Source organism: Azotobacter tropicalis (assembly GCF_059739045.1).
Window position 1 is genome coordinate 4390001 of record NZ_AP046059.1, and the last position, 214983, is coordinate 4604983.

The 214983-nt window shown below is 63.3% G+C and carries 196 protein-coding genes, 8 tRNA genes, 2 rRNA genes, 1 other RNA gene and 19 pseudogenes (1 of these 226 running past the window's edge); 144 read left to right on the forward strand and 82 right to left on the reverse strand.

What is annotated here, in order from left to right; genetic code table 11:
* Together Atro_RS20795 and rrf are read left to right on the forward strand one after the other, a co-directional pair.
* Positions 1-2135, forward strand: a 23S ribosomal RNA gene (locus Atro_RS20795); it begins 756 nt to the left of the window's first position.
* Positions 2136-2291: 156 nt separating this feature from the next.
* Positions 2292-2407: ribosomal RNA gene (rrf, locus tag Atro_RS20800) — 5S ribosomal RNA — on the forward strand.
* Between the two features lie 105 nt (positions 2408-2512).
* On the opposite strand, the gene gloA is transcribed toward rrf, so the two are convergent.
* The 10 genes and pseudogenes from gloA to metG form a co-directional block, all read right to left on the reverse strand.
* Positions 2513-2902 carry a lactoylglutathione lyase gene (gene gloA / locus Atro_RS20805; protein WP_497925460.1) on the reverse strand — a complete coding sequence of 130 codons (390 nt, stop codon included), beginning with the start codon at positions 2900-2902 and terminating at the stop codon, positions 2513-2515.
* A 331-nt stretch (positions 2903-3233) separates the two neighbouring features.
* Entirely contained in the window at positions 3234-3413 is a 180-nt protein-coding gene (locus tag Atro_RS20810; RefSeq protein ID WP_497925461.1) for a PA3496 family putative envelope integrity protein, read from the reverse strand.
* Positions 3414-3517: 104 nt separating this feature from the next.
* Positions 3518-4156 (reverse strand): endonuclease III, encoded by a 639-nt coding sequence (nth, locus tag Atro_RS20815; protein WP_497925463.1) that lies wholly within the window; start codon positions 4154-4156, stop codon positions 3518-3520.
* A 26-nt stretch (positions 4157-4182) separates the two neighbouring features.
* Positions 4183-4896, reverse strand: a complete 714-nt coding sequence (locus Atro_RS20820) for an electron transport complex subunit E (RefSeq protein ID WP_497925465.1) — start codon at positions 4894-4896, stop codon at positions 4183-4185.
* Positions 4893-5546 (reverse strand): electron transport complex subunit RsxG, encoded by a 654-nt coding sequence (gene rsxG / locus Atro_RS20825; RefSeq protein WP_497925466.1) that lies wholly within the window; start codon positions 5544-5546, stop codon positions 4893-4895. The genes Atro_RS20820 and rsxG overlap by 4 nt, the downstream gene beginning before the upstream one ends.
* Positions 5547-5548: 2 nt before the next feature.
* Positions 5549-6580, reverse strand: a complete 1032-nt coding sequence (locus Atro_RS20830; protein ID WP_497925468.1) for an RnfABCDGE type electron transport complex subunit D — start codon at positions 6578-6580, stop codon at positions 5549-5551.
* 81 nt (positions 6581-6661) lie between these two features.
* Positions 6662-8743: an electron transport complex subunit RsxC gene (gene rsxC, locus Atro_RS20835; RefSeq protein WP_497925470.1), complete on the reverse strand. Its 2082-nt coding sequence runs from the start codon at positions 8741-8743 to the stop codon at positions 6662-6664.
* Entirely contained in the window at positions 8740-9303 is a 564-nt protein-coding gene (rsxB, locus tag Atro_RS20840) for an electron transport complex subunit RsxB (RefSeq protein WP_497925472.1), read from the reverse strand. The genes rsxC and rsxB overlap by 4 nt, the downstream gene beginning before the upstream one ends.
* Positions 9300-9884 (reverse strand): electron transport complex subunit RsxA, encoded by a 585-nt coding sequence (gene rsxA / locus Atro_RS20845; protein ID WP_497925473.1) that lies wholly within the window; start codon positions 9882-9884, stop codon positions 9300-9302. Before rsxA ends, rsxB begins: the two co-directional genes overlap by 4 nt.
* A gap of 155 nt (positions 9885-10039) precedes the next feature.
* Positions 10040-12084 (reverse strand): annotated as a pseudogene (gene metG / locus Atro_RS20850) (methionine--tRNA ligase).
* 182 nt (positions 12085-12266) lie between these two features.
* On the opposite strand from metG, the gene apbC reads away from it, so the two are divergent.
* Positions 12267-13361, forward strand: a complete 1095-nt coding sequence (gene apbC / locus Atro_RS20855) for an iron-sulfur cluster carrier protein ApbC (protein WP_497925474.1) — start codon at positions 12267-12269, stop codon at positions 13359-13361.
* Positions 13362-13427: 66 nt separating this feature from the next.
* The gene (locus Atro_RS20860; protein ID WP_497925476.1) at positions 13428-13949 is read left to right on the forward strand and encodes a sterol desaturase family protein; all 522 of its coding nucleotides are present in this window, start codon (positions 13428-13430) and stop codon (positions 13947-13949) included.
* On the opposite strand, the gene Atro_RS20865 is transcribed toward Atro_RS20860, so the two are convergent.
* From Atro_RS20865 to fni, 5 genes and pseudogenes are all read right to left on the reverse strand, one after another.
* Positions 13864-14829, reverse strand: a complete 966-nt coding sequence (locus Atro_RS20865) for a phytoene/squalene synthase family protein (RefSeq protein WP_497925477.1) — start codon at positions 14827-14829, stop codon at positions 13864-13866. The genes Atro_RS20860 and Atro_RS20865 overlap by 86 nt on opposite strands.
* A pseudogene (locus Atro_RS20870) lies at positions 14826-16315 on the reverse strand (phytoene desaturase). Before Atro_RS20870 ends, Atro_RS20865 begins: the two are co-directional and overlap by 4 nt.
* A 27-nt stretch (positions 16316-16342) precedes the next feature.
* Positions 16343-17485: pseudogene (crtY, locus tag Atro_RS20875) on the reverse strand (lycopene beta-cyclase CrtY); the annotation flags it as partial.
* Positions 17472-18754 (reverse strand): annotated as a pseudogene (locus Atro_RS20880) (glycosyltransferase). The pseudogenes crtY and Atro_RS20880, both read right to left, overlap by 14 nt.
* 16 nt (positions 18755-18770) lie before the next feature.
* Positions 18771-19814, reverse strand: a complete 1044-nt coding sequence (fni, locus tag Atro_RS20885; RefSeq protein ID WP_497925479.1) for a type 2 isopentenyl-diphosphate Delta-isomerase — start codon at positions 19812-19814, stop codon at positions 18771-18773.
* A 142-nt stretch (positions 19815-19956) separates the two neighbouring features.
* On the opposite strand from fni, the gene Atro_RS20890 reads away from it, so the two are divergent.
* Positions 19957-20859, forward strand: coding sequence for a polyprenyl synthetase family protein (locus Atro_RS20890; protein WP_497925481.1), 903 nt, complete (start codon positions 19957-19959; stop codon positions 20857-20859).
* A gap of 125 nt (positions 20860-20984) precedes the next feature.
* A pseudogene (gene dcd / locus Atro_RS20895) lies at positions 20985-21499 on the forward strand (dCTP deaminase).
* Positions 21500-21547: 48 nt separating this feature from the next.
* On the opposite strand, the gene Atro_RS20900 reads toward dcd, so the two are convergent.
* The gene (locus tag Atro_RS20900; RefSeq protein WP_497925483.1) at positions 21548-21700 is read right to left on the reverse strand and encodes a hypothetical protein; all 153 of its coding nucleotides are present in this window, start codon (positions 21698-21700) and stop codon (positions 21548-21550) included.
* A 38-nt stretch (positions 21701-21738) separates the two neighbouring features.
* On the reverse strand, positions 21739-22728 hold the full coding sequence (locus Atro_RS20905) for an NYN domain-containing protein (protein ID WP_497925484.1): 990 nt from the start codon (positions 22726-22728) through the stop codon (positions 21739-21741).
* 178 nt (positions 22729-22906) lie between these two features.
* Here Atro_RS20905 and Atro_RS20910 point away from each other — a divergent pair, with 178 nt between their 5' ends.
* Positions 22907-23107 (forward strand): hypothetical protein, encoded by a 201-nt coding sequence (locus Atro_RS20910; RefSeq protein ID WP_497927745.1) that lies wholly within the window; start codon positions 22907-22909, stop codon positions 23105-23107.
* Positions 23108-23132: 25 nt separating this feature from the next.
* Here the strand turns inward: Atro_RS20910 and Atro_RS20915 are convergent, their stop codons facing one another.
* The 3 genes from Atro_RS20915 to Atro_RS20925 are packed head-to-tail and all read right to left on the reverse strand — an operon-like array spanning position 23133 to position 25142.
* The gene (locus Atro_RS20915; RefSeq protein ID WP_497925486.1) at positions 23133-23264 is read right to left on the reverse strand and encodes a hypothetical protein; all 132 of its coding nucleotides are present in this window, start codon (positions 23262-23264) and stop codon (positions 23133-23135) included.
* Between the two features lie 50 nt (positions 23265-23314).
* Positions 23315-23800: a phosphoribosyltransferase gene (locus Atro_RS20920; protein ID WP_497925488.1), complete on the reverse strand. Its 486-nt coding sequence runs from the start codon at positions 23798-23800 to the stop codon at positions 23315-23317.
* A 4-nt stretch (positions 23801-23804) separates the two neighbouring features.
* Positions 23805-25142, reverse strand: a complete 1338-nt coding sequence (locus tag Atro_RS20925; RefSeq protein WP_497925489.1) for an erythromycin esterase family protein — start codon at positions 25140-25142, stop codon at positions 23805-23807.
* Between the two features lie 182 nt (positions 25143-25324).
* On the opposite strand from Atro_RS20925, the gene Atro_RS20930 reads away from it, so the two are divergent.
* Positions 25325-25570, forward strand: a complete 246-nt coding sequence (locus tag Atro_RS20930; RefSeq protein ID WP_497925490.1) for a hypothetical protein — start codon at positions 25325-25327, stop codon at positions 25568-25570.
* A 101-nt stretch (positions 25571-25671) separates the two neighbouring features.
* On the opposite strand, the gene Atro_RS20935 is transcribed toward Atro_RS20930, so the two are convergent.
* The 3 genes from Atro_RS20935 to Atro_RS20945 all read right to left on the reverse strand — a co-directional run bounded on the left by Atro_RS20935 (position 25672) and on the right by Atro_RS20945 (position 29246).
* A complete protein-coding gene (locus Atro_RS20935) occupies positions 25672-28203 on the reverse strand; it encodes a penicillin acylase family protein (protein ID WP_497925492.1) in 2532 nt (843 codons plus the stop codon).
* 83 nt (positions 28204-28286) lie between these two features.
* Positions 28287-28742 carry a DUF2489 domain-containing protein gene (locus Atro_RS20940; RefSeq protein WP_497925493.1) on the reverse strand — a complete coding sequence of 152 codons (456 nt, stop codon included), beginning with the start codon at positions 28740-28742 and terminating at the stop codon, positions 28287-28289.
* Positions 28743-28748: 6 nt separating this feature from the next.
* Positions 28749-29246: an LEA/WHy family protein gene (locus Atro_RS20945; RefSeq protein ID WP_497927723.1), complete on the reverse strand. Its 498-nt coding sequence runs from the start codon at positions 29244-29246 to the stop codon at positions 28749-28751.
* Positions 29247-29424: 178 nt separating this feature from the next.
* Between Atro_RS20945 and Atro_RS20950 the strand changes: the two genes are divergently transcribed.
* Positions 29425-29961, forward strand: a complete 537-nt coding sequence (locus Atro_RS20950) for a hypothetical protein (protein ID WP_497925495.1) — start codon at positions 29425-29427, stop codon at positions 29959-29961.
* Between the two features lie 168 nt (positions 29962-30129).
* On the opposite strand, the pseudogene Atro_RS20955 reads toward Atro_RS20950, so the two are convergent.
* Positions 30130-30635 (reverse strand): annotated as a pseudogene (locus tag Atro_RS20955) (YchJ family protein).
* A 19-nt stretch (positions 30636-30654) separates the two neighbouring features.
* Positions 30655-31152 carry a DUF6231 family protein gene (locus Atro_RS20960; RefSeq protein WP_497925497.1) on the reverse strand — a complete coding sequence of 166 codons (498 nt, stop codon included), beginning with the start codon at positions 31150-31152 and terminating at the stop codon, positions 30655-30657.
* A gap of 115 nt (positions 31153-31267) precedes the next feature.
* On the opposite strand from Atro_RS20960, the gene Atro_RS20965 reads away from it, so the two are divergent.
* Positions 31268-31531 (forward strand): DUF1145 domain-containing protein, encoded by a 264-nt coding sequence (locus Atro_RS20965; RefSeq protein ID WP_497925499.1) that lies wholly within the window; start codon positions 31268-31270, stop codon positions 31529-31531.
* 18 nt (positions 31532-31549) lie between these two features.
* Here the strand turns inward: Atro_RS20965 and Atro_RS20970 are convergent, their stop codons facing one another.
* Entirely contained in the window at positions 31550-32014 is a 465-nt protein-coding gene (locus Atro_RS20970) for a CopD family protein (protein ID WP_497925500.1), read from the reverse strand.
* A gap of 94 nt (positions 32015-32108) precedes the next feature.
* Here Atro_RS20970 and dinG point away from each other — a divergent pair, with 94 nt between their 5' ends.
* From dinG to pdxH, 5 genes and pseudogenes are all read left to right on the forward strand, one after another.
* Positions 32109-34253 carry an ATP-dependent DNA helicase DinG gene (dinG, locus tag Atro_RS20975; protein WP_497925501.1) on the forward strand — a complete coding sequence of 715 codons (2145 nt, stop codon included), beginning with the start codon at positions 32109-32111 and terminating at the stop codon, positions 34251-34253.
* Positions 34254-34452: 199 nt separating this feature from the next.
* A pseudogene (locus Atro_RS20980) lies at positions 34453-36869 on the forward strand (beta-agarase).
* A gap of 88 nt (positions 36870-36957) precedes the next feature.
* Positions 36958-38109, forward strand: coding sequence for a serine hydrolase domain-containing protein (locus tag Atro_RS20985; RefSeq protein WP_497925503.1), 1152 nt, complete (start codon positions 36958-36960; stop codon positions 38107-38109).
* Positions 38110-38252: 143 nt separating this feature from the next.
* A complete protein-coding gene (locus Atro_RS20990; protein ID WP_497925505.1) occupies positions 38253-38900 on the forward strand; it encodes an OmpA family protein in 648 nt (215 codons plus the stop codon).
* 49 nt (positions 38901-38949) lie between these two features.
* Positions 38950-39597 (forward strand): pyridoxamine 5'-phosphate oxidase, encoded by a 648-nt coding sequence (pdxH, locus tag Atro_RS20995; protein WP_497925507.1) that lies wholly within the window; start codon positions 38950-38952, stop codon positions 39595-39597.
* 215 nt (positions 39598-39812) lie between these two features.
* Here pdxH and Atro_RS21000 read toward each other — a convergent pair whose 3' ends face one another.
* Positions 39813-40811 (reverse strand): sulfate ABC transporter substrate-binding protein, encoded by a 999-nt coding sequence (locus tag Atro_RS21000; protein ID WP_497925509.1) that lies wholly within the window; start codon positions 40809-40811, stop codon positions 39813-39815.
* 210 nt (positions 40812-41021) lie between these two features.
* Here Atro_RS21000 and Atro_RS21005 point away from each other — a divergent pair, with 210 nt between their 5' ends.
* The 10 genes and pseudogenes from Atro_RS21005 (at position 41022) to Atro_RS21050 (ending at position 46837) form a co-directional block, all read left to right on the forward strand.
* On the forward strand, positions 41022-41660 hold the full coding sequence (locus Atro_RS21005) for a peroxiredoxin (protein ID WP_497925511.1): 639 nt from the start codon (positions 41022-41024) through the stop codon (positions 41658-41660).
* Between the two features lie 10 nt (positions 41661-41670).
* Positions 41671-42264 (forward strand): NADPH-dependent FMN reductase, encoded by a 594-nt coding sequence (gene ssuE, locus Atro_RS21010; RefSeq protein ID WP_497925512.1) that lies wholly within the window; start codon positions 41671-41673, stop codon positions 42262-42264.
* 99 nt (positions 42265-42363) lie between these two features.
* Positions 42364-43326: a sulfonate ABC transporter substrate-binding protein gene (locus Atro_RS21015; protein ID WP_497925514.1), complete on the forward strand. Its 963-nt coding sequence runs from the start codon at positions 42364-42366 to the stop codon at positions 43324-43326.
* A gap of 53 nt (positions 43327-43379) precedes the next feature.
* Positions 43380-44528 (forward strand): FMNH2-dependent alkanesulfonate monooxygenase, encoded by a 1149-nt coding sequence (ssuD, locus tag Atro_RS21020; RefSeq protein WP_497925516.1) that lies wholly within the window; start codon positions 43380-43382, stop codon positions 44526-44528.
* 158 nt (positions 44529-44686) lie between these two features.
* Positions 44687-45481, forward strand: coding sequence for an aliphatic sulfonate ABC transporter permease SsuC (gene ssuC, locus Atro_RS21025; RefSeq protein WP_497925518.1), 795 nt, complete (start codon positions 44687-44689; stop codon positions 45479-45481).
* Positions 45478-46277, forward strand: a pseudogene (ssuB, locus tag Atro_RS21030) (aliphatic sulfonates ABC transporter ATP-binding protein). The gene ssuC and the pseudogene ssuB overlap by 4 nt, the downstream one beginning before the upstream one ends.
* A 101-nt stretch (positions 46278-46378) precedes the next feature.
* A tRNA-Ala gene (locus Atro_RS21035) sits at positions 46379-46454 on the forward strand.
* A 57-nt stretch (positions 46455-46511) separates the two neighbouring features.
* Positions 46512-46586: transfer RNA gene (locus tag Atro_RS21040), tRNA-Glu, on the forward strand.
* 51 nt (positions 46587-46637) lie between these two features.
* Positions 46638-46713, forward strand: a tRNA-Ala gene (locus Atro_RS21045).
* Between the two features lie 48 nt (positions 46714-46761).
* Positions 46762-46837, forward strand: a tRNA-Glu gene (locus Atro_RS21050).
* 157 nt (positions 46838-46994) lie between these two features.
* Here Atro_RS21050 and sodC read toward each other — a convergent pair.
* Positions 46995-47516 (reverse strand): superoxide dismutase [Cu-Zn] SodC, encoded by a 522-nt coding sequence (sodC, locus tag Atro_RS21055; RefSeq protein WP_497925520.1) that lies wholly within the window; start codon positions 47514-47516, stop codon positions 46995-46997.
* A gap of 154 nt (positions 47517-47670) precedes the next feature.
* Between sodC and Atro_RS21060 the strand changes: the two genes are divergently transcribed.
* The 12 genes from Atro_RS21060 (at position 47671) to Atro_RS21115 (ending at position 56121) form a co-directional block, all read left to right on the forward strand.
* Positions 47671-48501 carry a MinD/ParA family protein gene (locus Atro_RS21060; RefSeq protein WP_497925522.1) on the forward strand — a complete coding sequence of 277 codons (831 nt, stop codon included), beginning with the start codon at positions 47671-47673 and terminating at the stop codon, positions 48499-48501.
* 116 nt (positions 48502-48617) lie between these two features.
* A complete protein-coding gene (gene ccmA, locus Atro_RS21065; RefSeq protein WP_497925524.1) occupies positions 48618-49304 on the forward strand; it encodes a cytochrome c biogenesis heme-transporting ATPase CcmA in 687 nt (228 codons plus the stop codon).
* Positions 49301-49972, forward strand: a complete 672-nt coding sequence (ccmB, locus tag Atro_RS21070; protein WP_497925526.1) for a heme exporter protein CcmB — start codon at positions 49301-49303, stop codon at positions 49970-49972. Before ccmA ends, ccmB begins: the two co-directional genes overlap by 4 nt.
* Before the next feature lie 87 nt (positions 49973-50059).
* Positions 50060-50812, forward strand: a complete 753-nt coding sequence (locus Atro_RS21075) for a heme ABC transporter permease (RefSeq protein WP_497925528.1) — start codon at positions 50060-50062, stop codon at positions 50810-50812.
* The gene (gene ccmD / locus Atro_RS21080) at positions 50809-50985 is read left to right on the forward strand and encodes a heme exporter protein CcmD (protein ID WP_497925529.1); all 177 of its coding nucleotides are present in this window, start codon (positions 50809-50811) and stop codon (positions 50983-50985) included. Before Atro_RS21075 ends, ccmD begins: the two co-directional genes overlap by 4 nt.
* Positions 50982-51449 (forward strand): cytochrome c maturation protein CcmE, encoded by a 468-nt coding sequence (gene ccmE, locus Atro_RS21085; protein WP_497925531.1) that lies wholly within the window; start codon positions 50982-50984, stop codon positions 51447-51449. Before ccmD ends, ccmE begins: the two co-directional genes overlap by 4 nt.
* The gene (locus tag Atro_RS21090) at positions 51446-53419 is read left to right on the forward strand and encodes a heme lyase CcmF/NrfE family subunit (RefSeq protein WP_497925533.1); all 1974 of its coding nucleotides are present in this window, start codon (positions 51446-51448) and stop codon (positions 53417-53419) included. The genes ccmE and Atro_RS21090 overlap by 4 nt, the downstream gene beginning before the upstream one ends.
* A 2-nt stretch (positions 53420-53421) precedes the next feature.
* Positions 53422-53952: a DsbE family thiol:disulfide interchange protein gene (locus Atro_RS21095; protein WP_497925535.1), complete on the forward strand. Its 531-nt coding sequence runs from the start codon at positions 53422-53424 to the stop codon at positions 53950-53952.
* Positions 53949-54422, forward strand: a complete 474-nt coding sequence (locus Atro_RS21100) for a cytochrome c-type biogenesis protein (protein WP_497925537.1) — start codon at positions 53949-53951, stop codon at positions 54420-54422. Before Atro_RS21095 ends, Atro_RS21100 begins: the two co-directional genes overlap by 4 nt.
* Positions 54419-55621: a c-type cytochrome biogenesis protein CcmI gene (gene ccmI, locus Atro_RS21105; protein ID WP_497925539.1), complete on the forward strand. Its 1203-nt coding sequence runs from the start codon at positions 54419-54421 to the stop codon at positions 55619-55621. The genes Atro_RS21100 and ccmI overlap by 4 nt, the downstream gene beginning before the upstream one ends.
* A 21-nt stretch (positions 55622-55642) precedes the next feature.
* The gene (locus Atro_RS21110; RefSeq protein WP_497925540.1) at positions 55643-55975 is read left to right on the forward strand and encodes a hypothetical protein; all 333 of its coding nucleotides are present in this window, start codon (positions 55643-55645) and stop codon (positions 55973-55975) included.
* Positions 55972-56121 carry a hypothetical protein gene (locus Atro_RS21115; RefSeq protein WP_497925542.1) on the forward strand — a complete coding sequence of 50 codons (150 nt, stop codon included), beginning with the start codon at positions 55972-55974 and terminating at the stop codon, positions 56119-56121. The genes Atro_RS21110 and Atro_RS21115 overlap by 4 nt, the downstream gene beginning before the upstream one ends.
* A 6-nt stretch (positions 56122-56127) precedes the next feature.
* On the opposite strand, the gene Atro_RS21120 is transcribed toward Atro_RS21115, so the two are convergent.
* Positions 56128-56985 (reverse strand): ion transporter, encoded by an 858-nt coding sequence (locus tag Atro_RS21120; RefSeq protein WP_497925544.1) that lies wholly within the window; start codon positions 56983-56985, stop codon positions 56128-56130.
* A 186-nt stretch (positions 56986-57171) separates the two neighbouring features.
* On the opposite strand from Atro_RS21120, the gene moaA reads away from it, so the two are divergent.
* From moaA to ligA, 4 genes are all read left to right on the forward strand, one after another.
* Complete coding sequence (gene moaA, locus Atro_RS21125) at positions 57172-58167, forward strand: GTP 3',8-cyclase MoaA (protein WP_497925548.1); 996 nt, start codon at positions 57172-57174, stop codon at positions 58165-58167.
* A 211-nt stretch (positions 58168-58378) separates the two neighbouring features.
* Positions 58379-61867, forward strand: a complete 3489-nt coding sequence (gene smc / locus Atro_RS21130) for a chromosome segregation protein SMC (RefSeq protein ID WP_497925550.1) — start codon at positions 58379-58381, stop codon at positions 61865-61867.
* A 212-nt stretch (positions 61868-62079) separates the two neighbouring features.
* Positions 62080-62940, forward strand: coding sequence for a cell division protein ZipA (gene zipA / locus Atro_RS21135; RefSeq protein WP_497925552.1), 861 nt, complete (start codon positions 62080-62082; stop codon positions 62938-62940).
* Between the two features lie 145 nt (positions 62941-63085).
* Positions 63086-65440 (forward strand): NAD-dependent DNA ligase LigA, encoded by a 2355-nt coding sequence (gene ligA, locus Atro_RS21140; protein WP_497925554.1) that lies wholly within the window; start codon positions 63086-63088, stop codon positions 65438-65440.
* Between the two features lie 128 nt (positions 65441-65568).
* Here the strand turns inward: ligA and rapA are convergent, their stop codons facing one another.
* Positions 65569-68418, reverse strand: a complete 2850-nt coding sequence (rapA, locus tag Atro_RS21145) for an RNA polymerase-associated protein RapA (protein WP_497925556.1) — start codon at positions 68416-68418, stop codon at positions 65569-65571.
* 161 nt (positions 68419-68579) lie between these two features.
* Here rapA and Atro_RS21150 point away from each other — a divergent pair, with 161 nt between their 5' ends.
* The 5 genes and pseudogenes from Atro_RS21150 to ccoM all read left to right on the forward strand — a co-directional run bounded on the left by Atro_RS21150 (position 68580) and on the right by ccoM (position 71890).
* The gene (locus Atro_RS21150; protein WP_497925558.1) at positions 68580-69176 is read left to right on the forward strand and encodes an alpha-ketoglutarate-dependent dioxygenase AlkB family protein; all 597 of its coding nucleotides are present in this window, start codon (positions 68580-68582) and stop codon (positions 69174-69176) included.
* A complete protein-coding gene (locus Atro_RS21155) occupies positions 69173-69337 on the forward strand; it encodes a hypothetical protein (RefSeq protein ID WP_497925560.1) in 165 nt (54 codons plus the stop codon). Before Atro_RS21150 ends, Atro_RS21155 begins: the two co-directional genes overlap by 4 nt.
* Positions 69338-69435: 98 nt before the next feature.
* Positions 69436-70211 (forward strand): annotated as a pseudogene (locus Atro_RS21160) (IclR family transcriptional regulator).
* 309 nt (positions 70212-70520) lie between these two features.
* Positions 70521-71336: a sugar phosphate isomerase/epimerase family protein gene (locus Atro_RS21165; protein WP_497925562.1), complete on the forward strand. Its 816-nt coding sequence runs from the start codon at positions 70521-70523 to the stop codon at positions 71334-71336.
* A 443-nt stretch (positions 71337-71779) separates the two neighbouring features.
* Positions 71780-71890 carry a cytochrome c oxidase subunit CcoM gene (ccoM, locus tag Atro_RS21170; protein ID WP_089167746.1) on the forward strand — a complete coding sequence of 37 codons (111 nt, stop codon included), beginning with the start codon at positions 71780-71782 and terminating at the stop codon, positions 71888-71890.
* 10 nt (positions 71891-71900) lie between these two features.
* Here the strand turns inward: ccoM and Atro_RS21175 are convergent, their stop codons facing one another.
* Entirely contained in the window at positions 71901-72062 is a 162-nt protein-coding gene (locus tag Atro_RS21175; protein WP_497925564.1) for a hypothetical protein, read from the reverse strand.
* Positions 72059-73549, reverse strand: coding sequence for an O-antigen ligase family protein (locus tag Atro_RS21180; RefSeq protein WP_497925566.1), 1491 nt, complete (start codon positions 73547-73549; stop codon positions 72059-72061). The genes Atro_RS21175 and Atro_RS21180 overlap by 4 nt, the downstream gene beginning before the upstream one ends.
* A gap of 499 nt (positions 73550-74048) precedes the next feature.
* Between Atro_RS21180 and Atro_RS21185 the strand changes: the two genes are divergently transcribed.
* The 17 genes from Atro_RS21185 to recR all read left to right on the forward strand — a co-directional run bounded on the left by Atro_RS21185 (position 74049) and on the right by recR (position 90875).
* Positions 74049-74627 carry an A24 family peptidase gene (locus tag Atro_RS21185; protein ID WP_497925567.1) on the forward strand — a complete coding sequence of 193 codons (579 nt, stop codon included), beginning with the start codon at positions 74049-74051 and terminating at the stop codon, positions 74625-74627.
* A 17-nt stretch (positions 74628-74644) separates the two neighbouring features.
* Positions 74645-75967, forward strand: coding sequence for a DUF8689 domain-containing protein (locus Atro_RS21190; RefSeq protein WP_497925569.1), 1323 nt, complete (start codon positions 74645-74647; stop codon positions 75965-75967).
* Positions 75968-75983: 16 nt separating this feature from the next.
* Positions 75984-76799, forward strand: a complete 816-nt coding sequence (cpaB, locus tag Atro_RS21195; protein ID WP_497925570.1) for a Flp pilus assembly protein CpaB — start codon at positions 75984-75986, stop codon at positions 76797-76799.
* A gap of 30 nt (positions 76800-76829) precedes the next feature.
* Positions 76830-78341: a type II and III secretion system protein family protein gene (locus Atro_RS21200; RefSeq protein WP_497925573.1), complete on the forward strand. Its 1512-nt coding sequence runs from the start codon at positions 76830-76832 to the stop codon at positions 78339-78341.
* Between the two features lie 131 nt (positions 78342-78472).
* Positions 78473-78946: a hypothetical protein gene (locus tag Atro_RS21205; RefSeq protein WP_497925575.1), complete on the forward strand. Its 474-nt coding sequence runs from the start codon at positions 78473-78475 to the stop codon at positions 78944-78946.
* The gene (locus Atro_RS21210; protein ID WP_497925577.1) at positions 78837-80204 is read left to right on the forward strand and encodes a Tad domain-containing protein; all 1368 of its coding nucleotides are present in this window, start codon (positions 78837-78839) and stop codon (positions 80202-80204) included. Before Atro_RS21205 ends, Atro_RS21210 begins: the two co-directional genes overlap by 110 nt.
* A 56-nt stretch (positions 80205-80260) precedes the next feature.
* Positions 80261-80773, forward strand: a complete 513-nt coding sequence (locus Atro_RS21215) for a TadE/TadG family type IV pilus assembly protein (protein WP_497925579.1) — start codon at positions 80261-80263, stop codon at positions 80771-80773.
* On the forward strand, positions 80773-81318 hold the full coding sequence (locus tag Atro_RS21220) for a TadE/TadG family type IV pilus assembly protein (RefSeq protein ID WP_497925580.1): 546 nt from the start codon (positions 80773-80775) through the stop codon (positions 81316-81318). The genes Atro_RS21215 and Atro_RS21220 overlap by 1 nt, the downstream gene beginning before the upstream one ends.
* The gene (locus Atro_RS21225; RefSeq protein ID WP_497925581.1) at positions 81312-82547 is read left to right on the forward strand and encodes an AAA family ATPase; all 1236 of its coding nucleotides are present in this window, start codon (positions 81312-81314) and stop codon (positions 82545-82547) included. Before Atro_RS21220 ends, Atro_RS21225 begins: the two co-directional genes overlap by 7 nt.
* Complete coding sequence (locus Atro_RS21230) at positions 82540-83979, forward strand: TadA family conjugal transfer-associated ATPase (protein WP_497925583.1); 1440 nt, start codon at positions 82540-82542, stop codon at positions 83977-83979. The genes Atro_RS21225 and Atro_RS21230 overlap by 8 nt, the downstream gene beginning before the upstream one ends.
* A complete protein-coding gene (locus Atro_RS21235; RefSeq protein WP_497925585.1) occupies positions 83976-84959 on the forward strand; it encodes a type II secretion system F family protein in 984 nt (327 codons plus the stop codon). The genes Atro_RS21230 and Atro_RS21235 overlap by 4 nt, the downstream gene beginning before the upstream one ends.
* Before the next feature lie 13 nt (positions 84960-84972).
* A complete protein-coding gene (locus tag Atro_RS21240; protein WP_497925587.1) occupies positions 84973-85941 on the forward strand; it encodes a type II secretion system F family protein in 969 nt (322 codons plus the stop codon).
* A 1-nt stretch (position 85942) separates the two neighbouring features.
* Positions 85943-86968, forward strand: coding sequence for a tetratricopeptide repeat protein (locus Atro_RS21245; protein ID WP_497925589.1), 1026 nt, complete (start codon positions 85943-85945; stop codon positions 86966-86968).
* Between the two features lie 223 nt (positions 86969-87191).
* Positions 87192-87287, forward strand: an RNA gene (gene ffs, locus Atro_RS21250) — signal recognition particle sRNA small type.
* A gap of 460 nt (positions 87288-87747) precedes the next feature.
* The gene (gene dnaX / locus Atro_RS21255; protein WP_497925591.1) at positions 87748-89826 is read left to right on the forward strand and encodes a DNA polymerase III subunit gamma/tau; all 2079 of its coding nucleotides are present in this window, start codon (positions 87748-87750) and stop codon (positions 89824-89826) included.
* Between the two features lie 10 nt (positions 89827-89836).
* On the forward strand, positions 89837-90163 hold the full coding sequence (locus Atro_RS21260; protein WP_497925593.1) for a YbaB/EbfC family nucleoid-associated protein: 327 nt from the start codon (positions 89837-89839) through the stop codon (positions 90161-90163).
* Positions 90164-90275: 112 nt separating this feature from the next.
* Positions 90276-90875 (forward strand): recombination mediator RecR, encoded by a 600-nt coding sequence (gene recR, locus Atro_RS21265; RefSeq protein WP_497925595.1) that lies wholly within the window; start codon positions 90276-90278, stop codon positions 90873-90875.
* Positions 90876-90975: 100 nt separating this feature from the next.
* Here recR and Atro_RS21270 read toward each other — a convergent pair whose 3' ends face one another.
* From Atro_RS21270 to acnA, 17 genes and pseudogenes are all read right to left on the reverse strand, one after another.
* The gene (locus Atro_RS21270) at positions 90976-91284 is read right to left on the reverse strand and encodes a cyd operon YbgE family protein (protein WP_497925597.1); all 309 of its coding nucleotides are present in this window, start codon (positions 91282-91284) and stop codon (positions 90976-90978) included.
* Positions 91259-91375 carry a cytochrome bd-I oxidase subunit CydX gene (cydX, locus tag Atro_RS21275; RefSeq protein ID WP_152389341.1) on the reverse strand — a complete coding sequence of 39 codons (117 nt, stop codon included), beginning with the start codon at positions 91373-91375 and terminating at the stop codon, positions 91259-91261. The genes Atro_RS21270 and cydX overlap by 26 nt, the downstream gene beginning before the upstream one ends.
* A gap of 75 nt (positions 91376-91450) precedes the next feature.
* Positions 91451-92589 (reverse strand): annotated as a pseudogene (gene cydB, locus Atro_RS21280) (cytochrome d ubiquinol oxidase subunit II).
* A 10-nt stretch (positions 92590-92599) separates the two neighbouring features.
* On the reverse strand, positions 92600-94213 hold the full coding sequence (locus Atro_RS21285) for a cytochrome ubiquinol oxidase subunit I (RefSeq protein ID WP_497925599.1): 1614 nt from the start codon (positions 94211-94213) through the stop codon (positions 92600-92602).
* Positions 94213-94425, reverse strand: coding sequence for a cytochrome oxidase putative small subunit CydP (gene cydP / locus Atro_RS21290; protein ID WP_497925601.1), 213 nt, complete (start codon positions 94423-94425; stop codon positions 94213-94215). Before cydP ends, Atro_RS21285 begins: the two co-directional genes overlap by 1 nt.
* A 521-nt stretch (positions 94426-94946) precedes the next feature.
* A complete protein-coding gene (gene fnr, locus Atro_RS21295; RefSeq protein ID WP_497925603.1) occupies positions 94947-95681 on the reverse strand; it encodes a fumarate/nitrate reduction transcriptional regulator Fnr in 735 nt (244 codons plus the stop codon).
* Positions 95682-95830: 149 nt separating this feature from the next.
* A complete protein-coding gene (hemN, locus tag Atro_RS21300) occupies positions 95831-97207 on the reverse strand; it encodes an oxygen-independent coproporphyrinogen III oxidase (protein ID WP_497927724.1) in 1377 nt (458 codons plus the stop codon).
* Between the two features lie 73 nt (positions 97208-97280).
* The gene (locus Atro_RS21305) at positions 97281-98039 is read right to left on the reverse strand and encodes a sulfite exporter TauE/SafE family protein (RefSeq protein ID WP_497925605.1); all 759 of its coding nucleotides are present in this window, start codon (positions 98037-98039) and stop codon (positions 97281-97283) included.
* The gene (gene ccoS, locus Atro_RS21310; protein WP_497925607.1) at positions 98032-98253 is read right to left on the reverse strand and encodes a cbb3-type cytochrome oxidase assembly protein CcoS; all 222 of its coding nucleotides are present in this window, start codon (positions 98251-98253) and stop codon (positions 98032-98034) included. Before ccoS ends, Atro_RS21305 begins: the two co-directional genes overlap by 8 nt.
* Positions 98254-98278: 25 nt before the next feature.
* Positions 98279-100679, reverse strand: a pseudogene (locus Atro_RS21315) (heavy metal translocating P-type ATPase).
* 73 nt (positions 100680-100752) lie between these two features.
* The gene (locus tag Atro_RS21320; protein ID WP_497925609.1) at positions 100753-101256 is read right to left on the reverse strand and encodes a FixH family protein; all 504 of its coding nucleotides are present in this window, start codon (positions 101254-101256) and stop codon (positions 100753-100755) included.
* Between the two features lie 12 nt (positions 101257-101268).
* Positions 101269-102681 (reverse strand): cytochrome c oxidase accessory protein CcoG, encoded by a 1413-nt coding sequence (gene ccoG / locus Atro_RS21325; protein ID WP_497925611.1) that lies wholly within the window; start codon positions 102679-102681, stop codon positions 101269-101271.
* Positions 102682-102810: 129 nt separating this feature from the next.
* Complete coding sequence (gene ccoP / locus Atro_RS21330) at positions 102811-103731, reverse strand: cytochrome-c oxidase, cbb3-type subunit III (protein WP_497927725.1); 921 nt, start codon at positions 103729-103731, stop codon at positions 102811-102813.
* Between the two features lie 5 nt (positions 103732-103736).
* On the reverse strand, positions 103737-103922 hold the full coding sequence (locus tag Atro_RS21335) for a cbb3-type cytochrome oxidase subunit 3 (protein ID WP_497925613.1): 186 nt from the start codon (positions 103920-103922) through the stop codon (positions 103737-103739).
* A 6-nt stretch (positions 103923-103928) separates the two neighbouring features.
* On the reverse strand, positions 103929-104537 hold the full coding sequence (gene ccoO, locus Atro_RS21340) for a cytochrome-c oxidase, cbb3-type subunit II (RefSeq protein WP_497925615.1): 609 nt from the start codon (positions 104535-104537) through the stop codon (positions 103929-103931).
* Positions 104537-105976 (reverse strand): cytochrome-c oxidase, cbb3-type subunit I, encoded by a 1440-nt coding sequence (ccoN, locus tag Atro_RS21345; protein ID WP_497925617.1) that lies wholly within the window; start codon positions 105974-105976, stop codon positions 104537-104539. The genes ccoO and ccoN overlap by 1 nt, the downstream gene beginning before the upstream one ends.
* A 2305-nt stretch (positions 105977-108281) precedes the next feature.
* Positions 108282-110969, reverse strand: a complete 2688-nt coding sequence (gene acnA, locus Atro_RS21350) for an aconitate hydratase AcnA (protein ID WP_497925619.1) — start codon at positions 110967-110969, stop codon at positions 108282-108284.
* A gap of 176 nt (positions 110970-111145) precedes the next feature.
* On the opposite strand from acnA, the pseudogene rlmM reads away from it, so the two are divergent.
* The 4 genes and pseudogenes from rlmM to Atro_RS21370 all read left to right on the forward strand — a co-directional run bounded on the left by rlmM (position 111146) and on the right by Atro_RS21370 (position 113259).
* Positions 111146-112194, forward strand: a pseudogene (gene rlmM, locus Atro_RS21355) (23S rRNA (cytidine(2498)-2'-O)-methyltransferase RlmM).
* Between the two features lie 65 nt (positions 112195-112259).
* Positions 112260-112517, forward strand: a complete 258-nt coding sequence (gene tusA / locus Atro_RS21360) for a sulfurtransferase TusA (protein WP_497925621.1) — start codon at positions 112260-112262, stop codon at positions 112515-112517.
* A gap of 170 nt (positions 112518-112687) precedes the next feature.
* A complete protein-coding gene (locus tag Atro_RS21365) occupies positions 112688-113041 on the forward strand; it encodes a ComEA family DNA-binding protein (RefSeq protein WP_497925623.1) in 354 nt (117 codons plus the stop codon).
* Between the two features lie 142 nt (positions 113042-113183).
* Positions 113184-113259 (forward strand) — tRNA-Asn (locus tag Atro_RS21370).
* A 97-nt stretch (positions 113260-113356) separates the two neighbouring features.
* Here the strand turns inward: Atro_RS21370 and Atro_RS21375 are convergent.
* A complete protein-coding gene (locus Atro_RS21375; RefSeq protein ID WP_497925625.1) occupies positions 113357-114553 on the reverse strand; it encodes an amino acid aminotransferase in 1197 nt (398 codons plus the stop codon).
* A gap of 261 nt (positions 114554-114814) precedes the next feature.
* Here Atro_RS21375 and uvrB point away from each other — a divergent pair, with 261 nt between their 5' ends.
* Both uvrB and gltX read left to right on the forward strand, forming a co-directional pair.
* Positions 114815-116824 (forward strand): excinuclease ABC subunit UvrB, encoded by a 2010-nt coding sequence (uvrB, locus tag Atro_RS21380; protein ID WP_497925627.1) that lies wholly within the window; start codon positions 114815-114817, stop codon positions 116822-116824.
* Positions 116825-116935: 111 nt separating this feature from the next.
* A complete protein-coding gene (gene gltX, locus Atro_RS21385; RefSeq protein WP_497925629.1) occupies positions 116936-118417 on the forward strand; it encodes a glutamate--tRNA ligase in 1482 nt (493 codons plus the stop codon).
* A 160-nt stretch (positions 118418-118577) separates the two neighbouring features.
* On the opposite strand, the gene tnpB is transcribed toward gltX, so the two are convergent.
* From tnpB to Atro_RS21415, 6 genes are all read right to left on the reverse strand, one after another.
* The gene (tnpB, locus tag Atro_RS21390; RefSeq protein ID WP_497925631.1) at positions 118578-118715 is read right to left on the reverse strand and encodes an IS66 family insertion sequence element accessory protein TnpB; all 138 of its coding nucleotides are present in this window, start codon (positions 118713-118715) and stop codon (positions 118578-118580) included.
* A gap of 242 nt (positions 118716-118957) precedes the next feature.
* Positions 118958-120268 (reverse strand): TolC family outer membrane protein, encoded by a 1311-nt coding sequence (locus Atro_RS21395; protein WP_497925633.1) that lies wholly within the window; start codon positions 120266-120268, stop codon positions 118958-118960.
* Positions 120269-120338: 70 nt separating this feature from the next.
* Positions 120339-121586 carry a S8 family peptidase gene (locus tag Atro_RS21400; protein WP_497925634.1) on the reverse strand — a complete coding sequence of 416 codons (1248 nt, stop codon included), beginning with the start codon at positions 121584-121586 and terminating at the stop codon, positions 120339-120341.
* Positions 121583-122923 (reverse strand): HlyD family type I secretion periplasmic adaptor subunit, encoded by a 1341-nt coding sequence (locus tag Atro_RS21405; RefSeq protein WP_497925636.1) that lies wholly within the window; start codon positions 122921-122923, stop codon positions 121583-121585. Before Atro_RS21405 ends, Atro_RS21400 begins: the two co-directional genes overlap by 4 nt.
* A gap of 2 nt (positions 122924-122925) precedes the next feature.
* Entirely contained in the window at positions 122926-125040 is a 2115-nt protein-coding gene (locus Atro_RS21410; protein WP_497925637.1) for a peptidase domain-containing ABC transporter, read from the reverse strand.
* Positions 125041-125097: 57 nt separating this feature from the next.
* On the reverse strand, positions 125098-125352 hold the full coding sequence (locus Atro_RS21415) for a hypothetical protein (RefSeq protein WP_089167784.1): 255 nt from the start codon (positions 125350-125352) through the stop codon (positions 125098-125100).
* Positions 125353-125474: 122 nt separating this feature from the next.
* Here Atro_RS21415 and Atro_RS21420 point away from each other — a divergent pair, with 122 nt between their 5' ends.
* The 4 genes and pseudogenes from Atro_RS21420 to Atro_RS21435 all read left to right on the forward strand — a co-directional run bounded on the left by Atro_RS21420 (position 125475) and on the right by Atro_RS21435 (position 132742).
* Complete coding sequence (locus Atro_RS21420) at positions 125475-129065, forward strand: hypothetical protein (protein WP_497925639.1); 3591 nt, start codon at positions 125475-125477, stop codon at positions 129063-129065.
* Positions 129066-130847: 1782 nt separating this feature from the next.
* Positions 130848-131099, forward strand: coding sequence for a transposase (locus Atro_RS21425; RefSeq protein ID WP_497927726.1), 252 nt, complete (start codon positions 130848-130850; stop codon positions 131097-131099).
* Positions 131100-131354: 255 nt separating this feature from the next.
* Positions 131355-131477 carry a hypothetical protein gene (locus Atro_RS21430; protein ID WP_497925641.1) on the forward strand — a complete coding sequence of 41 codons (123 nt, stop codon included), beginning with the start codon at positions 131355-131357 and terminating at the stop codon, positions 131475-131477.
* 141 nt (positions 131478-131618) lie between these two features.
* A pseudogene (locus tag Atro_RS21435) lies at positions 131619-132742 on the forward strand (mechanosensitive ion channel family protein).
* 63 nt (positions 132743-132805) lie between these two features.
* Here Atro_RS21435 and Atro_RS21440 read toward each other — a convergent pair.
* Both Atro_RS21440 and Atro_RS21445 read right to left on the reverse strand, forming a co-directional pair.
* A complete protein-coding gene (locus tag Atro_RS21440) occupies positions 132806-133672 on the reverse strand; it encodes an isocitrate lyase/PEP mutase family protein (RefSeq protein WP_497925643.1) in 867 nt (288 codons plus the stop codon).
* A gap of 365 nt (positions 133673-134037) precedes the next feature.
* Entirely contained in the window at positions 134038-136047 is a 2010-nt protein-coding gene (locus Atro_RS21445) for an alkaline phosphatase D family protein (protein WP_497925644.1), read from the reverse strand.
* Between the two features lie 176 nt (positions 136048-136223).
* Between Atro_RS21445 and Atro_RS21450 the strand changes: the two genes are divergently transcribed.
* Positions 136224-137129, forward strand: coding sequence for a pseudouridine synthase (locus Atro_RS21450; protein ID WP_497925645.1), 906 nt, complete (start codon positions 136224-136226; stop codon positions 137127-137129).
* Positions 137130-137147: 18 nt separating this feature from the next.
* On the opposite strand, the gene Atro_RS21455 is transcribed toward Atro_RS21450, so the two are convergent.
* Together Atro_RS21455 and Atro_RS21460 are read right to left on the reverse strand one after the other, a co-directional pair.
* A complete protein-coding gene (locus Atro_RS21455; protein WP_497925647.1) occupies positions 137148-137681 on the reverse strand; it encodes an Hsp20/alpha crystallin family protein in 534 nt (177 codons plus the stop codon).
* Between the two features lie 105 nt (positions 137682-137786).
* A complete protein-coding gene (locus Atro_RS21460; protein ID WP_497925649.1) occupies positions 137787-138722 on the reverse strand; it encodes an AEC family transporter in 936 nt (311 codons plus the stop codon).
* A gap of 309 nt (positions 138723-139031) precedes the next feature.
* On the opposite strand from Atro_RS21460, the gene thmT reads away from it, so the two are divergent.
* Positions 139032-139223, forward strand: a complete 192-nt coding sequence (gene thmT / locus Atro_RS21465; protein ID WP_497925650.1) for a 2-hydroxymuconate tautomerase — start codon at positions 139032-139034, stop codon at positions 139221-139223.
* Positions 139224-139346: 123 nt separating this feature from the next.
* Positions 139347-140273 (forward strand): NADP-dependent oxidoreductase, encoded by a 927-nt coding sequence (locus Atro_RS21470; protein WP_497925652.1) that lies wholly within the window; start codon positions 139347-139349, stop codon positions 140271-140273.
* A 36-nt stretch (positions 140274-140309) separates the two neighbouring features.
* Here the strand turns inward: Atro_RS21470 and Atro_RS21475 are convergent, their stop codons facing one another.
* The 3 genes from Atro_RS21475 to Atro_RS21485 all read right to left on the reverse strand — a co-directional run bounded on the left by Atro_RS21475 (position 140310) and on the right by Atro_RS21485 (position 143371).
* Positions 140310-141422 (reverse strand): patatin-like phospholipase family protein, encoded by a 1113-nt coding sequence (locus Atro_RS21475; RefSeq protein WP_497925654.1) that lies wholly within the window; start codon positions 141420-141422, stop codon positions 140310-140312.
* Positions 141423-141486: 64 nt separating this feature from the next.
* Entirely contained in the window at positions 141487-142482 is a 996-nt protein-coding gene (locus tag Atro_RS21480) for an SDR family oxidoreductase (RefSeq protein WP_497925656.1), read from the reverse strand.
* Between the two features lie 121 nt (positions 142483-142603).
* On the reverse strand, positions 142604-143371 hold the full coding sequence (locus tag Atro_RS21485) for an IclR family transcriptional regulator domain-containing protein (protein ID WP_497925658.1): 768 nt from the start codon (positions 143369-143371) through the stop codon (positions 142604-142606).
* 147 nt (positions 143372-143518) lie between these two features.
* Between Atro_RS21485 and Atro_RS21490 the strand changes: the two genes are divergently transcribed.
* From Atro_RS21490 to Atro_RS21515, 6 genes and pseudogenes are all read left to right on the forward strand, one after another.
* Positions 143519-144328 carry a shikimate dehydrogenase family protein gene (locus Atro_RS21490; protein WP_497925660.1) on the forward strand — a complete coding sequence of 270 codons (810 nt, stop codon included), beginning with the start codon at positions 143519-143521 and terminating at the stop codon, positions 144326-144328.
* Between the two features lie 13 nt (positions 144329-144341).
* A complete protein-coding gene (locus Atro_RS21495; protein ID WP_497925662.1) occupies positions 144342-146081 on the forward strand; it encodes an FAD-dependent oxidoreductase in 1740 nt (579 codons plus the stop codon).
* Positions 146050-146370: an NIPSNAP family protein gene (locus Atro_RS21500; protein WP_203230048.1), complete on the forward strand. Its 321-nt coding sequence runs from the start codon at positions 146050-146052 to the stop codon at positions 146368-146370. Before Atro_RS21495 ends, Atro_RS21500 begins: the two co-directional genes overlap by 32 nt.
* A gap of 111 nt (positions 146371-146481) precedes the next feature.
* A pseudogene (locus Atro_RS21505) lies at positions 146482-148234 on the forward strand (FAD-dependent oxidoreductase).
* Positions 148235-148417: 183 nt separating this feature from the next.
* Positions 148418-149620 carry an MFS transporter gene (locus Atro_RS21510; RefSeq protein WP_497925664.1) on the forward strand — a complete coding sequence of 401 codons (1203 nt, stop codon included), beginning with the start codon at positions 148418-148420 and terminating at the stop codon, positions 149618-149620.
* Positions 149621-150069: 449 nt separating this feature from the next.
* A complete protein-coding gene (locus tag Atro_RS21515; RefSeq protein ID WP_497925665.1) occupies positions 150070-150297 on the forward strand; it encodes a DUF2934 domain-containing protein in 228 nt (75 codons plus the stop codon).
* Between the two features lie 8 nt (positions 150298-150305).
* Here Atro_RS21515 and Atro_RS21520 read toward each other — a convergent pair whose 3' ends face one another.
* The 4 genes from Atro_RS21520 to Atro_RS21535 form a co-directional block, all read right to left on the reverse strand.
* On the reverse strand, positions 150306-151241 hold the full coding sequence (locus tag Atro_RS21520) for a helix-turn-helix domain-containing protein (protein WP_497927727.1): 936 nt from the start codon (positions 151239-151241) through the stop codon (positions 150306-150308).
* Positions 151242-151288: 47 nt separating this feature from the next.
* On the reverse strand, positions 151289-152329 hold the full coding sequence (locus Atro_RS21525) for an NAD(P)-dependent alcohol dehydrogenase (RefSeq protein ID WP_497925667.1): 1041 nt from the start codon (positions 152327-152329) through the stop codon (positions 151289-151291).
* A gap of 15 nt (positions 152330-152344) precedes the next feature.
* Positions 152345-153652 (reverse strand): MFS transporter, encoded by a 1308-nt coding sequence (locus Atro_RS21530; RefSeq protein ID WP_497925669.1) that lies wholly within the window; start codon positions 153650-153652, stop codon positions 152345-152347.
* 311 nt (positions 153653-153963) lie between these two features.
* The gene (locus Atro_RS21535) at positions 153964-154851 is read right to left on the reverse strand and encodes a helix-turn-helix domain-containing protein (protein ID WP_497925671.1); all 888 of its coding nucleotides are present in this window, start codon (positions 154849-154851) and stop codon (positions 153964-153966) included.
* Between the two features lie 241 nt (positions 154852-155092).
* Here Atro_RS21535 and Atro_RS21540 point away from each other — a divergent pair, with 241 nt between their 5' ends.
* The 8 genes and pseudogenes from Atro_RS21540 to Atro_RS21575 all read left to right on the forward strand — a co-directional run.
* Positions 155093-155926 (forward strand): SDR family NAD(P)-dependent oxidoreductase, encoded by an 834-nt coding sequence (locus Atro_RS21540; protein WP_497925673.1) that lies wholly within the window; start codon positions 155093-155095, stop codon positions 155924-155926.
* 72 nt (positions 155927-155998) lie between these two features.
* The gene (locus Atro_RS21545; protein ID WP_497925675.1) at positions 155999-157744 is read left to right on the forward strand and encodes an FAD-dependent oxidoreductase; all 1746 of its coding nucleotides are present in this window, start codon (positions 155999-156001) and stop codon (positions 157742-157744) included.
* Complete coding sequence (locus Atro_RS21550) at positions 157744-158070, forward strand: NIPSNAP family protein (RefSeq protein WP_497925677.1); 327 nt, start codon at positions 157744-157746, stop codon at positions 158068-158070. Before Atro_RS21545 ends, Atro_RS21550 begins: the two co-directional genes overlap by 1 nt.
* A 302-nt stretch (positions 158071-158372) precedes the next feature.
* Positions 158373-158672 (forward strand): annotated as a pseudogene (locus tag Atro_RS21555) (MFS transporter); the annotation flags it as partial.
* 118 nt (positions 158673-158790) lie between these two features.
* Positions 158791-159516, forward strand: a pseudogene (locus tag Atro_RS21560) (MFS transporter); the annotation flags it as partial.
* Between the two features lie 184 nt (positions 159517-159700).
* On the forward strand, positions 159701-161029 hold the full coding sequence (locus Atro_RS21565; protein ID WP_497925678.1) for an OprD family porin: 1329 nt from the start codon (positions 159701-159703) through the stop codon (positions 161027-161029).
* A 74-nt stretch (positions 161030-161103) separates the two neighbouring features.
* Positions 161104-161835 carry a cis-4-hydroxycyclohexanecarboxylate dehydrogenase gene (gene chcB2 / locus Atro_RS21570; protein WP_497925680.1) on the forward strand — a complete coding sequence of 244 codons (732 nt, stop codon included), beginning with the start codon at positions 161104-161106 and terminating at the stop codon, positions 161833-161835.
* A 191-nt stretch (positions 161836-162026) separates the two neighbouring features.
* A pseudogene (locus Atro_RS21575) lies at positions 162027-162593 on the forward strand (PA2778 family cysteine peptidase); the annotation flags it as partial.
* A gap of 21 nt (positions 162594-162614) precedes the next feature.
* On the opposite strand, the gene Atro_RS21580 reads toward Atro_RS21575, so the two are convergent.
* Complete coding sequence (locus Atro_RS21580; RefSeq protein ID WP_497925682.1) at positions 162615-163898, reverse strand: NAD(P)/FAD-dependent oxidoreductase; 1284 nt, start codon at positions 163896-163898, stop codon at positions 162615-162617.
* 175 nt (positions 163899-164073) lie between these two features.
* Here Atro_RS21580 and Atro_RS21585 point away from each other — a divergent pair.
* Positions 164074-164150 (forward strand) — tRNA-Val (locus Atro_RS21585).
* A gap of 101 nt (positions 164151-164251) precedes the next feature.
* Here the strand turns inward: Atro_RS21585 and Atro_RS21590 are convergent.
* The 7 genes from Atro_RS21590 to Atro_RS21620 form a co-directional block, all read right to left on the reverse strand.
* Entirely contained in the window at positions 164252-165394 is a 1143-nt protein-coding gene (locus tag Atro_RS21590) for a tyrosine-type recombinase/integrase (protein WP_497925684.1), read from the reverse strand.
* Positions 165394-165627 carry a hypothetical protein gene (locus Atro_RS21595; protein WP_497925686.1) on the reverse strand — a complete coding sequence of 78 codons (234 nt, stop codon included), beginning with the start codon at positions 165625-165627 and terminating at the stop codon, positions 165394-165396. Before Atro_RS21595 ends, Atro_RS21590 begins: the two co-directional genes overlap by 1 nt.
* A 56-nt stretch (positions 165628-165683) precedes the next feature.
* Positions 165684-165833, reverse strand: a complete 150-nt coding sequence (locus Atro_RS21600; protein WP_497925688.1) for a hypothetical protein — start codon at positions 165831-165833, stop codon at positions 165684-165686.
* On the reverse strand, positions 165830-166312 hold the full coding sequence (locus Atro_RS21605; protein ID WP_497925690.1) for a hypothetical protein: 483 nt from the start codon (positions 166310-166312) through the stop codon (positions 165830-165832). Before Atro_RS21605 ends, Atro_RS21600 begins: the two co-directional genes overlap by 4 nt.
* Entirely contained in the window at positions 166309-166848 is a 540-nt protein-coding gene (locus tag Atro_RS21610; protein ID WP_497925692.1) for a hypothetical protein, read from the reverse strand. The genes Atro_RS21605 and Atro_RS21610 overlap by 4 nt, the downstream gene beginning before the upstream one ends.
* Positions 166849-166870: 22 nt before the next feature.
* The gene (locus Atro_RS21615; protein WP_497925697.1) at positions 166871-167422 is read right to left on the reverse strand and encodes a hypothetical protein; all 552 of its coding nucleotides are present in this window, start codon (positions 167420-167422) and stop codon (positions 166871-166873) included.
* Between the two features lie 73 nt (positions 167423-167495).
* A complete protein-coding gene (locus Atro_RS21620; protein ID WP_497925702.1) occupies positions 167496-168407 on the reverse strand; it encodes a BRO-N domain-containing protein in 912 nt (303 codons plus the stop codon).
* Between the two features lie 581 nt (positions 168408-168988).
* Here Atro_RS21620 and Atro_RS21625 point away from each other — a divergent pair.
* Positions 168989-169651, forward strand: coding sequence for a hypothetical protein (locus Atro_RS21625; protein ID WP_497925703.1), 663 nt, complete (start codon positions 168989-168991; stop codon positions 169649-169651).
* Between the two features lie 128 nt (positions 169652-169779).
* Here the strand turns inward: Atro_RS21625 and Atro_RS21630 are convergent, their stop codons facing one another.
* The 3 genes from Atro_RS21630 to Atro_RS21640 form a co-directional block, all read right to left on the reverse strand.
* Positions 169780-169983, reverse strand: coding sequence for a hypothetical protein (locus tag Atro_RS21630; protein WP_497925705.1), 204 nt, complete (start codon positions 169981-169983; stop codon positions 169780-169782).
* Positions 169984-170346: 363 nt separating this feature from the next.
* Entirely contained in the window at positions 170347-170598 is a 252-nt protein-coding gene (locus Atro_RS21635; protein WP_497925707.1) for a hypothetical protein, read from the reverse strand.
* A 1734-nt stretch (positions 170599-172332) separates the two neighbouring features.
* On the reverse strand, positions 172333-172608 hold the full coding sequence (locus Atro_RS21640) for a hypothetical protein (RefSeq protein ID WP_497925709.1): 276 nt from the start codon (positions 172606-172608) through the stop codon (positions 172333-172335).
* Here Atro_RS21640 and Atro_RS21645 point away from each other — a divergent pair.
* Together Atro_RS21645 and Atro_RS21650 are read left to right on the forward strand one after the other, a co-directional pair.
* Positions 172607-172819, forward strand: a complete 213-nt coding sequence (locus Atro_RS21645; RefSeq protein WP_497925711.1) for a hypothetical protein — start codon at positions 172607-172609, stop codon at positions 172817-172819. The two genes, Atro_RS21640 and Atro_RS21645, sit on opposite strands and share 2 nt — an antisense overlap.
* Before the next feature lie 645 nt (positions 172820-173464).
* Positions 173465-173776 carry a DUF1654 domain-containing protein gene (locus Atro_RS21650; protein WP_497925713.1) on the forward strand — a complete coding sequence of 104 codons (312 nt, stop codon included), beginning with the start codon at positions 173465-173467 and terminating at the stop codon, positions 173774-173776.
* A gap of 87 nt (positions 173777-173863) precedes the next feature.
* On the opposite strand, the gene Atro_RS21655 is transcribed toward Atro_RS21650, so the two are convergent.
* The 3 genes from Atro_RS21655 to Atro_RS21665 all read right to left on the reverse strand — a co-directional run bounded on the left by Atro_RS21655 (position 173864) and on the right by Atro_RS21665 (position 175808).
* On the reverse strand, positions 173864-174241 hold the full coding sequence (locus Atro_RS21655; RefSeq protein WP_497925715.1) for a hypothetical protein: 378 nt from the start codon (positions 174239-174241) through the stop codon (positions 173864-173866).
* Positions 174234-174557: a hypothetical protein gene (locus Atro_RS21660; protein WP_497925716.1), complete on the reverse strand. Its 324-nt coding sequence runs from the start codon at positions 174555-174557 to the stop codon at positions 174234-174236. The genes Atro_RS21655 and Atro_RS21660 overlap by 8 nt, the downstream gene beginning before the upstream one ends.
* 294 nt (positions 174558-174851) lie before the next feature.
* Positions 174852-175808: a LexA family transcriptional regulator gene (locus Atro_RS21665; RefSeq protein ID WP_497925718.1), complete on the reverse strand. Its 957-nt coding sequence runs from the start codon at positions 175806-175808 to the stop codon at positions 174852-174854.
* Between the two features lie 40 nt (positions 175809-175848).
* Between Atro_RS21665 and Atro_RS21670 the strand changes: the two genes are divergently transcribed.
* The 50 genes and pseudogenes from Atro_RS21670 to Atro_RS21915 all read left to right on the forward strand — a co-directional run bounded on the left by Atro_RS21670 (position 175849) and on the right by Atro_RS21915 (position 214320).
* Positions 175849-176088: a helix-turn-helix domain-containing protein gene (locus Atro_RS21670; RefSeq protein WP_497925722.1), complete on the forward strand. Its 240-nt coding sequence runs from the start codon at positions 175849-175851 to the stop codon at positions 176086-176088.
* A 121-nt stretch (positions 176089-176209) separates the two neighbouring features.
* Positions 176210-176632, forward strand: a complete 423-nt coding sequence (locus Atro_RS21675; protein WP_349569433.1) for a phage regulatory CII family protein — start codon at positions 176210-176212, stop codon at positions 176630-176632.
* A gap of 87 nt (positions 176633-176719) precedes the next feature.
* Complete coding sequence (locus Atro_RS21680; RefSeq protein ID WP_497925724.1) at positions 176720-177466, forward strand: phage antirepressor; 747 nt, start codon at positions 176720-176722, stop codon at positions 177464-177466.
* Positions 177466-178260 (forward strand): DnaT-like ssDNA-binding domain-containing protein, encoded by a 795-nt coding sequence (locus Atro_RS21685; RefSeq protein WP_497925726.1) that lies wholly within the window; start codon positions 177466-177468, stop codon positions 178258-178260. The genes Atro_RS21680 and Atro_RS21685 overlap by 1 nt, the downstream gene beginning before the upstream one ends.
* Entirely contained in the window at positions 178257-178943 is a 687-nt protein-coding gene (locus Atro_RS21690) for a replication protein P (protein WP_497925728.1), read from the forward strand. Before Atro_RS21685 ends, Atro_RS21690 begins: the two co-directional genes overlap by 4 nt.
* On the forward strand, positions 178940-179440 hold the full coding sequence (locus Atro_RS21695; RefSeq protein WP_497925730.1) for a hypothetical protein: 501 nt from the start codon (positions 178940-178942) through the stop codon (positions 179438-179440). Before Atro_RS21690 ends, Atro_RS21695 begins: the two co-directional genes overlap by 4 nt.
* 101 nt (positions 179441-179541) lie before the next feature.
* A complete protein-coding gene (locus tag Atro_RS21700) occupies positions 179542-180828 on the forward strand; it encodes a tyrosine-type recombinase/integrase (protein WP_497925732.1) in 1287 nt (428 codons plus the stop codon).
* A 1-nt stretch (position 180829) separates the two neighbouring features.
* Positions 180830-181198 carry a RusA family crossover junction endodeoxyribonuclease gene (locus Atro_RS21705; RefSeq protein WP_497925734.1) on the forward strand — a complete coding sequence of 123 codons (369 nt, stop codon included), beginning with the start codon at positions 180830-180832 and terminating at the stop codon, positions 181196-181198.
* Positions 181195-181890, forward strand: coding sequence for a hypothetical protein (locus Atro_RS21710; RefSeq protein ID WP_497925736.1), 696 nt, complete (start codon positions 181195-181197; stop codon positions 181888-181890). Before Atro_RS21705 ends, Atro_RS21710 begins: the two co-directional genes overlap by 4 nt.
* 318 nt (positions 181891-182208) lie before the next feature.
* Positions 182209-182523, forward strand: a complete 315-nt coding sequence (locus tag Atro_RS21715) for a phage holin, lambda family (RefSeq protein ID WP_497925738.1) — start codon at positions 182209-182211, stop codon at positions 182521-182523.
* 3 nt (positions 182524-182526) lie between these two features.
* Positions 182527-182916 carry an HNH endonuclease gene (locus Atro_RS21720; RefSeq protein WP_497925740.1) on the forward strand — a complete coding sequence of 130 codons (390 nt, stop codon included), beginning with the start codon at positions 182527-182529 and terminating at the stop codon, positions 182914-182916.
* A gap of 128 nt (positions 182917-183044) precedes the next feature.
* Entirely contained in the window at positions 183045-183533 is a 489-nt protein-coding gene (locus Atro_RS21725) for a phage terminase small subunit P27 family (RefSeq protein WP_497925742.1), read from the forward strand.
* Between the two features lie 8 nt (positions 183534-183541).
* Positions 183542-185266, forward strand: coding sequence for a terminase large subunit (locus tag Atro_RS21730; RefSeq protein WP_497925744.1), 1725 nt, complete (start codon positions 183542-183544; stop codon positions 185264-185266).
* Positions 185266-186477: a phage portal protein gene (locus Atro_RS21735; protein WP_497925746.1), complete on the forward strand. Its 1212-nt coding sequence runs from the start codon at positions 185266-185268 to the stop codon at positions 186475-186477. Before Atro_RS21730 ends, Atro_RS21735 begins: the two co-directional genes overlap by 1 nt.
* Positions 186467-187120, forward strand: a complete 654-nt coding sequence (locus Atro_RS21740; protein ID WP_497925748.1) for an HK97 family phage prohead protease — start codon at positions 186467-186469, stop codon at positions 187118-187120. Before Atro_RS21735 ends, Atro_RS21740 begins: the two co-directional genes overlap by 11 nt.
* A gap of 10 nt (positions 187121-187130) precedes the next feature.
* On the forward strand, positions 187131-188330 hold the full coding sequence (locus tag Atro_RS21745) for a phage major capsid protein (protein WP_497925750.1): 1200 nt from the start codon (positions 187131-187133) through the stop codon (positions 188328-188330).
* Positions 188331-188375: 45 nt separating this feature from the next.
* Positions 188376-188555 (forward strand): hypothetical protein, encoded by a 180-nt coding sequence (locus Atro_RS21750; protein ID WP_497925752.1) that lies wholly within the window; start codon positions 188376-188378, stop codon positions 188553-188555.
* Positions 188552-188869 carry a head-tail connector protein gene (locus tag Atro_RS21755; RefSeq protein WP_497925754.1) on the forward strand — a complete coding sequence of 106 codons (318 nt, stop codon included), beginning with the start codon at positions 188552-188554 and terminating at the stop codon, positions 188867-188869. The genes Atro_RS21750 and Atro_RS21755 overlap by 4 nt, the downstream gene beginning before the upstream one ends.
* Before the next feature lie 11 nt (positions 188870-188880).
* Entirely contained in the window at positions 188881-189165 is a 285-nt protein-coding gene (locus Atro_RS21760) for a hypothetical protein (RefSeq protein ID WP_497925755.1), read from the forward strand.
* Position 189166: 1 nt separating this feature from the next.
* Positions 189167-189493, forward strand: coding sequence for a phage head closure protein (locus tag Atro_RS21765; RefSeq protein WP_497925757.1), 327 nt, complete (start codon positions 189167-189169; stop codon positions 189491-189493).
* Positions 189486-189977 carry an HK97-gp10 family putative phage morphogenesis protein gene (locus Atro_RS21770; protein ID WP_497925760.1) on the forward strand — a complete coding sequence of 164 codons (492 nt, stop codon included), beginning with the start codon at positions 189486-189488 and terminating at the stop codon, positions 189975-189977. Before Atro_RS21765 ends, Atro_RS21770 begins: the two co-directional genes overlap by 8 nt.
* Positions 189974-190342, forward strand: a complete 369-nt coding sequence (locus Atro_RS21775; RefSeq protein ID WP_497925762.1) for a DUF3168 domain-containing protein — start codon at positions 189974-189976, stop codon at positions 190340-190342. The genes Atro_RS21770 and Atro_RS21775 overlap by 4 nt, the downstream gene beginning before the upstream one ends.
* 45 nt (positions 190343-190387) lie before the next feature.
* Positions 190388-191041: a phage tail tube protein gene (locus Atro_RS21780; RefSeq protein ID WP_497925764.1), complete on the forward strand. Its 654-nt coding sequence runs from the start codon at positions 190388-190390 to the stop codon at positions 191039-191041.
* Complete coding sequence (locus Atro_RS21785; protein WP_497925766.1) at positions 191038-191400, forward strand: phage tail assembly chaperone; 363 nt, start codon at positions 191038-191040, stop codon at positions 191398-191400. The genes Atro_RS21780 and Atro_RS21785 overlap by 4 nt, the downstream gene beginning before the upstream one ends.
* Before the next feature lie 50 nt (positions 191401-191450).
* Entirely contained in the window at positions 191451-191609 is a 159-nt protein-coding gene (locus Atro_RS21790; protein WP_497925768.1) for a hypothetical protein, read from the forward strand.
* 8 nt (positions 191610-191617) lie between these two features.
* A complete protein-coding gene (locus tag Atro_RS21795; RefSeq protein ID WP_497925770.1) occupies positions 191618-193978 on the forward strand; it encodes a phage tail tape measure protein in 2361 nt (786 codons plus the stop codon).
* A gap of 1 nt (position 193979) precedes the next feature.
* Positions 193980-194318 carry a phage tail protein gene (locus tag Atro_RS21800; protein ID WP_497925772.1) on the forward strand — a complete coding sequence of 113 codons (339 nt, stop codon included), beginning with the start codon at positions 193980-193982 and terminating at the stop codon, positions 194316-194318.
* A 15-nt stretch (positions 194319-194333) separates the two neighbouring features.
* Entirely contained in the window at positions 194334-195134 is an 801-nt protein-coding gene (locus tag Atro_RS21805; RefSeq protein ID WP_497925774.1) for a pyocin knob domain-containing protein, read from the forward strand.
* Positions 195135-195136: 2 nt separating this feature from the next.
* Positions 195137-195499 (forward strand): hypothetical protein, encoded by a 363-nt coding sequence (locus Atro_RS21810; protein ID WP_497925776.1) that lies wholly within the window; start codon positions 195137-195139, stop codon positions 195497-195499.
* Positions 195496-195825 (forward strand): DUF4376 domain-containing protein, encoded by a 330-nt coding sequence (locus tag Atro_RS21815; RefSeq protein WP_497925777.1) that lies wholly within the window; start codon positions 195496-195498, stop codon positions 195823-195825. Before Atro_RS21810 ends, Atro_RS21815 begins: the two co-directional genes overlap by 4 nt.
* The gene (locus tag Atro_RS21820; RefSeq protein WP_497925779.1) at positions 195825-196112 is read left to right on the forward strand and encodes a hypothetical protein; all 288 of its coding nucleotides are present in this window, start codon (positions 195825-195827) and stop codon (positions 196110-196112) included. Before Atro_RS21815 ends, Atro_RS21820 begins: the two co-directional genes overlap by 1 nt.
* A 27-nt stretch (positions 196113-196139) precedes the next feature.
* Positions 196140-196886: a phage minor tail protein L gene (locus Atro_RS21825; protein WP_497925781.1), complete on the forward strand. Its 747-nt coding sequence runs from the start codon at positions 196140-196142 to the stop codon at positions 196884-196886.
* Between the two features lie 2 nt (positions 196887-196888).
* A pseudogene (locus tag Atro_RS21830) lies at positions 196889-197649 on the forward strand (C40 family peptidase).
* Entirely contained in the window at positions 197646-198221 is a 576-nt protein-coding gene (locus Atro_RS21835; RefSeq protein ID WP_497925784.1) for a tail assembly protein, read from the forward strand. Before Atro_RS21830 ends, Atro_RS21835 begins: the two are co-directional and overlap by 4 nt.
* Positions 198222-198286: 65 nt before the next feature.
* Positions 198287-202102 (forward strand): TipJ family phage tail tip protein, encoded by a 3816-nt coding sequence (locus Atro_RS21840; RefSeq protein WP_497925786.1) that lies wholly within the window; start codon positions 198287-198289, stop codon positions 202100-202102.
* Between the two features lie 343 nt (positions 202103-202445).
* The gene (locus Atro_RS21845) at positions 202446-203105 is read left to right on the forward strand and encodes a hypothetical protein (RefSeq protein WP_497925788.1); all 660 of its coding nucleotides are present in this window, start codon (positions 202446-202448) and stop codon (positions 203103-203105) included.
* Positions 203106-203311: 206 nt separating this feature from the next.
* Positions 203312-204607: an SGNH/GDSL hydrolase family protein gene (locus Atro_RS21850; protein WP_497925790.1), complete on the forward strand. Its 1296-nt coding sequence runs from the start codon at positions 203312-203314 to the stop codon at positions 204605-204607.
* A 31-nt stretch (positions 204608-204638) separates the two neighbouring features.
* Positions 204639-205340 (forward strand): polysaccharide lyase family 7 protein, encoded by a 702-nt coding sequence (locus Atro_RS21855; RefSeq protein WP_497925792.1) that lies wholly within the window; start codon positions 204639-204641, stop codon positions 205338-205340.
* Between the two features lie 71 nt (positions 205341-205411).
* The gene (locus Atro_RS21860; protein ID WP_497925794.1) at positions 205412-205897 is read left to right on the forward strand and encodes a glycoside hydrolase family 24 protein; all 486 of its coding nucleotides are present in this window, start codon (positions 205412-205414) and stop codon (positions 205895-205897) included.
* On the forward strand, positions 205894-206340 hold the full coding sequence (locus tag Atro_RS21865; RefSeq protein WP_497925796.1) for a holin family protein: 447 nt from the start codon (positions 205894-205896) through the stop codon (positions 206338-206340). Before Atro_RS21860 ends, Atro_RS21865 begins: the two co-directional genes overlap by 4 nt.
* 127 nt (positions 206341-206467) lie before the next feature.
* Positions 206468-206546: transfer RNA gene (locus tag Atro_RS21870), tRNA-Val, on the forward strand.
* A gap of 230 nt (positions 206547-206776) precedes the next feature.
* On the forward strand, positions 206777-208699 hold the full coding sequence (gene thrS / locus Atro_RS21875; protein WP_497925798.1) for a threonine--tRNA ligase: 1923 nt from the start codon (positions 206777-206779) through the stop codon (positions 208697-208699).
* A pseudogene (gene infC / locus Atro_RS21880) lies at positions 208699-209244 on the forward strand (translation initiation factor IF-3); the annotation flags it as partial. The gene thrS and the pseudogene infC, both read left to right, overlap by 1 nt.
* 67 nt (positions 209245-209311) lie before the next feature.
* On the forward strand, positions 209312-209506 hold the full coding sequence (rpmI, locus tag Atro_RS21885) for a 50S ribosomal protein L35 (protein ID WP_039804765.1): 195 nt from the start codon (positions 209312-209314) through the stop codon (positions 209504-209506).
* 30 nt (positions 209507-209536) lie between these two features.
* The gene (gene rplT, locus Atro_RS21890; RefSeq protein WP_089167862.1) at positions 209537-209893 is read left to right on the forward strand and encodes a 50S ribosomal protein L20; all 357 of its coding nucleotides are present in this window, start codon (positions 209537-209539) and stop codon (positions 209891-209893) included.
* A 196-nt stretch (positions 209894-210089) separates the two neighbouring features.
* Positions 210090-211106 carry a phenylalanine--tRNA ligase subunit alpha gene (gene pheS, locus Atro_RS21895; RefSeq protein WP_497925801.1) on the forward strand — a complete coding sequence of 339 codons (1017 nt, stop codon included), beginning with the start codon at positions 210090-210092 and terminating at the stop codon, positions 211104-211106.
* Between the two features lie 36 nt (positions 211107-211142).
* Positions 211143-213521 carry a phenylalanine--tRNA ligase subunit beta gene (gene pheT, locus Atro_RS21900; RefSeq protein ID WP_497925803.1) on the forward strand — a complete coding sequence of 793 codons (2379 nt, stop codon included), beginning with the start codon at positions 211143-211145 and terminating at the stop codon, positions 213519-213521.
* Positions 213522-213524: 3 nt separating this feature from the next.
* Complete coding sequence (ihfA, locus tag Atro_RS21905; protein WP_011913482.1) at positions 213525-213827, forward strand: integration host factor subunit alpha; 303 nt, start codon at positions 213525-213527, stop codon at positions 213825-213827.
* Positions 213808-214164, forward strand: coding sequence for a MerR family transcriptional regulator (locus tag Atro_RS21910; protein ID WP_039804752.1), 357 nt, complete (start codon positions 213808-213810; stop codon positions 214162-214164). The genes ihfA and Atro_RS21910 overlap by 20 nt, the downstream gene beginning before the upstream one ends.
* A gap of 79 nt (positions 214165-214243) precedes the next feature.
* Positions 214244-214320: transfer RNA gene (locus Atro_RS21915), tRNA-Pro, on the forward strand.
* 104 nt (positions 214321-214424) lie between these two features.
* Here the strand turns inward: Atro_RS21915 and Atro_RS21920 are convergent.
* Complete coding sequence (locus Atro_RS21920) at positions 214425-214697, reverse strand: hypothetical protein (protein ID WP_497925807.1); 273 nt, start codon at positions 214695-214697, stop codon at positions 214425-214427.
* Between the last annotated feature and the right edge of the window lie 286 nt (positions 214698-214983).

The window sequence follows — 214983 nt, forward strand, 5'->3', positions numbered from 1 at the left end:
TTGTGGATCGGAGTGAAAGGCTAATCAAGCTCGGAGATAGCTGGTTCTCCTCGAAAGCTATTTAGGTAGCGCCTCGTGTATCACTGCTGGGGGTAGAGCACTGTTTCGGCTAGGGGGTCATCCCGACTTACCAAACCGATGCAAACTCCGAATACCGGCAAGTGTCAGCACGGGAGACACACGGCGGGTGCTAACGTCCGTCGTGAAAAGGGAAACAACCCAGACCGTCAGCTAAGGTCCCAAAGTCCTGGTTAAGTGGGAAACGATGTGGGAAGGCTTAGACAGCTAGGAGGTTGGCTTAGAAGCAGCCACCCTTTAAAGAAAGCGTAATAGCTCACTAGTCGAGTCGGCCTGCGCGGAAGATGTAACGGGGCTCAAACCAGGCACCGAAGCTACGGGTGCATCGCAAGATGCGCGGTAGAGGAGCGTTCTGTAAGCCTGTGAAGGTGAGTCGAGAGGCTTGCTGGAGGTATCAGAAGTGCGAATGCTGACATGAGTAACGACAATGGGTGTGAAAAACATCCACGCCGAAAGACCAAGGGTTCCTGCGCAACGTTAATCGACGCAGGGTGAGTCGGTCCCTAAGGCGAGGCTGAAGAGCGTAGTCGATGGGAAACGGGTTAATATTCCCGTACTTCTAGTTACTGCGATGGGGGGACGGAGAAGGCTAGGCCAGCTTGGCGTTGGTTGTCCAAGTTTAAGGTGGTAGGCCGAACACTTAGGCAAATCCGGGTGTTCAAGGCCGAGAGCTGATGACGAGCCTTCTTTTACGAAGGCGAAGTGGTTGATGCCCTGCTTCCAGGAAAAGCCTCTAAGCTTCAGGTAACTAGGAACCGTACCCCAAACCGACACAGGTGGTCGGGTAGAGAATACCAAGGCGCTTGAGAGAACTCGGGTGAAGGAACTAGGCAAAATGGCACCGTAACTTCGGGAGAAGGTGCGCCGGTGAGGGTGATGGATTTACTCCGTAAGCCCATGCCGGTCGAAGATACCAGGCCGCTGCGACTGTTTATTAAAAACACAGCACTCTGCAAACACGAAAGTGGACGTATAGGGTGTGACGCCTGCCCGGTGCCGGAAGGTTAATTGATGGGGTTAGCGCAAGCGAAGCTCTTGATCGAAGCCCCGGTAAACGGCGGCCGTAACTATAACGGTCCTAAGGTAGCGAAATTCCTTGTCGGGTAAGTTCCGACCTGCACGAATGGCGTAACGATGGCGGCGCTGTCTCCACCCGAGACTCAGTGAAATTGAAATCGCTGTGAAGATGCAGTGTATCCGCGGCTAGACGGAAAGACCCCGTGAACCTTTACTGTAGCTTTGCACTGGACTTTGAGCCTGCTTGTGTAGGATAGGTGGGAGGCTTTGAAGTGGGGACGCCAGTTCCCATGGAGCCATCCTTGAAATACCACCCTGGCATGCTTGAGGTTCTAACTCTGGTCCGTTATCCGGATCGAGGACAGTGTATGGTGGGCAGTTTGACTGGGGCGGTCTCCTCCCAAAGAGTAACGGAGGAGTACGAAGGTGCGCTCAGACCGGTCGGAAATCGGTCGCAGAGTATAAAGGCAAAAGCGCGCTTGACTGCGAGACAGACACGTCGAGCAGGTACGAAAGTAGGTCTTAGTGATCCGGTGGTTCTGTATGGAAGGGCCATCGCTCAACGGATAAAAGGTACTCCGGGATAACAGGCTGATACCGCCCAAGAGTTCATATCGACGGCGGTGTTTGGCACCTCGATGTCGGCTCATCACATCCTGGGGCTGAAGCCGGTCCCAAGGGTATGGCTGTTCGCCATTTAAAGTGGTACGCGAGCTGGGTTTAGAACGTCGTGAGACAGTTCGGTCCCTATCTGCCGTGGACGTTTGAGATTTGAGAGGGGCTGACCTTAGTACGAGAGGACCGGGTTGGACGAACCTCTGGTGTTCCGGTTGTCACGCCAGTGGCACTGCCGGGTAGCTATGTTCGGAAAAGATAACCGCTGAAAGCATCTAAGCGGGAAACTTGCCTCAAGATGAGATCTCACTGGAGCCTCGAGCTCCCTGAAGGGCCGTCGAAGACTACGACGTTGATAGGTGGGGTGTGTAAGCGTTGTGAGGCGTTGAGCTAACCCATACTAATTGCCCGTGAGGCTTGACCATATAACACCCAAACAATCTGGCCCCCGACAGGGCGGTGCAGGGGTGAGGTCGAAGCCGACTGAGCCGAAAATTTGGCTGAACCGCAAAGCCACCGAGACTGCAGTATCACATGCCTGATACGGGATGGCGCCTGACCGCGACGTCCCCACCGAATTGCTTGACGACCATAGAGCGTTGGAACCACCTGATCCCATCCCGAACTCAGCAGTGAAACGACGCATCGCCGATGGTAGTGTGGGGTTTCCCCATGCGAGAGTAGGTCATCGTCAAGCGCCTATCCCGAACCCCCGAGCCGCAACAGACGGCTCGGGGGTTTTTGTTTGGTTAGGTATTTCTCCGGACCAGGATAGGGAAGGGTCTCATTATTGCCTGCTTATTCAAGCTTGATTTTCTTGAATAAGCTCGATCTTGTAGCCGTCTGGGTCAGTTACAAAAGCAATAATTGTCGTCCCATGTTTCATGGGGCCTGCCTCTCTAACCACGTTTCCGCCATTTTGCCTGATATCCTCACAAGCCTTGTAGGCATCATCGACAGCTATAGCTATATGACCAAATCCTGTACCTATATCATATTTATCAATATCCCAGTTATATGTCAGCTCGATAACAGCGCTTTCCTCTTCTTTTCCATATCCAACAAAAGCTAAAGTAAATTTCCCATCAGGGTAATCGTGTCTTCTAAGAAGACTCATGCCCAAGACGCGAGTATAAAAGTCGATCGATTTTTCCAAATTGGTAACCCGAATCATGGTGTGTAGGAGGCGCATGTATAACTCTTCTATAGTCGAAATATTTGAGGATCAATTTCAGAAAGAAATATGCTGAGATAGCAAGCCATAACTATGATATTCAATACATTGCTAAATTAAAGGGTTATGCTTTTGAAAGCTATACGGAGGCAGGAGAAGGCTAGAAGCCATCCATTTTGTGTTGGGCTGTCTATGCCTTATTGAAATAGAGAGGGCTTGATCTCTAGGGCGAAACATTGCTTGCAGGCACAGGTTGATTATTGCCGGTAATCAATCAAGTTGATTTTAGGCAAGCAACAAGAAGTAGGCTAACCTAGCATTAGCGATTAATTGTTTTTAAAAATCGCATTCATATATCAAAATCATAGTCGCTAAGGTCTTTCTGCAGGCGGCGCTCCTCAAGATAGTTATCTATGATGCGGCGCTTGGTTAGATTGGTTTTGGTTGTTTCAACTTCGGCTCCAGCTTCCTCCGCTTCCTCTACGGCAAAATCATCATCAAGTTCAATGTCGGCTTTATCGGTGGACATATGTGTACTCCAAGCTATGGACGCTATGGCGCTTCTTATAGCGACAAAGTCTGGGAGGGTAAAAAAGATTTTTTCAATTGACTTTATCTAGTTAAGATATAAATTTAATCATTGAGTGTCTTATGTTTGTATTCACACAAGTCTTCAATGCGGCAAATGCCGCATAGTGGCTTGCGAGCCTTGCATATGTAGCGACCATGCAGGATCAACCAGTGGTGGGCATCCAGGAGATACTCCTGGGGCACCAGCTTGACCAGCTTGCGTTCAACTTCCAGTACATTCTTGCCAGGTGCGATATGGGTGCGGTTGCTGACCCGAAAGATGTGCGTATCCACAGCCATGGTGAAATGTCGAAAGGCCGTGTTGAGTACCACATTAGCTGTCTTGCGACCGACCCCAGGCAATGCTTCTAGGGCTTCTCGATTATCGGGAACCTGGCTGTTGTGCTTTTCAATGAGGATACGGCAGGTTTCGATAATATTTTTGGCCTTGTTGTTGAACAGGCCAATACTCTTGATGTATTCGCTCAGTCCTGCAACACCCAGAGCTGATATGGCCTCCGGCGTATTGGCTATTGGAAAGAGCTTAGCCGTGGCCTTGTTCACCCCAACGTCGGTAGCTTGGGCGGAGAGGATCACTGCTACCAGCAGCTCGAAAGGGGAGTTGTAAACCAGTTCTGTGGTGGGAGTAGGATTGTCTTCTTGAAAGCGGCGGAAGATTTCCCGGCGTTTGGCAGCGTTCATACTGAGATGGACTTCTGGTTGGGAATTTATTCGATTACTCCGGTCACTCGCACACGTCGGTTTGGTGCGGGAGTTTGTGCTTGCGAAGCTTTGGCGTGCTCGGTCCGCTGTTCGTCGAGCCGATTTTTCAGGGCAAGCATGAGACCAAGCATGATAAAAGCTCCTGGCGGCAATATAGCCAGTAGGAAACCCTTGTAGTCCTCGATCAGGACAATATGCCAATTGTCCGCCATGGAGCCGAACAGAAGATGCATATTGGCAAATAATGCTCCGGTACCGAACAATTCGCGCAGCCCGCCTAGCACAATCAATGCCCCTGCAAAGCCCAGCCCCATCATCAATCCATCGAAGCCAGCCAGTAGGGGAGAATTCTTAGCGGCGAAACTGTCGGCACGACCGAGAATTATACAATTGGTGGTGATCAATGGGATAAAGATACCGAGAATTTGATACAGCTCATAAGTAAAGGCTTGCATCAAGAGCTCAATGCAGGTGGTCAGCGCAGCGATGATCATCACGAAGGCCGGCAGGCGTATGGCGGTGTTCACTACATTGCGTACCAGCGATACGGCGATATTGAAGCAGCTCAGCACCAGCGCAGTTGCTAGTCCAAGTCCCAGTGCGTTGACCGTGGAGTTACTCACTCCAAGCAGTGGGCAGAGTCCGAGCAACTGGACCAGTGCGGGATTGTTCTTCCACAGGCCATTAAAACTCAAGTCGCGATAGCTGGGCTGGCTCATGGTCTATTTCCTCGCTGTTCGGAGAGTTGAGCATTCAACAGCATGGCCTTGTTCGCTTGGAAATATTGCAAGGTTTGATGCACCGCCTTGACCACCGCCCGTGGAGTGACAGTGGCACCGGCGAACTGGTCGAAGTCTCCGCCGTCTTTTTTTACGGTCCAACCGAGCTCATCGGGGCTTTCGAGAGACTTGCCTTCGAAACCCCGAATCCACGAGCTTTTGGCCAGTTCGATTCGGTCTCCTAAGCCAGGGGTTTCGTGGTGTGCAAGGACCCGCACTCCAGTCAGTCGGCCCTCAGGCTGCACGCCGATCAGCAAATGGATGGCACCGCTGTAACCGTCCGGAGCCGTAGCCGGAAGGATCACTGCGGTGATCTGGCCATCCTTGCGGGCGAGATAGGCTGGCTGTGGAGCCCGATGGCCAAGCAGCGGCTCGTTGATCATGATGCTGCTGGTAAGCAGGTCGTTATCGTAGCTGCCGGCTGGGAGAAGCTCGCCCAAGGCACGGCTTTGGGCGTGTCGCTCGGCAGCCTGGATGCGCTCGAGCGTGCCGTGGCGAAGCAAGGAGACAGTGCCGACCGTAGCGACTGCAAACAGTCCCAGTATCAAACTGTTCTTCAGCATCGAGCGGCTGATTTCGGGCATGGGCATGTTCAATCTCCTACCTTGAAGCCGCGCTCTGCCTTGCGATGCCCGTAGGTACGTGGGCGGCTGAAGTAGTCAATGGTTGGCGCAGCCAGGTTCATCAGCAGCACGGCGAAGGCCACGGCGTCTGGATAACCGCCCCAGGTGCGGATTACATAGACGAGGATACCGATGCCAATTCCGAAGATCAGTCGTCCCTGATTGCTGGTTGCACCGCTCACCGGATCGGTGACGATGAAGAAGGCGCCCAGCATGGTTGCGCCACTCAGCAGGTGAAACAGTGGCGAGCCGTTGGAGTCGGAGCCCGAACCGTTCCAGAACAGCAGACTCATGACGAACAGCGCGCCTAGCATACCGAGCGGGGCGTGCCAGCCGAACAAACGTCTTTTGAGTAGGAAAAGCCCACCAGCGAGAAAGGCCAGATTGACCCATTCCGCTCCTCGGCTGCCCAGGTAGCCGAATGCCGGATTCTGCGTCTGGAGCTCGTCCATCGTCAGGCTCCGATTGGTTTTCAGCACATCCAAGGCTGTGGCCTGGCTCCAGCCATCGGGTATGGCGGCGATGCCGAGGATCTGCTGCAAGCCCTCCATCAAGCCAACCGCATGGGGCACCGGCCAGGCAGTCATCTGCATGGGGAAGGAAATCAAGGCCACTACATAGCCGACCATGGCCGGGTTGAAGGGGTTCTGCCCCAGCCCACCATAGACATGCTTGCCGAACAGGATGGCGAAGCCGCAGGCGGTCAGGGTTAGCCACCAAGGCGAATAGGGCGGCAGGGCCAGAGCCAACAGCACGGCCGTGACCAGAGCACTGCAGTCGTTGAGGAAAAGACGAATCGGGCGTTGCCGGAGATGCAGAACGGCCGCCTCGAAACCGAGCGCTGCGGCACTTGCCAAAAGCAGATTGATCAAGCTACCGAGGCCGTATAGCCAAGTCAGGGTCAACAGGCCGGGCAGGGTGGCGATCAGCACCAATTGCATGATCTGGCGGGTACGATTGCTGCCCGTGATGTGGGGCGAAGTGATGCGGGGCAGGGCCATGGATGCTCCGTTGTGTACTTGCCAGGGGCGTGGCTTTCGAGCCGATTTCGCGGGAACCGGCTACCAGCAGTTCCTGCTGGGCTATTTGCGTTGGTGTTCCAGCAGCCGGCGTTCGACTTCGGCCAGGCGCGTCCGTGCCGACTCGAGTGCAAGCGGCTCGGTCGTTTCATCTCGTTCCAGTTTGCGCAGATCGGCACGGGCGAAGGCGAGTTCGGTCTTCAAGGTCCGTAATGTCTCGTCCACCGGGCGTTTGTCCGTCCGCACCAGCTGCGGCGCAGGCCTGTCCGAAGCCTCCTCGGCCGCATGCAGAGCCCGCTCGGCACCGGCCAAGGCTTCGCGCAGGCGCGCCAGCTCGGCATCGTCGGCACCGGCCTTCTCGCCCTTCTTCAGCTCGGTGCGCTTGATTGCCAGCTCGATCTTGGCTTTCTTCAGCGCCATGTCGCTTGCCGGCACTACCGCCGGAGCGGTTGCCATGATTGTCTCAAGGGCCTGTTGAGCCGCTTCCGCAGCGCTACGCAGCTCGGCAACCTGGGCTTCCAATGCTGCCGTGGCATGGGCGGCGAGCTGCTTCTCGGCTTTCTTGAGCGCGACCTGGGCCATGCTGGCCTCTATCTTCAGTTTCTTCTGCTGCTCCGAGAGTCCTGCTACCTGGCTGGACTGACTAGCGAGCGGAGTCTCCTGATGGGGAACCGAGGCGCTCTCCGCTCGTACCGCCTTGGCTTGTGCGGCCTTCTCGACGCGAGCCTGGCGTTCGGCTTCCTTCTGCTCCTCGACCTTGCGCAGACGCTCCTGGCGCAGCTCGAAACGCCGCCGGGAGTGCTCGGCCTTGTGCTGCTTCTGCTCCAGTTCGCGGATTTCCGCCTTGGCCACGCGGTAATGCTGTACCAGCGGCAGGCTGGAAGGGCAGACATAGGCGCAGGCGCCGCATTCGATGCAGTCGAACAGGTTGTGCGCCCTGAGCTGCCCGTGCTCCTGGCCGAGGGCGAAGAAATGCAGCTGCTGCGGCAGCAGGCTGGCCGGGCAGACATCGGCGCAGGCGCCGCAGCGGATGCACGGCAACGCCGGTGGCGGAGGCGGCAGTTCGCTGCGGGTCGGCGCCAGCAGGCAGCTGCCGGTCTTGACCAGCGGCACGTCGAGGGAGGGCAGGGTGAAGCCCATCATCGGACCGCCCATGATCAACCGATCCATGCGCGCTTCGTCCAGCCCGGCGAAGGCCAGCAGTTCGCCCACCGGCGTACCGAGCAGGGCCTCGACGTTCATCGGCCGGGCCAGGGCTTCGCCGGTCAGGGTGACGATGCGCGAGATCAGCGGGCGGCCCAAGAGCACCGCGTCGTGGATGGCGACACAGGTACCGACGTTCTGGGAGAGCATGCCGATGTCCGTCGGCAGGCCGCCGCTCGGCACCTGCCGGCCGGTCAGGATCTCGATCAGCTGCTTCTCGCCGCCGGACGGATACTTGGCCGGCAACACCCGCAGGTCGAACGGCCGCTCGCCGAGAGCGGAGCGCACGGCAGCGATGGCCTCGGGTTTGTTGTCCTCGATACCGATCAGCACCTGCCCGGGCTGGATCAGTCGGACGAGGATCTCGATGCCGACGACCAGCTCGGTCGCTCTTTCGCGCATCAGCCGGTCGTCGGCGGTGATGTAGGGTTCGCACTCGGCGCCGTTGATGATCAGCGTGTGGATCTTCCCCTGCGGGCGTGCCGCCAGCTTCGTCGCGGTTGGGAAGCCGGCGCCGCCCAGGCCGCTGATGCCGGCTTGGCGGATCTTCTCCAGCAGTACCGCAGGCTCCAGGCTGCGGTAGTCGGCGCAGGGTGCCGGTGTGCTCCACTCGTCCAGCCCGTCGCTGTCGATGACGATGGCCGGCGCGAGCATGCCGGAAACATGGGGATAGGGCTGCAGACCGATGAAGCTCACGGTGCCCGAGGTCGGCGCATGCAGAGGAGCGCTGACCCGTCCGCTGGCGGCGGCGATCGGCTGGCCCTTGAGTACCCGCTCGCCAACCGCGACGATCGGTACGGCAGGAGCACCGATGTGCTGACCGAGCGGCAGGATCAGGCGCGCAGGCAGAGGCGCCGGCTGGATCGGCGTGCGGTTGGAGAGCTCCTTGCGCTCTGGCGGGTGGATGCCGCCATGGAAATCCCAGATTTTCACTTCGTTCATGCTGCCCGCTCCCGATCGCTGGCGATCAGCCGGCCGGGAGGCAGGGGCCGATCCCATTTCCAGTTTTGCAGGGAGCTGGCGACCGGAAGCATGTCGATGCAGTCCACCGGGCAGGGCTCGACGCAGAGATCGCAGCCGGTGCATTCGGCTGCGATCACCGTGTGCATGTGTTTGGCTGCACCGACGATAGCGTCCACCGGGCAGGCCTGCAGGCATTTGGTGCAACCGATGCACTCCGCTTCGCGAATGCGGGCGACCATCTGCGGTTTCTCACCTTCGGGAGCATCCAGTGGTTCGGGCTCGAGGTCCAGCAGCTCGGCCAGGGCCTGGATGGTCGCCTCGCCACCGGGCGGACACTTGTTGATCTTGTCGCCGGCGGCGATGGCCTCGGAGTAGGGCTTGCAGCCGGGATAGCCGCACTGGCCGCACTGGGTTTGCGGCAGCAGCGCGTTAATCTGCTCGGCGATGGGGTTGCCCTCGACGCGAAAGCGTACCGCCGCGTAGCCGAGGATGGCGCCGCAGATCAGGCACAGCAGGAACAGGGCGAGTACGGCGGTCATGGCTTGATCAGCCCGGAAAAGCCCATGAAGGCCAGGGACATCAGACCGGCGGTGATCAGCCCTATGGCTGCGCCCTTGAAGGGTTTGGGCACGTCGGCGATGGCGATGCGCTCGCGCATGGCGGCGAACAGCACCAGCACCAAGGAAAAGCCGAGACCGGCACCGAAGCCGTTGAGGCCTGACTCGATGAAACCGAAACCGGCCTTGTTGGCGTTGAGCAGGGCCACGCCGAGCACGATGCAGTTGGTGGTGATCAGCGGCAGGAAGATACCGAGCACGCGGTAGAGCAGTGGGCTGGTCTTGTTCACCAGCATCTCGGTGAACTGCACCACCACGGCGATCACCAGGATGAAAGCGATGGTGCGCAGGTATTCCAGATCCAGCGGCTCGAGCACGTAGCGCTGCAGCAGATAGCTGCACATGGCCGTCAGGGTCAGCACGAAGGTGGTGGCCAGGGCGAGGCCGATGGCCGTCTCGATCCGCTTCGACACGCCCATGAATGGGCAGAGGCCGAGGAACTGCACCAGCACGAAGTTGTTGACCAGAATGGCGCCAAGCAGGATCAGGACGAGTTCGGTCATCGCGGGGGCACCGTCACGCGGGCTGGGAGCGGGGGAGAAAAGGCGCCCATTATCGGGGAAGGCGCCAGGGTGGACAACCGCGAAGGTTGTCCGGAAAAACTTCTGAGGGGAGGGATTGGGCTGAAAACCGCTAGCGGTTCCCAGCCCGGCGGGCTTCAGTGTACGCGCTGGCCCGGCTTGGCGCCGGCGTCTGGGCTGAGCAGGAAGATTTCCTCGCCGCCGGGGCCGGCGGCCAGCACCATGCCCTCGGACAGGCCGAACTTCATCTTGCGCGGTGCCAGGTTGGCGACGTACAGGGTCAGACGGCCTTCCAGCTTGCTCGGCTCCGGGTAGGCACTCTTGATGCCGGAGAACACGTTACGCTTGGCATCGCCGATGTCCAGAGTCAGGCGCAGCAGCTTGTCGGCGCCCTCGACGAACTCGGCCTTCTCGATCAGCGCGATGCGCAGGTCCACGGCGGCGAAGGCGTCGAAGTTGATTTCCGGGGCCAGCGGCTCCTTGACCAGCTCGCCGTTGCCGGTCGGGGCAGCGGCTTCGGTGGACTGGGCGGCGAGGTCTTCCTTGGAGGCTTCGATCATGGCGTCGATTTTCGCAGGTTCGATACGGGTCATCAGCGGGGTGAACGGGTTGAGCGGGTGGTTGGCCAGGCGCAGCTTGTGGTCCTGCCAGCTCAGCGGGGCCACGTTGAGGAAGGCCTCGGCGGCGGCGGAGAGGTTCGGCAGCACCGGCTTGAGGAAGATCACCAACTGGCGGAACAGGTTGATGCCGAAAGCGCAGATTTCCTGCACCTCGGCCTGCTTGCCCTCGACCTTGCTCAGCGCCCAGGGCGTCTTGTCGGCGATCCAGGCGTTGGCACGGTCGGCCAGGGCCATGATCTCGCGCATGGCGCGGCCGAAGTCGCGCTGCTCGTAGGCCTCGGCGATGGCCGGGGCGGCGGTTTGGAAGGCGTCCCACAGCTCGGGCTCGGGGTTGGCGTCGACCATCACGCCGGCGTTGCCCTTGTGGATGAAGCCGGCGCAACGGCTGGCGATGTTGACCACCTTGCCGACGAGATCGGAGTTGACCTTCTGCACGAAGTCCTCGAGGTTGAGGTCGAGGTCATCGACGCCGCGGCTCAGCTTGCTGGCGTAGTAGTAGCGCAGGTACTCGGGTTCAGGTGATCGAGGTAGGTGCGCGCCTTGATGAAGGTGCCGCGCGACTTGGACATCTTCTGGCCGTTGACGGTCAGATAGCCGTGCACGCAAACCTGCGTCGGCTTGCGGTAGCCCGCGCCTTCGAGCATCGCCGGCCAGAACAGGGTATGGAAGTTGACGATGTCCTTGCCGATGAAGTGGTACAGCTCGGCGGTGGAGTCCTTGTTCCAGAAGGCGTCGAAGTCCAGCTCCGGACGGCGCGTGCAGAGGTTCTTGAAGCTGGCCATGTAGCCGATCGGTGCGTCCAGCCAGACGTAGAAGTACTTGCCCGGCTCGTCGGGAATCTCGAAGCCGAAGTACGGTGCGTCGCGGGAGATGTCCCACTCCTGCAGGCCGCCGTCCAGCCATTCGGCGATCTTGTTGGCCACCGCGTCCTGCAGGGTGCCGCTGCGCGTCCACTCCTTGAGCATCGTCTCGAAGTCCGGCAGCTTGAAGAAGAAGTGCTTGGAGTCCTTGAGCACCGGGGTGGCGCCGGAGATCGCCGAGCGCGGGTCTTTCAGCTCGGTCGGCTCGTAGGTGGCGCCGCACTTCTCGCAGTTGTCGCCGTACTGGTCCTCGGCGCCGCACTTCGGGCAGGTGCCCTTGATGAAGCGGTCGGCGAGGAACATGCCCTTCTCGGGGTCGAAATACTGGGTCACCGAGCGGGTGGCGATATGTCCGGCATCGCGCAGACGGGTGTAGATCAGCCCGGCCAGCGCGCGGTTTTCTTCCGCGTGGGTCGAGTGGAAGTTGTCAAAGTCGACCAGGAAGTCGGCAAAGTCGGTGCTGTGCTCGGCCTGTACGTAGGCGATCAGCTGTTCCGGGGTGATGCCTTCCTTCTCCGCGCGCAGCATGATCGCCGAACCGTGGGCGTCGTCGGCGCAGACGTACACGCACTGGTTGCCGCGCTGCTTCTGGAAGCGCACCCAGATGTCGGTCTGGATGTACTCGAGCATGTGGCCCAGGTGGATCGAGCCGTTGGCATAGGGCAGGGCGCTGGTGACGAGGATCTGGCGAGCTTCGGACATGGTCTGTGCAGTCGGGATTGCGGAAGGGAAAGTCCGCGAGTGTAAAGCCGCGGCGGTTTTTTTTCACCCGCGCGGGGCCGCGGGGAGGTGCTTTCCACGGGGATGTCCGCCGGACATGGCGATCGGGCCGGGCTCGGCTATCATGGCCATCTGTTTTAGTCGGTCTTTCCCGGGAGTAGTCCATGTCCGTTACCCGCGAAGCAGTGGAAACCGCACTGCGCCAGTATCTCGATCCGCATCTCAAGCAGGACCCGGTCAGTGCCGGCTGCGTCCGCGACATCACCATTCAGGATGGCCAGGTCGGCGTGCGCCTGGAGCTCGGCTATGCCGCCGGACTGTTCAAGGACGGCTGGGCGCAGCTGCTCGAAGCCGGCCTGAAACATCTCGAGGGCGTGAGCGAAGCCAGGGTGCAGGTGGACTGCACGATCGCTCCGCATCAGGCACTGGGGCAGGTGCAGGGACTGCATGGGGTGAAGAACGTCATCGCCGTGGCCTCTGGCAAGGGCGGGGTGGGCAAGTCCACCACCGCCGCCAACCTGGCCCTGGCCCTGGCCCGCGAGGGCGCGCGGGTCGGCATGCTGGATGCGGACATCTACGGTCCCAGCCAGGGCATCATGTTCGGTATTCCCGAGGGCACCCGGCCGCAGGTCCGCGACCAGAAGGCCTTCGTCCCGCTGCAAGCCCACGGTGTGCAGCTGATGTCGATGGCCTTCCTCACCGACGACAACACGCCCATGGTCTGGCGCGGGCCGGTGGTTTCCGGCGCGCTCCTGCAACTGGCCACCCAGACCGACTGGGACGACCTCGACTACCTGGTGGTGGACATGCCGCCCGGCACCGGCGACATCCAACTGACCCTGGCGCAGAAGGTGCCGGTGGCCGGCGCGGTGATCGTCACCACGCCGCAGGACCTGGCCCTGCTGGACGCTAAAAAGGGCGTGGAGATGTTCCGCAAGGTGAACATCCCGGTGCTCGGCGTGGTGGAGAACATGGCCGTGCATATCTGCTCCAACTGCGGGCATGCCGAGCACCTGTTCGGCGAGGGCGGCGGCGAGAAGCTGGCGGCCCAGTACAACGTCGAGCTGCTCGCCTCGTTGCCGTTGTCCATGGACATCCGCAGCCAGGCCGATGCCGGGCGGCCGACGGTGATCGCCGATCCGGACAGCCCGGTCACCCTGATCTACCAGCAGATGGCCCGCACCGTCGGCGCGCGCATCGCCCAGAGCGGGCAGATCGTCGCCCAGTCGATGCCGAAGATCGTGATCAGCGAGGATTGACGTCCGGGGGTTGTCCGCAGCCGGCATCTTCTAGACTGAGGGCACCTCCACTGCCGAAGATCTGCCATGCGCCTGCTGCTCGACACCCTGATCGTGCTCGCCACCGTCGCCATGATGGAGGCGGTGGCCTGGGCCTCGCACAAGTACGTGATGCACGGCTGGGGCTGGGGCTGGCACCGCTCGCACCACGAGCCGCGCCAGGGCCCGTTCGAGAAAAACGATCTCTATGCGCTGGTGTTCGCCGGCCTCGCCATCCTGCTGATCGCCCTGGGCACCGCCGGTCTCTGGCCGCTACAGTGGGTCGGCGCCGGCATGACCCTCTACGGCCTTCTCTATTTCCTCGCCCACGACGCCCTGGTGCATCGGCGCTGGGGGCTGCGCTACGTGCCGCGCAGCGGCTACCTCAAGCGCTTGTACCAGGCGCACCGGCTGCACCATGCGGTGCCGGGACGCGATGGCTGCGTCTCCTTCGGTTTCCTGTATGCGCCCAGGCTGGACATTCTCAGGGGGGAACTGCGACGCCTGCATGGCGGGCCGTTGCAGGGTCCGGCCGCGACCGGGTCCACAGGCCCACGGGCCGCGGACTAGACCTGCCGAGGCGCGAGACCAGCGCCTGCAGGCCGCCGACGGAGGCCAGCCACAGCTTGTCCGTCCTGCTCGTGGCGAGGCGCGAGTCCCAGGCAGCGGGACCGGCCGCCTTCACCCTGATCCCGATCTGCCGATAGACCGCCCGCGCCGTGGCGACGGCCCAGGCCGAGCGTGGCGGCAGAGCCGCCAATCCGCCGAGCGCCGAGGCATAGTAGGGCTCGGCTGCATTCACCAGACGCCCGGCCAGCCGTGCCAGCGCCGGGCGATGCCGGGGGGCGCTCAGCGCCTCGGGCGGCACGCCGGCTTCATCCAGCCACTGCGCCGGCAGGTAGAGGCGGCCGATGGCATGGTCGTCGAGGATGTCGCGGGCGATGTTGGTCAGCTGGAAAGCCAGGCCCAGGTCGCAGGCGCGGTCCAGGGTATCCTCGTCGCGCACGCCCATGACCAGCGCCATCATCACGCCGACCACCCCGGCGACGTGGTAGCAGTACTCCAGGGTGTCGGCGAAGCTGTGGTAGCGCCGGCCCTCCACGTCCATGCGAAAGCCGGCCAGGTGATCGAGCGGGTAGCGCTCGGGAATGCCGTGCCGGCGGACCACTTCCTGCAGTGCGGCGAAGGCGGGGCTTTCGGGAGAACCGCCGACGCAGACGCGGCGGGTGGCTTCCTCGAGCCGGGCTAGACAGGCCGGATCGGCGCCGGGCAGTCCGTTGCCGAAGCCGAGGGACTGGCCGTCGACCACATCGTCGCAGTACCGGCACCAGGCGTAGAGCAGCACCGTGCTGCGCTGGGTCGATGCATCGAACAGCCGGGCGGCGGCGGCGAAGCTCTTCGAGCCTGCGGCGATGCTCCGGCTGGCGTGTTCGAACAGGGCGTCGTTCATCCAGTCAGCTCCTCGATCATCAGTCCCGCCGTGGCCTTGGCCGAGCCGACCACCCCGGGCAGGCCGGCGCCGGGATGGGTGCCGGCGCCGACGATGTAGAGGTTGGCGATCTCGTCGTCGCGGTTGTGCGGACGGAACCAGGCGCTCTGGGTCAGGGTGGGCTCCAGGGAAAAGGCCGAGCCCAGGTGGGCGTTCAGCTCGTCGCGGAAATCCAGCGGGGTGAAGGTGCGGCAGGTCACCAGGTCCTGACGCAGGCCGGGGATGTAGTGGCGTTCCAGATAGGCGAGGATGCGGTCGCGGTAGCGCGGTCCTTCCTGCGCCCAGTCGATGGCGGCGCGTCCCAGATGCGGCACCGGCGCCAGCACGTAGAAGCCGGAGCAGCCCGGCGGCGCCAGCGAAGGGTCGGTGACGCAGGGCGCGTGCAGGTAGAGGGAGAAATCCTCGGGCAGGGCCGTGCCCTTGAAGATTTCCTCGATCAGGCCGCGATAGCGCGGGCCGAAGCACACCGTGTGGTGCTGCAGGTGCGCGTGCTGGCGCTTCAGGCCGAAGTAGACGACGAACAGCGACATGCTGAAGCGCTTGCCGGCGAGCCTGCGGCCCTCCCGGTGGCCGCGCCGGTGCTGGCCGAGCAGTTCGCGGTAGGTGTGCACGACGTCGGCGTTGGAGGCGACGGCATCGGCCGCGAAGCGCGGCCATCGGCACAGATCGCCGCGCTCAGGCGCCGGCCCTCGCAGGCCAGGCGCGCCACCGGCGCATTCAGCTCCAGCTGTCCGCCGAGCTCCTCGAACAGTTGCACCAGGGCGCGCACCAGGGCGCCGGTGCCGCCGCGGGGGAACCATACGCCCCAGCGCCGCTCGAGGGCATGGATCAGCGCGTAGATCGACGAGGTGGCGAAGGGGTTGCCGCCGACCAGCAGCGAATGGAAGGAGAAGGCCTGACGCAGTTTGTCGTCCTCGATGAAGGACGAAACCATCCCGTACACACTGCGCCAGGCCTGCAGCCGGACCAACTGCGGCGCGGCCGTGATCATGCGGTCGAAAGTCAGGAAGGGCACGCTGCCGAGCTTCAGGTAACCGGCTTCGAACACAGCCCGGGAATAGTCGAGAAAGCGCCGGTAGCCGTCGACGTCCGCCGGATTGCGTGACCGGATCTGGTTGTCCAGCAGGGCCTGGTCGTTGATGTAATCAAAGTGGCTGCCGTCCTCCCAGCACAGCCGGTAGAAGGGGCTGACCGGCAGCAGCTCGACGTAGTCGGCCAGGCGCCGTCCGCTCGAGGTGAACAGCTCCTCCAGCGCGGCGGGATCGGTGATCACTGTGGGGCCGGCGTCGAAGACGAAGCCCTGGTCCTCGTAGACGTAGGCGCGGCCGCCCGGCTTGTCGCGCTTCTCCAAGATCGTGGTCTGGATCCCGGCAGCCTGCAGGCGGATGGCCAGAGCCAGGCCGCCGAAGCCGGCGCCGATCACCACGGCGTGTTTCCCTGTGCTCATTTCAACTCCCTTGTCGATGCAGGTCCCGGCCAGCGCCGCCCGCAGCGCCTGATCGAGGGGCACCGGCGGCTTGCCGGCGAGGATGCGCAGTTTGTCGCCGGCATGCAGGCGGCCGGCGTAGAAGCGCCGGATCAGAGCCTCCGGCAGGCCGTAGAAGCGCTGCATGACCCGCCAGCGGTCCTCCGCTGCGCCGGCGAGGAACAGCATGCGGTTGAGCAGGCGGAAGAAGCCCTGGCGGCGCCACTCGGCGTGCAGGATCGCCTGGATTTCTGCGGCCAGGCTGGCGGCGTCGAGCTGCGGCAGGACGGCGATGCGCTCGGCCAGGCGCACCGCATGGGGCAGCGAATAGCCGGTGGTCGCGTGGAACAGGCCGGCGGCCAGACCGCTGCACGGCTGGTCGCCCATTTCCCGGCAGAAGCCCTCGGGATCGCCGCTGAGGACGATCGGCAGCACGCCCTGTTCCTCGCGTAGCACTTCCTGGATGCGCCAGCCATGCTGCGCGGCGTAGTCGTCGATCTGCGTGCGCAGGGTCGCGGGCGCCAGGCTCGCGCCGTCGGCGTAGTAGGTGTCCTCGATCAGAAGGCGGTCGGGGCCGAAGGGCAGCAGGTAGACGAACCGGTAGCCCTCGCGCTGGGCGACGCCAGCGTCCATCAGCACCGGCAGGTCGAGCCCGTGCGGCGCCGTCAGGCGTACCTCGCGGCCGAGGAATTTCTGGTAGCCGAGCGCCAGGTGCGGGCTGGAGCGCGGGCCGCGGCCGTCGATCACCGCGCGGGCACTGAGGCTGCTGCCATCCGCCAGCTCCAGCCGCTGCGGACTCAGGCTGCACACCTTGTTGCCCAGTTGCACCTGACCGACGAGGCGTGCGCACAGCTGGGCGTCGAAGTGCGCGGAGGTGATCGACGCATAGCCGCTGTGCAGGGTGCGCCGTCGTTCGGGAAAGCGCACTTCGTAACCGGGCCAGCGGTGACTCACCAGCGGCGCCAGCCAGGCGTGCTGTTGCGGGGTCAGATCATCCTGATGGAACGACCAGGTGTGATTGCCGCCGAGCACCGGGCCCCGTTCCAGCAGCAGCAGGCGCAGCGCCGGGCGCAGCTCGGCCAGACGCCAGGCGATCAGGCCGTTGGCCAGGCCGCCGCCGACCAGGATGAGATCGTAGTCAGGCCGCGGCATGGAGAACCGGCCGTCCGCTTTTCAGCACCGCCTCGACGATGTCGGCGGCGCGCTCGGCACCGCCCGCCTGTTGCGCCTCGGCGCCGATCCGGGCGGCATGCGCGGCGAAGGCCGGCTCGTCCAGCAGCCGGCGCAGCAGGCGACGCAGCGTGCCGCGCCGGGCCAGCAGCGGTGAGGCACGCAGCCCGGCGCCGGCATACACCACCCGGGCGGCGATCGCTGGCTGATCGAAGGCGATCGGCAGGGCGAGCATCGGCGTGCCGGCGACCAGGGCGTCGAGCACGGTGTTCAGTCCGGCATGGGTGATCGCCACGTCGGCTCGGGCCAGGGCCGCACACTGCGGGACGAAGTCGGTCACCCAGGTAGCGCCCGCCGCGTGCAGTGCACGCACCTGGCCGGAGTCCAATCGGCCGCAGTGCGCCAGCAGGAGCTGCAGATCCAGGTCGCGACAGGCTGCGGCTATACGCCGAAACAGACCGAAACGGCCGCCCTGCAGGGTACCGAGCGAAGCGAAGACGAGCGGCCGCCCAGGGGCGACTGGCAGACCCAGCGACGCTGCGCTCTGGTTCGGTAAGCGCAGCGGGCCGACCGGGTGGAAGTGTGCCGGGGCCGCCTGGCGCGGAAAGTCGAAGCCGGCGAGGGTCTGGCTGATCTGGGCGAAGGGCGACAGGCATTGGTGCAGGCTGTCGCGCGGCGGCAGGCCGAAGGCCTCGGCATGCCTGGCGATGATCCTCCCATGGGGCCGCATCAGGTAGTCGTAGACCCGGCTGCTGCTGCGGTTGAGGTGTTCGCCGAAGGGGAGACGGCATAGCCCCAGAGCATCACCGGCAGCGGCAGGCGCGGCTCGCGATTGACCGGCAGCGCGCAGGCCACCGAAACCCAGGGCAGGCCCAGGTATTCGGCGAGCAGCCCGCCAGCGGCCTCCATCTGGTCGGCGATCAGCGCTTCGACGCCGAGCGCACGCAGCAGCTGCGGCCCTTCGCGGCAGAGCATGTCGGTGCCGCGCGCCATGTCTTGGATCACTCGGCGTAATCCGAACGGAGCACCGGGATGCCCGGCATGGCTGATGACCGTGGTGAGCGAGCCGGGCGGATGCGAGGTCTGGCCGAGGGCGGCGAACTCGACGTGCGGCTGGCGCAGCAGGGCGCGGGCATCCTCCTGCTGGACGAAGGTGACCCGGTGCCCGCGCATGATGAGGCATTCGGCCAATGCTTCCAGCGCCCAGAAATGGCCGGCGAAAGGTGGTGCGATGACGGCGAGGTGGCTCATCCTTGAACTCCAGCTTCTAGTGCGGCGGCGCTACCTGCCGTATGCGCGCCAGGCGCAGGGCCGCCAGGTCCGCCGAGCCGGTGCAGAAGCAGGCGATGCGCAACTGCTCGATGATCACGCTGAAATGCTCGATCACCGCCTCGCTTGAGCACAGTGCGCCGGGCAGCGCGGCGGCGGCCTGTCCGGCCAGATCGGCACCCAGACGGATCGCCTTGGCCACGTCCACGCCGTCGCGTATCCCGCCCGAGGCGATCAGTGGCGTCCCCGGGCAAGCCTGGCGCACCTCGCACAGCGCCTCGGCGGTGGGGATGCCCCAGTCGGCGAAGGCCAGCGCGATTTGCTTTCGGGCCGGGGTGCGTGCCCGTTGCGCCTCGACCGTGACCCAGTTGGTGCCGCCGGCGCCGGCGACGTCGATCACTGCGACGCCGGCTTCGATCAGGCGCCGTGCCACCGGGGCGCTGATGCCGGCGCCGACCTCCTTGACCACCAGCGGTACGCCGAGGTGGGCGGTGAGCCGGCAGATGGCGCTGAGCACGCCGCGCCAGTCGCGGTCGCCCTCCGGCTGTACGGCCTCCTGCAAGGGGTTCAGGTGCACGATCAGGGCGTCGGCTTCGAGCATGTCCACTGCCCGCCGTGCCTCTTCCAGGCCGAAGCCGGCGGCCAGCTGCGCCGCACCGATATTGGCCAGCAGCGGCACGTCAGAGGCCAGCTGGCGCAGCTGTCGGGTCAGGCCGTGGTCGGCGCCGGTTTCCAGGGCGATACGCTGGGAGCCGACGCCCAGAGCGATGCCGAGTGCCTGCGCCGCCTCGGCCAGATGTCGGTTGATGGCCGCGGCCCGTGCAGGGCCGCCGGTCATGGAGCTGATCAGCAGCGGCGCGCGCAGGGGACGGCCGAGGAAACTCGTGCTCAGGTCGATCTGCTGCAGGTGCAACTCCGGTAGTGCGCAATGCTCGAAGGCAAAGGCGGCGAAGCCGGTATTGCCGTGCCGCTTGGTCCGGGACGGGTCGAGGACGATGTCCAGATGGTCGTTCTTGCGCGCCGCCAGTTCGTCTCCTGCCATCGCTGTTCCCTGGTTCGGTGGAGTGGGACTGCGGAGGTCGGAAAATCTGTTCGTTAAGATTGTACAGAATTGGAAATATGTACAAGAATTTTAGCGTTCTTTCTTCCGCTCGCCTTTTCAGAAAACGGAGTTTCTGGACCTCATGGCAACTTCACTTGTGCCACCCCAAGGTGACACCTTCGCCGACGACCTTGGCGCGCTGCGTGGGCGGATCGACCGGCGCCTGGCGCATGTGCTGTCCGCCTCCGCGGATGGGAACGACCTGATCGGCACGGCGATGGAGGCTGCGCTGCTCTCGCCCGGCAAGCGCGTGCGTCCGCTGATAGTGGTGCTGGCAGGAAGCCAGCTGGGCGCCCGCGAGGCGCCGCTGCTGGACCTCGGGTGCGCGCTGGAGATGGTCCATGCCGCCTCCCTGGTGCTCGACGACATGCCGTGCATGGACGATGCGCGTCTGCGCCGGGGCCTGCCGACCGTGCATGTGCGTTTCGGCGAGGATCTCGCCGTGCTGACGGCGGTGGCGCTGCTCGGCCAGGCCTTCAAGGTGATTTCCAGTGCAGCCGAGCTGCCGTCGTTGCTGCGTGCCCGGCTGGTCGGCGTGCTCGCCGACGCGGTGGGGGCACAGGGGCTGGTGCGCGGCCAGTATCAGGATCTGCGCGAAGGCCGTCGGCCGCGCCGGATCGGCGAGATCGCCGAAACCAATTACCTGAAGACCGGGGCGCTGTTCGCCGCGGCCCTGGAGATGGCGGCACAGGTCGCGCATGCCCGCGACGACGTGCGCATGATCCTGCGCGAGGCGGCACTCGAGCTGGGGCAGGCCTTCCAGCTGTACGACGATTTGTGCGACGGCGCCTCGGATGCGCCGCTGTGCAAGGATCCGGGCAAGGATGCCGGCAAGTCGACCCTGGTCGCCCTGCTCGGGCAGGACGCGGCCAGGCAGCGTCTGCATGGGCACGTGCAGCGCATCGCTACCCTGCTGAGTGGCGTGTACGGGTCGGATTGCCTGCTCCTGCGGCTCCTTTACCTGCTGTTTCCGCGTCTGTACTAGGCCGGCGGCTGGCGCTTTGAAGGCGTCGGGACAGCCGTTAATATGCGCACCTCATTTTTTGCAGGACTGCCGTCATGACCATCAAATCGGACAAGTGGATTCGCCGCATGGCCCGGGAGCAGGGCATGATCGAGCCCTTCGTCGAGCGCCAGGTGCGCACCGAGGGCAGCGAGCGGCTGATTTCCTACGGCGTGTCCAGCTACGGCTACGATGTGCGCTGCGCCGATGAGTTCAAGGTGTTCACCAACATCCACTCGGCCACGGTGGACCCGAAGAACTTCGACGAAAAGAGCTTCGTCGACGTCAAGGGCGACGTGTGCATCATCCCGCCGAATTCCTTCGCCTGGCGCGCACCGTCGAGTACTTCCGCATCCCACGCAACGTGCTGACCATCTGCCTGGGCAAGAGCACCTATGCCCGCTGCGGGATCATCGTCAACGTCACCCCGCTGGAGCCGGAGTGGGAAGGCCACGTGACCCTGGAGTTCTCCAACACGACGACCTTGCCGGCGAAGATCTATGCCAACGAAGGCGTGGCGCAGATGCTCTTCCTCGAGTCCGACGAGCCCTGCGAGGTGTCCTACAAGGACCGCGGCGGCAAGTACCAGGGGCAGACCGGGGTGACCCTGCCCAAGGCCTGATTGCCCAGGCGACGGCATGAGGTCCGTGGGCGGCCCTTTCTCGTCGCCTCAGGTCTCGGCCTTTTCCTGCAGGACGGACGCCTGCTCGATGAGCTGTTCGAGCGCATTGTTATCGTACTTGCCGTAGAGCAGGTCGCGCAAAGCGGTCTTTTCGATTTTCGTGCCGTTTTCCCGGCAAGCGGAGAACAGCCGGGAAAGCATGGCCGTATCCACCGTACGCGCCAGGCTCAGCTCGGGGTCTATGCTCCACAGCTTTTCCCCGAATCGCTGAAGGCGCCGACCTTGAGTACCTTCGAGCGGACCAGGATGATCAGCGCCTTGTTGATTTCGGCGCTGGTGAGGGTCTGGCTGTGCTTGCGGGCCTCTTCGGCGATCCGCTCCTTGCTCTGGTCCGGATGGGCGCGGGCGAGCTGATAGACCTCGTTCAGGGCCTTGCTGGGCGTGAGGCGCCACTGCTTTTTCCTGAGCAGTCTTTCGTAGGTTCTCACCAGGGAGTCCTGGATGCTCTCCTCCCGGGGCTCGCCGGTCGGGTCGCCGCTCTTCAGCGTCGCGGTCCAGGACTTGTTCTTCCCGTCCTGGGCGACTTCGATCGAGTCGATCGCCTTGAGGAAGTCGATGAACGAGCGATAGCCGAGATCTCGTTCGTTGAACGCGCTGTCGACGCTGAGCATGCCGTTTTTCAGGGTGGAAAGCGGCAGCGTCTGGTCGGCGGCCTTGAGGATCTTTTCGGCCAGATCCATGGCATCGTCGATGTTCGAGCGCAGTTCCTTCTTGCTGGTCGCTTGCTCGCTGCTGGTGTAGAGGTACTTCGAGCAGGAGGTCTTCACGCTTTCGCTGAGCGGCGAACGGGGGCCGACGCCGATCACTTCCTTGCCCATCTCGCGCAGCTTGCGAAACAGCGGCGAGAAGTCGGAGTCCCCGGTCGCCAGGACGAACCACTGGATGCCCGGCAGGTTGTGGGCATAGTCGATCACGTCGATGGTCAGTTGGATGTCGGACGAGTTCTTCTTGCTGACCGGATGGAAGTTGTGGATCAGCTCGAAACCGAGCCGGTTGAGCTCGCTCTGGAAGCCCTGCACGCAGGGGTTGCCCCAGTTCCCGTAGGCGCGCCGAACGATCAACTGGCCGATGGCGCTGAGTTCGGCGATCAGCAGATCCGGGCCATTGTTTTTCAACCAGTGCGTCAGGTTTTCAACGTCGATGAACAGTGCGATTTTTGATCGATCCATGATGTCTTTCTGGTGAGGGCGGAGGGGGCGCAGGCGTCCTGGCCTGCACGGGAGTATCCCTTGTCCGGTCGTCTATCGTCACCTCCAGCGGAGCGGGGGAATTACTCCGGACCGGCGGACTCTACCGACTGTAGCCATCGGGCCGGCAGTTCGTCGTCCCTTACCGTCGGAGGTCGTCATGGAGATCCGTCATCACAGCGAAACCTTTCACCAGCCGTCGATAATGGAGCCCGGCCGGCCCTGGCTGGCGGGCAATCCTGCCGGGGATCCGGAGCCGGGCGTGCCGGGGCAGCCCCATGAGCCCGGCGTGCCGACGCAACCGACCGAGCCAGGAGAGCCGACCCGGCCGGACCAGCCGCCGCCGGCGCCGGTAGCCTGATCCCCCATCGTACGGCGCCTGCTCGTCAGGCGCCGTGCCGTAACTCGCTCAGCAGGCCGACGACTTCTTGGTCGGTGGTTTCGCCGAAATCGCCGTAGTGCCGCCAGATCGCGCCGAAGGGTTGGGGCATGGCCAGGCAGACCAGCTCGTCGACCAACGGCTGCAGATCCTCGACGACTTCACACGGAGCGACCGGAACAGCCAGGATCAGTTGCCCGGGGCGGATTTGGCCAACCCCTTGAGGGCTGCCCGCACGCTGCTGCCGGTGTCGATGCCGTCGTCGACCAGGATCACGCAGCGGCCGGCCACCGAGGGCGGTGGCTCGCTGCAGTACAGCCGCCGGGCGCATTCCAGTTCCAGCAGCTGGCGCTGCATTTCCAGCTCGAACCAGCCGGACGGCGGACGCACCTGGCGCACCACTTTCTCGTTGACCACGAATTGCGGATTGGCGCCATCGATCACCGCGCCTAGCGCGAGTCCGCTGTGCCCGGGGGCGCCGATTCGACGCACCAACAGGATGTCCAGTTCGGCGTGTAACGTTCTGGCGACCTCGAAGGCGACCGGGACACCGCCGCGCGGCAGGGCGAGCACCAGTGGCCGTTCGGACGCATGGGGCATCAGCGCTTCGGCCAGCTCCAGGCCGGCGCTGCGGCGATCGAGGAACAGGTGGGGGGCATGGCTGGCTGCGTGCATGGGATCACTCTCCGAACGGGTAGGTTTCGGCCTGCCCCACTTGCGGCTGGCGAGGCCCCAAGGGCGTGACGGCGCGGGTTTCCTCCAGCCAGATCCAAGCGTCGAACTGTTCGGCCAGCACGGCTTCGAAGTAATGGCTCTGCCGCTCGGTCTCCGGCCGGTAGATCACGCCGATGGCGCGTTCCAGCAGGGTTTCGGAGAGGACCGCATGCAGCTCGGTGGATGCCTTGTCACGCCAGTCGGTAAGGGAGGCGGATGTGCCGGTGTGCAGAAACAGACGCTCCCAGCTGTCCGGGCGCGAGGGGCGAACCTGCTTGATGCGCATCGGCTCGTCCCACTCGTTGGCGCAGGCCACCTCGCCGCGGTCGGTGCCCATGCCGATCAGCACGGCACCTCTGCCCCAGGCGGTACGACTCAGTTCGCCGATGTTGAACTCGCCTGCCCAGCCCATCGCCGTAGCATCGGCATTACCGATGTGCGAGTTATGCGCCCAGACCACCGCCTTGGCCTCGGGGCCGCGGTGCTCCAGCAGGCTGCGCAGGGTGTCGAACATGTGCCGGTCGCGCAGGTTCCAGGAGGCGCTCGAGCCGTGATACATGATCCGGTAGTAATGCTCGGCGGAACGCACCACACGGGCATTCTGGGTGGCGTCGAAGAAGTCCTCGCCATCCTGGCCGAGCGCCTCCAGGCGCAGTTCGAGCAGGCTGCGCAACTGTTCGACCACCGCCTCCTCGCAGGACTGGCTGCCATAGAGGACATCGCGGCCGTAGCGGACCGGTGCATCCTGCCAGGGCATCAGGCAGCCATAGCGCTGGCGTGCCTCCCGGGCGGCCTGGGCGTCGGTCTTGTCCAGGTAGTCGAGCACCGCACCGATCGAGGTGGCCAGGCTGTAGACATCCAGGCCGCGAAACTCGACGCGCCGCTCGTACGGTAGATTCCGGTTGAAGCGGCTCAGCCAGTCGCAGAACTCGGCGACCTCTAGGTTGCGCCACATCCAAGTGGGAAAGCGCTGGAAGGCCTGGTGCTCCCAGTCGGGTGGCTGTTGTCGGCGTACCTGACGGTCGATCTGCGCGGCGTCCGGCCAGTCGGCCTCGACCGCGACGATGTTAAAGCCGTGCCGTTCGATCAGGCGCCGGGTGATCGCCGCGCGGGTGCGGTAGAACTCGGAGGTACCGTGGCTCGCCTCGCCGATCAGCACCACCCGGGCATCGCCATAGCGGTCGAACAGGCTGGCGAAGGCTTCGCTGTCGAGCGCAGGGAGGGAAATGGCATGGCGGCACAGCAGTTCCACGTGCTCCCGGGTCTCCGGGGAGGCGAGCCGGGCATCGAAAGGCTTTCTCATGGAGGCCTCCTGAAGGCCTGGCGCCACCGGGTGGGGCGGGCGGCAGGCGTTGGCAGGATTCTTCAGAAAGCCTAGCCACATTTGGCCGACTGGCGAACTGCGCGGAGGGGATCTAGTCTGATTTGCAATCGGACCAGGATGTCTATCCGCACGCATTGGTGGTTAAAACGGAGGAGTAAATCATGGCTATATGGTCGATTACATTCAACAAGGACGGTAATACGGTCAAGATGGTGACCGAATCGGTAGCCAAGCCAACGTTGGAGGAGGCCAGTCGGAAAGTGCTGGAGCTGGCGCGGCGCGAGGGATTCGAGCGCCATGACAGCGAGGCCGGCAACGGATCGGGTGGTAATGGAGCGAAGGAGCCAGCGCTGCAACTGTTCGAGCGCTATGGCATTACCTTGAGCGGTATCCTGAAGGCAGGCTGAGTCGTACAGCGACCGACCCAGGCACTCACCCCGGCCATCGATGATGATGGTGCCGGGATTCTTTGGTTTGCGCCCTGTGGGGCCATATCATCAACTCGGTCCTACGGCACCAGCAGCAGGCGCTGGTTGCCGTAGGTCTTGTCGAGATTTTCCGCCTTGAAGGGAAAGCTCATATAGCGCCCTTCGAGCCAGGCATCGATACCGTCCTTGTAGTGCGGGCTGGCCGGGTTGCCGGACTGGCCTGTGCTGTTCAGTCCGAGCATGGGCTCTTCGCGGCCGAAGTCGACGATGATGCGCATAGCCGGGATCAATTGGCTGTCAAAATCCTGTCCCCAGCGATAGGCGGAAACGTTCAGCGTGTCGTGATCGCCGCCGGCGGCTTGGGGCGCGCGGTTCAGATAGCCGCCGAGCGAGTGGATGGCGGTGCGCTGGCGAGCATCGAGGTAAGGGGCCAGACGGGTGTTGTCGCTGATCCACTGATAGCGGTGCAGCTTGCCCCATTGCCAGGCGCTGCGGTCACTGCCGAGTCGGCTCTCCAGGTGGTTTACCGCGGCTGCCAGGCTGCGCGCGAGAATAACCGGCTTGTCCTCGGATTGCGGAGTGGCGATATCGTCCCAGAACGGGCTGTCCTCACGACCGAGCAGGTGGTCGGCTTGGGCCGAGTAGGAGAGCCCGGACATCTGCAGCAGGGCCTGCCAGGTCGGGCTATCGTCCGGGCCGAGTTCGTCCAGGAAGATCTGCCGTGCACTCTCCTGCAGGAAGGCGCCATACAGGGCGGCGTCCGCCGAGCCGGCGGCCAGCCGGCCGTCAAAGGCGAGCAGCCGGGTCAGAGCTTCGCGGGCCCTGTCGCGATCGGCTGGAGGCAGGGCGTCGACCGCCCGACGCAGTGGCCCGGCCATACCCGGTGCTTCCAGCATGGCCTTGAGCTTGGCGGCGAAGAGGGTAGTCTGGTCGTATTGCATGGCGATCATGCTCTGGGTGTCGTGATGGCCGTGGCCAGCCAGTTCGGCGATGCGCTCGGCGCGCTCCGGGTAGTACCAACTGCTGGACAGCTGCATACCATAGCCGCGCGGCACCGTGCGCTGGTTGGCGGTGCCCAGCCAGCCTTGCGCCGGGTCCTGGTCGTAGGGATGCAGCATGGGATCGGCGAATCCGTCCCAGTCATAGGCGCCGTTCCAGCCCGGCGAGGGCAGGAGGCCGAGGCCTCCGCGGCGATTGGGGTAGCGCCCGGTGACCTGCCAACCAATGTGCTCGGCATCGGCGAACACCAGGTTCACTGCCATGGCGCGCAGTTCGCCGGTCGTGGCGAAGGCCTCGTTCACCGAGCGGGCGCGGGACAGCTGGAAGAAGGCGTCCAGGCTCCGATCGTCGTCGAACGGCAGCGTCTGCAGGGCCAGGCCATGACCGCTGCGCAACGGCAGGGGCTGCAGCGGATGCTTGCGCTCGCCGAGCACGCTGTTCAGCAGCGGTCCGTGACGGGTTTCGTAAAGGGTTTCACGGATGGGTTGCGTGCCCTTGACGAGGAAGGTCTCCTGACGTTCGCGGGCTGGCAGCCATTGGCCGTCGGCAAGGTAGTGGAGACGCCCGCTCTCGCTTCTGACCCGCTCGAGGAAGAGATCCTGGGTGTCGGCCATGACCATGGTCATGCCCCAGGCCAGCTTTCCGTTGAAGCCGGCGATCACGGCGGGGATGCCGGCGACGGAGACCCCTGCGATCTGGCGCTGTGGCGTACGGATATGTACGAAGTTCCACAGCGAGGGCAGAGCCAGAGGCAGGTGGGTGTCGTTGGCCAGGAGGCTCTTGCCGAGCCGGCTGTCGTGCGGCGCGATGGCCCAGTTGTTGGAGGCGGCGACACCCAGCATGTTCAGCGCGGTGACCTGGCCGGCTGCCTGGTTCAGTGCGGTGAGGCCGGGAATCTGTCCCTTGAGATCGAGGTCCTTAAGCTTGTCGGCCTCCGCGATCGGCAGGGGTTCGTCCGGGTAGATCGGCGTCAGCCAGGCCAGCCGCTCCGCGCCGATCCTCTGTGCCAGCGTGAGTGCAGAGACTTCTTCCTGCAGGTTGGTCGACAGGCCGAAATTCAGCAGGCAGAACAGCAGCACCGAATCTTCAGCAGTCCAGTATGCCGGCTGGTAGTCGGACTCGGCCAGATCCATGGGCAGCCGCTCGCGGTGACGGAACAGGAAGGCATTGACCCCGCGGGCATAGATCTCGAAGTCCTGCTTCAGTTGAGGCGAAGCATTGCGATAGAGCGTTTCGGCGCGGCGCCGAAGGCTCATCGCGCGCATGAAGCGGTCGGTGTCGAGAACGCCCGGGCCGAGCATCTCGGCCAGTCGTCCCTCGGCCATCAGGCGCAGGCCGACCATCTGGCTGAGACGATCGCTGGCATGCACATAGCCGAGAGCGAACAGGGCATCGTGGTCGTTGCGGGTTTCGATCAGTGGCATGCCGAGAGTGTTGCGCCGCACCACAGCGCTGTCTGCCAGCCCCTGGATATGCAGCACGCCCTGCGCAGGTGGCAGGCTGTCCGCGTAGCGCTTGTCGACCATCGACTGACAACCGGCGAGCACGAACAGGGAGGCGAGGCCGGCACCGAGGCTCAGGCGGGACAGGTAGCGAAACGGGCGCGAGCGCATGCGGCGGGTTCCTTCGAACAGGCGGGGCGAGATGGGCGCCTTAAGGTAGGGAGGCAGCGTACGGCTTGCAAGCGAGCCGGAGTTCAACGAACTGCAACCAGCTCCTCCTCCAGCAGCCAACGCGCGCTGCTGCGGGCGGCTGCCTTGTGCTGCAGTTCGAGGCTGGCGAATAGAGCTTCGTGCTCACGCCGTTCTGTCCTGCTCAGGGCTTTCCAGGCTGCATGCGTGGGAATGTGGGCGGTAGCCGCGCAGAGCTCGTGGAAAACCTGCAGGCGTTCGCTCTGGCTCAGTTGCGGGTCGTAGTGTTCGAGCAGGGCCTTGATGCGGATGGCGCCTTCGATGAGGGGCAATTGCCCTGCGAGCAGGCTACCGGCGAGGATGCGAAGATGCTCGGCGAGCTGCGTTCGGCGTTCTTCTTCGGCGGCCCTACGAGCCTTATGGCGTAGCCATACACGGCGCCAGAGAGCGAAGGCCATGCCACCCAGGGCAAGCACGATCAACAGGGCGGCCAGCAGCAGGCCGACGATCAAAGGGCTCATGGGCGGTCAGTCCCGGATGTAGTCGCTGGGGGTTATTTCGCCATAGCGGGAAACCAGAACGTCGCGTCCGAACAGCAGGCCCGTCTTGGCCTTGCCCTGCAATTGATACTGGATCGGCCGGTCGGGCTCCTCCAGCAGCTTGACGATGCTCTTCATATGCCGCCAGAGGTTGGTCGTGACCAGCACGTCGAACTCCTCGCGACCGCGGGCGGGCACGGTGAACCATCTGCTAGATTCTCCCTTGGCCAGGCGGATGTCGTTCAGAAACACTTCATAATCCAGGCCGCGGATCGGCAGGCTCGCCCAGTTGGGGTTGTCGACGCGAAAGCGCAGGATGAATTGTTGTTCCAGCAGGCGGGCCTTGACGACGTTGACCTTGACCAACTGGACATCGGGGTCCTTGAAGGCTCCGGTCATCCACGTGGAGCAGCCGGCAAGGCCGGAGAGCAGAGCGAGTAACCCCAACAGGCCTAGAATTCTTGTGATTTGCGCCTGGAAAAACATGCTGAACTCCAAAGGGGGCCTCAGTGTAGCAAGCGGCTGTCTGGCTGCAACCTTTGCCGGATCGTCCGCAGGCGCGGGATGATCTGCTTCGCAGAAGTCTTTTTTGCCTGATTTCCGAGCTTGTTGGCCGAAAAAAAACTGCGCCATACTGCCCGGCGATTGGGATATGAGCATGACCATGAGCCGCTACCAGATCGTTTTCTACGGCCAACTGGTGCACGGAGCTTCTCGGGAGCTGGTGCAGGCCAATCTGACCAAGTTGTTTCGCGCGGATGCTGCACGCATTGCCGCACTGTTTTCCGGCCGGCGCGTATCCCTCAAGAGCAATCTGGAGGCCGATGAGGCAGAGAAATACCGGTCCACTCTGGAGCGGGCCGGCGCCCTAGTGGATATTCTGCCGATGGAGGCAGTAGCGCAGCTTGCCTCAGGGCAAGAAACCGCTCCTCCCGCCAAGCAGCCCGAGTCCTCCCGCAAGCTTCTCGTGGTGGCACCGCGGGATGTCTATATGGCGGCCTTTGCCGCAGTCGAGGCTCCGGATTTCGGGGTCGCTCCGATTGGCGTCGATCTACAGGAGCCGAAGCCCGACGCATCGCCGCCGCCTCTGGATCTGAGTGCACTGAGCCTGGCTCCGGTCGGAGACGACATGGGACAGTCTCCGGCGCGGCCGGCCGGTCCGCTGCCCGATATTTCCCATCTTCATCTGGAAACGTTCTGATTTCGGGGCTCCTTTTCCCCGATGGGGCAGGGGGCATGCAAGGCTGCTTTGAATCGTCACCGTATACACCCGATATCTGGGATGGGGAATGGCAGGGTGACGAGTGTGCTCAATAATTAAGAATTGTTCTCATGTGCTGGGTATTTCCGCTACGTATGCGGGAATGGCTTATCTTTCCAGTTCCCGAGCCACCTGCCGCAGTGCATCTGCGCAGCATTTCTTGAATTTCAGTCCGCTGTCGCAGGGGCAGGGATCGTTGCGTCCTGCGTGCAGCGGGACGGTCGGATCGAGAAAATACCAGCAGCCGTCATGCCGTACGAAAGCAGAGCGTTCGCGATGGACATGCTCGCCCGAGGCATCGCGCCAGTGCGCGTTGAAAGTGACGAAGGCATGCGTTGCGCTATTGGCGGGGAAAAGCTCGGCCTTTTCTACCAGCAGACCGAGCCAGGTGCTCTGCTGGCTCCAGGCACGTATCGCCTCTCGATCCAGCCCGGCCTGTTGGGCCGGCAGGGTGGTTCGCAGCAGATAGTCGATGTCGCCCAGTACGTAGGCGCTGTAGCGCGAGCGCATCAGGTGTTCGGCGCTGGGGCGGGAGTGCCGGCCAGGTATTGGCCGCAGCATTCGTTGGGCTGGCTGCCGCTGCCGCAGGGACAGTCCGAGCGCTGTGCTGGCATGGAGTCGCTGATCATCCGTTCACCACCAGTACTTGCCGAAATTCTCGGGGTTGGCCCAGAACTTGGCATTCAGCCAGTCCGGTATCTGCTTGTAGTCGTAGAGATCGTAGGTGAACAGCGTGAGGATCTGTTCGTCGCGTCGAAAGCGCTCGCTGGCCTGCAGCGCCAGGGCGAAGAAGTCGGTATCCTGCCAGCCGCATGCCGCCAGGTCGACCAGTACCGCAAGGCGATTGGCGTTCAGGTTGCGAATGCCGCCGAGCAGCTCCAGGCCGGTGCGGCGCGGCAGATGCTCCAGGCAGTCGACCAGCACGGCCAACTCGTAGCGCTGGGCGGCGACCTCGGCGGGCAACGGGCCGGCGGCGCAGTGAGTCACCTGGGCTGCCGGATGCCTACTGTGGAAAGCCTCGAGGGCGGGTAGATCGCTGGCACCGACCAACAGTAGCCGGTCCGGAGCGTAGCGCTCGAGCAGAGCGGCGAGGGCCTGCTGCGGCGTGCGGGAAGAAAAGCTGTCGGTCATCGAAGATCCTCGATCGGATATGCAGCTGAGTTCAAGAGTAAGGCATGGGTAGCCGTGCCGGCGGCGAAGCCTGACGGATGTTCCGTCTGGATAAGGATCGCATGACGAGAGCGCGATGAAACTGTTGCTGACCTTGGGAAAGACCCTGATTCTGACGCTGTGGCTGGCACTTGCCGGTGCTTTCTTGCAGCCGTTGAGCAAACCCTTCGATCTGCTGTTGCCGATCTGCGGCGGCTTGTTACTGCTCGCCCACCTGCTCACGCTGGTGCTGTTCGAGCGCGTACTCAAGGCCGGCCCGCCGTGCTGGAAGAGCCGTCTGCAGATTCTGTTATTCGGTATCTTCCATCTGTACCTTCCGCCGAAGGCTAGTCAGACATGACTGCTTCGCTCAAGCCCTTCAGAACGTCGGTCGGGCGGCGGCAATGGCGACCAGCGACAGACCGATCAGCAGGTTGAATCCCACCACCCGGCGAATCCGCCCCAACGCCGCACCACCGGCCGGCCAGTCGCGAAGCTCCACAGCCCTGCGCAGTTGCGGCAACTGCAGCAGCTGCACGCGCAGAAAGAGGGCGAGCATCACCAAGTACAGGCCCATCATGATGTGTACGTAGGCGGGTGCCGTCTCGAGGCTGGGAAAGCGCAGGTGCAGCAGGCCGACACCGCTGATCGGCAGCAATAGCACCGCCACCCAGACCCATTGGAAGAAGCGGCGGAACACTTCCGGCCAGAGCTTCAGCCGAGCGGGCGCGTCCAGCTCGCTGACCGCGGCGGGACGCAGGATCATCCAGGCGAAGAACATGCCGCCAACCCAGATCAGGGCGGGTAGCACATGCAGGGTGTAGGTAAGGGAATAAGGTGTCATTCGGCAATCTCCGGTGGTGGTCCACACAACGCGCGCTATCATAGCTGCCCATTTGCACACTGAAAATTTGTCCAGTTTCGATTCGGGAAACGGAATGCTCAGCGCCGAACTCAAGTCACAGATCCAGGGTGCCTACTCCCGCTTTCTCGAAGCCAAGGGTCTCAAGCCGCGCTACGGCCAGCGTCTGATGATCGCCGAGGTGGCCAGAGTCTTGGGCGCCATCGTCAGCGACGACGAAGGCCGGCGCCAGGGCGAGCCGGCGGTGGTCGCGGTGGAGGCGGGCACCGGTACCGGCAAGACCGTTGCCTACAGCCTGGCAGCGATTCCCGCGGCCAAGGCGGCCGGCAAGCGCCTGGTGATCGCCACCGCAACCGTCGCCCTGCAGGAGCAGATCGTCAACAAGGACCTGCCCGATCTGATGCGCAACAGCGGCCTGAATTTCAGCTTTGCCCTGGCCAAGGGGCGCGGCCGCTATCTGTGCCTGTCGAGGCTTGATCTGCTGCTGCAGGAGGGCCAGGCGCAGAGCGCCACCGCCCAGCTGTTCGAGGAGGAAGGCTTTCGCATCGATGTCGACGAGGCCAGCCAGAAACTCTTCACCCAGATGATCGAGAGGCTCGCCGGCAACCGCTGGGACGGCGACCGCGATGCCTGGCCGCAGGCCATCGAGGACGACACCTGGTCGCGGCTGACCACCGACCACAGCCAGTGCACTGGCCGGCACTGCCCGAACTTCCAGCAGTGCGCCTTCTACCGGGCGCGCGAGGGCATGACCAAGGTCGACGTGATCGTCACCAACCACGACATGGTGCTCGCCGACCTCGCCTTGGGCGGCGGCGCCGTGCTGCCCGATCCGCGCGAGACCCTCTACGTGTTCGACGAGGGCCACCACCTGCCGGACAAGGCCATCGGCCATTTCGCCCATTTCACCCGGCTGCGCTCGACCGCCGACTGGCTGGGGCAGGTGGAGAAGAACCTGACCCGGCTGCTCGCCCAGCATCCGCTGCCCGGCGAGCTGGGCCGGTTGATCGAGGGAGTGCCGGAGCTAGCCCGCGAGCTGCGCACCCAGCAGCAGTTCATGTTCGCCGCCTGCGAGCAGTTGGCCGATTTCCGCGCCGGCGAGGACAGGGACGGCCGCGAGAGACCACGCCACCGCTTCGTTGGCGGAGTGGTGCCGGAGCACCTGCGCGAGCTGGGGCTCGAATTGGAGAAGGGTTTTTCCAGGCTGGCGGAACTCTTCACCCGTCTCACCGAGCTGCTCAAGGAGGCGATGGACGGCGAGCCCAGCATGGGCCTGGCCAGCCACCAGGCGGAGGAATGGTATCCGCTGTTCGGCAGCCTGCTGGCGCGGGCCGAAGGCAACTGGCAGCTGTGGGTCGCCTTCACCGCGGAGGACCCCGAGGACAGTCCGCCGATGGCGCGCTGGCTGACCCTGACCGAGAGCGGTGCCCTGCACGACATCGAGGTCGATGCCAGTCCGATCCTCGCCGCCGAGACCCTGCGCCGCCATCTGTGGAACATCGCCCATGGTGCGCTGGTGACCTCCGCCACCCTGACCGCGCTGAACAGCTTCGACCGCTTTCGCATGCGCGCCGGGCTACCGAAGAGCACTATCACTGCGGTGGTGCCCAGCCCCTTCGCCCATGCCGAGGCGGGTCTGTTGCGGATACCCGACCTCAAGGCCGACCCGCGCGACGCGGCTGCGCACACTGCTGCCATCGTCCGTGAGCTGCCGCAGCTGGTGGAGGGCGCGCGCGGGGTCCTGGTGCTGTTTTCCTCGCGCCGGCAGATGCAGGACGTCTTCGATGGCCTCGAGCGCGACTGGCGCAGGCGTGTGCTGATCCAGGGCAACCTGTCCAAGCAGGAAACCCTGAACCGCCACAAGGCGCGGGTCGACGAGGGCGAATCCAGCGTGCTGTTCGGCCTGGCCAGCTTCGCCGAAGGCGTCGATCTGCCCGGCGCCTACTGCGAGCACGTGGTGATCGCCAAGATCCCCTTCGCCGTGCCTGACGATCCGGTGGAAGCGGCGCTGGCCGAGTGGATCGAGGCGCGCGGCGGCAACCCGTTCATGGAGATCGCCGTGCCCGACGCCGCGCTGCGCTTGGTCCAGGCCTGTGGCCGCCTGCTGCGCACCGAGGAGGACCGCGGCACCATCACCCTGCTCGACCGTCGGGTGGTGACCCAGCGCTATGGCAGGGCGATCCTCGAGGCGCTGCCGCCTTTCCGTCGCGAGATCGGCTAAGCAGCTGACATACCTCTCCGGTGGCTGGTGACGGTGGAAAAAATCCGTCCCGGCCGCGCATCAGGACGCCGTCCAGATGCGGAGTGTGATGAAATAGGCCCTCGGTCAGAGCCGCTGCGCCTGCTTCACCGGCGCAGGGGCGACTGGCATTATGCCAATCCCTGTTGTCCACCTCCCGTCCCGCTGGAGAGCGAGCTCGATGATCCGTCCCCTGGTTTCCCTGCTGTTTACTTGCTGTCTTGTGCCCATGTCTGCACAGGCGGCCGGCGAGCAGGTGCTGTTCAACTTCGTGCGTCCCACCGATGTCGTGCAGGTCAAGGGCGAGGGTGCCCTCCTGCCTGCGCTGACCGCGGAGACCGTAGCAGGGGGAGAAGCGCTTCGCCGAGTAACCTTCAATCCCCAGGAGGGGCCGAGCCTGCGCTTGACGCCCCAGCAGGGCAGCTGGGACTGGTCCACTGCCGGGGCGGTCAGCTTGCGTATCCAGAATGCCATGGACTGGGCGCTGACCCTGCAGGTGAGCATCGAGAGCGCCGACGGCAAGCTTCTCAAGGGCATCGTCGCGCTTCTGGCCGGTCCGGCGCAGACCTTGGTGCTGCCGCTGCACGCCAGCTCGCCGACAGCACAGGGCATGCGTGCCGCGCCGCCGATGCCCTGGAGCTATGACAATCAGCGCCTGCTCGTTGCGACCAGCCTGGCGGGCGAGATCGATTCCCGCCAGGTGAAGGCGGTGACCATTTCCCTGGAGAAGCCGGACGTGCAGCAGAGCATCCTGCTTGGGCGTTTCGGCGTGCGCGAGGATCTCGAGCCGGTCGTCTACCGTGGTATCGTCGATGCCTATGGGCAATACAGCCGGGGCGACTGGCCGGAGAAGGTCACCAGCGACAAGCAGTTGAAGTTGGCTGCCGAGCAGGAGAGGGCGCAGCTTGGCCGCTGGCTGGCCGAGCGGCCCCAACTGGATCGCTTCGGTGGCTGGCTGAAGGGGCCGCAGCTGGAAGCTACAGGTTTCTTCCGCGTGGCCAAACACGAAGGTCGCTGGTATCTGGTGACGCCGGAAGGACATCCGTTCTTTTCGCTCGGTGTAAACACCGTTTCCTCCGGCAATAGCCGCACCTACACCGAGGGCCGCGAGGGGATGTTCCTCGAGTTGCCTGGCAAGGACAGCCCGTTGGAGGCCTTCTACGGGGCCAGCGACAACCGTCAGGCTACCGGCGCCAACGCGGGACGAAAGTTCGCCCAGGGGCGCTGGTACGATTTCTATCGAGCCAATCTCTATCGCACTTATGGCCAGACCTGCGCACCGAGCGAGTCGCCGGCCGGAGCTGCAGCGGATAAGGCCGAATCGGCGCCCGCAGAGGTAGCGGCCGCTTCCCCTGGCGAGGTGCCCGCCGCGCCGCAGGCTGTCCAGGAGGCCAGCCAGCCCGTCGCGTCGTCCGCCGGGCAGCAGGCCGTCGCACCGCCCTGCGTCGCTCAGTTCTTCGATGCACAGCGCTGGCGCGAGCACACCCTGGACCGCCTGCAGGCCTGGGGCTTCAATACCCTCGGCAATTGGAGCGATCTCGCCCTGGGAGCCATGCGCCGGGTGCCCTATACGATTCCGCTGCTGATCCGTGGCGACTATGCCACCATTTCCACCGGCTACGATTGGTGGGGGGGCATGCCCGACCCCTTCGATCCGCGTTTCGCCATGGCCACCGAGCGTGCCATCGCCATTGCCTCGCGCGATCACCGTAACGACCCCTGGGTAGTCGGCTATTTCGCCGACAACGAACTCAGCTGGGCCGCGCCGGGCACGGACCCGAAGGCCCGGTACGCCTTGGCCTACGGCACTCTGCGACAGACCACCGATGTGCCGGCCAAGCGCGCCTTCCTCAAGATGCTGCGCGACCGCTATCGCAACCAGCAGGGCCTTTCTGCCGCCTGGGGCATCGAGCTGCCGGCCTGGGAACTGATGGAGGATCCGGGCTTCGAAGCGCCTCTGCCGAGTCCCGAGCATCCGGCCATCGAAGAGGATCTGCAGCGCTTCCAGCAACTCTTCGCTGATACTTATTTCAAGACCATCGCCGAGTCGCTGAAATGGCATGCCCCTGATCATCTGCTGCTCGGCGGCCGCTTTTCCATCTCCACTCCCGAGGCGGTTGCAGCCTGTGCCAAGTACTGCGACGTGCTGAGCTTCAACTTCTATACCCGTGAGCCTCAGCATGGCTATGACTTCGAGACTCTGCGCGCACTGGACAAACCGGTCCTGGTCAGCGAGTTCCATTTCGGCTCGCGGGATCGCGGTCCATTCTGGGGGGCATGGCCGAGTTGTACAAGGAAGAGGAGCGCGGGCCGGCCTATGCGCACTTCCTCGAGCGGGCCTTGGCCGAGCCATCGATCGTCGGCGCGCACTGGTTCCAGTATCTCGATCAGCCGGTGACCGGGCGGCTACTGGACGGGGAAAACGGTCATATCGGTCTGGTCGGTGTCACCGACCGGCCGTTTGCCGGTTTCGTCGACGCGGTACGCAAGGCCAACCTGAAGGTTGGGAATACCTTCGAGGCGGCTGCTGCGCCGACTGCCGGCAAACCGCAGCTCGAAGGCGGTGCTCCGGCCGAGTCGCCAGCCAAGACGCAGTGATGATGTCCATAAAGGTTCCGTGCAGGAGTTCACAAAACCCCGCTGCAGCTGGGAGAATGATGAACGGTTGGCTGCCAGGAGAGACAGGGTGCAGGTTCAAGGCTATTTCGATCTCAAGTTCGAGGCGTTGAAGGAGGCGTTCGCCGCGCTGTTCGAGGACGGCCAAACGCGTGGCGCGGCGCTCTGCATCCAGGTCGGCGGGGAAACTGTGGTGGACCTGTGGGGCGGGACTGCCGGTCGGGACGCAAGCGAGGCCTGGCAGAGCGATACCATCGCCAACCTGTTTTCCTGCACCAAGCCCTTCGCCGCGGTGACCGCCTTGCAGCTGGTGGAGGAGGGTAAGCTGGACCTCGATGCTCCGGTGGCCCGGATGTGGCCCGAATTCGCCGCCGCCGACAAGGCAGGCATCACCCTGCGGCAGTTGCTCTGCCACCAGGCGGGTTTGCCGGCGATCCGTGCACCGCTGGCGCCGGAAGCGCTCTACGATTGGCAAGCCATGACCGCAGCGCTGGCCGCCGAGGTTCCCTGGTGGGGGCGGCACGACAAAGGGCACGGCTACGCACCGATCACCTTCGGCTGGCTGGTCGGCGAACTGTTGAGACGTGCCGATGGCCGTGAGCCTGGCGATTCGATTGCGGCGCGCATTGCCCGACCGCTCGGCCTGGACTTCCATGTCGGGCTGGATGATGCCGAATTCCATCGGGTCGCCCACATCGGGCGGGGCAAGGGCAATCTGGGCGATGCCGCTGCGCAGCGTCTGCTCAAGGTCACCCTGAGCGAGCCGGAGGCCCTGACCACTCGCGCCTTCACCAACCCGCCATCGGTCCTGAACAGCAGCAACAAGCCCGAGTGGCGGCGCATGCACCAGCCGGCGGCGAACGGCCACGGCAATGCGCGCTCCCTGGCGGGCTTCTATACCGGGCTGCTCGACGGTCGTCTGTTGCCGGCCGAGCTGCTCAATGAAATGACGCGCGAGCATAGTTGCGGCGAGGATCGCACCCTGCTCACCCCGACCCGTTTCGGCCTCGGCTGCATGCTCGATCAGCCCGCGCTGGCCAATGCCACCTTCGGCCTCGGTCCCAAGGCTTTCGGCCATCCCGGGGCCGGCGGTTCCTGTGGTTTCGCCGATCCCGAACGCGAGCTGGCGTTCGGCTTCGTCACCAACAGCTTGGGCCCCTATGTACTGATGGACCCACGGGCGCAGAAGCTGGCGCGCCTAGCGGGAGATTGTCTGGGCTGACGCCGCTCGTCTGCCTGTCAATGCAATACCTTGCCTGCGGTGAGGTTGCGGCCAGACTCAAATTCGACCCTGAGGCCTGCCACCGTCATGCTGTCCGTGACGCCTCGCCATTCGAAGCCCTTTCTCAACGACGGGACCTGTCGATGAAACTTCTCATTAAAAGCAGTACCCTGATCCTTTGCATGGCCATCAGCGCTTGCAGTTCCTCCGGTAAGCCGGAACGTTCCGTTACCCAGGCAACCAAGCCTAGTTCGCCAGCGGCCAAGTTCGAGTCCAAGGAGAGTCGGGCCTGGACTGCGGACCACGAAGCGCGTGTGCGAGAAGCCGTCAAGGGCAGCCAGTTCGAGGTGGAGCGTCGTGGCGATCTGCTGGTCGTGACGGCCCCGGTGGACAGCTCGTTCAACCCGGACCGGCCGACCATGCTGCTGGTGGCGTCCTTGGGGCCGCTCAGCCGGGTGGCCAAGCTGGTGGCGCAAGACCGCGAGGTCGCCGTGCTGCTGCTGGGGCATGGCGACAGCAGCGGGTCGCCTGCATTGAATCTCAAGCTGAGCCAGGAGCGGGCGCAGTCCATGGCTTCGATCTTCCGTCTGAGTGGCCTGCACCATGACCGTCTGATGTACAAGGGAATGGGCGACAACGCTCCGCGTGCCAGCAATGACAGCAAGGACGGGCGTTCCCTCAATCGCCGTGTGGAGATGTTCCTGACCACCCGTGGTAGCCTGCCTACCGTGCTGGCCCAATACGGTGCATCAGGGGTGCGGGTGGTTGCCTCAGATCAAGCGAAGAAATGACGGGCTGATTAACATCTGTCCGAATCCAACTTATCTGAAGGACCCCGCCATGCCCCAGACTCTGGCCGACATGCGCCGCGACTACACCCGCGCCGGCCTTTGCGAGGCTGATGCCCCGCTCGAACCCTTTGTCCTGTTTCATCAGTGGTTTGCCGAGGCGATGAAAACCGAGCAATTGCCGGTTGAGCCCAATGCCATGAGCCTGGCGACCGTGGACAGCAATGGGCGGCCGCATTGCCGGGTTCTGCTGCTCAAGGGGCTGGATGAGCGCGGCTTCACTTTCTTCAGCAATTACGACAGCGCCAAGGGACAACAGCTGAAATCACGGCCGTTCGCTGCCATGACCTTCTTCTGGCCCACCCTGGAGCGTCAGGTACGCATCGAAGGACAGGTGGAGCGGGTGACGCCGCAGGAGTCCGACGCCTATTTCCAGGTGCGCCCGCTGGGCAGTCGTCTGGGAGCCTGGGCCTCGCCGCAGAGTCAGGTGATTCGCGATCGTGCCGAGCTCGAAGAGTTGCTGGCGCTGACCGAAAAACGCTTCCTCGATCAGGCGCCGCACTGCCCCGGGCATTGGGGGGGATATCGCCTGCTACCCGAGCGCATCGAGTTCTGGCAGGGGCGTGCCAGTCGTCTGCACGACCGGCTCAATTATCGCCAGGAGAAAGGCATCTGGATCCGTGAGCGCCTGGCGCCTTAAGCCCGTCGCCAGGAGGGCCGGCGGCTTGCCCTGTATCTGGACGCTCGCCGGTCGCGGCCCCGCTGTAGCGGCCCGGCGTTCTCTCTCGTGGGATACTGTGCTATCGGCTTAACCCGGGCTCTGTGGCTGGTAACGAACCCGAACCTGCAGACACCGCTATGAGCCATAAAAGACTATGTGCTTTTCTGCGATGACCGAAGGTCGGGTTCCAAGGCTCAGCGTCCGCCGTAGATCTGGTCGAAAACACCGCCATCGTTGAAGTGAGTCTTCTGGATGGTCGGCCAGTCGCCAAAGGTCTTCACTACGTTGAGCAGCTCAACCTTGGGAAAGCGGTCGGAGAATTCGGCGAGAATCTTCGGATTGCGCGGACGCAGGTAATTGTTGGCGGCGATGCGCTGGCCCTCGTCGGACCACAGGTACTTCAGGTAGGCCTCGGCCTCCTTGCGGGTGCCTTTCTTGTCGACCACCTTGTCGACCACCGCCACCGGCGGTTCGGCTTCGGCAGAGACGCTGGGGTAGACCACCTCGAAGCCGCCGCGGCCGAATTCGCGGGCGATCATTTCCGCCTCGTTCTCGAAGGTCACCAACACGTCGCCGATCTGGTTCTGCATGAAGGTGGTGGTGGCGGCGCGGCCGCCGGTGTCGAGTACCGGCGCCTGCTTGAACAGCTTGCCGACGAAGTCGCGGGCGGCTTTTTCGTCGCCGCCGTTTTTCAGCACGTAGCTCCAGGCCGAAAGGTAGGTGTAACGGCCGTTGCCCGAGGTCTTGGGGTTGGGGACCACCACCTGTACGCCCTCCTTGAGCAGGTCGGGCCAGTCCTTGAGTTGTTTCGGGTTGCCCTTGCGGACGATGAACACGGTCGCCGAGGTGAAGGGCGCACTGTTGTCCGGCAGGCGCTCGGCCCAGTTCTCCGGAATCAGCTTGCCGTGTTCGTACAGGGCGTTGATGTCGGTGGCCATGTTCATGGTGATGACGTCGGCCGGCAGGCCGTCGATCACTGCGCGGGCCTGCTTGCTGGAGCCGCCGTGGGACATCTGGATCTGCAATGGCGGGTTGCCCTCGGCCTGCCAGTGCTTCTGGAAGGCCGGGTTATATTCCTTGTAGAAGTCGCGCATCACGTCATAGGAGACGTTGAGCAGGGGAGCCGCCTGGCTGGTGACGGAGGCCAGAGCCACGCTGGCGGCCAGCAGGGAAGAGGTCAGCAAACGCTTCATGAAAACGATCCAGTGTTACGGATGAAAGATAGAAGAACTATAGGATAATTTTTTTATTCCATAAAAGAATAATTGGTTACTTAAATATTCCACCTTATGGATACTTTTTATTCCTATTAGCGATTAATAAATCAAAATTTATTCTTTTTATTTTATAGCCGCCCTGCGCATAGTGGCCGCCAGTTCAGGACCACGCTGCAGGAGCAAAACATGAGCATTCGTCTCGGCGACATTGCGCCCGACTTCGAACAGAATTCCAGCATAGGCCGCATCCGCTTTCACGAGTGGCTGGGCGATAGCTGGGGAATCCTCTTCTCCCATCCGGCCGATTTCACCCCGGTATGCACCACCGAACTGGGTTTCACCGCCAAGCTCAAGGACGAGTTCGACAAGCGCAACGTCAAGGCTATCGCTCTGTCGGTGGACCCGGTGGACTCCCATCTGAAGTGGATCGACGACATCGAGGAGACCCAGGGCGCCCAAGTCAACTTCCCGATCATCGCCGATGCCGACCGCAAGGTCTCCGACCTCTATGATTTGATCCACCCGAATGCCAACGACACCCTGACCGTGCGTTCGTTGTTCATCATCGATCCGAACAAGAAGGTACGGCTGATCATCACCTATCCAGCGAGCACCGGGCGCAACTTCCACGAGATCCTGCGGGTGATCGATTCGCTGCAACTGACCGACAACTACAAGGTCGCCACCCCGGCCAACTGGCAGGATGGTGAGGAGGTGGTGATCGTGCCCTCGCTGCAGGATCCGGAGGAGCTCAAGCAGCGTTTCCCGAAAGGTTTCCGCGCAGTGAAGCCCTACCTGCGCCTGACCCCGCAACCGAATCGGTAAGGAGACCGCCATGCATGTCGTCCTGATTTCCGGCAGTCCCTCGCAACGCTCGCGCGGCGAGCTGCTGTTGGACTACGCCCGCGCCCATCTGGAGCGCCGAGGCATCGCGGTGTCGCTGATCCGGGTGCGCGACTTCGCTGCCGAGGAACTGCTCCACGCCCGCTTCGACAGTGCCGCGGTGCGCGATCTGCAGGCCACGGTCGGCCTGGCCGACGGCCTGGTCGTCGCCACTCCGGTGTACAAGGCATCTTTCTCCGGCGCGCTGAAGGTGTTGCTCGATCTGCTGCCTGAACGGGTGCTCGCCGACAAGGTGGTGCTGCCGGTCGTCAGCGGCGGCAGCCCGGCCCATCTGCTGGCGGTGGACTACGCCCTCAAGCCGGTGCTCTCGGCGCTCAAGGCGCAGGAGGTGCTGACCGGGGTATTCGCCGTGGATGCGCAGATCGCCTACCCCGAGGGCGAGCAGCCAGCCCACTTTGACGACGAGCTGGTCCAGCGGCTCGACGAGTCCCTCGATGATCTGGTCGCCGCGCTGATCCGCCGTAGCGGTGCCCTGGATGTTCACCTCCCCAACGACCGGCCGGAACACGTCCGCCGGAGTCTCTGATTTAGTTCGCCGCTGTCGACGGCGAAAATCCCCCGCCTTACTGGCCCGTCAACGGGCGAGCAGGTCGCATACCCAGTCAATGTGAAGGAGAGGTCGCCCATGCGCGCCATCACTTTGCGTCGAAGTCTGGTTGCCCTGTTCGCGGCAGCGGTCTCCTTCGGCGCCATCACCCAGGCTCAGGCCGAGACCCTGCGGATCGGTTATCAGAAATACGGCACCCTGGTATTGCTCAAGGCCAAGGGTACGCTCGAGAAGCGCCTGGCGGCCCAGGGCATCGAGGTGCAATGGACCGAATTCCCCGGTGGCCCGCAGCTGCTGGAGGGGCTGAATGTCGGCTCCGTCGATTTCGGCGTGACCGGCGAAACCCCGCCGGTATTCGCCCAGGCCGCCGGTGCCGATCTGCGCTACGTCGCCTTCGAGCCGCCGGCCCCCTTGGGCGAGGCGATCCTGGTGCCCAAGGATTCGCCGCTCGAGAGCGTTGCCGAACTCAAGGGCAAGAAGGTTGCCCTGAACAAGGGCTCCAATGTCCATTATCTGCTGGTCCGCGCCCTGGAAGAGGCAGGCCTCGGTATCCAGGACATCACCCCCGTATATCTGCCGCCGGCCGACGGCCGCGCCGCCTTCGAGAGCGGCCGGGTGGACGCCTGGGTGATCTGGGACCCCTTCCAGTCCGCCGCCGAAAAGCAGCTTTCGGCGCGTACCCTGCGCAACGGCCAGGGGATCGTCGACAACCATCAGTTCTATCTGGCCAGCGCCGCCTATGTCGGCAAGCATCCGCAGGTGATCGAGACGCTGATCGAGGAAGTGCGCAGCGTCGGCGAGGACTCCAAGGCCGACCCGCAGAAGGTCACTGCGCAGGTCGCGCCGCTGATCGGTCTATCCCCGGACATCACCCACCAGGCGGTGGTGCGCCAGGGCTACGGCGCACAGCTGCTCACCCCGGCGGTGGTCGCGGCGCAGCAACGGATCGCCGACACCTTCGCCGACCTGAAGCTGATTCCCAAGCGCCTGAGCATCAAGGAGGTGGTCTGGACCCCTCCGGCCAAGGTAGCCCGCCAGTAATCCGGCGGCCCTTGCCCGCAGTCCCGAGCCCCCCATCGAAAGGAGACCACTCCATGAGTCTGAATGTTTTCTGGTTCCTGCCCACCCACGGCGACGGCCACTACCTGGGCACCGCCGAGGGCGCCCGCGCCGTCGATCACGCCTACCTGCAGCAGATCGCCCAGGCCGCCGATCGCCTTGGCTTCGGCGGCGTGCTGATCCCGACCGGGCGCTCCTGCGAGGATTCCTGGCTGGTCGCCGCCTCGCTGATTCCGGTCACCCAGCGCTTGAGGTTCCTCGTCGCCCTGCGTCCGGGGATCATTTCGCCGACCGTGGCGGCACGTCAGGCGGCGACGCTCGACCGGTTGTCCGGCGGCCGCGCGCTGTTCAACCTGGTGACCGGTGGCGATCCGGAAGAGCTGGCCGGCGAGGGCCTGCACCTATCCCATGCCGAGCGCTACGAGGCGGCCGCTGAATTCACCCGCATCTGGCGGGGCGTGCTGTCCGGCGAGACCATCGACCTACAGGGCAAGCACATCCAGGTTGAGGGCGCCCGGCTGCTCTTCCCGCCGCTGCAGCAGCCTCATCCGCCGCTGTATTTCGGTGGCTCCTCGGAGGCCGCTCACGAACTGGCCGCCGAGCAGGTCGACCTCTATCTGACCTGGGGCGAGCCGCCGGCCGCGGTGGCCGAGAAGATCGCCGACGTACGCGCCCGTGCCGCCCGCCGTGGCCGCACAGTGCGTTTCGGCATTCGCCTGCACGTGATCGTGCGCGAAACCAGCGAAGAGGCCTGGGTTGCCGCCGAGCGGCTGATCAGCCACCTGGACGACGAGACCATCGCCAAGGCCCAGGCCTCCCTGGCGCGCTTCGACTCGGTCGGCCAGCAGCGCATGGCCGCCCTGCACGGTGGCAGCAAGGAAAACCTGGAGGTGTCGCCGAATCTGTGGGCCGGCGTCGGTCTGGTGCGTGGCGGGGCCGGCACCGCTCTGGTCGGCGACGGCCCGACGGTGGCGGCGCGGATCAAGGAGTACGCCGACCTCGGCATCGACACCTTCGTGCTTTCCGGCTATCCGCACTTGGAGGAGTCCTACCGGGTCGCCGAGCTGCTCTTCCCGCATCTGGAGCTGGCTCGTCCGGCCAAGCCGGAAGGGCGCAACTACGTCAGCCCGTTCGGCGAGGTGGTGGCCAACGACATCCTGCCCAAGGCGGCGGCTGCCAGCTAAGAAGCCGATCGTGCCCACGCTCCGGCGTGGGCACGCTGCCCCGACCACTGGACGCCGAGCGTCCATGTCGCGGGTTCCCATGCAGGAGCGTGGGGACCATCGTGAAAGCGCTGTGCGCGTTTTCCACCCTACGGATCGCAAGACTCAAGAGGTCGAAAATGACTACAACCCATATCAAGCGGCTGGCCCTGCGCCTGTCGCCCTGGGCGCTGCCGGTGGTGCTGCTCGGGCTCTGGCAGGGGGCGGTGGCCAGCGGGCTGCTTTCCACCCGCATCCTGCCGGCGCCAAGTGCGGTGCTGGAGGCCGGCTGGGCGCTGCTCTCCAGTGGCGAGATCTGGAAGCATCTGGCCATCAGCGGCTGGCGGGCCAGCATCGGCTTCGCCATCGGCGGCGGCATCGGCCTGCTGCTCGGCTTTATCACCGGCTTGTCGAAGTGGGGCGAACGCCTGCTGGACAGCTCGGTACAGATGGTGCGCAACGTGCCGCATCTGGCGCTGATCCCGCTGGTGATCCTCTGGTTCGGTATCGATGAGGCGGCGAAGATCTTCCTGGTTGCCCTCGGCACCCTGTTCCCCATCTATTTGAATACCTACCACGGTATCCGCAACGTCGATGCCGGTTTGGTGGAGATGGCGCGCAGCTATGGCCTGTCCGGGTTCGCCCTGTTCCGTCAGGTGATCCTGCCCGGAGCGCTGCCGTCGATCCTGGTTGGCGTGCGCTTCGCCCTCGGCTTCATGTGGCTGACGCTGATCGTCGCGGAAACCATCTCCGCCAGTTCCGGCATCGGCTATCTGGCAATGAACGCCCGCGAATTCCTGCAGACCGACGTGGTGGTGCTGGCGATCCTGCTCTACGCCGTGCTCGGCAAGCTGGCCGATGTGACGGCGCGGACTTTGGAGCGCCTGTGGCTACGCTGGCATCCGGCCTATCAGACCAAGGCAGGTGTCCAATGAGTGCCCTGCACAATTTGAAGAACGGCATTCCACTGGCACTCGAAGGGATTCACAAGGCCTTCGGCGAGCGGCAGGTCCTGAAGGACATCGACCTGCATATTCCGGCCGGGCAGTTCGTCGCCGTGGTCGGTCGCAGCGGTTGTGGGAAGAGTACCCTGCTGCGCCTACTGGCGGGACTGGATGCTCCCAGCGGCGGCGCATTGCTGGCCGGTCAGGTGCCGTTAGCACAGGTGCGCGGGAATACCCGGCTGATGTTCCAGGATTCGCGCCTGCTGCCCTGGAAGCGGGTGATCGACAATGTCGGCCTGGGCCTTGCCGGCGACTGGCGTCCTCGCGCCGAGGAGGCCCTGGCGGCAGTAGGGCTGGCCGAGCGCGCCGGGGAGTGGCCGGCGTCGTTATCCGGCGGGCAGAAGCAGCGTGTGGCTTTGGCCCGGGCACTGATCCACCGTCCGCGTCTGCTGCTGCTCGACGAGCCGCTGGGGCGCTGGACGCACTGACCCGGATCGAGATGCAGCAGTTGATCGAGCGGCTCTGGCAGCAGCATGGTTTTACCGTGTTGCTGGTCACTCACGATGTCAGCGAGGCAGTTGCTGTCGCCGACCGGGTGATCCTGATCGAGGAGGGGCGTATCGGCCTGGACCTGCCGGTCGATCTGCCGCGCCCGCGTAACCGCGGCTCGGTACGCCTTGCTGCGCTGGAGGCGGAGGTTCTCGAGCGGGTGCTCACACCGGCCGACCAGGCAACCGGTCGCGGAGTGGTATCAGGGCATGCGGTGCGACAAGGCGGAGCGTCTTGATCCGTCGTATCGGGTAAGTAGTTGTTCTAGTAGTAAAAAAAATCGATAAACTTGTTGACAGGGCTAAGGGGTAGGCCTAATATGCGCCCCGTCCTAGAGACGGGGCTATAGCTCAGCTGGGAGAGCGCTTGCATGGCATGCAAGAGGTCGACGGTTCGATCCCGTCTAGCTCCACCACTCTCTACTTAAGAGTGGCCACGATCAGCAAGCTGCTTGGTCGGTTTTGAAGGTTTAGTCCCCTTCGTCTAGTGGCCTAGGACACCGCCCTTTCACGGCGGTAACAGGGGTTCGAGTCCCCTAGGGACGCCATTTTCCAGCGGCAGCGTATCAGCGCTGTCTACGTCGCGAGACGCTAAATCCGGGGCTATAGCTCAGCTGGGAGAGCGCTTGCATGGCATGCAAGAGGTCGACGGTTCGATCCCGTCTAGCTCCACCAATTCCACACGAGGCTTGCTGCTTGGCGGGTTTCGTCATCGAAGGTTACGTCCCCTTCGTCTAGTGGCCTAGGACACCGCCCTTTCACGGCGGTAACAGGGGTTCGAGTCCCCTAGGGGACGCCAGTTCTGCCCTCTATGGGTTCAAAGGGTCGCCTGCATGGGTGACCCTTTTTGTTTATCCGCTTTTTTCTTTTGGGGACTCGTCTCTGAGGGGGCCCCCTGCTGCTTGAGCGAGTCTGGCTGCAGGGGTAGCGTCCGTGCCTGTGCGTTGTTCAGGCGGTCACTTGATGACGCCGCAGGCCACTCGGGCGCCGCCGCCGCCCAGCGGGGCAGGGTTGTCGGCGTGGTTGTCGCCGCCGGCATGTACCATCAGGGCGTGCCCCTTGAGTGCCTCCAGATCCTTCAGGCGCGGGGCAAGCACCGGTTGAGTGGCCTTGCCGTCGGCGCCCACGTAGAGCGCTGGCAGATCGCCAAGGTGGCCGGCTCCCCAAGGCTGGCCATGTTTGGCGGAGTTTTGCGGGTCCCAGTGGCCGCCGGCAGCGCCGGCAGCAACTTTCTGGCCATCCTTTTCCGCAACGGCACAGCTATCCGAAGCGTGGACATGGAAGCCATGGGTGCCGGGTTGCAGTCCCTCGAGGTTGGGGGTGAAGACCAGGCCGTATTCGCTTTGCTCGATGCTGACGGTGCCGAGCGCTTTGCCGATGCCATCGTTGCTCACTGCGTCGAGCGTGACGCTGAGCGGAGCGGCCTGCAAAGGTAGTGCGCAGCTGGCGGTCAGCGCTGCAATCAGCCATTTCTTCATGGGTATCTCCTTGTTGTGCGTGCAAAGGGACGTTCTTGCCCTTGGTTTGGATGGCCAGGCTGGTATGGGGATGCTGGCACGGCGGCTATGCTGGACCCCGGTGGAGCGGGCGGTCAATAAGATAACGAGCAGGCGGGGGCGGATAGTGAGTGATATGACAAGCATGTGTCCGGTGCAGGTCATTGCGGTGACCAGTGGCAAGGGCGGGGTCGGCAAGAGCACGGTGGCCGTGAATCTGGCACTGGCGCTGGCCGGGCTCGGGCGGCAGGTGATGCTGCTCGATGGCGATCTGGCAATGGCCAATATCGACGTGCTGCTCGGTCTGGGCGCCGAACGTACCCTGGGCGATGTCCTGGCTGGCGAGTGCGGCCTGGAAGACATAGTGTTGCAGGGGCCGGGTGGTATTCGCATAGTGCCCGCAGCTTCTGGGATGCGCAGCATGGCGCAGCTCTCGGCGCAGCAGCAAGCCGGACTGATCCATGCTTTCGGCCGACTTGCCGAGCAGATCGACGTGCTGATAGTGGACACCGCTTCCGGTATCAACGATTCGACGGTCGACTTCGTGCGGGCGGCGCGCGAGGTGCTCTTGGTTGTCTGCGACGAGCCGGCATCGATTGCCGATGCCTATGCGCTGGTCAGGTTGCTCAACTGTGACTATGCAGTGAGTCGCTTCCGGGTTCTCGCCAACATGGTGGCGGGACCTCGCGAAGGGCGCGAGCTGTTCGCCAAGCTGCTCCGGCTGACCGAACAGTTCCTTGCCGCGACCCTGCAGTACGTCGGTGCCGTGCCTTGGGACGACAATCTGCGTAAGGCTGTGCAACGACAGGCGACGGTCTGCGAGGCGTTTCCCCGCTCGAGGAGTGCGCTGGCCTTCCGGGCGCTCGCAGAGAAGGTCGATGCCTGGCCGTTGCCGGCCAACCCGCGGGGACATGTGGAATTCTTCGTCGAGCACTTGATTCGCGCGGCGCAGACGAAGTCTGCGTAAGAGGCCTCCGGCGGAAGCTTTTCCCGGTTGTCCCAGCCGCGGCGTCGGTGTGGCGAAAATAGCCCCTTCGACCAGCAGGCCCGGCATGTATAATGCGGGCCCGCCCGGATTGACGCATGCCGCGCTCAGCCCGGTATTGCCGTGTTGAGGTCGATGGTAAGCCTATTGTGACCAGCCCCTTTCTCGAAGCCTTGGCACTCTCCTGCGAGCGGGACTGGCGCATGCTGTTCGAGCGGCTCGATTTGGCGCTGGTCCCCGGCGACATGCTGCAGGTGGTGGGTCCCAACGGCAGCGGCAAGACCAGCCTGCTGCGCCTGCTGGCCGGATTGATGCAGCCCACGGCCGGAGAGGTCCGTCTGCAGGGTCGCAGCCTGCGCGCTCAGCGGGCCGAGCTGGCGCGCAATCTGCTCTGGATCGGCCATGCTGCCGGCATCAAGGGGCTGCTGACCGCCGAGGAGAACCTGACCTGGCTCTGCGCCCTGCATCGTCCAGCCGGGCGCGAGGCGATCTGGCAGGCGCTGGCGGCAGTCGGCCTGCGCGGCTTCGAGGATGTGCCCTGCCATACACTGTCGGCTGGCCAGCAGCGCCGCGTGGCGCTCGCTCGTCTGCATCTGGAGGCGGCGCCCCTGTGGATCCTCGATGAGCCCTTCACTGCCCTCGACCGGCAGGGTGTGGCCCAGTTGGAGAGGCATCTGCAGGGGCACTGCGAGCGTGGCGGGATGGTGGTGCTGACCACCCACCACAGCCTGGAGATCCGGCCTGCGAACTACCGCGAGCTTGATCTGGAGCGGCACGCCGCATGAGCAGTGTGTTTACCCTTCTGCTCGCCCGCGAGTCTCGCCTGCTGTTCCGCCGGCCGGCCGAGCTGGTCAATCCGCTGGTGTTCTTCGCCATCGTCATCGCCCTGTTCCCGCTCGCCGTGGGGCCCGAGTCGCAGCTTCTGCAGACGCTTTCGCCCGGGTTGATCTGGGTGGCGGCGCTGCTCGCCGTGCTGCTCTCGCTGGACGGTCTGTTCCGCAGCGACTTCGAGGACGGCTCGCTGGAGCAATGGGTGGTTGCACCGCATCCACTGCCGCTGCTGGTGCTCGCCAAGGTGCTGGCACACTGGCTGTTTTCCGGGCTGGCGCTGGTGCTGCTGGCTCCGCTGCTGGCGCTGATGCTGGGGTTGCCGGCGCGCTGCCTGCCGGTGCTGCTGCTCTCGCTGCTGCTCGGCACCCCGATACTGAGTCTGCTCGGCGCCGTTGGTGCGGCGCTGATCGTGGGCCTCAAGCGCGGCGGTCTGCTGCTGCCGCTGCTGATTTTGCCGCTGTATATCCCTGTGCTGATTCTCGGCAGCGGGGCCTTGCAGGCGGCTCTGCAGGGATTGCCGGCGACCGGCCACCTGCTGTGGCTGGCCAGTCTGGCCATGCTGGCCGTGACCCTTCTGCCTTTTGCGATCGCTGCCGGTCTGACCATCAGCGTCGGCGAGTGAGTGATTCGCCCAAAGGGGATCGAACGGTTACGGAACGACCGAGGCGGGCCGGGCACATCCGGCCTCGTGAGAATGTGAGTGGTCTCGATGAATTGGATGTGGTTTCACAAGCTGGGCTCGCCCAAGTGGTTCTATGAAATCAGTGGCCGCTGGCTGCCCTGGTTCGCCGTATCCGCCGCGCTGCTGCTGGGCGTCGGCCTGGTCTGGGGGCTAGCCTTCGCGCCGCCGGACTACCAGCAAGGCAACAGCTTTCGCATCATCTACATCCATGTGCCGGTGGCCTTCCTCGCCCAATCCTGCTACGTGCTGCTGGCGGTGGCCGGGCTGGTCGGGCTGGTCTGGCGCATGAAGCTGGCCGACATCGCCCTGCAGTGCGCGGCGCCCATCGGCGCCTGGATGACCTTCATCGCCCTGGTCACCGGCGCCATCTGGGGCAAGCCGACCTGGGGCACCTGGTGGGTCTGGGATGCCCGGCTGACCTCGATGCTGATTCTGCTGTTCCTCTATTTCGGCATCATCGCCCTCGGCCAGGCGATCGCCAATCGCGACAGTGCCGCCAAGGCCTGTGCGGTACTGGCCATCGTCGGGGTGGTCAACATCCCGATCATCAAGTACTCGGTGGAGTGGTGGAACTCCCTGCACCAGCCGGCCACCTTCACCCTGACCGAGAAGCCGGCGATGCCCATGGAAATGTGGCTGCCGATGCTGGTCATGGTGCTCGGCATTTATTGCTTCTTCGCCGCCGTGCTGCTGATGCGCATGCGCCTCGAAGTGCTCAAGCGAGAATCGCGTAGCAGCTGGGCCAGGTCCGAGATCAAGGCTCTCGTGGGGGCAGCATGAGTTTTTCCTCGTTCGCCGAGTTCGTCGCCATGGGCAACCATGGCCTCTATGTATGGTCGGCCTATGGCATCAGCCTGGCGGTGCTGACCGTCAATGTCGTCGGACCGCTGCTGGCGCGCCGGCGCTATCTGCAAGAAGAGGCGCGTCGTCTGCGCCGGGAGGAGTCGAAGTGAACCCTGTGCGCAAGAAGCGGCTGTTCATCGTGCTGGCGATCCTCGCCGGCGTGGGCATCGCCGTGGCACTGGCCCTGTCCGCCCTACAGCAGAACATCAACCTGTTCTACACCCCCAGCCAGATCGCCGCGGGCGAGGCGCCTCAGGGCGCGCGGATCCGCGCCGGTGGCCTGGTGGAGCAGGGCTCGGTACAGCGCGATGCGGATTCGCTGGCGGTAGCCTTCCGTATCACCGACGGTGCCGAGACGGTGACCGTCCGTTACCAGGGCATCCTTCCCGACCTGTTCCGCGAAGGGCAGGGCATCGTCGCCCTAGGCCGGGTCGCCGGCGACGGTACGCTGCAGGCAGACGAGGTGTTGGCCAAGCATGACGAGAACTACATGCCGCCAGAGGTCAGCCAGGCGCTGGAGAAGAGCGGCATGCTCAAGCACTACGAGGGCGGCAAGCCGGGAGGCGCGCAATGATTCCCGAACTCGGCCACCTGGGGCTGATCCTCGCCCTGTGCCTGGCGCTGGTGCAGGGCACTCTGCCGTTGATCGGCGCCTGGCGTGGCGATCGTCTATGGATGGGGTTGGCTGTACCGGCCGCCTGGGGACAATTCGCTTTCTTGCTGTTCGCCTTTGTCTGCCTGACCCAAGCTTTCCTGGTCGACGACTTCTCGGTTGCCTATGTGGCGAGCAACTCCAACAGCGCCTTGCCCTGGTACTACAAGTTCAGCGCCGTGTGGGGTGCCCATGAGGGGTCGCTGCTGCTCTGGGCGCTGATCCTATCCGGCTGGACCTTCGCCGTGTCGATCTTCTCCCGGCAGCTGCCGGAGGAGATGCTGGCCCGCGTGCTGGGAGTGATGGGGTTGATCGCCACGGGCTTTCTGCTATTCCTGATCGTCACCTCCAACCCTTTCGCGCGTCTGCTGCCACAGTCGCCGGCGGATGGCCGCGACCTCAATCCGCTGCTCCAAGACTTCGGCCTGGTCGTCCATCCGCCGATGCTCTACATGGGCTACGTCGGCTTTTCGGTGGCCTTCGCCTTTGCCATCGCCGCGCTGCTCGGTGGCCGCTTGGACGCCGCCTGGGCACGCTGGTCGCGGCCCTGGACGCTGGTCGCCTGGGCCTTCCTCGGCGTCGGCATCGTGCTCGGTTCCTGGTGGGCCTACTACGAGCTGGGCTGGGGCGGCTGGTGGTTCTGGGACCCGGTGGAGAACGCCTCCTTCATGCCCTGGCTGGTGGGCACAGCACTGCTGCACTCGCTGGCGGTGACGGAGAAGCGCGGGGTGTTCAAGAGCTGGACGGTACTGCTGGCCATCGCCGCCTTTTCCCTGAGCCTGCTCGGTACCTTCCTGGTGCGCTCCGGCGTGCTGACCTCGGTGCATGCCTTCGCCAACGACCCGGAGCGCGGTGTGTTCATCCTCGGCTTCCTGCTGCTGGTGGTCGGCAGCTCGCTGACCCTGTTCGCCATCCGTGCGCCAGTGGTCAGGAGCCAGGTAGGCTTCGCCCTCTGGTCGCGGGAGACCCTGCTGCTGGTGAACAACCTGCTGCTGGTGGTGGCAACCTCGACCATCCTGCTCGGCACCCTCTATCCGCTGCTGCTGGATGCGCTGTCCGGCGCCAAGCTGTCGGTCGGCCCGCCGTACTTCAATGCGCTGTTCCTGCCGCTGATGGGCCTGTTGATGCTGGCCCTCGCGCTGGGCGTGCTGGTGCGCTGGAAGGACACGCCGCTGAAATGGCTGGCCGGCATGCTCGCGCCGGTGCTGCTGGCCAGCGTGGTGCTTGCCCTGCTGGCTGCCTTCATGCTCGGCGATTTCGCTTGGGCGGTGCTGGCGACCGCTTTCCTGGCGGCCTGGGTTGTCCTCGCCGGGGTTCGCGACTTGCTCGACAAGACCCGTCACAAGGGCCTGTTCAAGGGGCTGAGCAGCCTTTCGCCGAGCTACTGGGGCATGCAGCTGTCCCACGTGGGGATCGCCGTCTGCGCCCTGGGCATCGTCCTGACCAGCCAGGAAAGCGCCGAGCGCGACCTGCGCATGGCCCCGGGTGATGCCGTGGAGTTGGGCGGCTACCGCTTCGTCTTCGAGGGCACCCGGCACCACGAGGGGCCCAACTTCGTCGCCGACCGAGCCAGCGTTCGAGTCTTCGACGGCGACGACGAGGTGGCCGTGCTGCATCCGGAGAAGCGCCTCTACACCGTGCAGCGAATGCCGATGACCGAAGCCGGCATCGACGCCGGCTTCACCCGCGACCTCTACGTCGCGCTCGGTGAGCCGCTGGAAAACGGTGCCTGGGCGGTTCGCCTGCATATCAAGCCGTTCGTCCGCTGGATCTGGCTGGGAGGGCTGATGATGGCCTTCGGCGCGGCACTGGCGGCTTGCGACCGGCGTTATCGGGTCAAGATCAGGACCCGCGTGCGCGAGGCCCTGGGCCTGGCCGGACAAGGAGCCTGAAGGTGAAACGAGCGATTCTTCTACTGCCGCTGGCGCTCTTCCTAGGCGTCGCGGCCTTTCTCTACCGCGGGCTGTTCCTCGATCCCGCCGAACTGCCCTCGGCGCTGATCGGCAAACCATTCCCGCAGTTTTCCCTGCCCGCCGTGGACCAGCCGGAGCGGACTCTCAGCACCGCCGATCTCCAGGGCAAGCCAGCGCTGGTCAACGTCTGGGCGACCTGGTGCGTGTCGTGCAAGGTCGAACACCCGGTGCTCAATGAGCTGGCCCGGCGCGGTGTGAACATCGTCGGCGTCAACTACAAGGACGACAACGCCAGCGCATTGAAATGGCTGAAGGAGTTCCACAATCCCTACCGGCTCAATATCCGCGACGAACAGGGCAGCCTGGGCCTCGACCTCGGCGTCTACGGTGCGCCGGAAACCTTCCTCATCGACAAGCACGGCATCATCCGCCACAAGTTCGTCGGGGTGATCGACGAGCGGGTCTGGCGCGAGCAGCTTGCCGCGCGCTACCAGGAGTTGCTGGACGAATGAAACAGCTGTTGCGCGCCGCACTGTTGGGCCTGACGCTGAGCATGACGGCCCATGCCGCCATCGATACCTATGAATTCAAGAGCGATGCCGAGCGCGAGCGTTACCGCAGCCTGATCGAGGAGTTGCGCTGTCCGAAGTGCCAGAACCAGAACATCGCCGACTCCGATGCGCCCATCGCCATGGACTTGCGTCGCGAGATCTACCGTATGATCGGCAAAGGGCAGAGCAATGAGCAGATCGTCGACTACCTGGTGGCCCGCTACGGCGACTTCGTCCGTTACAAGCCGCCGCTCGACGCTCGGACGATGCTGCTCTGGTACGGCCCGGCGGGCCTCCTGGCCGTCGGTTTCGGCGTGCTCGCGCTGATCCTCGTCAGACGCCGGCGCAGTGTCGTCGGTCCCGCGTCGAATGCCCTTTCCCCTGCCGAGCGCGAGCGCCTCGCCACCCTGCTGGACAAAAAAGACCCATGATCGACTTCTGGATCGCCGCCGGCCTGCTGTTGCTGATGGCTCTGGCCTTTCTGCTGCTTCCCGTGCTGCGCCGCCGTCGCGCTCAGGCCGAGGAGGACCGCACCGCGCTCAACGTGGCGCTCTACGAGGAGCGCCTGGCCGAGTTGGAAGCGCAGCGCACGGCCGGCACCCTGGACGCCGAACAGCTGGAGGTCGGTCGCGCCGAGGCGGCTCGCGAGCTGCTGGCGGACACTGCGGACGGCGAAGTGCACCATCATTCTTCCCTGGGTAAGGCCGTGCCGCTGGTAGTAGCGCTGCTGGTGCCGCTGCTCGGCTACGGGCTGTACCTGCACTGGGGCGCCAGCGACAAGCTCGAGCTGGCCCGCCAGTTCGCCGAGCAGCCGAAGACCCTCGAAGACATGACCGTGCGATTGGAGGAGGCCGTCAAGGTCCAGCCGGACTCCGCCGAGGGCTGGTATTTCCTCGCTCGCACCTACATGGCCCAAGAGCGTCCGGCCGATGCGGTGCGGGCCTTCGAGCAGGCCGCCCGGCTGGCCCAGCGGCCGCCGGAGATCCTCGGCCAGTGGGCCCAGGCGCTGTATTTCGCCGAGGGCAAGCGCTGGAGTCCGCAGATGCAGGCGTTGACCGACGAGGCGCTGGCCGGCGATCCGAGCGAAGTCACTAGTCTCGGTTTATTGGGCATCGCCGCTTTCGAAGAGCGTCGCTTCGCCGATGCGGCCGGCTACTGGGAGCGTCTGGCGGCGATCCTGCCCGAGGACGAGCCGTCGCGGGCGGCCATCGTCGGCGGTATCGCCCGTGCTCGCGAGCAGGCCGGAATCGCTGGGGCGCCGCAGAGCACGCAGCCATCCGCCGGCCAGGTCGAGCTGAAGGTCAGCGTCGCCCTGGCCCCCGAGTTGGCCGGCAAGGTACAGCCGGACGACAGCGTATTCGTCTTCGCTCGTGCCGTTTCCGGACCGCCGATGCCGCTGGCGGTCGAGCGCCTGCGGGTAGCCGATCTGCCGGCGCAGGTCGCCCTGAGCGATGCCGATGCGATGATGCCGCAGTTCAAGTTGTCGAACTTCGCCGAGGTGCAGCTGGTCGCCCGTGTCTCGCGAGCCGGCAACCCCACTTCGGGCGACTGGGTCGGCCGTCTCGACCAGGTGAGCGCCAAGGCGTCGGGCGAGTACGCCCTGACCATCGATCGAGCCGACACGCCCTGACGGCGTCTCCGGAGAGAACTGATGAATACCCGTTCCCTGTTCCCAGCCAAGCCTGCCGGATTGCTGCGCGGCCTGCGTCCGTTCGCGGCGCTCGGCCTGGCCCTGCTGCTGGCCGCCTGTGCCCATCAGGAGTACGACTCTCCATCCGGCCAGCGCCCGGCGCCGCCGCAACGTCCCCCCGTGCAGCAACCGCCGGCGCAGATGCCGAAGCAGCCGAGCCAGACGATCAAGTCCCTGCCGTCCACGCCCAAAGCGGCCAGCCCGCAGCGCAGCCGGAGCGGCAACCATCCGCGCTATGCACCGCCGCCGGATGCCGATGCCTACTGGGACAACAGCCTGGGGTCTATGTGGTGAAGGGCCGGCCGCTGTACTACCGGGAGCGCCTGTACTACCGCTGGAACGATGGCTGGTTCAGTTCCGGGCGGCCGAACGGCCCCTGGGAGTCGATTGAGGGGCCTAGCGTGCCGCCGGGGCTGCGCAGCCGTCATCCGGTACGCTGACGAGTGTCAGCCGTGCAGCTCCTCTTCGCTGCTTTCCTGCGCTGTTTCCGAGCGTTTGGAAAACAAGGCATTGCCGCAACGGCTGCAGTAGGCGGCATCCGGCTCGTGAAGGGCTTTCCTGCAGGTTGGGCAACTTTGCTGCAGGCGTTCCGGTTGCATGGCACTGGCCAGCTCGGCGGTGAAGATCCCGGTGGGCACGGCGATCACCGAGTAGCCGGTGATCATCACCAGGGTCGCCAGGGCCTGACCCAGCGGGGTCTTCGGCGTAATGTCGCCGTAGCCGACCGTGGTCAGGGTCACCACCGCCCAGTAGATGCTGGCGGGGATGCTGGTGAAGCCGTGCTTTGGCCCTTCGATCACGTACAGCAGGGTGCCGAAGACGATGACCAGGGTGCTCACGCTGAGCAGGAAGACGATGATCTTCTGCCGGCTGCCGCGCAGCGCGACGAGCAGGAAGTTCGCCTGGCTCAGGTAGGGCAGGAGCTTCAGCACGCGGAACACCCGCAGCATGCGCAGGATGCGGATGATGAGCAGGTATTGCGCTGCGGGAAACAGTAGCGCGAGGAACGCCGGCAATACGGCCAGCAGGTCGATGGTGCCGTAAAAGCTGAAAATGTAGCTCGCCGGTCTGGGATGGATGTAGATGCGCAGCAGATACTCGCTGGCGAAGAGTATCGTGAAGCCCCATTCCAGGGCGTAGAACAGCGTGCCGTAGCGGTCGTAGCTCTGCACGCTGTCGAGCATCACCACCACCAGGCTGGCGAAGATGATCAGCAGCAGGGCGATATCGAAATGCCGGCCGGCCGGCGTGTCGCTGAAAAAAACGATGATATAGAGGCGTTCGCGCCAGCTTTTAGGATCCATGTGCGTTCTCATCGGCTATGTCAGTCCGCCCGGCTGGCTGGTTGGCGCACATCCTGCTTTCATTGTGCAAAGGGGCGTCGATGATCGACATCTCTACCCCTCAATCATAATCGGCTCGAGGACGCGAGCGATCCAGCCTGGTCCCGCGGAGCGGTGCAAGGCAGGCTGGCCGGAGTGAACTACGCCATGTCCAATGCCGAACTGATCGATCCCTTCGGGCGCCGCATCACCTACTTGCGCCTGTCGGTGACCGATCGCTGCGATTTCCGCTGCACCTATTGCATGAGCGAGAACATGGTGTTCGCCCCGCGCGAGCAGATCCTCAGCCTGGAGGAGCTCTACGACGTAGCGGACGCCTTCATCGGTCTCGGCGTCAAGCGCATCCGCATCACCGGCGGCGAGCCGCTGGTGCGCAAGGGCCTGCTCGGCCTGCTCGAGCGCCTGGGCACGCGCCCGGAGCTGGAGGATCTGGCCATGACCACCAATGGCTCGCAACTGCCGTTCATGGCCGGCGACCTGCGCGCGGCCGGGGTCCGGCGTCTCAACGTCAGCCTCGACTCGCTGCGTCCCGAGCGCTTCGCCGCCTTCACCCGGCGCGACAAGCTCGACCAGGTGCTGGCCGGTATCGACGCGGCACGCGCTGCGGGCTTCGACCGGATCAAGCTGAACTCCGTAATTCAGAGGGGCCGCAACGACGACGAGGTACTCGAGTTGGTCGAGTTCGCCGTGGCGCGCGGTCTGGACATCAGTTTCATCGAGGAAATGCCGCTCGGCGGCATCTCCAGTCACAAGCGCAGCGAAACCCTCTGCTCCAGCGACGAAGTGCGCCGACGCATCGAGGAGCGTTTCAACCTGGTGCGCAGCAGTCACGTCAGCGGCGGCCCCTCGCGCTACTGGCAGGTGATCGGCAGCCAGACCCAGGTCGGCTTCATCTCGCCGCACAGCCACAACTTCTGCGGCGCCTGCAACCGCGTGCGGGTCACCGCCGAAGGCAAGCTGGTGCTCTGTCTCGGTCACGAGGGTGCGCTCGACCTGAAGACCCTGATGCGCGCCCATCCCGGCGATTCCGCACGGCTGCGCCAGGCCCTGGTCGACGCCCTGCAGCTCAAGCCCGAGCGCCACCACTTCGAGGCGGACGCCCAGGTCCAGGTGGTGCGCTTCATGAGCATGACCGGCGGCTGAACGAAACGAGTGCAACCCCGTTCTGTCTGCACCAGGATGGCGCTTCCTGCGACCTTGGTCGCGCACTGCTCGCGCTGCCCGCTCGGGACCCTGTGCTAGACTTCGCGCCCTGCACGCGGTCGACGAACTCCAAGCCCAATCATGACCCTTTCGGCTCCCGACAGCCTCCTTTACACGCGCTCCGCCGATTACGGCCTGCCCGGGACCCGCCATGCGTCTTAAGAGCATCAAGCTGGCCGGCTTCAAGTCTTTCGTCGATCCCACCACGGCCAGCTTCCCGAGCAACATGGCGGCGGTGGTCGGCCCGAACGGCTGCGGCAAGTCCAACATCATCGACGCCGTCCGCTGGGTGATGGGTGAGAGTTCGGCGAAGAACCTCCGCGGCGAGTCGATGACCGACGTCATCTTCAACGGCTCGAACAGCCGCAAGCCGGTGACCCAGGCCTCCATCGAGCTGATCTTCGACAACTCCGACGGCAGCCTCATCGGCGAGTACGCCGGTTATGCGGAGATCTCCATTCGCCGCCGGGTGACCCGCGACGGCCAGAGCGCCTATTTCCTCAATGGGACCAAGTGTCGGCGTCGCGACATTACCGACATCTTTCTCGGTACCGGTCTGGGGCCGCGCAGCTACTCGATCATCGAGCAGGGCATGATTTCCCGGCTGATCGAGGCCCGCCCCGAAGACCTGCGCAACTTCATCGAAGAGGCCGCCGGCATTTCCAAATACAAGGAGCGCCGCCGCGAGACCGAGCACCGCATCCGCCGTACCCAGGAGAACCTGGCGCGTCTGACCGACTTGCGCGACGAACTGGAGCGCCAGCTCGAACGCCTGCAACGCCAAGCCCAGGCGGCCGAGAAGTACCAGGAATGCAAGACCGAAGAGCGTCGCCTCAAGGCCCAGCTCGCCGCCCTGCGCTGGCGGGCACTGAACGAGCAGGTCGGCCAGCGCGAGCAGGTCATCGGCGACCAGGAGGTCGCCCTCGAGGCGCTGATCGCCGAGCAGCGCAACGCCGATGCCGGCATCGAGCGCCTGCGCGACGAACATCACGGGCTCGCCGAACGTTTTCACCAGGTACAGGGCCGTTTCTACTCGCTGGGCGCCGACATCGGTCGGGTCGACCAGAGCATCCAACACGGCCAGCAGCGCCTGCGTCAGTTGCAGAACGACCTGCAGGAGGCGGAGAAGAACCGCCAGGAAACCGCTGCCCACCTCGACCAGGACCGTCGGCTGCTGACCGAGCTCGACGAGGAGCTGGCCTTGCTCGAGCCCGAGCGGGAAGTCGCTGCGGCTGCTGCCGAGGAGAGCGCCGCTTGTCTGGAAGAGGCGGAGTCCGCCATGCATGCCTGGCAGGCGCAGTGGGACGGCTTCAACCAGCACTCCTCGGAGGCGCAGCGCAGTGCAGAGGTGCAGCAGGCGCGCATCCAGCAGTTGGAACAGAGCCTCGAGCGGCTGCTCGAGCGCGAGCGCCGCCTCGATGACGAGCGTGTCCAACTGACGGACGACCCGGAGGAGGTCGGCATCGCCGAGCTGGCCGAGCAGTTGGCCCTCGGCGAGCTGAGCCAGGAAGAGCTGAGCGTTGCCGAGGCGGCTCAGGGCGAGGTGCTCGAGCGGCTGCGCGGCGAATTGCATCAAGCGACCCAAGAACAACAGCAGGTTCAGGGCGAGCTGCAGCGTCTGCACGGGCGGCTCGCCTCCCTGGAGGCGCTGCAGCAGGCAGCGCTGGACCCCGGCCAGGGCGTCGCCGAGTGGCTGCGTGGGCAGCACCTGGAGGATCGTCCGCGCTTGGCCGAAGGCTTGCGCGTGGCGCCCGGCTGGGAGCTGGCGGTAGAAACCGTGCTCGGCGCCGACCTGCAGGCGCCGCTGTTGGACGATTTCGCCGGTCTCGCGCTGGACGCCTTCGCCCTGGGCGAGCTGCGCCTGCTCGGCCCGGCGCCGGGCGCCACGCGTCTGGCCGGCAGCCTGCTCGACAAGGTCGAAGGTGGCGTCGACCTGGCGCCCTGGCTGGGGCGGGTCATGATGGTGGAGAGCCTGGCCGAGGCCCTGCAGCGGCAGTCGTGCCTGAACGAGGGCGAAAGCCTGATCAGCCGCGACGGCTACTGGGTCGGCCGGCACTTCCTGCGCGTGTGCCGGGCCAGCGACGCCGAGTCCGGTCTGCTCGCCCGCGGCCAGGAACTGGAGCGCCTGCAGGCCGAGCGCGGCGGACTGGAGGCGCGCCTGGCCGAACTGGAGGAGCGCTTGTCCGCTCTGGATGAGGCGCGTCGCCAGCAGGAAGACACTCGCGAGGGGCTGCGCCGGCGCCTGCAGGAGGAGGCTCGCCAGCAAGGCGAGCTGAAGGCCCGGCTGTCGGCCCTCCAGGCGCGGGCCGAGCAGCTGGCGCTGCGCCGCCGCCGCCTCGACGAGGAGCTCGCCGAGCTGGGCGAGCAGCGCGCCTTGGAGATCGAGCGTCTGGGCGAGTCCCGCCTGCAGCTGCAGGATGCGCTGGACGCCATGGCCGTCGATAACGAGCGCCGCGAGCAACTGCTGGCCGGACGCGACGCTCTGCGCGAAGGCCTCGAGCGCCTGCGTCAGGAGGCCAGGTCGCACAAGGACCAGGCCCACCAGTTGGCCGTGCGACTTGGCTCGCTGCAGGCCCGGCGCGACTCCACCCGGCAGTCCCTGGAGCGCCTCGAACGGCAGTTCGAGCGCACCCAGGAACGTCGCGAGCAACTCAGCCTGGATCTGGAGGAGGGCGCCGCGCCGCTGGAGGAGCTGCGCATGAGGCTCGAAGAGCTGCTCGAACGGCGTCTGGCCGTCGAGGAAGAGCTGCGCCAGGCCGGGCTGGCCCTGGAGGATGCCGAGCGCGAGCTGCGCGAGGTGGAGAAGCACCGAGGCCAGGCCGAACAGCAGGCCCAGTTGCTGCGCGGCCAGTTGGAGCAGCAACGTCTCGCGTGGCAGGCCCTGAGCGTGCGGTGCAAGGCCCTGCAGGACCAGCTGCAGGAGGAGGGCCAGGTCCTGCACGAGGTGCTCGGCACGCTCCCCGGCGAGGCCCGCGAGGCCGACTGGGAGGCGGAGCTGGAGCGCGTCGCCCTGCGCATCCAGCGTCTCGGCGCGATCAACCTGGCGGCCATCGACGAATACCGGCAACAGTCCGAGCGCAAGCAGTATCTGGATGCGCAGAACGCCGACCTGGTGGAGGCCCTGGAAACCCTGGAAAACGTCATCCGCAAGATCGACCGGGAAACCCGCAACCGCTTCAAGGACACCTTCGAGCAGATCAATGCCGGCCTGCAGGCGCTGTTCCCGAAAGTTTTCGGCGGTGGCCACGCCTACCTGGAACTTACCGGCGAGGATCTACTCGATACCGGGGTAGCCATCATGGCGCGCCCTCCGGGCAAGAAGAACAGCACCATCCATCTGCTTTCCGGCGGCGAGAAGGCGCTGACCGCGTTGGCCTTGGTATTCGCCATCTTCCAGCTCAATCCGGCGCCGTTCTGCATGCTCGACGAGGTGGACGCGCCGCTGGACGATGCCAACGTCGGACGCTACGCCAGGCTGGTCAAGGAAATGTCGGAAAAGGTGCAGTTCATCTACATCACCCACAACAAGATCGCCATGGAGATGGCCGACCAGTTGATGGGCGTGACCATGCACGAGCCGGGCTGTTCGCGCCTGGTGGCGGTGGATGTGGAGGAGGCGGTGGCATTGGCGGGCGTCTGAGGCAGAAGGGGCGGGATACACCCGCTCACCGGAATGGGGCACCCGGCGGTACAATCCACGGATGGGTCGTGCTAGCTTAAGAGGCAATTTTCAGTACGCGTGGAAAATACTGCGAGAACATGCAGTTCCACGCTTTTATGGGGGTAGGACGCCCTTTTTTGTGCGGGGATGGAAGCCCTTTTTGTCAAATCAGTTCAGGGGTTTTGGATTTCATGGAAATCGGTCTGCGTGAGTGGCTGATCCTCATTGGCATCGTCGTCATCGGCGGCATCCTGTTCGACGGATGGCGGCGCATGCGCGGCAGCAAGGGCAAGCTCAAGTTCAAGCTCGAGCGCAGCGTTGCCGATGCGCCCGAGGCGGTCAGCGAAAACAGCGAACTGCTGGGACCCTCGCGGTCGGTCGATTTTCCGCAAGGGACCGCCTTCGAGGCGGACGAGGAAAACCTGCCCTCGCTGAGCGCCCGCGGACTGAGCCGGCGGCGTTTCGACGAGGAACTGGAGGCGGACGACATCGGGTTGGACCTCGACGAGCCGGTCCATGCGGCCGCCGAGCCTGCGCCCAGGCCGCGCCGGACGGAGCCGAAGAGCGAACCGCGCAGGACCGAGCAAGCCGAGCGCAGCGAGCCGCGGGAGCAACTGCCGGTCGAGGAATATCTGGTCATCATCGTGGTGTCGCGGGACGAGGCGGGCTTCAAGGGGCCGGCGCTGCTGCAGAGCATCCTCGAAAGCGGCCTGCGCTTCGGCGACAAGGACATCTTCCATCGCCACGAGAGCCTGGCCGGCCACGGCGAGGTGCTGTTTTCCATGGCCAATGCCCTCAAGCCCGGCACCTTCGATCTGGACGATATCGACCACTTCAGCACCCGGGCAGTCAGCTTCATCCTCCTTCTGCCCGGTCCGCGTCATCCCAAGCAGGCTTTCGAGCTCATGGTGGCCGCCGCCCGCAAGCTGGCCCAGGAGCTGAACGGCGAGCTGAGGGACGACCAGCGCAGCGTGATGACCGCTCAGACCATCGAGCACTATCGCCAGCGGATCGTCGAGTTCGAGCGCCGGCAACTGACCCACAAGCGCTGAGTCCGGATCTTTCGTCAGTCCCGGAGGATCGTCCGCCAAGCGCTGCGATCCCCCGGCGGCCTGGAAGCCGGTATCTCCGGCAGTCCCCCAGCGCATCCCTTCGAGCAGCCACGGCTGCTCTTTTCGTTTTCCGGAAACCATCGCCATGACCGACGCCCAGACCGCCGCCGAGCGCATCGCCCGGCTGCGCAGCGAGATCGACGAACACAACTACCGCTACTACGTGCTCGACGCGCCGAGCGTGCCGGATGCCGAGTACGATCGCCTGTTCAACGAGCTCAGGGCCCTCGAAGGTGAGCACCCCGAGCTGGTCAGCCCGGAATCGCCGACCCAGCGCGTCGGCGGCGAGGCCTTGGCGGCGTTCGGCCAGGTACGCCACGAGCTGCCCATGCTCAGCCTGGGCAACGCCTTCGCCGAAGCGGATCTGCTCGACTTCGACCGCAGCGTGCGCAAGGGGCTGGACCGGGGCATCGAGGTGGTCGAGTACAGTTGCGAGCCCAAGCTGGACGGCCTGGCCGTCAGCCTGCTGTACGAGAACGGGCAACTGGTGCGCGGCGCCACCCGCGGCGACGGCAGCACCGGCGAGGACATCACCGCCAACGTGCGCACCGTGCGCAACATCCCGCTCAGGCTGCACGGCCTGGGCTGGCCGGCACTGCTGGAGGTGCGCGGCGAGATCTACATGCCGCGCGCCGGCTTCGAAGCGCTCAACGCCCGCGCCATCGAGACCGGCGGCAAGACTTTCGCCAACCCGCGCAACGCCGCTGCCGGCAGTCTGCGTCAGCTCGACCCGAAGATCACCGCCAGCCGGCCGCTGGAATTCTGCAGCTACGGAGTCGGCCGCTTCGAAGGGCCCGGCTTGCCGGAAACCCATACCGGGGTTCTCGAGGCTTTGAGAAGTTGGGGCCTGCCGACCAGCCGCGAGTCGAAGGTGGCGGAGAGCGTGCAGGGTTGCCTGGACTACTACCGCGCCATCGGCGAGCGCCGCCAGAGTCTGGCCTACGACATCGACGGCGTGGTGTTCAAGGTCAATCGCCTGGACTGGCAGCGCGAGCTGGGCTTCCGTGCCCGGACCCCGCATTGGGCCATCGCCTACAAGTTCCCGGCTCAGGAGGAACTCACCGAATTGCTCGGCGTCGAGTTCCAGGTCGGCCGTACCGGCGCTATCACCCCGGTGGCACGCCTGAGGCCGGTGCAGGTGGCCGGCGTCACGGTATCCAATGCCACTCTGCACAACATGGACGAGGTGGTGCGCCTCGGCGTGATGATCGGCGATACGGTGATCGTCCGCCGCGCCGGTGACGTGATTCCGCAGATCATGCAGGTGGTGTCCGAGCGCCGTCCGGTCGATGCCCGCCCCGTCGAGGTGCCGCAGCAGTGTCCGGTGTGCGGCTCGGCGGTGGAACGCACCCAACTGGTCCGACGCGGCAAGGGCAAGGCTTCGCTCTGCGAGGGGGCGATCTACCGCTGCGTCGGCCGTCTGGCCTGCCAGGCCCAGCTCAAGCAGGCGATCGTCCACTTCGTCTCGCGGCGCGCCATGGACATCGACGGCCTCGGCGAGCGGATCGTCGAGCAACTGGTGGACACCGGCCTGGTGAGGTCGCCGGCCGACCTCTACACCCTGGCCTTCGAGCAACTGGTGGTGCTGGACGGTTTCGCCGAGGTTTCCAGCAACAACCTGCTGGCGGCCATCGCCGCCAGCCGCAGACCGAGCCTGGCGCGCTTCGTCTATGCGCTGGGCATTCCCGACGTCGGCGAGGAGACCGCCAAGCGGCTGGCCCGCACCCTCGGAGCGCTTTCGCGCATCGAGAAGGCCCTGCCCGAGGTGCTCACCTGGCTGCCGGACGTCGGCCTGGAGGTCGCCCACGAGATCCACAGCTTCTTCGAGGACGGGCACAACCGCACGGTGATCGAGCAACTGCTGGCGCGTGGCATCGAGCTGCAGGAGGAAGGCGAGCTGCATGCGGAGTTCGCCGCCTGCGCCAGCCTGAGCGAGCTGCTCGACAAGCTGGGCATTGCGGGGATCGCCGCCACCGGCGCGAAGAAGCTCGCCGAGGCGGCAGGCAGCCTGGAGGCGGTGATCGCCCTCAGTCAGGACTGGCTGACCCTGAGCACCACCAAGGGGGTGACGGAGAGGGCCCGGCAGGCGCTGCGCGAGTTCTTCGCCGTCCCGGCCAATGTCGAGCGCGCCCGCGCCATCGAGGCGCAATTGCGCGAGTTTGGTATGCACTGGGAGAGCGAGCGCCGCTGCGCCGAGGGCCTGCCGCTGGCCGGACAGACCTGGGTGCTGACCGGCACCCTGGAGTCCATGAGCCGCGAGCAAGGCAAGGCGAAGCTGGAGAGTCTCGGCGCCAAGGTGGCTGGCTCGGTTTCGGCGAAGACCTCCTGCGTGGTCGCTGGCCCCGGCGCTGGCTCGAAGCTGGCCAAGGCCGGCGAACTGGGGATCAAGGTGCTCGACGAGGAGGCCTTCCTGGCCGTGCTTCAGCAACTGGAGGGATGAGCGCTTTCTCGTGCAGACGTAGGGCGGGTTTCACCCGCGCCCTACGCAAGCTGAATGGGGTGGAAAACCGCGCAGCGTTTTCCACGGGGTGGCTATCCACCATGACCATACAGGTGGTGGGCGCGGCCTCAGCCGGCCACCATCACGCGGATCGCCTCCAGGCGTAGGGCCGCCTTGTCGAGCATGGCCAGGCCGTCCTCGCGCTGCTGGCGCAAGGCTTCCAGTTCGCTGTCGCGCACGCTCGGGTTGATCGCCTGGAGTGCGGTCAGGCGGGCCAGTTCCTCGTCGAGGCTGGCGGTGAGCCGCTGCCGGGCCTCGGCGACGCGCTCGGCGTGACGCGGCGCGACTTTGGCTTCGGCAGCATTGATCTGTTTGGCCAGCACGTCGCGCTGAGCCTGCACGAACTTGTTGGCACTGCCGCGCGGCACGCTTTCCAGCTGGTCGTTGAGGGTGTCGAAGGCGACCTTCGGCGCCAGGTCGTTGCCGTTGGCGTCGAGCAGGCAGCGCAGCGCCAGCGGCGGCAGGAAGCGGCCGAGCTGCAGGGCGCGCGGCGCTACCACTTCGCTGACATAGAGCAGCTCGAGCAGTACGGTGCCCGGCTTGAGGGCCTTGTTCTTGATCAGCGCCACCGCGGTGTTGCCCATCGAGCCGGACAGCACCAGATCCATGCCGCCCTGCACCATGGGATGTTCCCAGGTGAGGAACTGCATGTCCTCGCGGGCCAGCGCCTGGTGGCGGTCGTAGGTGACGGTCACCGCCTCGTCGCTGCCCAGCGGGAAGCTGGCGTCGAGCATCTTCTCGCTGGGGCGCAGGATCAGCGCGTTCTCCGAATGGTCCTCGCTGTCGATGCCGAAGGCGTTGAACAATTCTTCCATGTAGATCGGCAGGGTGTACTGGTCGTCCTGTTCGTGGATGTCCTCGACCAGCGCATCGCCTTCGCCGCCGCCGCGGGAGTTGAGTTCCAGCAGGCGGTCGCGGCCGACGTGCAGCTCGCGCTCCAGACGTTCGCGTTCGGCGCGGGCAGCATCCAGCAGGTCCTGCCACTCGTCGTCCTCGCCAGCCTCCAGCAGCGGCAGCAGACGCGGGCCGAACTGGTGCTGCAGGGCGTTGCCGGTGGGGCAGGTGGCGAGGAAGGCGTTCAACGCATCGTGGTACCACTGGAACAGGCGCTCCTGAGCCGTGTTTTCCAGATAGGGCACGTGCAACTGGATGCTGTGCTTCTGGCCGATGCGGTCGAGGCGGCCGATGCGTTGCTCGAGCAGGTCCGGGTGGGCCGGCAGGTCGAACATCACCAGATGGTGGGCGAACTGGAAGTTGCGGCCTTCGCTGCCGATTTCCGAGCAGATCAGCACCTGGGCGCCGAACTCCTCGTCGGCGAAGTAGGCCGCCGCACGGTCGCGCTCGAGGATGCTCATGCCTTCGTGGAACACCGTGGCCGGAATGCCGGAACGCACCCGCAGAGCGTCCTCCAGGTCCAGGGCAGTCTCGGCATGAGCGCAGATCACCAGCACCTTGACCTTCTTGAGCATTTTCAGGGTATCGATCAGCCACTCGACGCGCGGATCGAGGCGCCACCAGCGGCTCTCCTCGCCGCCATCCTCCTGTTGGGCCTGGTAGCTCACTTCCGGATACAGGTCGGCATGTTCGCCGACCGGCAGCTCCAGGTACTCGGCCGGGCTCGGCAGCGGATAGGGGTGCAACTGGCGCTCGGGGAAGCCCTGCACCGCGGCGCGAGTGTTGCGGAACAGCACCCGGCCGGTGCCGTGGCGGTCGAGCAGCTCGCGGGTCAGGCGTGCGCTGGCCTGGATGTCGCCATCGCTGACCGCGGCGAGCAGCGCCTCGCCCTCGGCACCGAGGAAGCCGTGGATGACCTCATGGGCTCCTTCGGAGAGGCGACCCTGATCGAGCAGCTCCTGCACCGCCTCGGCCACCGGGCGGTAGTTGGCGCTCTCGGCGCGGAAGGCCTCGAGGTCGTGGAAGCGGTCGGGATCGAGCAGGCGCAGGCGGGCGAAGTGGCTCTCCTGGCCGAGCTGTTCGGGGGTGGCGGTGAGCAGCAGCACACCGGAGATTACCTGGGCGAGCTGCTCGACCAGCGCGTATTCGGCGCTCGGCTGCTCGGGGTGCCAGACCAGGTGGTGCGCCTCGTCCACCACCAACAGGTCCCAGCCGGCGGCGAAGGCGGCGTCCTGGGCGTACTCGGCGGCGGTTAGCCACTCCAGGGAGACCAGCGCCAGTTGGGTATCCTCGAAGGGGTTGCTGGCGTCGCTCTCGGCGAAGCGCTCGGCGTCGTACAGCGCCACCTCCAGGTTGAAGCGCCGGCGCATCTCCACCAGCCACTGGTGCTGGAGGTTTTCCGGGACCAGGATCAGCACCCGACCGGCGCGGCCGGAGAGCAACTGGCGATGGATGACCAGGCCGGCCTCGATGGTCTTGCCCAAGCCGACTTCGTCGGCCAGCAGCACACGCGGGGCGATGCGGTCGGCGACTTCGCGGGCGATGTGCAACTGGTGGGCGATCGGCTGGGTACGGGCGCCGGCCAGCCCCCAGAGCGGGGATTGCAGTAGGCGGCTGCGGTGCTCCAGGGTGTGGTAGCGCAGGCCGAACCAGGACAGCGGGTCGATCTGCCCGGCGAACAGGCGGTCGCTGGCCAGACGGAACTGGATGAAGTTGGACAGCTGGGTTTCCGGCAGGCTGCGACTCTGGCTCTGCCCATCGAGGCCGTGGTAGATGAGCAGGCCGTCGTGGTCCTCGACCTCGCGGACGATCATCCTCCAGCCATCGAAGTGGGTGATTTCGTCGCCGGGGGCGAAACGCACGCGGGTCAGCGGGGCGTTGCGCTGAGCGTACTGGCGGGTTTCGCCGGTGGCCGGATAGAGCACTGTGAGCAACCGGCCATCCGCGGTGAGAATGGTTCCGAGCCCGAGTTCCGCCTCGCTGTCGCTGATCCAGCGCTGCCCCGGTTGATATTGCTGCACCATGCCTGTCTCCGCTGTAAAAAAGGCCGGTATGGTAACGGAATGCCCTGGGTAGATCGACGTCGACTGCCGGCGCATTGATAGGAAAGCGTAGTCCTCGCTGCTCGGCCTGCTCGTGCTGCCCGGTGTAGCATGGGGCTTCCCTGTTTGCCGCTCCCCGTGCCATGCCGCTGTTCGATGCTTCTGTCCCCGACCTGCCCGATGCCGCGCTGCGCTACCTGTCCGGCTGGATGGACGGCGCCACCGCCGACCGCTGGCTGGCTTGCCTGCTGGCGGAAACGCCCTGGGAACAGCCGCAGGTGCGGCTGTACGGACGTCTTTATTCGGTACCGCGCCAAGTCGCCTGGTACGGCGACGCCGCCTATCGCTATTCCGGGCTGACCCATCCGCCGCTGCCCTGGACGCCGCTGCTGGCCGAGATCCGCGCGGCCTTGGAGAGGCTCGTCGGCCAGCCGCTGAACGGCGCGCTGCTCAACCATTACCGCGACGGCCGGGACTCCATGGGCTGGCACAGCGACGACGAGGCCGAGCTGGGGCGCAATCCGCTAATCGTCTCGCTCAGCCTAGGTGGCGCTCGGCGCTTCGATCTGCGCCGGATCGGACAGACGCGCATCGAGCATTCGATGCTGCTCGAACACGGCTCCGTACTGGTCATGGCCGGCGCGACGCAGCATTATTGGCAGCATCAGGTGGCGAAGACGCGCAAATCCTGCGCGCCGCGCCTGAATCTGACCTTTCGCCAGGTGCATCCGCAGCCATGAGTTCCGACGACAAGCTGATCGACTTCAGCAGCGAGCGCAGCAAGCGCATCCACGACCTGCACGAGAAACGCCTGAACGACATGCGCCAGGCCTTCGCCGAGGCTCTGCCGCTGCCGCAGGGAAAGAAGAAGCCCGCCGGCAAGCCGAAGAAGAAGCGCTGAATCTCGCTGGAGACCCCGTGTGCGCGGGGCGGGGTAGCGGTTCCTGCCGGCCATGCGGTTCTTTTAGAATCGCGGCATTTTCCGCCTGGATGCTGAACATGGCTGGCAGTCAAATCGAACGTGCGTTGAGTCTTCTGGAAAGCCTGACCGCCGATCCCGGCGGGATTCCCCTGCAGAGCCTGGCCGACCAGTTGCACATTCCCAAGAGTGCCACCCACCGCATGCTCGCCGACCTGATCCGCCTGGGCTATGTGCGCCAGGACCCGCAGACTAGCCGCTACCAGTTGTCCACCAAGCTGGTGGCGCTGGGCTTCCGCTACCTGGCCAACAGCGGCGTGGACGTGGTGCAGCCGATCCTCGACCGCCTGGCCGAGGAAACCGGTGAGCTGGTGCGCCTGGGGGTGATCGACGGCGATCGCCTGACCTGGATCGTCAAGTCCCAAGGCGCCCGCAGCGGATTGCGCTACGACCCGGACATGGGCCGCGATGCGCCGTTGTCCTCCACCGCCTCCGGGCATGCCTGGCTGGCCAGCATGAGCGATGCAGAGGCCTTGATCCTCGTCGCACGGCAGGTAGTGGTCGATCCGGCCGAGGTCGGCCCCAACGCCCGCGCAACGGCACCGAGCTGCTCGAGCGCCTGCGCCTGGCCCGCGAGCACGGCTACGCCTGGGTGGTGGAAAGCTCGGCGGTCGGCACCGCGGCCATGGCCGCCGTGGTCCGCCACCCGCGCAACCATCATCCCATCGGCGTGCTCAGCCTTGCTGGTCCCAGCGCGCGTCTCGGCGAGGCGCGCATGCATCAGTTGGCACCACGACTGCTGGCGGCCAGCGAAGAACTGTCCGAAGCCAGCCAGGCTTCCGAGCTGTTCTCCTGATCCCTGTTCCCTGACCTTCGATAGCATCGGTCCGGCGACGCTGTCGAGTCAGGGGCGCCTGCTTTCCTGCCGCAGTAATGGCTGTGCGCTGAGCGCACGGCTTCGTGCGCTGCACCTTGTTATAAAGTGGAATTCAGTTCTAGATTTTCTTGGTCTTGGGTTTCGGCACTCTGATAAGTGCTCTCCGTCCACGACAACAAGAGGGCGCAGCCCTGACCGAGTTGCTTCGTGTCGCCTTGGCCGGCGTCATGAGCGGCCGGCAGCCGCGCCTGCTCGCTCCACGACTTCCACCCGCTGAAGAGACCCGCCATGAGCGAACGCATTCTCTCCCTGGCTGCCCTGACCGTGCTTGAGCTGTCCCCGCCCGACATGGTGGAGGTGGCTGCCCGCGCCGGCTACAGCCACGCCGGCCTGCGCCTGGTGCCGGCCACTCCCGAAGAACATCATTTTCCGTTGGTCGCCGACGCCGGGCTGCGCCGGCAGACCCTGGCCCGCCTGCGCGATACCGGTATCCGGGTGCTCGACGTGGAGATCCTGCGCCTGAAGCCGGAGACCCGGATCGCCGACTTCGAGCCGATTCTCGCCGCCGGCGCCGAACTGGGTGCCAGCGAACTGCTGGTGGCCGGCAACGATCCGGACGAGGCGCGGCAAACCGACAACTTCGCCGCCCTGTGCGATTTGGCGGCTGGCTTCGGTCTCCGCCCGCACCTGGAGTTCATGCCCTGGACCGACGCCCGCGACCTGACCCAAGCCATGCGCATCGTCGATAACGCCGGGCGCGCCAATGGCTGCGTGCTGGTCGACGCCTTCCACTTCGACCGCTCCGCCTCGCGTTTGGAAGACCTGGCCCGGCTCGACCCGGCGCGCATCCATTACGCCCAACTGTGCGACGTGGCCGGCCCGCGCCCGGACGGCATGGACGAGATCCTGCGTCAGGCGCGCAACGAGCGGCGCTTCCCTGGCGACGGCGACTGCGACCTGCTCGGTCTGCTGCGTGCCCTACCGGCGAACCTGCCGCTCAGCCTGGAAATTCCCACTCGCCAACTGCTGGAGCGGGGCGTTGGTGCCCTCGAGCGCGCCCGAATCGCTATCGACAAGGCTCGCACCTTGCTGGCGCAGGTTTGAAACTATGCCCCGCCGTGAGGGCAGGGGCGTGGCCTTTCCGTATAGGGTCGCCCGGCATTGCGCCATATATATTGTTACCGGTGAGTCATTTCACCGTGCAATCAATTCGACCAGTAACCACTCAGTGAATGTGTAAATAGCCGCGGCAGCCACGATTGGAGTTATCCATGGGCTGCACCATTATCATTGCGGACAAATCTTTTATTGCTAAAAGTCTTCCTCATATTTCCTTTCGAGGCTTGTGTGTTTTTTTAAGTCCCTGCAGGCGCAGAAGCCCTGGTCATCCGCGACCTCCCGCCGCACCTCGATTGATCCATGTCAGTCCTTCGCCATGCGTTCCTGAAGTCGTCGGCCAATATTGATCACGGTCAATTTTTCCGGCCGCCGGTGCAGTTACCTTGACCCCATCGAAGAGATAACCAGCGAAGAAGAAGGAGCCGACCATGTTTATCGATGAAGTGGTACTGGCTGGAGTTGGGGTGGTGGGATTGATGTTCGTATTCGCTGGCGGAATCGGTTATTTCATCTGGAAGGACTCCCAGAACCAGAAGTAGGAAAAGTCCTTCAGATCCAGAGCACGCAAGGCACTTTCGGGCGACGTTGTCGCCCTTTTTTTTGCTTGTTTTTTGGATTTTGCTGGCTGCGCAAGAGATACTCGCAGCCATGTTCCTTATTTTTCCTTTGCAGGGAGTCATTTCCTTTTCTAATTGTGGTCAGTTCTTTCACTGGCTTTGCTGCCGATACTCTTGCTGGATTTTCAATGCTCTATCGAGATTGTCTATAACCCCTTGTTGCCAGAAGCGAGGTTGCAGATGCGACTCGAAGGTTTGGCTGTATTCTTCGGTTTTTATGGCCAGAGTTGGCAGATCGCGAAGTGCGATGCCAACCAGAAATACCGCTGCCAAGACTTGAGTCAGTAGCCAGCCGTGACGAAGTGCAGAAGAAACGGTAGCAGGCGCCGGAGTTGCCGGATGTAGTCCGAGCAGCCAGCCGGCGGTGATTGCCAGCCAGAGTTCCACATGGGGCATAACCAGGATGCCGTCGACCATGGCGAGCGTCAGCACAGTTGCGATGCCGCCAGCCAGGCAGACCCGCAGCGTATCGGTTGGATCATGGGATTCGGCTGTCTTGCGTAGCATGCGAAAGGTGGCGCGGGCGGCAAGAAATACCAGGCCGATGACGATGATGGAGACGGGAATGCCCCATTCCGAGGCTATCTGAAGGACCGCCTGGTGCGGATGCGCCGCCACCACGTTGAAGTGCGCGGAGAAATGCAGCGGGCCGAATCCCAGCCAGGGCTTTTGCTGGATCATCTCCAGCGCCAGCGGCCAGAGGATGTCGCGGCTGGAAAGCGAGGTATGCAGGCGATTGGCGGCGTGCTCGGTCACCTCGATCCCCAGCCATGCCGGTATAGCCGACAGCATCAGCAGATAGATCAGCAGCCCCAGGGCGGCGGAGCGCAGTTGCAGCAGGCTCCAGCGCCATCCCACGGATCCCGACAGGCTCAGCCAGATCATGGCAACGGCCATGCCCAATGCCAGTCCCCGGGCAGCGCTGGTGATGGCCAGCGTCCAGCCCAGCGCGGCGATGACCGAAACCAGCAGCTTTTCCCGGCGGGAAACTTCTTCGCGCAGCAGGGGCCAGACCACTACGGGCAGAGCCAGAGCGAGGAACTGGGCAAGAAAGCGCGGATTGGAAAAGCCCCAGAGCAGCTTGTAAGCATTGAGCTTGCCGGTATCGGTCAGTTGCCAGTAGTAGAGAAAAAAGTAGAAAGCCAACAAGCAACTGATCACCAGGGTCAGAGTGCCCAGCAATGCCTGGTCCAGTCTGGGTCCGATCCGTCGCCGGGTCGCGGCAATGGTGCCGCCCAGGACCAGGCTGAGAATGGCCACGCCGAGTTCGGCCAGTGCCCAGCCGCTATGTTGTGCCAGTAGGGCTGAGGCCAGTCCCGCCAGCAATACGACGATCAGGCAGGCGCGGCTGCGTGTTCCGAGTAGCAGACTAGTCGGCGCCGGGCTTCTGAGGCTCAGGAGGCCTGCCAGTACGCAGAGGCAGAACACCAGGATCTGACCGATCCGCTGCTGGTTGTGCCAGTGGCCGGGCAGCCAGGGCACCAGCGGCAGCGTCGCCGTTACCAGCAGAAGAAAAGGAACAAGAGCGTTGCGGAGCCGCGTATGGACATTGTGGATCTCCATAGCCGTCTGATAAGCCATTTGCTTTTCCTTTCATCCATTTGCCCGGCTTTTCTCGATGATGCCGGCTATTTGCTATGAGCTTTGCAGACCTTCGGACGGAGGACAATCGGATGAGGGGGCATTCATGGGACAAGGAGCAGTTGCCGATTCTTGTTCGGGGCCCATGGCCGCTGGGCCTGACGGGGTGGAGCCGCACTCGATGATGGCAAAAAAATGCTAGCACTTCGCAAAAATCTCCTAACCTCAATTCGAGCCTTATGACTAATCTGCCATCAAGGCGGAGCATGAAGCCCGCTCGATCTTGGAACGAAACTCGAAAGAGGTGAGCGAAATATGAATCTGCAAGCGATCAAGTCTTCGGTGATGAAGTTCATCAAGGATGAAGAGGGATTGACCACCGTGGAGTATGCCGTGGCGGGGGGCTGATTTCGTTAGTTGTTATTGGTGCTTTTACTAGCCTTGGAGAAGAGGTTGGCAGGATTATTAATGGGTTGGTAACTGAGCTTAAGACTATTACTTGAGCTTTGTTCTTGTTGAGTGCTATGCCCTCGTCTTAGGTGTGAAAGGTTTAATGATGTTGGTTGCGCAAGAAGTGCTCATTATTTCTATATTGCTTGTGCTACTTGCGATTGCGGTGGCGAGTGATGTTATGCGTCACCGCATTTCCAACGTCGTTGTATTGGCCGGAATTTTGGCTGGGCCATTGTGTGGTTTTTATGTTGCGGGTGCTGGTGGCGTAAATAATGCCTTCTTGGGACTGTTGGTAGGGTTTGGTTTATTTCTACCATTTTATTTGCTTGGGGGTATGGCCGCCGGCGACGTGAAGTTGATGGCCATGGTAGGAGGTTTTCTCGGTCCTGTGGCAACGGCTTCGGCAGTAGTTTTAAGTCTGATAGTGGGCAGTATTTTCGGCATTGCAATCTTGCTTTACAAGAGACAACTGTTTCGCTTGGTACGGCGTTATTGGGCCATGGCCAGTCTGCGCACTTACATAGCGCCGCAAGCCGACGATGCCGCCCACCAGCGCTTTCCCTATGCCATAGCGATTTTTACCGGAACTTTGATCAGTCTTTTCTGGCAACCCTTCGGCCCGTAGTCAGGGAGTGAGCCATCATGTTGTTGGCAAGTGATAATAATATCGCTCAGGACGAGCGCGATCCTGTCCGCAATCTTGCTCCGCAACCGCGCACTGCCGCGGAAACCGGGTTAGCGGAAAATTTTCTGGCCGATCTCCTATGCAAGCATCTGCACGATGCCGGCGTGTTGGACATGCCGCGGCTGGTGCAGCGTCTGGCGCTGACCGGGCCGGTGCTGGAGGAGTTGCTGGCCTTCCTGCGCAAGGAGGGGCGTGTCGAGGTGCTGGGGCAGGGCGGTGGTCAGGGCCTGCGCTACGGTCTGACCGAGCGTGGTCGCGCCTCGGCCAAGGATGCCCTGCTGCGCAGCGGCTATATCGGCCCTGCGCCTTTCCCGGTGGAGCGCTATCGCGAGTTGCTCAAGGCGCAGTCGGTGCACGGTTGTCGGGTCAATGCGGACAACCTGCGCGAGGCCTTTGTGGGCACCGTGATGCGCGACGGGCTGCTCGACCAGCTCGGCCCGGCGATGAATTCCGGGCGGGCGATCATGATCTACGGGCCGCCCGGCACCGGCAAGACCTACATCAGCCAGCGGCTGATTCGTCTCTTGCGCGAGGCGATCTGGATTCCCCATGCCATCGCCATCAACGAGGCGGTGGTGGAGATTTTCGATCCGCAACTGCACCAGCCGCTTGCCCAGGGCGAGCCGCGTACCCTGCGCCTCGACGAGGGCGTCGACCGCCGCCTGGTGCAGTGCCGCCGGCCGATCGTCATCACCGGCGGTGAGCTGACCATGGACATGCTGGACATGCGCTTCGATCCGCACAGTCGCCAGTACCAGGCGCCGCTGCAGCTCAAGGCGAGCAACGGCATCTTCATCATCGACGACCTCGGCCGCCAGCGCATGGCGCCGGTGGAGCTGTTCAACCGCTGGATCGTGCCCATGGAGGAAAAGAAAGACTTCCTCAATCTCGGCGGCGGCCGCCACTGCGAGGTGCCCTTCGATCTGGTGCTGGTGTTCTCCACCAACCTCAATCCGCTGGAACTGGCCGACGAGGCCTTCCTGCGTCGCATCGGCTACAAGCTGCATTTCGACTATCTGCAGCCCGACGATTACCGGCAGATCTGGCGCCAGGAGTGCGACAAGCTCGGTACGCCCTACGACCCCGAGCTGGTGGACTTCGTCATCGAGCGCCTGCACAAGGCCGAAAGCCGCCCGCTGCTGCCCTGCCATCCCCGCGACCTGCTGAACATGGCGTTGGATTTCCAGCGCTACCAGGGCGCGGACGGCCGGCAGCCCCTCACCCCACCAATACTGACCTGGGCCTGGCGCAACTACTTCGTCAGTCTGGTCGCCCACTGAACGGGGAGACACCGCAATGACCTCGCGTACCCTGACCTTGATCGGACTGTCCCTGTTGCTCGGCCTGGGCGCTGCCTGGCTGGCCAACAGCTGGCTGAGCAGCCGCCTGGATGTCAAGCCGGACGACAACCTGCAGAGTGTGGTGGTAGCCAGCCTGGAAATTCCCTTCGGGCAGATGGTCGAGGCCCAGCACGTCACCCTGGTGCGTCTGCCCAAAGGCACGGTGCCGGAGGATTCCTTCGACGCCATCGAGAAGGTCGTCGGCAAGATCGCCACCTTCGACACGCTGCGCGGCGACATCCTGCGTGCTGCCCGCCTGGCCGAGCATCTGGGCGGCAGCACCCTGGCCTCGCTGATCGAGAAGGACAAGCGCGCCATCACCGTGCGGGTGGACGACGTGGTCGGGGTCGGTGGCTTCCTCCTACCGGGCAACCGCGTCGACGTGCTGGCCACCAAGCGCGGTAACGGCAGCGGCAACGAGGCCAAGGCGGAAACCATTCTCGAGGATCTGCGCGTGCTGGCCGTGGACCAGACCGCCAGCACCGATAAGACTCAGCCGGTGGTGGTGCGTGCCGTGACCCTGGAAATGACCCCGGCCGAAGCGGAAACCCTGGTCAAGGCCAAGACCGAAGGCAGCCTGCAACTGGCCCTGCGCAACCCGCTGGACAATCAGAAGAAGCCGGAAAACCCGGCCGTGGTGGCCGCCCCTCCGATTCCGCTCCGTGCGCCCGCACCCAAGCCGGTGGTGCGCCGCAGCACCGACAGCACTCCGAACTGGGGCGCCGTCACCATCATTCGCGGCACCGCGATGGAGCAGGCCAGGGTTCGCTGAGCCTGGCAGTCATTCGATAAGGAGTCGTACATGGATAGCATCCGCAGAGTATGCCTGGGCCTGCTGTCGGCTCTGGGCAGTGGTCTACTGCTGGTTTCCGCCGATCTGGCCGCCGAGCCGCCCGCCATCACCGCCCTGCCGGCGGCGAATGTCGGCAGCATCCAGGTGCCGATCTACAAGTCGCGGGTGCTGACCACCCGCGCTCCGGTGAAGAAGATTTCCGTCGGCAATCCGGAGATCGCCGACATCCTGGTCACCAGCCCCAACCAGTTGTATCTGCTCGGGCGTTCGCTGGGCAGCACCAATGTGCTGCTTTGGGACGGCCGCGATCAGCTGATCGATACCCTGGATCTTGAGGTGGTGCACGATCTCGGTGGCCTGAAGGCCAAGCTGCACGAGCTGATGCCCAACGAGCAGATCTCCGTATTCAGCTCCCAGGGCGGCCTGGTGCTGCGCGGCCAGGTCAGCAGCGCGGCGGCCATGGACACCGTGGTGAAGCTGGCCAAGACCTATGCCGCCCAGGCGGAAAGCATCGTCCAAGGCGAAGGCGAGGCGGCCAAGACCAGCCCCACTAAGAATCTGGAAGTCATCAACCTGCTCACCATCGGCGGCAGCCAGCAGGTGATGCTGGAGGTCAAGGTCGCGGAGGTGCAGCGCAGTCTGATGAAGAGCATCGATATGCGCTTCAACGCCCTCGACTTCGGCTCCTCCAGCCGCTGGAAGACCGGCGCCTACAACGGCGGTTCCAGCCTGGGCTTCGACGAGGACGGCTTGGTCAACCCGACCAGCCTGTTCGGCGACGGGCGGGGCATCTTCGGCCAGTTCCTGTCCGAGAACTTCCTCTTCAACGTGACCCTGGAGGCGGCCAAGGACAACGGTTCGGCCAAGGTGCTGGCCGAGCCCACCCTGACCACCCTGAGCGGGCAGCAGGCGGAGTTCATTTCCGGCGGCGAGTTCCCAGTGCCGGTCACCGAAGACGAGGGCATCACCATCGAGTACAAGGAGTACGGCGTCGGAGTGAAATTCGTGCCGGTGGTGATGGACTCGGGCCGCATCAATCTCAACCTGAACGTCATGGTGAGCGAGCTTACCAACACCAATGCAGTGATCATGGACACGGGGGTGAATGGCTCCTCCAGCACCTCGAGTGTAAGCCAGACGATCCCTTCGCTGACCAAGCGCAGCTCGCAGACCACGGTGGAGCTGGGCAACGGCCAGACCATCGCCATCGCCGGTCTGATCAGCGAGCACACCCGCGACTATGTCAGCCGCTTCCCCGGTCTCGGCGACATTCCGGTGCTCGGCCATCTGTTCCGCAGCCAGCAGTTCATCAATGGCGAAACCGAACTGGTGATCCTGGTGACCCCGCACCTGGCCAAGCCGGTGGATGCCCGCACGGTCAGCCTGCCCACCGACCGCTTCGTCGAGCCCAGCGACCAGGAGTTCTACCTGCTCGGCAAGACCAAGGGCAGCGGGCTCGGCCGCCAGGTTCCGGTCAGCCTGGGCGTGACCGAAGGCCGCTTCGGCCACGATCTCGACTGACATCTTCGCTCTCCCTTTTGGAGAAAGGGCAAAGAGGAGGGGGGCAGCACGCCCTCTCCCCTTGGGGAGGAGGCCAGAGCGAGGGGGAGAGCCCTTCGCTCCAGCCCAGAACACCACAGGAGACAAACCACATGAAAGCCATGCTTCCCCTCTCCCTCCTGCTGCTGGCCACGGGCGGCTGCATGCACTTCGAGGAGGGCCGGGTCGGCCCGCTGGGCACCAGCATCTACGAGACCCACTACCAGCAGATCGCCGACAAGGGCCGGGCCGCCAATCCCGGCACCGAAGTCTCCCCGACCGGCATCGACGGTCCGCTGACCGAAAACGTGCTGAACAGCTTCCGCGGCGTCACCGGCAATGCCAAGCAGGTAGCCCAGCCGATCCAGATCAATATGGAAACCGGGGGAACTGACCATGAGGCGGCGGCCCTTGCATGGGTTCAAGGTTGGGCCTCGGCGTCAGCGCGGGGCGGTGCTTATCCTGGTCGTGGTCGCCATGATCGCGATTCTGATGATGGCCGCCTTGGCGCTGGATGGTGGGCATATGCTGATGAACAAGGCGCGGCTGCAGAATGCGGTGGATGCGGCGGCGCTGAGTGGGGCTAAGACTCTGAGTCGCCTGGAAGGTGGGAGCGGAGACTGTTTCACGGCCGAAGAGGCGGCTTTGAATACATTCACGCGTAATGCCGAGGCGGAGGGCAATGAGGAGTTGCTTGAATCCATGGGGACCGGTGCTGATGCGGCTGCCACTTTTGCCGAAGTCAAGTTTTCCCCCAGTGTTTATGGTCCCTTTGAGGGGTTTTCATCCTGCAGTAATGAAACACCAGCACGCTATGTACAGGTGTCGGTACCCAGCTATGGTCTGGTTGGTTTTTTCTGGGGCTTCGTTCAGAGCTTCGGGGGTAGTTTGGGAACGAAGTCAGTCGCGGCTGTTGCGACTGCTGGGCCGAGTCCGACCAGTCCCTGTGAACTCGCGCCTTTGGTTGTGTGTGCAAAATCTGATGACGCCGACAGTGCCTGGGGTTTTGGCTTTGGCGAGCTGCAGGTGTTGAAAACAGCAGCTGGTGATGACTCTCCTATTGGCCCGGGTAATTTTCAGCTACTTGACTTAAGTGGTGATTTAACTGGCACTGGTGGTGCCAAAACTGTAGGGCAGTTGATGGCAGGTGGTGGTTATATCTGCCCAACTGTTGGGGAGTATGTTGATACCAAACCGGGGAATACCATTGGGCAGTCGGTCAATGGTTTGAATACTCGCTTTGGAATTTATTCTGGAAGTTTTTCTGCGCCGACCGATGACAAGGCCAACTCCGAAGACCTGTATCCTCCGGATTGGGTGGTTGATTATACAAAGGTTGAAAACGGTAAAGGCAAGGGGCCCGAGCAGGGGGTGCTTGCCCTGAATGATGATGGTGACATAATTTACGAAGATAAACCGAATGCGAGTGGTAAGACCGATAGCACTGATCTGGTTGAGTATTACGAGGGAGATAAGGAGATCCGCGCAGATAGCGGCACAAGGATAGATGGTTATCAGGAGTGGTTGCAGCAGTCTGCCGCTTGTATCGAGCCAGGGTCAAACTGTCCAGGTGTTTTTGGTCGGCGAATTCTGAGGGTGGTTGTCGGGGACTGTCCGGAAGGAAGTACCGATGGAAAAAGTGAGCTCGAGGTGCTTGGATTCGGGTGCTATTTCGTGTTGCAGCCGGCTGGCCAGAGTGGAAATTCGGCACAGATATTTGGCCAGTTTGTCGAGACTTGCGAAGGTGATGGTGTACCAGGACCTAATCCAGCTACCGACAAGGGGCCGGAAATCATCCAGTTGTATAAAACCTATGTCGATGGCAGTCCAAGTACCGACTCGTAACTTTCGGGCGGTCATAATTTTTGACTCAGGCTGTAGAGCCTTGTGCGAGGCGGGCAATGAAAGGTCGAAGAATCGGACAGGCAAAGTCCCAGCGTGGGGTGGCCATGGTGGAGTTCGCCGTCGCCTTGCCCTTGCTTCTGCTTTTGCTTCTGGCTGTCGCCGAGTTTGGTCGGATGCTTTACCACTACAACAGCCTGATGCAGGCCAGTCGCGATGCGAGCCGTTTTGTCGCTGGGCAGGCTTGGAACAGAACGCTAGGCAGAATAGTACTTGATGCGGATTTGGTATCTAAAACTAAGTGTTTGGCTGTGTATGGCTTGCCATTCAGCTCTTGTGATTACCCTCCCTGTGAGGATGAAACACCAACCGAAACACCAACCGAAACACCAGTTGTGCACTGCTTGAGAATAGGCGAGGTTAGCATTGATGAGGTTGGTGTCGAGCATGTTAGGGTTCGAATTGTTTATAAATTTCGACCTGTAATTGGCGACACTATGCCTGCTTTTGTTGGGCGGCGAATTTCACTGCGAATTCCTTTGGTGGCCACCACGGTGATGAGGGCGCTGTGATGAATAGAAAACGTATGCAAGGGGTGTACGTAGTAGAGTTTGCCATCATAGGAGCTTTGCTGTTCATTCTGCTGCTTGGTGTTTTGGAGTTTGGCCGGTTGTATTTCACGGTCAATACTTTAAGTGAGGTTGTTCGGCGTGGGGCACGACTAGCGGCAGTATGTGATCCCGCTTCGTCAGAAGAGCAGAGTAAAATTTTACAGCGGGCAATTTTTAATGCGGCTACGGACTCTGGTGCTAGCCATCTTGTTCCGGGCTTGCGAGCGTCTGACCTTGATTTGGTTTATTTGTATATAGATGAAAGTGGAAAGAAAGTTGAGATTCGCGATCCAGGTTTAGTGATGGGGAACTTTCGTAATATTCGCTTTGTACGTATACGTGTGGAAAATTTTTCTTTTAATCTGCTCATTCCGACTGGGTTGTTCAGATTACTTAATCCATCCAGTCAGTTTGATGGAACCATCACCTTGCCAACATTCCAGTCGACTCTGCCCCGCGAAAGCCTGGGGCGGCACCCGGAAGGCACGGATATAACCCCATGCTGAACCCCAGGGAAACTGCCATGACCAGCCCCTCCAGAAAGCAGGCCCTGAGCCTCCTGATCAGCAGCCGCGATGCCGAGTCCCTGCAGCACCTGCAGGCGCTCTGCCAGGAGATGCCCGAGTTGCAGATAACCACCCGGCTGGTGAGCAACGGCCACACCGATCCGCTCTATGGTCTGGAACGCATGCCCGATCTGCTGCTGCTGCGGGTCAGCCACCTGTGGCGCGAGGAGCTGGCGGCCTTGCTGCAGCGTCCGGCCCACGAGCGTCCGCCGCTGCTGGTCTGCGGTCCGCTGGAGGAGCGCGAAGGGATGCGCCTAGCGATGCAGGCGGGCGCCCGCGATTTCCTGCCGGAGCCGGTCGAGCCCGGAGACTTGCTGCAGGCCCTGCAGCGCATGATCGACGAGGCGCGCCCGGTCGGTTCCGCGGGAGCCGGTCAGCTGGTGGCGGTGATCAACGCCAAGGGCGGTTCGGGCGCCACCATGCTCGCCTGCAATCTGGCCCAGCAGCTCAGCACTAGGGCCGGCAGCGTTCTGCTGCTGGACTTGGACCTGCAGTTCGGCAGCGTCGCCCACTACCTCGACGTGCTGGTGCAGCACAGCCACGTCGAGGTCCTGAAGCAGGTCCAGGAGCTGGACAGCGTGGCCCTGCGCGGTTTCTGCACCCATTACAGCCCCAGCTTGCATGTGCTTGGCGGCCGTGCCGACGAGCTGTTCCTGCCCCAGGATGTCCAGGTCGAGCAGTTGGAGGCGCTCATCGGGCTGGCCCGGGAAACCTACGACTGGGTGATCGTCGACCTGCCACGGCAGATTGACCATCTCTCCGGTACCGTGCTGGAGCAGGCCGATGAGGTTTACGTGCTGCTCCAGCAGAGCCTCAGCCATCTCAAGGACGGCAGCCGGCTGGCGCGTATCCTGCGCGACGAACTGGGAGTGCGGGGAGATCGCCTGCAGGTGGTGGTCAACCGCTACGACAAGAATGCGCCCATCACACTGCGGGACATCGAGGAGGCGCTGCGTTGCAGCGAGCCGAGGAAGCTGCCCAACGATTTCGCTGTAGTCAACGAAAGCCAGAATGCCGGGGTGCCGCTAGAGGTTCACGCACCGCGTGCGCCCATCACCGCGGCGGTGCGCGAGCTGGGTCTGGAACTGCTCGGGCATCGGGACGATGGCGAAAAGGGCCTGTTCAAGCGGGCTTTCGGGCGTTTCTTCAAGGGGGTGAGCCATGCTTAGCGATTTCCGCAACCGCCTGCGCCAGACTGCGGGCAAGCCGGCCGCCGCGGCCAGGACTCCGGAGCCCGAAGTCGCAGCGCCCGGCGAGGAGAAGCTGGCCTGGGAGGAAAACGCTCCGGAGACGATCTACGAGACCAGGACCCAGCTCAATCCGGTGGAGACCGAATGGCGCGAGCGGATCTACCAGCAGATGCTCAAGGTCATGGATCTGTCGCTGCTGGACTCCCTCGACGCGGCCGAGGCGGCGCGGCAGATCCGCGACATCTGCCAGCACCTGCTGGACGACCATTCGGCGCCGGTGAGCAACTCCAGCCGCCAACTGATCATCAAGCAGATCACCGACGAAGTGCTCGGCCTCGGTCCGCTGGAGCCGCTGCTGGCCGACCGCAGCGTGTCGGACATCTTGGTCAACGGCCATGCCTCGGTGTATGTCGAGCGTTTTGGCAAGCTGCAGCGGACCGACGTGCGCTTTCGCGACGACCAGCATTTGCTGAACATCATTGATCGGATCGTTTCCAGTCTCGGCCGGCGTATCGACGAGTCCTCGCCGCTGGTGGACGCGCGTCTGAAGGACGGTTCTCGGGTCAACGCAATCATTCCGCCGCTGGCCATCGACGGCCCCAGCGTGTCGATCCGCCGCTTCAGTGTGGACCTGCTCAACAGCGACAGTCTGGTGCGGATGGGCGCCCTGACCCCAGCCATCGCGCTGATGCTCAAGGCCATTGTCCGCGGCCGCCTTAATGTGCTGGTGTCCGGCGGCACCGGCACTGGCAAGACCACCATGCTCAACGTGCTGTCCAGTTTCATCCCGCACGACGAGCGCATCGTCACCATCGAGGACTCCGCCGAACTGCAGCTACAGCAGCCTCATGTGGTGCGTCTGGAGACCCGGCCGCCGAACATCGAGGGTCGCGGCGAGGTGAACCAGCGCGAGTTGGTGCGCAACAGTCTGCGGATGCGCCCGGACCGCATCGTCATCGGCGAGGTGCGCGGCGCCGAGGCGCTGGACATGCTGACGGCGATGAACACCGGCCACGACGGCTCGCTGACCACTATCCACGCCAACACCCCGCGGGATGCCTTGGGGCGGGTCGAGAACATGGTGTCGATGACCGGTGCCACCTTCCCGATCAAAGCCCTGCGCCAGCAGATCGCCTCGGCCATCGACGTGGTGGTCCAGCTGGAGCGCCAGGAGGACGGCAAGCGGAAGGTGGTCAGTGTGCAGGAGATCAACGGCATGGAGGGTGAGATCATCACCATGACCGAGATCTTCACCTTCGAGCGGCGCGGTATCGGCGAGAACGGTGAAGTGCTCGGCGACTTCCGCCCGACCGGCATGGTGCCGGCGTTCCGCGACGCGCTGGCCAAGCGCGGTATCGAGCTGCCGCTGAGCCTCTTCCGTCCCGACTGGATGGAGGGCGCGCAGCCATGAGCGAGATCCCCTCCGAATACATCCTGGCCTTCCTCGGCATGGTCTTCGCTGCCGTGTTCCTGCTCAGCCAGGGGCTGGTGGTGCCGGTGTTCGGCGAGGCAGGCAAGGTGCGCAAGCGCATCCGCAGCCGGCTCGACACGCTGGAGCAGGCCAGCGGCTTGCCGAACATGCAGACGATACTGCGCCAGAAGTACTTGAAGCGCCTCTCGCCGCTGGAGGCGGCACTGGAGCAGTTGCCCTTCATGGAATCCCTGGCGCAGGCGATCGAGCAGGCCGGGCATGAGTACCGGGCCTACCGTGTGCTGATGCTCGGGCTTGTGCTGACGGTGGGGGCGGCTGCGTTGCTGTGGATGTTCACCCAGCTCTGGTGGGCGGCGCTGATCGGGCTGCTGGCGTTTTTCCTGCCGTTATTGAAGATCTCCAGTGATCGCGCCAAGCGCTTCGCCGCCTTCGAGGAAGGACTGCCGGACGCCCTAGATGCGATGTGCCGGGCGCTGCGCGCCGGCCATCCGTTCAACGAAACCCTGCGCCTGGTCGCCGAGGAGCACAAGGGACCGGTGGCTCAGGAGTTCGGCCAGACCTTCGCCGATATCAACTACGGCAACGACGTGCGCCGGGCCATGCTCGGCCTGCTGGAGCGGGTGCCGAGCATGACGGTGATGATGCTGGTGACCACCATCCTCATCCACCGTGAAACCGGCGGCAACCTGACCGAGGTGCTGGAGCGCCTGAGCCGGCTGATCCGCGGGCGCTTCCGTTTCCAGCGCAAGGTCAAGACGCTGTCCGCCGAGGGGCGCATGTCGGCCTGGATTCTGGTGGCGATTCCCTTTGTTTTGTCCATCTTGATCCTGGTCACCTCACCGGAGTACCTGCCCATGCTGGTCAAGGACCCCTTTGGCCAGAAGCTGATCATGGCGGCCTTCGTCGCCATGCTGCTGGGCATCTTCTGGATCCGCAAGATCATCCGCATCCAGGTATGAAAGAGGAGGGGACATGGATTACCTACTCAGTTTGATCAACGGTGCGGTGGGCGACGAGGAGCTGGCGCGCCTGCTTTTCGTTGGTGCCATCGGTATCAGTGCCGTGCTTGCCGCGGCCACCCTGATTCTACTGCTGAACGGCTTACGCGATCCCGTGCAGCGGCGTCTGGTACAACTCAAGCGCGGCCAGGCGGGGCTCGCTCCCGGGCAGCGGCCGCCCAGCGCCCTGCAGCTGATGCTGGAGCGGGTCGGCCAGCGCTTCGACACTGGAGAGAGCGCCAAGACTTCGGCGACCCGTACGCTTTTGATGCATGCCGGCTATCGCTCCCCGTCGTCTCTGCAGATGTACTGGGCGGTGCGCCTGCTGCTGCCTCTGGTGCTGGTCGGGCTGACCTTCCTAGTTTTGCCGCTGATTCCCAAGCTGTCCCTGGAAAAAAGCATCTTGCTGCTGTCGCTGGCGGCCGGCATCGGCTGGTTGGTTCCGGCCATCTATGTTGACAAGCGCAAGGAGGCACGGATGAAAACGCTGCGTGCGGCCTTTCCCGATGCGCTGGACCTGATGGTGGTCTGCGTCGAGTCGGGCCTGGCTCTGCCGCAGGCCATCGAGCGGGTCGCCGACGAGATGGCGGTCAGCCAGGCGGAGCTGGCCGAGGAGCTGGCCCTGGTGAACGCTGAGATTCGCGCCGGCATTCCCAGTACCGAGGCGCTCAAGCATCTGGCCGACCGTACTGGGCTGGATGACGTGCAGGGGTTGGTCAGCCTGCTGGCGCAAAGCATCCGCTTCGGTACCAGCGTGGCCGATACGCTGCGCATCTATGCCGACGAGTTCCGCGACCGGCGCACCCAGGCGGCCGAGGAGCAGGCGGCGAAGATCGGCACCAAGCTGGTCTTCCCGCTGATTTTCTGCCTCTGGCCGAGCTTCTTCCTGGTGGCGATCGGTCCGGTGATCGTCGGAATACTCAGAACCTTCGGGAAACTTTGATATGCGAAAGGTCAGTCTGCTGTTGGCCATGACGGCCGTGATGTCGGGATGTCAGACCCTAGAGCCGGACAAGAACGGGATCAGCCGCTCCAGCCTTTACGATGGCAATCGCTCGGTGCTCTACCAGGCGCGCAAGGCCGAGACCTCGGCCGATCAGGCCATGCTCGTCGCCGCTTCGGCCTACCGCGCCGGCGATCTGGACCGGGCGCTGTTCCAGTATCTGCGTGCTGCCGATCTGGACCCCAAGCTGCATGAGGCGCTGCTCTGGGTCGGGCGCATCCACCGCGAGCGCGGCAACGACGAACTGGCCGAATTGGCCTTTGCCGACGTGCTGGAAAAGGACCCGAACCATGTCGATGCCCTGACCGAGCTGGGTTTGCTGCACCTTTCCAAACGCAACCAGGAAAAAGCCCAAGCCAGTCTGCAACTGGCCTTGCGCCTGGACCAGAAACGCCTCGGCGCTTCGGGACAGACGGCGCCGCAGGGGTTGAAGGTGGATGGGCGTTCGCCGCTGAAGCTGTACAACGGCCTCGGCGTGCTTGCCGACCTGCGCAATGATTTTGCGCAGGCCGAGAGCTACTACCGCCTGGCCTTGCAGATTGAGCCGCGCTCGGCTCTCGTGCAGAACAGTCAGGGCTATTCCTATTACCTGGCCGGACACTGGGATGAGGCCGAACGGGCTTATCGGCGTGGCATAAGCTATGACGATGCTTACAAGCCGTTGTGGCGCAACTACGGATTGCTGTTGTCGCGCATGGGGCGCTACGAGGAAGCGATATCCGCGTTCGAGCACGTCGAGAAAAGAGCCGAGGCGAGCAACGATGTGGGCTATATCTGCATGATTGAAGGCCGCTTCGACCTAGCCGAACAGTTCTTCCGTACCGCCATCGAGCAGTCCCCGGCCCACTACGATGCCGCCTGGCAAAACCTTGATCGCCTGCAGCAGCTGCGCCGGATGCGCGACTTCGGTATCGGTCAGGTCGGAAGCGGCGGAGACTTCATGTCGGGCGGCGCGCTAGTACAATGATGGCTGTCGTGCGGGGTTGGGCCTTACGGCCTATCCCCATAGCCATGTATGAGCCAGTTGGGTGACGAGCATATTTTTGGGCCGCCGGTCTGCGCGGGCGCTTCTTTCCGTGGCGGCAAGTGACTGTCGTTAAAGGCCTTCTTCACACGCGGCAGTTGTAACTTGCGGACAAGCCGGTACAATGGCGCGGCTCGTCATCTGACGGGTGTCGTTATGGTGGTCCTGCCGGTCCCCCGCAACGAGCAGCCGTGAACCCGGTCAGGCCCGGAAGGGAGCAGCCGTAGCGGTGACCTTGTGTGCCGGGGTGTGGCTGGTGGGATCACCTCCACTTTTTGAATCCTTGTTCTTCAGGGATTTTTCAGTACAAAAAATCCAGCTTCGGCCATCGTTGATCTAATGGCCCTTGTATATGCCTTGCCATATCATGCCGGCCATGGATACCAGCAAGATAATCGACCAGAACGTCCATTGAATCCCCATAGCGTATACCTCCTGAGCGGCAGCGCTAGGCAATCCCAAGCAAGTATCCTTCCAGTACGTACCCTGTCCTATGGCATCCGCTCTGCGACCCAGGCTTTGCTGCAGATTTGCACCTGTAGCTGAGGGGATGGTGTTTCACTTCTGAAACAGTAATGCCCTGGAAGGGGCATGGATGTCCCATATTTGCAGCAAATGATCGACAAGCCGTGCTTCCTGCGTATGCCCGCAGGGCAGATGCAATTTGCATTCTGCTCCGCTAGCATTGCCGCTCTCCGCTTGTTCTGCTGCGATGGATGTCGATGAGTTATCAGGTTCTTGCGCGTAAATGGCGTCCCCGCTCGTTTCGCGAAATGGTCGGCCAAGCCCATGTACTCAAGGCGCTGATCAACGCGCTCGACAGCCAACGCTTGCACCATGCCTATCTGTTCACCGGCACCCGCGGGGTGGGTAAGACCACCATCGCACGAATCATCGCCAAATGCCTGAACTGCGAGACCGGCATCAGTTCGACGCCTTGCGGGCAGTGTTCGGTCTGTCGGGAAATCGACGAAGGGCGTTTCGTCGATCTCATCGAGGTCGATGCGGCCAGTCGCACTAAAGTGGAGGATACCCGCGAACTGCTCGACAACGTGCAGTACGCGCCAACCCGTGGACGCTTCAAGGTTTATTTGATCGACGAAGTGCATATGCTCTCCAGTCATTCCTTCAACGCCTTGCTAAAGACCCTTGAAGAGCCGCCACCCCACGTCAAGTTCCTGTTGGCGACCACCGATCCGCAGAAGTTGCCAGTGACCATCCTGTCACGCTGCCTGCAGTTTGCCCTGAAGAGCATGCCGCCAGAGCGGGTGGTCGAGCATCTGACCCAAGTGCTCGGTGCTGAGGGCATTCCCTTCGAGGCGGATGCCCTCTGGCTGCTCGGTCGCGCTGCCGACGGCTCGATGCGCGATGCCATGAGTCTGGCCGACCAGGCCATCGCCTTCGGTGAGGGTAGGGTGCTCGCCGCCGACGTGCGAGCGATGCTCGGCACGCTCGATCATGGTCAGGTCTACGGCGTATTGCAGGCCCTGCTGGAGGGCGATGCCCGGGCCATGCTCGAGGCGGTGCGCCAGTTGGCCGAGCAGGGGCCGGACTGGAGCGGGGTGCTGGCGGAGATGCTCAACGTGTTGCACCGGGTGGCCATCGCCCAGGCGCTGCCGGAAGCGGTGGACAACGGCCAGGGCGATCGCGAGCGGGTGCTGGCGATCGCGCAGGCGCTGCCGGCCGAGGACGTGCAGTTCTATTACCAAATGGGCCTGATCGGTCGCCGCGATCTGCCGCTGGCACCGGACCCGCGTGGCGGCTTCGAGATGGTACTCCTGCGCATGCTGGCGTTTCGACCGGCAGATGTCGGCGGGGTGTCGGGCAGGCCGCTAAAGGATGCGGGAGTCAGCTCGGCCACGGCTGATTCCCTATCCTATCCTGTGGCAGACACTGACCTTGCACGGACACCTGCCGTCTCCGAGGTCATATCGGGGGAAAGTCTGGCCATGGCTCCTGCGGCACTTGCCAAACCGATCGAGCCATCGTCGTCGCCAGAGGCATCCGCCTTACCCGGCGGTGTTCCTGACCTGCCATGGGAAGAGGCTTCGCAGGTTGTTGGCGCTCCCGTCTCAGAGTCTGCTGCGATGCTGGTCGGTGGCATGGTCACTACGTCTGTTACGGGCGAGACGGAGAGGACTCCCGAGAGTGCCGTATCGGACCTGCCGAATCCATCGGTTCGGCCTTCTCTGGCGCGGGAGAGCTCGGCGGCTCTTGTCGGTGATCAAGTGTCGGGAAGAGCACCTGCGTCGGTCGCGGAGGAAGAGCCTCCTCTGGCGGACGATGACTATTATGAGATTGAGGCCGACGAGGTGGATGTCGAGGCCTACGTTTACCTCGATGCCTTTCCTGCCGAGGAGCCGCCCCCGTCGAGGCTGGAGCCTGAGATCGAACCTGCGGTAGCTCCGGCCACCGGTCTGGCAGCCGAATGGCTCGAACTCTTCCAGCGCTTGGGGCTGGCCGGCATGACTGCCAATATTGCCGCCAACTGTACCCTGGTCAAGGTCAAGGGGGACTATTGGTTGCTGCATCTGGACCCGTCCCAGGCGGCCCTGTTCAACAGTACCCAGCAGCGGCGTCTGAACGAGGCCTTGAGTCAGTATCATGGTCGTGCGCTCAAGCTGGATATCGAGTTACGCAAGCCGGAGCAGGAGACTCCGGCCCAGGCGGCAGCGCGGCGAAGGGCCGAGCGCCAACGCCAGGCCGAGGTGTCCATTCAAGGCGACCCGCTGGTTCGACAGATGATTCAACAGTTCGCCGCGGTAATCCGCGACGGTACCATCGCACCCCTGAATACCTGAGGTGATTCCCATGATGAAAGGTGGCATGGCCGGCCTGATGAAGCAGGCCCAGCTGATGCAGGAAAAGATGCAGAAGATGCAGGAAGAGCTGGCCAACGCCGAAGTGACCGGTCAATCCGGCGCTGGATTGGTGAGCGTGGTAATGACGGGCCGTCATGATGTCCGGCGCGTCACTCTGGACGATAGTCTGATGCAGGAGGACAAGGAGGTTCTCGAAGACCTGATCGCTGCCGCCGTCAATGATGCAGTGCGTAAGATCGAGCAGAACAATCAGGAAAGGATGGCTGGAATTACTGCCGGCATGGGCCTGCCACCCGGATTCAAAATGCCGTTCTGAGCATTTTCCGATCTTCACGCGCTCGCCCTCTCCAACTTGTGGGAGAGGACATTGGCTGACCGCCTTTTCTTGAGTGATCTGTCTTGTTGTCCAGCCCTCCGGTCCTTTCGCCATGAGCTTCAGTCCGCTGATCCGCCAACTCATCGACGCCCTGCGCATCCTGCCCGGCGTGGGGCAGAAAACCGCCCAGCGCATGGCTCTGCATCTGCTCGAGCGTGATCGCAGCGGTGGTTTGCGTTTGGCTCAGACGCTCGCTCAGGCTCTGGAGCATGTCGGTTACTGCCGACAGTGTCGGACTCTGAGCGAGGAGGAGCTTTGCCCGCAATGTGCCGATCGGCGTCGCAACGATGCCCTGCTCTGTGTGGTGCAGAGCCCGATGGACGTGTTCGCCATCGAGCAAACCGGCTATCGCGGCCGTTATTTCGTGCTCAAGGGGCACCTGTCACCCCTCGACGGTCTCGGCCCTGAAGCTATCGGCATTCCCGAGTTATTGCTGCGGATCGAGCAGGGATCTTTCGAGGAAGTGATTATCGCCACCAATCCGACGGTGGAAGGCGAGGCCACTGCCCACTATATCGCCCAGATTCTGGCCCCCAAGGGCATCACGGTTTCCCGCATCGCTCATGGTGTACCGCTGGGCGGCGAACTGGAGTTGGTAGACGGTGGCACCTTGAGCCACGCTCTGGCCGGACGCAAGCCGATCAGCCTGTGAGGCTGCTGCCGAGCGGTAGATGATCGTTTGGCAAGGATGAGATAAGCGGGTGAGGGCAGGGTAAGAAGCAGAAAGCCCCTTGCGGGGCCTTCTTGGGGAATCAACCCATCTGTACCTTGTACAGAATTGCGTAACCCAATCCCATCAGCACCCAGCCACCCACGGGGTGGAACAGGATGCGCCAGACCAGGCCGCGTGGGTCGAAGCCGACGCCGTGAATGAAGCCGCTGGAAATTCCCAGCATCACCAGCATCAGCATACTGTGGCTGTACCCGGCCTCGGGGTCGACGATCAGCGATGGATGAATCAGAAATACCAGCGTGATCGGTGTGGCCAGGAGCAGCGACAGAATGCGGAGCGGGCGCCGCTGTAGAAGCTGCTTCTCACTCGTCACCCGCCGGACCCTCATCCATTTTCATGGTGGTTTCCAGCCACAGGGCGTTGATGACGCCGAAGCCACAAGCCAGCAGGATGCCGAGAATCCAACTGAAGTACCACATGTTGCCTCCTAGACCCGCCATGGAGCGGGCGATCTCAATTGGGGATGGCGCGGACAAGGTCCGCGCCGGTTTCGGTCAGTACAGGCCGTGAGGGTTGGCTTCGATGGTCTGGTCGTTCAGCTTGCCCCACATGCGCCAGTAGCACCACAGGGTGTAGCCCAGGATGATCGGCACGAAGATGATGGCGGCAATCAGCATGATCCCCAGGGTTTTCTGGCTGGATACCGCATCCCACACGGTCAGGCTGGAGAGCGGATCGATGGCCGAGGGCATCACGAACGGGAACAGGGCGAAGCCCGCGGTGAGGATGGCGCCGACGATCGCCAGGCTGGTGCCCAGGAAGGCCATACCATTGCGCTTGGTTTGCGCGCCCATCATGGCCAGCGCGCCGCCAACCAGACCCAGCAGCGGAGCGAACTGGGTGAGGGGGTAGCGCACATAGTTGGTCTGCCAGCCGCTGTTATCGAGGGTGACCTGCTTGGTCAGCGGGTTCAGGGCGGTGTTGGGATCGAAGTTGTCGACCAGGTTCAGGCCGTTGATGCCCAGCAGCAGCCAGATGCCGCAGATGAAGAAACCACCCAGGAACACCAGGGCGCACAGACGGGTCGCTTTGCAGGAGCGCTCGTACAGTTCGCCTTCGGTCCGCAGCATCAGCCAGGAGCCGCCGTGGGCGCTGAGCATGCTCAGGCTCACAATGCCGGCCAGCAGGGCGAAGGGGTGCAGCAGGGAGAAGAAAGAGCCCTCGAAGTGAGCGCGCATCGTTTCGTCGAAGCGGAACGGCAGGCCGAGGAACAGGTTGCCGAACGCTACCCCGAACAGCAGGGCAGGCAGGGCGCCACCAGCAAACAGTGCCCAGTCCCAGATGTCGCGCCACTTCTTGTTTTCCAGCTTGCTGCGGTAGTCAAAGCCTACCGGGCGGCAGAAAAGGCCGAAGAGGACCAAGAGCAGAGCCCAGTACATGCCGGAGAAGGCCGTGGCATAGACCAGCGGCCAGGCGGCGAACAGAGCACCACCGGCGGTAATGAACCATACCTGGTTGCCGTCCCAGTGCGGAGCGATGGTATTGATCGCGACGCGGCGTTCATTGTCGGTCTTGGCGACGAAGGGCATGATTGCCATGGCCCCATGTCGAAACCGTCGGTCAGAGCGAAGCCGATCAGCAATACACCGATCAAGCCCCACCAGATCAATTTCAGTGTTTCGTAATCAAACATGGCGTTTTCCTTAGGCGCTGACTGGTTGTTGGGGTTCCGCCTGGCTCGGGCTGGCATGCTTGTCAGCCGACTGCTCAAGCTGCTCGAAGTGATAGCGGCCGGTATGCAGGCTGGATGGGCCAAGGCGTGCGAAACGGATCATCAGATACATCTCGACTACCAGCAGCAGGGTATAGAACGCGATCAGAGCGAACAGGGAGCCCCAGAGATCAGCCGTGGACAGACTAGAGGCAGAGAGATGAGTGGGCAGAACGCCACCGATGGTCCAAGGTTGACGGCCATGTTCGGCGACGAACCAGCCTGTCTGGGTAGCAATCCACGGCAGCGGCAGGCTGTACAGGGCAAACTTGAGCAGCCAGGGCTTGCTTTCCTCGTTCTTGCGAGCCGAGGCCCAGAAGGCGCATGCAAACAGGACGAGCATCACGATGCCCGAGCCCACCATGGCGCGGAAACTCCAGAACATACTGGGTACGCTAGGAATGGTGTCCTTGGCAGCTTGCTTGATCTGCTCCTCGGAAGCGTCAACCACGTTCGGGGTGTACTTCTTCAGCAGCAGGCCATAGCCAAGATCGCCCTTGACTTCGTTGAAGGCTGCAATCTTTTCCGGGCTCTTGTCGCCAGCACGAATCTCTTCCAGCAGTCCGTAGGCGACCATGCCATTGCGAATGCGAGCTTCGCTTTCAATGATCAGGTCCTTGATGCCTGTGACCTGTTCATCCAGCGAGCGAGTAGCAATGATGCCCAAGGCAAAGGGGATTCGGACTGCAAAGTCGGTGCGTTGCTCTTCCTCGTTCGGGAAACCGAACAGGGTAAAGCTGGCCGGCGCCGGGTGGGTTTCCCATTCAGCCTCAATGGCAGCAAGCTTGGTCTTCTGTACCTCACCGACTTCGTAGCCGGATTCGTCACCGAGCACGAGAACCGAGAGGATGGATGCCATGCCGAAAGCTGAAGCGATTGCGAAGGAGCGGCGGGCAAAGCCAAGATCACGCTTTTTCAGCAGGTAGTAGCTGGAGATGGCCAGTACGAAGACGGCGCCGGTTACATAGCCGGAGGCGACGGTGTGAACGAACTTGACCTGAGCTACCGGGTTGAGGAGCAGAGCACCAAAGTCTACCAGCTCCATCCGCATGGTTTCGAAGTTGAACTCTGCGCCGACTGGATGTTGCATCCAGCCGTTGGCGACCAGAATCCACAGGGCAGACAGGTTGGAGCCGAGTGCTACCAGCCAGGTCACTGCCAGATGCTGAATCTTGGATAGCCGATCCCAGCCAAAGAAGAACAGGCCGATGAAGGTGGACTCCAAGAAGAAGGCCATCAGACCCTCGATGGCCAGCGGCGCACCGAAGATATCGCCCACGTAGTGGGAGTAGTAGGCCCAGTTGGTGCCAAACTGGAATTCCATGGTCAAGCCGGTGGTGACGCCAAGAGCAAAGTTGATACCGAACAACTTGCCCCAAAACTTCACCATGTCCTTGTAGACCTGCTTGCCGGTCATTACGTAGACCGACTCCATGATGGCGAGCAGGAAGGTCATCCCTAAGGTCAGTGGTACAAACAGGAAATGATACAGCGCCGTCATGGCGAACTGCAGACGCGATAGGTCTACGACGGATTCCGAGATCATCAGGGACTCTCCTCGGTCGGGGATTGATGTTTCACTGCCACACTGCCGAACAGTCGCTCGCTGACTTTCTCGGTACCGTCTTTAGGCACTGTCGGCTCTGTGAACCAAAGTGCTTTGATACCGATGATCACGCCCAGCTTGATCGCCAGGATGACAACGAGCTCCCGAACCAGAGGAATACGCCAAGGCGAAGATTTGGATGGTTGAGACATGTGGGCAGCTCCAAAAGGCTGGATGGCCAACGGTCGACAGGAAGACGGCACGTTGATCCAGGTCAAATAAATCAAGATTCGCTGCTGGTCGGTAGTGACCAATTGACGCAGGTCAATGACGCAGGCCTGTTTTTGCTATTTGGAGGGAGCTTTAAGAGGGGAGGTGATGAGCTGCTCAGGCGCTATAAGTATATGATAATTAAGAGAAATGTCTTGTATTGACTTTTTTGCACTGACGTGCATTTAAGCCTTTGGTAGGAGGGTTGTGGGGGCAAAATAATGGCCTGTGGATGCATACAGGCGCATGGGGGTATCGGTTCGTAGGAGGCGCTATAGCGTGCAGGGGAGATCCTGAAAAAGCCTTGGCTGCCAGGTCCGTCGTGCTTTTGGGGAATAGTTATGTTTCGGGCGTCTGGATAGGCCAATGCAAAGTTTCCCTGGTGGAAACTGAGCCCTCTGCTGTGTTGCAGATCTCAAACAGTCTGTGAGACGGAGGCGCCGTCTAGCGGCGCCCGTCAGAGTCAGACTTCCATGTTCCCGCCTGCCAAGGAGCACAGCTCAATGGGGTTGAGAATGGTCACTTCCTTGCCCTCGGCGGCAATCAGCTCGTTCTGCTGGAAGCGGCTAAATACCCTCGATACAGTTTCGACGGCCAAGCCTAGATAGTTGCCAATTTCATTGCGCGACATCGCTAGGCGGAAGTGATTGGCGGAAAAGCCTCGCGCTCGGAAGCGTGAGGATAGATTGATCAGGAAAGTGGCGATGCGCTCGTCCGCGGTCTTCTTCGATAGCAGCAGCATCATCTGCTGGTCGTCGCGGATCTCCCTGCTCATGACCCGCATCAGTTGGCGCCGCAGCTGAGGTAGTTGCAGGGCAAGCTCGTCCAAGCGCTCGAAGGGAATTTCGCAGACTGAGGTCGTTTCCAAAGCCTGTGCGGAAACCGGGCAGCTGTCGCTGTCCATGCCGGAAAGCCCCACAAGCTCGCTGGGCAGGTGAAAGCCGGTAATCTGCTCCTCGCCGCTGTCGCTGACGCTGAAGGTTTTGAGGGAGCCCGAGCGCACGGCGAATACCGAGCCAAAGGCATCGCCTTGGCGAAAGAGGAACTCGCCCTTCTTGATCGGCTTGCCACGCTTAACGATCTCATTCAGGGCATCGATATCCTCGAAGTTGAGCGAGATCGGTAGGCACAAGGCCGCCAGACTGCACTCCTGACAGCGGATATGATGCACGGGGCGTACCTTGGATTTATCCGACATAGGCAGCTTTCTCTTACTTGTGATGCGCTTTGCCGGAGGATAATACCCCAGGCTTTAGTCAACTGACAAAAGGTCTTAACCCGCAGAAGTCTTCATCTTCGGAGCGACGTATCGAAAGGCCTCTATATGGGCTCTCGATACGCTGCGATTCAGATAATACGGGAGAATCGTTGGCGATTGTGTTCGACCAGATAATAGTCGAAAAGCATGCAGATCGAGCGAACCAACAGGCGCCCAGCGGGCAGGACTTCAATACCTTGCGGCGTTAGAGCGATCAGGCCGTCGCGGGTCATGCTCTGCAGTTGGGGCCAGACGTCGGCGAAGTAGTCCCGAAAGATAATGCCGAACTGCTGCTCGATGCTGATGAAGTCCAGCTGGAAGTCGCAGATGAGCTTCTGGATGACCGCGCGGCGAATCCGGTCGTCGCCATTGCACTGCAGACCACGGGCGGTCGGCAGCTGATCGTTGTCGAGGCGACCCTGGTAGGTGTCGATGTCGCTCTCGTTCTGGCTGTAGAGATCGCCGATCTGGCTGATGGATGAAACGCCCAGCCCGATCAGGTCGCAATGACCGTGCGTGGTGTAGCCTTGGAAGTTGCGTTGCAGCCTGCCGTCCTCTTGGGCAATCGACAGCTCGTCATCGGGGAGGGCGAAGTGATCCATGCCGATGTACTGATAGCCGGCAGCTGCGAGTTGCTCGATGCTGTTGTGCAGCATGGCCAGCTTGTCGGCGGGTGCAGGCAGGTCGGCGGCACTGATTCGCCGCTGTGGCTTGAAACGCTCCGGCAGGTGGGCATAGTTGAACACCGATAGCCGGTCGGGTTGCAGGGCGATGATCTCCTCGACGGTACGGGCGAAGCTTTCCGGCGTCTGCTTGGGCAGACCGTAGATGAGGTCGACGTTGATCGAGCGGAAGCCCAGGGTCCGTGCGGCTTCGACGATAGCGCTGGTTTCCTCCAGGCTTTGCAAGCGGTTCACCGCGCGCTGGACTTCGGGGTCGAGGTCCTGCACGCCGAGGCTGATGCGGTTGAAGCCCAGCTCGCGGAGCAGTCCCATGGTCGACCAGTCCGCTTCGCGAGGATCGATCTCGATGCTGAAGTCACCCTTTTCGGCGAAGCTGAAACGCTGGCGCAGAAACTCCATCAATCGCCGTAGTTCGCCGTGGCTGAGGAAGGTCGGTGTGCCGCCGCCCAGATGCAACTGCTCGACCTGCTGTTGCGGGGACAGGTGGCGGCTGATTATGTCGATTTCCTTTTCCAGGCGCTCAAGATAGGGCAGGGCGCGGCCGCGATCCTTGGTAATGACCTTGTTGCAGGCACAGTAGTAGCAGACGTGGGCGCAGAACGGGATATGTACGTAGATCGACAGTGGACGTTTGCCTTGGCGGCTTTCGCGCAGGGCGTTGAGCAGCTTGAAAGAGCCCACGCCAGGCTGGAATTGCACTGCCGTGGGGTATGAAGTGTAGCGCGGACCTGCCTGATCGTAACGACGAATCAGGTTGGTATCCCATTTGATCGGAGCAGGCATAGGGGGATTCCGGTATGGGCAAGCTGTGGAACGAAGTCTAAAAGAACGCTGCCAGAAGGCTTGTTGATTTGCATCAAACGGGTTTGACAGTTCCTGCTCGCTCACTGAAAGACTGGGCTGGTGCCGACATCTGGCTGATTGCGCCATGATGGTGATGACCTGTCAGCCATTTCTGATGAGGCCCGGGAAGCGTCCAGAAACCGAACAGGATTATCAGCAGTCCTCCGGCAATGCGGACGTGCCGCTGCCGCAGCCAAGTGGTCAGGCGCTCGGCAGCTAAGCCGGTGGCGAGCAGCACCGGCCAGGTGCCGAGACCGAAGGCGAACATCAGCAGGGCGCTATCCAAGGCGCTGCCTTGGCTGGCCGCCCAGAGCAAGGTGCTGTAGACCAGCCCGCAAGGCAGCCATCCCCAGAGTGTGCCGAGCAGCAGCGCGTGAGACAAGCTGTCGACCGGCAGCAGGCGGGAGGCAACTGGTTGGATATATCGCCAGAGCCCTTGGCCGAGAGCCTCGAGTCGGGTCAGGCCGCTCCACCAGCCAGCCAGGTATAGGCCCATGGCGATTAGCAGCAGGGCTGCGGCGATGCGCAGTGCAATGGCTGCCGGGCTGTTGGCCACAGCCCAGCCGCCCAGGCCGATCAGCAGGCCGGCGGCAGCATAACTGAGGACTCGTCCGAGGTTGTAGGCGAGCAGCAAGCGCAAGCGACGGGCTCGCTGTTCGGGCGGGATCGCCAGCGTCAGGGCACCCATCAGGCCGCCGCACATGCCCAGGCAGTGCCCTCCACCGAGCAGACCCAGGATTATGGCCGAGAAAAGCAGCGGAAATTCAGGCACGGGGAGGTTCCTCGTCCGGCTTGGCGAGCTTTTCCGGATGCTTCACCTCGGCTAGCCCTGCTTGGTGCGAGGGGTCTTCGTCATCGAAGAGAATAGTGTGAGCCGGGCTGTCGAGGTCGTCGTACTGGCCGTTGTCGATAGCCCAGAAAAGCAGCCAGATGGCCAAGGCGACCACGATCACAGCGACTGGAATCATTACATAGAGCGCAGCCATGTCATGCTCCTGTTGTGCTGGCGGCTCAGATGCCGCGGGTCAGCCGCAAGGCGTTCAGGACCACCAGAAGAGAGCTCAGCGACATGCCAATCGCGGCCCAGAGGGGGTGACCCAGCCGAGTGCGGCGAAGGGTAGAATCAGGCCATTGTACAGGCCGGCCCAGGCCAGGTTCTCAATGATGATGCGGCGGGTGCGACGGGCGAGGGCGAAGGCTTGCACCAGCGTATCCAGCCGGTTTGAGAGCAGAACGGCATCGGCACTGGTCTTGGCCAGGTCGGTAGCCGACCCCATGGCCACGCTGATGTCCGCGCCGGCCAGCACTGGAACGTCGTTCACCCCATCGCCGAGCATCAGGACGCGGTGCCCTTCCGAGTGTAATTGTCTGAGCACCGTGAGCTTGGCGTCCGGTGTCAGGCCGCCGCGAGCATCGTCGATACCCAATTGCTTGGCCACTTCGGCAACCATTGGCGAGCTGTCGCCCGAGAGCAGCAGGGTTTGCCAGCCACGTGCGCGGCAGGTATCGAGCAGCATGGAGGCGTCTTCGCGCAGGCGGTCGTCGAGCACCAGCCAAGCCAGCGGTCCCTGCTGATCACCCAGCAGCAGCCACTGGCCTTGTTCGCCGGGGATGGGTGGCATCGGCTGGCCATAGAGCGTGGCGACGAAGGCGGGCTGGCCTATACGTAGAAGCCGGCCTTGTACGACTCCCTCTAGACCTTGCCCGGGAATGCAATCGACATGATCGGCGGCCTGAGGGGCTCGACCGAAAGCGCGAGCGATCGGGTGTTCGGAGCGGTTTTCCAAGGCAGCGGCCAGTGCTAGGCACGCATCGCTGTCCAGTTCACGTAGAGAATGTACAGCCTTCAGTGCCAAGCGTCCTTCGGTGAGGGTGCCGGTCTTGTCGAAGATGACCGTGTCGATGCCGTTCAGTCCTTCCAGTACGTGTCCGCGGGTCAGCAGCAGACCCAGTTTGTGCAGGCTGCCAGTGGCCGCAGTGAGGGCGGTAGGGGTAGCTAGTGATAGGGCACAGGGACAGGTAGCAACGAGCAGGGCGAGCATGACCCAGAAAGCTTGTTTCGTGTCGATCTGCCACCAGATGAGACCGACTACTATAGCTGCACCCAGCATGGCGAGCAGGAACCACTGTGCTACCCGGTCAGCCAGTTCGGCGAGCCGAGGCTTGTCGGCTTGGGCGCGCTCGAGCAGGCGCACGATCGCCGAGAGGCGGGTGTCGTCGCCCAAGGCTTGGACCTCAATGATCAGCGGTCCTTCCACATTTAAAGTCCCAGCTGTGACTGCGTCACCCGGGGCACGGGGTTGCGGCAGATATTCACCGGTCAGCAGGGACTCGTCGACGCTGGACTGCCCTTCGACGATACGGCCGTCGGCAGGCAATAAATGACCTGGGGGTACCAGCACGAGGTTGCCCAAGCTGAGTTCCCTGAGCAGAATGCGCTCGCTGTGTCCCTTGTCATCAAGGCGCAGACAGGAAGGGGGAGAAGATTGACGAGTTGGGCAGTGGCCACGGCGGTGCGTTCGCGGGCACGACGCTCGAGGAAGCGCCCGGCGAGGAGGAACAGGGCAAACATGCCGGCAGCATCGAAATAAAGCTCACCTTGGCCGGTCAGGGTCGACCAGATGCCGGCCGTATAGGCGCCGCCGATCGCCAAGCTGACGGAGACGTTCATAGTTAGGTGGCGTGTGCGCAGGTCGCGCCATGCCCCCTTGAAAAAGTCGACGCTACTGTAGAGAACGATCGGCGTGGTAAGAATCAGACTGACCCAGCGGAGGATCTTGTCCATCCCGGCCGAGAGGTCAAGATTGAATTCTGGCCACGTGGCCATGGTGGCCATCATCACTTGGAACCATAACAAGCCGGCGACTCCCAATTGCCTCAGTGCTCGGCGATTTTCGCGGGCTAGCTGTTCGGTGGCCCGATCCGGTTGATAGGGGTGGGCAGCGTAGCCAATTCGGCGCAGCGCTTCGAGCAGATGGCTCAGTGGCATCTCGCAGACATTCCAACGCACGTACAGACGGTGGTTCGACAGGTTGAGGCTGGCATCGGCAACGCCGCCCAAACTGCGCAAGTGTTTCTCGATCAGCCAACCGCAGGCGGCACAACTAACGCCCTCGATCAGCAGGCAGGTGCTAGCCAACTCGCCCTCGCGCTGGACGAAAGGCTGCTGTACATCTGCACGGTCGTAGAGGGCCAACTCCTCGTTCAGTGCCTGGGGCAAAGCCTCCGGATTGGCGGCAGCCTCGCTACGATGTCTGTAGTAACTCTCTAGACCGCCGGCGACAATCGCTTCGGCTACGGCCTTACAGCCGGGGCAGCACATTACGCGGGACTCGCCCAGTACGCGAGCCTGGAAGTGGCTGCCGATAGGAACCGGCAGGCCGCAGTGATAGCAGGGGGTGAGGCTGGCCATGGGAATGCCGAAGTGCGGGGTGAGTATGATTGAAACCTAGACAGGTCGACGGCGGGGACTGCCGTTGACTGCCTTAGTTGCCCAGTTCGAGGGGAGCGCCGGATTCGAGTTGCTCTTCCTCGAACAGGCGCCAGTCATTTCCGCCCTCCTGGCCCAAAATCTCGACGAAGCGGCGCCCCTGCGCCACGTCCTGCATCTGTCCCCGATAGAAGCCGTCGGCTTGTGGCTGCAGCACGACACGGCGATCTTTTTCCACTTGGGTCGGCGAGATCAAGTTGAGCACCAGTTGCTGGGGGCGGCTGTTGCCCATCAATTGGATCTCGGCGATACCATTCTCCTCATGGAGCACGAGCCGGGCTCGCATACCCAAGCGACGAGCGAGATGCTCCCGCTCTAGCGAGGTGTTGATGCCCTTGCCGGCATCATAGTAGTTATCCACTACTAGACTGTCCGCCTCGCGGATGGAAATCACCAGCAGGCTGACTCCCAGCACTACTGAGCAGAGAAGGATCGCAATGACGAACCAAGCCCAGAACTGCTTATACCAGCGGCTGCTTTCAATGTCGGTCGGGCGCATGCATTACCTTGGCTAGCGGACGCTGGGGCCGATGAAGCGGCTTTCGGCGTCTTGTTGAATACTCGGGTCGTCAGCGGACTGTATCCTGAAAACGATGTCATTGGTGCTCGCAGGCAGCTTCTCTGGATTGATGGACAACTCCACGGGAATCGACAAGATTTCCCCAGCGCTGGCTTGCACCTCGCGCTGCCCCTCATAAATCAGGCCATCGAGGCCTTTAGCATCAATCATGAAAGTAAGGTCGCGCTGAGCCTTGTTCATGACCTTCAGGATATAGACGTTTTCGATGCGACCATCGGTATTTTCGCGATAAAGCACCCGATCTTTTAGCACGTCCAGTTCGACCAGGGAGCGGTTGGATACGGCGTATCCGAACAGGCTCGACATGGCGATCAGTGCAATGGCATAGCCGATCAGGCGCGGGCGTAGCAGACGGCTCTTCTCGCCGGATAGCTGGTGTTCGGTGGTATAGCTGATTAAGCCCTTCGGATAGTTCATCTTTTCCATAATGGAGTCGCAGGCGTCGATGCAGGCAGCACAGCCGATGCATTCGAACTGCAGGCCATCACGAATATCGATTCCGGTGGGGCACACTTGAACACACATAGTGCAGTCGATGCAGTCGCCCAGGCCCTGAGCCTTGTAGTCGATGCCTTTTTTACGCGGTCCACGTTTTTCGCCACGGTCTGGATCGTAGGAGACGATCAATGTGTCTTTGTCGAACATCACGCTTTGAAAGCGCGCATAGGGGCACATATAGACACATACCTGCTCCCGGAGAAAGCCTGCGTTACCATAAGTGGCCAGTGTGAAGAAGCCAATCCAGAACAGAGCCCAGCCTCCGACATCAAGGCTCAGCAGATCGGGTACCAGTTGGCGAATGGGGGTGAAGTAGCCGACGAAGGTAATGGCGGTGAGCAGGGCGATCCCCAGCCAGATGCCATGCTTGGCCATCTTGCGGAGGATTTTCTGACCGCTCATCGGGGCTTTGTCCAGCTTCATGCGCTGGTTACGGTCTCCTTCAGTGACCTTTTCCGCCCACATATAGACCCAAGTGAAGACGCTTTGCGGGCAGGTGTAGCCGCACCAAACGCGCCCGGCGAAAACGGTGACGAAGAATAAACCGAAGGCGCAGATGATTAGCAGCCAGGACAGGAGCATGAAGTCCTGTGGCCAAAAGGTGGCGCCAAAGATGTAGAACTTGCGCTCCGGCAGGTCCCACCAGACGGCCTGGCGGCCATCCCAGTTCAACCAAGCGGTGCCGAAGAAGAGAAGAAAGAGTGCTAGGCCGCCGACACGCCGCAGGTTGCGGTACAGGCCGGTGAAGGCGCGGGTGTAGATTTTTTCACGTTGGATGTAAAGATCGACATTGTCGCTGTCTTTGTCCGCTGGGGTGATATCTCGGACGGGAATTTGCTCGCTCATCAATGCTTACCACGGCGTTTGAGGGTGATCCGGCCGATACAGGATCGGCCGCAATCAGTTTACCTTTTGGTAGATTGTAGACTTGGCAACTCGAATGCAGGTGCGACCCCTGGTCGCGCCTGCAGGCGATCATTTCTCCGTGGCTTTGCTCGACAGGCTGTATACGTACGCAGCTACCAGATGGGCCTTGTCGTTACCCAAGAACTCCTTATGAGATGGCATGTTGCCATTTCGTCCGTGACGTAGGGTCTGCTGAACTTGGGCGAAGCTGGAGCCGTAAAGCCATACGCGGTCGGTCAAGTTGGGAGCGCCCATGGCATGGGTTCCTGTGCCTTCGGGGCCATGGCAGACCACGCAGTTGGTCTGGAAGATCTTCTGGCCTTCAGCAAGGTTGACTTCGACGCCTTCCGGGGCTTTGAGATCGGCAAGGCTGCGTACATACGCAGCAGTGTTCTTGATCCCTTCTTCGCCAATCACGTCCTTCCAAGCCGGCATGGCTGCCTTGCGGCCCTCCATGATGCTGGTCTTGATGGTTTCCGGCTCGCCACCGTACAGCCAGTCGTTATCGGTCAGGTTGGGGAAGCCGTAGGCACCTTTGGCGTCGGAGCCATGGCATACGGAACAGGTGGAGGCAAAGATGCGACCGCCCATCTTCAGCGCCTGCGCGTCCTTGGCTACTTCCTCGATCGGCATGTTCGCGTATTTCTGGAACAGCGGGCCGTATTGCTCGTCGGCCTTGGCCACCTCCTTGCGATACTGGTTCACACCGGTCCAGCCTTCCTCGTAGCCGGGCAGCACCCCCTTCCAGTTGCCTAGCCCCGGATAGAGGATCAGATAGCCAACGGCGAAGATCACGGTGCCAAGAAACAGCCAGAACCACCACTTGGGCAGCGGATTGTCATATTCCTCGATGCCATCAAAGGAATGTCCCATGGTCTGGTCGGTGCTGCCTTTGCGCTCGCCCTTGCGAGTCGCAAAAAGTAACCAGGTAACGGCGACGATGGTCCCGAGAGTCAGCAGGGTGATGTACGAACTCCAGAATGAAGTCAAAGAAGTCATTCGTTCTTGCTCCTAGAAGCTTTTTCGTCACGCTTTCCGGATTCGGGCTCGTCCGCAAAGGGCAGGTTGGCGGCCTCGTCAAAGCTCTTTTTGCGTTTGCTGCTGAAAACCCAGATCAGCATTCCCACGAAGGCGACTAGTACCAGAGCGGTACCCAGTCCGCGAAGAGTCCCGATATCCATGATGCGTTACCGTTTGGTTTTGATGGAGGTGCCGAGAACCTGGAGATAGGCCACCAGAGCGTCCATTTCAGTCTTGCCCTTGACCGACTCCCGGGCACCGGCGAGATCTTCGTCGGTGTAGGGCACGCCGAGGGTGCGCATGGCCTCCATCTTGTCGGCAGTCTTCTCGCCAGTCAGCTTGTGTTCGACCAGCCAGGGATAAGCGGGCATCTTCGACTCCGGCACCACGTTGCGCGGGTTGTACAGGTGCGCGCGGTGCCAGTCGTCGGAGTAGCGGCCGCCTACGCGGGCCAGGTCGGGGCCGGTACGCTTGGAGCCCCACAGGAACGGGTGGTCCCAGACGCTCTCACCGGCAACCGAGTAGTGACCATAGCGCTCGGTTTCGGCACGGAACGGGCGAACCATCTGCGAGTGGCAGCTGACGCAGCCTTCCTTGATATAGATGTCGCGCCCTTCCAGTTGCAGGGCGGTATAAGGCTTCATGCCCTCCACCGGCTCGTTGACGACGTCCTGGAAGAACAGCGGAACGATCTGGGTCAGGCCGCCGATACTGACAGCGGCGACCATGAACAGGCCCAGCAGGCCAATGTTCTTTTCGAGTACTTCGTGCTTCATTAGTGGGCAACCTCAACGATTCGGGCAGCGGCTTCGTATTCAGTCGACTTGGCGACGCGCACGGTACGCCAGGTGTTGTAGGCCATCAGCAGCATGCCGACGACGAAGAAGGCGCCGCCGATCATCCGCACGATGAAGCCGGGGTGGCTGGCTTCCAGTGCCTCGACAAAGGAGTAGGTCAGGGTGCCGTCCTGGTTCACGGCGCGCCACATCAGGCCCTGGGTGATGCCGTTGACCCACATGGAGGCGATGTACAGCACGGTGCCGATTGTGGCCAGCCAGAAGTGCGCGTTGATCAGGTTGACGCTGTGCATCTGCTCGCGGCCGAAGACCTTCGGAATCAGGTGGTACAGCGAGCCGATAGACACCATGGCGACCCAGCCGAGGGCGCCGGCATGAACGTGGCCGATGGTCCAGTCGGTGTAGTGGGACAGGGCGTTGACGGTCTTGATCGCCATCATCGGGCCTTCGAAGGTGGACATGCCATAGAAGGCCAGGGAAACCACCAGGAAGCGCAGGATCGGGTCGTTGCGCAGCTTATGCCAGGCGCCCGAGAGGGTCATCATGCCGTTGATCATGCCACCCCAGCTCGGAGCCAGCAGGATGACCGACATTACCATGCCGAGCGACTGTGCCCAGTCCGGCAGCGCGGTGTAGTGCAAATGGTGCGGGCCGGCCCAGATATAGAGGGTGATCAACGCCCAGAAGTGGACGATGGAGAGGCGGTAGGAGTAGACCGGACGCTCGGCCTGTTTGGGCACGAAGTAGTACATCATGCCGAGGAAGCCGGTGGTCAGGAAGAAGCCCACGGCGTTGTGGCCGTACCACCATTGCACCATGGCATCGGTAGCGCCGGAATAGAGAGAGTAGGACTTGAACCAGGAAACCGGCAGCTCCATGTTGTTGATGATGTGCAACATGGCGGTGACGAGAATGAACGCTCCGTAGAACCAGTTGCCTACATAGATATGCTTGGTCTTGCGCTTGATGACGGTGCCGAAGAAAACCACCGCGTAAGTGACCCAGACCACGGCGATTAGAATGTCGATCGGCCATTCCAGCTCGGCATATTCCTTGCTGCTGGTTACGCCCAAGGGCAGGGTAACCACGGCCAGCACGATCACGGCCTGCCAGCCCCAGAAGGTAAAGGCGGCCAGACTGTCGGAGATCAGGCGCGTGTGACAGGTGCGTTGCACCACGTAATAGGAGGTGGCGAACAGGGCACAACCGCCGAAGGCAAAGATTACCGCATTGGTATGCAGCGGTCGCAGGCGGCCGAAGCTGGTCCACGGCAGGTTAAGGTTCAGTTCCGGCCACACTAGCTGTGCGGCAATGAGGACCCCAAGTCCCATTCCGATGACCCCCCAGATCACCGTCATGATGGCGAACTGGCGGACCACCTTATAGTTATAAGCAGTCTGACTCGATGCTGTGCTCATGCTTAAGGTTTCCACGGTTAATGGAGGTTTTTGGAAGCAAAAAACGGCAGTGACTATGCTCAACGGTGCGAGCTACGACAACGCACGAGCCGTCGTGATCTGCGTTAAAAAGAGGCCTAGCAGCAAAAACTCGACCCTATTTGCGGCCAGGCCCGACCAAGGCGGTCTCTTCAAGAGGGACGCCGGGTCAATACATCATTATCTCAAAATTATTTTGGAAAGTTTAGATAGTGGAGCTCCGATCAAAGGATTGGGTGTGCCGGATATCGGGGCGCACTTCGAGAGGCATCTGTGCCTCTTGAGCGGGCTATATGTCATGTTCAGGCTTCATCAGAAAAAAGGGGTGTTTTAAAGCAGGGGAAGGATGGTGAATGGCTAAAGGGTCTGTATTGACGTAGATCAATGCTCGCAGGGCGCTAATGGGATTGGCGAGCGGTTGTGGAGTGGTCCGCCGCCAGCCATGTTGCATACCTATCTGATTTTAGCTCACAGTGCGGGAGCTCTGATAAATGACAAATTCATGGCGGGCATGGCCGAGCGTCTTGCTGTTCGCGGGTTACCCATAGGGCGTTTCCAATTCCCTTAACGGGATAGCGCGGCGGCAAGGGCTGGCGGGTGTTCTCCCGATCCAGGGGGGGCGTCTACTGGATTTCTGGTCAATACTTATTCCCTGTTGCGCCAGCAAATATCCACGGTCTTGTCGATCGGTGGTAAACCCGTGGGTTGACGCATAGCTAGTCTACTGGTGGAAGAGCTATAGGCTCATGCGCTCGTTTGCCTGGGTTATCCCTTTTTATTCTGCGGGCAAAATGAATAGCTCCAGAATGGCTCATCTGGCGGGGACCGGAGCGCCGACCCTGACCGTTTAAGAGGATACGAGGTCATGAATAAGTGGAATTGTAGTGAGAAACTACCTCTTATCTGCGGCGATGTGCGTGCACTGATTGGTCTTGGCTGGCCATGACTCAAAGCTGCTCAGAAAGCCAGGTTTCACTTATAAGTAGCATGTTGCTGTAGTTGCAGATGTCATTGTGAAGTTTTGACGATCTTTGAGTTGGTGTGTCTGATGTCGTTTTGATATTTACTGTTGGTGTTTTTGATTTTTCCGGCTGTTCGCCTATCGCCTACAAGGAAGGGCTTATGGCCATGTGCTATGTATGGGAATTGTCTGGCCATCATTTTTGATTAGGTTTAAGATTTCGCTTGGGTAACTTCGTCGCTATGATAAGTTGCCTGGCCTTTCTATTTTAGGAGCTTTAGCCGGGTAGCTGTTGAGTGATGAAGAGGCAAGTGCTGGTATTTTGATGGCACCTGGTCGCACGGGGGCTTACCGTGCATAGTCAAATTAAGAGCTATCGATGCCTGGCATGAGGTATGGCTAGACCAATTAGTGGCTATCTTGGATTGACTATCGTTTTTTCAAGCCCACTGGTTAGCTTTGTGGCAATCTGATACTAATTTGTGTCTCTTTCGGTGTTGGCACGAGAAAGGTTGAAGTGGAGTGCGGCACAAAAGTCCATACCTGTTGATGTAAGGCAGGAATTGGGTTCCATTTTGGTAAAATAATGAATTCGTATATTTAGTTTTTAATAGATGTTTGTTTTTGAATAAAGGCGGTGCGAGCCTGATTTGTATGTCCTGTCCCGTCTTGCATGCGACCACCGTTTTGGCGGCTAGTTGCAATAGAAGCGATTGGGCATTTTTGTTATTTTTATACGTTGTACGCTTTTGATCGCTCCGCCTTGACAGCTCAATGTTTTGGTTTGCGATGGACAAGAGTGCTAGTACGAATTGGCTGATGAGCACTTGCTGGTTCTGGCAACTGTTGAGGGGGTATCCCCTCGCTTTGTAACTGCTCCTCTGCAAGATAATTGAGGGTTGTCTTCTCATCTGCAGGGTAGTCGGTCGAACGGATTCGCTGCTGTCCTGGTTCAACCAGGCGGCATGCACAACGACGCTAAGGAGGCGCTATGGATTGGCATTCAATCCTCAGGAAGAAGGTGTGTGGTGTAGTCCCTGTCACGAGCCTGGCTTGCTGCTGGCTGCTGCTCAATGCGATCGCAGCGGAGGGCGGGCGCCCAACTGTAACCAACAGTCTTGCAAAGCAGCATAGAAGTGCCAGGCTCGTCAATGTCGACTTGCTTGGTACTATTAACGGAGATCGGCAGTGGGCAGTCGATCCGCACTGGGGGGGAGCAGCGTTTAGCGGGATTGCCGGGCAGCCAGTACAGCCCCTCAAACAGAGTGCTCTCAAGCCGGCACAGCAATCGATTGCTCGTCTCAAGGGAGCACCCGTCTGGCGTTTCTAAGAGGGTGACTCGCCGATCAACTGCCGCAGCACATGCTGCAGGATGCCCCCGGCCTTGAAGTACTCGACTTCATTGGCCGTGTCGATGCGGCATAGCACCGTAAAGCTAATGCGCGTCCCATCCAGGCGCTCGACTTCCACCGTCAGCGATTGATGCGGTTTCAGCTGGTTTCCCGACAAGCCGCGAATGAACAGTTTCTCCGAGCCGTTCAGGCCTAGGCTGTGGCGCGTTGTGCCTTCGCCAAACTGCAGCGCCAGCACACCCATGCCGATCAGGTTGGAGCGGTGGATACGCTCGAAGCTCTCGGCGATCACTGCCTTCACGCCGAGCAGATTAGTGCCCTTGGCCGCCCAGTCACGGCTCGAGCCGGTGCCGTATTCCTTGCCGGCAATCACTACCAATGGCACGCCTTCAGCCTGGTAGCGCATGGCCGCATCGTAGATGGACAACTTTTCTCCGCCCGGTTGATGCAGGGTGTTGCCGCCTTCCTCTCCTCCCAGTATCTCGTTGCGGATACGGATATTGGCGAACGTGCCGCGCATCATTACTTCGTGATTGCCGCGCCGCGAACCGTAGGAATTGAAGTCGATCGGTTGCACTCCGAGTTGTTGCAGGTAGAGGCCGGCAGGAGAGGTGGGCTTAATACTGCCGGCCGGCGAAATATGATCGGTGGTGATGGAGTCGCCGAACAGCGCCAGAATACGGGCGTTCTCGATGTCGTGAAGAGGCGGTCGGGGCTGGCCAGCGCTTTCGAAGAAAGGCGGATTGCGTACATAGGTGGATCGCGCGTCCCACTGATAAGTGGTGCCCGCACCAATCGGAATGGCCTGCCAGGTGGCATCGCCACTGAATACGTCGGCGTAGCGCCTGCGGAACATCGTCTTGTCGAGCTGACTGACCGCAGTGGCGATTTCCTCGCTGCTCGGCCAGATGTCCCGTAGATAAACCGGTCGGCCTTGGTCGTCGAGGCCGACCGGTTCGCGGGTCAGATCGGTACGTGTGGTGCCTGCCAGGGCGAAGGCCACCACCAGCGGCGGCGAGGCCAGCCAGTTGGCTTTGACCAGGGGGTGCACGCGGCCCTCGAAGTTGCGGTTACCGGACAGTACCGAGGAAACGATCAGATCGTTGCCGGTGATCACTTGGCCGATGGCCTCCGGCAGAGGACCGGAATTGCCGATGCAGGTGGTACAGCCATAGCCGACCAGGTTGAAGCCGAGCTGATCGAGATAAGGCGTGAGGCCGGCCTTCGCCAAATAATCGGTGACTACCTTGGAGCCCGGTGCCAGCGAACTCTTCACCCAAGGCTGACGCCGGAGGCCGCGCTCGACCGCCTTTTTTGCCAGCAGCCCGGCGGCCATCAGCACGCTGGGGTTGGACGTGTTGGTGCAGGAGGTGATGGCGGCGATCACCACGTCGCCATGGTGCAGGCTGCAACTGCCGTCGCCGATCGGAAAGGCTCTGTCGAGTTCGGCCTTGCGTCCGCCGAGGTCCAGCAGGAGGTCGAACTGGACGCGCATATCCTCCAGGGCGACCCGGTCCTGCGGGCGCTTGGGGCCGGCCAGGGATGGGCGGACCTCGCCCAGGTCGAGCGCCAGGGTAGTGGTGAAGGCGGGCTCCGGTGCCTGGGTGTCATGCCACAAGCCCTGGGCCTTGCAATAGGCCTCCACCAGGGCGATGCGCCGCTCGTCGCGGCCGCTCAGGCGCAGATAGTCGAGGGTCACTTGGTCGACCGGGAAGAAGCCGCAGGTGGCGCCATACTCCGGAGCCATGTTGGCGATGGTGGCCCGGTCGGCCAGCGCCAGGCTGTCCAGGCCGGGACCGTAGAACTCGACGAACCTGCCCACCACCCCGTGCTTGCGCAGGATCTGCGTGACGGTGAGCACCAGGTCGGTGGCGGTGACGCCTTCGTTCAACTGGCCGTTGAGGCGGAAGCCGACCACCTCGGGGATCAGCATCGATACCGGCTGGCCGAGCATCGCCGCCTCCGCCTCGATGCCGCCGACGCCCCAGCCGAGCACACCGAGGCCGTTGATCATGGTGGTATGCGAGTCGGTGCCGACCAGAGTGTCCGGATAGGCCCAGAGTTCGCCGTCTTCCTCACGGCTCCAGACTACCTGGGCCAGGTATTCCAGGTTGACCTGGTGACAGATACCGGTGCCCGGCGGCACCACGCGGAAATTGGCGAAGGCCTGCTGGCCCCAACGCAGGAAGGCATAGCGCTCGCCATTGCGTACCATCTCCAAGGCGACGTTGTCGGCGAAGGCGCTCGGATCGGCGAAGCGGTCGACCGTTACCGAATGGTCGATCACCAGGTCGACCGGAGAAAGCGGGTTGATTCGCTGCGGATCGGCGCCGGCCCTGGACACGGCATCGCGCATGGCGGCCAGGTCGACCACCGCGGGCACGCCGGTGAAGTCCTGCATCAGCACCCGTGCCGGGCGGAAGGCGATCTCCCGCTCGGAGCTGCGTGTCTCGAGCCATCCGGCCAGCGCGGCGAGGTCGTCGGCGCGCACGCTGACGCCGTCCTCTCCGCGCAGCAGGTTCTCCAGCAGTACCTTGAGCGAGACTGGCAGACGGCTGATGTCGCCCAGGCGTTTCGCCGCTTCGGGCAGACTGAAATAGTGGTAGGTCTGGCCGTCCACCTCCAGGCTGCGGCGGCAGTTCAGGCTATCCAGGGAAGGCATGGGGTTTCTCCGGGAGTGTTCGGCAGAGCAGGCTCTTGAGGGACTAGTGTTCCAAGCTAGTTCCGTCGGCTGGGACTCGCCACTCGAGGGGACTGCCGGACAGGCTCGAAGTCGCCGAATTGGCTATCATGCGCGGCCCCGAAGGCGATGGGGTTTCTCGAGGAAGAATGCCGATCATGAACAGCCTGTTGTTGCATTGCCGTCCCGGTTTCGAAGGCGAGGTCTGCGCCGAGATCGGCGAACACGCCGGGCGCCTGGGCGTGGCCGGCTATGCCAAGGCCAAGCCGAACAGTGCCCATGCCGAGTTCGTCTGCAGCGAGCCGGGCGGCGCCGAGCGACTGATGGGTGGGCTGCGCTTTGCCGCGCTGATCTTTCCCCGCCAGTGGGCGCGCGGCGATTTCGTCGAGCTGCCGGAGAGCGAGCGCATCGGCGTCCTGCTCGAGCGCCTGGCCGATTATCCGGTCTGCGGCAGCCTCTGGCTGGAGGTGCTGGACAGCAACGAAGGCAAGGAGCTGTCGACCTTCTGCCGCAAGTTCGAGGTGCCGCTGCGCAAAGCGCTGCTCAAGGCCGGCCGGCTGCTGGACGATCCGCGCAAGCCGCGCCTGCTGCTGACCTTCAAGAGCGGTCGCGAAGTTTTCCTCGGGTTGGCCGAGCCGGACAACTCAGCCGCCTGGCCGATGGGCATCCCACGCTTGAAGTTCCCCGCGAGGCGCCGAGCCGCTCGACCCTCAAGCTGGAGGAGGCCTGGCACCAGTTCATTCCGCGCGAAACCTGGGACCTGCGCCTGGCGCCGGGGATGACCGCCGTGGACCTCGGCGCCGCACCCGGCGGCTGGACCTGGCAATTGGTCAACCGGCACATGAAGGTGACGGCGGTGGACAACGGGCCGATGGCACCGAGCCTGATGGACTCCGGGCTGGTCGAGCACGTTCGCGCCGATGGCTTCGTTTTCCGACCGCGCCGCCCGGTCGACTGGATGGTCTGCGACATCGTCGAGAAACCCGCCCGCACGGCCGCACTGATCGAAACCTGGCTCGGCGAGGGCCTCTGCCGCGAGGCGGTGGTCAACCTCAAGCTGCCGATGAAGCAACGTCATGCCGAAGTGCGCCGTCTGCTGGAGCGCATCGACGATGGCCTGGCTGTGCGTGGCGTGAAGGCGTCCGTCGCCTGTCGGCAGCTCTATCACGATCGCGAGGAAGTGACCTGCCACCTGCGCCGGCTGTAGTCCCACGGCGTGACCCGGGCCGCTGCTTCGGCGACAATGTCCCCACCGGTTTTCTGGAGTTAGCCATGTCCCAGCCCGATCCTGCCAGCCTGGCCGTCGACGCAATTCTCGACGCCACCGGCCTCAACTGTCCCGAGCCGGTGATGCTGTTGCACAACAAGGTTCGCGACCTGGCGGCCGGCGGCCTGCTCAAGGTGATCGCCACCGATCCCTCGACCCGCCGCGACATCCCCAAGTTCTGCATCTTCCTCGGCCATGAGCTGCTCGGACAGCAGGAGGAGGGCGGAACCTATCTGTACTGGATCCGCAAGAAGGTGGAGTAAGCGGCCTGCCGGGGGTGCCGGATCGTCCGCAAAAGTCCGGCATGGGTATGCCGCTTCTGTGCATCCGTTGTGGATTTCGCCACGTGGCCGGTCGATCCGTCCGAGGTGTCCGCTATCGTGGCGATGCGTGGTCATGGAACCCCGCGCTTAACGACACAAGGAGTGCACCCATGCGCAAGAACCCGTTTTCCTCCCTCCTGTTTGCCCTGCTGGCCAGCGTTTCCGTCGCCGTCTCGGCTGCCGAACCGCCCAAGGCCGAAGTCGCCAAGCCCGTCGTGGCCCAGCCTGCACAGTCCGCCCAGGCTGTTCAGGCGACTGCTGCTGTGGTCAAGGTCAATCTCAACACTGCCGATGCGGCAACGCTCGAGCGCGATTTGCTGGGGATTGGCGCCATCAAGGCCCAGGCCATCGTCGACTACCGCCAGGCCCACGGGTCGTTCGCCTCGGTGGACGAGTTGCTGGAGGTCAAGGGAATCGGCACTGCCACACTGGACAAGAATCGTGATCGCCTGAGCGTCAACTGATTCCGGTGCTGCAGGGGAGGCCGGTCTTGCGACCGGCCTTTTTGTACAGCCGATTCCGCGGATCGGCTCGTCGCCGGAAAATGTCACCGATCCCCGGAGTAGTTGACTTTCCTTTCTCTATCAGTAGGATACGCATCGTTGTTCCGCGATAGCTCAGTCGGTAGAGCAAGTGACTGTTAATCACTGGGTCCCTGGTTCGAGTCCAGGTCGCGGAGCCAGATCGAAAAAAGGCCTGATCGCAAGATCAGGCCTTTTTGCTTTTCCGGACAGCAGCTTGCTCCGACGGCTCTCGGCTGGAGAGCCGTCGGGTCAGGGTCAGAGCACCTGGGCGATCGCCTGGGTGACGCTGGCGATGTTGCGCTGGTTCAGGGCGGCGACGCAGATGCGGCCGGTGGCGACGGCATAGATGCCGAACTCGCTGCGCAGCCGCTCCACCTGCTCGGCGCTGAGCCCGGAGTAGGAGAACATGCCGCGCTGCTGGGCGACGAAGCCGAAGTCGCGCTTGGCGCCCTGGGCGGCCAGCTGCTCGACCATGGCCTGGCGCATGCTCTGGATGCGCCAGCGCATCTCGGCCAACTCGGCTTCCCACAGGGCACGCAGCTCCGGGCTGTTGAGCACGCCGGACACCACGCTGGCGCCGTGGGTCGGCGGGTTCGAGTAGTTGGTGCGGATCACCCGCTTGACCTGCGACAGTACGCGCGCGGCTTCGTCCCTGGAGGCGGTGACGATGGACAGGGCGCCGACGCGCTCGCCGTAGAGGGAGAAGGACTTGGAGAAGGAGCTGGAAACGAAGAACTCCAGGCCCGACTCGGCGAACAGGCGCACCGCGGCGGCATCCTCCTCGATGCCGTCGCCGAAGCCCTGGTAGGCGATGTCGAGGAAGGGCACGTGGCCGCGTTCGCGGATCGCTTCCAGCACCTGCTTCCAATCGTCGGCGGACAGGTCGACGCCGGTGGGGTTGTGGCAGCAGGCGTGCAGCAGCACGATGGAGCCGGCCGGCAGGGCCTTGATGTCCTCCAGCATGCCGGCGCGGTTCAGGCCGTGGCTGGCGGCGTCGTAATAGCGGTAGCTCTGCACGCGGAAGCCGGCGGACTCGAACAGGGCGCGGTGGTTCTCCCAGCTCGGATCGCTGATGGCAACCACGGCGTCCGGCCGCAGGCGCTTGAGGAAGTCGGCGCCGACCTTCAGCGCGCCGGTGCCGCCCAGGGCTTGCGCAGTGACCACGCGGCCGTCGGCGAGCAACGCCGAGTCGTTGCCGAACAGCAGCTTCTGCACGGCCTGGTCGTAGACGCCGATGCCCTCGATCGGCAGGTAGCCGCGCGGCGCATGGGCGGCGATGCGGGCCTTCTCGGCCTCCTCGACGGCACGCAGCAGGGGAATTCGACCTTCTTCGTTGTAGTAGACGCCGACGCCGAGGTTGACCTTGGTCGGACGGGTATCGGCATTGAATGCTTCGGTGAGGCCAAGGATCGGGTCACGCGGTGCCATTTCTACGGCAGAGAACAGGCTCATGGTCGAGGTGCTCGAAGAAGAAGAGGGTGAAGGGCAAGGTTACAACCCCCACGCAGGGCAAAGTGCCGTCGACCGGGGAGGGGCGGCGGTGCGCGCAGGGGAGTGCAGAATCGGGGCGCTAGTATAGCGGCCATGTCTGCCGCCTGCGATATGCTGTCAAGAGTTTTCTGTCAACCATTTGTCGAAGGCGGAGCTGCCGCCGGGGTTCGTGCCGATCCCCTCGGCGGTACCGTTCGCCCGCAACGCCGAGAGAGGTTTTCCATGTCCGAATTCCAGCTGGTGACCCGTTTCCAGCCCGCCGGCGATCAGCCCGAGGCGATCCGCCAGATGGTCGAGGGCCTGGAGGCCGGCCTGTCGCACCAGACCCTGCTGGGGGTGACCGGCTCCGGCAAGACCTTCAGCATCGCCAACGTGATCGCCAAGGTGCAGCGCCCGGCCCTGGTGCTGGCGCCCAACAAGACCCTGGCGGCGCAGCTCTACGGCGAGTTCAAGAGCTTCTTCCCGCACAACGCGGTGGAGTACTTCGTTTCCTATTACGACTACTACCAGCCGGAAGCCTACGTGCCGTCTTCCGACACCTACATCGAGAAGGACGCCTCGATCAACGACCACATCGAGCAGATGCGCCTGTCGGCGACCAAGGCACTGCTGGAGCGGCCGGATGCAATCATCGTTGCCACCGTCTCGTCGATCTACGGCCTGGGCGATCCGGCCAGCTACCTGAAGATGGTGCTGCACATCGACCGCGGCGACAAACTCGACCAGCGCGTCCTGCTGCGCCGCCTGGCCGATCTGCAGTACACCCGCAACGACATGGACTTCGCCCGCGCCACCTTCCGCGTGCGCGGCGACGTGATCGACATCTACCCGGCCGAATCCGAGCTGGAAGCGATCCGCATCGAGCTGTTCGACGACGAGGTGGAGAGCCTGGCCGCCTTCGACCCCTTGACCGGCGAGGTGATCCGCAAGCTGCCGCGCTTCACCTTCTATCCCAAGAGCCACTACGTCACCCCGCGCGAGACGCTGCTGGAGGCGGTGGAGCAGATCAAGGCCGAACTCAAGGACCGTCTGGAGTACCTGCGCGAGCACGGCAAGTTGGTCGAGGCGCAGCGCCTGGAGCAGCGCACCCGCTTCGACCTGGAGATGATCCTCGAACTGGGCTACTGCAACGGCATCGAGAACTACTCCCGCTACCTCTCCGGGCGTGCCCCGGGCGAGGCGCCGCCGACCCTCTACGACTACCTGCCGGACAACGCACTGATGGTGATCGACGAGTCCCACGTCACCGTCCCGCAGGTCGGCGCCATGTACAAGGGCGACCGCTCGCGCAAGGAGACCCTGGTGGAGTACGGCTTCCGCCTGCCCTCGGCGCTGGACAACCGGCCGATGCGCTTCGACGAGTGGGAACGCATCAGCCCGCAGACCATCTTCGTCTCGGCGACCCCCGGCCCCTACGAGGCCGAGCACGCCGGGCGGACCATCGAGCAGGTGGTGCGGCCCACCGGGCTGGTCGATCCCCAGCTGGAAGTGCGTCCGGCCACCACCCAGGTGGACGACCTGCTCTCGGAGATCCGCAAGCGCGTCGCCGCCGAGGAGCGCGTGCTGGTCACCACCCTGACCAAGCGCATGGCCGAGGACCTCACCGACTACCTGGGCGACCACGACGTGCGGGTGCGCTACCTGCACTCGGACATCGACACCGTCGAACGGGTGGAGATCATCCGCGACCTGCGCAGCGGCGCCTTCGACGTGCTGGTGGGCATCAACCTGCTGCGCGAGGGCCTGGACATGCCCGAGGTGTCGCTGGTGGCGATCCTCGATGCCGACAAGGAGGGCTTCCTGCGCAGCGAACGCTCGCTGATCCAGACCATCGGCCGCGCCGCGCGCAACCTCAACGGCAAGGCGATCCTCTATGCCGACAACATCACCGGCTCGATGCAGCGCGCCATCGACGAGACCGAGCGGCGCCGGGCCAAGCAGATCGCCTTCAACGAGGCCCGCGGTATCGTGCCCAGAGGCGTCAAGAAGGACATCCAGGACATCCTCGAAGGCGCCGTGGTGCCTGGTGCGCGTAGCCGCAAGCGCGTGGCCAGGGCCGCGGAGGAGAGCGGCCAGTATGCCGCCGAGCTGCGTTCGCCGAGCGAGATCAACAAGCGCATCCGCCAGCTCGAGGAGAAGATGTACGCCCTGGCCCGCGATCTGGAGTTCGAGGCTGCGGCGCAGCTGCGTGACGAGATCCAGGCGCTGCGCGAAAAGCTGCTGCAGGTCTGATGCAGGAAGGCTCCAGCGCTCGGCCATGTGCCCGGCTGGAGCCCCCGGCTTCGCCCCTGCTAACATTCGCGCCCTTCATCCTTCTGTTCGTCCCTCTGTCCGGGAGCCTGCATGACTACCGTCCGTACCCGCATCGCGCCGTCGCCCACCGGCGATCCGCACGTCGGCACCGCCTACATCGCCCTGTTCAACCTGTGCTTCGCCCGTCAGCACGGCGGCCAGTTCATCCTGCGCATCGAGGATACCGACCAGCTGCGCTCGACCCGCGAGTCGGAGCAGCAGATCTACGATGCCCTGCGCTGGCTGGGCATCGAATGGGACGAGGGCCCGGACGTCGGCGGTCCGCACGGCCCGTATCGGCAGAGCGAGCGCGGCGCGATCTACAAGAAGTACTCGGACGAACTGGTCGCCAAGGGCCACGCCTTCCCCTGTTTCTGCAGCGCCGAGCGGCTCGACGAGGTGCGTGCGCAGCAGATGGCCAACAAGGAAACCCCGCGCTACGACGGCCACTGCATGCACCTGGCGCCGGAAGAGGCGCAGCGCCGCATTGCCGCCGGCGAGTCCCACGTAGTGCGCATGAAAGTGCCGAGCGAAGGCGTCTGCACGGTGCCGGACCTGCTGCGCGGCGACGTGGAGATCCCTTGGGACCGCATGGACATGCAGGTGCTGATGAAGGCCGACGGCCTGCCCACCTACTTCCTCGCCAACGTGGTCGACGACCACCTGATGGGCATCACCCACGTGCTGCGCGGCGAGGAGTGGCTGCCCTCGGCGCCCAAGCTGATCAAGCTCTACGAGTACTTCGGCTGGGAGCAGCCCAAGCTGGTGTACATGCCGCTGCTGCGCAATCCGGACAAGAGCAAGCTGTCCAAGCGCAAGAACCCCACCTCGATCACCTTCTACCAGCGCATGGGCTTTTTGCCCGAGGCGATGCTCAACTACCTGGGCCGCATGGGCTGGTCGATGCCCGACGAGCGCGAGAAGTTCACCCTGGCGGAGATGATTGAGCACTTCGACATCCAGCGCGTGTCCCTCGGCGGGCCGATCTTCGACATGGAGAAGCTTTCCTGGCTGAACGGCCAGTGGCTGCGCGAGCTGCCGGTCGAGGCCTTCGCCGTCGAAGTGCAGAAGTGGGCGTTCAACCCCGAATACCTGATGCAGATCGCTCCGCACGTGCAGGGCCGGGTGGAGACCTTCAGCCAAATCGCCCCGCTGGCCGGCTTCTTCTTCGCCGGCGGCGTGCCGCTGGACGCCAGGCTGTTCGAGCACAAGAGGCTTTCGCCCAACCAGGTCCGCCAACTGCTGCAACTGATCCTCTGGAAGCTGGAAGCCCTGCGCCAGTGGAACAAGGACAACATCACCGCGATCATCCAGAAGACCAGCGAGCACCTCGGCTACAAGCTGCGCGACGCCATGCCGCTGATCTTCCCGGCGATCACCGGCCAGGCCAGCTCGGTGTCGGTGCTCGACGCCATGGAGATCCTCGGCGCCGACCTGACCCGCTTCCGCCTGCGCCAGGCCATCGAGCTGCTCGGCGGCGTGTCGAAGAAAGAGAACAAGGAGTGGGAGAAGCTGCTGGGCGAGATCGCCTAAAGCTAGTGTCACCTCAACGCTCAATGGACGGATAAAGCCGAGGCAGCTTGATCCGGGCATCCGGGGTAGTGAACTGCCAGTTACCCGGATGCCGAGGTTGTTGCGGTAGCGCCGCTTCCACTCCTTCCTCCATGCAGCAGGTATGTCCTTTCCGATTCGTTCAGGAGGGCTCGGTACCGAACACCGCCACCTGGATGTCCAGCTCGACCAGGGCGGCGAGGCCGTCGATGGATTTACGGAAGTCGACGGGCTTGGGGTACAGGTAAAGTTTTTCGACCTTGGCGTCGGGTCGCATCATGATGGCTGGCTCCAGAAAGAAATCGGGAGCAGAGCATCGGCGGGCCTTTACCTCGGTTGAAGATGAGGTTTATGGAGCGATTTCGCGCTTTCACTCCAACGGCGCCCCTGTAAACGACCGGCTCGGCCGTTGACAGGCGGGTTTATGGGGCGCTTTCGGTTGTCTATGCGTGGCGAATTTTTCAAAGAATGCCGCCACCAACCATTGGTTTCGAACAGTAGCGAACGATTGTTTTGTATTTTTTAAAAGCCGGTGTTGTTTACTGGAGCGTTTGAGTAGTCGGTATAGGCCCGGAGTTGCATTATGTCCTCATCGCTGAGGGTGCCTACCGATGCTTTCAGTTTCAGAGAAAAAATAATCGAATCATAAATTGTCTTGGCGCGCTCTCTGAGAGATGAAGATAGCTGCTCTTGCGCGTTGAGAACGTCCACGGCGGTTCGTACGCCAACACCATAGCCAAGCTTGCTGGCCCGCAAGGACTCTTGACTGGATGTAACTGCCGAATAGAGAGTCTCGATTTTTTTTGCGCCAACCACGGTGTTTATGAAGCCTTCCCGTGCCTTTTCGATGGATTCTTTCCTGACATCATCCAGCTTCTGATGCGAGGCAGCCTGTGTATGCTTCGCTTCTCGTACCTTGGACTGGACATAGCCACCTTCGAATATGGGTACTGTCAGCAACAACCCAACATAAGAGTCGTTTGTACGCTGTCCCGGGCCTGTCTCCTCAAAGCTGGACATAGTGCCGGACTGGTCGTCCAAGTTGGCGCTGGCAGTGAACTCCAATCGCGGGTAATGACCTGCTTTATTGTAGTCAAGCTCGGCCGAGGCGATCTCCGTCGAAAAATTCTGAATTTGCACCTCAAGGTTGGAGGTGGCGGCTTGGTCCAGCCAGGTTTTCAGGGTGGCTGGTTGTGGGGGTAGAAGCTTGATAGTGCTCCGCAGGGGTTGAATAAAATCCACCGGATCTCCAGTCAGGACCTCCAAGGCCTTGCGCTTCAGTTCAAGATCGATTTCAGCCTGCATGACTTTTACAGAAACCAGTTCATATCTGGACTCTGCGTCATAAACATCATTGGCAGTGACTGTGCCGATTTCGAAGCTTTTCTTCGCCTGATCCATGAATTCGAAAGTGGCCTTTTTCTGCGCTTCATAAGCCCTCAGACTGTCCTGAGCATAGAGAGCCTCAAAAAAGGCCTCGACTACTCGCAGTCGTAGTTCTTGCCGTGCAAGTTCCAACTCAATCTCCGCCTGCAGGGCTTCCCGTTTTCCCTTGCGGAAGAGCGCCATTTTTTCGGCGTCGAACAGAGGCTGTAGCAGTTTTACTTCATAATGCTCCTGATAATAGTCGGCAGAGCTTTCTGAGGCCTGCGAGTCGACTTTCTTTTTTTGGTAAACTTTTTCATACGATCCTCTAAGCTCGACTCGGGGAAGCAGGCCTGCGAACCCCTGGTCTTTCGCTTCGCGCTTGGATAAATATGTTTGAATGGCTTCTTGATACTTGGATTCCTTTTCCAAGGACTTTTGATAAACGTCATAAACATCCATTGCCATCCCAAGCTCGGGCATCCATGTCAAGCCAACTGCGAGCAGTCCTAGTAGATACCTGGCCACACATCCTCGCTCAATCGAAATATCCACAGGCAATTTTATTTTTCTCTGGGAGGGGCTTTGCTAGAGAGCAAATCCTGCTCTTCAGTTGGGTTGCAGTCAGTTTGGGCTCTGCCTGCAGGATTTTTGCGGCGAGGGCTGAAATCTTGGGTGCGGCAAAGCTTGTGCCGTGCAGCATTTTGCTGTTCCACATGAAGTCTCGCCCGAGCACGGGGTCGGCTTTGGCTGCAACATCAACATTGGTCCCGTAGTTGCTCTTGGTGGACACGTTGCCTGTTTCATTCACTGCTCCAACAATCAAAACATTGGGTAGCCTGAACGAGGCAGGGTAATGAGGTGTTGCATCAATATTTTTGCCCTCATTTCCGGCAGCTATTACGAATAAGATTTCTGGAGCGGTTTCGATCGCTCGGGATATTATCGTCCATGGCGCCTTGGCTCGGGGGTCGCTGCTCCCTATGGACATATTGACGATCTTGATGCCTTTGCTCCGCAAGTCCTGTATCAGTAGCTGGAATCTTCTAGGGTCAACTCCTGGGAAGCTATATGGCACAAGGCTTATCGTTTCCTTGCCATTTTCCAGTAAGACGCTTGCCACTGATGTGCCATGGCGCAAAGGATCAAACGGCCCTCTCTTGATTGGGTCCACATCATATGGACGATCATCCATTTCCCTGAAGTCATATCCCAGGATATTGCCTTGAGCGTCTCTTGCCAGCGCTCGAGTAATCTCTGGAAGGAGATAGTTTACACCGGAATCTACAAGAGCGACTTTGACGCCAGAATGGCTCGCAGAGTCGGGTACTGGTGGGTTTAGCTCTTCGCGATAGCCTGTCCTGTTGAGTCCTCTTCCTAACCAGTGGATTCTTTCGGCCTTGCCAAAAGCATCATATTCGATCTCACGACCTTCCATTGCCAGACAGTTGTTATCGAACTTGGCAGATACCGCTGCTCTAACTCCCCTTTCCGTTTTTGTATAGAGCTCGTATAGTCGGGCACCCGAGCGGATATCTCGCTCGTACATTCTGATCAGATCGCCATTTCCCTGCTGGAGGCTTACATAGCCAATCGAGTGTCCTCCTCCCAAGCGAAGTACGCCTTTAGAAAGCTCCTCTCCGAGCGGTTCCGATTGCATGCATTTGGCCGATACTGACTTCAGGAAATGTGCGTGCCCATTTTCTGCAGCCACTGCCACTGCTGTAGTTAAATAGGTAGTCATTAACAGGAGGCTGGTACGGCACATAGCTTTTTGACCGGTCATGGCTCTCGCATTCCCTCGTTCACGACACGCATGACCGGAAACAGCAAGTATTCAACCAGTCGGCGCTGGCCAACCTTGATATCTGCCTCCACGCTCATGCCGGGCATTAGGCGAAATGCTTCAGGCAGGTTTTTCAGTGCATTGTCGGTAATTTCTATTCGAGCAAGATAGAATTGCTCGGTCTCAGTCGATACACTGGACACATTGCTCTCGATATCCTTGTTGTTGCCTTTGCTGGACTCTGAGTCCTTGTCAAACGAGTCATAAGTTATCGAGTCAAGCCGGCCATGCAGAAAGCCATGCTTTTGAAAGGGGGCACTGTCCAGCTTTATATCGACCGGCATGCCGGATGAGATAAAGGAAATGTCTGTGGCTGCAACGCGCACATCCACAAGGCTGGGAGTTTTGGCAGGAATCAGCTTCATTAGTACGTCAGTTGGGCTGACCATTGTGCCAACGGCTGTATCCGACATCTCCACAACTATGGCATCTTCGGGGGCAACAAGCACGACCGACGAATTTTCAAAGCTCGCCTTGGCTGCTTCTTGTCGGGCTTCGCGCAAGTTTCTTTCTGCCTGAATACGGCTATCCATTTTCTTGACACGCCATTCTTCTGCGTATCCTTCTCTCTCGGCTATAATCTTCTTCAGCTCATAGCGTGTTTTCATCAATTCTCCGCTGGTTTCGGAGTGCTGTGTTTGTGCTTTGATCCGGTCTTGAGACGCCTTGTGCCAATTGAGACGGGAGCCGTAGTTCTCTTTATTGACCAGATCGTCCCACATTTTTTCTATGTTGGAGGCGATTTCCAGTTGCTCTTTAAGCATCGGTAGTCGAGAGGAGAGTTCCACGACCTTTTCACGCAGACCGGCTTCTTGCTCACGATATTTTTCTACCTTGTACTTGAACTCGCGCAGTTCTGCAGCAAGCATGTCGGCATGCGGGCTGTTGCTTTTAGACACTTCTGCGGGTGGATTTTCACCCTTCAAGACAGCATCCAGGCGTCTAATTTCCTCCTGGTAGCTGTCGACTTTCTCCAAAAACTTATTGAGTTCCGATTCAGAGACGGTTGGGTCTAAGGTTAATACCGCAGCACCTTTTGCCACTCGATCGCCAACACTGACATGAATCTGTTTTATCAGGGATTTTGTCGAAGTGCGAAGCACTATTCTCGGCTCTTGCAGAACTGTTTTCCCGCGTCCGGAAATGACTCGGTCAACCTCGATCATTGAGACAAAGAGTATTCCGCCGAGGACAAGGGCGCCAAAGGTATAGAGCAGAAATGATCTTGGATTTTTCTCAACCATGCTGATGTGGCTGTCGCTCGCCTGCTTGTCCATATTTAATGCCGCCCCCATAAGGCACGATAGGCAACATTGTCAATTGTTAGGCGTTCATGTTTTCCAGAGGCAATCACTCTGCCGTCATCGAGGAAGTAAACAATATCTGCCTGGTTTGCAACAAATTCTCGGTGAGTAAGAAAGATAGTTGTCCTTCCACGTCTGGCATTAATGATATTGGAAACGAGCATATGCTCCGTTGAAGGATCAAGATCGCCAGTTACCTCATCAAGTATCAGGAGCGCAGGGTCTCGAACAAGCGCTCTTGCCAATGCCAATCGGCTTTTTTGGCCGGATGACAGACTTGCACCATCATCGCCGATAATCGTATCGTATCCTCGCGGAAGCGCTTGAATGGCATCATGAATACAGGCCATGCGGGCAGCATTCTGGATGCGGTCAAGCGTGATCTTCTTATCCCAGGATGCGATATTGGCTTGAACGCTTCCTCTGAATAGGCCTGTTTCGTGCGTTACGATTCCTATTTGCTGACGCATATACTCAAGGTTCAGTTCGCGCAGGTCGCTGCCGTCCATGCAGATCAAGCCAACTTGTGGTGAGTTCAGGCCCAGCATGAGATTCGTCAGGGTTGTTTTTCCTGCTCCTGACTTTCCTACTACTGCAATGGTCTCGCCTCTCGGAAATTTCGCATCAATCATCAGTTGGAATCTGGAGTCGCGGCCATAGCGGAAAAATACTTTTTTGAACTCCAGTGCGCCTGTGATTTTCTTTCTCAGCTTTTCCTGGTTGTTCATCGGAGCAACTGGAACATTGCGGGAAATGTCTTGCCAACGTTTTTGTATGTTCTTGAGTTCCTGCAGATCCCGCAGGAACATGGGGAGTTTGGCTAGAGGGCCAGTAAGGCGGCGCATCAGGATATTGCACGCAACCAAGGCTCCCACCGTCAGGCTCGACTGCATAACCATTGCTGCTCCGACGGCGAGCATCAGGACGTTTCCCGATCGTTCGATGAAGGCGGTTCCTGAGCGAACGAATGCTTCACTGTCATCCTTTGCCTGGCGAGCGTTTTCTGCGCACGTAATGCTTTCACAGTACTCTGTGGTCCTGTTTCCCATGAGGCCAAGCATTTTTATGGCATGAAGATGCGTCAGGCTCTCGATGAGAAGGGACTCTTTTCTTTCTAGGTGGTCCTGACTTTCTTTGCCTTTTTTATCGACTTTTTCGCCGCAATAAAAAGCGAACCCAATCTGGAGCAGGCACGTTGCTATGGCAACACATGTCAAAATCCAGTTTATCCACAGTAATACTGCAAGAAATATAAAGGCGAATATATATTCAACCGAAGCAATGGATATATGGCGAAGCAGCCTTACTAATTTTTCGGATTGCCTATTGTCATGTATCCATGCTCCGATGGAGCGACTTTCATATATCTCGGAGGGAATCGCTGTGGTATGACTAAATGTCGCGGCAGATGCATCTCTGCCGACGAACTTCGTCATCCTGTTCATGAAAACTGTTCTGATGTACTCAAAGGTGCCTTCAAAGGCGATCAGAAATATCGCGCCAACTACTAGTGCAGTTAAGGTAGACCAGGCACGGTATGAGACCACCTTGTCAAGAATCAGCATGAAGAAGAATGGACTTGCCAGCGATAGCAGGCTGACCATAAAGCCGGAAAATAATACGGGACTCAGTAAGTGCTGATATTCCCGAAACGCCCTTGCGAGATCGCTAAACGTATGTGTGGAGTGTTTGGCATTATTTTCTATCGATTGCGCTTCGTGTAGCAGAATCCCAAGGCCTGTCCATTGTGACATGAATTGGTTTTTTGTTACATTTATACTCCCGTCTCTTGCCAGTGGATCAAAAAGATCGACGTGAGCAATTTCTCCGTTTTCATATTCGAAGCCAAGTGGGACTACCCAGTTGCCATTTGCCAGTTGGGCAAGAGCCTTTTCGCCTGAGCTGATGAGTTCGGAAAGTTTTCCGAGCTCCATGTTGTCGAGGGATGCACTCAGTCCATCGGCAGAAAAAGATTGCACACTATCCACTGCTATTACTGCAGAGGACAAATCATTAACCAACTGTTTATCAAAGCCTTTGGTAGGGAAAATAAAGGCCAAACAGTCTTGCAAAGATTTATTGTCTGTCAACCCTTGAGTTCCTGCGTAAAAAAAGGGGGCCCTGGCCCCCAGAAAATTTCAGGTCAATCAGTTGAAGTTTGGAGAACCCAGTTGCTTGGCATCCCGGGTTTTCAGAACTCCGTCCTTGAGCAGTTTGTCAATCAAGCCCTGCAGGGAGGGCATGCTGTTTGCAAAGCCTTCAATCGGAATGTTCAGGGAAAGCGTTTGTGTCAGTTCTGGCTTGGCATCCTTCGAGGCCTTGCGTTGAACGCCAAATACAATCCTGACGACACCTGCTCCGACTGAAACTTCACTTACAGCATCAACAAAAAGATGTTCCATCGATTTATCCTTCATGTCTGAAATAACCAGCGATTAAGTACTCCAGCACAATCCGATCGGTCATGCTGGATTATTTATTTAGTAGACAGCTTCGATGGTCACTCATGGAGCTGCATCCATGAGTGACCTGCTGCCGTGTAGTAATTTTCTATTTATGCGTTGGAAACATCCGCCTCATAGTATCCATAACCAAAGTCGTCAAAGTCGGTATAGCTAGAGTTGTAGCCGTAGCCATACTCGTTGCCCAGGCCGGACCAGGACTCGCCATAGACGCTGCTCAGGTACTGGCCGGACTCGCTGTCATAGTAGTTGTAGACGCTGACATACTCGTCATAGCTGGAATAGCCATATTCGGCATAACCGTCATAGACGGCGTCGATGTAGTAGTAGCCGTAGTTGCCGGTCTCGTTGTAGGTGTACCAGTACTGGCCGGCGTAGTAGGTGCCGGTGTCGTCGAAGCCGTAGCCCGAGTAGCTGTCGCCGTTGCCGTAGACGTAGGTGAAGTAGAACAGCTGGTCGCCGGCGGTGCTGGCGACGTCGGCCTCGTAGTAGCCGTAGCCGAAGTAGTCGTAGCTGCTGTAGCTGGAGTTGTAGCCGTAGCCGTACTCGCTGCCCAGGCCGGACCAGGATTCGGCGTAGGTGCTGCTCAGGTACTGGCCGGACTCGCTGTCGTAGTAGCTGTAGACCGAGACGTACTCGTCGTAGTACGAGCTGCCGTAACCGTCGTAGACGGCATCGATGTAGTAGTAGCCGTAGTTGCCGGTCTCGTTGTAGGTGTACCAGTACTGGCCGGCGTAGTAGGTGCCGGTGTCGTCGTAGCCGTAGCCCGAGTAGCTGTCGCCGTTGCCGTAGACGTAGGTGAAGTAGAACAGCTGGTCGCCGGCGGTGCTGGCGACGTCGGCCTCGTAGTAGCCGTAGCCGAAGTAGTCGTAGCTGCTGTAGCTGGAGTTGTAGCCGTAGCCGTACTCGCTGCCCAGGCCGGACCAGGATTCGGCGTAGGTGCTGCTCAGGTACTGGCCGGACTCGCTGTCGTAGTAGCTGTAGACCGAGACGTACTCGTCGTAGTACGAGCTGCCGTAACCGTCGTAGACGGCATCGATGTAGTAGTAGCCGTAGTTGCCGGTCTCGTTGTAGCTGTACCAGTACTGGCCGGCGTAGTAGGTGCCGGTGTCGTCGTAGCCGTAGCCCGAGTAGCTGTCGCCGTTGCCGTAGACATAGGTGAAGTAGAACAGCTGGCTGCCGGCGGTGCTGGCGACGTCGGCCTCGTAGTAGCCGTAGCCGAAGTAGTCGTAGCTGCTGTAGCTGGAGTTGTAGCCGTAGCCGTACTCGCTGCCCAGGCCGGACCAGGATTCGGCGTAGGTGCTGCTCAGGTACTGGCCGGACTCGCTGTCGTAGTAGCTGTAGACCGAGACGTACTCGTCGTAGTACGAGCTGCCGTAACCGTCGTAGACGGCATCGATGTAGTAGTAGCCGTAGTTGCCGGTCTCGTTGTAGCTGTACCAGTACTGGCCGGCATAGTAGGTGCCGGTGTCGTCGTAGCCGTAGCCCGAGTAGCTGTCGCCGTTGCCGTAGACATAGGTGAAGTAGAACAGCTGGCTGCCGGCGGTGCTGGCGACGTCGGCCTCGTAGTAGCCGTAGCCGAAGTAGTCGTAGCTGCTGTAGCTGGAGTTGTAGCCGTAGCCGTACTCGCTGCCCAGGCCGGACCAGGATTCGGCGTAGGTGCTGCTCAGGTACTGGCCGGACTCGCTGTCGTAGTAGCTGTAGACCGAGACGTACTCGTCGTAGTACGAGCTGCCGTAACCGTCGTAGACGGCATCGATGTAGTAGTAGCCGTAGTTGCCGGTCTCGTTGTAGCTGTACCAGTACTGGCCGGCGTAGTAGGTGCCGGTGTCGTCGTAGCCGTAGCCCGAGTAGCTGTCGCCGTTGCCGTAGACATAGGTGAAGTAGAACAGCTGGCTGCCGGCGGTGCTGGCGACGTCGGCCTCGTAGTAGCCGTAGCCGAAGTAGTCGTAGCTGCTGTAGCTGGAGTTGTAGCCGTAGCCGTACTCGCTGCCCAGGCCGGACCAGGATTCGGCGTAGGTGCTGCTCAGGTACTGGCCGGACTCGCTGTCGTAGTAGCTGTAGACCGAGACGTACTCGTCGTAGTACGAGCTGCCGTAACCGTCGTAGACGGCATCGATGTAGTAGTAGCCGTAGTTGCCGGTCTCGTTGTAGCTGTACCAGTACTGGCCGGCGTAGTAGGTGCCGGTGTCGTCGTAGCCGTAGCCCGAGTAGCTGTCGCCGTTGCCGTAGACATAGGTGAAGTAGAACAGCTGGCTGCCGGCGGTGCTGGCGACGTCGGCCTCGTAGTAGCCGTAGCCGAAGTAGTCGTAGCTGCTGTAGCTGGAGTTGTAGCCGTAGCCGTACTCGCTGCCCAGGCCGGACCAGGATTCGGCGTAGGTGCTGCTCAGGTACTGGCCGGACTCGCTGTCGTAGTAGCTGTAGACCGAGACGTACTCGTCGTAGTACGAGCTGCCGTAACCGTCGTAGACGGCATCGATGTAGTAGTAGCCGTAGTTGCCGGTCTCGTTGTAGCTGTACCAGTACTGGCCGGCGTAGTAGGTGCCGGTGTCGTCGTAGCCGTAGCCCGAGTAGCTGTCGCCGTTGCCGTAGACATAGGTGAAGTAGAACAGCTGGCTGCCGGCGGTGCTGGCGACGTCGGCCTCGTAGTAGCCGTAGCCGAAGTAGTCGTAGCTGCTGTAGCTGGAGTTGTAGCCGTAGCCGTACTCGCTGCCCAGGCCGGACCAGGATTCGGCGTAGGTGCTGCTCAGGTACTGGCCGGACTCGCTGTCGTAGTAGCTGTAGACCGAGACGTACTCGTCGTAGTACGAGCTGCCGTAACCGTCGTAGACGGCATCGATGTAGTAGTAGCCGTAGTTGCCGGTCTCGTTGTAGCTGTACCAGTACTGGCCGGCGTAGTAGGTGCCGGTGTCGTCGTAGCCGTAGCCCGAGTAGCTGTCGCCGTTGCCGTAGACATAGGTGAAGTAGAACAGCTGGCTGCCGGCGGTGCTGGCGACGTCGGCCTCGTAGTAGCCGTAGCCGAAGTAGTCGTAGCTGCTGTAGCTGGAGTTGTAGCCGTAGCCGTACTCGCTGCCCAGGCCGGACCAGGATTCGGCGTAGGTGCTGCTCAGGTACTGGCCGGACTCGCTGTCGTAGTAGCTGTAGACCGAGACGTACTCGTCGTAGTACGAGCTGCCGTAACCGTCGTAGACGGCATCGATGTAGTAGTAGCCGTAGTTGCCGGTCTCGTTGTAGCTGTACCAGTACTGGCCGGCGTAGTAGGTGCCGGTGTCGTCGTAGCCGTAGCCCGAGTAGCTGTCGCCGTTGCCGTAGACGTAGGTGAAGTAGAACAGCTGGTCGCCGGCGGTGCTGGCGACGTCGGCCTCGTAGTAGCCGTAGCCGAAGTAGTCGTAGCTGCTGTAGCTGGAGTTGTAGCCGTAGCCGTACTCGCTGCCCAGGCCGGACCAGGATTCGGCGTAGGTGCTGCTCAGGTACTGGCCGGACTCGCTGTCGTAGTAGCTGTAGACCGAGACGTACTCATCGTAGTACGAGCTGCCGTAACCGTCGTAGACGGCATCGATGTAGTAGTAGCCGTAGTTGCCGGTCTCGTTGTAGCTGTACCAGTACTGGCCGGCGTAGTAGGTGCCGGTGTCGTCGTAGCCGTAGCCGAGTAGCTGTCGCCGTTGCCGTAGACGTAGGTGAAGTAGAACAGCTGGCTGCCGGCGGTGCTGGCGACGTCGGCCTCGTAGTAGCCGTAGCCGAAGTAGTCGTAGCTGCTGTAGCTGGAGTTGTAGCCGTAGCCGTACTCGCTGCCCAGGCCGGACCAGGATTCGGCGTAGGTGCTGCTCAGGTACTGGCCGGACTCGCTGTCGTAGTAGCTGTAGACCGAGACGTACTCGTCGTAGTACGAGCTGCCGTAACCGTCGTAGACGGCATCGATGTAGTAGTAGCCGTAGTTGCCGGTCTCGTTGTAGCTGTACCAGTACTGGCCGGCGTAGTAGGTGCCGGTGTCGTCGTAGCCGTAGCCCGAGTAGCTGTCGCCGTTGCCGTAGACGTAGGTGAAGTAGAACAGCTGGCTGCCGGCGGTGCTGGCGACGTCGGCCTCGTAGTAGCCGTAGCCGAAGTAGTCGTAGCTGCTGTAGCTGGAGTTGTAGCCGTAGCCGTACTCGCTGCCCAGGCCGGACCAGGATTCGGCGTAGGTGCTGCTCAGGTACTGGCCGGACTCGCTGTCGTAGTAGCTGTAGACCGAGACGTACTCGTCGTAGTACGAGCTGCCGTAACCGTCGTAGACGGCATCGATGTAGTAGTAGCCGTAGTTGCCGGTCTCGTTGTAGCTGTACCAGTACTGGCCGGCATAGTAGGTGCCGGTGTCGTCGTAGCCGTAGCCCGAGTAGCTGTCGCCGTTGCCGTAGACATAGGTGAAGTAGAACAGCTGGCTGCCGGCGGTGCTGGCGACGTCGGCCTCGTAGTAGCCGTAGCCGAAGTAGTCATATCCGCCGGTCAAGCCATAGACATAACCGTTTTCGTATCCCAGTCCGTAATAACTATAGGCGTCGACTGCATATGAGGTCTGGCCGGATTCACTGTCATAATAATTGTAAACGCGGACAAGACCTGTCAAAGAGTCATCAAAGCCAGCATAGACATTGGTTACGTAATAGTAGCCGTAGTTGCCGGTTTCGTTGTAGCTATACCAATATTCACCGTTATAATATTCATTGGTATTGGAAAAGCCATAGCCGGAATAGCTATCGCCGTTTTCGTAATAATAGGTAAAATAATACAAGTCACTCATTGGTACTACCTTTTATGTTACTTACGTCAATGTAAACCGACTTAATAGGGTCGGCGCCTACCTATCCTCTGGGGCGTAAACAAGCAAAATTCTGAAAAGCTTTTCCTCCATCAGGAAAAGTGCTGGAGGGATCGAATAGCTTTTTTTGCTCGCGCAGATGGGGCAGCGAGCATGGCTGTTCAGAATCGAAGGCGTTTACGCATAAATTTTTTAAATATGTTTATTATTTATCGAGTAGCCTCATGGTGTCAATATGATACCATTTCTGATGAGAGACTATTGCATTGCGTCTTGGTTTCTGCATTTCGTTGAGGCTGGAGTGATATGTGGATTTCATCACGTTTTTTGGCTTGCTTCTGCACTCTGTTAGCAAGGCGTGGTGATAGTAGGTCTCACGCAATAGCTGATTGGCTTCTGCGATAAAGGGCTTTTGACTTTAAGTAGCTCTAAGCAAGATGGAGTAAAGGGAATAAACTTATTCTTTTAATTTTTTTAGGTTCCGTTGACGTAAGCCCATCGTTGAAACTGCGGCTCTTGCCATGACTGACAGAAGCCGCCTGAGCAATACCGACGGGTCCCGTATCCAAAGCCTGCTGGGCACCACGAAGGGCATTCGGCTGACTAGCCCCCTCGGCTGTCGCCGCTTTGTCGAGGCGGTGCTCTGGATACTACCGGCGCTCAATGGCGGATGCTGCCTCGTTGCTTCGGCTCATGGAGCAGTGTTTTCAAACGTTCTGCCCATGGGTGTCGACTCGGCGTCTGGGACCGGCTTCACCCGGTATTGATCCGGAACGCCGACCTTCAGCACATCTGTATCGACAGTTCCATCGTTCGCGCCCAAGCCTGTGCAGCTGGGACGGCCAACAGCAGCCGCCCAGGAAGCGCTGGGGCGTTCACGAGAGGGCTTTGGTAGCAAGATCCATGTGCTGACCGATGCGTTGGGGTTGCCGATTCGTTTTATCCTGACGTCGGGCCAGGCGGCCGATATCACCCAGGCAATCTCTCTCATGGCGGGATCGCTACGTCGGCAGTGCTGGCGGACAAGGGCTATGGCGCCAACCGACTTCTCGCATGGCTAGAGGAGCACCAGATCCAGGCCGTCATTCCAGCCAAGCGCAACCGCATCGCTCAACATCCCTGTGATTGACATCTCTACAAGGAGCGGCACGTGATCGAGTGCCTGTTCGGCAAGTTGAAGTACTACCGTCGGATTGCTACGCGTCATGAGAAGAAGGTCAGCCATTTCAAGGGAATGCTGGCCTTTGCGGCTGCTCTGCTGTGGTTACGCTGATACGTCAACAGATGGTAGGCAGACGGAGGGGAACTTCTCGGGTCAGCGGTCACCGAAAAAAAGACTTGTGCCTTTTTCTCTCTGATTGCCTTGCTCGGAGGACGCCACGCAATGAATTGGACGGAGCTGAATTGGCAGGACCTGGACTGGCAAGCAATGCTGAACGAAAACCTCTGGACGAGTCTCGCCCTGCTGCTGGCCGTGACCCTGGCCAGCTACTGGCTGCTGCGCGGCATTCTCGGCATCGTCAGCCGCCGGATGCGGGCGCTGGCGGCGCACGGGCAGTTCTACGGCTTCATCGCGGAAATGCTCGCGCATACCAGCCGGCTGCTGGTCTTCGCCTTCTCGCTGCTCATTGGTCTGAAGGTGGTGGAGCTGTCGCCGCGCTGGGAGGACATGCTGTCCCACGGCTGGTTCATCGCCCTGGCCTTCCAGCTGGCGCTGTGGCTCGACACCGGCATCCGCCTGTGGATGAGCAGCCTGGCCCGCAACGGCAGGGCGCGCAATCCGGTGACCACGGCGATCATCGGCATCCTCTTCCGTAGCCTGATCTGGGCGATGATGCTGCTGTCGATCCTTGCCAATCTCGGGGTGAACATCACTGCCATGGTCGCCAGCCTGGGGATCGGCGGCATCGCCATCGCCCTGGCGGTGCAGACGGTGCTCAGCGATGTCCTCGCCTCGCTGTCGATCGGCATGGACAAGCCCTTCGAGATCGGCGATTTCGTGGTGTTCGGCGAGGTGGCCGGGACCATCGAGCAGATCGGCATGAAGACCACCCGCATCCGTAGCCTGAGCGGCGAACAGATCGTCTGCGCCAACTCCGACATGCTGACCAAGACCCTGCACAACTACAAGCGCATGGACACCCGGCGGATCGTGTTCAAGTTCGGCATCGCCTACAACACGCCGGTGGAGAGGGTGCGCGAGGTCGCGGCGCTGGTCCGGCGGATCATCCAGGGGATCGAGGGTACCCGTTTCGACCGGGCGCATTTTCTGGCCTTCGATGAAAGCCAGCTGACCTTCGAGGTGGTCTACATCGTGCTCAGCGCGGACTACAACCGCTACATGGACATCCAGCAGGAGATCAACCTGGGGCTGCTGCAGGGCCTGCGCGAGCTGCAGGTGCAGTTCGCCTTTCCACGCGCAGCATCGAGCTCATTGGCGGCGTCCTGCCGCAGGTCACCGTCAGCGGCCTGCCCTCGGGCAAGCCTGCCGCCAACAACGGTGTCGTCCAGAGGGACGGCAGAGGGCAGCAGCAATGAGGCCGTAGAAGAGGGCCGGCCCGTGGCGTCCTGGCGGAGCCACGGGACAGGCCCGGTGGAGGCTTACTCCTGGACGTTCATGAACTCGCGCGCCCAGATGCGATATTCATCCAGGGTCGAGTACTTGGTGCACAGCTCCTTGGCGCTCAGGTCGGAGGGGCCGACGCCGCGCTGTTCGCGCAGGCAGTCGTAGGTGGCCTTGATCGCGGCGAAGTAGGCGGCATGCCCGTTCACCACGATGCGCACGCCGTTCTCGGCCAGACGCGCCATGTCGCGCAGTTTCGGATTGCCGTAGGTGATCAGCATCAGCGGGGTGTCCGGCAGGTGCCGGGTGATGGCTTCCAGATGCTCGAAGTCCTTGATGCCGATCATGCAGATGCCGTCCGCGCCGGCGGCCTGGTAGGCCTTGGCGCGCTCGATGGTCTCCTCGACGGTGAGCTGCTCGGCGTTGGTGCGGGCGATGATGCTCAGCTGCGGGTCGATGCGCGCCTCCAGGGCGGCGCGGATCTTGCCAACGGCCTCGTCCAGCGGGATCAGGTCGGTGGTCTTGTGCCCGTACTTGGGCGGCAGCAGGGTGTCCTCCAGGGTCAGCGCGGCGACGCCGGCGCGTTCCAGTTCGGCCACGGTGCGCATGGCGTTGATCGCGTTGCCGTAGCCGTGATCGGCGTCGGCGATGATCGGCAGGCTGGCCACGCGGCCGATGCGGGTGGCCTGCTCGACGAACTCGCTGAGGGTGATCAGCGCATAGTCGGGGGCGGCGAGCACCTGCAGGGCGGCGACCGAGCCGCCGAGAATGCCGACCTCGAACTTCAGGTCGCCGGCGATGCGCGCCGACATCGGATCGAACACCGAGGCGGCATCGTAGCAGGCCCTGGATTCCAGCAACGCTCGAAATTGGCGTCTTAAATCATGCTGGGAAGCAATGGTCATAGAAAAAAACTCCTGAAAGGCGGTATGGGGTAGTCGTTTTTTTTCTGAATGGCTCCGGTCTCCCCCTGGCGATCAGCCGGGGTGCCTGGCCTTTTTGGTTTTTAATGTCGCAGCGGATGCGCAAGGGACCACGCGGATTACTGCTTCCGATGGCCTGGGACGCGCCGTGCCGTAGCCGGCGTGCCTAATTGTTGTTCTGCTGCCAGGCGGATTTGCTCCGCTCAGGCAGGCCCGCCCCGATCCCTTCAGTACGTCGCCGAAGGACCGGGGGTTTGACTAAAGTACAGCTTGTTTCGCCTTAAGACGAGCCTTTTTGGCTACTTTGCTAGCCATTCGCCTGCAGCCTTTCCGGCGATGGGAGCGTCTTATCCCAGCTTGCCGCGGCGCAGCCGGGGGCTCTCCAGCTCGCCGGCCTCGACGGGCACGGGGGCCTGGCGCAGCTCGGCCGGACGGACGAAGCGGGTCGCTGCCGAGTCGTCGGCATTGTGCTGGAGGATGGCGCGGGGCCGGCCCAGGGCATCGAGCAGCACCTGGCCGATGCCGGCGCCGTTCCACAGGCGCTCGCCGCGCCGGCCGCGGTGGGGAATGCGCGGCATCACCTCCATCCGGCGCCGCTTGGTCAGCCAGTTGAGCGGCGACCAGGGCGCGTAGAGCCAGCGGTTGAGGCGGTCGAAGCAGGTCAGCAGGCCGGCGGGGAACTGGTTCTTGATGCCGCTGCTGGTGATCTGCCAGATGCGCGGTCCGCCGGCGCGATGGCGGATCTGCACGTCGTAGGCGAAGGAATAGTGCACGTCGCCGGAAAGGATCACATAGTTACCGGGGGTGCGCGAGTGGCGGAAGATGTTGAGGATCACCTGCGCCGCACCGCGGTGGGCCATCCAGTTCTCCGCATCGACCAGCAGCGGGTGGCCGGCCAAGGTGAACAGGCGCTGCACGGCCTCGATCAGCTTGACGCCGAAAACCGGCGCCGGCGAAACGATCACCGCGGCCTGCTCGTCGAGCAGCTCCTGCTGCAGCTCGCAGAGGGCTTCCCAGTCCATCAGCCCGGAGGGCCGGCTCAGGTGGCTCTCGCTGCGCCAGCGGCGGGTGCGGGTGTCGAGCACGATCAGGGTGGGTGTGGTCGGCAACTGGTAATGCCAGTTCTGGAATTTCAGCAGCTCGTCGATCAGCCCGTCCTGGACCCCGCCGTCGAGGCAGCCGTCGGGGTCCGCGGTCAGCGCCTCGATCTTTTGCAGGATCTCGCGAAAGACATCCGGATTGTTGCCCCAGCCCTGGCACAGGGCATAGGCGACCAGCGCGTTGCCGATGATGCGCCGGGAAAAGGGATGGCCGTAGGCAGTTTCCTCCCAGCGCGCGGACAGGTTCCAGTCGTCGGTGACGTCGTGGTCGTCGAAGATCATCAGGCACGGCAGATGGGCCAGAGCACGGGCGGCCTGCGGCAGCTGGGTGCGGAAGGCGTCGAGGGCTTCCTGTTCGCCGGCGTAACGCTCGGCGAGGCCGGCGTCCAGTGCCGGCGGTTCGGGGCGGATCAGCGTCCAGGGTACCGGCGACCAGGCCAGCAGGTACATCGCCAGCACTTCGGCGAGGGTGACCAGGTGGTTGTGGGCGTTGGCGGTGGTGAAGACCGGCTTTTCCACGCCGCCGAAGAAACGCTCGCGCAAGGCCTCGGTGGACTTGAAGGCGGGCAGCAGGCCTTCGCGCCGGTAATAGGTCAGCGGATGGACGTAGAGCTCGTCGCTGTCGGCGACCAGCGCGCCCTCGAGCCGTTCGCCGTAGAGGCCGAGGCGACGGATCAGCGCATGGATGGCCACCAGCATGGGGCCGGCGACGTCGTCCGCGTAGATCTGGTCGCCGCTCAGCATCAAGAGCGCCGGGCGTGCCTGCGGCCGCTCGCGCAGGCCGGCGAGCAGGCTGTCGACTTTGGCCAGGCCGTCCTCGCAGGGAAAATGCGGCTTGCGGCAGGAGCCGTGCAGCAGGTTGTCGAGACGCGACTTGAGCACGAAGTCCGGCCGCTGCGCGCCCTCGTGCAAGAGGTGCGGCGCCCAGTCGGCGATGCCGCGCTGCCGGCCGTTCTCCTCCAGCAGCAGGTCGTATTCGATCGGGATGTCCATGGGCAGCGGCCGGGCCAGCGGCACGTCGATCAGGTGCAGCCAGGCGTGGGTGCCGACGCGCAGGTGGTTGCAGTGCGCCGTGTCGAGTGCGATGAGGCGCTGCTGCGGGCCCTGCGATCCGGTGAAGATCAGTTGCAGCGACAGCTGCAGCGGCCGCGAACCGACCAGCCAGAGGATCAGGCGCTCCGGGCTCAGCCGGCGCAGCAGCGGACCGGCGATGACCGGAGGCAGGGGGGATGTGTCGGGCGGGAGGTCTGTCGGCATGTCTGGCGTGTCGATCCGTGCAGCATGGGGCGCTCCCTCGCTCCCGTGCGTGTGGTTCATGGTCGGTGCTGCGCTCGGCGCAGATGGCGAAGCCAGGCATTATGGCACCCACGGGGCCTTTGACGGCAGACCCTTGCTGGGGCCTAATGCGCTCCCGCCGCCGGAGTCTTTTCGCCATGTCCCATGCTTCTGCCGCCAGCCTCCGCCCCAGCGTCCTGCACCTGCCGCGCGGCGACTGGCGCACCGTGCTGGACTGCCTGTGCGCGCACTTTCCGGCGATCGGCCGCGAGGTCTGGCTGGAGCGCATGAATCGTGGCCGGGTGCTGGACGGCGAGGGCAACGTCCTGGGCCCCGAACATCCCTACCGCGAGGCGCTGCGCGTGCATTATTTCCGCGAGGTGGCGGCGGAAACGCCGATTCCCTTCGCCGAGGAGGTGCTGCATGTGGACGAGCACCTGCTGGTGGCGGACAAGCCGCACTTCCTGCCGGTCGCTCCGGTCGGCGAGTACGTCGAGCAGACCCTGCTGGCGCGCCTGGTGCGTCGCCTCGGCAACCCCGACCTGGTGCCGCTGCACCGCATCGACCGGCTTACCGCCGGTCTGGTGCTGTTTTCCTGCAACCCGGCGAGTCGCGGGCGCTACCAGGCGCTGTTCCGCGAGCGGCGGATCCGCAAGGTCTATTCGGCCATCGCCCCGGCCTTGCCCGGGCTGAGCTTCCCGCTGCTGCGCCAAACCCGGCTGGTCAAGGGCGAGCCGTTCTTCCTGATGCGCGAGGCCGAGGGCGAGCCGAACAGCGAAACCCGCGTCGAGCTCGGCGAGCGTGCGGGAGACTTGTGGCGCTACGTGCTGCATCCGGTCACCGGCAAGACCCACCAGCTGCGCGTGCACATGGCCGCGCTGGGCGCGGGGATCTGCAACGATCCGCTCTATCCGCACCTGCTCGAGCGTTCCCGGCGGGAGATCGACGACCATGCGCGGCCACTGCAGCTGCTGGCGCAGAGCCTGAGCTTCGTCGATCCCCTGTGCGGGCAGGAGCGGCGCTTCGACAGCCATCTTGCGCTGAGCTTCGAGGCCTGCCGCTGAGTCCGCCCGCAGGGCCGCTCAGCCGGCCTTGATCGGGATGGTCTTCTCGGCGCGCAGCGCTTTGGCCTTCTTCGGCAGGCTCAGGGTCAGCACGCCCTTGTCGAAGCGTGCCTCGATGCGCTCGGCATCGACTTCCGTGGGCAGGACGAAGCTGCGCTGGAAGGCGCCGTAGTGGCGCTCGGCGATGTAGACGCCCTTCTTCCTGTCTTCGTGCTCCTCCTTCTTCTGCCCCCTGATGCTCAGGCAGCCGCTGGACAGCTTGATCTCGATGTCCTTCTCGTCCATGCCGGGCAGTTCGGCGGAAATCTCGTAGGCCTCGCCCCCGTCGTGGATGTCCACCGCCGGCATGCCCTGGCCGAACGGCTCCTGCGGCCACGACGGCTCGCTCTCGAACAGGCCGCGGCCGAAGGGGCTGCGCTGGGCCTTGCGGCCGAAATCGGAGAACAGGTGATCGACCTGCCGGCGCAGGCGATCCAGCGGGTGCCAGTGTTCCAGAAAATGCCTGCCGCCCTGCGCGTGGCCCAAGTGTTCCTGTTTGTCGCTGCCGATCATTGCCAATCCCTCCTGAATGACGAGTATCCGCAATGGATAGGCCAAAGCTTAGGCCAGTCCCCGGGGCGCGCTCGCCGCCTGCGACGCGCAGCCCCTGTCGCGCCGCTACAGGTGCGGCTTCATGACGCCGATCAGCAGGCTGATGCTGAAGAAGGACATCAGCGTGGCGAACAGCAGGGCGGCGGCGCAACGGCCCTCGACGCCGAAGCGCTGGCCGAAGATCGGGTAGATGCTCAGCATGGGCGAGCTGGCGAACATCACCCCGGCCACCATCAGCACCGGGTCCACGTCCGGCAGCAGCGAGAAGAGCAGGAACACCGCCAGCGGATGAAGGATCAGCTTGCCCACGGCGATCATCCGCAGCTCGGCGAACAGCCCGTTCAGCTTCAGGCCGTAGAGCGAGCCGCCGATCACGAACAGCGCCACCGGCGCCGAGGCCGCGGCGAGCATTTCCACCACCTTGCCCGGAATCGCCGGCAGGCGTGCCTCCAGCAGGGACAGCAGCAGGCCGGTCAGCATGGCGAGGATCAGCGGCGTCCGGGCCAGGCGCCTGGCCGTCTCGCCCAGCACCTTGGCGGTGGAGCCCTGCTGCCGGCCGGCCTCGGCGAGGATCAGGCTGAGCGGGACGATCAGCAGGTTCTCCACCAGCATGTTCAGCGCCAGGCCGATGGCTGCCGCCGGGCCGAGCAGCATGGCGACGATGGGGTAGCCGACGAAGCCGCTGTTGGACACGGCCATGCCCAGCGCGGTGATGGCGCTGCTGGTCAGGGGCTCGCGGCGCACCCTGAGGGCAAACAGCAGGCCGAGCAGGTAGACCGTCAGGGAGCCCAGGGTGTAGGCCAGCATGTATTGCCAGTTCATCACCTCCTGGAAGGCGTTGTTCGACAACGCCTTGAGCACCAGCGCCGGCAGGGCGAAGGTGATGACGAAGCTGCCCAGGCCACGGATCTGTTCGCGGCTGATCACAGCGAAGCGGACGGCGAAGAAGCCCAGTCCGATCAGGATGAAGATGGGCATGGTGATGGAGAGGATCTGCAGCACGGCGGACTACCTTGGTGGGAGGGGCCAGGGGAAAGCGGGGGAGGCGCTCGCAGAGTGTACGGGCCGGTTCAAGCCGTTGCGTCAAGGGAAGCGCTCTTAGCGTGCGTTTAGCGAACGCTTATGGAGGGCTGGCCATGGGCTCCTCCGATATTTTGCAGTTGACAGACATCTTATCTCATAAGAGGCTGCCCGTGGCCGGCACGCGATGCCGGTCTGACAGCCGGGCGCCATGCCTCGCTTCCCTATAACCCGGGCTGCCGTGCACCGTCGCCTATGAAGAAATGGCAGCCTTTCTGGAGTAGTCGTCCTATGCCCATCGTCCATGTGCACCTCATCGAAGGCCCCAGCCGCGAGCAAAAGGAATCCATGATCCGCGAAGTCAGCCAGGCCATCTCCCGCTCGCTGGCCTCGCCCATGGAGCGGATCCGGGTGATCATCCACGAGATTCCCAAGACCGACTTCGGCATCGCCGGCGAGCCGGCCAGCAAGCTCAGGCCCTGAGGGGAGCCCGCAGCGTGCAGTCAGGCCGGGGAGGCCGGCGCGTCTTCCCGGCATCGCGGCGCACCGGCTGTGCAGGGCTATAGTTTCGGATTGCCGAAAAGGCCTTTGGTCCGAGGAGCTCTCATGAAAGCGATGACCTACGACCGCTATGGCGATCCCGACCTGTTGCAGCTGACCGAGCGACCCATGCCCAAGGTCGCGCCGGGCGAGGTGCTGATCCGCGTGCGCAGCGCGGCGGTGAATCCGGTGGACTGGAAGATCATGGCCGGCCATCTCGACGGCATCATGGAAACCTTCTTCCCGGTCACCCCTGGCTGGGACGTCGCCGGCGTCGTCGAGTCGATCGGTCTCGACACCCCCGAGTTCAAGCCGGGCGACGAGGTGATGGCCTACGCCCGCAAGCATTTCGTCCATCACGGCAGCTTCGCCGAATTCATCAGCGTGCCGGCCGCGTCCGTGGCCCACAAGCCCGCGACGCTGGACTGGGATCAGGCCGCGGGCATCCCGCTCGCCGGGCTCACCGCCTACCAGCTGCTGAGGCGCCTCGGCGTCGGCCAGGGCGACAGCCTGCTCATTCACGCGGCCGCCGGTGGCGTGGGCGTGCAGGGCGCGCAGATCGCCCGCAACCTGGGCGCCCGGGTGATCGGCACGGCCTCACCGGGCAATCACGACTTCCTCCGTTCCCTCGGCATCGAGCCGGTGGCCTATGGCGACGGCCTGGTCGAGCGCGTGCGCGCGCTGGCGCCGGAGGGGGTCGACGCGGTGGCCGACTTCGTCGGCGGCGTGCGCGAGCAGACCCTGGCCGTCCTGCGCCAGGGCAGCAAGCGGCACGGCTCGATCATCGACGACTCGGTGCGGGAGGCCGGCGGCCTCTACGTCTGGGTGCGCCCCAGCGGGCAGGACCTGCAGGTACTGGCGGATATGGCCGCCGGCGGCCGTCTGGAGATCCCCGTGGCCCGGGTGTTTCCCCTGGAGCAGGCGGCCGATGCCCTGCGGCTCAACCAGACCGGACACGTGCGCGGCAAGGTGATCGTCCGGGTCAGTCGCTGACCCCGATCCCGGCCGCGCTCAGAATAGATCCGTGCCCTAGAGCTCCCGGGACTCGCCGTCGCTGAAGGTCCGCACGACGAACTCTCCCGGAGCGGCACGCCGGCTGCCCAGCTCATGCAGGGCTTGCGCCATGTCCGCACGGCCGCTTTCCCAGCGCTCGGTCAGCACCGGCCGGGAGAAGTCGAACGCCCGCAGTTCGGTGTCGTGGGGCACGCTGGTATGGCTGAGCAGCAGCAGCGTGGTGGCACCGCCGAGCTTTTCGCCCTCCGCCAGGGCCGGCGCCAGGGCGGGGTCGGTACGCAGCTCGGCCGGCAGCCGCTCGCCGAGCAGGCGCAGCTGGCGGCGCAGCGCGTGGACCTGGCTCAGGTTCTTCAGCGCTTTCCACGTCTGGGAGGAGAGCAGCAGTTCGAGCTGCCGGTCGACGGCCTGTCCGACGGTATGCACCCCGTCGTTCTGCCGGCGCAGCAGATCCAGCGCGATGCACAAGCGGTCCTCCGCGACATGCTCCTGCAGCGCAGCCTCCAGGGGCAGGTTCGAGGACATGGCGCCGTCGACCAGCAGGCGGCCAGCGATCTCGACCGGCGGAAAGAAGGGCAGGAAGCCGCAGCTCGCCAGCAGGTGGTCGACCCCGATCGGCCCCTCGGTGGTGTCGAAGCGCACCTCTTCGCCGCTGTGGGCATCCACGGTGACGACGATCATCCGGGTCTCGCCGCTGTTCAGCCGGCCGAAGTCGACGGCCTTTTTCAGGTGCTCGCGCAAGGGGCCGAGGTCGTAGAGGCTTTTGTCCGTGGGCATGCCCGGCAGCATCGACAGGGCGCCCGGAAAGCGGGGATGGTAGATACCCGCGCTGCCGAGGAGGGCGCATTGCATGATGCGCGCCCGGCCGCTGTCCAGCGTCGTCGACCAGTAGGCCGGCCCCAGGACCCAGGCGGCCATGTCCTGCGAAACCAGCGCCCAGAAGCGACGCAGGCTGTCCACGCGCTTTTCCGGCGGATTGCCGGCGATGAGCGCGGCGTTGATCGCGCCGGTGGAAACGGCGACGAACTGTCCGGGATACAGGCCGCGTTCATGCAGCGTCTCGTAGGCGCCGGCCTCGTAGGCGCCGAGCGCGTTGCCTCCGGCCAGGATGAGCGTGATCCGATCGGTCATGGTGAGCTCCTTGGGGCGGTCCCCGGCCCCGGACCGGGGCTGACGGAAGGGGAAGGGAAGATCGCTATCGGCGTGTCTCGCTGCCGCGGCCGGCCCGGCGGCGCCAGAGCAGGAGGCCGAGCGGCACGCCGACCAGGGCCAAGGCCAGCAGCGACGGCACGCCGCCGTTGTTCGGCCCCGTGCGCCAGCCGCCACGCACGGTATGCCCGTCGTACATCGGCTCGAACAGGGTGCCGCTGGTCTCCTTGCCCGGCTCGTTGGCGAGAAAGCCATGCGGGGAGACCCGGGCGCTGAGCCGCGTCGTCAGCCGGGGCGCGAGGCGTTGCAGCAGGGCGGCCGCGCGGCCGGCCCCGCCGACGACGACCTCGGCGCGCGGCTGTCGAACCAGCTCCACGACCGTGCGGGCGACCTTCTCCGGCGTGTAGACCGGCGGCGCGGCGCGCACCCGGTGATGGCTGAAGTTGGCCGCGTGCGCGAAGAAGGGCGTGTCGATGACCGCGGGCAGGACGGTGCAGACGTGGATGCCCGGCTGGTCCCACATCTCCTGGCGCAGCGCCTCGGCGAAACCGCGCACGGCGAACTTGCTGGTGGCGTAGGCGGTGGAGTCCGGCTGGGCGAGGAGCCCGGCGATGGAGGCGTTGTTGATCAGGATGCCGTGGCCCTGGGCGCGGAACTGGCGTATCGCCGCCCTGGCGCCGTACATGTAGCCGAAGACGTTGGTCTCGATCACCCGGCGCCAGACCTCCGAGGGGATGTCCTCCAGCCGGCCGAACACGCCCACGCCGGCGTTGTTGAACCACACGTCGATGCGGCCGAAGCGGGCGATGGCCTGGCGTGCCAGCTTTTCGACGTCCTCCTCGCAGGTCACGTCGGTATCCAGGGCGAAGGCGCTGCCGCCCAGCTCCCGGCACTTGCGCGCCACCTCCTCGAGCATCTCCGTGCGCCGGGCGGCGAGCAGGAGTTTGGCACCGCGTTCGGCGAAGGCGTAGGCGGTGGCGCGGCCGATGCCGCTCGAGGCGCCGGTGATGACGACGACTGTCCCGCTGGAGATCGGATGCATGGCGTTCCCTCGGCTTGAGCGCTTGGCTGGTTACGGCCCCCGCTTGCTGAGAGAGAGCGATTCCGCGAGAAGTTCAAAGGCGTGCGGGATCGGCTGACGGCCTGTCGGTCGCAGAGGGGCCTCAGAGGATCGGCCTGAGCAGGGCCTGGGCCTCGTACAGGGCGGGCAGGTAGCGCTCGCGCATCTCCTCCGGGCTCATCCGCGCGGCGTGGGTGGTCAGCGTCAGGCTGGCCTTCAGCTGTCCCTCGCGGTCGCGCAGCGGCACGCCCAGCACGCGCATGCCCACCTCGTACTCTTGGTCCACCAGCGCATGGCCGAGTTCGCCGATCCGGGCGAGCTCGGTCCTGATCGCCTCCGCCGAGGTTCGGGTGTAGGGCGTCAGGGCGCGCAGCTCGACCCGTGCGAAGTAGGCGTCCAGCGCCTCGGCGTCCAGCGCGGCCAGCCACAGCCGGCCGCTCGCCGTGCAGTACATCGGCACCCGCGAGCCGGGGCGGATCGACAGCGAGGCGACGTGGCTGTAGCGGCTGCGCACGATGTGCACGATGTCGTCGCTGTCGCGCACGCCCACCGAGACATGCTCCTGGGTGTTGCGCGCCACCTGCTCGACGATCGGCCGCAGCATGCGCGGCAGCTGCGCCGAATCCACGTAGGCCTGGCCGATGCGCAGAGCCTTGGCGGTCAGCCAGTAGTGGCGTCCGTCGGTCTCGGCGAAGCCGTCGTGGACCAGGGTCAGCAGAAAGCGCCGCACCGCGCTCGGCGTCAGTCCGGAAAGACTGGCCGCCTGTGGCACGCTGAGGCGCGGATGACGCTCGGAAAACAACTGCATCAGGGCCAGGCCCTTCTGCAGGCCGACGATCAGATCGCGGGAATGGATGGCAGGCTGTTTCATGGGAGACGGAAGGTATTTTGCCGATTCAGTGCGATTATCGCAGTGTGATGGCGATTAACAACTGAAACGACGAACAGGAACCTTGTTCCGGAAATTGCGGCTGGCGCAGGATGGCTGCCACAACAAATCCAAGAACTGGAGGCCCGCATGATTCGTGGTTCCACCGCCCTGGTCGGCATCGTCGGTTCGCCGATCGCCCAGGTCAAATCCCCGGAAAACTTCAACGCCTGGTTCGCCGGGCATGGACAGGACCTGGCGATGCTGCCCATCGACCTGCAGGAAGAATCCCTGGAGGCTTTCCTCGCCACCCTGCGCGGCTGGCGGAACCTGCGCGGCTGCGTGGTCACCGTGCCCTACAAGCAACTGCTCGCCACCCGCCTGGACGCAGTCAGCGAGCGTTCGGCGGCGCTGCGTTCGGTCAACGTGATCCGCCGCGAGGCCGACGGCCGCCTGGTCGGCGATATCGTCGACGGCGAGGGCTTTCTCAACGCGGCGCGCCGGCACCGCTTCGAGCCGCGCGGCAAGCGCGCCCTGGTGGTCGGCTCCGGCGGGGTCGGCAGCGCCATCGCCTATTCGCTGTGCCAGGGCGGGGTGAGCCGGCTGGCCATCGCCGACCTCAGCGCCGAGCGCGTCGGGAGCCTCTGCGCGCTGCTGCGCCAGGCTTTCCCGGCCATCGCCATCGGCGGCGACTACGCTTCGCTTGCCGACTTCGACCTGGTGGTCAACGCCTCCCCGGTGGGCATGGGCGACAGCGGCGAGCTGCCGTTGCCGCAAAGCCTGCTGGAAAGCCTGCCGAAGCACTGCCTGGTCGCCGATGTGGTGACCTCGCCGGAGATCACCCCGCTGCTCGCGCTTGCCCGGCGCATGGGCTGCACGGTGCAGAGCGGCCCGGAAATGGCCCGCGCCCAGCTCGGCAACCTCGGCCACTTCATGGGCGTCACGCCCCTGGATATCTGACAGGCGATACGCGATGAACACAGCTACGCACCTGCCTGGCGCCGGCCCGGCGGAAGTCTCCTACGACGTCGTGGTGCTCGGCAGCGGCGCCGCGGGTTTTGCCGCGGCGGTCAGCGCCGCCTGCCAGGGCCTGACGGTTCTGCTGGTGGAGAAGGCCGCCAGCTTCGGCGGCACCTCGGCGATCTCCGGCGGCGCCGTGTGGATCCACGACAGCGACCAGGCGCGGGCGGCCGGCATCCAGGTCCCGGCCGAGCGGACGCGCACCTACCTGAAGGCAGTCATCGGCAAGGGCTACCGGCCCGAACTGATCGACGTCTTCATCGCGCGCGGCCGCGAGGCGCTGGCCTTCCTCGAGCGCCACAGCGAGTTGAAGTACGCGCTGCGGCCGCTGTCGCCCGATTACTATCCGGACCTGCCCGGCGGCACCGAAACCGGTCGTGCGCTGGAGATCGCCGAGTACGACGGACGCCGTCTCGGCGCGCGCTTCAAGGACCTGCGCAGGCCGCCGGACGGCATGCTGCTGTTCGGCGGGATGATGGTTAACCGCGTCGACATCCAGCATTTTCTCGCCATCAAAAGCTCGCCGAAGTCGCTCTGGCACTGCCTCAAGCTGCTGGCGCGCTACGGCGTCGACCGCCTGAGCCATCCGCGCGGCACCCGCCTCACGGTCGGCAATGCGCTGATCGCCCGCCTGGCCAGCACCGCCTTCGCCAAGGGGGTCGAGCTCTGGCTGAATGCATGCACGGAATCCCTGCTCGTCGAGGACGGCAGGGTCGAGGGCGTGCTGATCGAGCACGCCGGGCAACGCCTGTGCGTGCGGGCCCGCGGCGGGGTGGTGCTGGCCTGCGGCGGTTTCGCCGCCGGTTGGAGCATGTCGCCGGAGACCAGCGTCGGCGACGGCCTCTCCTTGGCCGCCGCGGCGAATGCCGCCACCGGCGAGGACCTGGCGGCCAGCTTCTTCTGGGCGCCGGTCTCGGTGCTGCGCAAGCCGGACGGCAGCACGGAGCGCTTCCCGCACCTGGTCACCGACCGGGCCAAGCCGGGGGTGATCGCCGTCAACCGCGCCGGCCGGCGCTTCGTCAACGAGTCCGACTCCTATCATAGCTTCGTCGAGGCCATGTTCGCCGACGGCGGCACCAACGCCCCCTGCTGGCTGATCTGCGACGCCGAGGCGATGAACCGCTACGGCATGGGCCTGGCCCGGCCCAGGCCGGTCGACAACGCGGCACTGATCGAGGCCGGCTACCTGCAGCGCGCGGACAGCATCGCCGAACTGGCGCGCCGCATCGGCGTGGACGCCGCCGGTCTGCAGCAGACCCTGGAGCGCTACAACGCCGACGCCCGGCAGAGCCTCGACCGGGAGTTCGGCAAGGGCGGCAATGCCTACAACCGCTACATGGGCGACCCGCTGCACCGGCCCAATCCCTGCATCGCACCGCTGACCAGGGCGCCGTACTACGCGATCCGTATCGACACCGGCGTCCTCGGCTCGGCGCGCGGTCTGCTGACCGACGCCCGGGCCACTGTGCTGGATCGCGCCGGCCGGCCCGTCGCCGGGCTCTACGCCGCCGGCAACGAAATGAACTCGATCATGGACGGCACCTATCCCGGTCCCGGCATCACCCTGGGTCCGGGCCTGACCTTCGGTTACCTCGCCGCTTGCGACATCGCCGAGCGCCTGAGCGGCAACACTTCGCACGCAACCCCACCTGGAGACGAGCATGTACTACGAACTGCGCACCTACACCATTAAGCCGACCAAGCTGGCCGACTGGCTGGCCCTCTACAAGAGCGACGCGCTGCCGCTGCAGACGGAAGTCCTCGGCAATCTGGTCGGCTTCTTCGTCACCGAGTTCGGCGGCGCCAACCAGGTGGTGCACATCTGGGCCTACGAGAGCCTGGACGACCGCCAGGCGCGCCGCACGCGGATGGCCGCCGACCCGCGCTGGCTGGAGTTCAGCCGCAAGAACAAGGAGCTGGACGCGGTGATGAACCTCGAGTCGCGGCTGATGCGCCCGACCGACTTCTCGCCGTTGCAGTGACGACCCGGCCCCGCCAGCGGGGCCGAACATCCAGCGAAGATGCCGATGTCCGCTGCGCGCGGGCAGGGGAGCGGCTTGCTCCTCGATCACGACAACAAGAAGGAGATCGCCATGCACAGTGTCGACAGCCAGCCCTTGCCCGAGCAGTGCGACGTGCTGGTCCTGGGTTCGGGCGCCGCCGGCCTCGCCGCGGCGGTGACCGCCGCCGAACACGGCCTCGAGGTGGTGGTGGCGGAGAAGGAGCCGTTTCTCGGCGGCACCAGCGCCTGGTCGGGCGGCTGGCTGTGGATTCCGCGCAATCCCTGGCCGTCGCCGAGGGCATGGTCGAGGCTGCCGAACAGCCGAAGACCTACCTGCGCAGCGAGCTGCACACAGACTGCCTGGACGCACGGATGGAGGCCTTCCTGGCGCAGGGGCCGCGGATGGTCGAGTTCTTCCAGCGCCGCACCGCCGTGCAGTTCTTCTCCGGCAGCCGGATGCCGGATTTCCACGACGCGCCCGTTCCGTCCGCGGCGGCCGCTCGCTCTGCGCCCAGCCGTTCGACGGCCGCCGGCTCGGCCCGTGGATCGACCGGCTGCGCCCGCCGCTGGACCTGATCAGCCTGGCCGGCATGGGCATCGCCGGCGGCGCGGACCTGGCGCATTTCTTCAACGCCCGCCGCTCGCCGCGCTCGGCGCTGTATGCCGGCAAGCGCCTGCTGCGGCATTTCCGCGACCTGCTGCGATATGACCGCGGCCTGCACCTGGTCAACGGCAACGCGCTAGTGGCGCGGCTGCTGAAAAGCGCGCTGGACCGCCGGGTGCGCCTGTTCACCGAGGCGCCGGCACGCGGCCTGCTGCGCGACGGCGAGGCGGTGGTCGGCGCGCGGATCGAGCGGGGCGGGGCGCTGCTCGAGGTTCGTGCCCGCCGCGGCGTGGTGCTGGCCTGCGGCGGCTTCCCCCATGACCAGAAACGCATCGCCCAGCTGTTCGCCCATGCGCTGAACGGCACCGAGCACCTGTCCGCCGCGCCCAAGGGCAACACCGGCGACGGCCTGCGCCTGGGCGAAAGCGCCGGCGGGCGGATCGCCAGCGACCTGGCCAGCCCCGCGGCCTGGGCGCCGGTGTCGCGGGTGCCGCGGGCGGACGGCGGCTTCAGCGGCTTCCCGCACCTGCTCGAACGCGCCAAGCCCGGCTTCATCGCCGTGCGCCGCGATGGCCGGCGCTTCGTCAATGAGGCCGACTCCTATCACGACTTCATGAACGCCCTGTTCGCCGCCACCCCGGAAGGCGAGGTGGCGCAGGCCTGGCTGATCGGCGATCACCGGGCGCAGCGCCGCTACGGCCTCGGCTGGTCGCGGCCGTTTCCGTTCCCGACCCGGCCCTGGGTGCGCAAGGGCTATCTGCACCAGGCCGGGAGCCTGGCCGAGCTGGCCCGCCAGTGCGGCATCGACGCCCGCCAGCTGGAGGCCACGGTGGCGGCCTTCAACGCCGGCGCGGAGCGGGGCGTCGACCCCGAGTTCGGGCGTGGCGCCTCGGCCTACAACAAGGCCCAGGGCGAGGTGCTGCACGGCCCGAACCCGTCGCTGGGCGCGCTCGTCCGGGGCCCGTTCTACGCGGTGAGGCTGGTGCCCGGCAGCCTCGGCACCTTCGCCGGGCTGCGCACCGACGCCGGCGCGCGGGTGCTGGGGGAGGGCGATGCGCCGATTCCCGGCCTGTACGCGGTGGGCAACGACATGGCCAGCGTGATGAACGGCCATTACCCGAGCGGCGGCATCACCCTGGGGCCGGGCATGACCTTCGGTTACATCGCCGGCCAGGCCCTGGCGGCGGAGCCGGCGCGGCAGGCACCGGCACGGGCCGCCACGCGGCCGGTCGGGGCCTGAGCGACGAGACCGGCGAGTGCAAACCGTCCGGGCGTTTGCGTGGAAAATGCCTTCTGCGGGGCGCCCGCGGCTGCGAGAATGGCCTTCCAGCCGCTGCCGCCCGCGCTGCGACCACGACGACGCAGCCACGCCCACCCATCGCCTGCGGCCCGCCCCGGTCGTGACCCGTTCGAGAGCCTTGCCGTGACCGCTTCGCTGCCCTTGCCGTTGTCCAGCCGACTGACGATTCCCCGTGCCTTTCTCGCCCTGGCGCTGGTCGGCGCCCTGCTCGGCAGCACCACGCCTTCGCCGCTGTACGGGCTCTACCAGTCGCTGTGGGGCTTTCCCTCGGTCGTCCTGAGCGCCCTCTACGCGGTCTACGCCTTCGGCGTGTTGCTGTCGCTCGTCGTCCTCGGCAGGCTCTCCGACCGTCTGCCGGACCGCCGGCTGATCCTCCTGCCGGCTTTGGCCGTGGTCGGCCTCGGCGCGCTGCTCTTCGGTTTCGCCGACGACCTGCAGGCGCTGTTTTTCGGCCGCCTGCTGGCCGGTCTCGGCACCGGCGCGCTGACCGGCAGCGCCAACGCCGCGTTGATGGACTTCGACAACCTCGACCGGCAGCGCCGCGCACCCAGCCTGGCGAGCATCGCCTTCACCGGCGGTGCGGCGCTGGGCCCGGTGATCAGCTCGGCGGCGCTGTACCTGGACTTCTGGCCGCGCAGCTCGCCTTTCCTGCTGATCGCCGCGCTGGCGCTGCTCGCCGGCCTGGGGCTGGTGTTCGGCGACTGGCCGAAAGCGGCGAAGACCCCGACAGCCGCCGACCGTCCGGCCGCGCGTCAGCCGCTGGCGCAGGCCATGGCCTCGCGGTGGCCGGCGTTCGCCATGGTCTGCGCGGTGCTGGTGCTGGGCTGGATGGTCGGCTCGCTGTTCATCGCCCTGGGCACCACCATGCTCGCCTCGCTGCTGCCGGCCGGCGCCCTGGCCGCCGCCGGGCTGATCGTCGCCGCCTTCCAGATCGCCGCCGGCGTCACCCAGTTCCTCTGCCGGCGGATGCCCGCCGGGCGGGCGATCCATGTCGGCTGCGCCCTGCTGGCAGCCAGCTGGGCCGGCTGCACCGCCAGCCTGGCGTACGGACAGGCCTGGGGATTCTGCCTGTTCACCCTGGGCAGTGGCGTCGGCTACGGCGCGGCCTTCGTCGGCGTCATGGGCCGCCTGGCCGTCATCGCCCCGGCGGAGCACCGCGGCGCCCTGAGTTCGCTGTTCTACGTGGCCGGCTACCTCGGCAGCGCCCTGAGCATCCTCGGCATCGGCGCGCTGGTCGACGCCATCGGCCTGCTGCCGGCGATGCAGGGGCTGGTCGTGTGCGTCGGGCTGGCGGCGCTGGCGATCCTCTGGCGGGGGCGGTTCTAGGGCCTGTTAACACTACTCTCCGCGAGCCGCGTTGCTGCGCCAAATGGCGCCAGGCGGGGCGCGGGACGCAGGGAATGGCATTCCCTTGCCAAGTCCCGCAACGACGCATGGCGCCACTTGCCGCGCAACCCGCAGGGACGGGCCTGTTTTTGCGCGGTGCGTCGTTGCTCGTCGTTCATTTGGAATGACCAAACTTCTCTCCTCACGCCTAACTCCGCGCAAAAACAGGCTCCGTCGCGGCCGCGCGGAGTAGTGTTAACAGGCCCTAGACCGTCCATCCGTTCGCTGCCGGATGGCACCGGGTATGGCGCGGTCGATCTCCTACAGTTGAGATTCGCACCTCTGGGGCAAGGCTGCTGCCGGTATGGCCGGAAATGCTGCTTCAAGCAGCGTCCCCGCTTCTTGCTCCGATGGGCTTTCAGGGGTGCCACCCGTGGAGGACGGCTGAAATGAACCCGAGTCACGATGAACAGCGCATACGCGAGCGCGCCTACCGGATCTGGGAGTCGGAGGGTTGTCCGCAAGGGCAGGAGATGAAGCACTGGTACGAGGCGTGCGAGCAGATCGACGCCGAGGACACCGGAGGACGCACTTCGGAGGAAACCCTGGACACCGCCTCGGGCGGTATTGAGAGCGGCGTCGCGCCGCCCATGCCCGATCGGCAGAGCGAGCCCTGAGCGGGGCCTCAGCCGGTTGCCGTTCTCGCCGCCGCTCCGCCCGGCAGGCCGGGAAGTGGCCCGAGCCGCCGGCGGTATTCGCTGGGCGTTTCGTGCATTTCATGGCGGAAGTGGCGGTTGAAGTTCGACAGGTTGCCGTAGCCGACCTGGAAGCAGATGTCGGCGATCGACTGCCGGCTTTGCAGCAGCAGGCGGCAGGCCCGCTGGATGCGCAGCTTGCGGATCAGGTCGACGAAGGTGTGCCCGGTCGTGCGCTTGAAGAAGCGCGAGAAGGCCGGCTCGCTCATCTGCAGGCGCTGGGCGATGACCGACAGGCGGATCTCGCCGGCCAGATCGCCCAGGATGTAGTCGAACACCTGATGGATGCGCTGGGCCGTCAAGCTGTCCAGCACCGGCGAGTAGTGGGGGCTGGCCAGCGTGCGGCTCTCGTCGGCGCCGGCCCGGGCCAGGGTGTCCAGGAGCGACAGAAACAGCACCAGGCGCCCGAGGCCGTCCGTCTGCCCGATGGTTTCGAGCAAGCGGGCGGCACTGCGGGCCGTCTCGCCCGTGAACTCGACGCCCTGCCGGGCCCGCTCGAACAGGGGCTGCAGATCGCCCAGCTCGGGCAGGCTTTCGCGCAGCTTCAGCAGACTTTCCCCGTCGAACTGCAGGACCACGTCGCGTCCCCGGATGCATTGCTCCGGCGCCAGATCGCCGATCCAGTCATGGGGCAGTCCGGGGCCTATCAGCGCCACGTGGCCGGGGCCGAAGTGGCCGATATAGTCCCCGGCGAGCAGCTTGCCGGTGCCGCGACGGATCAGGTGGATCTCGAACTCGGGGTGATGATTCCAGCGTGCCCAGGGAAAGGGGTAATCGTGCTCGTACCAGCGGAAGCTGTGCTGCGGCTCGTTGAGGATCACCTCGAGATCCGAGGGCCTTTCACCGAATTCGCTACCCTTGATCATCACCCGGCGACTTCCTCTGGCGGCTCCTGCGAGGGTAGCCGCTGCCATCAGCCCTCGGCAAAGGTGATTTGTACCTTCACATCGCCCGGCCGGGCGCTGGCGGCCCGCTCGAACGCCTCGACCCCCCGCTCGAAGGGAAAGGTCGCCGAGATCAGCGGCTGCAGGTCGACCTTGCCGCTGGCGATCAGGTTCACGGCCCGCTCGTAGACATTGGCGTAGCGGAACACGGTCTCGATGCGGATCTCCTTGGCCTGGGCCGCCACCACGTCGAAAGGCACCGGCTCGACTGGCATGCCGACCAGCACCAGCGCGCCGCCGGGGCAGACGGTGGCCAGGGCGTCGCCGTAGGCGCGCGGACTACCGCTGGCCTCGAACACCACGTCCGCCCCCCAGCCGCCGGTCACCTCGGCCACCTTGTCCTTCAGGGAGTGCGCCTTCACGTTGACGGCGGTGATCCCTTCGTAGCGCCCGGCAATGGCCAGTTTTTCCTCCATCAGGTCGGACACCAGCACCCGGCTCGCGCCGCCGGCCAGGGCGGCCAGGGCGGTCATCATGCCGATGGTGCCGGCACCGATGACCACGGCGACGTCGCCGGGCTTGATGCGCGCCTTGACCGCCGCCTGCATGCCGATCGCGAAGGGTTCCACCAGCGCCCCTTCGGCGAAGCTGACGTGATCGGGCAGCTTGTAGGCGAAGGCCGCCGGATGGATGACCTCGGGGGTCAGGCAGCCGTGCACCGGCGGAGTCGCCCAGAACACCACCGCCGGATCGACGTTGTAGAGCCCCAGGCGCGAGGCTTTGGACGTGGGATCGGGAATGCCGGGCTCCATGCAGACGCGATCGCCTGCGGCCAGGTGGGTGACGTTGCTGCCGACCTCGACGACCGTGCCGGCGGCCTCGTGCCCCAGCACCATCGGCTGATCGACGATGAACGGGCCGATGCGGCCATGGGTGTAGTAGTGCACATCGCTGCCGCACACGCCCACGGTATGGATGCGGATGCGCACGTCGTCCGGACCCAGGGTCAGGGGCAGCTCGATATCGCGGATCTTCAGATCGTGTTGCTTTTCCAGGACCAGAGCTTTCATGGAGGTTCTTCCTATTTAAAGTGCTTCGCCGGTTTTCGAGCGAGGCGAGAAGGGAGCGGTAAGCGTGGCTTTACGTTCAAAGCCCGGTTGATCGACGCGGATGAAATAGGTCAGCACTACGCCAAGCAGGTAAAGCAAGGCGTAGATCCAGACGATGCCCTCCACGCCCACCGTGGAGATGCCCAGGGTGGCGATGGCCGGTCCCATGAAGCTGGAGAGTCCGGCCGCCAGATTGTGCGCGGAGAGGGCCGCGCCTTTGTGTTCCGGGGCCATGGCCGGAAAGATCGCGCCCATCGGCACGAAGGCGGACACGCCGACGCCCAGGGCGACCGCGGCCAGGATGGCGGCCGGGAAGCTGGCGCCGTAGGTGAGCGGCACGTAGTAGAAGGCCAAGGTGGCGAGCGCGCATCCGGCGCAGCCGAACCAGCGCATCTGGAACACCCAGCCGATCCGGTCGCCGATCAGGCCCCACATCACGTTGGTGAAGATGGTGACGATGAACAGGGCGCCCCAGATGCGCAGCCATTGCTCCATGCCGAAGCCCACCTCGGGCGAGGTGAAGAACAGCGGCATGATCACGGGAAAGCCGAACAGCGGCAGATTGCAGATAATCCGTACAAGGGCCGAGACAAGAATGCTGCGCTGATCGAACAGGATGGTGACGCCACGGCTCAACTCGCGAAGGCGTCCGGCAAGACTCGTAGTGGCACCGCTATCGGCCCGCTGCCAATCTCTCACCAGAGCCAGGACCATAACGCCTGCTATTGCCACCCAGGCGACGGCCATCCATAAAGTGCCCATGAAGCCGATATGCGGGATGGTGAAGCTGGGCAGATAAGTTCCCAAAAAGCCGATACCGATGGAGTACATCGTCCAGTACCAGCCCATGGCGGAGGCCTGACGCTCTCTCGGCGCAACTTGCGCGATCCAGACGACGAAGGCATAGATGAACAAGGGATAGGCCAAGCCGCGGATCCCATAGAACAACACCATCAGGGCGTAGTTCTTTTCGCCCAGGCCGAAGAGCAGGAAAAGTACATGGAAGACGATCCAGGCGATCACGCCGATGCGCATGATCCGGCGCGGTCCGAAAATGTCGGCCAGTACGCCGGAACTCCAGCTGGACAGGGCTGCCAGCAATCCATAGACAGTAAAGAGGAAGGAGGCCTGGGTGGGCGAGAAGCCGAGGTCGACGACATAGCGCGACAGGAAAGCCAGTTCGATGCCGTCTCCCGTCATGAACACGGCAATGGCTATATAACCCCAGAGGAGGGACAAGGGCATGCCGAATAGCAGCCCTCGTGATTCTTCACGCTGAGTCATTATGTTTTCCTTTGTTGTAGTTGTAGGTGAGTGCGGCCGTTAGTTGACGGCCGGTGGATTAAAACTAACGAGGGGACGACTGGACTGGCTAGCGCGCTTCTTTCCGGAGGGTGATACTTTTTTGCGGCACTGGCCGAATGTGAAAGTTACTAATGACAAAGTGATGTAAAAGATCGAATGCTTATCTCTGCAGAAACTTCATAGTTGGCAGAGCAATGAGCGAGAAAGAATGGATTTGAACTTTCAGGCGAATATTCAAGATCTTTTCATGGCAGCGATAACTTCCGAAGGCGATCGTCGGCCGGCTTCGGCTAGCTGCGTTCCTGCCGCACCTGGCTGCGGAATTCGCTGGGCGTCAGGCGGGTATGGCGGCGGAAGAAGCGGCTGAAATAGCCCTCGTCGGAGAAGCCCAGGTCGTGGGCGATCTCCTTGATGCTGCGGCTGGAATAGGCCAGTTCGCGCTGGGCCTCGAGCAGCAGGCGGGCGTTGATCGCCGCCAGCGGGCTCATGCCCAGCTGTTCCTGGCAGAGCCGGCCCAGGGTCGCCAGGGTCATGCCGAGCAGCTCGGCGTAGTCGCCGACCGGGCGATGGTTGCGAAAATGAACCTCCACCTGTTCGCGGAACTGGCGGATCTGCTGGCTGCGCCGGCCGCGCGGCTGTCCCGGCTCGGCCGCGGCCGACTCGCCCAGGCGAGCGATGTGCACGACCAGCGCCAGGAGCAGAGCGGTGCTGCAGGCCGCGTGTTCGCGGCCGCGGGCCAGGTATTCCTCCTCGAGGGCGGCGAACAGCGGCAGCAGCGGATCTTCCGTGATCGTCCAGCGCGGCAGGTCGATCAGCTGGCGGCTGCGCAGCAGTGGCAGCAGGCCGGGGGAGAGGACTTCGGCCGCCGATTCCAGCGGCTGCTGCAGGGCGGTGATCACCTTGCCCTCCACCGGCCCCTGCCAGTCGAAGCCGTGCACGCTCTGCGCCGGGATATGGATGATGCAGGGCGCGCGGGCCGCCAGGCGCACGCTGTCGCAGAGCACCTGGCCGCCGCCCTGTTGCAGGTAGAGGATCTGCAGCTGGCTGTCGTGGCGGTGCGGCTCGATCGACCAGTCGTGGGCGCCGGAGCGGTTGGAAATGGTCTCCACATGGAGGGATTCGTGCCAGACCGGCTGGGCGGCCTCGCCATAGAGGGCGTAGCTGGGAATCTTGTTCATTGTTGTTCCGGGCTCCTTGCCTCCCTTGATTAGCCCGAAGCGGCCGGAGCGGTCAATGCGACTCTTCCCGAAGGCACTCTTTTGTTCGAAATGTCGGGGCGGTTGCCGATTTCGTCCATTCTGAAGCCGCGTCACGCCCGCCTAACATCCATCCCACGTGCAGAGCCCAAGGCTCGACGCGCCCACAACAATAAAACGCGGCGCCACGGCGCGCCGCCCTGCGTGAGTGCCGGAGATGGTCATGAACAACAACAACGACAACTGGCTGGGGCTCGACTCGGCCGTCTGTGTGGTCACCGGAGCGGCCGGCGGCATCGGCCGCGAAATCGCCGCCGCGCTGGTCGGGCAGGGTGCCCGGCTGGTGCTGCTGGATCGCGACGCGGCCGGTTGCGCGCACCTCGCCGAGCAACTGTCCGTCCGTGCCGCCGAACCCGTCCAGGCCATCGCTTGCGACATCGCCGACCCGGCGAGCGTGCGCCAGGCGGCCGCCCAGGTGGAAAGCCGCTTCGGCGGCTGCGACGTGCTGGTCAACAACGCCAGCGTGCTGCAGCCCGGCAGCATCGAGGAGATCAGCCTGGAGAAGTGGAACCAGGTGCTGTCGGTCAACCTGAACGGCTACCTGCTCTGTTCCCAGGCCTTCGGCCGTTCGATGCTGGCCCGCGGCTGCGGGCGCATCGTGCACATCGCCTCGATCGCCGCGCACTCGCCGCAGACCTGGAGCGGCGCCTACAGCGCGGCCAAGGCCGGGGTGAGCATGCTCTCCCGGCAGATCGCCAGCGAATGGGGGCCGCGCGGCGTGCGCAGCAACGCCGTCTGCCCGGGGTTGATCCGCACGCCCCTGTCCGCCGCCTTCTATGCCGATCCGCAGATCGAGCGCCAGCGCTGCGCCATGACCGCCAACGGACGGATCGGCGAGCCCAACGACATCGCCAACGCCGTGCTGTTTCTCGCCAGCCCGCGCGCCGACTACGTCAACGGCACCGAGCTGACCGTCGACGGCGGCCTGGAAAGCATGCTGATGGCGCTGATCCCGCGCCCCGGCTTCGAGTCGCCCGCCACCGCCCGCCAGGGCTGACCCCCCCATTCACCGGCGCGCGCCGCTCTCCGGCGCGGGCGCGCCCCTGCCTGTCCGGCAAGGAGACTGCTCATGACTGCACAAACCCCGCTTCCCACGCTCAGCTGCGACGTACTGGTCGTCGGCTCCGGCGCGGGCGGCCTGTCGACCGCCATCACCGCGAAGAAGCATGGCCTGGATGTGGTCGTGGTGGAGAAGGAAGAGTATTTCGGCGGCACCACGGCCTTTTCCGGCGGCGTGCTGTGGATTCCCGGCAACCACCTGGCCAGGGCCTCCGGCGTGCAGGACAGCCGCGAGGCGGCGCGCACCTACCTGCGGAACGAGACCGGGGCCTTCTATGACGAGCGGGCGGTGGACGCCCTGCTCGAGCACGGCCCGGAAATGCTCGAGTTCTTCGAGCGCGAGACCGAGGTCAGGTTCGTCCCGACCCTCTATCCCGACTACCACCCGACGCTGCCCGGCGGCGTCGACATCGGCCGCTCGGTGCTGGCGGCGCCCTACGACATCCGCCGGCTCGGCAAGGACATGGTGCGCCTGCGTCCGCCGCTGGAGACCATCACCTTCATCGGCATGATGTTCAACTCGTCGAACGCCGACCTGAAACACTTTTTCAACGCCACCCGGTCGCTGACCTCGTTCGTCTACGTGACCAAGCGGCTGACCACCCACCTCAAGGAATTGCTCCTCTACCGCCGTGGCATCAACGTGACCAGCGGCAACGCCCTAGCCGCGCGCCTGGCCAAGTCGGCGCTGGATCTGGGCATTCCGATCCACACCCGTACCTCCGCCAGCGAGCTGCTGCTGGAGAACGGCCGGGTGATCGGCGCCCTGGTCCGCGGGCCGCAGGGCACGCAGCGGATCGAGGCGCAGCGCGGCGTGGTGCTGGCCAGCGGCGGCTTCTCCCATGACCTGGCGCGCATCCACCGGGCCTATCCGCACCTGCGCCGCGGCGGCGTGCACCTCTCGCCGGTGCCGGCCGGCAACACCGGCGACGGCGCCTACCTGGCCGAGTCCGTCGGCGGCAAGCTGGAGCTGCGCTTCCCCGAGGCCGCGGCCTGGATGCCGGTCTCCCGGGTGCCGCTGGGCAAGGGCCGCCACGGGGTCTTCCCGCACCTGCTCGACCGCTACAAGCCGGGCGTGATCGGCGTGCTGCGCGACGGCCGGCGCTTCACCAACGAGTCGGAGTCCTACCACGACGTCGGCGCCGCGCTGATCCGCGCCTGCGAAGGCCAGCGCGAAACCGCCATGTGGCTGGTCTGCGACCGCACCGCCATCGGCAAGTACGGCCTGGGCTATGCCAAGCCGGCGCCGATGCCGCTGCGTCCGCTGCTGCGCAGCGGCTATCTGCTCAAGGGCGCGACCCTCGCCGCGCTGGCGCAGCGGGCCGGCATCGACCCGCGCGGGCTGGAGGAGACGGTGCGCCAGTACAACCTCGGCGCCGAGCGCGGGGTGGACAACGAGTTCGGCCGCGGCAGCACTGCGTTCAACCGCTACCTGGCCGATCCGGAGCAGCGGCCCAACCCCTGCGTGGCGCCGATCGCCAAGGGGCCTTTCTATGCGGTGAAGGTGATCATGGGCGACCTCGGCACCTTCGACGGCCTGCGCACCAGCCTGGAGGGCGAGGTGCTGGGCGAGGGCGGCGCGGCCATCCCCGGCCTGTACGCGGTGGGCAACGACCGCGCCAGCGTCATGGGCGGCAACTATCCGGGCGCCGGCATCACCCTCGGCCCGATCATGACCTTCGGCTACCTCACCGGCCGCCATCTGGCCCGCGCCGAGGCGCTGCAACCCGCAACCCGCTACCGGGAGGCCGTGTGATGAACCACAAGCCGATCGTCGACCACCGCATCTACACCATCAAGCCGCGCGGCATGGCCGAATTTCTTGAGGTCTTCGACCGCCTGGCGATGCCGGTGCTGCTGCGCCACCTGGGCAGGCCGCTGGCCTTCTACACCAGTTGCATCGGGCCGCTGAACCAGGTCGTGCACCTCTGGGGCTACGACAGCCTGGACGACTTCGAGAAGCGCGCCCTGGCTCGCGACGGCGACCCGGACTTTCGCGAGTACCTGCAGGCCTCGGCGCACCTGGTGATCGCCCAGGAGACGCGGATCATCCGCCCGGTGCGGTTCCAGAGCCTGCTGTAACGACTGCGCCGCCGGTTGCCTTGCCGGCGGCGAGCTTGCCCGCCAACCCACCGGTTGCGCACGTCCGGCAGTGCGCGCGCAGCCCTCATGCCCGGAGGAAATGCCATTCGTGCGCTGCCATCCCCGATCGCCTTTCGACAATAAAAAAATGAGCCCGAGGCTCGAGGTGACTTCAAGTGAACGCGACAAGAACCATGGATGTGCGTGAACTGATCAACGACCGCCCCTTCGGCGGCTTCCAGAAACTGGTGGTGTTCTTCTGCTTCGTGATCATCGCCCTGGACGGCTTCGACGTGGCGGTGATGGGGCTGATCGCGCCCCAACTGCGCGAGGACTGGGGGGTGACCCCGCAGGCGCTCGGCCCGGTGCTGAGCGCCGCGCTGGTCGGCCTGGCGGTCGGCGCGCTGGTCGCCGGTCCGCTGGCCGACCGCTACGGGCGCAAGATCGTGCTGGTGTCGAGCGTGCTGTTCTTCGGCTTCTGGACCCTGGTCACGGCCTTTTCCACCGATGTCACCCAACTGGTGGCGTTCCGCTTCCTGACCGGCCTGGGCCTCGGCGCCGCCATGCCCAATGCCGCCACCCTGACCGCGGAGTTCGCCCCGGAGCGCAAGCGTGCCTTCCTGGTCACCGTGGCCTTCTGCGGCTTCTCCTTCGGGGCGGCCGGGCGGCTTCCTGTCCGCCTGGATGATCCCCAACCTCGGCTGGCAGAGCGTGCTGATCATGGGCGGGGTGTTGCCGCTTCTGGTGGTGCCGTTGCTGATCTGGAAGATGCCGGAGTCGCTGAGCTTTCTGGTCAGCCGCCGGGCTCCGCGGGAGCGCATCCGGCGCATCGTCGAGCGGATCGCGCCGGGCGCCGCCGACAGCCGCACCGACTTCGCGATGCCGAGCGCCCCGCAGCAGCAGGGCGGCGCGCGGCTGGTGCTGTCCAGCCATTACCGCTTCGGCACCCTGATGCTGTGGGTGGGCTATTTCACCGCGCTGTTTCTCGTCTACCTGTTCAGCAGCTGGTTGCCGACCCTGGTCAAGTCGGACGGCTACAGCGTCGCCGATGCGGCCATCGTCACTTCCATGTTCCAGGTCGGCGGGCCGGTCGGCGCGCTCTGCGTCGGCTGGGCGATGGACCGTTTCCGGCCGCACGGGGTGCTGCTCGTGACCATGCTGGTGGCGGCGCTGGCCATCGGCGCCATCGGCCAGGCGACCGACAACCTGTTCCTGCTCGGCGCCATCGCCTGTGCGGTGGGCTTCTGCCTGAACGGCGGCAGCGTCGGCATGAACGCCATGGCCACCTGCTTCTATCCCACCGAGGCGCGCGCCACCGGGGCCTGCTGGATGAGCGGCATCGGCCGCTTCGGCGCCATCCTCAGCGCCTTCGCCGGCGGCCAGATGATCGCCATGGGGCTGCCGCTCGGCCAGGTGTTCGCCCTGCTGGCGATTCCCGCCGTGCTCTCCGGGCTGGCTCTCGCCGCCAAGGGGCTGGGGGCGGCGCGCCCTGCCGCAACTGCAGACCGCCTGAAACACCCGGACCGCACCCGCATCGCGGGTGCGGCTCCGCTCGCCGTCATGGACCGGAAGCCGGACGCGGCGTCTGCGCCGGCCTTCATCGCAGAACAACAACAAGAGCGATACGGATATGCGACCTCGACTTTGCGCCGCGGGACTGCTCGGCCTGTGCCTGAGCGGTACGCTTCAGGCCGATCAGGTGGATGCCAGGGGCTTCCTCGCAGACAGCCACCTGGACCTGCTGAACCGCAACTTCTATTTCAACCGCGACCTGCGCCACGGCGCCCGCAACAACCTCGGCGCCAACGCCCGCAAGCCGCGCGACGAGCGCAACGGCTACCGCGAGGAGTGGGCGCACGGGCTGATGGCCTATTTCCGCTCGGGATTCACCCGGGGGCCGGTCGGCTTCGGCCTCGACGCCCACGCGCTGATCGCGCTGCGCCTGGACGGCGGCGGCGGGCGCACCGGCACCAGCCTGATGCCCTGGGACGGCAAGGGCCATCCAGAACGCGAGTCCGCGGAGCTGGGCGCGGCGCTCAAGCTGCGCATCGCCAACAGCGTGCTGAAGTACGGCCAGCAGCAGCCCAGCGTGCCGGTGTTCGCCATGAACCAGGCGCGCCTGCTGCCGAGCACCGCCACCGGCTTCAGCCTGAGCGTCGACGAGCTCGCCGGACTGAACCTGCAGGCCGGGCATTTCACGGCGGTCAGCGGGGTGGATTCGAGCGACAACCACGGCGAGATCACCACCGATTACGCCGTCCTGCCGGCCGCCCGCAGCCTCGACTACCTGGGCGGCACCTACCAGTCCGGCAAGGACTTCGCCGTCACGCTGTACGGCAGCGAGCTGGAGGACATCTGGCGGCAGTATTACGCCGGCATCCGCTACCGGCTGCCGCTGAGCGAGCGCCAATCCCTGAGCTTGGTCTTCAGCCTCTACGACACCCACGATTACGGCGAATCCAAGGGCGGCGAGATCGACAACACCTCCTGGTCGCTGGCCGTCGGCTACAGGCTCGGCGGCCATACCCTGACCCTGGGGCACCAGCGCATCCAGGGCGACGAGCCGCTCGACTGGGTCGGCTTCGACGGCACCCAGGGCGGTTCGCTGTTCATGCACAACCTGGGGCAGGTGGTGACCTTCAGCGAGGCCAACGAGCGTTCCTGGCAGCTGCGCTACGACCTGGACCTGGCCGCCTACGGCATTCCCGGGCTGAACTTCATGACCCGCTACACCCGTGGCGACAACATGGACAATGCCGACAGCGACAACCGCTTCTACACCCGCAACGGCACCAGCATCTATCCGCGCGGCAAGGACCTCAGCCACTGGGAGCGCAACGTCGAGCTGTCCTACCTGGTGCAGTCCGGGCCAGCCAGGGACCTGCTGCTGCGGGTGCGCCAGTCCACCCATCGGGGGACACTGACTACCGCTATCCCGATCACGACGAGGTGCGCCTGATCGCCGAATACCCGCTGCGCGTCTTCTGAAAGCCCGGCATGGACGTTTCTTCACTGCTTCGAAAGGGGTTCATCATGCTCGATGGAAAGGTTGCCGTCGTCACCGGCGGCGGTTCCGGGATAGGCGAGGCGATTGTCCGGCTGTTCGTGGCCGAGGGCGCCCGGGTGGTGATCGGCGATATCGACGCGTCGGCGGCGGCATTGGCTGCCGAACTCGGCGAGGCGGCGCTCTTCGTGCGCGCCGACGTGACCTGCGAGGAGAGCGTCGCGGCCCTGATGCAGGCGGCGGTCGACGGTTTCGGCCAGCTTGACATCCTGGTCGCTAACGCGGGAATCCCGGAAAAGAAGGCGCCGGTGCATCGGCTCGACCTCGCAGACTGGCAGCGGGTGATCGATATCGACCTGACCGGGGTCGTCCTATGCAACAAGCACGCTGCTGCCCGGATGCTGGAAGGCGGCGGTGGGGCCATCGTCAACATGGCTTCGATCCTGGCGCACGTGGGGCAGGAGAACAGCACGGCCTATTCGGCGGCCAAGGCCGCGGTGGTGAATTTCACCCGCTCGGTCGCCCTGACCTACGCCCGCCAGGGCATCCGCGCCAACAGCGTGTCGCCGGGCTATGTCGACACGCCCCTGTTGGCCCGGCTGCCGCAGGCGACCCGCGACGCGATCCTGGCCAGACAGCCGGTTGGCCGCCTGGCACAGCCGCTGGAGATCGCCCAGGTGGTGGCCTTCCTGGCTAGCGACCGGGCCTCGATCGTGACCGGCGCCTGCTTCCAGGCCGACGGTGGCTATACGGCGATTTGATCCGGCAGGCACTGAAGCGAGGGCGCGTTCCGTCTAGAATGGACGCCCTTTGCCTCAAGACGGGCCGACTTTCCAATGCAAGGCGTTTTCCCCCTGTCCACCACGAGCCCGATGTGGCGACTGGCAAGCACTCCGGCCGCGCGGTAGGCGCGGCCTTTCATTCGGATTTCCGGGGACCTGGTGGTCTGCGGATGGTTCTGCTGCTCGGGCTGTTCGCCCTGCTCGCGGCCTGCGCACGTGCTCCCGTGCTGCCGGCGGAAAGCGCGCGGCTGCCCGAGCGGGTCGAGCTGACCGGCGTGCCGTTCTATTCGCAGGACGACTGCCAGGGCGGGCCGGCGGCGCTGGCGACCATGCTCAGCCAGCGCGGTCTGGACACCTCGCCGGGGCTGCTCAAGGACCAGGTGTTTCCGCCCGGGCGCAAGGGCAGCCGGAAGGAGGAAATGATGGCCACCGCGCGGCGCTACGGGATGCAGGTCTATCCTCTGGCGCCGCAGCTGGAGAGCGTGCTGGACGAGGTGGCGGCGGGTAATCCGGTGCTGGTGCTGCAGGACCTTTCTCCGGGCTGGTGGTCGAGCTGGCACTTTGCTGTGGTGGTCGGCTACGACCGGCGCGAGCGGACGCTCATCCTGCGTTCGGGAACCACGCGCCGTCTGGTGGTCGATTTCGCCTCGTTCGACCGGAGCTGGGCGAAAGGCGGGCGCTGGGCGGTGCTGGTGATGCCCGCCAACCGGCTGCCGGCGACGGCGCAGACGGAGCCCTGATGCCCTGGCCGCTCCCTGTCAGACGCCCAGCCGGTCGCGCAGGTTGTAGTACCAGGCGCCCAGGGCGGTGAAGGGCACGCGCAGCAGGCGGCCGCCAGGGAACGGATAGTGCGGCAAGGCGGCGAAGGCGTCGAAGCGTTCGGCCTGACCGCGCAGGGCCTCGGCGAGTAGCTTGCCGGCCAGATGGGTATAGGTGACGCCGTGGCCGCTGCAGCCCTGGGAGTAATAGACGTTGTCGCCGATCCGCCCGACCTGCGGCAGGCGCGAGAGGGTGAGCAGGAAGTTGCCGGTCCAGGCGTAATCGATCTTCACGTGCTGCAGCTGCGGGAAAGTCCTGAGCATCTTCGGCCGGATGATGGCGGCGATATCCCGGGGATCGCGGGCGCCGTAGACCACCCCGCCGCCGTAGATGAGCCGCCGTTCGGCGGAGAGTCGGTAATAGTCGAGCAGGTAGTTGCAGTCCTCGACGCAGTAGTCCTGCGGCAGCAGGCTGGCGGCCAGTTCCTCGCCCAAGGGCTCGGTGGCGATCACCTGGGTGCCGCAGGGCATCGATTTGGCCGCCAGCTCCGGGGCCAGGCCGCTCAGGTAGGCATTGCCGGCCAGCACCACGAACTTCGCCCTGACCTGTCCCTGCGGGGTATGCACCCGGGGGGTGGCGCCGTACTCGATGCGTACCGCGGGCGATTGCTCGTGGATCACCCCGCCCAGGGCTTCCACGGCCGCGGCTTCGCCGAGGGCCAGGTTGAGCGGGTGGATGTGTCCGCCGCTCCTGTCCAGCAGACCGCCCACGTATTGTCTGGTGTTCACCACCGCGCGAATGGCGCGCTCGTCCAGCAGCTCCAGCCGGGTATGGCCATAGCGCTCCCAGAGTTTCTTCTGTGCCTCCAGGTGGGCCATCTGCCTGGCGCTGAAGGCGGCGAACACGCCGCCGTCCTTCAGATCGCAGCGGATGTCGTGGCGGGCGACCAGTTCGCGCAGGATGCGCCCGCCCTCGAAGGCCATGTCGCCGATCTGGCGGGCCTGCTCGATGGGCAGGCTGCGTTCGATCACGTCGATGTCGCGGCTATAGCTGTTGACGATCTGTCCGCCGTTGCGTCCGGAGGCACCGAAGCCGACCTTGGCCGCCTCCAGCAGAAGGACGCGAAAGCCGTTCTCCAGCAGGAACAGTGCGCTGGACAGTCCGGTATAGCCTGCGCCGACGATGCACACGTCGGTTTCGACTTCCCCAACGAGCGGCGGGCGTTGCGGGGTGGGGATGGCCGTGGCGGCATAATAGGAAAGGGGATAGTCGGTGTGCGCCATCGTGCGGCTCCCTGATCCAGAATATTCGGTGTCGAATCGATGCTACCGGAGCGGATTTGCCCCGGCTAGCGAGGCGGGAATCCGGCCTGGGTGGGAAAAATCATCTTTTTCAGTCGGTTAGCGGGAAAAGGTGTTGACATGCCGGCGCAGGTCAGTAGAATGCGCGGCCATCGACAGGCACATAGCTCAGTTGGTTAGAGCACCACCTTGACATGGTGGGGGTCGTTGGTTCGAGTCCAATTGTGCCTACCAAACAAAACCCGCATTGCGCGGGGCTTAGAAGGCGATCCGAAAGGGTCGCCTTTTTTGTTTTGGGAAAATATTGGGAATATTTTGGGAAAACGCCCGCCGGCTCATAGCTTCAGGCCTGCCTGGACCTGCTGGTAGACAATCTCCTTTCTCCCATGGCCGGCCTGGTAATAGGCGGTCATCTCTTCCGTCGCGTGGCCCATCAGGGCCTGCACGTAGTCCTGCGAAAATCCCTGCTGCTGGTAGAGCCAGGCGCCGAGCGCACGCAGCTCATGCACGGTAGGGCGGGCCAGTGGGTCCTTGATGTGGTCGTAGGCGTGCGCGGCATCCCGGGCCTTCCGAAACTCCTTGGTCAGATAGTCGTCGGTCACTGCCGACCAGTGGAGCTTGGCTTCGATCTGCTCGCGCTTGCGGGCCCTGGGCCGGTAGCAGATCAGATAGGGGCTGGCGATCGGCTCGGCCAGGCACTCCTGCACGACCGCGCGCAGGTCGGTCCCCATCTCGATCTCCAGATGAATAGGGTTCTCGTAGTTCTGGGTCTTGCCGGTGCTGATGCGGATGGTGTTCTTCGCCATGTCCACCGCTGCGCGCTCCCAGGTCACCAGATCCTCCCGGCGCTGCAGGCTCAGTAGCGCGAGCCGGATGGCGCGTTTGAGCCAGGGCGCCGTGGTGTCGGCCTCGAGGATCTTGGCCACGCCTTCCAGGGTATGGCGCTGGCGCTTTTTCTCTTCCTCCCGCTTCTTGAGTGTCATTTCGGCGTAGTTGCGCTCGGCCAGGCCCTTTGCTACGGCGAAGTCGAAAATCTGGATCATCAGCCCGCGGTGCTTGGTGTAGGCGTTGTTGTTGTACTGGTCCAGGTATTCTGCGACGGCGAGCACGTCGAGCTGGCCTACAAGCTTCTTGCCAAGATCCGCCCGGTACCGCTCGAGTTTGATGGCGATCTCCTTACGAGTGCTTTCGGCCAGCTTGCGATCGGGCAGGTATTCGGTTTCGAAGCGGTCGCAGAGGCGGGCGAAGGTCGGCGCCTCTTCTCCGGTGAGCAGTGAGAGCAGTTCACCGTCATCGACCATGAGCGGTGCAAGCTTGGCGTTGGCGGCCTTGGCCAGCTTGACTGCCTCGGCCAGCGAGCGGTTGATGCTGATCTTCTTGCCGGTAATGGGGTTGCGGTACTGCCAGTATTTGCCGTTCGGGTAGAGGTTTGGCGGCAGGTCGCGGTTTTTGCTGGTGCGCTTCCGGGGTGGTGCCATCAGCCGATCTCCAGCATCTTGGCCAGCAGCGGATCGTTCGAGCCGAGCAGGGCGGCCTGCAGGTCGACGAAATACAGGCCGCCGCGCACCTCGCCAGCGAGCTCTCCCTCCTCAATCCATTTCTTCAGCTGCTGCAGGCTCGGTTTCCCGCCGGCATAGCGCAGCTTCCTGTATTCGCCGGCCTCCATTAGGCGCGGCAGGTTCACGGTCAGCTGTGAAATGACCTTTGCCATGGCAATACTTCTCCGCACCGCCAAGGTTGGGCGGCGTGCTGGTGTTGGTGGATTGGTTACTTGCGCCGCTGGAACTGCGTGCAGCGGGCGATGACGGTGCGGCCGTCTACTTCAAGGACGGGCATGGAGGCGAAGGGCAGGGAAGAGCAGTTGCGGTGGCGATTCGCGCAGGCGACGCACATGGAGCCCTTGGGCTGGTGAGTCATTGGTGGGCTTCCATAGCAGCATCAATGGCAGCGCGTATCGTGTCACTCCCTCCGCTGTAAATAACGCCTATTTCACGGAGAGCTTTCCCATTTATACGAGGCAGCAGCCATTCGAGCCGCTCTTTATCCTTTCTCAGTCGTGCTATCTCGGTAGCCAACGCTTTACTCTCCTCAGCCATACTGGCGCGCTGCAAAGCCTTATCGTCCTCTTCCTGCAAACGCTCGACTTTGGTGCGCAAAGCATCGCGTTCGGCTTCAACGGCACTCAGGACATCGACTTCCTTCGCGCAGGCCCTGGCGAACTTATTTCCCTCAAGTTCCAATTCGCGACACTTTTGCCTCAAATCCTCATTCGCTTGGTGTAGTTCGGCGATATCCTGCTGTGCGTCATGCAGCAGTATTTTTACGGCAGATGGCCCTACGGTTATCTCGGTTTGTTCTGGCGATACATTCGCCCATTGCTCGCGAGTCCTCTTCATTTGTTGGCCTCCAGCAGAGCGCGTTGCTTGATCTCAGTTGCACATGCCTTGCACCAACTGAGACAGTCTCCATTTTCCTTCGTTGAGTGTTTTAGCGTCGCGGTGACGGGCTGCTCTGGTGCTGGAATAATTTCCGGAATATTTTGAGGCTCGTTTTGTTGTTGCGCTGGCGGTGCTGTGTAGAGCGGCCCCTGCTCATCCAGCCAGGCCTGGACCTCGCCACCCGACCACATCTTGCGGAGCATGGTGGGGAATCTCAGTTGTACCGGCTGCTGCACTGGCGGGGTCGGCGCGGCGGCGAGCGCGCCAGCCCACATTCGCTTCATTGCCTGATTCCCGTTGTAATTGATGCAATTGACGGTCATGTCTACGCCGCCAGGACCTCCAGCCTGACGCAGGCGGCGCACTCCGTAGTGGGCGGCCATGGCGCCTTCGATCATTTGCTGCGTGATCTTCACAGGGACGAGCTTCCAGCCATCCGGCACGGCCACCGGGATTTCCCGTTGACCTGCAGGCGGGGTCTTCGTGTTTGTCATGTGGGTACTCCTTTGGTAGGGATCAGAATACGAAAGCGAAGTTGGTGCCGACCGGCGGCAGTTCGGCGGTCGGAGGGGGGAGCGGAAGTGATATTTCGGGCGCCGTCTCAGGCGCCGGGGCGGCATCCACGTCGAAGAGAGTGCCGATCCGCGGTGTTGTCGTTGGCCAAGGGATCAAGCCCTCGTCGCTCCTGCACGGGGCCCAGCGGGCTATCAGGTCCCACACTCCGTCGAAGAACCCGCCGTGCCCGACGTAGTAGCCTCCAGTCTTGTAATCCACCCGGATGAGCTGGTCGCGCGGCGGCTGTTCGGATGTCGGCCGCCAGTCGAGTTCGGCAGGGCGAGGGATAGCTTTTTCCGGCGGGATGCTGGGCGGATCACTCGGCGCCGGTGCATCGAGCGCCTCGAACTGCCGGCGAGCCGCATCACCGGACGCTACCGTCTGGCCGCCGATACGCAGGGCGTCGAAGTGGCAGCGCCCGCAGGCGGGACACTCCTGAAACTCGAGGACTGCGCGCTGTTTCGAGCGTTCGGCCCGGCCAGGCTTCGTGCTGGCGCCGCAGCTGCATTGCATAGATAGGGATTCTCCAGGCAACAGAAAGCCGTACCGCCGGCGGTGGCCGGCAGTTGGCTTATGGTTCGGTGGGTTAGATCAGGTCGGGCTTTGCGATGACGTACTGCTGCGGCGCCTCAAAGCTGCGCTTGAGGCTTTCGATCGCGCGGTGCATTTGAGCCAGCTTGTTGCGATAGGTGCGAACTTCCCACCATGCGGCGGCTACGTTATAGCCGGCCTTGGTCAGCCTGGTCAGGATCAGCTCGCAAGGGGATTCGGCCGGATCGACCAGATCCAACGGAAAAACTTCCAAGAAATCGGTGTGCTCGTTGCGGTGGTACTGAGTCCCTGGCCGGCGACCGGACAGATAATCGACCGGGAAGTGGATATCGAGGCGAGGTTCCGTTTTGGGCTCCGGCTCTTTTCTCAGCCATTCCCCCTCCAGTGCGTAGGCGGCGATGAAGTTCCGGGCGGCGTCGAGCTGGTCGGCCGGGATGTCGGCAGCAGAGCGGACACCGAAGGCGGCATGGGTCTGCGACCAGATTTTCGCCGTGGCGCGGCGCTGGATCGCCTGCGGCAGAGAAACCACCTTGCCCTTGATGATCGCACCGAGCATGTGGAAGCCATCGGTGCCGATGGTCCGACCGAGCAGGGTGCCCATTTTGCCGCCGGCATCTTCGTACCGGCCGTGCTTGCGGATCGCCGGGAGGACTTCAGCCGTTACCCACTTCTTGAAGCGTTTGGCTTCGGCCTTGCGGCTGCGGAGGATCGCCGAGTACAGGCCAGATTCGTTGATGACCAGCATCTTCTGTTCGCCACCAAGGGTCTGCACAATCGACAGACCCTTTTCATCATCGTCCAAATGGCGAGTCATGGCCGATGCTTCGCTGTACTGCAGAGCGTCGGCGACGTCATCCGCAACGAACCACGGCTGATCGTCGATCAGCAGGGTGCGGACTTCGTGGGATTCAAAGTGGAAAGGAATTACTTGGGCGCTACTGGCCATAGGAAACGCTCCTGTACGAGTGCGTGAGCACCAGCCGGAACGTTTCTACGCGCGCCGGCGGGTGGCCGGGAGGTTAGAAACTCGGGTACAGCCGAGCGGACTTCTTCCCCTTTCGGGTGTTGTATCCGTCGCCCTCCCGGCCATAACGCATGGCGCGGGCGCAAAAAAACCGCAAAGGCTGTCGGGTGCGGTCTACCGCTGTACCTGAGGAGTTTCTACGCTCCATCCCTTTCGGGACGGGGCAAAACTAACCCCAGGAGCAGCGCCGCGTCAACGGCGTAATCTCACCACGCCGGCGAACTCCACCTGTTTCACCGGCTCCTTGGTCTTGGCCGATTTAGTCACCGGGTTGCAGCGGACGCAGTCTTTCTTCTCGCCGAGGCGGTGCAGGCCATCGCTTCGGCTTCGGCAATAGGTAGGAGATTGGTTTTCTGTAACAATGATGGCCTATGGCCATTTATGTGGGTTCAGAGTATTAATTGGGCCAGCGATAGAGGCCGAATCACAAAAAAGTCATATGGCAAGTGATTGAGAAATCGCTCTAGAGCAATTACTTGTAGCGTTATTTTTAAGGAAAATAAATGATTAACAGAAAATTTTATCGATACGCTCCTAGCCGCTATAGCGACTCTCTTCTATCTCTTGGGAGTATACGAATAGGAACCCTACATGACTTTAGAAAGTCGGAGCACAAAAATGGAATTGCTGATGAAAATGAAGGAAAGAAAACCGTAACCCACTATGTTACTTATGCATCAACCAAAGACTCAGGGGATTCAAATTTAGATATTAAAGCACTCAGGGAGTTTGGGGTTATTGAGCCTGTCAATGGGGGCGAAATAACTATTGAGAATTGCACCTTTGGGATGTTGTTTGATCATCCTGATTGTTTTGTACACTGCTCGTCCTCAAAGCTCTCTATTGATGTTATGAAGGAATTTGAGGGCGCGGATTCATGTGTTGAAATTCAAGAGCCGCTAGGCTTTTACTTGAGGCTAACTGAAACATTAAATTCAATTATTCCTGTTGAGCTTAAGATCCTACAAGAAGTCAAATACGGAGAAAGAGACGAAAAGTGGAATGGAAAAAATTGGGGTCATCATCCGGCCTTAATTAAAGGTAAGGATTTCTCAGGACAATATGAAATAAGAGCAATATGGAAGCCGAGATACGATGGTTTGATTAATCCGCTAGTGTTGAACGATACAGGGTTGCTCAAATTTTTAAGACGCGCTGCTATCTAATAGTTATAGATGGCAGATTGCTTGGCACTTTTCAATGCCTATGTGGCAGCTGCCGGCACGTCAGCCTTCACTTTCGCGCGGATCTTGAGGTCGCGGGCCTTTCCAGACTTGCGCAGCAGTTCAATGTACTACCGGGCGAATTGCGGGGCGTCGAACAGGGGGCTCAGCTGGACGACGCGGGCGCCGCCCATGGTCTTCTCGGCTCGCAGCTCGACCGCTTCGAGCCATTGCGCTTCGGTCAGTTGAACCTTCAAAACGACGGTCGGCGTATTCTTCCGGGCTTCCTCGCGAGCGTAGTGCTCGGTCATGCCGAAGACGGCAAAGGTACTCATGGCTCTTTCTCCCGACAAACGGTGCTGTTCGAACTCAAACGGCTGAAATCAAAAGGAAATCCTATGGTCCAACGAGCCCGGCCCAAATTTTCAGGGGGAGAATCTTGTGAGCCGAATAGTGAGAAACATCCGCAAAACTTTGGATTCAGTAGCTGCGAACAATGAGGCGGCTGCGATTGAGGTCATGCGAGCGATTGAACAGCTCGATAACGGACTACTTCGCCAGCGGCTGCTGAGGGTGGTCCATCATCTGAACCAGGATGCCGGCGAGTTACATGCTCTTCGGCATGCAGTGCCGGATCAGAAAATACGGCGAGCGTAGCGGTGCGCGCGCTATATCTCCGTGACAGATAGGCGTGACAGCTACGGCAGGCGGATCAGTTCGGCCAGGGCCTCATCGCTGAGGCGGTCGGCGCCATGGATGAGCCGGGTGATCAGATCCTGCGGTTCCTCGATGTCGGTGCGCTCCATGGAGCGGACCAGCTTGGCATCCGTGGCGTGGAACAGGTCGAGCTTGATGCGGCGGGAGAGGAGGCGGGCGAGGCGTTCCTCTTCCTTGAGCTTCTTGCGCTCGCGCTCTTCGCGCTTACGTTCGGCGGCGTTCTTGGCAGTCATGGACAGCACCGCCCCGGCAACTTCGCGCCGTGCCGATTCTTCGTGCCCTCGACCTTGGCGAGCGTGGCCAGCGCCTCTACGTGGCGCCGCCAGTCGGCTGCGTTCACTGCGTCGATGCCTATCGAGTTGCCAGCCAGTAGCCAGGCCAGGGTGGCGTGTGGGGTTCGTTCGGGGGGCGCTTCCGGGCTGCCTGCTGGCGCCGGCCCGGCTCGATGTCCTGCATGGCTGTTCTCCTTGTCGTACGCATGGGAAAGCCGCCTCGGGCGAGGTGGCTTTCTGATGGGGACGGGGGAAGAGAGGGTGTGGCCGGTTACGCCGGCCGGACGGGCACTCTGTCGCCACTGGCGTGCCTACCAGCAGGAATGGGAGGAAACACCCACGACTTGCGAATTACTCGAACCGACTGGCGCGTCTTGCTGGGGATATGGGCCCAGCGTGGCCATTGCAGGAATGGCCGACTTACACATGCCGGCATGCCGATCCGCCGACGGCCTTCGTAAGGTAGGCCACGAGCCGTATACCTAGCCAAGCGGCTGGATCTTTGTAAGACAGAAGGTAGGTGAGGAGGAGAAAGGGCCGGTTACGCCGGCCAGGCGGGCACTCTGTCGCCATTGGCGTGCCTGCCAACTGGGTAGACGTAAAGTCCGCGGCTTGCAGATTACTCAAACCGGCTGCGCGCCTTGCCGGGGTCGTGGAACCCGGCATGACCACCCTTGAGCAATGGCCGGCTAACGCTGCCGGCATGCCGATCTGCCGACGGTCTTCTTAGCGTAGACCGAGGATGTAGCACGCAGCTAAACGGGCAATAGCCCTTGCTGAGCTTTGCTCAGGTCAGCTTGAGAATGGGATAGCGAAGAGGATGGCCGGTTACGCCGGCCAGACGGTCACTCTGTCGACATCTGCGTGACTACAGACTGATCCGGTGAATACTTCCGTGTCTTGCAGATTACTTGAACCGACTGCGCGCCTTGCCGGGAACGAGATACCGGCGTGGCCACTTCGGAGGTGGCCGGCTGACGCTGACGACATACCGATCTGCCGACGGCTTGGACTGACATGAGCATTTCTTGCAACTTCTCCCGGATTAGCTGGGGAGTGCTCAGTAAGCTAAGCCCTTGGATGGGGCCTAGCTATACCCTACGGTGGGAAGGTCCTTCCCACAAAAGCGGGGGGAGGGATAGCCGGTTACGCCGGCCAAGCGTCTGCTCTGTCGCTGAAGGCGCAGATACCTTCTATTTCGGCTTCGTCCATTCGGGCGGCGCCTTGGCTTCCGGTTTACTCGAACGAAGGCGCGCTTTAGTCCGGCGCTTTCGGCGCTGACCTGCAACGAAGTCTCGATTGCGCTGACGCCTTCGCATGCCGAGCCGGCACGGGCTTAAAAGTCTGGTTGCCCAAGGAGGGGTGCCTTGCCTGGAGCGGGGAAGGATGGCCGTCTTTCCGGCCTGTCATCTGCTCTGTCGCCAACTGCGCAGATACAGCCAAAAGCAGGAGATGAGCACAAACATGGCTTGCGAATTACTCGAACCTGCAGCGCGCTCTACTGGTGGGGGCGAGCCACCAGCATGACTGTAAGCAGTAGTCGGCTAACGCTGCAGGCATGCCGATTCGCCAGCGGCGTGCAAATGATAGCGTGCTTTGTAGTTTTGTGAAATTGGTCACGTTTTGGGCTTTTCAGCAAACTCCCTTCAATCGCTACAGGTATGCCGAACGGCTACGGCCCCGCTTGTGTTTGTGCTACTTGTGACTGCCGGCTACGGCTTCGATTTGGTCGGCAGGGCGCATCAGGTCGTCCAGCTGCTGGCGCATCCGGTTGTTGTCGGCGCGCAGGCGGGATAGCTGGTCAGCCAGGCGTTCGGCGAGGTTGGTTGAGTCGGAGAGGCTGGACTGTAGGTTGTCGACCTGGCGAGCAAGGCCGAGGCACAGGATCTTCGTCAGTCCGAGGTCGGTGTCCGGCCGCCGGAGGCTGGTTGCGGTGCTGACGTAGCAGCTTTCGATGGGGCTGGCGCTCATGCCTTGCTCCTCTGTGTCGGTTGTCAGTTGGCGCCCGCGCTGGGCGCCGCCGTGTCAGTCGCTGCTGCTGGAGCTGCTCGATCCGCTGTCGCTCGACGAGCTGGAACTGCTGCTGCCGCTGTCGCTGCTGCTCCAGCTGCTGCTCGAGCAGTGGCTGCTGTTGGAAGGCTCATGGCTGCGGCGCCGGCAGTCGTCGTCGCTGTCGGCGTAGATCGGATTTACGGGGTTCAGCGGGTGGAGCGGGTTGAGCATCGGGTTTTCGCTGGCCGGCTGGCCGCTGGGTGCGGGCCTTCCTGACGAATAGCTTCGGTTCGGCAGGCAGCCAGCTGGTCGAGCTGTGGTGCCTTCTGGGCGCCGCTCGGGCTTTGGCTGGACGGGGTCTTTCTTGCGACGGAATAGCGCGCAGAGCTTTTTGAGCATGGTGTTTTCTCCGGTTGGTTTCCCGGATGCCCCTGTCTCCAAGGGCATCGAGGAAATCGGTCTTTCTGGCCGGTGTTACTGGCGCCACGTCCGGCTGGGCGCATTGCTTCTCGGGGGCCATGAAAGCCCGACAGCCAGTCGCGGCTCTTCGCCCACTGGCTCTCCCTTGATCAAGGACCCTCTACGCTGCGGGTCACGGGGCGAGGCTCCCCCTGTACCGGACTTGAAGGCGCCGGCTCGCTGCCTGTCGGGCGCTGTGCTGCCGATGAGAAAAATATGAACCATAAGTACAGAGCCAGTCAAGAACTAAAAGTACAAATTTTCTTTGAACACCAAAACCGCCCCTCGGAAAGGGTTGTGACCGAGTTGGCAGTAATGGCTTGGCTCTGTGTGTGTAAATGGATACTGTATGTTTATACAGTATAAGGAGTAGCATATGGCCAAGAGGAAAGCCCAGCAGCAGCCTCAGGAGATCACTCCGCTAGAGAGGCTTGGGTTACGGGTATCGGCGATGATCAACGCGCCAAAGGCGCAGTCAGAGCGCCAAGTGACTATTCACCGGCTGGACACCGATCCGGACGAAGCGTGGGAGGGGGTAATGGAGCTGCTGGCTGAGACGGATGGCTTGGGGATGGCCAGGAACGAGGACGGCAGCGTTACGCTGACATGGGAGCGCCAGGAGGGCGAGGCCGAACCAGTAGGTGATCGGGGCTTCGAGACGGCGGAAAGGGAGGAATCCCTATTCTGATGGCGGGGAGGGCAGAGACGAAAAGCCCCGCGCGGGGCGGGGCTCTGGATAGAGTTTTTCGGCGAGTGGTGGATTGGGCTCGCCGGGTTATACGTGTCCGGTGCCGCGCAATACCGGAATTAGGTATTGCTGAATAGCCCACCAACCGGCGCCAAAAATTCCGCCAAGGGTAGAAAGGACTGCCAGCAGGGTATACATGGCTAGCTTGCCTTTGGTTACCATATGGCTTTCGATATTGGAAAGCCTAACATCGGTTTTGCCAATGTCGATTTGGGCGGTCGACATGCTGGATACTAGTGTCTTCACGTCTCCTTTCAGCTCGGAAACGTCTCGCTTGATGTACTCAATATCGCTCTCTAAGCGGCTTACCCTGCTTTCCAATTTTTCACCTCCTGGAGGCTCTCCGCTTCCAGTATAGCCACCTCCACTGCGCGCCGGCCAGCTCCCACTGACAACCTCACCCATGGTGGCTATCCTTTTGGGATGCGTGCTCTGAAATTTTATATGCTCTTATTGTTAAGACATTTCCGCAGTTTGTGCAGTTTATTGCAATGCATTCTATATCGTTTTTATTTGATTTTTTTTCGTGTATTTTGAATATACTTAGCGTTGGGTTTGTTGTGCGTTCATTATATTCGGACTCTTGAATTGGGAACTCCCAGTTATCTTCGCTTCCGCAGAAATTGCATTTAGAGTTAATGCCTTTGGCGGAAAGGAAGTCAAATAGCTGCTCAAGAGTTATTGGTGGAGAGTCGTCTGCGATGTAGACTTTTTCTGTCATTTTTCGCTCGTATATTTATATGGTTGGCATTCTAGTTCATGCGCGCTCGGAGCCATCCGGCTTGCTCGCACGTTTCACACCCTTCGCCCTGGCAGAATGAACATGGCACCCAGTCATTCTCGTTCAGCGCGCTGCTGATGGTCCCTAGGCAGCGCTTCCCGTTGTACCGCACACCGCAACGGTCGTTGATCTGGGTAACGCTGTAGGCCAGCTTTCTGCATTTTGTGCAGAAGCCAATAGGTTTCCGTTTCATCGTTTCCTCTTACATCCTGCCCAATCCGGCGAGCAGGCCGATCACAGCTTCTTGGCGTTCCAGACCAGCAGGACGCGGGCCTGGATGTAGGTATCGTCGATCCGGATCATCCGGTCCTTGTGATTCGGATTGTCCGAAATCATCTCGAAATGCTCCGCGTCGGCGACCTGCAGGCGCTTGGTGTAGAAATGGCCTTGCCAAACGAATGAGTAGATCCCGTCACCCTCGAACTCGCGGATGCTCACATCGACGATCATCGGGTCTAGGTGCTGGATTGTGGGCGCCATAGATTGGCCGTAGCCGGTCAGCATCTTGAGGTGGCAGGGGTCTTTGTAGATGACGCCAAGTTCCTGCAGGTGCTGCTTGCTGACGAGCAGATCCGGCATTATCTCGGGGTAGTCCGGGACCAGTTGCCCGCCGCCTAGGGCCGTCCGGACGTCGTAGTGTGCGATGCGAATCGCGTCACCGGGCGGGACGGGGGGCAAGAAGTCGGCGATGATGACGTTGTTTTGCGGTACGGTCGCGGGCACTGACTCGGCCAGGGAGTCAGCGACGGCATCGACGATCTGCTTTCTGACGGCCGCACTCAGGCCCTTTCCGTGCCGCTGTAGCATCTCCAGCACCTTGGCCGCGGCGGCCTCTTTGTGGTTATCAGCCGCGGGCACAGGCGGGCCTGGCTCGGCGTTCGGCTCATTGCCCGAGTCGCCAGGAAGCATCTCCCCCTCGCCATACTGGAGCCACTGGATGCTGACATGCAGTTCATCTGCAATCGCCTGCATGTTGGCCCGTCCAGGCATGGCTTCGCCATTCAGCCATTTGCTGGCGGCTTTAGGGTTTTTCCCTGTGATTTCTGCAAGGCGAGAGCCAGCCCCCCATTCTGCAATCTCTGATTTGGAAAGAGCTTGCTTAAGGCGCCTCACGAACTCTCTGCGTATTTCTTCTGATTGAACCATAGGTTCATTTTTGCATGCGCTTGCATGTACTTTCAGTACCGGCATAATATGTACCGTAAGTTCAAATTTTGCTTTGGAGGCGCCAATGAGCGCGCTAAGAGAATCGATCAACAAGGCCGGTGGCGTTGCAAATGCCGCGGCTATTTGCGGGGTGAGCCAACGAGCCATTTACAAGTGGCTTACCACAGGTGCTCTGCCGCGTACTGAATACACCGGCGAAACCGACTACGCAGTTCGCCTGGCAGCCGCTGCTGCCGAGCGTGGAAATCCGTTCGATGCTGCCTGGCTTTTGGCAGAGGCATCCCCCAAGCGCAGCGCCGCCTAACTCGGCGCCCGTGACCAATTTCCAGCCATCGCACAAGCCAATCCCGGCGGTGGCTTCCAGTGATTCCAGATTGCCTTGATCCCTTTCAGGGCGCGACTGAAAGAGCAGAGGGGTTTTACGGATGGATGAGTTTCTGAAGGCCCTGCATGACGCAGTACTGGACGCTGGCGCCAAGGATCTGGCCCGGAAGATGGGCGTCAGCCACGTCTCGCTGCTCCAGCGCGCCAATCCCAACAACGATGCGCACCGGCTCAACGTCGAGCAGTTCTTCCAGATTCTGCTGCATGCCGATGACGTGCGCCCGCTGCAGGTCCTGGCTGCCGAGTTCGGCTTCGAGCTGGTGGCCAAGGAGAAGGCCCAGCCGCAGACCCTGGCGGCCGCCCTGCTGCACATGACCAAGGAAGTGGCCGATGTGACCCGCGTGGTGCACGACGCGCTCGAGGACGGCCATGTGAGCCAGACCGAAGAGGCCTTGATCCGGCGCGAGATCGGGCATGCACGCCAGAGCCTGGACGTGCTGGAAGCCTCGGTGAAGGCAGCCTGATAGGCCAAACCGCAGGCAATAAAAAAGCCCGGATGACGGCCCGGCTTCTTCATGGGCGCCTAAGCGCCAAAACGATACGGGGAGATTATGACCCAAGAGCTCCAGTTGTTCAATTTCGAGAAGGCCGAGGTTCGCGTCGTGGCTATCGACGGGGAGCCGTGGTTCGTGGCGAAGGATGTTGCCCTGGTGCTGGGGTATGCCCGTGCACGCGACGCCGTTGCCGATCATTGCAAGGGGGCGGTGAAACGCCGCCTCCCTACTGCGGGTGGTATGCAGGAGACGACGCTCATCCCCGAGCGCGACCTGTACCGCCTGGTGATGAAGTCCCAGCTTCCAGCCGCCGAGCGCTTCGAGGAGTGGGTGGTGGGCGAGGTGCTGCCGAGCATCCGCAAGACGGGAAGCTATGGCGTGACATGTCACGCTCCTGCAATTCCGCAAACCCTTCCCGAAGCGCTGCGCATGGCAGCCGATCTGGCCGAGCAGAACAACCACCTGCAACTAGTGGTCGCCGAGCAGGCACCGAAGGTGCGCGCCTTGGAGGTGCTGACCGAGACCGCTGGCGCGATCTGCATCACCGACGCGGCCAAGCAGGTCGGCATGCAGCCCAAGGCGCTGTTTCAGTGGATGCAGGAGAACCGCTGGATCTACCGCCGGGCCGGCTCCAGCCGCTGGTTGGCCTATCAGCCGCGCCTGCAGCAGGGCGTGCTGGTGCACAAGCTGAAGGTGATCGGCATCGATGACGATACCGGACAGCAGAAGGTCGCCGAGCAGGTGCTGGTGACGCGCAAGGGGCTGGCGCTGCTGGGCGAGAAGCTGGCAGGGAGGGTTGCCTGATGGCCAACCAGTGGTTCCGCATGTATGGCGAGTTCGCCACCGATCCCAAGGTCCAGATGCTCAGCGAAGCCAACCAGCGCCGTTACATCATGCTGTTGTGCCTGCGTTGCAGTAACGGCGATGTAACGTTACACGATGACGAAGTCGCGTTTCAGCTTCGCATCAGCAGCGAAGAGTGGGCGGCAACCAAGGCCGTCCTGCTGGGCAAGAGGCTGATAACAGAGGACAACCGCCCGACCGCCTGGGATAAGCGTCAATACCTCTCCGACTCAAGCGCGGCGCGGGTTGCAGCGCATCGTGCGAAGAAGAAGGCGGACAAGAAACAGGCATGTAACGTTACAGAAACGCCCCCAGATACAGAAACAGATACAGAGGTAAAACCCTCTCTCACTCCCGCGGGCGAGGGCGCCGCGCCTGCCGGTGCAGAGCAAGATCCGTCGCTGGCCCCTACCGTTCCGCCTGAGCAACCGGTCACCGGTTTGTTCCCCATGCACTTGGAGTGGGTTCCCGATCAGGTCCAACTCAAGGCCCGCGCCACGATGGCCGGCCTGTCGCCGGATCTGTTCAACCGCGAAGCCATCGCGGGGTTCGTGATCCATCACGAGGCCAAGGGGCTGGCGAAGACCGAGCGCGAGTGGCTGGCCGCCCTGGTCAACTGGGTCAAGCGCGATGCCGTGCAGGCTGCTGCCCGGCCGGCCGCGGTGGTGAACTTCCCCGGCAAGGGCCAGCGCCGCGCCAACGGGCCGGACTTCGAGGACGACAGCTGGCGGACCATGACGGAGTACGACCTGTGAAGCCGATCCGGAACGTGGTCGCCATGACCGGTACGCGGCTCGCTGCCGGGCAGGCGCTTCCCGCTGGGCAGGTTTCCATCCAGCCGCTCGGCGAGGTCGACGAGCAAACCGCCGCGGTGGTGGACATGGTCTTCCTGCAGTTGCAGGCAATCTTCCCGGCCTGGCGTCAGGCGTGGCCGGACGACAAGGCGCTGGCGCTGGCCAAGCGCAGCTGGACCAAGGGGCTGCAGGCTTCGGGGATTCGCACGATCGAGCAGGTGCGCTTCGGCATCGAGCAGTGCCGGCGCAGTGGTTCGGCCTTTGCGCCGAGCATCGGGCAGTTCGTGGCGTGGTGCTTGCCGACTGCAGAGATGCTGGGGCTGCCGAGCACGGATAGAGCCTACCGCGAGGCCTGCGCGAACGCCCACCCGTCGTCCGCCAAGGAATGGAGCCATCCGGCCGTACACCACGCCGCTTGCGAAACCGGCTTCCACGAGCTGGCCAATCTTCCCGAGGAGCGCAGCCGCAAGCTGTTCGAGCGCAACTACACGGCCGCCATCCGCATGTCCCTGGCCGGCGAGCCGCTGCGGGAGATCCCGAAGGCGCTGCCGGAGCGGGTATCTGTCCGCACGCCGGAGGTAGGTCGCAGCGCCTTGGCCGGCCTGCGCAACGCATTGAAGGCCAAGAAGGAGTCCATGGCATGAGCCAGCAAAAAGCGAAGATCGACGCTCAGCTTCAGGGGCAGTCAAGCATCGCCAGGAAAATCTACGAGTTCGTGCCCATCGAAGAGGCTTGGGGAGAGTTTCAGGTCATTGCGGCCATGAAGCGCGTCACCGGCAGCGTGCCGGATATGCGAGTTGCCCGGGCCTGCTTGCGCGATCTTGCCGAGGCCGGGCTGATCCTGCGTCGCCATGACCAGTACCGCCGTATCACCACTCAAGAGAAGCCTCTGCCAAAGGAGATCGAAATGCCCTCAGTCAAAGCCAAGCCCGCGGTACAGCCGGCAGGCCAAAGCCCCATCGAGATTCTTGGGGATATCGCCGCACAGATTGTGGCTCTTGGCCGGTCCGTGGCCCGGCAGATGGAGCAGATCGCAGGCCGCGTTGAGGAGGCCGCGCTCCAGATCGAGCAGGGGCATGAGGCAAACGAGGCCAACCTGGAGAAGCTGCGTCAGCTTCAGGCGATCCTGAAGAGCCTGTGAGGTAGGCGATCTGGCCAGTGCCCTCGCGTCTGTCGAGCGGCGCGAGGAGCTGGCCAAGAAGCTGATGGATTCGACGATGCAGGGGGATTGAATTGAGCAGTATGACGCTGACGGTGGCGATGTCGGACGCGGAGATCCGGCGGCAGGCGGCACGGCCCGAGGTGGGTCGGCTGCGGGCGGCGCAGCATCCGGCGCTGCGCCTGCGTTTCCTCGAGGAGCGGTCCCGGGGAAGCTGGGATGTGCGGGCCGCGGGCGAGTGGAAACGGTTCGCCGGCTGGCCGGAGCTGAACACGAAGGCGGCGCTGGCGGTGTTGCCCGAGGTGCTGGCGCGCCTGGCGGCCGATCCGGGTGCGGCGGTGGGCCGGGGCGGCTGGTCGACGGTGGGGGAGCTGCTGGAGTGGTACCGGGATCGTGCCGCCCGGGATCGCGCGCTGTCGGCCAAGCGCAAGACGGGCGTCCGGTCGATGATCGATTGCCATCTGCTGCCGCGCATCGGTGAGATGCGGCTGGCTGAGCTGAACCGTCAATCGCTGGACCGCGCGCTGATGTGGCCCCTGCAGGAGAGCGTGTCGCTGATCTACGTGCGGCAGATCCTGCGGGTGCTGGCCGTGGCGTTCCGCCAGGCGATGCGACTGGAGATGATCGACCAGAACCCTATCGACGGGGTGAAGTTCAGCGACTTCGTGCAGACCAAGGTGAAGCCCAGGGCGGCACGCCTGCACGGCATGGATGTGGAGAGCCTACTGGCGACTCTGGGGGCGCGCTTCGAGGCGGCGCCGGCAGAGGGGATGCTGGCCCTGATGATGCTGGCGCACGGCACGCGGATCGGCGAAACCCGGCAGGCGCGCTGGCGGCATATCAGCCTGGGCGAGCGGGTCTGGCTGATCCCGGCAGAGAACACCAAGACTCGGACCGAGCATGTGCTGCCGCTGACCGAGCAGGCCTGCGCGCTGCTGCGCCGGTACCGCGAGATCCAGCAGGCGAAGGGCAAGGAGCCGGCCTTCCTGTTCCCAGGGCGCAGCGGTCAGCCGATCAGCGAGAAGGCGGCCAGCGCGATCTTCGCCGGCCTGGGCGGCGGGCAGTGGTCTAGCCACGATCTGCGCAAGCTGGCCCGCACCGGCTGGGCCGAGCTGGGGGTCGACTACCTGATCGGCGAGATGCTGCTCAACCACACGATGAGCTCGATTGCGCAGGCCTACATCCAGACCAGTGCCGATGCCCTGAAGCGTGAGGCGCTGGAGAAGTGGCATGGCTGGCTGGATGAGCGTGGTTTCGGCGCGATTCACGGCGGTACGGTGGCGGGTTTGACCGACTCCGCAGAATTGCCGGAGGCCGCGCCGGCTCTGGCCCCTAGCGCTTTGCTGGAATCACCAAAAGGGAGGCCCTGAAATGGTCGAGATCGTATTGCCTTGGCCGCCAAAGGAGCTGAGCCCGAATGCCCGCATCCACTGGACGAAGCGCAGCAAGGTGGCGAAGTCCTACCGAGGGGTTTGCTTCGCACTCACCAGGCAGTCGCGGATTGATGTAAGCGGCACGCCGCGGATCCTGCTGGACGTTGAGTTCGTCCCGCCGGATAGGCGCCGGCGCGATGACGACAACATGCTGGCCAGCTTCAAGGCTGGTCGCGACGGTTTGGCTGATGCGCTGGGCATCGACGACAGCCGATTCGTGACACAACTGCGGGTAAGCCAGGAGACGGTAAGCGGCGGGGTTGTACGGGTTCGCATTTCGGAGTTCGAAGAAGGGGAAGCAGCGTGACTATCTACCGTGACGTATTGAGCGCCGTCGTGCGCTGCCTGGCGGCAGAATGCATCGACAACACGGCCAAGCAGGCTTGGCAGAAGCTGTACAGCGCGCATGCCGATGAGGGCGCCGGCATTGAGGTGCTCGGCCGTTTGGGCGGTGTCGAGGCCATCGACAGCAACCTGGTCGATTGCCTGGTGTTTGCGGTCCTCCATAAAAAGCTGAAGGAACGCCACTGGCATGCCTTGGTTGCGAAGTACAGCACGCACAAGGCTCGCAAGGTTGAGGCAATCGGCAAGCTCCGCCCGCTGATCGCTACGCCGGCGCCGAAGCTGTTCCTCTACAAGGCGGTGACGGCATGGGCAGTGCCGAAGCTGAAGGGCGCGCGAGTCCAACCGGCTCCGACCGTCAGCGTGGATATCCCGGTTGGCGCCTCTCCCTCCAAGCAAGCCGCCGTCATCAAGGCGGCTCTCGCTGCCGATAAGGTGAGGCGCAAGCGGATAGAGTCCAGGTCGTCCGACATGATCGTGCTGGGGGACAGCTTCTACGACATGAACACTTGGGACCCGGATGGCCGTCCGGAGCCCACTCGGCGGGAATGGCGACGGAACATCCACAAGACCTTGGATGAGATGGCGAGCGAGGCCTTGGAGGAGGCCGGGAGAATCCTGATGGCGGAGGGTGTCATGGCTTGCGAGGCCGCTTGATTAGTTGACAGGCAATCCATCGATCCATCAAAATTAATTCCATCATGTGGCTATTGCGCGTGCATGATGACGACAGTTTGCAGCCCCGGTACAGAGCGATCTGGCCGGGGCTTTTCTTTTCCGGCGCAATCCAGGCGACGGCAGAAGTCACTGCCAGCGATAAGCGAACAACGGCCGGGCTCGCCCCCTGCGCCAATCCATTCCAAGCCCCGCCATCGTGCGGGGCTTTTTTGTTTCGGCCCCTCGCATCCTTTGCTCCCTGGCGGGACAGCGTAGCGGGCCGCCTATCACGCCCCGCGCGGGGATATCGAGATGCCAATGCCTGAGAAGTCGCCTGAATTCTGGGCCGGTGTCCTGCTTGCCCTGCGCGAGCATGGCCTGGCCATGACGTTGACCTTCGTCCTGTCCTACCTCCGCATCCAGCTCTATGGCGATCAGCCGAGCCTGCTGCGCACGCTGCTCGAGGCAGCGGCCGGCGCGCTGCTGGTAATGATCGTCGGGCTGGCAGTGCAGGCGGCCGGCCTGAACATGGCCTGGACGCTATTCACGGGCGGGTTCGTCGGCATCCTCGGTATCGATCAAGTGCGCGCCCTGAGCAAGCGCTGGGCCGAGCGGAAAGTCGAGGAGGTGTAAGCCATGCCTGTGAAGCCGCTCAAGCCGTGCTGCGCGCCAGGCTGTGGTGCGCTGATCCGAGGCGCTCGCTATTGCCCGAAGCATGAGCACCTGGCCAAGGCTGAGGCGCGCCGCCATGACGCGCAGCGCGAGAGCAGTGCCAAGCGGGGCTATGGCCACAAGTGGCAAAAGGCCCGAGCCGCATACCTGCTTGCCCATCCGCTGTGTGCTGAGTGCGAGCGGCGTGGCCGCGTCGCTGCGGCGACCGACCTCGATCACATCGCCCCGCACAAGGGCGACATGAAGCTGTTCTGGGATCGCTCGAACTGGCAAGGGCTCTGCCATTCCTGTCACTCGACCAAGACGGCGCGGGAGGACGGCGGCTTCGGCAACCAGCAGCGCCGCGTGCCATGAGACGCCAAGGCGGTGCGCCTGGGCCTGCAGGGGAGGGGGAGGGTCGAAACTTTCAGCCCTCGTGCGCCAAGACCGCGCCCTGAAGTCTTTTTTCACGCCCGCGAAATTAAAAATTCAGGAGTTGGCCGATGGCAGGTGTCGCGAAGGTCGCTGGTCGCGGCCGTAAACCCAAGCCGACGGCCAAGAAAGCGCTCGCCGGAAACCCCGGAAAGCGCGCCTTGAACCAGGCGGAACCCCAATTTTCCGAGGTCACCCATATCGACGCCCCCGGCTGGCTCAGCCCGCGGGCGACCGCCATGTGGGAGATGATCGTGCCCGAGCTGCTGCGCGAGCGCGTGCTGTCGATCACCGACATGCACAACGTCGAGGCCTTCTGCGTCGCCTATGACAAGTGGCGGCTGGCCGAGGAGTCGGTGCAGGCCGATGGCATCGTGGTCGAGTCGGCCATGGGCTCGCCGATGAAGAACCCGGCACTGACCGCAGCCAATGAAGCCATGCGCCAGATCGTCACCTTCGGCTCGCTGCTCGGCCTCGATCCGTCGAGCCGCTCCCGGCTGATCGGCGGCAACAAGAACAAGCCTGGCGACAACCCGTTTGCCGACCTGCTGGCGGGGTAACTGCCCGCATGGCTACTTCCCACCCGAACGTAGCCAGGGCGACGAAGTGGGCGAAGGACGTGCTGCGCGGCAAATTCCCGGCCTGCCGCTACATCCATCAGGCGATCCAGCGGCACTTCGACGACCTGGCGGCCAGCAAGGCCAAGGATTACCCGTACAAATTCGACCCGGCCAAGGCCGAAAAGAAGCTCAAGCTGATCCAGCTGTTGCCGCACACCAAAGGCGACTGGGCCTTCAAGCGGCAACTGATCAGCCTGGAGCCCTGGCAGCTGTTCGGCCTGGCTTGCACCTTCGGCTGGATGCGCAAGAAAACCGGCTTCCGGCGCTTTCGCGAAAGCTACTGGGAGGTGCCGCGCAAGAACGGCAAAAGCGTGATCGCCGCCGGCGTCGGCATCAGCATGTTCACCGCCGACAACGAGTTCGGCGCCGAGGTCTACTCCGGGGCGACCACCGAGAAGCAGGCCTGGGAGGTGTTCCGCCCGGCCCGCCTGATGGTCGTGCGCTCGCCGAAGCTGGTGGTGGCGGCCGGCATCGAGGTCAATGCCTCGAATATGAACCGCCCGGCCGATGCCAGTCGCTTCGAGCCGATCATCGGCAACCCCGGCGACGGCGCCTCGCCCAGCTGCGCGATCGTCGACGAATACCACGAGCACGACAGCGCCGCGCTCTACGAAACCATGCTCACCGGCATGGGCGCCCGCCGTCAGCCGCTGATGTTCATCATCACCACCGCCGGCGCGAACATCGAGGGGCCGTGCTACGACAAGCGCCGCCAGGTGATCGAGATGCTGGCGGGCATCGTTCCCGACGACGAGCTGTTCGGCTGGATCTGGACCGTCGACGAGGGCGACGACTGGACCGACCCCGCGGTGATGGCCAAGGCCAATCCGAACATCGGGGTCTCGGTGTATCAGGAGTACCTGGAGAGCCAGCAGCAGCGTGCGATCCGCTCGGCACGCTTCACCAACACCTTCAAGACCAAGCACCTGAACATCTGGGTCTCGGCCAAGGCGGGCTTCTTCAACCTCGAGTCCTGGAAGGCCTGCGAGGACCGTAGCCTGACGCTGGAGCAGTTCGAGGGCTGGGAGTGCATTCTCGGCCTCGACCTGGCGCGCAAGCTGGACATGAACAGCATGGCCCGCCTGTTCTGGCGGGAGATCGACGGCCGGAACCACTACTACTGCGTGGCGCCGCGCTTCTGGGTGCCCGAAGACACCGTGCGCAACAGCGACAACCAGCGCATGGCCGAGCGCTATCAGGCCTGGGTGAACAGCGGTCACCTGATCGAAACCGAGGGCGCCGAGGTCGACTACCGCGAAATCCTGGCCGAGGCCAAGGAGGCCCACCGGTTCAGCCCGGTTCGGGAAAGCCCCATCGACCCGTTCGGAGCCACCGGCCTGTCGCATGCGCTGGAGGACGAGGGCCTGACCCCGGTGGTCATCACCCAGAACTACACCCACATGAGCGCGCCGATGAAGGAGCTGGAGGCGGCCATCGAGTCGGGCCGCTTCCACCATGACGGGCACCCGATCATGACCTGGTGCATCGGCAACGTGATCGGCAAGCACCTGCCGGGCAATGACGACGTGGTGCGCCCGATCAAGCAGGGCGACGACAACAAGATCGACGGCGCCGTCGCGCTGATCATGGCGATCGGCCGGGCCATTGCCGGCCAGGAACGCGAAGACACCCTTTCCGACCACCTTATCAAACACGGAATCAGGACGCTCTGATGGGCATGATTGCAAAGCTGCGCGACCTGTTCGGCACCAAGACGGCCGTGCCTATCGACACCTCCGCCGCCCTTGCCGCTGCGCTGGGCGTCGGCTACGAAACCGTGACCGGCCAGACCGTCACGACCAGCCGGGCCATGCAGATGACCACCGTGTTCGGCTGTGTGCGGGTGCTGTCCGAGTCGGTGGGCATGTTGCCGTGCCGTCTGCTCAAGGAGGTCGGGCGCAACCGGGTCACGGCCACCAGCCACAGGCTCCACTACCTGCTGAGCGTGGCCCCGAACGGCTACATGACCGCCCAGGAGTTCTGGGAGTTGCTGGTGGCCTGTCTGTGTCTGCGCGGCAACTTCTATGCCTACAAGGTCATGGCCCTGGGGCAGGTGGTCGAGCTTCTGCCGCTCGATCCGGGCTGCGTGCGGCCGAAACAGGCCGACGACTGGTCCGTTTCCTATGAGGTGACCTTCAAGAGCGGAGAGCGCCGCACCCTGAGCCAGGCCGAGATCTGGCATGTGCGCCTGTTCACCCTGGACGGGCTGAACGGGTTGAACCCCATTGCCTACGCCCGGCAGGCCATCGCCCTGGGCTTGTCCACCGAGGAGCACGGTTCGCGGCTGTTTACCAACGGTGCGGTGGCCTCGGGCGTGCTGGCCACGGACCAGCAGCTCTCGGACGAGGCCTTCGCGCGGCTGAAAACCCAGTTTCAGGGCGAGCACATGGGCCTGGCCAATGCCTACAAGCCGATGATTCTGGAGATGGGGCTGAACTGGAAGCCGATCAGCCTGAATGCCGAGGATTCGCAGTTCCTGGAGACGCGCAAGATGCAGCGCGACGAGATCTGCGCGATTTTCCGCGTGCCGCCGCATCTGGTCGCCAGCCTGGAGAAAGCCACGTTCAACAACGTGGAAAACCTCGGCATCTCCTTCGTGAACTACGCGCTGGTCCCGTACCTGACCCGGATCGAGCACCGCATCCGCGTCGGCCTGCTGAACGACAAGGACCGGGCGACCCATTACGCCAAATTCAATGCCGGCGCCCTGCTGCGGGGCGACCTGAAAGGCCGCTACGAGAGCTACGGGCTCGGTATCCAGTGGGGAATTCTCAGCCCCAACGACTGCCGCGAGCTGGAGGATCTCAACCCGCGCGACGGCGGCGATATCTACCTGACCCCCCTGAACATGACCACCGACCCGGAGGCCGGGAATGAAGACTAAGCAGCGCCTCGACATGCCGCTGACCCTCAAGAGCGTCAGCGATGCCGGCGAGTTCGAGGGTTACGGCTCCGTGTTCGGGGTCAAGGACAGCTATTCCGACATCGTCGTGCCCGGCGCCTTCCTCAAGTCGCTGAACACCTGGGCCGGCAAGGGGCGCCTGCCGGCCCTGCTCTGGCAGCACAACATGAGCGAGCCGATCGGCGTCTACACCGAGATGCGCGAAGACGAGACCGGCCTCTACGTGAAAGGCCGGCTGCTGATCGATGCCGACCCGCTGGCCAAGCGGGCGCACGCGCACATGCAGGCCGGCAGCCTGTCCGGCCTGTCCATCGGCTACATCCTCAACGACTGGGAGTACGACCGCGACAAGGGCGGCTGGCTGCTCAAGGAGATCGACCTGTGGGAGGTCTCCCTGGTCACCTTCCCGGCCAACGATGAAGCCCGTATTTCCGAAGTGAAGTCCCTGCTGGAGCGCGGCGAGACGCCGCCGCCCAGCAAAGTGGAGCGAGCCCTGCGAGAGGTTGGGTTTTCCGGCTCCCAGGCCAAGGCCTTCATGGCCAAAGGCTACAGCGCGATCACCCCGCGAGAGGCGGGTGCCGAAGAAGCGCTGCAATCCCTGAAATCCCTGATCAATCGCATGTAAGGAGCATCCCATGCCCGTAGAAATCAAAGACGTGCAGGACGTTGCCGAGGCACTCGGCAAGAAATTCGACGAGTTCAAGGCCGTCAACGATAAGCGCGTGGAGGCGCTGGAGGCCGAAAAGGGCAAGCTCGCCGGCCAGGTCGAGACCCTGAACGGCAAGCTGTCCGAGCTGGACGAGCTGAAATCCGCCCTGGAAAAGGAGCTGGCCGAGGTCAAGCGCCCCGGCACCACGGGCAGCAAGGCGGTTTCCGAGCACAAGGCGGCTTTCATGCAGTTTGTGCGCAAGGGCAAGGACGACGGCCTGGCCGAACTGCAGCAGAAAGCCCTGCAGACCACCGTCGAGGCGGACGGCGGCTATGCCGTGCCAGAAGAGCTGGATCGCTCCATCCTGGAGCTGCTGCGCGACGAGTCGCCGATGCGCCAGGTATGCGACCAGATCACCGTCAGCACGCCGGATTACAAGAAGCTGGTCAACCTGGGCGGCGCGGGCTCCGGCTGGGTCGGCGAAACGGCCGCCCGCCCGGCGACCGGCACCCCGCCCCTGGCGCAGATCGCGGCAGTCATGGGGGAAATCTACGCCAACCCGCAGGCCACCCAGACCAGCCTCGATGACCTGTTCTTCGATGCCGAGGGCTGGCTGAATGCCGAAGTGGCCCGGGAGTTCGCGGAACAGGAGGGTACGGCGTTCCTGACCGGCAACGGCACCAACAAGCCCAAGGGCATCCTGGCCTACACCCTGAGCACCGATCCGGATGCGACCCGGGCTTTTGGCCAACTCCAGAAGGTTCACAGCGGCTCGGCGGGCGATTTCGATGCCGACGACCTGATCAAGCTGGTGTACACCCTCAAGAAGGGCTATCGCACCGGCGCGCTGTGGATGCTGGCGAACATGACCCTGTTCAAGATCCGCACCCTGAAGGACAGCGAGGGCAATTACCTGTGGCGTCCGGGCCTGGAAGCCGGTGCGCCGTCCACCCTGCTGAGCTATGGCATCGCCGAGAACGAGGACATGCCAGCCGTGGCGGCCGATGCCAATGCGCTGCTGTTCGGCAACTTCAAGCGTGCCTACACCATCGTCGACCGCATCGGCACCCGCGTGCTGCGCGACCCCTACACCAACAAGCCGAACGTCGGCTTCTACACCACCAAGCGCGTCGGCGGCATGCTGACCGACTCCCAGGCAGTGAAAGTGCTCACCCTGAGCGTGTAATCGGGTCGGGCGCCTGCGGGCGCCTCCCTTCTTTAGGAATTAGGCATGGTCACAATCATCGTGGAAACCCCTTTCAAGTGGTCGCCGGATGGCAACCAAGTGATCGAGGTCGAGTGCGGCGAGCAGAAGGTACCGGAGCGCTGTGCCCTGGTCGCCGTCGAGCATCTCAAGTTCGCCACCCTGCCAGATGCGAAGTCTGACGCCCGCGCGCGGAGCGGCAAATGATCGCGCTGGCTACCGTCAAGGCGCACCTGCGCGTCGAGCATGACGAGGAGGACGCCAAGCTTCAGGGCTATACCGATGCTGCCCTGAGTGCGTTCGAGGCCTGGACCAACCGCGCGCTGGTGGCTGCGGGCGACCCGCTGCCTGATCCGCTCGGTAATGCCATGCCCCTCAGCAAATCGGTGGAGCAGGGCGCCCTGATGTTGATCGGCCACTGGTACGCCAATCCCGAGGCCGTTGTGCTGGGCGTTACGGGTGACGAGTTGCCCATGGCCACCCGGGCGCTGTGGAGGCCGCATCGCTGGTTCAATATCTGACAGGAGTTGCCATGACGCAAACGAGCATTCTGGCGGCGGGCAACTCCGCGGCCACGTCGACTGACATTCAGGTAGCCGCCGGCGTCGTCGTAACGGTCGGCCTGTATTCGGCGGCGCCGGGGCCGCTGCCGCCTGACGTGGAATTCCGTGTCTGGCAGGACACCCCGGGTGCCGACAACCTGGTGGCCAAGCTGAGCGGCAACCGCCGCGCGACCGTCCTGGCCGGCCCCGGTACCTATCGCGTCACGCGGCCGGCCTATACCGGCGACGCGTTCGGCGTGTTCATGGAGACCTGACATGCGCGCCGGACCGCTCCGCCACCGCCTCACCTTCCAGCGCCGCCAGACCGGCACTGACGCCTTCGGCCAGCCGCTGGCTGGCTGGGAAGACATCGCCACCGTCTGGGCCTCGGTAGAGCCGATCAGCGGCCGCGAGCTGCTGGCCGCGCAGCAGGTCCAGGGCGAGATCACCCACCGCATCCGCTGCCGTTACCGTGACGGCCTGACCGCTGCCGATCGGGCGTTGTTGAAGGGGCGGGTGTTCGATCTGCAGCCCGCTATCAACCCGGGCGAACGCGGGATATCTCTAGAAATTTTGGCAAAGGAGGGGCTGACCGATGGCTGAAATCCAGATGCACGGCCTGCAGGAACTCAAGGCCACGCTGAAAGACCTGCCCGAGCGCCTGGGTGCCAAGGTGGTGCGCGGCGCGCTGCGCGCCTCCGCCCAGGTCATCCGCAAAGACGCGCAGGCGCGGGTGCCGGTCCTCGAGGAGCCGGACCCGCGCCGCAAGCCGGGCACGGTGCGCAAGGCCGTGCAGGTACGGCGCTCGAAAAAGGACAAATACGGCGTGTTCGTCGGCGTCAAGCCGCTCGGCGGCAAGCAGCTGCGCGCCTTTAAGGCCGCCGGCGGCACGTCGCGGAACAATCCGGACGACCCGTTCTACTGGATCTTCCTGGAGTTCGGCACGGCCAAAATGCCCGCCGCGCCGTTCCTGCGGCCCGCCTTCGAGACCCAGCACCCGGCCGCGTTGCAGCGCTTCGAGGAGTACGCCCAGCAGCGGGTGGTCAAGGAAGCCGAGAAGCTGGCCCGCGAGAAGGGGATGCGATGATCGAAGCCGACTTGCGCACCGCGCTGCTGGCCTCGGCTGCCGTCACCGCCCTGGTCGGCCAGCGCGTGGCCGCCGGCGTACTGCCGGAGGGCGAGGCGCGTCCCGCTATCGTCTACACCCTGATTGCCGGGACGCGCCCCGGCTCGCTCACCAGCGCGGGGGCCACCCGCCAGGCGCGCATGCAGATCACCTGCTGGGCGACCAGCTACGGCCAGGCCAAGGCTCTGGGCGAAGCGGCCCAGGACGCCATCGAAGCCTCGGCGCTGTTCGAGGCCGCGTTCAACGGCGACCAGGACACCTATGACCCGACAGCCAAGCTGCACGGCGTCATCCTTGACTACTCGCTCTGGCAGTCGCCCGCATAACCCATCGCCCCGCCGTCGCGGGGCTTTTCATGTGGAGAACCCACCATGGCCCGCAAAAGCCGAGCTGTGTCCTCGCAGGGCACGCGCTTTTTCATTCAGCAAGCCGCTGCTGCCGGTACGCCGGTCAACATCACCGGCATCAGCAAGGCCGCCAAGGCGGTGCTGACCTTCGCCGACCATGATTTCATGGTCGGCGATGTTCTGACCCTCGCCGGCGTCACCGGCATGACGGAAATCAACGGCCTGGACGGCGTCGTCGGCGCGGTGACGGCCACCGAGGTGACCCTGGAAAACATCGACTCCAGCGACTTCACCGCCTACACCAGCGGCGGTACCGCCACGCCGGTGACTCTGATCGAGACCGACCAGCACAAGAGTTATTCCGGCTTCGATGGCCAGGCCTCGGAGATCGACACCACCACCCTGGTGTCCGAGGCGCGGGAGAAGGCCCTTGGGCTGCAGGACTTCGGCGGCATGTCGTGCGACATGCACTACGTCGAGGACGATCCCTTCCAGGTCGAGGCCAAGAAGGCCAAGGCCGATGGCGAGCCGCGCTGGTTCCGGCTGAACAAGAAGAACGGCTACAAGAAAGTCTACCAGGGGTATGTGCGCAGCCTGTCCGACGCCGGTTCGATCGATGGCACCAACGCCGCCAGCCTGTCCGTGACCATTACCGGCGCCGTCTACGAGGTGAAATGATGCTGACTCGCGAGCAGATTCTGGGCGCCGCCGATCGTCCGCAAAAGGTGATTACGGTTCCTGAATGGGGCGGGGAGGTCACCCTCACCGGGCTGTCCGTGCGGGGCCGAGCGGAGTACATCGCCGAGGTGTCGGCTCTGTCCGGGCGGGAAGGGGGCGCCGTGCGCGGCATGGCCACTGTTCAGGTTCGCCTGGTGGCCCTGTCGATCACCGACCCGGACGGCACGCCGCTGTTCAGCCTGGAGGATGTCGAGGCCCTGGCCGAGAAGTCACCAGAGGCCATCGGGCGCCTGGCCGACGAGGCCACCTTGTTGAACAAGTTTGTGGTCTCCGCCGTCGAGACCGACGCAAAAAACTGAGGTGCCAGCCGGAGCGGTTCACCCTGTTCCGGCTGGCTCGCGACCTCGGCATGACCGTTGCCGAGCTGGAGCGGCGTCTGTCCTCGGCGGAGTTCGTCGAGTGGCAGGCGTTCTACCAGGTCGAGTACGAGATCAAGACCGACACCCTGCCGCCCCTTGAAATCGACGACCCCGACGCGCACTCGGCGGCCATCGATGCCCTGTTTTAGGAATCCTCATGGCACTCGGAACCCTGACGATCGACATCGCCGCGAATATCGCGCGCCTGACGTCCGACCTCGGTCGGGCGGCTCGGATCAGCGAGCAGCATGCCGAGGAGATGCGGCAACTCTGGGAGCGGACGAGTCAACTGGTCGGTGCGGCGGTGTCGCTCGTCGGTACCGGCGCCTTCGCCGTCTGGATCAAGTCGAGCATCGATGCAGCTGCCCAGCTCGAGCAGCTGGCCGCTACCGCCAATGCCTCGACCGCCGAATTCCAGAAAATGGCCTTCGGCGCGCAGATGGTCGGCATCCAGCAGGACCAGCTGGCGAGCATCCTGAAGGATGTGAACGACCGGGTGGGCGAATTCATGCAGTCCGGTGGCGGCGAGATGGCCGAGTTCTTCGAGCGCATCGCGCCGGAGGTCGGTGTCACCGCCGAGCAGTTCCGCCGCCTGAGTGGCCCGCAGGCGCTGCAGTTGTATGTCTCCAGTCTGGAAAAGGCCAACCTGTCCCAGCAGGAGATGACCTTCTACCTGGAGTCCATGGCCGATGACGCCACGGCGCTGCTGCCGCTGCTGCGCAACGGCGGCGCGGGGATGCAGCAGTTCGCCGAGCAGGCCGAAGCGCTCGGCCTGATCCTCGATGCCGAAACCATTGCCCAGGCGGTGAAATTCAACCAGCAGCTGAGCGTGCTCGATGCGGTAACCGGCAATGCCGGTCAGCGCATTGCGGGCGAACTGCTGCCGTCACTGCAGGACATGACCGGCCTGCTGATCGACGTTTCGAAGGATGCCCAGGCGGCGAGCGTATCCGCAGAGGCGTTTGGCGCCGTGCTGAAGGGCCTCGCAACGGTGGGTATTGCCGTCGGCAGCACGTTTGCCAGCGTGGGGCGTGGCATCGGTGCCGTGGCGGCCGCGGGCGTGGCGGCGGCTCAGGGCGAGTTCGCCCAGGCCGGCGAGATCCTGCGTATGGTCACCGCCGACAACGAAAAGAGCGCCGCCGACGCCGAGGAGCGCATCCGAAAGCTCTGGGCAGGCGAATACAAGGCAGCGGGCGAGCAGGCCGCCGCGGTGGGGAAAACGCTGTCGTCCTCGACGGAGACGATGAGCGCGAGCGCCAGGACCTACCTGAAGACGCTGCAGGATCAGCTGGATAAGCAGGAGGACAACAACAACGCGATCAAGGAGGCCGAGCGCTGGATTCGCGACCACGCCGATGCGACCGATGCCGACAAGGCCAAGATTCTGGAGGCGGCCAAGGCGATCGAGGCGCAGAAGAAGGCGAACGAGGCTGGCAAAAAGGCCAAGGATGAAGCCGCCAGCGCTACGAAGAAGCAGACGGAGGCCATCCGTTCGCAGCTCGCTGCGCTCCAGGAGCAGGCGGCGACCGTGGGCAAGACCGCGGCGGAGGTCACCCTCTACAAGCTCGCCCAGGACGGGGCGACGGCGTCCCAGCAGGCCGAGGCAAAAGCCGCGCTCGATACCGTGGCGGCCTACGAAAAGCACCAACAGGCGCTGGAGAAGCGCGCCGAGCTGGCCCGGCAGGTCGCGCAGGTGGAGGAGGCCGGCTGGTCGGACACCTCGCGTGCCTTGCTGGCCTATCAGCAGCAGGTGGAGATCCTGCAGGCCGGGGTGCTGGCCGGGGTCATCAGCGAGGCGCAGCGCGACCGGGTTATCGCCGGCCTCGAGGAGCAGGCTGCGGCGGCGGAGAGGTCTGCCGATCAGATGACCGTGTTCATGGACGAGGCCGCCCGGAACATCCAGTCGGCCTTCGCCGACTTCCTGTTCGACCCGTTTTCCGAAGGGCTGGACGGCATGGCGGTCGGCTTTCTCAAGGTCGTGCAGCGCATGGCCGCCGAAGCGGCCGCGGCCCAGTTGGCCAATCAGTTGTTCGGCGCGGTCAATTCGAGCGGATCGCGCTCCGGCGGCTTGATCTCTGCCGGCCTCGACTGGGTGGGCGGTCTGTTCGCCAACGCCAAGGGCAACGCCTTCGCCGGCGGCGAGGTGATTCCCTTCGCCAAGGGCGGCGCCTTCACCAACAGCATCGTGGACACGCCGACCCTGTTTCCGTTCGCCAAGGGCACCGGCTTGATGGGCGAAGCGGGACCGGAGGCGATCATGCCGCTGGGCCGTTCCAGCGACGGCTCGCTCGGGGTACGCATGATCGGCGGCGGCAGCGGAGGCGGGCAGACCGTGGCGATCAGCGTGGAGGTCAACATCCAGTCGGACGGCTCGGTAACCGCCCAGGCCAACAGCCAGGCCGGCCAGCAGTTCGGCGCCGAGATCGGTCGCTTCGTCGAGCAGCGCTACAGGCAGCTACTTGCCAGGGATCTGCGGGCAGACGGGGCGATTGGGCGGCACCTGAGCGGGAGGGGATAGCGTGCCAATCGAAACATTCACCTGGGCGCCGGCGCCCGATGCCCAGGGCGACATCAACTACCGCACCCGCGCGGCCCAGTTCGGCGACGGCTACGCCCAGGTGGTCGGCGACGGGATCAACAACAAGTCGCAGTCCTGGCCGCTGACGTTCGTCCGGAAGGAGGCCGAGGCCCAGGCCATCCGCGATTTCTTCGACCGCCATGCCGGCTACCGGGCGTTCCGCTGGACGCCGCCGCTCGGCGAGCTGGGCCTCTGGCGCGTTACCACGCACAGCCTGCGCCCGATGGGCGGCGGGATCTACACCATCGCGGCAACGTTCGAGCAGGCGTTCGCACCCTGATTATTGAGGTAATCCATGGCAGTTCAACTCATCGACCTCGGTACTCCGCCAAGTGGCCAGGACGGAGACAGTGGGCGCACTGCGTTCGATAAGATCAACCAGAACTTCAGCGACGCGGCCAATGCTGCCTCCCGGGTCGTTGGCCAGGAGGCCGGCCAGGTGCTCGTCGCGGGCGGCGCCGCGGGCCTTGCGTCTACCGCCGAGACCATCACCGACTGGAACAACGTCACCAAGACCGGCTGGTTTATGGGGTCGAACCTCCCCAATGCGCCCTATGCCGGCACTTGGTTCGTCGGCCACTACGAGAAGCACAACGACTCCTACGGCACCCTGGTCGTCCAGGCTTTCACCATGTCCTATCCGGAGACCTATACCCGGAACAAGGTGGCGGGCGTCTGGGGGGCCTGGCAGCGGACGCTGACGCCGGCCGGGCTGGTCGGGACCGTGGCCGTCGACGGGAACGGCAAGCCCTCCGGCGCGGTGCTCGAAACCGGGAGCAATGCCAACGGCTGGTATGTCCGGTTCGCCGACGGAACCCAGATTTGTGGTCTGGGCACCGCGCTCACCGCGAATACGGGCGCCTCTGGGGCGCTGTTCATGGACGAGTTTGCGGACGGCTCCTTGTGGACCTACCCGGCCCAGTTCATAGCGCCGCCGGCCGCGCATGGGCATCTCAATATCAGCAGCGCGTGGCTGACGGGTCAGTATCCGGCGACCATCAGTCTCGCCCAGGTGCGATTCACGCTACTGTCTGTTGGGGTTCTGCCGAACATTTCGATTGGCGCGTACTTCATGGCCATTGGCCGCTGGAGGTAAGCATGATCCTGAGTCTCTCTCCCGTGCGCTGCGACGAGGCGCTTTCCGTCGCGCGTGCGGGCGACGTCCTGACCGTCAACGGCGTCGTTTTCGACTTCTCCCAACTGCCCGAGGGCGCCGTCTTGCCGGCGGAGGCGATCGCTTCCGACTGGTTCGTCGGGCCGGTCGAGCGGATCGACGGCGAGTTGCACGTTACGCTGCGGCTGCCGCACGGGCCAGCCCCCAGCCCGGAGCAGGCCGCCCCGCAACCGATCGCCATCGCGGCGGACGGCCCGGTGGCGTTGCCCCAGGCGCCTGCGCCCGAGCCGGCCCCGCTGCTCGAGGGGCTAGGAGTTCCCCAACCGGCACAGGAGCCTGCCGCATGATCGACTGGAGCAAGCTGCAGACCGCCGAACAGAAGGCCGCGCAGGCCAGCCAGGCTGCTCGCAACGCCTGGAAGGCGCAACGGTCCGAGACTGTCGCGCGGATCGCCGTGACCACTACCGCCGGCAACACCTTCGACGGCGACGAGATCAGCCAGGGGCGCATGGCTCGAGCCATCCTCGGCCTGCAGGCCCTGGGCGAGGGCGCGACGATCCGCTGGGTACTGTCCGACAACTCCACGATCCAGGCGAGCGCCGCCGAGCTGACCGAAGCCCTGCAACTGGCCGGCCAGGCGCAGGCGGCGCTATGGGTCGAGGAGGGCGTCTGATGGCCACGAAACTGGACCTGTATCAACCCGACCACCGGCCCAGGCCCTACGTCCTGGCCGCGCTGATCGCCCTGGACCAACTGGCCAACACCCTGCTGTGCGGCTATCCGGACGAGACGCTTTCCAGCCGCGCGCACCGCGAGGGCTGGGCGACGGCCGAGCGACTGATCAACGCGCTGTTCTGGCTGGATCGCCAGCAGATTGCGGAACGCACGGTTCGCCACTGCGAACTGGCGTACCTCGGGGAGTTGGCCCGAGAGCATTTCCCCTTCCCGGAGCCCGCCTAGTGCGGGTTCTTCGTTTCTGGAGCAAACATGCTGACTGCTGACGTCCAGCTGCTGGAGCCCGGCAGCGAGATCCGCCTGCTTGAGGTGGACTGCACGGCCTTCGGCGGCGACCTGTGCCGCTTCCACGGCCATGCCATCCCGCACACGGCGGCGGAGCTGGCGGCCTTCACCGGCGAGCCGGAGGAACTGCCGGCCAAGTCGATCTGGTGGCAGGGCAACGAGTACGCCGCCTGGCCGGTCGAGGTCGAGGGGCTGGAGGTCACCGGCGACGGCCGGGCACCGACGCCGACGCTGCGGGTCGGCAACATCGGCGGCTCGATCAGCGCCCTGTGCCTGCTGTTCGACGACCTACTGCAGGCCAAGGTGATCATTCGCGAGACCTTCGCCCATTACCTGGATGCGGCCAACTTCGAGGGCGGCAACCCGCAGGCCGACCCCAGCCAGGAGAAGGTCGACACCTGGTACATCGACCAGAAGACGGCCGAGGATGGCGAGGTCGTCGAGTTCGCCCTGTCGTCGCCCGGCGATGTGCAGGGCCAGATGATCCCGGCCCGGCAGTTCCACGGTCTGTGCAGTTGGGCGCTGTGCGGCGAATACCGCGGCTCCGACTGCGGCTACACCGGGCCGCCGGTTTCCACCGAAGACGGCACGCCGACCGACGATCCCGCCCTGGATCAGTGCGGCGGACTGCTCTCCGACTGCAAGGCCCGCTTCGGCGAAAACGAGCCGCTGAGTTTCGGCGGCTTCCCGGCGTCGTCGCTGTTCAGGAGCTGAACATGGAGCAACACCTGATCGACGCTATCCGCGCCCACGCGTCGCGGGAGTATCCCAAGGAGGCCTGCGGCCTGGTCGTGCGGATCGCTGACCAGCCGCGGTACGTCCCCTGCCGCAACCTGTCCGACCAGCCGGGCGACCGCTTCGAGCTGGCCCCCGAGGACTACGCCGCCGCGGAGGACCTGGGCGATATCGTCGGTATCGTCCACTCGCACCCGGACGCTACCAGCCGCGCCTCGCCGGCCGATGTCGCGCTGTGCAACGCCGGCGAGGTGCCCTGGCACATCCTCAGCTGGCCGGAAGGCGACCTGAACACCCTCCGCCCGGCGCCGGTACCGCTGCTGGGCCGGGCGTTCGTGCACGGCGTGCAGGACTGCTGGCAGGTCTGCGCGGACTGGTACCGCCGCGAGTGGGGGCTGGAGTTCCCGGGCTACGATCGCGCCGACCGCTGGTGGGAGGACGCCCGGGCGAGAGCCTCTACGAGGCGCGCTATGCGGCCGCCGGCTTCTACCGGGTCGACGCGCCGCGCCGCGGCGACATGCTCGTGATGCGGGTCGGCCGCACGGCCCACCCGAACCATGCGGGCATCTACTTGGGTGACAACCCAAGCCTGCCGGAGGAGGCGGCCCAGGTGTTCGGTCCCGGCCCGTTCCTGCTCCACCACCTGTACGGGCGCCGCTCTGAGGTCATCGTGTTCGGCGGCCAGTGGCTCGAGCGCACGGTGCTGATTCTGCGGCACAGAGAGGCGAGGCAACCCGCATGACCCTGACCACCATCAAGCTCTCCGGCAGCCTGGCCAAGGCGTTCGGCCGGGAGCATCGCCGCCAGTTGGACAGCGGCACGACGCACGAAGCCTTCCGCGCCCTAGCGCGCACTGTGCCCGGCTTCGAGGCCTTCGTCCGCGCGGCCGAGAAGAAGGGCCTGCGCTACGCGATCTTCCGCAACCGCCGAAACGTCGGCGAGGAGGAGTTCGAGCTGGGCGGCACCCAGGAAATCCGCATCGTGCCGGTGATCGCCGGCCGCAAGTCGGGCGGCATCTTTCAGACCGTGCTCGGCGCCGTGCTGATTGCGGCCTCCACCTTCGCCACCGGCGGCCTGGCTACGGCCCTGGTCAGCGCCGGCGCCTCCATGGCCATCGGCGGCGTGATCCAGATGCTCTCGCCGCAGCTCAAGGGCCTCAGTTCGCGGGAGGACCCCGACAACCAGCCCAGCTACGCCTTCGGCGGCCCGGTCAACACGGTCGCACAGGGCAACCCGGTCGGCGTGCTCTACGGCAAGCGCCGCATCGGCGGGGCGATCGTCTCTGCCGGCATCTACGCCGAAGACCAGCAGTAACCCTCTCTCGCCAGATACCCAAGCCCGGCCCCGCGCTGGGCTTTTTTATGCCCGCAGGAAACCCCATGACCGCAGCAGTCCCGATCCGTGGCCGCAAGGGCGGCGCGTCGAAGCCCCGCCAGCCGAAAGAGTCGCCGGACGACATCCAGTCCATCGCCTACGCGAAAATCTTGCTGGCCCTGGGCGAGGGCGAGTTCGCCGGCGGCGTCACCGCCAAGGACATCTACCTGGACGGCACGCCGCTGGAGGCCGCCGACGGCACGGCCAACTTTTCCGGCGTCACCTGGGCGTTCCGTCCGGGTACGGTGGAGCAGGAGCACATCGCCGGCATGCCGAGCGTCGACAACGAGATCACCGTCGGCGTCGAGCTGCGTAGCGAAACGCCCTGGGTGCGCGCCGTCACCAATACCCAACTCTCGGCCGTGCGGATCAGGCTTGGGTGGCCGGCTCTGCAGCAACAGAAGGACAACGGCGACATCGTCGGTTACCGGATCGACTACGCCATCGACGCGGCCACCGACGGCGGCGCCTATCAGCAGGTGGCGACCTACACCGTCAACGGAAAGACCACCAGCCTCTACGAGCGCAGCCACCGCGTCGACCTGCCGGAGGCCGTGTCAGGCTGGCAGGTGCGCGTGCGCCGGCTGACCGCCAATCAGGACAACAACCGCATCGCCGACACCATGCGCGTGCAGGCGATCACCGAAGTCATCGACAGCAAGCTCCGGTACCCGAATACCGCGCTGCTGTTCGTCGAGTTCGATGCCTCTCAGTTCCAGAACATCCCGCAGGTGTCGGTCGAAACCCGCGGCCGGGTGATCCGCGTGCCGAGCAACTACGACCCGGCCACCCGCAGCTATGCCGGCGTCTGGGACGGTACTTTCCAGTGGGCCTGGAGCGACAATCCGGCGTGGGTCTGGTACGACCTGGTGCTCTCCGAGCGCTTCGGCCTGGGCCGGCGGATCACGGCGGCACAGGTCGACAAGTGGGAGCTGTATCAGATCGCCCAGTACTGCGACCAGCTGGTGTCGGACGGGCAGGGCGGCCAGGAGCCGCGCTTCACCTGCAACGTCTATTTCCAGAGCCGCACGGAAGCTTGGACGGTGCTGCGCGACCTGTCCGCCATTTTCCGCGGCATGAGCTACTGGGCGAACTCGCAGATGGTCGCCATGGCCGACATGCCGCGCGACATCGACTACGTCTACAGCCGGGCCAGTGTCGTCGACGGGCGCTTCACCTATGCCTCGTCCCGCGAGAAAACCCGCTACAGCCAGGCGCTGGTCAGCTACGACAACCCCGACAACGGCTATCAGAGCGAGGTCGAGGCCGTTTCCGACAATGCCCTGGTGCGCCGCTACGGGGTCAACCAGCTGGAGCTGACCGCCATCGGCTGCACCCGCCGCAGCGAAGCCAACCGCCGCGGCCGCTGGGCGCTGCTGACCAACTCCCGGGACAGAACGGTGACCTTCCGCGTCGGCCTCGACGGGCAGATTCCGCTGCCGGGCCGGATCATCGGCGTGGCCGACGAGCTGCTGGCCGGCCGGCCGCTGGGCGGGCGCATCAGTGCCGTGTCCGGGCTGGCGATCACCCTCGATCGCGACGCCCAGGTGCAGGCCGGCGACCGCCTGGTGCTCAACCTGCCCAGCGGCGTGGCCGAGGGGCGCACCGTGCAGAGCGTGGCCGGGCGCGTCGTGACCGTCACGACGGCCTACAGCGAGACGCCGAGGGTCCAGGCCGTCTGGGCAATCGACGCGGCCGACCTGGCTGTCCAGCAGTACCGGGTGATGGGCATCAGCCGGCCGGAGCCGGGCATCTACGAGATTACCGGCGTCCAGCACGACCCGGACAAGTTCTCCGCCGTGGACAGCGGCGCACGCCTCGATCCGCTGCCGATCTCGATCATCCCGGCGGGCACGCAGTCGGCGCCGGCCAGCGTCACGATCGACAGCTATTCGACCGTCGAGCAGGGCATCGCCGTCACCACGATGCGCGTGTCCTGGCCGGCGGCCAGCGGGGCCGTCGCCTACGTGGCCGAGTGGCGCAAGGATTCTGGCGACTGGGTATCGGTACCGCGGACGTCGGCGCTGGGCTTCGAGGTCTCCGGCATCTATGCCGGCCGCTACGTTGCCCGGGTGCGCGCCGTGTCGGTGGTCGACGTGTACTCGGTCTGGGCGAACAGCGCCGAAACCGAACTGACCGGCAAGACCGGCACGCCGCCGGCCGTGTCCTATCTGACGGCCACGCCGCTGGTCTTCGGCATCCGGCTGGATTGGGGTTTCCCGACCGAGGGCGCCGCGGACACCCAGCGCACCGAGATCCAGTACAACACCAGCGCGGTCGAGGCGGGCGCCCTGCACCTGGGCGACTATGCCTACCCGACCGACAGCCACACGCTGACCGGGCTGGCGGCAGGGGTGACGCGCTATTTCCGCGCCCGGCTGATCGACCGCTCGGGAAACATCGGCCCCTGGTCGAGCTGGGTGATGGGCCAGTCGAGCACCGACGCGACCGAGATCCTCGGCTACATCGCCGGGCAGATCGGCGAGACCCAACTGGCGGCCAGCCTGCTCGCGGAGATCGATCTGATCACCGCGCCGTCGAGCACCTCGGGGTCGGTGGACGCCCGGATCTCCTCGGCGCGCAGTGCGCTGGAGGCGCAGCTCTCCACGATCAACGCGCAGCTGGCTGATATCGTCGGTGCGGAGGCCTACAACAACGCGACGGCCTATGTGCTGGGCGACCTGGTGACCTACGAGGGCGGCCTGTACCGGGCGTTGCAGTCCACCACGGGCAACCTGCCGACCAATACCGCCTATTGGGAGAAAATCGGCGACTACGCCAGCCTGGGCGAGGCCGTCAGCGCGCTGGCAGTGGAGCTGGACGAGCTGACCACCCGCGTGCAGGCCGACGAGGACGACCTCGCCGCCGAGGTGTCGCGGATCGACGGCATCTTCGCCCAGGTCAACCCGACGATGGCCGGCGACACCGGCTGGTATGCCGGCAGCGAGACGGTGCTGGCCGGCGTCTGGTCCGAGCAGTACGCCAGGGCGAGCGAGGACGGGGCGCTCTCGCAGCGCATCGACTCCGTGCTCGCCCAGGCGCAGGGCAACGCCGCGGCGATCACCACGGAAGCCACGGCGCGGGCTGATGCCGACGAGGCCATGGCGACCCGTATCGACGCGCTGACGGCCACTGTCGAGGAAGACATCACCGCCGCAATCCAGTCGGAGGCGACCGCCCGGGCGAACGCCGACGGCGCTTTGTCGTCGCAGCTGACCACCCTGGAGGCAACCGCGTCCAGCAATACGGCGGCCATTCAATCGGAGGCGTCGGCCCGGGCAGGCGCAGATAGTGCGTTGTCGTCGCGGATCGATACCGTCGAAGCCACGGCCGGCAGCAACTCGGCGGCGATCCAGCAGACCAGCGAAGCGCTGTCAGGGCTCGATGGCGAGCTGTCGGCGATGTGGAGCGTCAAGCTTGCAGTCACCCAGGACGGCAAGTACTACGGCGCCGGCATGGGCATCGGCATCGAGAACACCCCTGAAGGGATGCAGGCGCAGATCTTGTTCCAGGCCGACCGCTTCGCGGTGATAAATGTCGCCAACGGCCAGATCGCCACGCCGTTCGTGATCCAGGGCGGCCAGGTGTTCATCAACTCGGCGGTCATCGGCGACGGCACCATCGACATGGCCAAGATCGCCACGGCGCTGCAGTCGACGAACTATGCGCAGGGCCAAGCCGGCTGGCGGCTGAGCAAAGATGGCAACTTCGAGATCAACGCGCCGGTAGCGGGGAGCGGTCGGATGCTGATCAACAACAGTGGCGTCTACATCTACGACGCCAACAACGTGCTGCGCGTTGAGCTGGGAGCATTGAACTGATGTTCGGGTTACGAGTTAGGGATGAACAGGGCCAGATCATTCTGGACTCGGGCGATTTCACATATGAGGTAATTTACAACGAGGTTCTGGATTGGACTGGCGTGGGGATCGTGGAGACAACAATAACCATAGACGGCTTCGATCCGTCTACTTGTGTGTTTTGTATGTTCTTGGAGTATCCGGGAAACTATAATCCAACATCGGGTAACGGGTATCCCGGCATGCCTTATATATACCCGTTCTCTGGTAACCAGATAACACTGCGCAGTGCAACGCCGGGGAACGTGTCTACTAGAACATATGCCACGGGTGTTTATCGACTGATGGCATTCAGGATGCTCTGATGTTTGGATTTCGAGCACGTAACGACGGTGGGGTGATCCAGGTTTCTGCCGAGCGTCCCTACCTAAGTCTGCACGCCGAGGGATCTCTTAACCTCGGAACGGCATATCAAGCGACAGTCACATTTCCCACGGTGTGCACAACACAGCAACCCCCTCTGATATTCGTCAAACCAACATGGGCGAGTCAAGGCGAGAAACTATCGATCAAGTGCGGTGTGATCGGCTCGCCGGGTAACTGGACGGGATTCCGGCTGGTCAACGGGAATACATCGCAGATCAGCAACCTGGATTGGCTTGCTGCAATCTGGGCGCCGCTTACCGCCTCCGGAAACTATGGAATGCGCATCAGGGACGGCGGCGGCAATATTTGCTTTCACTCATCAAGCCAGCTCGTGAAGTTCAGTCGGTTCATTACAGCTTGGACAAGGACTGTATGGAATAGCTCGCTAACTGAGTATGAGAGCGGTGTGACGATAGCAAATGATGAGTTTGCCCTGGTCAGCCACTGCCACTCTTACTCGGTGATCAGTCAGGCCAGTGCAACACTCCACATCGGTGTGTCATTCACTTCGGCTGGTGTTGTCGGGCTTACATTGAATAGTTCAACTTCCAGCGTAGGCATTGGTTACTTCCCGGTATTACTGGCCAAGAAAAGTTAATTGCTGACAACCCTCCAATCACCGGCCCGCTAATGCGGGCTTCGTTATTTATGGGGCCCCCATGCTAACCCGACCAATAACTAAGCCGGTTATGCGGCCTTTGGTAAGTTCTGTGTTAAAGCCCAATCAATCTACTCTGGCAAATATTGTTGTCTCCGGTGGGCAGGTTGTTTTCTCAAATGGTTCAGTCGTTGTGAGTAGCTGATATGCCAGTTCAACTAATTGACGAACTAGACCGGTTGAAGGTCAAGCGCACCGACTTGCTCAGCTTCAAGCCGCTGGACCGCTGGATTAACTGCCCCGGCGACAGCCGTACCGCCAACGGTTTCGGCGGCACCGCGCCGAGCATCACCGGGGAGAACTACGGCCACTCGGCCCATTACTGCAGCCAGACCAACGGCCGGGTGCGTACAGACAAGGCACGCAACACCGCCACGCCGGGACACACCACGGCCGACTGGCTCAACGATATGCCGAACAAGCTCGCTGCCGGCGGCGACGTGTTCGTCAACCTGATCGGCACCAACGACCGCAACCCGACCAACAACTTCTCGCTGAACCGCAGCAAGCGGAACATCGAGTCCGGGCTGAAGATGCAGCTGGACGCCGGCAAGATCCCGATCATGATCGCCGAGCTGCCCCGTGGGGGTGACTATGTGCTGACCGGCGATCAGCTGAGCTATCACCTGGGACTGCGTGAATGGGTGCTGGAGCGCATGCCCGAGCTGGGCATCCGGGTCTCGGACCCTTGGCCGCTACTGGTCGATCTGGCCAATGAGGCGCTGGCCTTGCCCAGGCCGGAGTTCTTCGTCGACCAGCTGCACCCGAACCAGCCGGGCGGCATCCTGATCGCCAAGACCACGGCGCCGCACCTGATCGACCTGTTCGGTACGCCCCTGATCCTGCCGACCTACGACGAGCCCTACGACGCCACCTACTGCAAGGGCGGCTGGCTGACCGCCAACCCGCTGATGCTCGGGACCGGCGGCACCAAGTCGGCTTCGGCCAATGCTACCGGGCCGGTAGCGAACAACTGGAACGTGGCCGGCTCCAGCTGGACCGGCGGCAGCGTGGTCTGCTCCAAGGAGGTCAACCCGGACGGTGGCGAGTACCAGGTGTTCGAGCTGGGGGGTACGCCGACCCTCGCCGGCTCGAACCTGATCCTCGAGCAAGCCATCCCCCTGGCCTCGCTGGCCACCGGCAACATTCTGCGCGGCATCGGCAAGGTGGTTTATTCGGGGCTGTCGGGCGTGGGCGGGGTGTCGCTCGATCTGCGCTTCATGCGTGGCGGCACCGCCTACTTCATGAAGAGCTTGGACCGCTATGCCGAGGGCTGGCAGATGAGTCCAGGCCCGGAGGCCGGCCCACAGGAGACGCCCTACCTGACCGCCGACCTGACAGAAACCGAGATCAAGCTGCGCGCCGTGATCTACGGCTGTCAGGGCGTGCCGATCCGCGGCACCGTGAAGGTCGGCCAGATGACGGCGCACAAGGTTCTGTAAGACCCCGCACCATCACCTGATAGGAGACATCATGGATCTTTCCGGTTTTAACCTAACCACCCCCGAATTGGCCTCGGATGGCGATGCCAAGACGTACTGGCCGGGCGAGTTCCCGTCCAATGAATATTTCAATGTTCTGAGCAATGGCGAGGTGGACCTCTGGACCCCCACCAAGCCCGAAGCCACCACGCCGAACTCGGATCGCTCGCGCACCGAGTTCCGAGAGATCATCCCCGGCACCAAGACCCTGAAGAACTGGCAGCTGGGCGAGCATCCGGCGCAGTACCTGCGGCCAGCGATGACCCTGTTCCAGTTCAACGGTAACGGGCGGGTCTGTATCGGCCAGATCCACATCAAGGACATCTCCCGCCCTGTCCTGAAGATCATCGCCGACGCCAGCAAGGACCCGGAGCGCAAGGTATTCAGCGTCCAGGCCAAGGTTCGCCAGGCCTGCAACCAGAGCGACGACCCGGGTTTCGTGCTGCTTGAAGGCGTGCCGATCGATGAACGCTTCAGCTATTCGGTGGTGGTCAGCGGCGGCGGGGTGGTGTCGGTCAACTTTGCCCACGGTACTCGCCGTGGCGAGTGTCGCTTCAACTTGCTGCCGTCGTACCTCGGCCGCCTGCTGTACTTCAAGGCCGGGCTCTACGTCCAGGAAGACGCCACGGAGCTGACCCTGCCAACCGAAGGCGCGCGGGCACGGCTGCATAGCCTTGTCGTCGAGCGCCCGTAACGCCGAGCTATCCCCTCTGATCATTACTCCGAACCCGCCGCCGGCGGGTTTGCTGTTTCTGGAGACTCCCCATGGCCCGACTCTCTGCCGCCGTCGCCGGCGGTGCGAACGTGTGCGCCTTTCTGGATCTGATCGCCTGGAGCGAGGGCACGGATAACGGCCGACAGCCGACCCGCGACCACGGCTACGACGTACTGGTGGGCGGAGGTCTGTTCGCCGGCTATACCGATCACCCGCGCAAGCTGATCAGCCTGCCGCTGCTCGGCATCAAGTCGACCGCGGCCGGGCGCTACCAGATCCTGTCGCGCTACTACGACCACTACCGCAAGCAGCTTGGTCTGCCTGACTTCTCGCCAATCAGCCAGGACCGCATGGCACTCCAGCTGATCCGCGAATGCCGGGCGCTCGATGACATCAAGGCCGGCCGCATCGAGCAGGCGCTCCGCAGCTGCCGCTCGCGGTGGGCGAGCCTGCCCGGCGCCGGCTACGGCCAGCACGAGCATGCCACCGATGACCTGCTCGCCCAGTTCATCGCCGCCGGCGGGGTGCTGGCATGAGTCTGCTGACCACCGCCACGGCGCTGCTGCCGACCGTCGCCGGACTGCTCGACCGGCTGATCCCCGATCCCGAGCAGAAGGCCGCGGCCCAGCTCGAGCTGCTCAGGCTGCAGCAGGAGGGCGCCTTCAAGGAGCTGGACGCGGCCCTGCAGATCAACCTGGCCCAGGCGAAGATCAACGAAGTCGAGGCGGCGAGCCAGTCGGGCTTCCAGGCGGGCTGGCGGCCGCTGGCGGGTTATGTCTGCGTGGCGGGCCTGGCCTACGAGTTTGTGGTAAGGCCGCTGCTGCCGTGGGTGCTGACCGTGGCCGGTACCGCCGATGTCCCGCCGCTGCCGTCGCTCGACGAGGTGCTGTTCGAGCTGGTGTTCGGGATGCTTGGGCTCGGGACGCTGCGGACGGCTGATCGGTGGAAGAGGGTGAGCGTGCTGGCGCAGAAAAAATAGGGGGATTGAGGTGCCCAGAACGGGCCAAAGAGGTGTTTTCCTGTATGAAAATACAACGCTAACTTATTGATATTTCGTGCTACAATCCCCGCATTCAAGGGAATGCGATTAGACCCATTTCTTTTGTAGGTTCAATAAGTTAGTGCTGGCTGGCTATCACCTTGACATGGTGGGGGTCGTTGGTTCGAGTCCAATTGTGCCTACCAAATCGAAGAAAAAGGGTCGCGAAAGCGACCCTTTTTTTATGGGTCGCTTGTCAGTGGCACGGCTTTCTGAAAGCATCCCGCATCCTTATACCTCCAGTGACTCCGCTTCGCCCGGATTGGGCCTGTGGGCTCCTGCCAATGTGAGGCAGGCATATCCGGCGGATCGCTTTACTGGCTAATCCCAACCCATGTGGCCTTTGGTAGGGGTCACCACTAGGAGAGGAGGCGCCATGCCCATCATCACTCTTCCCGACGGCAGTCAGCGCACGTTCGATCACCCGGTGTCGGTCGCCGAGGTGGCTGGTTCCATCGGCGCCGGTCTGGCCAAGGCGGCGCTGGCTGGCAAGATCGGCGGCCAGTTGGTCGATACTTCGTACCTGATCGGCAGGGATGCCGAACTGTCGATCGTCACCGGCCGGGATGCCGAGGGTGTGGAAATCCTCCGTCACTCCTGCGCGCACCTGATGGCCATGGCAGTCCAGGAGCTGTTCCCCGGTACCCAGGTCACCATTGGTCCGGTGATCGAGAACGGCTTCTACTATGACTTCGACTGTGAGCAGCCCTTCACTACCGAAGACCTGCAGCGCATCGAGCAGAAGATGGCCGAACTGGCCAAGGCCGATCTGCCGGTGATCCGCTCGCTGATGTCCCGTGACGATGCCGTGGCGTTCTTCGACAAGCTGGGTGAGAAGTACAAGGTGGAGATCATCTCCTCGATCCCCGGCAACGAGGAGCTGTCCTTCTACAGCCAGGGAGGCTTCACTGACCTGTGCCGTGGCCCGCACGTGCCGTCCACCGGCAAGCTGCAGGCCTTCAAGCTGATGAAGGTAGCCGGCGCCTACTGGCGCGGCGACTCGAAGAACAAGATGCTGCAGCGAATCTACGGTACCTGCTGGGCCAGCAAGCAGGACCTGAAGGACTACCTGCATCGTTTGGAGGAGGCCGAGAAGCGCGATCACCGAAAGCTCGGCAAGCGTCTCGATCTGTTCCACACCCAGGAAGAGGCGCCGGGCATGGTGTTCTGGCATCCGAACGGCTGGGCCCTGTACCAGGTGCTCGAGCAGTACATGCGCGGCGTGCAGCGGGAGAACGGCTACCTGGAGATCAAGACGCCGCAGGTGGTCGATCGCGTGCTCTGGGAAAAGTCCGGGCACTGGGCGAACTACGCCGAGAACATGTTCACCACCGAATCGGAAAGCCGCGACTACGCGATCAAGCCGATGAACTGCCCGTGCCATGTGCAGGTGTACAACCAGGGCCTGAAGAGCTACCGCGAGCTACCGCTGCGTCTGGCCGAGTTCGGCGCCTGCCATCGCAACGAGCCGTCGGGGGCGCTGCACGGCATCATGCGCGTGCGCGGCTTCACCCAGGACGACGCGCACATCTTCTGCACCGAAGAACAGATGCAGGCCGAGTCCGCCGCCTTCATCGAGCTGACCCAGCAGGTCTATGCCGACTTCGGCTTCCAGGATATCCAGCTGAAGCTGTCCACTCGTCCGGAAAAGCGCGTCGGCTCCGACGATCTGTGGGATCGCGCCGAGGGCGCGCTGGCCGCGGCCCTGGAGGCTGCCGGCCTGCCCTATGAGCTGCAGCCGGGCGAGGGTGCCTTCTACGGGCCGAAGATTGAATTTTCCCTGAAGGACTGTCTGGGGCGTGTCTGGCAGTGCGGCACTCTGCAGCTGGACTTCAATCTGCCGGTCCGTCTGGGCGCCGAGTACGTCAGCGAGAACAACGAGCGCCAGCATCCGGTGATGCTGCACCGGGCGATCCTGGGTTCCTTCGAGCGTTTCATCGGCATCCTCATCGAGCACTACGAGGGAGCTTTCCCGGCCTGGCTGGCGCCGACCCAGGCGGTGATCATGAATATCACCGACAAGCAGGGCGAGTTCGCGCTCGAGGTCGAGAAGATCCTGAATCAAAGCGGTTTCCGTGCCAAGTCCGACTTGAGAAACGAAAAAATCGGTTTTAAAATTCGCGAGCATACTTTGCTCAAGGTTCCCTATCTCTTGGTGATCGGAGATCGGGAAGTCGAGACGCGAGCCGTAGCTGTGCGCACCCGTGAAGGAGTCGATCTGGGCTCGATGCCTGTCGAAAAGTTCCGTGAGATGCTGGCGCAGGCGGTAGCCCGGCGTGGTCGCCAAGAATTGGAGTAATCATTATTAAGCGTGAAATGAGACAAGATAGAAAAGCTCAACCGAAAGCCCCGATCAACGAGAATATCTCGGCACGCGAGGTTCGGTTAATTGGAGTGGACGGCGAGCAGATTGGCATCGTCTCGATTGATGAAGCGCTTCGTGTAGCGGAAGAGGCCAAGCTGGATCTGGTCGAGATTTCCGCCGACGCGGTACCGCCCGTGTGCCGGATCATGGACTACGGCAAGCACCTGTTCGAGAAGAAGAAGCAGGTCGCGGCGGCGAAGAAGAACCAGAAGCAGGTCCAGATCAAGGAAATCAAGTTCCGACCAGGGACGGAAGAAGGGGATTACCAGGTAAAACTACGCAACCTGGTACGTTTCCTTAGCGAGGGGGACAAGGCCAAGGTATCCCTGCGATTCCGCGGCCGTGAGATGGCTCACCAGGAGCTGGGCATGGAGCTGTTGAAGCGGGTCGAAACCGACCTCGTCGAATATGGCGCCGTCGAACAGCATCCGAAGATGGAAGGACGCCAGCTGATCATGGTCATCGCCCCCAAAAGAAAAAATAACCCACCAGGGCACTGGCAGGCCTTGCGGTTATGCGTAATCACTCAATGCGGAGTATCCGAACATGCCAAAGATGAAAACCAAGAGCGGCGCCAAGAAGCGCTTCAAGCCGACTGCGAACGGCTTCAAGCACAAGCACGCTTTCAAGAGCCACATCCTGACCAAGATGACGACCAAGCGTAAGCGTCAGCTGCGCGGCACCTCGCTGATGCATCCGTCCGACGTCGCTAAAGTCGAGCGCATGCTGCGCGTTCGTTAATTCCGGTCAAGATTCCAGAGGTAATTATTCATGGCTCGTGTTAAGCGTGGCGTCATCGCCCGTCGCCGTCACAAGAAAATTCTGAAACTCGCCAAGGGCTATTATGGTGCGCGTTCGCGCGTATTCCGCGTCGCCAAGCAGGCGGTGATCAAGGCAGGCCAGTACGCCTACCGTGACCGCCGTCAGCGCAAGCGCCAGTTCCGCGCCCTGTGGATCGCTCGTATCAACGCCGGCGCCCGTCAGAACGGTCTGTCCTACAGCCGCCTGATTGCCGGTCTGAAGAAGGCGGCTATCGAGATCGACCGCAAGGTTCTGTCCGATCTGGCCGTGAACGAGAAAGCAGCGTTCGCCGCGATTGTCGAGAAAGCCAAAGCCATCTTGGCTTGATTCCCCGACAATCACCGGGCTAGCCCGGTGCCGAACGTCACCAATAGGGGAAGAGCCCAGTGCTCTTCCCCTATTTCGTATCTGAGAAGGGGTTTTTGCAAAACCGAGCGCTGCGTTCCTGGCAGACCGCCTGCCGAGTGCGAAAAGGTCGAAGCAGGCGCCAGGACAGTTCTGCAAGACCCCCTGGAGGTTGTACATGGAAAACCTGGATGCACTGGTCTCGCAAGCGCTCGAGGCCGTGCAACATTGCGAAGACATCAATGCCCTGGAGCAGCTCCGGGTCCACTACCTGGGCAAGAAGGGCGAACTGACCCAGCTGATGCAGACCTTGGGCAAACTTTCGGCCGAGGAGCGGCCGAAGGCGGGTGCTCTGATCAATGCGGCCAAGAGCAGCGTTCAGGAGGCCCTCAACGCGCGCAAGGCCGACCTCGAATCCGCTGCGCTGGCCTCCAGGCTGGCCGCCGAGCGCATCGACGTGACCCTGCCGGGGCGTGGCCAGACCTCCGGCGGTCTGCATCCAGTGACCCGTACCCTCGAGCGTGTCGAGCAGTTCTTCACTCATATCGGTTATAGCGTCGCCGAGGGGCCGGAAGTCGAAGACGACTACCACAACTTCGAAGCCCTAAACATTCCCGGCCATCACCCGGCGAGGGCGATGCACGACACCTTCTACTTCAATGCCAATATGCTGCTGCGCACCCACACCTCGCCGGTCCAGGTGCGCACCATGGAAAGCAGCCAGCCACCGATCCGTATCGTCTGTCCGGGCCGCGTCTACCGCTGTGACTCGGATATCACTCACTCGCCGATGTTCCACCAGGTCGAAGGCCTGCTGATCGATGAGGGTGTCAGTTTCGCCGACCTCAAGGGCACCATCGAGGAGTTTCTCCGGGTGTTCTTTGAAAAGCCGCTTGGCGTGCGTTTCCGCCCCTCGTTTTTTCCCTTCACCGAACCCTCGGCCGAGGTCGACATGCAGTGCGTGATGTGCGGCGGCCACGGCTGCCGGGTGTGCAAGCACACCGGCTGGCTGGAGGTAATGGGATGCGGCATGGTGCATCCCAACGTGCTGCGCATGTCCGGTATCGACCCGGAGAGGTACCAGGGCTTTGCATTCGGCATGGGCGTCGAGCGCCTGGCCATGTTGCGTTATGGGGTCAACGACCTGCGTCTGTTCTTCGACAACGATCTGCGCTTCCTTGCGCAATTCCGCTAGGACCGCAACCGTAACCGAATTCTTTGGGAGAACAGGATGAAATTCAGCGAACAATGGCTGCGAAGCTGGGTCAACCCGCAGGCGTCCCGCGATGAGCTGGTAGCCCGTCTGTCCATGGCTGGCCTCGAGGTGGACAGCGTTACCCCTGTGGCGGGTAATTTCAGCGGCGTGGTGGTGGGCGAGATTCTCGCCGCCGAGCCGCATCCGGATGCCGACAAGCTGCGCGTCTGCCAGGTGAGCGATGGCAGCGAAACCTTCCAGGTGGTCTGCGGTGCACCCAATGCCCGCCCGGGCATCAAGATTCCCTTCGCCATGATTGGTGCCGTGCTTGGCGAAGACTTCAAGATCAAGAAGGCCAAGCTGCGCGGCGTAGAGTCCTTCGGCATGCTCTGCTCGGCAGCCGAACTCAAGATCAGCGAGGAGAATGACGGCCTGCTGGAGCTGCCGACCGACGCGCCGGTGGGGCAGAATATCCGTACCTACCTCAACTTGGACGATGCCAGCATCGAGGTAGATCTGACTCCCAACCGTGGCGACTGTCTGTCCCTGGCCGGCCTGGCCCGCGAGGTGGGCGCCCTCTACGGCGCTCCGGTCACCCATCCGTCGATCGTCAGCGTACCGCCGCTACATGAGGAAGTGCGCCCGGTCGAAGTGCTGGCATTCCAAGCTTGCCCGCGTTATCTCGGTCGCGTAGTGCGCAATGTCGACCTGTCACGGCCGACCCCGCCGTGGATGGTCGAGCGCCTGCGCCGCTCCGATGTTCGCGCCATCGATCCGGCGGTCGACGTCACCAACTATGTGATGCTCGAACTGGGCCAGCCGATGCATGCCTTCGATCTCGCCGAGATCCGCGGTGGTATCCGTGTGCGCATGGCCGAGGAGGGCGAGAAACTGGTCCTGCTCGACGGTCAGGAGGTTAGCCTACGCGCCGATACCCTGGTGATCGCCGACCACGAGCGCCCCCTGGCCATCGCCGGCGTGATGGGGGGCGAGCACAGTGGTGTTGCTGCCGGCACTTGCGACCTGTTTCTCGAAAGCGCCTTCTTCGACACTATTGCCATCGCTGGCAAGGCCCGTTCCTACGGCCTGCATACCGACGCCTCGCACCGTTTCGAACGTGGTGTCGACTGGCAGCTGGCCCGCGAAGCCATGGAGCACGCTACCACGCTGCTGCTGGAGATCGTCGGCGGTGAGCCCGGCCCCATCGTCGAAGTGGTCGATCCGGCATACTTGCCGCAGGTGGCGCCGATCACCCTGCGTGCCGAGCGTATCGAGCAGATGCTCGGTCTGCGCATGGAGGCTGCCGAAATCGAGCGCCTCTTGGTCGCGCTGGGGCTGACGGTCCACGCCGTTGCAACTGGCCAGTGGCAAGTCGGAGTGCCCAGTCATCGTTTCGATATCAGTCTCGAGGTGGATCTGATCGAGGAGCTCGGCCGTCTCCATGGCTACAACAACTTGCCGGTTCGTTATCCGCAGGCACGTCTGGCACCGCAGGCGCGTGCCGAGGCCCGTGGCGAACTGCCGGTGCTGCGTCGCCTGCTGGTTGCGCGCGGCTACCAGGAAGCGATCACTTACAGCTTCATCGATCCCAAGCTGTTCGAGCTCTTCGCGCCGGGCACCGAGCCGTTGACCCTGGCTAATCCGATTTCCGCAGACATGGCGGCTATGCGTGCCTCGCTCTGGCCGGGACTGGTCAAGGCGCTGCAGTACAACCTGAACCGCCAGCAGTCTCGTGTGCGTCTGTTCGAGAGTGGCCTGCGTTTCGTCGGTCAGCTGAGCCACCTCGTGCAGGAGGCCGTGCTGGCCGGGGTGATCACTGGCAGCCGCCTGCCGGAGAGCTGGGGTCATGCCCGGGATGCGGTGGACTTCTATGATGCCAAGGCCGATGTGGAGGCGCTGCTCGCGACTGCCGGTGCTGTCGACGAATACCGCTTCGTCAGTGGCGAGCATCCAGCCCTTCATCCAGGACAGGCCGCACGGATCGAGCGTGGGGGGCGTCTGGTAGGCTTCCTGGGTTCCCTGCATCCTGAGCTGGGCAAGGCATTGGGACTGGATCAGCCGGTCTTCCTGTTCGAACTGAGCCTGGCGGAAATTACCGCCGGTCGTCTGCCGACTTTCCGCGAACTTTCGCGTTTCCCAGAAGTGCGCCGCGATCTGGCGCTGATCGTCAATCGCGAAACGCCGGCCGAAGCGGTACTGCAGACTATCCGCGAGGCGGCAGGGGACTATCTGACCGACCTTCGGCTGTTTGACGTCTATCAAGGTAAAGGCATTGATCCGCAAAGAAAAAGCCTGGCCGTTGGCTTGACCTGGCAACATCCATCGCGCACTCTTAACGATGATGAGGTGAACAGTACAACCCAGAACATCCTCGCCTCGCTGGAAGAAAGGTTCAACGCGACGTTAAGGAAGTAACGTATGGGGGCTCTGACGAAAGCTGAGATGGCAGAACGTCTCTACGAAGAGCTTGGCCTGAATAAACGAGAAGCCAAGGAATTGGTGGAGCTGTTCTTCGAGGAAATCCGCCAGGCGCTGGAGCACAACGAGCAGGTCAAATTATCCGGCTTCGGTAATTTCGATTTGCGCGACAAGCGCCAACGGCCTGGCCGCAATCCCAAGACGGGAGAGGAAATCCCGATTACGGCACGACGCGTCGTCACCTTTCGTCCAGGGCAAAAGCTGAAAGCCAGGGTTGAAGCCTATGCTGGAACCAAGCCATAACGACGAATTGCCTCCCATCCCTGGGAAGCGTTACTTCACCATTGGCGAGGTCAGTGAGCTTTGTGCGGTCAAGCCGCACGTGTTGCGTTACTGGGAGCAGGAGTTTCCCCAGATCAACCCGGTCAAGCGTCGGGGCAATCGGCGCTACTATCAGCGTCAGGATGTCCTGATGATTCGGCATATCCGCGCCCTGCTGTACGAGCAGGGCTTCACCATCGGCGGGGCGCGCCTGCGCCTCTCCGGCGACGAAGCCAAGGAAGATACGACCCAATACCGGCAATTGATCCGACAGACGATCGCCGAGTTGGAGGATGTTCTTCAAGTTTTGCGCAAATAGCCGAAGTCGCAAAAAAAACTTCACTTTTCAGAAGCTTAATATATAGTTCGACCCGCTCCGGTAAACCGGGGCAAGTAGTCGGGGCGTAGCGCAGCCTGGTAGCGCACTTGCATGGGGTGCAAGGGGTCGAGTGTTCGAATCACTCCGTCCCGACCAATAAATTCAATGAGTTAGGCCGGTTGAGCAATCACCGGCCTTTTTCATTTCTGCAATTTGGCTGTTCTGGTGACCGTTGGGTGACCGTTTGTGCTTGGCTGGGCTTACTCGCGCGCCCCGCACATACTCGGCCATTGAGGCGACGGCTTGCCGCTCAGCCTCCCGTAACTGCTCGATCTTCCGGGCGAAGGTTCGCCAGTGCATGCCTTGGGCTTGGGGATCTGATCGACAGGGATCAGCTCATGGCAGCCCAGGGCACGGCGCAGCTTCCAGTGGCGGTTGTGCGGCCGGTCGCTCTTGCTGGCTTGCTGGGCGGAGTAGTTCAGGCTCAGGCAGTGGCGGCAGGCGGTCACCTCACCAATACACAGCTTGGCCATGCGGCTGCCACAGGAAGGACAGTGAAACCAGGGCGCCTGCCTCCCAGGTGGACCGGCGTCCACTCGATAGCGGTGCGGTACTCCCGCGACTTCCCTGCCACTCGATAGCTCAGGCACAGATGCTCGGCATCCTCCACGTGAATGCGGATGCTGGCGCCCGGTCCCCATTGCCACAAAAAGGAGCGCCCCGGTTCCAGCAGTCTAACGGTTTAGAGCGTTGATATCCAGGCGGAGAAAATTTTCGACCGTCCCATGTTCCTTCGGTCTGCTCATGATTTTCTAACCT

Excerpts from the sequence above, each read along its gene's own strand:
- gloA (WP_497925460.1), bottom strand. The coding sequence starts at position 2,902 with ATGCGCCTCCTACACACCATGATTCGGGTTACCAATTTGGAAAAATCG.
- Atro_RS20810 (WP_497925461.1), bottom strand. The coding sequence starts at position 3,413 with ATGTCCACCGATAAAGCCGACATTGAACTTGATGATGATTTTGCCGTA.
- nth (WP_497925463.1), bottom strand. The coding sequence starts at position 4,156 with ATGAACGCTGCCAAACGCCGGGAAATCTTCCGCCGCTTTCAAGAAGAC.
- Atro_RS20820 (WP_497925465.1), bottom strand. The coding sequence starts at position 4,896 with ATGAGCCAGCCCAGCTATCGCGACTTGAGTTTTAATGGCCTGTGGAAG.
- rsxG (WP_497925466.1), bottom strand. The coding sequence starts at position 5,546 with ATGCCCATGCCCGAAATCAGCCGCTCGATGCTGAAGAACAGTTTGATA.
- Atro_RS20830 (WP_497925468.1), bottom strand. The coding sequence starts at position 6,580 with ATGGCCCTGCCCCGCATCACTTCGCCCCACATCACGGGCAGCAATCGT.
- rsxC (WP_497925470.1), bottom strand. The coding sequence starts at position 8,743 with ATGAACGAAGTGAAAATCTGGGATTTCCATGGCGGCATCCACCCGCCA.
- rsxB (WP_497925472.1), bottom strand. The coding sequence starts at position 9,303 with ATGACCGCCGTACTCGCCCTGTTCCTGCTGTGCCTGATCTGCGGCGCC.
- rsxA (WP_497925473.1), bottom strand. The coding sequence starts at position 9,884 with ATGACCGAACTCGTCCTGATCCTGCTTGGCGCCATTCTGGTCAACAAC.
- apbC (WP_497925474.1), top strand. The coding sequence starts at position 12,267 with ATGTCCGTTACCCGCGAAGCAGTGGAAACCGCACTGCGCCAGTATCTC.
- Atro_RS20860 (WP_497925476.1), top strand. The coding sequence starts at position 13,428 with ATGCGCCTGCTGCTCGACACCCTGATCGTGCTCGCCACCGTCGCCATG.
- Atro_RS20865 (WP_497925477.1), bottom strand. The coding sequence starts at position 14,829 with ATGAACGACGCCCTGTTCGAACACGCCAGCCGGAGCATCGCCGCAGGC.
- fni (WP_497925479.1), bottom strand. The coding sequence starts at position 19,814 with ATGGCAGGAGACGAACTGGCGGCGCGCAAGAACGACCATCTGGACATC.
- Atro_RS20890 (WP_497925481.1), top strand. The coding sequence starts at position 19,957 with ATGGCAACTTCACTTGTGCCACCCCAAGGTGACACCTTCGCCGACGAC.
- Atro_RS20900 (WP_497925483.1), bottom strand. The coding sequence starts at position 21,700 with ATGCTTTCCCGGCTGTTCTCCGCTTGCCGGGAAAACGGCACGAAAATC.
- Atro_RS20905 (WP_497925484.1), bottom strand. The coding sequence starts at position 22,728 with ATGGATCGATCAAAAATCGCACTGTTCATCGACGTTGAAAACCTGACG.
- Atro_RS20910 (WP_497927745.1), top strand. The coding sequence starts at position 22,907 with ATGGAGATCCGTCATCACAGCGAAACCTTTCACCAGCCGTCGATAATG.
- Atro_RS20920 (WP_497925488.1), bottom strand. The coding sequence starts at position 23,800 with ATGCACGCAGCCAGCCATGCCCCCCACCTGTTCCTCGATCGCCGCAGC.
- Atro_RS20925 (WP_497925489.1), bottom strand. The coding sequence starts at position 25,142 with ATGAGAAAGCCTTTCGATGCCCGGCTCGCCTCCCCGGAGACCCGGGAG.
- Atro_RS20930 (WP_497925490.1), top strand. The coding sequence starts at position 25,325 with ATGGCTATATGGTCGATTACATTCAACAAGGACGGTAATACGGTCAAG.
- Atro_RS20935 (WP_497925492.1), bottom strand. The coding sequence starts at position 28,203 with ATGCGCTCGCGCCCGTTTCGCTACCTGTCCCGCCTGAGCCTCGGTGCC.
- Atro_RS20940 (WP_497925493.1), bottom strand. The coding sequence starts at position 28,742 with ATGAGCCCTTTGATCGTCGGCCTGCTGCTGGCCGCCCTGTTGATCGTG.
- Atro_RS20945 (WP_497927723.1), bottom strand. The coding sequence starts at position 29,246 with ATGTTTTTCCAGGCGCAAATCACAAGAATTCTAGGCCTGTTGGGGTTA.
- Atro_RS20950 (WP_497925495.1), top strand. The coding sequence starts at position 29,425 with ATGAGCCGCTACCAGATCGTTTTCTACGGCCAACTGGTGCACGGAGCT.
- Atro_RS20960 (WP_497925497.1), bottom strand. The coding sequence starts at position 31,152 with ATGACCGACAGCTTTTCTTCCCGCACGCCGCAGCAGGCCCTCGCCGCT.
- Atro_RS20965 (WP_497925499.1), top strand. The coding sequence starts at position 31,268 with ATGAAACTGTTGCTGACCTTGGGAAAGACCCTGATTCTGACGCTGTGG.
- Atro_RS20970 (WP_497925500.1), bottom strand. The coding sequence starts at position 32,014 with ATGACACCTTATTCCCTTACCTACACCCTGCATGTGCTACCCGCCCTG.
- dinG (WP_497925501.1), top strand. The coding sequence starts at position 32,109 with ATGCTCAGCGCCGAACTCAAGTCACAGATCCAGGGTGCCTACTCCCGC.
- Atro_RS20990 (WP_497925505.1), top strand. The coding sequence starts at position 38,253 with ATGAAACTTCTCATTAAAAGCAGTACCCTGATCCTTTGCATGGCCATC.
- pdxH (WP_497925507.1), top strand. The coding sequence starts at position 38,950 with ATGCCCCAGACTCTGGCCGACATGCGCCGCGACTACACCCGCGCCGGC.
- Atro_RS21000 (WP_497925509.1), bottom strand. The coding sequence starts at position 40,811 with ATGAAGCGTTTGCTGACCTCTTCCCTGCTGGCCGCCAGCGTGGCTCTG.
- Atro_RS21005 (WP_497925511.1), top strand. The coding sequence starts at position 41,022 with ATGAGCATTCGTCTCGGCGACATTGCGCCCGACTTCGAACAGAATTCC.
- ssuE (WP_497925512.1), top strand. The coding sequence starts at position 41,671 with ATGCATGTCGTCCTGATTTCCGGCAGTCCCTCGCAACGCTCGCGCGGC.
- Atro_RS21015 (WP_497925514.1), top strand. The coding sequence starts at position 42,364 with ATGCGCGCCATCACTTTGCGTCGAAGTCTGGTTGCCCTGTTCGCGGCA.
- ssuD (WP_497925516.1), top strand. The coding sequence starts at position 43,380 with ATGAGTCTGAATGTTTTCTGGTTCCTGCCCACCCACGGCGACGGCCAC.
- ssuC (WP_497925518.1), top strand. The coding sequence starts at position 44,687 with ATGACTACAACCCATATCAAGCGGCTGGCCCTGCGCCTGTCGCCCTGG.
- sodC (WP_497925520.1), bottom strand. The coding sequence starts at position 47,516 with ATGAAGAAATGGCTGATTGCAGCGCTGACCGCCAGCTGCGCACTACCT.
- Atro_RS21060 (WP_497925522.1), top strand. The coding sequence starts at position 47,671 with ATGACAAGCATGTGTCCGGTGCAGGTCATTGCGGTGACCAGTGGCAAG.
- ccmA (WP_497925524.1), top strand. The coding sequence starts at position 48,618 with ATGCCGCGCTCAGCCCGGTATTGCCGTGTTGAGGTCGATGGTAAGCCT.
- ccmB (WP_497925526.1), top strand. The coding sequence starts at position 49,301 with ATGAGCAGTGTGTTTACCCTTCTGCTCGCCCGCGAGTCTCGCCTGCTG.
- Atro_RS21075 (WP_497925528.1), top strand. The coding sequence starts at position 50,060 with ATGAATTGGATGTGGTTTCACAAGCTGGGCTCGCCCAAGTGGTTCTAT.
- ccmD (WP_497925529.1), top strand. The coding sequence starts at position 50,809 with ATGAGTTTTTCCTCGTTCGCCGAGTTCGTCGCCATGGGCAACCATGGC.
- Atro_RS21090 (WP_497925533.1), top strand. The coding sequence starts at position 51,446 with ATGATTCCCGAACTCGGCCACCTGGGGCTGATCCTCGCCCTGTGCCTG.
- Atro_RS21100 (WP_497925537.1), top strand. The coding sequence starts at position 53,949 with ATGAAACAGCTGTTGCGCGCCGCACTGTTGGGCCTGACGCTGAGCATG.
- ccmI (WP_497925539.1), top strand. The coding sequence starts at position 54,419 with ATGATCGACTTCTGGATCGCCGCCGGCCTGCTGTTGCTGATGGCTCTG.
- Atro_RS21110 (WP_497925540.1), top strand. The coding sequence starts at position 55,643 with ATGAATACCCGTTCCCTGTTCCCAGCCAAGCCTGCCGGATTGCTGCGC.
- Atro_RS21120 (WP_497925544.1), bottom strand. The coding sequence starts at position 56,985 with ATGGATCCTAAAAGCTGGCGCGAACGCCTCTATATCATCGTTTTTTTC.
- moaA (WP_497925548.1), top strand. The coding sequence starts at position 57,172 with ATGTCCAATGCCGAACTGATCGATCCCTTCGGGCGCCGCATCACCTAC.
- smc (WP_497925550.1), top strand. The coding sequence starts at position 58,379 with ATGCGTCTTAAGAGCATCAAGCTGGCCGGCTTCAAGTCTTTCGTCGAT.
- zipA (WP_497925552.1), top strand. The coding sequence starts at position 62,080 with ATGGAAATCGGTCTGCGTGAGTGGCTGATCCTCATTGGCATCGTCGTC.
- ligA (WP_497925554.1), top strand. The coding sequence starts at position 63,086 with ATGACCGACGCCCAGACCGCCGCCGAGCGCATCGCCCGGCTGCGCAGC.
- rapA (WP_497925556.1), bottom strand. The coding sequence starts at position 68,418 with ATGGTGCAGCAATATCAACCGGGGCAGCGCTGGATCAGCGACAGCGAG.
- Atro_RS21150 (WP_497925558.1), top strand. The coding sequence starts at position 68,580 with ATGCCGCTGTTCGATGCTTCTGTCCCCGACCTGCCCGATGCCGCGCTG.
- Atro_RS21155 (WP_497925560.1), top strand. The coding sequence starts at position 69,173 with ATGAGTTCCGACGACAAGCTGATCGACTTCAGCAGCGAGCGCAGCAAG.
- Atro_RS21165 (WP_497925562.1), top strand. The coding sequence starts at position 70,521 with ATGAGCGAACGCATTCTCTCCCTGGCTGCCCTGACCGTGCTTGAGCTG.
- ccoM (WP_089167746.1), top strand. The coding sequence starts at position 71,780 with ATGTTTATCGATGAAGTGGTACTGGCTGGAGTTGGGGTGGTGGGATTG.
- Atro_RS21180 (WP_497925566.1), bottom strand. The coding sequence starts at position 73,549 with ATGGCTTATCAGACGGCTATGGAGATCCACAATGTCCATACGCGGCTC.
- Atro_RS21190 (WP_497925569.1), top strand. The coding sequence starts at position 74,645 with ATGTTGTTGGCAAGTGATAATAATATCGCTCAGGACGAGCGCGATCCT.
- cpaB (WP_497925570.1), top strand. The coding sequence starts at position 75,984 with ATGACCTCGCGTACCCTGACCTTGATCGGACTGTCCCTGTTGCTCGGC.
- Atro_RS21200 (WP_497925573.1), top strand. The coding sequence starts at position 76,830 with ATGGATAGCATCCGCAGAGTATGCCTGGGCCTGCTGTCGGCTCTGGGC.
- Atro_RS21205 (WP_497925575.1), top strand. The coding sequence starts at position 78,473 with ATGAAAGCCATGCTTCCCCTCTCCCTCCTGCTGCTGGCCACGGGCGGC.
- Atro_RS21210 (WP_497925577.1), top strand. The coding sequence starts at position 78,837 with ATGATCGCGATTCTGATGATGGCCGCCTTGGCGCTGGATGGTGGGCAT.
- Atro_RS21215 (WP_497925579.1), top strand. The coding sequence starts at position 80,261 with ATGAAAGGTCGAAGAATCGGACAGGCAAAGTCCCAGCGTGGGGTGGCC.
- Atro_RS21220 (WP_497925580.1), top strand. The coding sequence starts at position 80,773 with ATGAATAGAAAACGTATGCAAGGGGTGTACGTAGTAGAGTTTGCCATC.
- Atro_RS21225 (WP_497925581.1), top strand. The coding sequence starts at position 81,312 with ATGCTGAACCCCAGGGAAACTGCCATGACCAGCCCCTCCAGAAAGCAG.
- Atro_RS21230 (WP_497925583.1), top strand. The coding sequence starts at position 82,540 with ATGCTTAGCGATTTCCGCAACCGCCTGCGCCAGACTGCGGGCAAGCCG.
- Atro_RS21235 (WP_497925585.1), top strand. The coding sequence starts at position 83,976 with ATGAGCGAGATCCCCTCCGAATACATCCTGGCCTTCCTCGGCATGGTC.
- Atro_RS21240 (WP_497925587.1), top strand. The coding sequence starts at position 84,973 with ATGGATTACCTACTCAGTTTGATCAACGGTGCGGTGGGCGACGAGGAG.
- Atro_RS21245 (WP_497925589.1), top strand. The coding sequence starts at position 85,943 with ATGCGAAAGGTCAGTCTGCTGTTGGCCATGACGGCCGTGATGTCGGGA.
- dnaX (WP_497925591.1), top strand. The coding sequence starts at position 87,748 with ATGAGTTATCAGGTTCTTGCGCGTAAATGGCGTCCCCGCTCGTTTCGC.
- Atro_RS21260 (WP_497925593.1), top strand. The coding sequence starts at position 89,837 with ATGATGAAAGGTGGCATGGCCGGCCTGATGAAGCAGGCCCAGCTGATG.
- recR (WP_497925595.1), top strand. The coding sequence starts at position 90,276 with ATGAGCTTCAGTCCGCTGATCCGCCAACTCATCGACGCCCTGCGCATC.
- Atro_RS21270 (WP_497925597.1), bottom strand. The coding sequence starts at position 91,284 with ATGAGGGTCCGGCGGGTGACGAGTGAGAAGCAGCTTCTACAGCGGCGC.
- cydX (WP_152389341.1), bottom strand. The coding sequence starts at position 91,375 with ATGTGGTACTTCAGTTGGATTCTCGGCATCCTGCTGGCTTGTGGCTTC.
- Atro_RS21285 (WP_497925599.1), bottom strand. The coding sequence starts at position 94,213 with ATGATCTCGGAATCCGTCGTAGACCTATCGCGTCTGCAGTTCGCCATG.
- cydP (WP_497925601.1), bottom strand. The coding sequence starts at position 94,425 with ATGTCTCAACCATCCAAATCTTCGCCTTGGCGTATTCCTCTGGTTCGG.
- fnr (WP_497925603.1), bottom strand. The coding sequence starts at position 95,681 with ATGTCGGATAAATCCAAGGTACGCCCCGTGCATCATATCCGCTGTCAG.
- hemN (WP_497927724.1), bottom strand. The coding sequence starts at position 97,207 with ATGCCTGCTCCGATCAAATGGGATACCAACCTGATTCGTCGTTACGAT.
- ccoS (WP_497925607.1), bottom strand. The coding sequence starts at position 98,253 with ATGGCTGCGCTCTATGTAATGATTCCAGTCGCTGTGATCGTGGTCGCC.
- Atro_RS21320 (WP_497925609.1), bottom strand. The coding sequence starts at position 101,256 with ATGCGCCCGACCGACATTGAAAGCAGCCGCTGGTATAAGCAGTTCTGG.
- ccoG (WP_497925611.1), bottom strand. The coding sequence starts at position 102,681 with ATGAGCGAGCAAATTCCCGTCCGAGATATCACCCCAGCGGACAAAGAC.
- Atro_RS21335 (WP_497925613.1), bottom strand. The coding sequence starts at position 103,922 with ATGGATATCGGGACTCTTCGCGGACTGGGTACCGCTCTGGTACTAGTC.
- ccoO (WP_497925615.1), bottom strand. The coding sequence starts at position 104,537 with ATGAAGCACGAAGTACTCGAAAAGAACATTGGCCTGCTGGGCCTGTTC.
- ccoN (WP_497925617.1), bottom strand. The coding sequence starts at position 105,976 with ATGAGCACAGCATCGAGTCAGACTGCTTATAACTATAAGGTGGTCCGC.
- acnA (WP_497925619.1), bottom strand. The coding sequence starts at position 110,969 with ATGCCTTCCCTGGATAGCCTGAACTGCCGCCGCAGCCTGGAGGTGGAC.
- tusA (WP_497925621.1), top strand. The coding sequence starts at position 112,260 with ATGTCCCAGCCCGATCCTGCCAGCCTGGCCGTCGACGCAATTCTCGAC.
- Atro_RS21365 (WP_497925623.1), top strand. The coding sequence starts at position 112,688 with ATGCGCAAGAACCCGTTTTCCTCCCTCCTGTTTGCCCTGCTGGCCAGC.
- Atro_RS21375 (WP_497925625.1), bottom strand. The coding sequence starts at position 114,553 with ATGAGCCTGTTCTCTGCCGTAGAAATGGCACCGCGTGACCCGATCCTT.
- uvrB (WP_497925627.1), top strand. The coding sequence starts at position 114,815 with ATGTCCGAATTCCAGCTGGTGACCCGTTTCCAGCCCGCCGGCGATCAG.
- gltX (WP_497925629.1), top strand. The coding sequence starts at position 116,936 with ATGACTACCGTCCGTACCCGCATCGCGCCGTCGCCCACCGGCGATCCG.
- tnpB (WP_497925631.1), bottom strand. The coding sequence starts at position 118,715 with ATGATGCGACCCGACGCCAAGGTCGAAAAACTTTACCTGTACCCCAAG.
- Atro_RS21395 (WP_497925633.1), bottom strand. The coding sequence starts at position 120,268 with ATGGCAATGGATGTTTATGACGTTTATCAAAAGTCCTTGGAAAAGGAA.
- Atro_RS21400 (WP_497925634.1), bottom strand. The coding sequence starts at position 121,586 with ATGACCGGTCAAAAAGCTATGTGCCGTACCAGCCTCCTGTTAATGACT.
- Atro_RS21405 (WP_497925636.1), bottom strand. The coding sequence starts at position 122,923 with ATGGACAAGCAGGCGAGCGACAGCCACATCAGCATGGTTGAGAAAAAT.
- Atro_RS21415 (WP_089167784.1), bottom strand. The coding sequence starts at position 125,352 with ATGGAACATCTTTTTGTTGATGCTGTAAGTGAAGTTTCAGTCGGAGCA.
- Atro_RS21440 (WP_497925643.1), bottom strand. The coding sequence starts at position 133,672 with ATGACCATTGCTTCCCAGCATGATTTAAGACGCCAATTTCGAGCGTTG.
- Atro_RS21445 (WP_497925644.1), bottom strand. The coding sequence starts at position 136,047 with ATGCCGACAGACCTCCCGCCCGACACATCCCCCCTGCCTCCGGTCATC.
- Atro_RS21450 (WP_497925645.1), top strand. The coding sequence starts at position 136,224 with ATGTCCCATGCTTCTGCCGCCAGCCTCCGCCCCAGCGTCCTGCACCTG.
- Atro_RS21455 (WP_497925647.1), bottom strand. The coding sequence starts at position 137,681 with ATGATCGGCAGCGACAAACAGGAACACTTGGGCCACGCGCAGGGCGGC.
- thmT (WP_497925650.1), top strand. The coding sequence starts at position 139,032 with ATGCCCATCGTCCATGTGCACCTCATCGAAGGCCCCAGCCGCGAGCAA.
- Atro_RS21470 (WP_497925652.1), top strand. The coding sequence starts at position 139,347 with ATGAAAGCGATGACCTACGACCGCTATGGCGATCCCGACCTGTTGCAG.
- Atro_RS21475 (WP_497925654.1), bottom strand. The coding sequence starts at position 141,422 with ATGACCGATCGGATCACGCTCATCCTGGCCGGAGGCAACGCGCTCGGC.
- Atro_RS21480 (WP_497925656.1), bottom strand. The coding sequence starts at position 142,482 with ATGCATCCGATCTCCAGCGGGACAGTCGTCGTCATCACCGGCGCCTCG.
- Atro_RS21485 (WP_497925658.1), bottom strand. The coding sequence starts at position 143,371 with ATGAAACAGCCTGCCATCCATTCCCGCGATCTGATCGTCGGCCTGCAG.
- Atro_RS21490 (WP_497925660.1), top strand. The coding sequence starts at position 143,519 with ATGATTCGTGGTTCCACCGCCCTGGTCGGCATCGTCGGTTCGCCGATC.
- Atro_RS21495 (WP_497925662.1), top strand. The coding sequence starts at position 144,342 with ATGAACACAGCTACGCACCTGCCTGGCGCCGGCCCGGCGGAAGTCTCC.
- Atro_RS21500 (WP_203230048.1), top strand. The coding sequence starts at position 146,050 with ATGTACTACGAACTGCGCACCTACACCATTAAGCCGACCAAGCTGGCC.
- Atro_RS21515 (WP_497925665.1), top strand. The coding sequence starts at position 150,070 with ATGAACCCGAGTCACGATGAACAGCGCATACGCGAGCGCGCCTACCGG.
- Atro_RS21520 (WP_497927727.1), bottom strand. The coding sequence starts at position 151,241 with ATGATCAAGGGTAGCGAATTCGGTGAAAGGCCCTCGGATCTCGAGGTG.
- Atro_RS21525 (WP_497925667.1), bottom strand. The coding sequence starts at position 152,329 with ATGAAAGCTCTGGTCCTGGAAAAGCAACACGATCTGAAGATCCGCGAT.
- Atro_RS21530 (WP_497925669.1), bottom strand. The coding sequence starts at position 153,652 with ATGACTCAGCGTGAAGAATCACGAGGGCTGCTATTCGGCATGCCCTTG.
- Atro_RS21535 (WP_497925671.1), bottom strand. The coding sequence starts at position 154,851 with ATGAACAAGATTCCCAGCTACGCCCTCTATGGCGAGGCCGCCCAGCCG.
- Atro_RS21540 (WP_497925673.1), top strand. The coding sequence starts at position 155,093 with ATGAACAACAACAACGACAACTGGCTGGGGCTCGACTCGGCCGTCTGT.
- Atro_RS21545 (WP_497925675.1), top strand. The coding sequence starts at position 155,999 with ATGACTGCACAAACCCCGCTTCCCACGCTCAGCTGCGACGTACTGGTC.
- Atro_RS21550 (WP_497925677.1), top strand. The coding sequence starts at position 157,744 with ATGAACCACAAGCCGATCGTCGACCACCGCATCTACACCATCAAGCCG.
- Atro_RS21565 (WP_497925678.1), top strand. The coding sequence starts at position 159,701 with ATGCGACCTCGACTTTGCGCCGCGGGACTGCTCGGCCTGTGCCTGAGC.
- chcB2 (WP_497925680.1), top strand. The coding sequence starts at position 161,104 with ATGCTCGATGGAAAGGTTGCCGTCGTCACCGGCGGCGGTTCCGGGATA.
- Atro_RS21580 (WP_497925682.1), bottom strand. The coding sequence starts at position 163,898 with ATGGCGCACACCGACTATCCCCTTTCCTATTATGCCGCCACGGCCATC.
- Atro_RS21590 (WP_497925684.1), bottom strand. The coding sequence starts at position 165,394 with ATGGCACCACCCCGGAAGCGCACCAGCAAAAACCGCGACCTGCCGCCA.
- Atro_RS21595 (WP_497925686.1), bottom strand. The coding sequence starts at position 165,627 with ATGGCAAAGGTCATTTCACAGCTGACCGTGAACCTGCCGCGCCTAATG.
- Atro_RS21600 (WP_497925688.1), bottom strand. The coding sequence starts at position 165,833 with ATGACTCACCAGCCCAAGGGCTCCATGTGCGTCGCCTGCGCGAATCGC.
- Atro_RS21605 (WP_497925690.1), bottom strand. The coding sequence starts at position 166,312 with ATGAAGAGGACTCGCGAGCAATGGGCGAATGTATCGCCAGAACAAACC.
- Atro_RS21610 (WP_497925692.1), bottom strand. The coding sequence starts at position 166,848 with ATGACAAACACGAAGACCCCGCCTGCAGGTCAACGGGAAATCCCGGTG.
- Atro_RS21615 (WP_497925697.1), bottom strand. The coding sequence starts at position 167,422 with ATGCAATGCAGCTGCGGCGCCAGCACGAAGCCTGGCCGGGCCGAACGC.
- Atro_RS21620 (WP_497925702.1), bottom strand. The coding sequence starts at position 168,407 with ATGGCCAGTAGCGCCCAAGTAATTCCTTTCCACTTTGAATCCCACGAA.
- Atro_RS21625 (WP_497925703.1), top strand. The coding sequence starts at position 168,989 with ATGATTAACAGAAAATTTTATCGATACGCTCCTAGCCGCTATAGCGAC.
- Atro_RS21630 (WP_497925705.1), bottom strand. The coding sequence starts at position 169,983 with ATGAGTACCTTTGCCGTCTTCGGCATGACCGAGCACTACGCTCGCGAG.
- Atro_RS21635 (WP_497925707.1), bottom strand. The coding sequence starts at position 170,598 with ATGACTGCCAAGAACGCCGCCGAACGTAAGCGCGAAGAGCGCGAGCGC.
- Atro_RS21645 (WP_497925711.1), top strand. The coding sequence starts at position 172,607 with ATGCCTTGCTCCTCTGTGTCGGTTGTCAGTTGGCGCCCGCGCTGGGCG.
- Atro_RS21640 (WP_497925709.1), bottom strand. The coding sequence starts at position 172,608 with ATGAGCGCCAGCCCCATCGAAAGCTGCTACGTCAGCACCGCAACCAGC.
- Atro_RS21650 (WP_497925713.1), top strand. The coding sequence starts at position 173,465 with ATGGCCAAGAGGAAAGCCCAGCAGCAGCCTCAGGAGATCACTCCGCTA.
- Atro_RS21655 (WP_497925715.1), bottom strand. The coding sequence starts at position 174,241 with ATGGGTGAGGTTGTCAGTGGGAGCTGGCCGGCGCGCAGTGGAGGTGGC.
- Atro_RS21660 (WP_497925716.1), bottom strand. The coding sequence starts at position 174,557 with ATGACAGAAAAAGTCTACATCGCAGACGACTCTCCACCAATAACTCTT.
- Atro_RS21665 (WP_497925718.1), bottom strand. The coding sequence starts at position 175,808 with ATGCCGGTACTGAAAGTACATGCAAGCGCATGCAAAAATGAACCTATG.
- Atro_RS21670 (WP_497925722.1), top strand. The coding sequence starts at position 175,849 with ATGAGCGCGCTAAGAGAATCGATCAACAAGGCCGGTGGCGTTGCAAAT.
- Atro_RS21675 (WP_349569433.1), top strand. The coding sequence starts at position 176,210 with ATGGATGAGTTTCTGAAGGCCCTGCATGACGCAGTACTGGACGCTGGC.
- Atro_RS21680 (WP_497925724.1), top strand. The coding sequence starts at position 176,720 with ATGACCCAAGAGCTCCAGTTGTTCAATTTCGAGAAGGCCGAGGTTCGC.
- Atro_RS21685 (WP_497925726.1), top strand. The coding sequence starts at position 177,466 with ATGGCCAACCAGTGGTTCCGCATGTATGGCGAGTTCGCCACCGATCCC.
- Atro_RS21695 (WP_497925730.1), top strand. The coding sequence starts at position 178,940 with ATGAGCCAGCAAAAAGCGAAGATCGACGCTCAGCTTCAGGGGCAGTCA.
- Atro_RS21700 (WP_497925732.1), top strand. The coding sequence starts at position 179,542 with ATGACGCTGACGGTGGCGATGTCGGACGCGGAGATCCGGCGGCAGGCG.
- Atro_RS21705 (WP_497925734.1), top strand. The coding sequence starts at position 180,830 with ATGGTCGAGATCGTATTGCCTTGGCCGCCAAAGGAGCTGAGCCCGAAT.
- Atro_RS21715 (WP_497925738.1), top strand. The coding sequence starts at position 182,209 with ATGCCTGAGAAGTCGCCTGAATTCTGGGCCGGTGTCCTGCTTGCCCTG.
- Atro_RS21720 (WP_497925740.1), top strand. The coding sequence starts at position 182,527 with ATGCCTGTGAAGCCGCTCAAGCCGTGCTGCGCGCCAGGCTGTGGTGCG.
- Atro_RS21725 (WP_497925742.1), top strand. The coding sequence starts at position 183,045 with ATGGCAGGTGTCGCGAAGGTCGCTGGTCGCGGCCGTAAACCCAAGCCG.
- Atro_RS21730 (WP_497925744.1), top strand. The coding sequence starts at position 183,542 with ATGGCTACTTCCCACCCGAACGTAGCCAGGGCGACGAAGTGGGCGAAG.
- Atro_RS21735 (WP_497925746.1), top strand. The coding sequence starts at position 185,266 with ATGGGCATGATTGCAAAGCTGCGCGACCTGTTCGGCACCAAGACGGCC.
- Atro_RS21740 (WP_497925748.1), top strand. The coding sequence starts at position 186,467 with ATGAAGACTAAGCAGCGCCTCGACATGCCGCTGACCCTCAAGAGCGTC.
- Atro_RS21745 (WP_497925750.1), top strand. The coding sequence starts at position 187,131 with ATGCCCGTAGAAATCAAAGACGTGCAGGACGTTGCCGAGGCACTCGGC.
- Atro_RS21750 (WP_497925752.1), top strand. The coding sequence starts at position 188,376 with ATGGTCACAATCATCGTGGAAACCCCTTTCAAGTGGTCGCCGGATGGC.
- Atro_RS21755 (WP_497925754.1), top strand. The coding sequence starts at position 188,552 with ATGATCGCGCTGGCTACCGTCAAGGCGCACCTGCGCGTCGAGCATGAC.
- Atro_RS21760 (WP_497925755.1), top strand. The coding sequence starts at position 188,881 with ATGACGCAAACGAGCATTCTGGCGGCGGGCAACTCCGCGGCCACGTCG.
- Atro_RS21765 (WP_497925757.1), top strand. The coding sequence starts at position 189,167 with ATGCGCGCCGGACCGCTCCGCCACCGCCTCACCTTCCAGCGCCGCCAG.
- Atro_RS21770 (WP_497925760.1), top strand. The coding sequence starts at position 189,486 with ATGGCTGAAATCCAGATGCACGGCCTGCAGGAACTCAAGGCCACGCTG.
- Atro_RS21775 (WP_497925762.1), top strand. The coding sequence starts at position 189,974 with ATGATCGAAGCCGACTTGCGCACCGCGCTGCTGGCCTCGGCTGCCGTC.
- Atro_RS21780 (WP_497925764.1), top strand. The coding sequence starts at position 190,388 with ATGGCCCGCAAAAGCCGAGCTGTGTCCTCGCAGGGCACGCGCTTTTTC.
- Atro_RS21785 (WP_497925766.1), top strand. The coding sequence starts at position 191,038 with ATGATGCTGACTCGCGAGCAGATTCTGGGCGCCGCCGATCGTCCGCAA.
- Atro_RS21790 (WP_497925768.1), top strand. The coding sequence starts at position 191,451 with ATGACCGTTGCCGAGCTGGAGCGGCGTCTGTCCTCGGCGGAGTTCGTC.
- Atro_RS21795 (WP_497925770.1), top strand. The coding sequence starts at position 191,618 with ATGGCACTCGGAACCCTGACGATCGACATCGCCGCGAATATCGCGCGC.
- Atro_RS21805 (WP_497925774.1), top strand. The coding sequence starts at position 194,334 with ATGGCAGTTCAACTCATCGACCTCGGTACTCCGCCAAGTGGCCAGGAC.
- Atro_RS21810 (WP_497925776.1), top strand. The coding sequence starts at position 195,137 with ATGATCCTGAGTCTCTCTCCCGTGCGCTGCGACGAGGCGCTTTCCGTC.
- Atro_RS21815 (WP_497925777.1), top strand. The coding sequence starts at position 195,496 with ATGATCGACTGGAGCAAGCTGCAGACCGCCGAACAGAAGGCCGCGCAG.
- Atro_RS21820 (WP_497925779.1), top strand. The coding sequence starts at position 195,825 with ATGGCCACGAAACTGGACCTGTATCAACCCGACCACCGGCCCAGGCCC.
- Atro_RS21825 (WP_497925781.1), top strand. The coding sequence starts at position 196,140 with ATGCTGACTGCTGACGTCCAGCTGCTGGAGCCCGGCAGCGAGATCCGC.
- Atro_RS21835 (WP_497925784.1), top strand. The coding sequence starts at position 197,646 with ATGACCCTGACCACCATCAAGCTCTCCGGCAGCCTGGCCAAGGCGTTC.
- Atro_RS21840 (WP_497925786.1), top strand. The coding sequence starts at position 198,287 with ATGACCGCAGCAGTCCCGATCCGTGGCCGCAAGGGCGGCGCGTCGAAG.
- Atro_RS21845 (WP_497925788.1), top strand. The coding sequence starts at position 202,446 with ATGTTTGGATTTCGAGCACGTAACGACGGTGGGGTGATCCAGGTTTCT.
- Atro_RS21850 (WP_497925790.1), top strand. The coding sequence starts at position 203,312 with ATGCCAGTTCAACTAATTGACGAACTAGACCGGTTGAAGGTCAAGCGC.
- Atro_RS21855 (WP_497925792.1), top strand. The coding sequence starts at position 204,639 with ATGGATCTTTCCGGTTTTAACCTAACCACCCCCGAATTGGCCTCGGAT.
- Atro_RS21860 (WP_497925794.1), top strand. The coding sequence starts at position 205,412 with ATGGCCCGACTCTCTGCCGCCGTCGCCGGCGGTGCGAACGTGTGCGCC.
- Atro_RS21865 (WP_497925796.1), top strand. The coding sequence starts at position 205,894 with ATGAGTCTGCTGACCACCGCCACGGCGCTGCTGCCGACCGTCGCCGGA.
- thrS (WP_497925798.1), top strand. The coding sequence starts at position 206,777 with ATGCCCATCATCACTCTTCCCGACGGCAGTCAGCGCACGTTCGATCAC.
- rpmI (WP_039804765.1), top strand. The coding sequence starts at position 209,312 with ATGCCAAAGATGAAAACCAAGAGCGGCGCCAAGAAGCGCTTCAAGCCG.
- rplT (WP_089167862.1), top strand. The coding sequence starts at position 209,537 with ATGGCTCGTGTTAAGCGTGGCGTCATCGCCCGTCGCCGTCACAAGAAA.
- pheS (WP_497925801.1), top strand. The coding sequence starts at position 210,090 with ATGGAAAACCTGGATGCACTGGTCTCGCAAGCGCTCGAGGCCGTGCAA.
- pheT (WP_497925803.1), top strand. The coding sequence starts at position 211,143 with ATGAAATTCAGCGAACAATGGCTGCGAAGCTGGGTCAACCCGCAGGCG.
- ihfA (WP_011913482.1), top strand. The coding sequence starts at position 213,525 with ATGGGGGCTCTGACGAAAGCTGAGATGGCAGAACGTCTCTACGAAGAG.
- Atro_RS21910 (WP_039804752.1), top strand. The coding sequence starts at position 213,808 with ATGCTGGAACCAAGCCATAACGACGAATTGCCTCCCATCCCTGGGAAG.
- Atro_RS21920 (WP_497925807.1), bottom strand. The coding sequence starts at position 214,697 with ATGGCCAAGCTGTGTATTGGTGAGGTGACCGCCTGCCGCCACTGCCTG.